This is a genomic window from Aquidulcibacter paucihalophilus (genome assembly GCA_030285985.1).
Classification (GTDB): domain Bacteria; phylum Pseudomonadota; class Alphaproteobacteria; order Caulobacterales; family Caulobacteraceae; genus Brevundimonas.
Window position 1 is genome coordinate 1,042,501 of sequence record CP127384.1, and the last position, 225,381, is coordinate 1,267,881.

Here is a 225,381-nt window from a genome sequence, read left to right on the forward strand (position 1 = left end):
GCGTAGAGAGGCGATGAAGGACGTGGCAAGCTGCGATAAGAACCGGGGAGGCGCTAGCACCCTTTGATCCGGTTATTTCCGAATGGGGAAACCCACCTTTGTGGTCTGCCAACTCATGCCCAGTCTTCGGACTGGGTGCGGGTTGGTTGATTGCTTAAAGGTATAATGACCTGAATACATAGGGTTCATTAAGCGAACCCGGGGAACTGAAACATCTCAGTACCCGGAGGAAAGGACATCAACCGAGACTCCCGTAGTAGTGGCGAGCGAACCGGGACCAGGCCAGTGCTCTTGTGAAATAAAGTCGAACGACCTGGAAAGGTCGGCCATAGCGGGTGACAGCCCCGTAGACGTCAAACAGCAAGAGACTCGAGTAGGGCGGGACACGTGAAATCCTGTCTGAACATGGGGGGACCACCCTCCAAGCCTAAGTACTCCTCTACGACCGATAGTGAACAAGTACCGTGAGGGAAAGGTGAAAAGCACCCCAACGAGGGGAGTGAAACAGATCCTGAAATCGGAAGCCTACAAGCAGTCGGAGCCCCCATGCGGGGTGACGGCGTACCTTTTGTATAATGGGTCAGCGACTTCATGTGTCGAGCAAGCTTAAGCCGTTAGGTGTAGGCGCAGCGAAAGCGAGTCTGAATAGGGCGCTAAGTTCGACGTATGACGACCCGAAACTAGGTGATCTATCCATGAGCAGGATGAAGGTTGGGTAACACCAACTGGAGGTCCGAACCCGTGAATGTTGAAAAATTCTGGGATGACTTGTGGATAGGGGTGAAAGGCCAATCAAACCTAGACATAGCTGGTTCTCCGCGAAATCTATTTAGGTAGAGCGTCCGACGAATTCCCTGGGGGGTAGAGCACTGGATGGTTGCGGGCTGCGCGAGTGGTACCAATACTAACCAAACTCCGAATACCCAGGAGAACTATCGGGCAGACACACGGCGGGTGCTAACGTCCGTCGTGAAAAGGGAAACAACCCTAACCATCATCTAAGGCCCCCAAGTACTGGCTAAGTGGGAAACGATGTGGGATTGCTTTGACAATCAGGAGGTTGGCTTAGAAGCAGCCATCCTTTAAAGAAAGCGTAACAGCTCACTGATCAAGCGATCCTGCGCGGAAAATGTAACGGGGCTCAAGCCAGTCGCCGAAGGTATGGGTTTGCAGTTTACTGCAAGCGGTAGCGGAGCGTTCCGTAAGCCGGTGAAGGTCAGGCGTGAGCCTGGCTGGAGGTATCGGAAGTGAGAATGCTGACATGAGTAACGATAAACAGTGTGAGAAACACTGTCGCCGAAAGACCAAGGGTTCCTGCGTAAAGCTAATCTGCGCAGGGTTAGTCGGCCCCTAAGGCGAGGCTGAAAAGCGTAGTCGATGGGAAGCAGGTAAATATTCCTGCACCAGCTAGAAGTGACGGATGGCGTAAGTTGTCGGGGCTTATTGGATTGTCCCGGCAGCGAAGTTGTCCCTGGAAATAACTCTAGCAGAGACCGTACCCGAAACCGACACAGGTGGTCAGGTAGAGCATACCAAGGCGCTTGAGAGAACTGTGCTGAAGGAACTCGGCAAATTGCACGCGTAACTTCGGAATAAGCGTGACTCACCTAGCGCAAGCTAGACTGAGTGGCACAAGCCAGGGGGTAGCGACTGTTTAGCAAAAACACAGGGCTCTGCGAAGCAGCAATGCGACGTATAGGGTCTGACGCCTGCCCGGTGCCTGAAGGTTAAAGGGAGTTGTGAAAGCGACGAACTGAAGCCCAGGTAAACGGCGGCCGTAACTATAACGGTCCTAAGGTAGCGAAATTCCTTGTCGGGTAAGTTCCGACCTGCACGAATGGCGTAACGACTTCCCCACTGTCTCCAGCACAGGCTCAGTGAAATTGAATTCCCCGTGAAGATGCGGGGTTCCCGCGGTCAGACGGAAAGACCCTATGAACCTTTACTATAGCTTCGCCTTGGCGTTAGCGACCGTATGTGTAGGATAGGTGGGAGACTATGAAACCGGGGCGCCAGCTCTGGTGGAGTCATCCTTGAAATACCACCCTTACTGTCGTTGACGTCTAACCGAGGGCCGTTATCCGGTCCCGGGACATGGCGTGGTGGGTAGTTTGACTGGGGCGGTCGCCTCCTAAAGTGTAACGGAGGCGCGCGATGGTGGGCTCAGACCGGTCGGAAATCGGTCGTCGAGTGCAATGGCATAAGCCCGCCTGACTGCGAGACTGACAAGTCGAGCAGAGACGAAAGTCGGCCATAGTGATCCGGTGGTCCCGCGTGGAAGGGCCATCGCTCAACGGATAAAAGGTACTCTAGGGATAACAGGCTGATTTTGCCCAAGAGTCCATATCGACGGCAAAGTTTGGCACCTCGATGTCGGCTCATCACATCCTGGGGCTGGAGCAGGTCCCAAGGGTATGGCTGTTCGCCATTTAAAGTGGTACGTGAGCTGGGTTCAGAACGTCGTGAGACAGTTTGGTCCCTATCTGCCGTGGGTGTTCGAAGCTTGAGAGGATCTGTCCCTAGTACGAGAGGACCGGGATGGACATACCTCTGGTGGACCTGTCATGACGCCAGTTGTGCAGCAGGGTAGCTATGTATGGAATAGATAACCGCTGAAAGCATCTAAGCGGGAAACTAACCTCAAAACAAGGCTTCGCTGAGGATCGTGGAAGACTACCACGTTGATAGGCCAGGTGTGGAAGTGGGGCGACCCATGAAGCTTACTGGTACTAATAATCCGATCGGCTTGATCGTTTCTCAGCAAAACTCATTCGATTTTCGAATACGACAATGTCTTCTCACAATCGTCTATCCGCCTGGTTGACCCGGTGGCTATGTCGGAGGTTCCCCACCCGATCCCATTCCGAACTCGGTCGTTAAGGCCTCCAGAGCCGATGGTACTTCGTCTCAAGGCGCGGGAGAGTAGGTCGCCGCCGGGTCTACCAGACGGATAGAAGATTGTATTATGGGCCGTCGCCCATCTCTCGAACGCTCTTCCTCTACACTACCGTTTGCCGCGGGATGGAGCAGCCCGGTAGCTCGTCAGGCTCATAACCTGAAGGTCGCAGGTTCAAATCCTGCTCCCGCACCCAAACTTTCAGAAGCCCGCCTGGATCCGTCCGGCGGGCTTTTGCATGTCTGGTGTCGTGGCGCGCGCCGAAGGAGCAGGTCGTTCGCCTCGCCGTATACGGCTCGGCTCAAGGTCGCAGGTTCAATTCCTGCTGCTGCACAGAGTATCCAAAAGCCCCGCCAGGCATCCGCCGGCGGGGCTTTTTGCTGTCTGGCCTGAGCCGGGCCGATCTGGCCTTACCGCGAGTTCACCCTGATGCCTCAATCCTGCCTCGTTCCGCTACAAACGTAGCGCGACAAATGTAGCGATCACCCGAGGAGCTGCCGTGATTGAATCCCTGCCAAGGCGTGAGCGAGAGGCCTTTGAGGTCCTGTGCCGCCTGGAGGAGGCCACCACGGGCGCGGTCCGGGTGGCCATGAGCGGCGATCTCAGTGATTCCGCCGTCCGCACGCTCCTTTCGCGGCTCGAGGCGAAGGAACTGGTTGGCCGCCGCTCAGCCGAGGACGGCTTCGTCTATCGCCCGATGCAGCGCCCGCAGGCGCTGGCGGCCGGGGCCCTGCGGCGGACGGTCGATACCTTCTTCGCCGGCTCCGCGGTCTCTGCCGCCACGGCGCTGCTTGGCCTGACCCAGAAGTTGAAGCCCGAAGAGATCGAGGCGCTGGAGCGGGCCATTGAACGGGCGCGGGAGCGGGGGGCGTGAGCGTCAGCCTGATCCTCGAACTGCTGCTCAAGTCCGGCTTGATCGCGGGCGCCGGCCTGACGCTTTCGGCTGTGCTGCGGTTTCGACCGGCGGCAGACCGGGTCGACGTCCTGCGGGCCACGGTCTGTCTCCTCATCGCCCTGCCGCTCGTCATGACGATCGCGCCCGGCCTGCCCCTGGCCTTGCTGCCGGCGGTCGAGGCCGCCGGGGACCTGGTCGCTTCGCCCGTGGTCTGGGCCGGGGCGGTCGAGCCGGTCGAGGGCGTGGCCCTGTCCGGGTCGATCCTCTGGCCGTCGGTCGGAGATCTTGCCCTGTGGGCCTGGGCCATCGGCGCTGCTCTGGTACTGGGCCGGTTCGCGCTCGGGGTCTGGACCCTGAGCCGCTGGACCCGGGGTGGTCAGAGCGTGAAGGCCGCCGCCTGGACCGCCCCACTGGACCGCCTCCCGACGGCCCGACGTCCGCGGCTGGTGGCGTCCAACGCGATCAGCGCGCCGCTGAGCTGGGGCGTCCCGCCGGGCGTGGTCCTGATCGGACAGGATCAGCTCGCCCGGCCGGAAACCGCCCGCGCCATCCTCGCCCACGAACTCGCCCATCTGCAGCGCGGCGACTGGATCTTCCTGATCCTGTCGCGGGTGGCGCTCGGCCTGTTCTGGTTCAACCCGCTGGTCTGGATGCTCCACGCCGCCCTGTCGGCCCGCAGCGAGGAGGCCGCCGATGCGGTCGCCGTCGGCGAGGTCGACCGGCGGACCTATGCCCGCGCCCTCGTCGATCTCGCTTCCGACTTCACCCCGCCCGCCGCCCTCGGGATGGCGGGTCCCGCCGAAACCCTGACCCGAAGGATCACCTGCATCATGAAGACCTCAGCCCCGCTCCGCCGCCGTCCGCTGGCCATGGCCCTGACCGTCGGCGCCCTGATCGGTATCGCGACCCCGATCGCCGCGCTCGAACTGACGCCCCGCAGTCAGGCCGCGTCGCAGGCCCCCCTCGCACCGATGGCGGAGCCTGACCCGGTCGACGCCGTCGATGCGGTCGAGGTCGTGGCTCCGGCTGCTCCGGCGGCGGATGCGGTCGATCCGGTCGAAGCCGTTGCAGCGGCCGACGCCGTGGCACCGGTCGCCTCGGACGGCGACTGGTACGCCGGTCAGGACGCCTGGGCACCGCCGCCGCCGCCCCCGCTTCCGCCCCTGCCGCCCGCACCGCCTGCGCCGCCAGCGCCCTACGCTGTGATGCCAGCTCCGCCTGCGCCGCCCGCACCCCCGGCTCCGCCGGCCCGTGCGCCGCGCGCCGGCTGGGTTCACAGCAACAGCCGTCCGATGACCGAGCAGGAGCGTCAGGCTGTCGTCGAGGCGCGCCAGGCGGCGGTCGAGGCCCGGATCCATGCGGCGGAGGCACGCCGCGTGGCGGTTGAAGCCCGGGCCCAGGCGCGGCCTCGCGCCGCTGCGGTGCCCGAGGCCCGGGCTCGTGCGCGGGCTGCTGTCGCCGCGGCCGCAGACGCCCGGGCGCAGGCCGGGGCGGCCCGCGAATACGCCGCCCGCGAAGTCGCCAACGCCCGGGTGCATATGGCCCAGGGCGCGGACCAGATGGTCGCCGGCGCGCGGCAGATGCGCGAAGAATCGGTCCGTCTGCGCGATCCCGCCTATCGGGCGACGCAGATCCAGCGGGCGCAGGAGCGCGGCGAGACGGTTACGGACGCCGAACTTCAGGCCCTTTCGCCGCGCCTGGCGAGCCGGGCCGACCGGCTGGAGCAACGGGCCGTGGCGCTGCGTGAACGCGCCGCCCTCCAACCGTCCTGATCTGACGAAATGTCCGCCCGTTCCGGTGTTGCCGGAGCGGGCGGGCTGTCACCCGTGTTGGGCGTCCCACCAACGCACGGCGTCCGCATCGCGGGCACTGAGCTCGGGATAGGCGGGGTCGGAGCCGACGTCTGGCACACGCCGCCATGAGCGGGCGCATTTGGGGTGGTCGGCCAGGCGAACCTCGACCGTCACCGCGTCTCCGCCGGTGATCAGTTCAGCGCCGGACGTCCGGAACACCTCGGCGGAGTCGAGCCCTTCGAACGGCGCGAAGGCCGCGGCGGGGCCGGTCACGATAGGCCAGGCGTCGAGCGCGCCGCCGATCGCCTTGTCGCGGCGCGCGGCTTCGAGTGATTCATTGACGACTTCCAGAACGGCCTGGACGTTTGCCCAGCGTTGGGCCTCATCCGCATTCCGCCACTCGGCCGGCGTCTCCGGGATCACCCGGGCGCAGTTCGAGCCGGCGTCCGGATACCGCGTGCCCCAGGCCTCTTCCATGGTGAAGGGCGTCAGGGGTGCCAGCCAGGCGGTGAGGCGCATGAAGACCTCATGCATCACCGTGCGGGCCGCGCGGCGGCGGATGGCGTCGGGGCGGTCGCAGTAGAGGCTGTCCTTGCGGATGTCGAAATAGAGCGCCGACAGGTCGTTGGAGCAGAACTCCAGCACCGGGCGGACGACGTCCTGGAAGCGGTATTCGGCGTAGGCCTTGCGGACGTCGCGATCGAGCTCCCACAGGCGGTGCAGGATGAATTTCTCGAGCGGCGGCATCTGGTCGAGCGGCAGGCGTTCGGCCTCGTCGAAGCCGACCAGGGCACCGAGCAGATAGCGGACGGTGTTGCGCAGCTTGCGATAGGCGTCGACCGTGGTCTGCAGGATCTGTTTCCCGATCCGCTGGTCCTCGGCGTAGTCGACCAGCGAGACCCACAGGCGCAGGATGTCGGCACCGGATTCCTTGATGATGGTCGCGGGGTCGGTCGTGTTCCCCTTCGACTTGGACATCTTCTCCCCGTTCTCGTCCTGGGTGAAGCCATGGGTCAGGACGGCGTCATAGGGGGCGCGGCCGCGGGTGCCGCAGCCTTCGAGCAGGTTGGACTGGAACCAGCCGCGATGCTGGTCCGAGCCTTCGAGATAGAGGTCCGCCGGCCAGTGCGAGGGGCGGTCGCCGGTGTAGCCATGGGCCGGGTCGCGCGTTTCGAGCGTGAAGGCATGGGTGCAGCCGGAGTCGAACCAGACGTCGAGGATGTCCTCGATCTTCTCGTAGCGGGCCGGGTCGTGGGCGCCGAGGAAGTCGGCGTCGGGACGGGTGAACCAGGCGTCGGCACCGCCCTCGGCCACCGCGGCGGTGATGCGGGCGTCGACCTCGGCGTCGACCAGTGGCTGGCCGGTCTGTTTGTCGACGAACATGGCAAGCGGCGTGCCCCAGGCGCGCTGGCGGCTGATCAGCCAGTCAGGGCGGCCCTCGACCATGGAGCGGATGCGGTTGCGGCCGGCCTCCGGGTGGAAGTCGGTCTTGTCGATGGCGTCCAGCGCCCGCTCGCGCAGGGTGCCGTCGTCCGCCAGCGGCGTGTCCATGCGGATGAACCACTGCGGCGTATTGCGGAAGATGATCGGTGCCTTGGAGCGCCAGCTGTGGGGGTAGGAATGCTCCAGCCGGCCGCGCGCGAGCAGGTTGCCGGCCTCAATCAGCTTTTCCATCACCGCGCCGTTGGCGGGTCCGAATTTGCCGGTCTTCTTGCCCTCGGTCTCCAGCACCTTGAGGCCGGCGAACAGGGGGACGTGGTCGTAGTAGGCGCCGTCGGGATCGACGGTGTCCGGGACCTCGTGATGGCCGTGGGCCTTCCAGACCTCGAAGTCGTCGGCCCCGTGGCCCGGAGCCGTGTGGACGAAGCCGGTGCCCGCGTCGTCGGTGACGTGATCGCCGGCCAGCAGGGGCACGGAGAAGCCGTAGCCGGGGGCGAGGGCCGCCAGCGGGTGGGCGCACTCCAGACCGGACGGGTTCAGGTCGTCGAGGCGGGTCCAGGTGGCGATTTTCGCGGCCTTGAAGACATCCTCGGCCAGTTTGTCGGCGACGATCAGCCGGTCGCCCGGCCTGGCCCAGGGCTCGAACTCGAGCCCGGTCTCCATGGCCGTGACCTCATAGAGGCCATAGGCGATCTCGGGGCCGTAGCTGATCGCGCGGTTGGCCGGGATGGTCCAGGGCGTGGTGGTCCAGATGACGATCGACGGGTTGGCGTGGCGGAAGGCCAGCAGGTCGTCCGGATGGCTGTCGGTCGCACCGGTGACGGGGAATTTGACCCAGACCGTCGGGCTGACGTGGTCGTGGTATTCGATCTCGGCGTCGGCCAGGGCGGTGCGCTCGACCGGCGACCACATGACGGGCTTGGAGCCGCGATAGAGCTGGCCCGAGTTCTTGAACTTGTGGAACTCGCCGACGATGGCGGCTTCGGTGCCGAAATCCATCGTGGCGTAGCGGTTGTCCCAGTCGCCGAGGACGCCCAGCCGCTTGAACTGTTCGCGCTGCACGTTGATCCAGCCGGTCGCGTATTCGCGGCAGGCCTGGCGGAACTCGGCCTTGGAAACCTCGTCCTTGCGCTTGCCCTGGCTGCGGTAGCGTTCCTCGATCTTCCACTCGATCGGCAGGCCGTGGCAGTCCCAGCCGGGGACGTAGTCGACGTCATTGCCGAGCAGGAAGCGGCTGCGGACCACGAAGTCCTTCAGCGTCTTGTTCAGGGCGTGGCCGATGTGGATGTCGCCGTTGGCGTAGGGCGGGCCGTCATGCAGGACATAGAGGGGCGCGCCCTCGGCCTGACGCTGCTGGCGCAGGGCGGCATAGAGGTCGCCCCACTGCTCAATGATCGCCGGTTCCTTTTGCGGCAGGCCGCCGCGCATGGGGAAGGGCGTCTCGGGCAGGAAGACGGTTTCGCGATAGTCGCGGCCGGTGGGGGTGTCGCTGGCGTCAGCCATGAAGTCTCGTTTCGTCGATGTGTGATCGTTCGCGTCGGTATCGATCCCGGCGTGCACGGGGCCAGAGCCCTGCGGCGCTACGCCGGGCGGCTAATCGAAATCGGGCGAAACACGCGGACGGTCATGGTGCGCACGGTCTAGCAGACGGGGAGGGGCGGACGCCAGCCGGGATTGCCAGTCGCGGTCGGCGGCGGGATAGTCAGGGGCTCATGGGAGGGTTCCGATGCGTCATGTCCTGATCGCCGTCGCCATTGTCGTCGGCCTCGCCGCCTGTTCGCCGTCGGCCGATGAAGCCGTCGAGCCGGCGGATGCGCCCGCCGCCCTGCCGCCGGGCCGCCCCGCCATCTATGAGGCCGCGCGGGTCGGGCCGGAGGAATTCGTGCGGGCCCTCTACGCCGTTCACGCCACGCCGGGGGCCAGCAAGGGAGAGCCGCTGCGGCCGGGGCAGGATCCGATCTACGACCGGATGCTGAACGCCATGATCGGCGCGGATTTCGCCAAGGCGGCGGGCGAGGTTCCGACGCTGAACTATGATCCGATCTGCGATTGTCAGGACAGCGAGGGCTTCACGCTCGATTCCGTCGCGGTGACGCAGGCGGGCCCGCAGGCCGCCGAGGCGGCGGTGGTGTTCACCAATGCCGGCGAGACGAAGCGGCAGACGCTGAAACTGGTGAAGGAGGGGCCGATGTGGAAGGTCTCCGACGTGCTGGTTGCGGGGCGGCCGTCGCTGACCGAGCAGCTGATGGCGGCGATCAGCTGATCCCTGGCGCGCCCGGTCATCGCAAGGCTGGATTGGGCCCTAGTGGCCGCCCTTTCGCGAGTCGGAGACGGCGCGCGGATTTTCACAGGACTCGACCGGCTGCGGCACGTCCCCGTTCATGTGCGAGGTCCAGCATTCGTCGAAGACCGAGCAGTAGCAGGCCGTGGCCACGGCGCTGAAGCGCGATTGCTGGACCGTGTCCCAGGCGCGCAACTGGGCGGCGTCGCCTTCGCGAGGCCATTGCAGGACCGTCCGTTCTTCGCCGGCAGAGAGAACCGCAGGGGCCAGGGGCGAACTCGACAGGCGCCAGTCGGTCACGTCTGGTCCGGCTGACATGGCGAATCTGGTCCAGTTTTTGAAAACCCGCCCGTTGTGCGTGACTTGCGCCCAGACGATGCGCGCGGGCCCGGCACCGACGTTCGTGACTGCAAAGCCCAGCACCCGCCGGCCCTCAGCGTCGTTTCCGTGGGTGTACTGCAGGATCGGCATCGACTGGGCGCGGACGAGCCGCTGGTTCTGCTCGACCAGGGCCTCCATCGTATGGCCGGTGTGCAGGGACACATAGAGCGAGCCGAACGAGACAATCAGAACCGCCACACCCATGGCGACGTCGAACCATTTGATAGCGGTGCGGTGGTGCTCCGCGACGTGGTGCGGCGTTTCAGGCGGCTCGATCATTTCATCCCCCGTTCTGTGACGGGGGCATGTTTGAGGTCAGTTCCAGCGTGGCAAGACAGGTTGCGACGAACCGCGGTTATGGCGCGACGAGGGCCTCACGGGCGGCGTCCGCGTCGCGACCGATCTGAACCTTGAGCGCGTCGAGCCCGTCGAAGGCCATCTCGCCGCGGAGGTAGGCGACCAGTTCGGTCTCGATCGTCTGGCCGTACAGATCGCAGTCGAAATCCAGCAGCCAGACTTCGAGCAGCGGCTGGTCGATCTCGAACATGGGACGGACGCCCAGATTGGCGACGCCGTCGATCACGCGGCCATCCGGCAGGTGGGTGCGGGTCGCATAGACGCCATAGGCGGGCCGCATATAGTCGGCCATCGACACATTGGCGGTCGGGACGCCGATGGTGCGCCCGCGCTTGTCGCCGTGGATGACCTCGCCCTCGATGGCGAACGGCCGGCCGAGGATGGCGGCGGCGCGGGGCATGTCGCCGGCCTTGAGCGCCTCGCGGACGCCGGAGGAGGAAAGCTTCAGTCCGTCACCGTCATCGATGCGGTCGACCACAGTGACGCCGAAGCCCAGCGCCTCGCCCTGGCGGCGCAGCCCCTCGGCCGAGCCGGTGCGGCCCTTGCCGTAGGAGAAGTCGAAACCGACGGCGGCATGACGGATGCCGAGGCCGTCCACCAGGACCTGTTCGACGAAGGCTTCGTCGGTCATGGCGGCCATGGTGGCGTCAAAGGGAAGGAGATGAAGTCGGTCGACGCCGAGCGGGGCCATGGCGCGTGCCATCTGGGCCGGCGTCATCAGACGGAAGGGCGCTGCGTCGGGCTGGAACCACCGGCGGGGGTGGGGATCGAAACTGACGACGGCCAGTGGAACGCCGAGGCGGTCGGCGGCGGCGCGGGCCTGGGCGATGACCGCCTGATGGCCGCGATGCACGCCGTCAAAGGCACCGATGGCGACGGCGGCACCGCGCAGCCGGTCGGGCAGGTCGCGCCAGGCGGTGACGATCACGACCCGGTCAGTCTTTCGCGGGGCGCCGGCGGCGGGGGACGCGGACCAGGGCGACGCCGTCCATGATCAGCTTGCCCTGGACGAAGCCCTCGCAGTCCAGTTCGACACGAGCGCTTTCGGGGTCCACCGATTTGACGCTGACCCGGACCAGAACCTCGTCGCCGATGCGGACGGGCAGGTGGAAGCCGAGGGTCTGGGACAGGTAGATCGCCCCGGCGCCGGGCAGGATGGTGCCAACCACGGCCGAGCCGAACGAGGCCGAGAGCAGGCCGTGGGCGATGCGGCCGCGATAGGCGGTCTTCGAGGCGAAGGCCTCGTCCATATGCACCGGATTGTAGTCATCCGAGGCATCGGCGAACTGCTGGATGCGCTGCTCGGTGACGAGGATGTTGGTCTCCGCCGTCATGCCGACGTGGAGTTCCTCGAGGATGTAGCCGCCGGAGGGGTGTTTGGTGACAAGTTCGGTCATGGCCCGGCCTTAGCGCGATTTGCCTCTGAGTGGGCCATTTTTTGGATTCAGGCCGACGCGGCCCGAAGCAAAAATGGCCGTGGTCACCACGCCAGATCGAGCGCGGCGTAGCGGGCGTACGTCGTCTCGGCCTTCAACAGGTCGGCGGCGCGGGCCGGATCGAGGCGGCCGTCGGGGCCGCGCGCGGCGTCTCCGTGGATGCCCTGGGCGATGAACAGGCAGTCCAGCGCCTGTTTGTTGGCACCGAGCACATCGGTGACCACCCCGTCGCCGATGCACAGGACGCGCGAGCGATCGACCGGCCGTCCGAGCAGCCGCTCGCCCTCGGCCAGCGCCAGACCATAGATCGGATCGAAGGGCTTGCCGGCCATGGTGACCCGACCACCGAGGCTTTCGTACAGGTCGGCCAGCGAACCGCCGCAGTAGATCAGCCGGTCGCCGCGCTGGACCACCCGGTCCGGGTTGGCGCAGATCAGTTCGAGCCCGCGCGCCACGCCGGCGGACAGGCGTTCGCGATAGTCCTCGGGCGTTTCGGTCTCGTCATCGACCGGGCCGGTGACCGAGATGAAGGCCGCGTCGGCGGCACCGTCCGCGACCTGCAGGCCGAGACCGTCATAGAGGGGCCAGTCGCGGTCCGGACCGATGATCCAGGCCGGGCCGGGCGCGCGTTTGGCGAGTTCGTGGCGAGTGGCGTCGCCCGAGGTGACGACGGCGCGCCAGCTGTCGCGCGGCACGTCCAGGGCGTCGAGCTGGACCACCACGCCTGGCGCCGGGCGCGGCGAGTTGGAGATCAGCACGACGTGGCCATGGTCGCGGTTGAACCGGCTCAGGGCCTCGCAGGCCCCGGGCCAGCTTTCGCGCCCGTTGTGGATCACGCCCCAGACGTCGCAGAGCAACAGGTCATAGTCGGCGGCGATGTCGGACAGGCCGGAGAGGGCGTGGGGGAGGGTCATGCGGGGCTGATAGCGGGTTCGGCCGCAGGGGTGAAGGCGGCGCGCGCCGGAACGCCGCTTCCCGCCCGGCGTTCGATCTCCGGGATTCCAAGGGAGAGACGGTATGCGGTCCATTCTGACGATGACGACGGTGGTGGCTTGCGGGCTGGTGCTGTCAGGGTGCGCGACCATGGGTGACGGCTACGCCTCGGCCTGCGAGCGCGACTATGAGCGGAACCGGCAGTATGCGACCGGCGCGGGTGCCGCCCTGGGCGCGGCCGTCGGGGCGGCCGTCGCCGGGCGTGACAACCGCGAGGAAGGGGCCGCCATCGGCGCGCTGGCGGGAGCCTTGATAGGGCGGGAGCTCTCCGAGGAAGAGGATCCCTGCGGCTATGGCTTCGGCGGGTATAACCGCGACGGACGGTACGGGCGGGAGCGGGTCTACTGGCGGGAGGACGGGCGGCGCTGGTAAGGGCTCGCCCCTAACCCATCCGCCGCCGGTGGTCCGCGCTGCGCAGGGTCGAGCGGATGAAGTCCGCGGGCGGGTCGGTCTCGGCCAGGACGGCTTCCTTGATGGCGCGGGGCTCGCCGAACAGGTGGCCCTGGCCCATGGCGACGTCGAGCTCGAGGATGTCGACGATCTGGCGTTCGCTCTCGCATTTCTCGGCAATCAGCTCGATGCCGTAGCGGCGGGTCAGGCCGGCGAAGTCGGCGGCGGAGATGTCGCGCAGACTGGGCAGGGCCGAGGCACCGTCGAGGTCGAGCAGCTGTTCGATCAGCAGGTCGGCCGCCACCTTCATGAACTTCACGTCTGACCGCTGCAGGTCGGCGAAGTCGAGGTCGAGGGTCTGGACCTTGTCGATCGAGAAGCGGAAGCCGAGGTCGGCCAGCTTGGCCATGTTGCGGGCCTCGACCGCGCCGCGGGCGTCGAAGGTTGCCTGGCCCAGTTCGAAGATCAGGGCCTGGTTGAGGTCGCGGTTCTCGGAGAGGAATTCGAGGAATTGCGGGAAGAAGGTCTCGTCGCCGAGCGAGGACAGGGCGACGTTGCAGAAGACGCCGACCTTGCGGTCCTGACGCGCCAGACGCCGAACGATCTGGGCGCAGCGGAACAGCAGCAGGTTGTCGATGGCGGGGACCAGACCCTCGCCCTCGGCGACGGACAGGTATTCCGCCGGCATCATGACCCGGTCGTCGGCCGCGCGCAGGCGGGTGAAGCTTTCGTAGAAGATGGTCCGGCGCTGGGGCAGGGAGACGACCGGCTGGAGGTAGAGGTCGACCCGGTTCTCGGCCAGGGCCTCGTGGATATTGGCCAGCAGGACGTTGGACTGTTCGCGGTGGCGGGCCTCATAGGGATTGGTCGGCGCCGGCTGGGCCGCGCGCTGTTCGAGCGTCTCGCTCATCTGCTGGATCAGTGTCTCCAGCATGCGGACCTCGCCCGAGAGGGCTTCGGTGGAGGTGACGGCCCCGGATTCGATGGCCTGGGCCAGTTCGGTCAGGGCCCCCTGGGTCGACTCCATGGCGTCGGCCAGCAGGCGGTGCGCCTCGCGGACCTGTTCGATTTCATTGCGCAGGGCGGACTTGTCGGCGCGGCCTGTGATGCCGACGTGGACGGCGACCATCAGGCCCATGGTGGCGATGGCCCCCGCCGCGCCCGCACCGGCGCCGAGGCCCGCGCGCCACACGAAGGCGCCGACCGTCAGGGCCAGGAAAAGGTAGCCGAAGAACAGGAAGGCCTGGGTGAGTGCGCGCATTGGAAACGGATGGTCCGTCTTCCCGGATGGAATCGCCCGAGTATCGGGGTATCAAAGCGAAACGCATAGCGTTCGTGCACGGATTCTCCCCACTTCTTCGAGGTTAACGATGGAATTGTTCGATCTGAGCGGCAAGGTCGCTGTCATCACCGGCTCGTCCAAGGGGATCGGCAAGGCGATCGCCGAACGGATGGCCGAACACGGCGCCCGGGTGGTGATCAGCTCGCGCAAGCCGGGCCCTTGCGATGAGGTCGCCCAGGCGATCAATGCCAGGCACGGCGAGGGCCGGGCCATTGCCATCCCGGCGAACATTGCCTCGAAGGAAGAGCTGCAGCGGCTGGTCGACGAGACCAATGCGGCTTTCGGCAGGATCGACATCCTGGTCTGCAATGCCGCGACCAATCCCTATGCGGGGCCGATGGCTGGGATCAGCGACGACCAGTTCGGCAAGATCCTGCAGAACAACGTCGTGTCCAACCACTGGCTGATCCAGATGGTCGCGCCGCAGATGCTGGAGCGGAAGGACGGGTCGGTGATCATCGTCTCGTCGATCGGCGGGCTGCGAGGCAACGCCCTGATCGGCGCCTACAACATCTCCAAGGCGGCGGACATGCAGCTGGCGCGCAACCTGGCGGTGGAGTGGGGACCGTCCAACGTGCGGGTCAACACCATCGCGCCGGGCCTGGTGCAGACCGACTTCGCCAAATACCTGTGGGAGAATCCCGAGCTGCTGAAGCAGGTCACCGACCCCGCGCCGCTGAAGCGGATCGGCCAGCCGGACGAGATCGCGGGGGCCGCGGTTTATCTGGCGGCACCCGCCTCGGCTTATATGACCGGCCAGACGCTGGTCGTGGACGGCGGGATCACCATTGCGTGGTGAGGGCGTCAGTTTTCGCCAGGACCTGACCTGGCGCCTGGAGTCGCTCGCCTTCGCGGGCTTCATCGGCTTCATGCGGCTGCTCGGCGTCGAGCGGGCCTCGGCGCTCGGCGGCTGGCTGCTGCGGACGTTGGGGCCGAAGACGGGGACGCAGCGCACGGTGATGCGCAACCTGCGCATCGCCTTCCCCGATATGCCGGAAGACGCGCGCGAGGCGCTGGCGCTGGCGCAGTGGGAACAGACCGGCCGCGCCTTCGCCGAGACGGCGGTGATGGACATTCTGGTCAAACAGGGCCGGATCGAGGTGGTCGGCCTGGAGCGGCTGCATGCCATCCGGGACTCGGGAAAGCCGGTGGTTTTCGTGGGCGGCCATTTCGCCAATATCGAGACGCTGGCGGCGACCATCACGGGCTCGGGCGTGCCGTGCCAGATCACCTATCGCGCGGCCAACAATCCCTATGTCGACGCCCAGATCATCGCGGCGCGGGCCCGCTACGGGGTGAAGCTGTTCGCGCCCAAGGGCGGCGACGGGGCGCGGGAGTTGCTGGCCGGCATGGCGCGCGGCGAGTCCGTGGCCCTGATGAATGACCAGAAATTCTCGGAAGGTCCCGAGGTGACCTTCTTCGGTCAGCCCGTGAACGCCGCCCCCGGCCCCAGCCGTCTGGCGCTGCGGTTCGGCACGGTGCTGCAGCCGATGTCGGTGGTGCGGTTGCCGGGCGTGCGGTTCCGGCTGACCGTCTATGAGCCGATCGAACTGGAACAGACCGGCGATCGGCAGGGGGACATCGCGCGCGGCGTCCAGGCGATCACCCTCTTTGTCGAGGACCGGGTGCGCGAGAGCCCGGTGGACTGGTTCTGGGTCCACAAACGCTGGCCCGACCGGGTCTATGCCGCGCTGGAGTCGTCGCTGGCCTGATCCGCGGCGCGGCGCATCGGCCCCTTGTAGTTCGAGGTGTTGGACCGTCGGCGGTCTGGCCCGAAATAGCCGTCGGTCTTCACGAACGGACGGGGGCGGAAGATCACCGCCTGGATGCGGTCGAGGATGGCCTTGGCCGTGATCGGCTTGACCACGAACTCCGTCACCCCCGCGTCGCGCGCCTCATAGACGCGGCTCTTTTCCGAATGGCCGGTCATCATGATGATCGGCAGATAGGGATTGGCCGTGTCCGGACTGTTGCGGACCAGTCGGGTGAATTCGACGCCGTCCAGCGGGAACATGTTGAAGTCGACGATGGCGAGGTCGATCGGATGCTCGCGCAGGATCTCGAGTCCGGCGGTGCCGTCAGCGGCCTCCCGCACCTTGCGCACGCCGGCCGACTGCAGCACCGCGGACGTGATCGCCCGCATGTGCTGGTTGTCGTCGACCAGCAGAACCTGGAGTGCCTGGAGAGATGACATAAAACTGGGCCGTGCCGGAAGCGGCGGGAAGGCGGTCAATTTAAGGGGCGAATCATTATCCGTCCATGACCGATCAACGTTCAGTCAAAAGCATAACCGTTTACGCACGCTCAGGTTTTCACCAGCAGTGAAGGATCCAGGTTGCGGTCGCGCCATTTCATGCGCCAGCAGAGATGTGGACCGGTGGCCCTGCCGGTCATGCCCACCCGGCCGACAGGCTCTCCGCGGCTCAGGTCCTGGCCTGCGACGACGTCGATGCGGGACTGGTGAAGATAGGCCGTGATCAACCCCTGGCCGTGGTCGATCAGGACCAGGCCGCCCTCGAAATGCAACCCTGGCTGGGCCAGGGTGACGCGTCCGGCGGCGGGGGCCCGGATCACCGTCCCCTGCGGTGCCGCCAGATCGATGCCGTAGTGAGGCCGCGCGGGCGTACCATTGAGGACGCGCTGGCTGCCCCAGCGGCTGGTGACCCGGAAGCCCTCCAGCGGCCAGTCGAAGCCATCGCGGAAATGATCGGCGTCGATGCGGCTGGCAAAGCCCTCGGTCTTGATCACGATCTCGCGCTGGATGCGGGCCAGCAGTTCGGGGTCGGAGGGCTCCACGGTCGACGGCGGCAGGCCATTGACGCTGGTCGAGGGAAACTGGCCGGGGGCGATGTCGAGGATGCGGCGGGCGGTGCGGTCGCCGAGCCGGGCCTCGATCTGGACAGTGCCGGCCGCCTCACGGTCGAAGCCGACGATGAAGACGCCGTCAGCCGAGGCTGCCGTCAGGGATTCACCATCGACGAAAATCAGGGCGCGGGGCCAGGTGCGGCCGAGGGCGTGACCGCCCTGGACGAAGCGGCCGGCCAGGGTCAGGCCGTCGTCCTGCGCCTGGGCGGAACCGGCGGCGAGCAGGGCACCGGAGCCGATAACGACGCTCCGGCGGTTGAGGATCACGCGACCTGGCCCAGTCTCTGGAAGGCTTCCCCGGGGCCCGCATAGGCTTCCTGCAGACTGACCGACCAGTAGCGCAGGGATTCCAGGGGGATGGATTTGCCGCTGACGGCACAGGTCACGAAGCGGCCGGGCTTGAGCACGGCGAACTCGCCATCGCCGTAGTGGAGGGTCGCCTTGGCGGTCTGGGTCTTGGGCATGGAGGCAGGCTAGCTTGGCCGTGGGCGCAACGCCACGGCTTTGATGCTCAAAACAGGTCGCCCTGACCGGGGGGCGGCGTCTTCGGGCGGGGTGGCGACGCCGGCGGCTTCGGCGACGGCGGCGGGGTCTCGCCGCCGTCGATCCGGGCCCCGCGCGACCCGTCGGCGAAGACGATCCGGACGGCCTGGCCGTCCTGCAGGGCAGTAGCGGCGGCGATCATGACGCCGTCCTCGGCCTCGATCCGGGCGAAGCCGGGCTTGGGGGTCTTCGGGTTGAGGCCGGCCAAGGCCCGGGACAGGGCGGCGAGGCGGGCCTCCTCGCGTTCGATCCGCCGGGGCAGGGCGTCGAGCCGGGTACCGACGGACTCGAGCCGCGCCGCGCGCTGGTCGAGGCGGCGATGCAGGGGCTCGGGCGACAGGCGGGCGAGGGCGCGCATCAGCCGATGCTCATGGGCCTTCACATTGGCGTCCAGACCGGTGCCGAGACGGGCCGACACGGCCTCCAGCCGGTCCCGGCGGCGCTCCATGGCGCGGTCCAGCAGGGCGCGGGACAGGCGGCCGGTGACACGGACGAGCCCCCGCTCATGCAGGGCGACGTTCCGGGTCAGGCCCGAGGCGAGGCGGCTGCCGGCATGGTCGAGGCGCTGCTGTGGCAGGGCGAGGACGTCCTCGGGCCGGGCGGGCAGGCCGCGGGCGGCGGCACGCAGCCGGGTGCGGCGGTCCTCTAGAATGCGGCCGCCGGCGCGGGCCAGACGGCGGTCGAAATCGGCGACGGCGTACTGGAGGTCGGCCAGCACCGGGGTGGCGATCTCGGCCGCGCCGGTCGGCGTCGGCGCGCGCCGGTCGGAGACGAAGTCGATCAATGTGGTGTCGGTCTCATGCCCGACGGCCGAGATGATCGGGATGGAGGCGGCGGCGACGGTGCGGGCCAGGGCCTCGTCATTGAAGGCCCAGAGGTCCTCGACCGAGCCCCCGCCGCGCGCGACGATGACCACATCGGGTCGCGGGATCGGGCCGCCCGGCTTCAGGGCGTCGAAGCCCCGGATGGCGGCGGCGACCTGGCCGGCGGCGGCGTCGCCCTGGACGACGCAGGGCCAGACGATGACGCGGCACGGCCAGCGCTCTGCGATCCGGTGCAGGATGTCGCGGATCACCGCGCCGGTCGGGCTGGTGATGACGCCGACCACGGCGGGGAAGGCCGGAATGGGTTTCTTGCGGCCCGGCTCGAACAGGCCCTCGCTGGCCAGTTTCGCCTTGAGCCGCTCCAACTGGGCCAGAAGCGCGCCGGCCCCGGCCGCCTCCATGCTCTCGATGACGATCTGGTAGGACGACCGCGCCGGATAGGAGGTGATCTTGCCGGTGACGATGACCTCGAGGCCGGACTCGGGCCGGACGCCGAGGCCGCGCACCGAGCCCTTCCAGATCACCCCGTCGATGGCCGACTTGTCGTCCTTGAGGGTCAGATAGACGTGGCCCGAGGCGTGGTGATTGACCTTGGAGATCTCGCCCCGGAGCCGGACATGGCCGAACCGGTCCTCAAGCGTGCGCTTGAGGGCGAACGACAGTTCCGAGACCGTCTGCGGAGGATTGTTGTCCCGGACGGGCGGCGGCGGTTCGTCCGCCGGGCCCTCGAAGACGTAGGAGTCGTCGCTCATGGGGGGAGGGTAGCGGTGCCGCGCGGCGGGGGGAATGGCGGATGTGGGCGGGTGTCTGCCATGGGTAGAACGCGGAGGTTCTCGCGACTAGCTTGGCCACATGTCCGAACTGCCGCGAACCGTCGATCAAAGGCTGAACGATCTGGCCAAGAAACTCGACGGCCTCGAGCGGCGGAAGGCGCAGCCTGTGGAGCGTCCGCGTTCGACGCAGAAGCCGCCGGCGGCAGTCGGGCCGAAGACGAGACTGGTGCTCCGCATCATGGCCGTGGGCTTTGCTGTTTTCTGGGTGCTTTGGCTCGTGCTGGCGTGGTTCACAGCCCAACCCCACACCCTCAGCGACCTGTTCGTCATCCCGTTTTCGGGAGCCATCGTGTGGGTCTGCTACCAGTTCCACAAAATGATCCTGATCTCGTCAGTCCGGAAAGGTTCTGCTCTCCTGAGCCAGTCGCAGGACGACCGCTAAGGGGCGGGAGCGGACCATCGTGCCGTTCCGCAAGGCGGACGCTCATCGGGTTCGTGAAACGCTGATCACAAGGTTGGAAGGCTCATCGGCCAGGGTGGCCCGCCAGCTCTCAGCACCTTCGGTTTTCTCCAGTCTGAGCCGGATGATGTCGTTGCCACGGCGAGCCGCCACCTCAGGAAAAGTCGCTCGCACAGCGTCAATCAACCAACCCTGCGGGTTGCTCTTTCTGAGCACGGCGAGCTTCGTCTCATTCCCGTGCGTGAGGCTGTAGCTGAAGCTTGGCATTCCAGTCCTCGACCGGCGTCCGGGATGACGAAGGTAGCCCGGCGCGTTTTCGTTGGTTGGCTCTAACCGGCCCGGTCAGTCCGCCGGCCGCCAGTCCGGCCCCACCGGCAGGACGACGAAGGACGCCGGGGCCTGACCCGTCGCCCGATCGGTCACCGCGGCCGTGCAGGCCCGGCCGCCGTGGGTGTCCGGCACCACCGCATAGCTGTGGCCCGCCTCGGGCACGAAGGCGAAATGGGCCCCGCAATAGATCTCGGTCGACCCGGCGTAGCGGAGCGTCTGCAGCTCCATATAGATCGGCGCACCGGCCGGGATGGTGGCCGGGGCGTCATAGGTGAACAGAAGGCCGCCGGTGATGTCGGCCCTGCGCGACCATTGGGCGTCTGAAACCATCAGCTTTGCGTGCTCGCTGTCTTCGAGCGCGCCGCGGGTCAGTGAAATCTGCGCCATGGGGCCCTCGCGCGGCGCGACATAGGTCGGCGTGCAGCCCGCCACGAGCAGAGCGACGCAGAGCGCGCCCGGTACAGTCATCCTGAACATCGGCAAATCTCTCCCCCGCCGCCCAGTCAACGGATGAGGCCTCGCCGGGTCAAGCCCCCGGAGGCCGGAACACCGGAGCCGCTGGAACTCTCCGCCCCGGGCCGTCATTGTCTCCGCATGGCCGATCCCCGCGACACTGACCCCGACGATCGGGACCCGCGCGAACACGAGCTGGGACGTCGCAGTGAAGGGCCCGCCGTGAGCCCCTGGCTGTTCATCGGCGCGATCCTGCTGCTGGGCGTTGCGGTCTATGTCATCTCCGCCCTGGTCGCACGGTGAGCATCCGTGACTTGACCGGCCTCGCGGGTCCGGTCATTGCCCGCGCATGAACATCCTGCTGGTTGGATCAGGCGGGCGCGAGCACGCCCTGGCGTGGAAGATCGCCCAGTCGCCGCTGACGCGGCGGCTGGTCATCGCGCCGGGCAATCCCGGCATGGAGAAGCTGGGCGAGCTGCGGCCCATGAAGGTCACCGACGCCGATGGCCTGTGTGCGCTCGCGCGGGAGATCAGGGCCGACCTGGTGGTGGTCGGGCCCGAGACCGCCCTGGAAGCCGGGCTGACTGACCGGCTGGCGACGGCGGGCATCCCCTGTTTCGGACCGACGGCGAAGGCGGCGCAGTTGGAGACGTCCAAGGCCTTCTCCAAGGCCTTCATGGAGCGGCATGAGATCCCGACCGCGGGGTTCGGCGTCTATGAGCGGCTGCATGAGGCGCGGCAGGCGCTGACGGTGTTCAAGCCGCCCTATGTGATCAAGGCCGACGGACTGGCGGCGGGCAAGGGCGTGGCCATCAGCCCGACCAAACGCGACGCCGAGGGCGAGATCGAGCGGATGCTCGGCGGCCGGTTCGGCACGGCCGGGGCGCGGGTCGTGATCGAGGAGTTCATGGACGGCGAGGAAGGCTCGCTGTTCGCGGTCTGCGACGGCCAGCGCGCCGTCCTGCTGGGCGGGGCCCAGGACCACAAGCGCGCCTATGACGGCGACCTCGGGCCGAACACGGGCGGCATGGGCAGCTATTCCCCCGCCCCGGTGTTCACGCCCGAACTGGTCGAGGCAGCCGATCGTCTGGTCGTCCAGCCGGTGGTGGCGGCCATGGCGGCCGAGGGCATGCCCTATCGCGGGGTGCTGTACGCCGGACTGATGGCCACTGAGGACGGGCCGAAGGTGGTCGAGTTCAACGCTCGTTTCGGCGATCCGGAATGCCAGGTGCTGATGATGCGGCTGGACGGGGACATCGTGCCCCTGTTGCTGGCCTGCGCGCGGGGCGACCTGACCCGGGCGCCGATGCCGGCGTTCAGCCCCGATACGGTGATCTGCGTGGTGCTGGCGGCCTCGGGCTATCCCGACAGTCCGCTGGAAGGCTCGATCATCCGCGGTGCGGAGCAGGATTTCGGTCCGAATGTGCAGGTCTTCCACGCGGGAACGCGGCGTCAGTCCGACGGCCAGCTGGTGGCGGCGGGCGGCCGGGTGCTCAACGTCTGTGCCCGCGGCAAGGACATCGCCGAGGCGCGCGCGCGGGCCTATGCGGCGGTGAAGAAGATCGACTGGCCGGGCGGCTTCCACCGCACGGACATCGGCTGGCGGGCGCTGGAGCGGGAGTAGGGTCTCCCAGGCTTGGTGGTGGGCCGATTCATGATCTCGCTTGGGTTGAAGCCGGATGCGTCGATCTTCGATCGTGATAGGATCGCCCGATGGACGACCCAGCCAAAGAATTGAACGAAGAGCCCGGCGCGTTCGATTTCGAGGAGATTTCCGCGGACGATGCCGAACTGGACGCGGCGACCCTCAGAGGTCTGGCGGACATCGAGGCGGGTCGCGCAGTGAGCCATGAGGCCGTCCTGCGCTGGGTCAAGTCCTGGTCGAGCCCCAATCCTCTCCCGCGTCCGAAGTGCGGCGAGTAGTCTGGACAGATCAGGCCCTGGCCGACCTGGAGACGATCAGTCTCTACCTTGCGGATTTCAGCCCTGGAGTGGCGGCGCGCTTTTTCATTCGTCTGAAGGAGGCTGGCGACAGCCTCGCCCTGTTCGCAGAGCGAGGGCGACCGTCGGGTCGAGGCACGCGCGAACTCACTTCGGTTAGACCCTACATCATTCGATATCTGGTCGCTGAGGATCGGGTCTACGTCGTGACAGTCCGTCATGCAGCACGGCGGCCGATCGATCCCTGAAACACCCCTGTTTCCTTCGGCCGCCGATCTCATCCATCGCGCCAGTGTTCCAACGCTCCGACGCGTGCCATGTATCGTGCAGGTTCCGCCACCAGGCCGTGCGGACACCCGCCCTGGAGACCGACGCCCCGTGACCGACACCGCCCTGCCGCCCGAACCGCCGAGCCACTACCGGGACGGCAAGGAACGACTGGCCGATCTGATCGTGCATCTGACCGGACTGGCGCTGGCGCTGGTCGGGGGCGGGATGCTGCTGGGTCTGGCGATCGGCTTCGGCAATGCGGGAAGTCTGACGGCCTCGGCCATCTATGCGGTCGGGCTGCTGACCATGCTGGGGCTGTCGACCGCCTATAATTTCGCCGCGCCCCGGTTCCAGCCGCTGCTGCGCCGGTTCGACCACGCGGGCATCTTCATCATGATCGCCGGCTCCTACACCCCCTTCACGACCCAGCATCTGACCGGGGCCTGGGCCTGGGGGATGACCTCGGCGGTGTGGGGCACGGCCATCTTCGCGGCCATGGCCAAGCTGTTGCTGCCGGGACTGGGCAAGGGGTTCTGGATCTTCGTCTATCTGGCGCTGGGCTGGCTGATGGTCATCGCCATTCAGCCGATCCTGCAGAGCCTGGGCCTCGCACCGCTGATCCTGATGGCCATCGGGGGGCTGCTCTATTCGGTGGGGGTGATCTTCTACGCCAACAAGGCGATGCGCTACCGGCGCGCGGTCTGGCATGGCCACGTCGTGGTGGCGGCCGCCGTGCACTGGGTGGCGGTGCTGCTGGCCGTGCTGAAGTAGGGCGGCCTCAGGCCCAGGCGAACAGTAGCCGGCCTTCGCCCATGCGCTCGCGCAGGGCCGGGAGGTCGGCGTGGGCGACCGAGAAACAGCCGTAGCTGCGGCCCAGCTTGCCCTCACGGGCGAGGAAGGCCGGGTCGGCGTAGTCGGCACTGTGGATGATGATGGCGCGCTCGCGGGCGAGGTTGTTGGTGTACTCCAGACCGTCGAGCAGGACGTTGGGGCCCTGCTCCGCGCCGTGGCTGGCCCCGGCGGTCACATAGGAGCCGACCGAGGACATGTGGCTGTCGGGCGTGTTGCTGAAGCTGGTGGCGAAGCCGGTGTGCGCCGGATCGGAGCCGCGGCCGTGGCTGGTGCGCATCAGGGTGACGGCACCGCCTTCGAGGTCGACCTCGTACAGCCGTTCGTCGCCCGAGAATTTCTTGAAGTCGACCAGATACATGCGGTCGCGGCGGGTGATGCGGTGGTCGTGGATGTCGAGCGCCGCCATCGCGCGCTCCATCAATTCCTTGCGGACCTGGCTGCGCGGGTCGAGCGGGCGGGTGGTGTTGAGCTGGGAGGTGATGACCTGGGCCGGCCGGGCCGGAAGCTGGGGGCCGGGCGTGACCGTCACGAGCGGCTGGATGCTCGCCGTCTGTGCGGCCGCTGTGGCGCAGCCCGAAAGCATCGCCACGCCGCCCAGAATGAAGCCTCGTCTCGCCAAGCGCATGCGACGCCCCTCGCACGGTTACAGAACAGGTCACGGGTTGTTTCAGGTCGTGACGGCTGTTTCAACCTGAGCCTTGGTGAAGACCCCCGGATGTGTAAGGTGCAAGCCCTGTTCCGGGAGGATTTCGTGAAGCTGATCACAACTTTGCTGGCCGCTGCGGCCTTGTTCGCCACCACGAGCGTCGCCGCGCAAACGCCCGCACCCGCACCTGTTTCCCCTGCCGGGGGAACGACGTTTGTCCAGGTGGGCCGGCTTCTGGCCGATCCCGCGACTGGAATTGTGCAGCGCGATAAAACTCTCGTGATCGAAGGGAACCGGATCGTCGAAGTGCGCGACGGCTTCGTCGGCGAGGGCCGGATCGTCGATCTGAGGTCGTCCTTTGTCCTTCCGGGGCTGATCGACAGCCACGTCCACCTGACCAACGAGCAGAACCCGAACAGCCGTCTCGAAAGCGTCACCGAGTCCGACGTCGACCAAGCCTTTGTCGGCGCGCGCTTCGCGCGGCGCACCCTGATGGCCGGGTTCACGACGGTCGCTGACCTCGGCGCGACCAATGAAACGATCTTCGGCCTGCGGGACGCGGTGCGGCGTGGCGACGTGGCCGGGCCGCGGATCATCGCCTCGGGCGAGTCGGTTTCGGTTCACGGCGGGCACGGTGACGTCAACGGCTACCGCGAAGACATCATGCACATGTTCACCGGCGAGAGCATCTGCTCGGGTGCCGACGACTGCATGCGCGCGGTGCGCCTCCAGGTCCGTTCGGGGGCCGACATCATCAAGATCACAGCGACCGGCGGAGTGCTGTCGAATACGGCGGCGGGGCTGGGCCAGCAGTTCTCGGACGCAGAGCTGGCGGCCATCATCGGCGCCGCCCACCGCATGGGCCGTCAGGTGACGGCGCACGCCCACGGCGTCGACGGCATCAACGCCTTCCTGCGCGCCGGCGGCGACTCGATCGAACACGGCACCTATCTGGACGATGAATCGATCCGCCTGTTCCGGCGCGAGGGGACCTATCTGGTGCCGACACTGCTGGCCGGGGATTTCGTCAGCCGGATCGCCTCGGGCCCGGACAATTTCTTCACCCCGGCCCAGACGGCCAAGGCCCTCGAAGCCGGGCCGAAGATGCTGGACATGGCCCGGCGCGCGCATGAGGGCGGGGTTCGGATCGCCTTCGGCACCGACTCGGGCGTTTCAGCGCACGGCGACAACGCCCAGGAGTTCGCCCTTCTGGTGCGGGCGGGCCTGACGCCGCTGGAGGCCATCCAGTCCGCGACGGTGAACGCGGCGGCGCACCTGCGGATCTCGCAGGACGCGGGCCGGATCGCGGCGGGCATGCCGGCGGACCTGATTGCGGTCGGTGGCGACCCCCTGACGGACGTGACCGAGCTGGAGCGGGTGCGGTTCGTGATGCGGAGCGGGATGGTCTACCGGGCGGAGTGAGCCCGGACCGCCCCCAGCAACAGCGCCTGGAACGCCGCCTCGTCCTCGAACGTCGCCTTGACCGGCCATGAGAGGACGCGCGTCCGCCATTCGGGCGTCAGGCGGAACCAGTCCTTTTCGGTGGTGACCAGGCGCGCATGATAGCGGTCGGCGCGGTCGGCGAGGAAGCGCAGGTCGTCCTCGCGGAAGGCGGCGTGGTCCGGGAAGGGCGCGAAATCGACCAGTTCGGCGCCGGCGGCGTCGAGGGCGCGCTCGACCTTCCACGGCTTGGCGATGCCGGCGAAGGCGACGATGGGCCCCTGGGGCGGCGGCGCGGCGGGGGTCAGCCGGGCGATGAGCACCGGCAGGGTGCCGAAGGCCTGGACCAGTTCGGGATCGGCGCCGGGCGCGTCGGCGGGCAGCAGGATGACGACCGCGTCGGCGCGGGCCAGACCATGGCGCAGCTTTTCGCGCATCGGGCCGGACGGGAAGACCGAGCCGTCGCCGAAGGGCCATTCGTCGCCGCGCGTCTCGCCGTCCACGACGACGAGGCTGAGAGTCTTCTTCAGGGTCGGATTCTGGTGGGCGTCGTCGAGGACCAGAACCTGTGCGCCGGCCCCCGCCGCGGCGCGGGCGCCGGCGACGCGGTCATGGGCGATCCAGGTCGGGCCACCGAGGGCCAGCATCAGGGGCTCGTCGCCGACATCGGCGGCGGTGTGGATCGCGGCGTCGACCTGTGTCGGCTCCCGCAGGGACCCGCCATAGCCGCGCGACAGGCCGTGGGCGTTGATGCCGGCCTCGTGCAGCAGGCGGATGGCCTCGCGGGTGACAGGGGTCTTGCCCGAGCCTCCGACCGTCAGATTGCCGACCGAGATAATCGAAATGCCCGGATCGACCGGCTCGGTGCGGGCGATGCGGCGGGCGGTGGCCGCGGCCCAGATCCACGACAGGGGCTTGAGCAGGGTGCGGGCGACCGCGCCGTGGCGGGCGTCGCGCGTGTACCACCAGCGGGGGGTGTTGAGCTTCATCGGCGGCCTCGCTGCGGAGCGGGGGGCAGCAGGGGCGCGAGCGTTTCCCAAAGCCGGTCGAGCCCCGAGCCGGCCTCGGCCGCGGCGCGGCGGCCGCGCTCGCCCATGGCCCTGGCGGCGGCATTGTCGGCGAGCAGGGGCGCGATGACGGCGGGCAGGTCCCACGGCGCTTCCACGATCGCCAGACCGTCGGCCTCTACCAGGGCTTCGGTGACCGCGGCCCAGTTGGTCATGTCGGGGCCCGTAACAGCCGGCTTGCCGAGGCGGGCGGGCTCGAGCGGATTGTGGCCGCCGACGGGGGGCTTTTCGAGGGCGGCGGAGAAGGATCCGCCCATCACCACGACGTCGGCGAGGCGCAGGAACAGGCCCATCTCGCCGAGGGTGTCGGCCAGATAGAGGTCAGTGTCGCGGTCGGGCTCGCGGCCCTGGGACCGCAGGGCAAAGCGGTAGCCGTCACGGGACAGGGCGGCGGCGATCTCCGGGCTGCGGGCCGGGTGACGCGGCACGAGGATCAGGCACAGCCGGTCGGCCAGTTTGTCGAGGGCGCGGACGAGGGCGATCTCCTCGCCGTCATGGGTGCTGGCGGCGACGACCACGGGGCGGTCGCCGATGGCGGCGCTGAGGCGGGTGAAGGCGGCGGCGTCGTGCGGCGGCGCCTCGCCGGAGAGTTTGAGATTCACATGGCCGTCGATCCGGGCCCCGAGGCTGTGCAGCCGGGCAGCCGAGGTCTCGTCCTGTGGCAGGATGCGATCGAAGGCGGACAGGATTTCCCGCGCCGCGCCGGGGAAACGACGCCAGCCGTCGACGGTCTTTTCCGTGATGCGGGCGCTGGCGAGGACCAGTTTCACGCCGCGCCCTCGGGCCCCGAGGATCAGATTGGGCCAGAGTTCGCTCTCGACGAAGACGGCCAGCGACGGCTGCCAGTGGTCGAGGAAGGCGGCCACCGCGCCCGGCGCGTCCACCGGCGCGAACTGATGGATCACCCCGGCCGGCAGGCGCCGGGCCAGCAGTTGCGCCGAGGTCAGGGTACCGGAGGTGACGAGCACGGAGAGGTCGGGCCGGGCGCGGCGCAGGCGCTCGACCACGGGCAGCAGGGACAGGGTCTCGCCGACGCTGACGCCATGCAGCCAGACCAGATCGCCATCCGGCCGGGCGACGGAGGCATGGCCGAGGCGTTCGTCGACCCGTTCGAGGTCTTCCTTGCCCTGTTTGGCGCGGGCGTCGAGCAGACGGGGGGCCAGCGGCTCCAGCAGGCGGGTCAGCAGGCGCCAGGCGATCAGGGCGGGGCTCAACGGGAGGGTTCCAGCCCGGTGATGGAGTCGGCCGCGGCTTCGACGGCATTGATCCGTCCGGTCCAGTCCCTCGCGACGTCCGCCAGTTCGGCGCCCTCGGGATAGGTTGCGACATCCCAGACGATGGCACCCCTGGCGAAGGGCAAGGGCAACAGGGCGCGGTCCCAGCTGTTCAGCCGGATGGCGGGGTTGCACGACAGGCCGATGAACAGCACCGGAGCTTTTGACACCCTGGCCAGCAGGGGCAGGCCTTCCGCCATCTCGCCCGCAGGCCCGCGCGGACCATCGGGGGTGATGGCGAGGGCACCGATCTTGAGCTGGCGCAGCCCGTCCCGCAGGGCCTGCGATCCGCCCTTGGCGCTGGCCGCCTTGTCCTTGTTGGCCGAAGACCCGCGCACGGCGGGAATGCCCTGCAAGGCGAGGGCTCGGGCGAGGAACTGGCCGTCGGGGCTCAGCGAGACCAGGGCCTTGACCGGCTGGGCCCGGTCCAGCGGCCAGGAGGCGGGGCTGAGGCTGATGCGCGAATGCCAGAAGACGCAGAGGGCTCCGCCGCCCTGTTTCCAAACGGCTTCGGCCAGGGCCTCATTCTCATGGGTCCAGCGGATGGTGGCGAAACAGAAGCGCATCCAGCCGGCCAGAAGCGAGGCGAGGACACCCTGGATGACGGGGTTGCGGAGCGGTCTCATATCACCGCCGTGACGGGATCCCCGTCCAGCGACTGCTGTCTGGCCAGCCGCGAATAGAGGCCGCCGAGCTTGACCAGTTCGGCGTGGGAGCCGGTCTCCACCACGCGGCCGGCCTCGATCACATGGATGCGGTCGGCGTTGCGGACGGTGGACAGGCGGTGGGCGATCATCAGGGTGGCGCGGCCCTGCATCAGGCGTTCGAGAGCGGCCTGGACGAGGGCCTCGCTCTCGGTGTCGAGGGCGCTGGTGGCCTCGTCGAGCAGCAGGATGGGGGCGTCCTTGAGGAAGGCGCGGGCGATGGCGATCCGCTGGCGCTGGCCGCCGGACAGGCGCAGGCCCGCCTCGCCGGCGCGGGTCTCATAGCCTTCCGGCAGGGCGGAGATGAAGTCGTGGGCCGCGGCGGCCCGGGCGGCGACGACGATGTCCTCCGCCGTGGCACCGGGGCGGCCGTAGGCGATGTTGGCGGCCAGGGTGTCGTCGAACAGGAAGGGCTCCTGGGTCACCAGGGCGATCTTCGAGCGCAGGTCGTGGAGTTTCAGTTCGCGGATATCGCGGCCGTTGACCGTCACGGCGCCGGCGGTGACGTCATAGAAGCGCGGCAGCAGGCTGAGGATGGTGCTCTTGCCGCCGCCCGAGGGGCCGACAAGGGCCACGGTCTCGCCGGGCGCGACCGACAGGGACACGTCGGACAGGGTCGGGGCACCGCCCTCGGCCGCCGGCGCATAGGCGAAGGAGACGCGTTCGAGGGCCACGGTGATCGGACCGTCGGCGAGCGGGGCCGCATCGGGGGCCTCGCGGATCTCGGGCTCGATATCGAGGGCGGAGAACAGGCGGCGGGCGGCGGTCAGCCCCTCGGACATGACGGTCTGGAGATTGGTCACCTGCCGCAGCGACTGGCCGGCGGCCATCAGCAGACCGATGTAGGCGGCGAAGGAACCGACGCTCATCGTCCCGTCCTGGGCCCGCCAGCCGGCGTAGGCCATGACGGCGGCGACCACGATCATGGCCACCAGATTGGAGAAGGGGCCGGCGAAGGCGCGGCTGTCGGCGCTCTTGATGACGTGGCGCTGGCGGCGGGCGACGACCTCGCCGACGCGGTCCTGCTCGGCGGCCTCGCGGTTCTCGATCTTGATCAGGCGGACGCCGTCGAGGTTCTCCATCAGGGCGGTGGAGAGGTTGGAGGTCTCGACCATGGCACCGGTGGTGGCCTTGCGCATCCGCTTGCCGAAGCGGCTCATGACGAAGGCGATGACCGGCGCGCCCAGCAGGACGATCGTGGTCAGCCGCCAGTCGGTCCAGGCCATGTAGCCGATGACCGCAATGAGGGTCAGGGCGTGCTGGGTGTAGTTGACCACGCCGTTGGTGAAGGCCTCGCGCACCAGATTGGCGTCAAACAGGACCGAGGAGACGAAGCCGCCGGAATGCTGGCTGCGAAGGCGGGCGAGGTCGGCGCGGATCATGGCCCCGAACAGCCGGACCTGGATGTCGCCGACGATGCCGTGGCCGAGGCGGTTGACGAGGGCGGCCTGGCCGAGGGCGGCGGCGGTCCAGATCAGGCCCGCGCCGACGATGATGACGGGGATCCAGACCAGCGCCCGGCCCGCCGGCACGGTGAACACGCCCCAGATGGTCACGGCCTTGCCGAGGAACAGGCCGTCGATTGCGGGCTCGAGCAACTGCAGGACAGTGGCCGCCATGACGCCGACGACGGCGGCGCACAGGATCGACAGGAACAGCGGCGTCCGGTGGTGCGAGAGATAGTCGCGCCAGATGCGGCCCAGCAGCGGGCGCAGGGGCTCTTTCTCGTCAGCGGCAGGGATCGGCGGCGTCATCGGTCCGAGGTCGGACGGCTGGGGCGGCAAGTCAAGCGGGGATGGCAGGTCGCCTCTGCCCGCGGCGGCATCTTTCAGGAGTCGGAGCCGAAACGGCGCTGCACCAGAATGATCGTCCCGACGACAAATCCGCAGAACAGGGCGCCTTCGATGCCGCCGGTGACGGCCTGGGTGACGGGGCCGAAGTCGGCTTCCCCGAACAGGGCCCCGATCGGGTCGAGGCGCAGCCGTGAGGCCGGGAACTGGCGGGCCAGCAGGTCGAGGCTGCCGCCCATCAGCCGTCCGCCGAACAGGGGGATCAGGACCCCGACGACCGCGCCGGTCAGGGCGGTGGCGGCGGCGGTGAGTCTCAGGCTGAGTCCCCGGCCCGCATGGAGCCAGGTCCCGAACCCGATCGCGGCACCCAGCAGGGCGCCCTCGCCGGCGCCGGTCATTTCGCTCGGGGATTGGCCGAACAGCAGGTTGAAGGCGTCGACGCCCAGCAGTTTCACGATCGCGCCGACGACCAGTCCGCCGAAGACACCGCCGATGATGCCGCCGGCAGAGGCTTGGCCCCGGGCGGTTCTGGCCGCTGCGATCCCGACGCCCACGCCCGCGCCGCCGATCACGCCCACGGCGACGGTGAGGGCGACGAGGACAAGGACGATCGAACCCGCGCCCATGCCCGACGGCAGGGGCTGTGCGGCACCCAGGCCGTAGAACAGGCCGCCGAGTACGCCGGCGATGCCGCCCCCGAGCACGCCGGCGCTGCCGAGCTGCAGCGCCATGTCCCACGGTTCGGCGGCTGCCGGGCCGGACGTCGGCGCGGCGACAGGCGCGACAGCCGGGGGCTCAGCCCCCTCCGGTTCGACAGGGGCAATGAACCGGTAGCCGTGCTTGGGCACGGTTTCGATAAAGCGCGGCCGGGTTGCCGCATCGCCGAGCTGTCGCCGGATCGTGCGGATGCACTGGGTGAGGGCCTCATCCGTGACGGGCACGCCGCGCCAGACCTCCTCAAGAAAACGGTCCTTGGAGACCAGTTTGCCCCGCTCGCGAACCAGCAAGGCCAGGGCGTCGAGGTAGCGGGCGTTCAGCTCGACCGGCGCGCCGTCGCGGGTCAGGCGGCGGTCTGCGGGGTCCAGCAGGAAGGGGCCGAAGCGGAAACTGCCGGGGGCCATGGTTCAGGGATACCTCGGGCGTTGCACGGGCCGCTCGCCCGACGCGGCAGGCGGTGAAGCGTCAACCATGCGTCGCGGCAAGGCAATGTGTTTCGTGCGCCGGGATGACGGACCGGTTGCGACCCGCTATCTGCGATCCATGGCGCGTTACGATCTCAGCACCCCGGGCGGCCGGTTCAAGGCGCGGTGGGACTATGTCTGGAAGGATCACGCCTTCCTGCGCCGCTGGTTCATGAACGGCCACTGGCTGGGTCCGGATCTGGTGCGGACCAACCAGCCTTCGCCGCGACAGCTGGAATACTGGAAGTCCAAGGGGATCAAGACGGTCATCAACCTGCGCGGCGCGCGGGACGAGGCCTATTATGCGCTGGAGAAGGAGGCCTGCGAACGGCTGGGCCTGACCCTGATCGACGCGCCGCTGGATTCCCGGGACGCGCCGCAGAAGGACCGGGTGCACCGGGCGCGGGCGTTGTTCCGGACGATCGATTATCCGGTGCTGATCCACTGCAAGTCGGGCGCGGACCGGGCGGGGATGATGGCGGTCTTCTATCGCCACTTCCATCTGGGCGAGCCGATCTCGGTGGCCATCGAACAGCTGTCGAAACGCTACCTGCATCACCGCGAGGGGCTGACGGGCGTGCTGGACTATACGCTGGAGAAATACCTCAACGAGGTCGAGCCGACCGGGGTCAGCTTCATCGACTGGATCGACAGCGATGCCTATGACCCGAAGGCCATCCGGGCCGAGTTCAAGGCCGGCTGGTGGGGCACCATCCTGACCGACAAACTGCTGCGTCGGGAGTAGCCGTCAACCCCAGGGGCCGCGCGGCTCGCTCTTTTCAGACGGCGCTCCGGCCTCGCCGTTTTCAGCGGCGATTTCGGCGTCGCGGCGCGCCTTGCGCTCTGCGTTCCAGGTCCGGAGCCACTGGGTCTCCCGGTTATTGCCGCGCCAGACGCCGATCCACAGGACCAGCACCAGCAGCAGCGAGACCAGGGAGGCGATCTCCTGTCCGTCGAAGGTTCGGCCGAAGAGGGTCAAGGGCGGGACTCCTGCAGGTGCAGCGGCATCATAGGCCTGAAAGCGCGCCGGGCCGAAGCCCGGTCCCGCATTCAGTGGCTGTGTGCGTCGCCGCGGGGGTCGATCATCCGGTGGGCGTGCAGGATGAAGAACCGCATGTGGGCGTTGTCGACCGTGGCCTGGGCGCGCGCCTTCCAGGCCTTGCGGGCCTCTTCATAGTTGGGGAAGGCACCGACGAACTCGACCTTGGACAGGTCGCGGAACACCGGAGCGTCGAGGTGGCGCAACTCGCCGCCGATGACGATGTGGAGAAGCTGGTCGGTTTCGGCGGTCATGGCGGCGTCCGGATATGGGGCGAGCTAGCGGGGCGCCAGCGGAATAGGCGCTGTCCGCCGTACGATCAACGGGTGAAGCGCCGGCGCGCTGCAGACGAGGCTGTTCTGTCGCGGATCGGCCTGGTTGAAGCGCCAGGCGTGGCCGTGATGATCGGTGACCCGGCCGCCGGCCTCCTCGACGATCAGGGCCCCGGCGCAGACGTCCCAGTCCCATTTCGGCGACAGGTTGATGGCCGCGTCGAAGGCCCCGGCGGCGACCAGCGCCATGCGATAGGCGATGGCGTTGCGCTTCTCGAACCGCATGGCGGGCCAGGGCTCGATCCAGTGCGGGCCCTCGATCAACCGGGCGTCGGCCAGGACGGAGGCGTCATCGAGGTCGGTGGTGTCAGAGGCGGTGATCGGCTGGCCCTGCAACGACGCGCCGCCGCCCAGGGTGGCGGTGAAGGTCTCGCCCAGGGCCGGGGCGTGGATCACGGCAGCGACGGGACGGCCGTCCTCGACGATGGCGATGGGAATGCACCACCACGGCTTGCCCTTCATATAGGCGACGGTGCCGTCGATCGGATCGACCACGAAGATGCGGCGGTTCGCCAGACGGTCGGCGCTGTCCGTGGTCTCTTCCGACAGCCAGCCGTGGTCGGGCCGGGCCGACAGCAGGGTGTCCTTGAGCAATTGGTCGACGGCCATGTCGGCCGAGGTGACCGGCGAGCCGCCGGACTTGGACCAGACCTTCAGCCCGGCGTCGCGCTCGGCGAGCGCCAGCCGTCCGGCCGCCTCGGCAGCGTCGCGGATAAGGTCGAGGTCGGCGGCCAGACCGGTCATTTGCCGGCGATGGCGACGCCGTCGAACATCAGCGACGGGCTGTTGAAACTGCTGCGGAACTCAAGGTCCGAACCGCGCTCCAGCCGGGTCCAGAGGTCGGCCAGATTGCCCGCGACGGTGACGCCGCTGACCGGCCAGACGATCTCGCCGTTCTCGAACCAGAAGCCGGAGACCCCGGCGGACCAGTCGCCGTTGTTGGCGTTCAGCGAGGGGCCGAACATGGAGGTGACCAGAAGGCCGGTGCCGGCGTCGGCCATCAGCCCGGCCAGATCGCGCTCGCCGGGTTCCAGATGCAGGTTGTGGGTCGAGACCCCGGGCGGGCCTGCGAGACCGCGCGAGGCGTGGCCGGTCGAGGCGAGACCCAGCTGGGCGGCGGCGGCGCTGTTGAGCAGCCAGGTGGTCAGGATGCCGTCCTGCACGATCGACTGGCGCGACACCGCCACGCCCTCGTCGTCGAACGGCGTCGAGCCGAGACCGCGGACCCGGAAAGGATCGTCGATCAGGTCGACGCCGGCCGGCAGGATGCGCTGGCCGAGCCGGTCCTTGAGGAAGGAGGTGCCGCGGGCGATCGAGGGGCCGGAGATGGCACCGAGGATGGGCGAGATGACCTGGGTGGCTATGCGGTTCTCGAAGATCACCGGGGCGGTGGTCGAGTCGATCTTGCGCGGCCCAGTGCGGGCCACGGCGCGACGGCCGGCGTAGTCGCCGATGGAGGCGGCGGACGGCAGGTCGGACAGGTGGCGGACGGCGCGATGCTCGCCGCCGCGTTCCATGGCCCCGTCCTTCTCGGCGATGACGCCGACGCCGAGCGAGAAGGCCGAGCCATGATAGGCACCGTCGAAGCCGTGCGAGGTGACCAGCCGCCAGCGGCTGGAAGAGGCCGAGGCGTGGCCGCCTTCGGATTTGGCGACGCCGGGCACGGCCAAGGCGACGGCTTCGGTCTCGGCCGCCATGGCCTCGAGCTGTGCGGCGCTGCGCTCTGAGGGGTCGAACAGGTCGAGGTCGGCGAAGGGACCGCGGGCGAGCCGGTCCTGCGGGGCGAGGCCGGCGTACGGGTCCTCGGGTGCCAGCCGGGCCATGGCCACGGCGCGCTCGACCAGTCTGGTACGGGTGGCGTCGGACAGGTCCGAGGCCGAGACGGTGGCCTGACGCCGGCCGATGAAGACGCGCAGGCCGAGGTCGCGGCTCTCCTCGCGCTCGACCTCCTCGAGCGCGCCGTTGCGGACGCCCACGGACAGGGAGGCGCGCTCGGCTGAAACAGCCTCGGCGGCGTCGGCACCGGCCCTCAGGGCGGCGGCGACCAGATCGGGCAGGATGTCGGGGGAGGCGGCGGACGCGGTACGGTCAGGCATGCCCCGATATGGCCGGGACAAGGCGACGCCGCAACCGCGCGTGTGAAGTTCAGACGAAGGCGTGGACCACCAGCATCCCGCCGGCGGTGAACAGGGCGAGATAGGTCAGGGCCATACCGAGAACCCGACCAAAGGTCGGCTTCTTGTCACTCAGGCTGACGGCGTGGATCAGACGGCCCGCAAGGAGGACAGTGCCGACGGCGTGCACGGCCATGGCCGGCATGCCCAGCATGGCCAGCAAGGCGAGAGCGCCGACGCCGACCGGAACATATTCCGCGGCATTGCCGAAGACCCGGCCCGCCAGCGTGATCTGCGACGCGGCTCCGTCGCCCAGCAACACCTTGTGCTTCCTCCGGTTCAGGACGACCCGCACCGAAAGCAGCAGCATCAGCAGGAGCAGCAGGCCGCTCCACAGGGCGGCGGCCTGAACCGGTGTCATCGTCTCGAACATCGCCATCAGTTCTCGCGCCCCACCGGATAGAGCCGGTAATGGTCATCATAGAACGGGGTTCGCTCATAGAACCACTGCAAACGCGCGTCGCCGTCGGCGGCGAATTCCGGCTCGGCGGCCAGTTTGGCCTCGAACTCGGTCCTGAGCGCCGGGTCGGCCGCCATCATGGCCTCGGCCAGCGGGGCGATGGCATAGCCCTCGATATATTCGACGCGGCTCAGCACCTCGGGGAACATGCCCCAGGCGAAGAAGCTCTCGGAGGACTGCGGCTCCAGCAGGAGGACGACGATGTCGCCCAGCGGCTGGTCCGTGGGCACGCGGACCGAACCGGCGGGGAAGGTCCAGTCGCGACGCTCGGGCGTGACGCCCGTGACGGTGACGCCCACGCGGCCCTCATTGGCGCGGGTCGCCAGCTTCGGCTCGACGAGGCGCAGCATGTCGAGGTTGACGGTGCGGGGGGCGTTCATCGTCTCCATCCGGACGCCGTGCAGGCGCAGGCGCTCGATGATGTCTGTGCGGTAGGACGGCACCCAATAGGCCTCGGGGCGCGCCAGTGTCAGGGTCGGGCGCGAGCCGTAGAAGGGCAGGGACCAGGGTTCGGGATCGGCTACGCCCAGCCAGCGGATCTCCTGACGACCGGAGGCGGGGCTGTCGTACATCTCGTAGCGGATGCCCTTGAAGGTCCGGGTGTAGGCCGGGGTCGGATCGGCCGCGAAATTGGCCGGGATTTCGGCCGGGCGCAGGGCCGTGTCGGCGGTGATGGCCGTGCGCAGGGCCGGGCCGTCGGCGGCGAGGCGGCGCATGGCGGCCTCCAGGAAGACATAGGTTCCGAGAACGCGCTGTTCGTAGGGCTTGAGGCTGTGGTTCTCGATCAGGATGGTCGGGACGTGGGCGGCCGAGCCCCAGCCGTTCGAGAACCGCTCGCCCAGACCGCCGTCTGACAGGCCCGCGCGGGGATCGTCGCCGATGCCGAAGACCAGTTCGCCCGGGATGTGGCCCTCGGCCTCGAGCGCGGCATTGATCGCGGGCTTGAAGACGTCGTCCAGCCAGAGGGCCGTGGCGGGGCTGCGCGAATAGACGCCGTTCTCGCCATTGAAGCCGTAGGTGACGTCGTACTGGTAATCCATGCCGTCGGTGACGTGGATGTCGACGTAGAGGTCGGGCCGGTATTTCAGCACCAGGCCGCGCACCGCCCGCATCTCGGGCTGGTCCAGTTTCAGATAATCGCGGTTGAGGTTCTGGTTGGTCGCGGTGTTGCGCCAGCCCTGGATGCGGGGCCCGCGCTGGTTGGGGCGGGAGTAGGCCGAGGCGCGCTCATGGCCGTCGACCGACAGGATCGGGATCAGGATCAGATTGACCCGGTCCAGCAGGTCCGCCTTGCCGTTGAAGGCGATGTCGCGGAGCAGCATCATGCCCGCGTCCTTGCCGTCGATCTCGCCCGGATGGATGCCGGCCTGGGCCAGCAGCACGGGCTTGGACGGGTCGAAGGCCGCGCCGTCCTTCGAGGCAATGACGGCATAGATCGGCCGGCCCTCGGGCGAGACGCCGAACTGTTCGATGCGGATCAGGTCGGAGGCGGCATCCAGGCGGTCGAACCAGGCGCGGGTGTCGGCGTAGCTCGGGCTTTCATCGTGTTCGGCGTCGGCCTCGAAGGCCGTGACCCAGGGGTCCGATGCTCCGCGCAGCAGGGCCCGGCTGGCGCCGTCCCAGGCCGGCGCGGGCGGCAGGAAGGGCTGGTCCCACGGCGCGGCGTTGGGGACGGACGGCGGGGCGGACTGGGACATGGCGGGACTGACGCAACTGACAAGGGCGGCCAAGGCCGCGGAAAACAGGATGGGGCGCATGGCCCTTCGTCGGACGATCCCGCCCGTCTGGCAAGCCTTAGCTCCCCGTCGCCGGCAGCCAGGCACCGTCGGCGATGAGGATCGCTCCGGCGCGGACCATATTCCACAGGGTGTAGGCCAGAACGACCAGCAGGGCCCCGATGACGACCTTTCGGGAGGGTGCAAAGGCTGCGGTCGCCGTGCAGATGGCAAAGATGCCGACCCCGATCAGCAGTCTGGGCGTCCAGAAGGCTGCCCAGGCCGGGTCCGCCAGCGCCAGCAGGCCGAGCAGCGCCCAGACCATGGCATTGGCCGCCAGCACACAGCCGAAGACCACCCGCCGCTGGGCCCAGAAATGCTCGTCCAGGTCGATGCGGGTATTCACGCCTTCCGCTGTGACGCGCGGGAAGGTCACGCTGGCCGCCACATAGAAGGTCGCCGCGATGACCAGGCCGATCAGCAGCAGGGCCGGATTGAACGGGGCCCCGCGGAAGAACCGCCAGGCCTGGTTCCAGAAGGTCGCCAGGTCGGCGGCCACGAATACCGCCAACAGGGGCGTCAGCCAGCCGAAGTGGACGCGATGCCGCTCGTGCAGGACGCGGGAAAAACCGCCGACCAGCTCGGCCACCGACAGGCCCAGCAACAGGCCGTAGAAGCTGAAGAAGAATTCGAATGCGCTCACGACGGTCCCCAGCCCTGCGGAGGCTGACCCTAGGGAGGGAATCAGGCGGGCGTCACCCCGCAATCGGCGGACCGCCCTGCAGGCGCGAGCGGGCGGTGGGCCGCAGGCGCAGCAACTGGAGCGTCGTGGCGAACAGGGGCGCGAGCCGCGGGTCGGTCCGGGCACGGGCGAGGGCGGCGTCGGCGGCGCGTTCGTCCGGCTGGCGGGACAGCCAGACCAGCACCCATTCGCCCTCGCGCACCGGATGGCGCGGAAAGCTGTTGGCGGTCGGGTCCGTGATGCCGGCTATCCCGACCGACACGCCGGCTTCGGCCAGTGCGCCGGCGAATGTGGTCCGGAACGCTTCCGCCAGCGGATCGAGGGGGTCTTCGAGGCGGTGGACGCCCAGCACGACCACGCCGCTGCCTGGCTGATGGCCCGTCGGGACGGGGGCGGCGACATCCGGGGCCAGCGCGGAGGACAGGGGACGCAGCAGGAGCACGTCGTCCGAGCAGGTCATGGTGGCATTGGTGGCGGCGCGGTGCGCGAACCAGTGGTCCGAGTTGTAGAAGGCGTTCAGCGCCGGTCTGCGGGCGGCCTGATCGGGATAGCCGCGCATCCAGACGAACCGGTCGGGCTGGTCCAGGTCGCGGAACAGGCCGATCAGCCGGATGCCCGCCGCCTCCTGGGTCTCGACGAACGCACGCTCGAACAGGGTGATCAGTTCGTCCCGGCGGCCGGGCTTCATCGCATATTGGCGCAGCTCGAAGGCGTGAAGTTTCATGACTGTCTCCGGGAATCCGTGAACCCGGCGTGCTCGCGCCGGGTCGTCGAAGGGGCCATCATGGGCGTCTAAACTGACACCTTTTGTCAGGATAAATCGGCTAGTGTCGAAAAATGCGCGCCAGCCGACTGCTTTCGATCCTGCTGCTGCTCCAGACCCGGGGGCGGCTGACCGCCGAGACGCTGGCGGCCGAGTTCGAGGTGTCGGTCCGCACCATCTATCGCGACATCGACCAGCTGAGCGCCGCCGGCGCGCCGGTCTATGCGGATCGGGGCCGGTCGGGTGGCTTCCAGCTGATGGACGGCTACCGCACCCGGCTGACCGGTCTGACCGATGCCGAGGCCGAGACGCTGTTCCTCGGCGGCCTCTCCGGGCCGGCGGCACAGATGGGATTCTCCGGCGCGGTCACGACGATGCAGCTGAAGCTGCTGGCCGCGCTTCCGCCGGAACGCCAGGCGGCGGCGGAACGGCTGGCCGGCCGGTTCCATCTCGACCCGGTCGGCTGGTACCAGACCACCGACGAGGCTGAACGTCTGCCCGCCATCGCCCAGGCCGTCTGGAACAGCCGCCGCATTTCGGTGCGCTATGAGAGCTGGAAGGGCGAGGTGGCGCGCGAGCTGGAGCCGCTCGGCCTGATTCTGAAGGCGGGGCTCTGGTATCTGGCCGCGCGAGCGGTCGAGGGGCGGCGGGAGCCTCGCACCTATCGCGTCTCGAACATTCTGGATCTGACCGTCAGCGAAGCGACGTTCGAGCGGCCCGCGGGTTTCGACCTGGCGGCCTGGTGGGCGGAAACCTCGCTGCGGTTCGAGGCCGACATCTTCACCGGGACGGCGACCCTGCGGGTGTCGCGCATCGGCCTGAACCTGCTGGCGACGCTGGGGGCCGAACAGGCCAGGATCGCGGGCGAAGCCGCGGCAGGCTCAACGAACCCATGGGTCGAGGTGACTGTGCCGATCGAGTCGGTCGCGCACGCCGCGACCGACTTTCTTCGACTGGGGCCGGAGGCAGAGGTTCTGACCCCGGCGGCCCTGAGAGACGCCATGCGCTCAGCCGCCGGACGGCTGGCGCAGCTCTATCGGGACTGAGGGCTCAGGGGTTCTGCTTGGCGCGCAAGTTGTCGACCACTTCCTGTTCAGCCGTCCGGCGGGCCGTGAGGTCCGCGAGCGTGGCCTGATGCTCCGGGGTCGCGCCGCCCGCAGCCGCGACGAGGGCGTTCACGGCGGCGATCTGGCTGTCGAGATCGCTGACCGCGGCCTGGGCGTCCCACAGCCGGTCTTCCTCTGCCTCGGTCAGGCGCGGTGCCGGCGGACGGACCCGGCGCGGCGGATCGCGACGAGCACCGCTGCCGACCCGCACCTGGGCGTCAGCCGGGGTCGGAACGGTCACGACCGGTGCGGCGAGAACGACGGCGAGCAGGGCGATCAGCGGAAGCTTCATGACAGGCCTCAAACAGGGGAGGAAAGCGAGGCTCCGACCCTAGATTACGGTTCTGTCATTTGTGAAGCGCTTTTCGGACACAATCGGCGAAGGAAGCGAAACGCCGCTATTTCCAGATCGGTGTCTTGTCCCCCGGTAATCCGAGCGTCTCCCAGATCTCTGACACCCGATCCACCACCGCCGCGTCCATGCGGATCTCCTCGCCCCATTCGCGCTTCGTCTCGGGCGGCCATTTGTCGGTGGCGTCGAGGCCGATCTTGGAGCCGAGGCCGCTCTCGGGGCTGGCGAAGTCGAGGTAGTCGATCGGGGTGTTCTCGATGACAGTGATGTCGCGCGCCGGGTCCATCTTGGTCGAGATGGCCCACATGACCTGTTTCCAGTCGCGGGCGTCGATGTCGTCATCCACGACGATGACCCATTTGGTGTACATGAACTGGCGCAGATAGCTCCAGACGCCCAGCATCACCCGCTTGGCGTGGCCGGGGTAGGCCTTCTTCATCGACACCACGGCGATCCGGTAGGAACAGCCCTCGGGCGGCAGCCAGAAGTCGGTGATCTCGGGGAACTGGGCGCGCAGCAGGGGGATGAAAACCTCGTTCAGCGCCTCGCCCAGCACCGAGGGCTCGTCCGGCGGACGGCCGGTGAAGGTGGTCAGATAGATCGGGTCCTTGCGCATGGTGATGGCCGTCACCTTGAAGACCGGGAAGGTCTCGACCGAATTGTAGTAGCCGGTGTGGTCGCCGTAGGGGCCTTCGGGCGCGTGTTCGTCGAACAGGACGTGGCCTTCCAGCACGATCTCGGCATTGGCCGGGACCATCAGGGGCACGGTCTTGCAGGGGACCAGTTCGGCCTTGGCACCGCGCAGCAGGCCGGCGAACTGGTATTCCGACAGCGTGTCCGGGACAGGCGTAACCGCCGCCAGGATGGTGCCGGGGTCGGCCCCGAGCACGATGGCGCATGGCAGGGGGCCCTTCTTTCCGGCCTTCTTGTGCCGTGCGTAGTGCTGCGCCCCGCCGCGATGGGCGAGCCAGCGCATGATGGCCTTGTCCTTGCCGAGGACCTGCATGCGGTAGATGCCGAGATTGAAGTCGTCCTCCCGGTCCTCGGACGGCCCCTTGGTGACGACCAGGCCCCAGGTGATCAGGGGCGCGGGCTCGCCGGGCCAGCAGCCCTGGACCGGCAGGCTGGTCAGGTCGATCTGGTCGCCCTTCAGCACGATCTCCTGCACCGGTGCGGTTTTCACCACCTTCGGCCGCATGGACATGACCGTCTTCGCCAGCGGCAGCATCTCCATGGCGTCCGACAGGCCGCGCGGCGGCGTCGGATTGCGCAGGAAGGCCAGCAGTTCGCCGACCTCGCGCAGTTCGGCGGCGGTGGTGCGGACCTTCTTCTCCATGGTCACCCCCATGGCGACGCGCTTCACCGTGCCGAACAGATTGGCGAGGCAGGGGATGGGGCTGATCGTGCCGTCGGGCATGACGGGCTTTTCGAACAGGACGGCCGGGCCGCCGTTGCGCAGCAGCCGGGTCTGGATCTCGGTCATCTCGAGGTGGGTCGAGACGGGTTCGGAGACGCGAACCAGTTCGCCTTCGGCCTCCAGCATGGCCATGAAGTCGCGCAGGGATTTGTAGGCCAATTCAGGACGCTCCGTCAGAGCGTCTGGATTAGGCGGACGCGGCCGTCCTGTCACGTCATGGCGGGTGCGGCCTTTTCAGTAGGCCCGGGTATCCGACACCAGCGCCCACAGGGGCAGGCGCAGGGCACTGGTTGCAGCACCGATCTGGACGGTGGTCAGGCGGGCCCGGCCGGCCTCGGCGCGGCGGGCCTGCTCGACCGGTATGCGAAGCGCGGCGGCCACATCCTCGATGGCCATGCCGCGTGTCTCGCGCCAACGTTTCAGTCTTGCGCCGACCGCCGCGTCCAGCGGATCGACGCCGGGAAACCCCAGCACCGAACCCATCTCCTGGTTCCCTCCGTGCGCGCCGTCTGGTCGCGGCGCTTCACGCCCATTCTTCATCCCATTTGAAAGCGGGATCAATCCAGTCGCCGAGGCGGCCGTCGGGACGGGCAAGGGCGTGGATGCGGTCCATCTCCTCGTCCGAGAGGCGGAAGTCGAGGATGTTGAAATTCTCCTCCGCGCGGCTGACCTTGCTGGTGCGCGGGATGGCGATGACGTTCTGCTGGATCAGCCAGCGGAGGGTCACCTGTCCCGGGGTCTTGCCATGAGCCTGGCCGATGTCGATCAGGGTCGCATCGTCGGCGATCGCGCCCTGGGCCAGGGGCGACCATGCGGTGATCGACGAACCAAGGGTCTTCGCCGTTTCGAGCAGCTTCGAGAGCTTCAGGTAGGGGTGGTATTCGACCTGGTTGGTGACCAGCGTCGCCTTCGACAACGACTGCGCCTCGCGGAACTCTGCCGAGGGGAAGTTGGACAGGCCGATGGTGCGGGTCAGGCCGAGGTCCTTCGCCTCGTTCAGGGCGTCGAGGGTCTCGGCGAACGCCGGCTCGGTCTTCGGCCAGTGGAGCAGCAGCAGGTCGGGCGTGAAGCCGAGGCTGGCGGCGGACTCCCGCGCCTGTTTCAGCAGGCCCTCGCGGTCGAAATGGGCGACCCAGATCTTGGTGGTCAGCCAGATGTCCTCGCGGGCGACATGACGGGCGGCGATGGCGTCGCGGATGCCGTCTCCGACCGCCGCCTCATTGCGATAGATCCAGGCCGTGTCGATGTGGCGGTAGCCGATGCGCAGGGCCTCCGCGACCATGGTCCGGGCGACCTCCGGTGTCAGGTTCCAGGTGCCGAAGCCCAGCAGGGGAATGGCGTGGCCGTCGACGGTGATGGCGGGCTGGTCGGTCATGGGAGGCTCCGGCGGGGGAAGCGGTTTAACTGGTGACCGCGGCTGAAGGTTCAACCAGCCAGTCGAAGATCTCATCCCACAAAGGCTCCAGTCCCTTGCGGAAGGCACCCTCGTGGCCGATGCGCGCGGCGCCGAAGTCGGCCGGGGCGCGGACCACGACCTCGCGCGGGGCATTGGGATAGACCTGCAGCAGGATGGGCGAGGTCACCGGCGTGGCGATCGGGTCGTCGGTGAAGACCCATGAGCGGATGGGGGCGGTCACCGCGTCGAAATGGTGTGGTTTCAGCCGGTCTTTCAGCTCGTCGAGGAAGTACGGTTCCTTCAGGCACCAGCGCCGCCAGGTCTTCCAGACGCCGGCCGGCAGATCCGTCCCGGCCCACAGGCCGCCGCCCTTGATATAGCCGCGGCGGATCAGGCTGAGCGGGCCGAAGCCGTACCAGAAGAACAGTTCGAGCGGATTGTAGGACCGGTGGTGCCGGCCCCACCAGCCGCTGCCGACCGAGACGAAGGCGTGACGGTCGATGCGGTGGTGGTTGGGCATGAAGCCGAGGAAATGGCCGCCGACGCTGTGGCCGACATGGGCGACCGGCAGGCCCGGGGCTGCGGCGATCAGGGACTCCAGCGCCGCCGGCATGTCGAGCCGGCCCCAGTCGGGATAGTCCATCTGCATCGCTGCCAGATCGTCGGGCCGCGAGCCGGCGATACCGCGGAAATCATAGGTCAGCACCGCCGCGCCGCGCGCCGCCAGATGGCGGGCGAACCGGTCGTAGAAGCCCTTGGGAAAGCCGGTCCCCGAACTGACCAGGACGGCTGTCGTCGGCGCCTCGGCGGAGACCAGCCGCATCGACAGGGGATAGCCGTCGGAAGCTTCGGCGATGAAGTCGCGGAAGACGGGATCGCGCATCTCAGGTCCGTAGTTATTCGCAACGAACCTAACCGATTGGCAGGGGGGCAGGTCAAGCGCTCTTGGAGCGGACGCCGTCCTCGGCTAAAGCCCGCGCCTTCTCCTGTTTTCCGGGCCTTCTCGCCATGACCGATCTTCCCGACCGCCTCTGCGTCGATCCCGACAGCCCGTTCCACGACGCCGACCTGCTGGCGAAGGGGATCGGCGTCCGCTTCAAGGGCGAGGAAAAGACCAATGTCGAGGAATACTGCATCTCCGAAGGCTGGGTCCGTCTGGCCGTGGGCAACCGCGTCGACCGCCGCGGCAAGGCCCTGACCGTCAAGCTGCAGGGTCCGGTCGAGGCCTGGGTCAAGGGCGAGTAGGCCTGTCGGCGCTTATGGCGCCATCGAAAAAACTCTGACGCGGACCGCTTGTCCGCTCCCCCCGCAGGGTTCAGGTTCCGGCACCTTGTGAGTCCCGGAGCCGTCATGCGCCTGTCCGTTCGTCTTCTCGCCGCCAGCGCCCTGGCCTTGACCCTCGTCGCGGCCCCCGTTGTGGCGCAGGACGCCGCGACCATCCAGCGGGCCGAGACCCTCCGCGACGCGGCGCTGAACCAGAATATCGCGCTCGATTATCTGACCCAGCTGACCACCCGCTTCGGCCCGCGGCCGGCGGGATCGAAGGCCGAGCAGGACGCCTCGGCCTGGGCGGCCGACTATATGCGGGCGCAGGGCTTCCAGAATGTGCGCATCGAACAGTTCCCGCTGGTCGGCTGGGAGCGAGGCGAGGAGAGCGGATCGATCGTCGGTGCCCGGCCGCAGCGGCTGGTCCTCGCCGCCCTCGGCCACTCGCCCGGCACCAATGGCGTGATCGAGGCCGAAGTCGTCCGGTTCGACAGCCTTGAAGCGCTGAACGGCGCCCCGGCCGGATCGCTCACCGGCAAGATCGCCTATGTCGACGCCGGCCAGATGGTGCGGATGCAGGACGGTTCGGGCTACGGCCCGCTGACGCGCATCCGGGGTGCGGGTCCCGCCGCCGCCGCGGCCAAGGGGGCGGTGGCCTTCATCATGCGCTCGGTCGGTTCGGACGAGCACCGCATGCCGCACACCGGCACCACCCGCTATGTCGACGGCGTCGTGCCCCTGCCGGGCTTCGCCCTGGCCGCGCCGGACGCCGATACGGTCTCGCGCCTGATCGAAATGGGCGAGACGGTACGCCTCCGCCTGTCCTCGACAGCGCACACCTATCAGACGGTCAGCCAGAACGTGATCGGCGACATCCCCGGCCGGTCGCGGCCGGAAGAAGTCATCGTCCTGGGCTCTCACATGGACAGCTGGGACCTGGGCACCGGCGCCATCGACGACGGTGCCGGTGGGGCCATCACACTGGCAGCGGCCAAGGCCATCCGCGACAGCGGACGCCGTCCGGCGCGCACCGTGCGGGTCGTCCTGTACGGCTCGGAAGAGGTGGCGCAGCCGACCGACACCGGCAACGGCGGCGGTGCCTATCTGCGCGGCATCGGGACGGCGGTTGAGCAGCACATCATCGCCGGCGAGAGCGATTTCGGTGCGGACCGGGTCTATGCGCTGGGCCTGCCGCCGGGCGCGCAGGGTACCGACTTCGCCCGGGCTGCGGCGCGGGTGCTCTATCCCATCGGCGTCCTGCCTTCGCCCCAGCCGGAATTGCACGGCGGCGCCGACATCGGCCCGCTGGCCGAGGCGGGCGTGCCGGTGTTCGGCCTGAACCAGGACGGCACCCGATATTTCGACCTGCACCACACGGCCGACGACACCCTGGACAAGGTCGACCCGGCCCAGATGAGCCAGAACGTGGCGGCCTGGGCGGCGCTGGTGTGGCTGATCGCGGACTCCGAGGTGGACTTCCGGGCGATGCGGCCGGCGCAGGCGGCGGCGCACTAGGGGGCCGTCATCCGCCCGTGCGGAAGGTCACATTGACCGCGCCGCGCTTGCCGACGAGATCCGGCCGGTCGGCGGCGTCGAAGCGGAACAGGTGACCGAGGCGGGCGGCGGCGGCACCGAAGCCCTGCCCCGGCGGCGTCTCGCTCGCCGCGCCGCAGTCTGTCAGCGTCCCGGCGGCGGTCATCACGCAGATCATCCGAACATGGCCGTTCACGCCGGCGTTCAGGGCGTCGCGCGGATAGACGTCGAGCATGTCCGCATCGGTCGGAATCTGCAGCCAGCGCACCGGGCCGCCGTTGATCACGGGGTGCATCCGCACATCAACGTCGGCTTGCGTCGGCGTCGTGCAGGCGGTCAGGGTCAGCGTCGAGACGGCGATGACGAACAGGCGGCAGGCGGAACGGGTCATCGGTCACTCTCAAAGGGTACTGCCGAACGCTAGCGTGATCCGGCCGGGCCGCACAACTTGACCGTTGCCGGTTTCACGTCAAAGTGGCGGCTTTCCGACGACGGGGCCGCAGACTGACATGAACCTGGCAAGCTTCCTGTTCGGCGTGAAGGGTCGGCTCAGCCGTACGCGGTACGGGCTGGCGATACTGGGCTGGCTCGCCTGGATGGTCCTGGCACAGCGGTTTGTCGCCGGATTTCCTGATTTCGAAACCAGCGGCCGGGTCTTCGAAATGATTCTGGACGGCGACATCGCCGGACCGCGCGCAGTGGATGACGCGATCGAGGCGGCAGGCCAGTTCCAGGTCCGGTATGCGGCGCTCTTCGCGCTGATCGCCGTGGCCTTCGGGTCTTTCCTCGCCCTGACCGCGCGTCGGCTTCACGATATCGGACGTCCGGCCGGCTATGCATGGATCGCCGTCCTGCCCTTCGTCGGGCCGATCGCCGTCTTCTTTGTCCTGCTGCTCCTGCCCGGAGACGCCGGCGTCAATCGTTATGACCGGGCCGTCAACGACACCGGCCGATCACTCGCTGACGCCACGGACCTTTCCCATCAGCCCGCAAGCCCGTAGATCGGGCCTGCTGGCGAGCGTGGCGAAACTGGTAGACGCAACAGACTTAAAATCTGTCGCCCGAAAGGGATTGCGGGTTCGACCCCCGCCGCTCGCACCAAGGGTCCCAGGCTTGGCCGTTTGGGACCCTCAGTCCGCACGCGCGTTCCTTCGTCGTCACAAGAGGAGACCCGTCATGAGCTACATCGATGGTTACGTCGTTCCGGTCCCGGTCGGGAACAAGGCCGCCTACAAGGCCATGGCCGAGAAGACACTGGTCATGTTCAAGGAGTTCGGGGCGATCCGGGTGGTCGAATGCTGGGGCGACGAGGTGCCTGACGGCAAGGTCACGGACTTCAAGGGCGCCGTGAAGGCGGAGGGCGACGAGGTCGTCGTCTTTTCGTGGGTCGAGTGGCCGGACAAGGCCACCCGTGACGCCGGTCAGAAGAAATTCATGGAGGACCCGCGCATGGCGGAGATGGCCGCCGCCCCCTTCGACGGGAAGCGGATGATCTACGGCGGGTTCACGGTCCTGCTCGAAGGCTGAGGGTCAGCGCTTCTTGCCGAGCTCCGCCGCGATGTCCTTGACGTTGCGACCCGCCTTGCGGTGGGCAGCGGTCAGCTGGTCCCGGGTCACGCCCCAGCGCTTCATCCAGTGTTCGACGGCCTGTCGTTCGGACAGGTCCAGACGGTCCTTGTCGATGAAGCCGCGCTTGTCCTTCAGGCCCGCCATGGTCCGCTCCGTTGTTCGGTCCGGGGTAGCGCGAAACGGGCCGGCGCGCGACCGGGCGGCGTAACTTCGTGTTTCGTGCAAAGAACCGCCCTTAACCCGACGCGGTTTCATGGGCACAAGGGGGAAACCCCTCCGATTGCATGGATATTCGATGAAAAGAGCCCGGCGCGCCCGCATCGTCGCGACCCTGGGGCCCGCCAGCCGGGCACCCGGCATGGTCAAGGCCCTGGCCCAGGCCGGAGTCGACGTCTTCCGCCTGAATTTCAGCCACGGCTCGCATGAGGACCATGCGGCGGCACTGAAGGCTGTGCGCGGGGCCGAGCTGGCGCTCAAACGCCCTCTGGGCGTGCTGGCCGATCTGCAGGGGCCGAAGCTCCGGCTGGGCAGGTTCAGGGATGTCGAGATCGACATCAAGCCGGGCCACAAGATGCGGTTCGACCTCGATCCGACCCCGGGCGATGCGACGCGGGTGCAGATGCCGCATCCGGAGATCTTCCGCGCCCTGCGCACCGGCATGCTGCTGCTGCTCGACGACGGCCGGGTGCGGCTGCGGGTCAATGAGCGGACCGACGACTGGGCCGATGTCACGGTCGAGAGCGGCTCGAAACTGTCGGACCGCAAGGGCGTGGCCGTGCCCGAGGCGGTGGTGCCGGTCTCGGCCCTGACCCCCAAGGACCGCGAGGACCTCGCCTTCGCCCTGCGCATCGGTGTTGACTGGGTGGCGCTGAGCTTCGTCCAGAAGGCCGAGGACATGGCCGAGCTGAAGCAGATCGTGAAGGGCCGCGCCGCCTGCCTGGCCAAGATAGAGAAGCCGCAGGCCCTGCTCGAGCTGGAGAGCATCCTCGATTACTGCGACGGGGTCATGGTCGCGCGCGGTGACCTGGGCGTGGAGCTGGAGCCCGAGGAGGTGCCGGTCGCCCAGAAGCAGATCATCCGCGCCGCCCGCCAGCGCGGCGTGCCGGTGATCGTGGCCACCCAGATGCTGGAGAGCATGACCGCCTCGCCGGCCCCGACCCGGGCCGAGGCCTCGGACGTGGCCAATGCCGCCTATGAGGGGGCTGACGCCCTGATGCTGTCGGCCGAGACAGCCTCGGGCGACTATCCGCTGGAATCGGTCGGGGTGATGAGCCGGATCATCGAACGGGTCGAGCGCGATCCGATGTGGCCCAGCCTGATGGACGCCGAACACGCCGGCATGGACGATATCGACGCCGATGCCCTGGTTGCCGCGGCGCGCAAGGCGGCGGAGGCCCAGTCGACGGCCTGTATCGTGGTGTTCACGACCCTGGGTGGGACGGCGCGGCGGATGGCGCGCGAGCGACCGCTGCAGCCGGTGCTGGCCCTGACGCCCAATGCCGATACGGCGCGGCGGTTGGCGCTGGTCTGGGGTCTGGAGACCCGGCTGGGCAAGGAGCCCGCCTCGCTGGAGGATGTCACTGAGGATGCGGTCAACAGCGCTGTCGAATACGACATGGCCCAGCCGGGCCAGCGCATCCTGATCCTGGCGGGAACGCCCTTCGGCGCGCCGGGGGCTGCGAATCTGCTGCGACTGGCCCATGCTCCGGCGAAGGGGCGCAAATAGCGTCTGATCCCTCCCGGTCGGCATGATCAAATACATCGGCTCGAAACGCGCCTTGCTGACCCAGATCGCGTCCGCGATCCGCGGCCAGCTGCCGGACGGCGGGACGGTCTGTGATCTGTTCTCCGGCAGCGCGCGCGTCGGCCATGCGCTGAAGGGCGCCGGTTTCCGGGTCTGGTCGAACGACCACAATGCCTATGCCCACACCCTGGCCACGGCCTATGTGCAGGCGGATCGGGAGCGCTGGCTGGACCGGGCCGAGGCGGTGCTGGCCGAACTGCGGGCGGTGACGCCCGTACCCGGCTGGTTCACCAAAACCTTCTGCGAGGACGCCCGCTATTTCACGCCGGAGAACGGGGCCGTCATCGACGCCATGCGCGACCGGATCGCCGTCATGGGGCTGGAGCCCGAGCTGGAGGCGATCGCCCTGGTCAGCCTGATGGAGGCCGCCGACCGGGTGGATTCCACGGCCGGTCTGCAGATGGCCTATATGAAGTCATGGGCGGCACGGGCGCTGAAGCCGCTCGAGCTGCGGATGCCCGACATCCTGCCCGGCGTGGCGGACGGTCCGTGCCAGGCGACCCGCCGGGACGCGGTCGAACTGGCCCCCGAGGTCGAGGCCGACCTCGTCTATCTGGACCCGCCGTATAACCAGCATTCCTACCTCGGCAACTATCACTGCTGGGAGAGTCTGGTGCTGTGGGACAAGCCCGAGACCTACGGGATCGCCAACAAGCGGATCGACGTCCGGACCCGCAAGAGTGCCTTCAACAGCAAGCCCGGCATCGCCCCGGCGCTGCAGGCGGTGATCGAGGGGCTGAAGGCCCCGAACCTGATCGTCTCGTTTAACGACGAGGGCTATCTGGGCCGCGACCAGCTGGTCGGCATGCTGTCAGGCCGGGGCGAGGTTCAGGTGATCGAGATCGCCCGCCCGCGCTACGTCGGCGCCCGCATCGGCATCCACAATCCGAAGGGCGAAAAAGTCGGGGCGGTCGGACGGCTGAGGAACGTCGAATATCTGTTCGTGGTCAGCGCGCGGCCGGTCACGCTGGCGGATGCGGCCTAGACAGGCGGAACATGCGTTTGACATCGCCGTTCTGCGGGGATGGAAATGCCGCCCATGACCCCCGCCCGTCGCCTTGAAGGCGTCCGCGTCTACGGCCGCGCCGCCGATGCGTTCGAAGCCGTCGCCTGGCGTCCGCCGTCGGCGGCGCGGTTCGATACGCGGGTGGCCAATGATCCCGAGGTCGCGGAGCCGACGTTGAAGGAAACGATCGCCAGTGTGCCTGGCTGGGCGATGGTGGTCGCCGGCGGCGTGGTCGCGGCGCTGATGGGCGCGCTGGTCGGCGGGATGCTGGCCGTCTAGCTCTCGAGCAAGGCCCGGATCGGGGCCCAGCTGCGGCGGTGCGCCGGGCAGGGGCCGAGCGCTTTCAGGGCGGCGGAATGGATCGGGGCGTTGTAGCCCTTGTGGCCAGCGAAGCCGTAGCCGGGATATTCGGTGTCCAGTTCGACCATCAGCCGGTCCCGTGCCGTCTTGGCAAGGATCGAGGCTGCGGCGATCGACAGGGAGAGGCTGTCGCCCTTGACCACCGTCTGGATCGCGCACGGCAGTTTGAAGCGGTAGTTGCCGTCGACGAGGGCCGCGGCGGGCGGGATCGCCAGCGCCTCGACCGCGCGATACATGGCCAGACCGGTGGCGTGCAGGATGTTGAGCTGGTCGATCTCTTCCACCGAGGCGAAGCCGACGCCCCAGGCGAGGGCGCGGGCCTTGATCTCGATCTCGAGTGCCTCGCGCCGGGCATGGGTCAGGGCCTTGGAGTCGTCAATGCCGGCGGGCAGGTCATCGGGATTGAGGATCACCGCTCCCGCCGAGACCGGCCCCGCCCAGGGACCGCGGCCCGCCTCGTCCACGCCGCAGACCGGGCCGCCGCTGCTGTCGATGAGCGCCCGTTCCAACGTCAGGGTGGGACCGGCCCGGCGTGGACGGGCACCATCCCGGGCTTTCGACGGGGGGGTCACCGTCTGGCCATCGCGCGCGTCTGTGCATGGCGCAGGCAGTCCAGATCATGGTCGTTGACCATGCCGACGGCCTGCATGAAGGCATAGACGATCACCGGCCCGCAGAAGGTGAAGCCGCGCTGTTTCAGGGCCCGGGCCATGGCCTCGGACTCCGGCGTCTGCGTCGGGCGGGGGCCGCCTTCGTGCTGGAGCGGCGCGCCGCCGACGAAGGACCAGAGCCAGGCGCTGAAGTCCTCGCCCCCAAGAGCGGCCTGGTCGCGCATCTCCAGCCAGATCCGCGCCCCCTTGATGGCGCTGTTGATCTTGGCGCGCGAGCGGATGATGCGGGCGTCGCCGAGCAGCCGCTCGATGTCGGCGTCGCCATAGGCGGCGATGACCTCCGGGTCGAAGCCGTCGAAGGCGTCGCGCATACCCTCGCGCTTCCGCAGGATGGTGATCCAGGCCAGACCGGCCTGGAAGCCGTCCAGTACCAGCTTCTCCCACAGGGCGCGGGCGTCGTACTCGGGCACGCCCCATTCCTCGTCATGATAGGCGACATAGAGCGGATCGGTCCCGCACCAGGCGCAGCGGTGGAGTGAGTCGGCCATGGGCGCAGGGTAGCGGATCAGGCGCAAAAAAGGGCCGCGTCCGGGAGGACGCGGCCCTGATCTTCAGCCGACAGCAGGATCAGCCGGCGGTGTAGCGGTACTCGGTGATCTGGCAGACGTTGATGCGGTAGCGGATGAGTTCGTCGCCATCCGAAAAACGGGCCTTGAAGTCATAGATGCAGGCACCGGTGCCGTCGTCGATATTGATCCGGACCCGGGCGCCGGACGGCAGCACGTCCTGGCCGAGAATGTCTTCCTGCCAGTCGGCTTCGCCCGAGTTCGAGGCGTAGAAATGGGTCATGGTGACGCCGGTGGCGTTGATGATGGTGACGCGACGGTCCTGACCGTCGTTGGACTGGAAGCCCATCGTTCCGAAGGCGACGGCGGAGATGGCGGCCGCCAGTACGGCGCGGCGTGCGAAAGCCTTGAACATTTTACGGATCCTTTGAGGGACGCGCCCCCTGCGCCCATCCGGCGTATCACTGATGGGCGAACCGCGTCGAGAAGGTGGCGCAATAATTCAGCGGGTGATGAAGCCCGGCCGGACTCCCGTCAGGCGACTTCGGCGAACGCCCGGACCGGAAACGTCCCGAAAGCCTTCACTTTCGGCGGTGCCGCGGTGAAGCGGAAGCCGCTGTCCGGCAGCAGTTCCAGCCCGCGCATATGCTCGCAGATCGGTATGCCGGCACCGAGCAGCCGGGTGTGCGCCGGCCGCGCGCGCGTGCGGGTGTCGTCGATATTGTGAGAGTCGATCCCTACGAGCGCCGCGCCCGCCTCGACCAGCAAGGCGGCGGCGGCCTCTGTCAGGAAGGGATGGTCCTCGAAATAGGCATCCGTCCGCCAGTGGCGGGCCCAGCCGGTATGGACCAGCACGGCCTTGCCGCGCACATCGAGGCCGATGAACCGGTCGGCGTCTATCGCCTGCAGCTCAGGAACGCGAACCACAAGGCCGGGCAGGGCGGCGATACGCTCCAGACCGACGTCGCTCAGGTCCTCGCCGTCGGCGTAACGGTGGAACGGGGTGTCCAGATAGGTGCCGGTATTGCCGACCATCTCGATCCGCCCGATCTGGAATTCGGTCCCCGGCTCATAGTTGGCGCGCGAGGCCTCGTGGCTCAGGTGGTCGCAGACCAGAGGCGCGGGCAGACCCTTGTAGGTGATCATGCCCGCTTCGATGGTGTGGCTGAGGTCGATCAGGCGGCGTTGCGAGTCGGGCATGCCCCCATTCTGATCGCTCCCGACGGCTTTGTCGTCCACGCCTCGGCGGGATCAGAACCGCGGGTTGGACCTCCTTGCCACAATCGCGGTAACGATGTTGTCGGTGGCCGGTTCTTCCGCCGCCGTCCAGGGGGAGACGCGGCGATGAAGTCAGTGCTGTTCTGTCTGGCTGGCCTGTTGCTGCCCGTCTCGCCGGCGGCGGCGCAGTTTTCGCCCGTGGCGGCGTATCGATCGCCGCCGGTGCATGCGCCGGTCGGAGCCTGCGAAATCCGCCCGGACGCGCCCTATATCAATCCCAGATTGCCGCTGGGCCGCGCGGCCTACGCCCGTCGTCCAGCCTGTCGCACGACCTGGGCACCGGGGCCTGCGGGGCCCGGGCTACATGTCCAGGGACCGCCGATCCAGGTCGAGGGGCCACCGGTCAGCGTCGGCGGCCTGATGATCTATCTGGTGCCGCCCGAGATCGTGGTGCAGCCCTCCGAGGTCACCGTGGAGCCGCCGCAGGTCCACGGGGGCGAGGTTACGACGCCGCCGAGCACAGCGTCTGATCCCGAGTAAAGCGGGTCAGGCCGAGGTTCCCATCCACGCCGGTCTGCGCACCGTCACGTCGCGCCCCTCGACCGTCAGCACGCCCTCCAGCCGGTCCAGCCGCAGCAGGGCCATGGCGGAACCGTCGCGGCCGCTGAGCACCTCGCCGGCCCGCAGTTCTCCGTTCAGTAACTCGGCACCGAACGGGGGCGGAGGGCCGTCGAAGGCGACCGGAAGCATGCGGGTCTTGATGGTTCCCCGCCTCTTCATGCGCGAGGTGGTCTCCTGGCCGACGTAGCAGCCCTTCTGGAAGTCGATGCCGTTCAGCAGGTCGAAATTGGCTTCGATCGGATAGGTTCTGTCGGACGGGGCGTCGGCGGCGGGGTCGGGCACGCCGCATGAGAGGCGGTGGGCGTTGTAACCGTCCTCGCTCGCATTGGTCGCCGGTGCCCCTGCGGCGCTGCGTCCGCCGAGGCCGGGCGCGCGGGGGTCCGCCATGAATCCCTCCGGCAGATCGCCGCCCCAGGCCGCCAGTACCGGCCGCTCGTCCGCCTCGACCGTGACCAGGGCCCGGAGTTTGTACATCGCCAGCCGCTGCAGCAGGGCGTCACGACGGTCGGTGGCGACGTCGAGCACGACGGCCTCGGCCTCACCCCACAGGAACAGGTCGAACAGTAGCCGGCCCGGCGGCGATAGCAGCGCCCCGAAGCGCAGCTCGCCCGGTGCCAGGGTCTCGACGTCCTGGGTCAGCAGATTGTGCAGGAAGGGACGGGCGTCGGGGCCCGAGACCCGGATCAGGGCGCGGCTGTCGAGGCGGGCGATGCGGGTTGTCATGGTCTCCAGATAGGGTGCGTCGCGGCTGTGGACCATGCCTGCATGTCGCCTGCTGTGCCGAGAGAATCCGTATACGGTGCATCCATGACGGGACGGTTCCCCATCCTTTACATCGCCGAGGCGGACGCGAGCGACGCGATCCTGTCGTCGGGCGTGCTTGCGTACATGGTCGAGGCCATGCCCCAGGCGCGGTTCACCGTGGTTGGATCGCCGAAGAGCGCGCCGCTGTTCGCAGATACGCCGCGGCTGGACCGGCTGATCGTTCTGGAGCGCGACAGCCGGCTGGACTGGATCGGGCTGTGGAACAAGGTGCGCGAGACCAAATGGGGGCTGGTCGTCGACATGCGCGGCACCACCCTGTCCAGCAAGCTGAAGCGGCAGAAGCGCGCCGTGCGGGGTGCCTGGGAGGCCGGCGTCCATGCGGTCGAACAGGCCGCACGGGTGCTGCAGCTGGAGGAGGTCCCCGCTCCGAAACTGTTCGTCTCGGAGGCGACCCGGGCGGCCGCGGACGCCCTGATCCCGGCTGAGGACGTTCCGCTGCTGGCGATCGGTCCGGGCGCGGACTGGATGGGCAAGGTCTGGCCGTCCGAACGCTACGCCAAGGTGGCGGTGGCGCTGGTCGGCGACGGCGGGCCGCTGGAAGGCGGCCGCGTCATCGTGGTCGGCGACGAGAACGCCCGCGACACGGCCCATGTCATCCGCCTGTCGCTGCCGCGCAACCGGGTGACGGAACTGCAGGGCCGGCTGGGCCCACTGGAGACGGTCGCGGCCATCGGCCGGGCGGCGCTCTATGTCGGTGCGGACACGATCTGGACCGACCTGGCTGTGGCCGCCGGCGTGCCGGTGGTGGCGGCCTTCGGGCCGTCGGACGAGGCCGAACATGGGCCCTGGGGCGGGGTCGCGGTGCGGGGGCCGCGCTCGGTGGATGAGTTCCGCAAGATCGACCCCAATCTCAACCAGGCCATCCAGCACATGAATGACCTTCCTGCCGACCGGGTTCTGGTGGCCGCAAGGAAGCTTTTGGCCGCAGGGGGTGCGGTCTAGCTCGTTGCGCCGCGCGGGGCTAAGGGACGGGGCATGACCCAGACATACGACCTGATCGTCCGCGGCGGCGAAGTGGCCAATCACGCGGGGCGCGGCATGGCCGATGTCGGCGTGCGTGACGGGCGGATCGCCTTTGTCGGCGACCTGTCGCAGGCGAGCGCCGGCGAGACCCTGGACGCGAAGGGCCTGACCGTCCTGCCCGGCGTCATCGATACCCAGGTCCATTTCCGCGAGCCGGGCCTCGAGTGGAAGGAAGATCTCGAGAGCGGCAGCCGCGCGGCGGCGCTGGGCGGGGTCACGGCGGTGTTCGAAATGCCGAACACCGAGCCCAATACGACCGATCCGGCCACCCTGGCCGACAAGCTGGACCGGGCACGGGACCGGATGTGGACGGACCACGCCTTTTACATCGGCGGTACCCACGGCAATGCCAAATACCTGGCCGAGCTTGAGCGGCTGCCGGGCTGCTGCGGGGTCAAGGTGTTCATGGGGGCCTCGACCGGCACCCTGCTGGTCGCCGACGACGACGGGGTGCGCGAGGTGCTGCGCCACGTGAAGCGGCGGGCGACCTTCCACTCCGAGGACGAATACCGGCTGGTCGAGCGCCGCCCGCTGGCCCGGCCGGGCGACTGGACCAGCCATCCCGAGGTCCGCGACGCCGAGAGCGCGATCCGCTCGACGCGGCGGCTGGTGGCCCTGGCGCGCGAAGTCGGGGCGCGGATCCATGTGCTGCACGTTTCGACGGCGGAGGAGGTGCGCTTCCTCGCCGATCACAAGGACGTGGCCACCGCCGAGGTGACGCCGCAGCACCTGACGCTGGATGGGGACGAGGCCTATGAGCGGCTCAAGGGCTACGCCCAGATGAACCCGCCGATCCGCAATGCCGCCCATATCGCCGGGCTGTGGACCGGGATTGAGCACGGGGTGTTCGACGTGCTGGGCTCGGACCACGCGCCCCACACCATCGAGGAAAAGGCAAAGCCCTATCCGGCGTCGCCGTCAGGCATGCCGGGTGTGCAGACGCTGGTGCCGGTGATGCTGACGCATGTCGCCCACGGGCGGCTCAGCCTCGACCGGTTCATCGACCTGACCTCGCACGGCGCCAACCGGGTGTTCGGCATCGCAGGCAAGGGCCGGATGGCGGAGGGCTACGACGCCGACCTGACGATCGTTGATCTGAAGGCGAAACACGTCCTCAGCCACGCCGACATGGCCAGCCGCTGCGGCTGGACGCCGTTCGACGGCTTCGAGGCCATCGGCAAGGCCGTGGCGACGATCGTGCGCGGCCGTGTGGTGATGAAGGACGGGGAGTTGGCCGGCAGAGCTCACGGGCGGCCGGTGCGGTTCCAGGAGACACTGCTGTCCTGACGGCCGAGCCGCGCGAGCACCGCGTCGCGATAGGTGCGACTTGCGACCAGTTCGGCTCCGCTGGCCATGGTCAGCTTCCATGAACCGTCCGACAGTGACCGGGTCTCGCGGACACGCGCCAGATTGACCAGGGTCGCCCGGTGGCTGCGGGCGAAGACCCGGCCGTCCAGGCGGGTCTCCAGGGCCTTCAGGGTTTCGCGGATCAGGCCCTCGCGGTCGGCCCAGTGGACGACGACATAGTTGCCCGCGGCGGCGAACCATTCGACCTCATCCAGCAGCACGGCGGCGCGACGGTTGCCGGTCATCACCATCAGCCGCTCGGGCGGGCTGGGGGATCCGGACATGGCCTGCCGGGCAATCACCAGCGCGCCTTCAAGCGCTCGCGCGCGGGCCTCCGCCTCCACCGCCCGGCTGTGGTGCGCCGCCGCCGCCCCGACCGCGCAGATGGCGGTGTAGAGCAGGATGGACACCGGCATTCGGGCCAGCATCCGGGCGGATGTTTCCGTCGCGCTTCCCATGCCGAAGGCCAGGTCCACGGCCACCGCGCCAAACGCTGTGAGGGGCACGATCGCCAGCCCTGCGACCGGCAGCGCCGCCAGCGCCCAGCGGCCGGCACCAACACGCCGGATCAGCACCCAGACCACCCCCGCGACCGGCAGCCAGACAGCGTAGGCGGCTCCCTGCCAGAGCAGGGACGTCGCGACATCGAGCCGGCCTCCCTTCGCCGCGACCGCCTGCCGTGCGAACCAGGCGGCGCAGGCCGTGGTCATGGCGTAGCTGTAGGCCGTGAAGAGCCAGACCCACCCGGCGTTGGTGATCCGGCTCAGGTGACTGCCGGCGCGCGACGACGCCGTATGATGAGGACTGCGATCCAGATCATGGTCAGGGTCTGGAACAGGACGGTCGGCCAGAGCTGGCTCCATGGGGTGGGCAGGAAGGTCAGGAAATTGCCGGAAAAGGCCGAGAGCGCCGCGCCATAGGCCCCCAGCATCTTGGTCAGATGCTCATAGTTCCACAGGTTGGGCGAGAAGGGCCAGTCCGTCGGCCGGGCGAACCGCCACAGGTCCCAGCCGCCATAGGCCAGGGCACCAAAGGCGAGGGCAGAAGACACAGCGGCGAGATCACCGGTCCGGCCCGTCAGCACAAGGACCAGAACCCAGACACCGATGCCGACCACGCCGAGGGTCACGATCCAGTCGAGGGGCCTGGCCCGGTCCTCGCGGCGGAGGTCCGGCCGTTTGCGCCCCAGCACCCGGACGCCGGAGAACAGGGTCATGGTGGCGGTGGCCGACAGGGCGAGAAAATAGGGGCTGAAATGCAGGGCCGTCATCAGCCAGGCGCAGGCGAGGAGCGCCGCCATCAGGCCGACGAACAGCCGTCCCCAAAGCCGGTGCCGGCGCGAGCCCTTGCGGGTGAAGATCGGGGCCAGGCCGACGACACAGGCGGCGAGGCCCAGGGTGATGTGCAGCAACAGGGCTGGGGCAAACAGCGAGGTCATGACCGGGTGCTGTCGGCCCGATGGCGTTCAATCCAGCGCCATGGGACCAGTAACGGCAGTCAGGGATGAAACGCGGCGAGAGCCCCTCAACGAGCCCGCAGGATAAACCCGGCCACGTCGTCGACCACGCCCGGTGCCAGCGGCAGGCTCTGATTGCCATAGGTGGCGATGTTGCCGGCGCGGTCGGCGGGGGCGACCTTCAGCACATGATTGACGCCCTCCCAGACCACCAGATGCGCCGTCGGCCGGGCCGCTGACAGGGCGTCGGAGTCGGTGGTTGTCACCTGGATGTCGGTTGAGCCCTGACCGATCATGACCGGGCCCTCATAGACCCGGATCAGGTCCGTCGGATCCAGACCGATCCACGAGATCAGATAGGGCTGGACCGAGGGGCGGAAGAGGGCCGCGAGTGCCGGCGGCGCGTCGGTGACCGTGCGCCCGGCCTCCAGCTCGTCGAGGGCCGCGAAGGCCGGGGCCAGCAGGGCCTCGGGCAGGCCGGCGCGGAACTGGTCGCGCAGGATCACCCCGGCGGGACGACCGGCCCCGGCCAGAAGCACCAGTCCGCAGACCGAGGGGTTGCCGTCCTGCGCCGCCGCCAGCGCGATCTGCGAACCCTCGCTGTGACCGATCAGCCAGACGCAGGGCTGGCCGGTCACGCGGGCCGCCTCGGCGGCCCAGGCGCGGGCGTCGGCGATATAGGTCTGGAAGGTCAGGTCCTGCTCGGCGATCATCGCCGGACCGCTCTGGCCGACCCCGCGCTTGTCGATCCGGACGGTGGCCACGCCCTGTTCGGCCAGACCTTCGGCCAGCAGGCGATAGGTCGAGGCGACGAGGCCGCCGGGGCTGTTGCCGTCGCGATCGGTCGGCCCCGAGCCAGGCAGGATGACGGCGACGGCGCGGGTCGGGCCCTCGGGCGTCAGCAGGGTCGCGTGCAGGGGCGCGGGTTCGGACGGCAGAACCACCGGCGTGGCGGTCGGGTCCATCAGGGCGGCGGCGAGGAGGAGGCTGAGCATGGCGGGTCTCCGGGCGGGCGGAATCAGAAATGGCGGCGGTCGGCGAAGCCGCCGCCTGGCAATCGCACTCTCAGATCGAGAAACTCACCCCGCAGCCGCAGCTGCTTGCCGCGTTCGGATTCCGCACCACGAACTGGGCGCCCGCCAGATCGTCGACGAAGGCGATCTCCGAGCCCTTGAGGAAGGGCAGGGAGACGGGGTCGACCACGGCGGCCTGGCCGGCGGTCGCGATGCGGATGTCGTCGGCCTCAGCGGCCTCGACCAGTTCAAACCGGTACTGGAAGCCCGAGCAGCCGCCGCCGTCGACGGCGACGCGGAGCAGGACCGGATGGCCCTCGGCCGCGCCCAGCTCGGCCAGCCGTCGGGCGGCGCTGTCGGACAGCGACAGGCCGTGACCGCCGCCGGCCGGCGAAATCTGGAACAGGGGTTCGGATTGGACGGTGCTCACGGGGGGTATATGAGGCGTTCAGGGCCGATCGCAAAGGCCCGGACCCGAAAGAGCGGCTGACCTTGATCCCCGAACGCGCGCCCTATGCCGAATATCCCGAACACAGCCGCGGCCGGCTGACGCCCGAGCCGATCAGCCGGACGCGCAATGCCTATGCCCGCGACCGCGACCGGATCATCCACGCCACGGCCTTCCGCCGGCTGAAGGAGAAGACCCAGGTCTTCGTGGCGCATGAGGGCGACCACTACCGCACCCGCCTGACCCATTCGCTGGAGGTGGCGCAGATCGCGCGGTCCCTGGCCCACGCCCTGCGGCTGGACAGCGACCTGGCCGAGACGGTGGCGCTGGCGCACGACCTCGGCCATCCCCCGTTCGGCCACGCAGGCGAGGACGAACTGCAGGCGCAGATGGAGCCGTGGGGCGGGTTCGACCACAACGTCCAGACCTTCCGCGTCGTGACCAAGCTGGAGGAGCGTTATCCGGGCTTCGACGGGCTGAACCTGAGCTGGGAGACCGTCGAGGGGGTGGTCAAGCACAACGGGCCGGTGTCGCACCGTCTGGACGAGCCGGCCTGGAAGGCGATCGCGGACTATGCGCCGGGCTGGGACCTGCGGCTGGGGACCTTCGCCTCGCTGGAGGCGCAGGCGGCGGCGATCGCGGACGACATCGCCTACAACAATCACGACGTCGACGACGGGGTGCAGGCCGGCCTGTTCACCCTGGATGACCTGGCCGATGTGCCGCTGATCGGGCCGGTGCTGCACGGGGTGCGCAGGGACTGGCCGCACATCGACGACCGGATGATCCGCATCGAGGCGGTGCGGCGCATGATCGGGGCCATGGTCGAGGACGTACTGGCCGAGACCGAAGCGCGGATCGAGGCGGCCGGTATCCGCTCGACCGAGGCGGTGCGGACCGCCGACCGGATGCTGGTGGCGTTTTCGCCGGGCATGCTGGCCGATCTGGGCGTGCTGCGGAAATTCCTGTTCGAGCGGATGTACCGCCACTATCGCGTCAACCGCACCCGCAGCCAGGCGCGGCGCATCCTCGCGGAGATGTTCCAGCTGTTCATGGCCGATCCGGGCACCCTGCCGCCCGAATGGTCGGGGCGGGCCGATGTGGCGGACGAGGCCAAACGGGCGCGGGCGGTGTGCGACTACATCGCCGGCATGACCGACCGGTATGCGATCGAAGAACACAGGAAGCTGTTCAGCCTCGATCTGGCGCTGGATTTGTAGGGGATTGCAGCCGTTCCCGCTTGTCCCGGCCTGAAAAAGGACTCGGACCGGGATACAGTGACCGTTCCGCGCGCCGATTCGCGTGGATCCATGAGGCGCGGCCATGTCCAACGAAGATCCCTATCGTCCGAACCAGGGCCGCGACCGGGGCGCCTATACGCCGCCGACCGACGACGACCTGCCGTTCAACCGCGGCGGCTATGATCCGCGCCGGGCCGGTGGCGGAGGTGCCGGAGCCAAGGCACCGCCGATGACGCTGATCATCTCGGGTGTGGTGCTGCTGGTCCTGATCATCGCGGTGGTGGTCTACTACCGCGCCGGGCCGCGCTCCTCGAACGACGCGCCGCCGGCTGTCGGCACGCCGGTCGTGGTCATGAAGGCCGACGCGCCCCTGGAGGCCCAGCCGGTCGATCCGGAAGCCGGCATCGACGTCTATGATGCGGCCGAGGCCCCCACCGCCGCCCCGACCTTCACCCCGCCGCCGGAGACGGCCCAGCCGCGGCCCGCGCCGCTTCCGGCCGGAACGACCGCGCCGGTCGCGCCGCGTCCGACGCCCGTGACGCCGCCGCCGGCCAAGAGCGAGCCCCGCGCGCCCGCCACCGTCGGCGGAACCTCTGGCGTCCAGATCGGTGCCTTCTCGACCCCCAGTCTGGCGGACCGCGAGTTCGCTGCGATGGTCGGCCGCTATCCGCAGTTCACCGCCGGCGCTGAAAAGCGGGTGCAGGAGGTGACCGCCTCGAACGGTTCGACCGTCTATCGCACCACCGTCACCGGCCTGAGCCGCGACCAGGCGACCGGCCTGTGCAACGCGATCAAGGCCGCCGGCGGTGACTGTTTCGTGCGCTGACCGATCGGTGACCACGGCGGCGATCTACGGCTGTAGCGGCCATCGGCTGACGGAGGCGGAACGCGCCTTCTTCGCCGAGGCGCGGCCGTGGGGGTTCATCCTGTTCCGCCGCAACATCGACAGTCCGGAGCAGGTGCGGTCCCTGACCGCTGAACTGCGGGACAGTATCGGCGACGCGGAAGCCCCCGTCCTGATCGACCAGGAGGGCGGCCGGGTGCAGCGGATGGGACCGCCGCACTGGCCGAAATATCCGCCCGGCGAGGCCTATCTTAAGGCGACCAACGACGTGCTGACGGCCCGCGAGCTGGTCCGTCTCGGCGCGCGGCTGATGGCGCATGACCTGAAGGCGGTTGGGATCAATGTTGATTGCCTGCCGGTGCTGGATGTTCCGGTGCCGGGCGCCCACGACATCATCGGCGACCGGGCCTATGCCCATGACCCGGCGACCGTGGCCCAGCTGGGGCGGGCGGCGGCGGAGGGGATGCTGGCCGGGGGCGTCCTGCCGGTGATCAAACACATGCCGGGACATGGCCGGGCCTTCGCCGACAGCCACCATGACCTGCCGGTGGTGCATGCGGATTTCGCGGCCCTGGACGGCTGGGATTTCGCGCCCTTCAAGGCGCTGTCGGATATGCCGCTGGCCATGACGGCCCATGTCGTGTTCGACGCCATTGACCCGAAGCGGCCGGCCACGACCTCAAAGAAGGCCGTGAAGCTGATGCGGGCGCATCTCGGCTTCGGCGGTCTGATCATGACGGACGACCTGTCGATGAAGGCGCTGTCGGGCAGCTTGCGCGACCGGGCCGAGGCTTCGCTGAAGGCGGGTTGCGATGTGGTCCTGCACTGCAATGGCGACCTCGACGAGATGCGTCAGGTGGCCGAAGGAACCGGCCGGCTGAAGGGCGGGGCGGCGAAGCGGGCGGCGGCGGCCATGGCCCGGATCGTCCACACGGCCGAACCACTGGATCCGTTCGAGGCCCGCCTGAGGTTCGACGCCCTGATGGCCGGAAAGCTCGATGCGGCGCGGGGGCCGGACGTGGGGGAGGCGCAGGCATGACCGACGCCTTCCAGCCCAATCTGGACTTCACCGCCGCCGAACAGGTGGATGAGCGCGAGGCCTTCGTCGTCGATCTCGACGGCTATGAAGGGCCGCTGCATGTGCTGTTGGCGCTGGCGCGGACGCAGAAGGTCGATCTGCTGAAGCTGTCGATCACCAGGCTGGCGGAACAGTATCTGGCCTTCGTGCACGAGGCACGGCGCAGGAATTTCTCGCTGGCGGCCGACTATCTCGTGATGGCGTCCTGGCTGGCCTATCTGAAGTCGCGTCTGCTGTTGCCACGCACCGAAAAGGGCAAGGGCGACGAGATCCCGGCCGAGGAGATGGCCGCGGCCCTGGCCTTCCGGCTGCAGAAGCTGGAGGCGATGCGCAAGGCGGTGGAGGCGATCACGGCCCGGCCGCAGCTGAAGCGCGACGTCTTTGCCCGCGGCGACCCGCAGGCGACGGTGATCGTGCCCTCCGATCGCGTCGACGCCAGCCTGTACGAACTGATGGCCGCCTATGTGACCCAGCGCCGGCGCGAGGAGCAGCGCCACTACAATCCCGGCCAGCGGATCGAGGCCTTCGGGCTCGAGGCGGCGCGCGACTGGCTGCGTGACGTCCTGCCCCGGCTTGAGCAGTGGACGCCGCTGGAGCAGGTGGCCCCGGCCCGACGGGGCGAGGATGGCCCGACCCAGGCCAGCTTTACCGCCTCGACCCTGTCCGCCAGTCTGGAGCTGGTGAAGGAGGGGGCGATGGATGTGAAACAGGCCGAGGCCTTCGCGGACCTGTATCTGAAGCGGCGCGGACGGGGCCAGGTGCTGGAGCTGGTGCCGTGATCCAGTTCGCCCCCGACCACGGAGAGATCGAGCGCCGCGTCGAGGCCCTGCTGTTCGCGGCCGCGGGCCCGCTTTCGGCAGCCGAGATCGCGCGCCGCCTGCCCGAGGGGGCCGATGTCGGCGGGGCCATATCGGCCCTGCGCGAGCGCTATCATGGCCGCGGCGTCGAGCTGGAATGCGTGGCCGACCGCTGGCAGTTCCGCACCGCGCCCGACCTGTCCTTCCTGATGACCGAGGAGCGCGAGGAGCCGCGCCGGCTGTCGAAGGCGGCGCTCGAGACCCTGGCCATCATCGCCTATCACCAGCCCTGCACCCGGGCCGAGGTGGAGAGCGTGCGCGGCGTGTCCCTGTCCAAGGGGACGCTGGACTTGCTGCTGGAGATGGGGTTCGTGCGGCTGCGCGGGCGGCGGCGGACGCCGGGACGGCCGGTCACCTATGGCACCGCCGACCGCTTCCTGGAGCATTTCGGCCTGTCCAACCTGTACGACCTGCCCGGCGTGCAGGAGATGAAGGCCGCAGGCCTGCTGGACCTGTCGATCCCCGTCGGCTTCGAGGTGCCGGATCCTTCGCGCGCCTCGGACGAAGACGATGCGCCGTTGCTGGCAGGCGAAGAGGACTCCCCCGAGTTCGCGCAGGATTTCGTGGCTGAGGACTAACCACGTCAGGGTGTCGCATTCCGCCGCGACCCTTGCTAATCCGCTGGGATGATCGCTCGCCTTCGCCCCGTTCCGTTCGACCTCGGCCCCGTCCATTTCGTGGGCATAGGCGGGATCGGCATGAGCGGGATCGCCGAGATCATGCTCAAGATCGGCTATTCGGTGCAGGGCTCGGACGCCAAGGCGTCGGCCAATACCGAACGGCTGGAGAAGCTGGGCGCGCGGATCTTCATCGGCCACGATGCGGCGCACATCGGCGACGGCGTCTCGGCGGTGGTCTATTCGACCGCGGTCAAGCCGACCAATCCCGAGATGATGGTGGCCCGCGAGCGGCGCATCCCGCTGGTGCGGCGGGCCGAGATGCTGGCCGAGCTGATGCGGCTGCAGTTCTCGATCGCGGTCGGGGGAACGCACGGCAAGACCACGACCACCTCGATGGTGGCGGCCATTCTCGACGCCGGCGGGCTGGATCCGACGGTGGTCAACGGCGGGATCATCAACGCCTATGGCACCAACGCCAAGGTCGGTGACGGCGACTGGATCGTGGTCGAGGCCGACGAGAGCGACGGCAGTTTCCTGCGCCTCAAGTCGACGGTGGCCATCGTCACCAACATCGACCCCGAGCACCTCGATCACTACGGCGACTTCGACGGGGTGCGGAAGGCGTTCGTGGACTTCGTCGAGAACATCCCCTTCTACGGCTTCGCCGCCGTCTGCCTCGACCATCCCGAGGTTCAGCGGCTGGTGGCCTCGATCGATAACCGGCGCCTGGTGACCTATGGCGTCAATCCGCAGGCCATGGTCCGGGCTGACAATGTCGAGATGAAGCCGGACGGCTGCCGCTTCGACGTCGTGATCCAGCCGCAGGGTCTGGCGGCCCTGGACGAGCCGATCCGGATCACGGGCCTGCATCTGCCCATGGCCGGCTGGCACAATGTCGCCAACGCGCTGGCAGCCATTGCCGTGGCGCGCGAGCTGGACGTTTCGGACGACTCGATCCGCGCGGGTCTCGCCGGCTTCGGCGGCGTCCGTCGGCGCTTCACCACCACGGGCGTGGTCGGCGGGGTCCGGATCGTCGACGACTACGGCCACCACCCGGTCGAGATCGCCGCCGTGCTGAAGGCTGCGCGTCAGGTCGCCGAGGGCCGGGTCATCGCCGTGGTCCAGCCGCACCGCTTCACCCGGCTGGAATCCCTCATGGAGGAGTTCTCCACCTGTTTCTCGGACGCCGACGCCGTGTTCGTGGCCGACGTCTATGCCGCGGGCGAAACGCCGATCGAGGGGATCGACAAGAACGCCCTGGTCGAGGGCATCCGCCGCTTCGGCCACCGGTCGGTGCAGCCGCTGGAAAGCGTCGAGGCCCTGCCCGGCGTGATCGCCGCCGAGGCGAAGGACGGCGATCTGGTGGTCCTGCTGGGGGCAGGGGACATCACCCAGTGGGCCTATGCCCTGCCGGGGCAGCTGGAGGGGCTGGGTTGAGCGCCTTGCCCGAGGTCCGCGGCAAGCTGCTGCGCGATGAGCCGCTGGGGCCGTTCACCTGGTTCCGGGTGGGCGGAAACGCCGACGCGCTGTTCATTCCGGCGGACGCCGATGATCTGGCGGACTTCCTCAAGGCACTCGACCCGGCTGTTCCGGTTACAGTGCTGGGCGTCGGCTCAAACGTCATCGTCCGCGACGGTGGCGTCGAGGGCGTGGTCATCCGGCTGGCCGGGCGGCCCTTCGCGGGCATCGCGACCGACGGCGAGACGATCAGCGCCGGAGCCGGCGCGCTGGACTCCATGGTGGCGCGGGCCTCGGCGAAGGCGGGGCTCGGCGGGCTGGAGTTCTATGCGGGTATTCCGGGGACCATCGGCGGGGCCCTGACCATGAATGCCGGCTGCTACGGTGCGGAGACCAAGGACATTCTGGTTTCGGCCTGGGGTCTGACGCGGTCGGGCGAGCGGGTCGACTATGCGCTGGCCGATTTCGGCTACACCTACCGCCACTCCGAGGCACCGGCCGACATCATCTGGATCGAGGCCACCTATCGCGGCACGCCGGACGATCCCGAGGCCGTCGCCGCCCGCATCGCCGAAATCACCTCGCGCCGCGAACAGACCCAGCCGATCCGCGACAAGACCGGCGGTTCGACCTTCAAGAACCCGCCCGGCCATTCGTCGTGGAAGCTGGTCGATGAGGCGGGCTGGCGCGGGAAACTGTTCACCGCGCCGGATGGCAAGGGGGGCGGCGGGGCCATGTTCAGCGAGCTCCACTCGAACTTCATGATCAATCCCGGCGAGGCGACCGCCGCGGATATCGAGGGGCTGGGGGACGCCGTGCGCGCCGATGTACTGGCCAGGACCGGCGTCCAGCTGGACTGGGAAATCAAGCGCATTGGCCGGCCCGGCTGAGATCGCCGTCTGCCCGGGCTGCGGCTCGCGCCTGCCGGCCATCGAGGGGCCGGTCCACGCCTATCTGACCTCATCGCCCGCCTGCTGGGCCGCGTTCAATGCGGTGATGGCGCGGGAGTATTCCGATCCCGGCCTGATGGCCGTGCACCGGCTCAGCGTCGACGCCTGGACGGTTCAGCATCCGGGCGACGGCTCGAGACGGGCGATCCAGTCGGTCGGCCTGCATCTGGCGCGGCTGATGGTGCAGATCGAACAGGGGCTGGAAGGTGAGGCGGCCAATAAGGCCATGCTGGGCTTCGCCGCCCGCAAGGGCGATCTGCCCGAACTGTCGCCCCGCGGTGCCTACACCCTGACGGTGGCCGATGTTGTGGAGGCCGAAGCGCCCGATGCCCATCGCGCCGCCGTGCGCCGCTGGGCCGGGGCCGTCTGGGCCGACTGGCCGGACCAGCACGACTTTATCCGGGGCTGGGCGGAACAGGGTTGAGGCGTTGTTAAGGACATCTGCGGCAACTGGTCGGTTGATCCGGAGTCCGTCATGAGCCGCCCCTTTTCCGACCTGCACGTCGCTGTCCTGATGGGCGGACTGTCGTCCGAACGGGAGGTGTCGCTGACATCCGGCAAGGGCTGCGCTGATGCCCTGGAGGGTCAGGTCGCCCGCGTCAGCCGCGTCGACGCCGGGCGCGACCTCGCCCAGGTGCTGGCCGAACTGAAGCCCGATGTCGTCTTCAATGCCCTGCACGGCGAATGGGGCGAGGACGGTTGCGTCCAGGGCGTGCTGGAGACGCTGGGCATTCCCTATACCCATTCGGGCGTGCTGGCCTCGGCCCTGGCCATGGACAAGGAGAAGTCCAAGGCGGTGCTCAAGGCGGCGGGCGTCGTGGTGCCCGGCGGCGGCCTGTTCGACCGGCATGTCGTGTCGCGCACCCACGTCATCCCGCCGCCCTATGTGATCAAGCCCAACGCCGAGGGTTCCTCGGTCGGGGTCTATGTGGTGCGCGAGGGCGAGCCGCCCTGCGAGGCACCGGGCGAGGCGAGCTGGACCTATGGCGAGCGGGTGATGGTTGAGCCCTTCATCGCCGGCAAGGAACTGGCCGTCACGGTTCTTGGGGAAAAGTCGGGACCGCGTGCCCTGACCATCACCGACATCACGCCCGCCAAGGGCTTCTATGACTATGAGGCCAAATACGCGCCGGGCGGCTCCAGCCACGTCCTGCCCGCGATTCTGCCGCCCCATGTGTTCGAGGCGGCGCTGCGGGAATCGGAGCTGGCGCACACCGCCATGGGCTGCCGCGGGGTGAGCCGATCCGACTTTCGTTATGACGATGTTAAGGACGAACTGGTCCTTCTGGAGGTCAATACCCAGCCCGGCATGACCCCGACTTCGCTCAGTCCCGAGCAGGCCGCCCATGTGGGGATGGACTACAAAGCCCTGGTACGGTGGATGGTGGAGGACGCCTCATGCCCGCGGTAGTTCGCGGCGGTCGGCGACAGAGTTCGAACCAGCCTGCAAAACGCGGCGCGGCTCCCAAATCCCAGGGACGCGGTCGCGCGCCCCGCAACGCCCCCGCAACCCCGGGCAAGCTGGCGGCGCTGGGCCGGCTGGATCTGTCCCCCCGCGCAGTCGTGATTTCAATCGCCGCCGGCGTGCTGCTGCTGGCGGGCGTTCTGGCGACCGGCGCGCGGGCCGAGCGCATCGGCGCCTCGATCGGCCATGGCGTGGACGGGATGACCGCCGGCCTCGGCCTGAAACTCGAGAAGGTCTTCATCGAGGGCGAGAGCCCCGAGGCTACCCGCGCCATCCAGCAGGCCGTTCAGCTTTCGGCTGATCAGCCGATGACCTCCATCGACCTCGACGCCGTGCGCGAGCGGGTCGAGCAGATCGGCTGGGTCAAGTCCGCGCGGGTAGTGCGCCTGCTGCCCGACACCCTGATCGTCCATGTCATCGAGCATGACCGGCTGGCCGTCTGGCAGACCGGCGGCGTCAACCAGGTCATCGACAGTCACGGCCAGGTTATCGCCGGGGCCGACGCCGGCCGTTACCCGAACCTGCCGCTGGTCGTCGGCAAGGGCGCCGAACAGGCCGCCTCCGAAGTTCTGCCCCTGATCGCCCAGCGCCCGCGGCTCGCCAGCCGGGTCGACGCCCTCGTGCGGGTCGATGAACGCCGCTGGGACCTGCGGCTCAAGGACGGCAGCCTGATCCAGCTTCCCGCGTCCAACCAGGAGGCGGCGCTGATCCAGCTCGACGCCCTGGACCAGCGCGAGCGGCTGCTTGAGCTGGGCTTCGCCCGCATTGACCTGAGAACGCCCGAGGAGGTCGCCGTCCGGCCCTCCGCCGGCGAAGCGTAGAGTGAGGGGCGACTGATGGCCGGACGTGCTGTGGACAAGTCTGTGGACGGCGTGGGGAAAACGCCCGGACGCGCGCCTGTGGTGGCGGCCCTCGACCTGGGCCAGTCCAAGGTCGCCTGCTTCATCATGAAGGCGGACGGCGTGCGCCATGCTGACCGCACCATCCGGGTCGCCGGCGCCGGCCACGTCCAGTCGCGCGGCGTGCGCGGCGGCGGCATCGTCAATATGGATGAAGCGGCCCAGGCCATCGGCCATGCCGTCGAACGCGCCGAGCGCGCCGCCGGTTCGCCGGTCTCGGGCGTCGTCGTCACAACGGCCATCGGCCAGATGGCCAGCCATCGCGTGCAGGCCCGGGTCTCGCTCGGTGCTACCCCGGTCGGGGACGCAGACCTGGCGCGGGCCATCGGCATGGCCCTGGCCCAGATTCGCCTGCCCAACCGCCGGCCGATTCATGTCCTGCCGATCGCCTGGTCGGTCGACGGCGCGCGCGGGGTCCATGATCCGCGCTCGATGCGGGGCCATTCTCTGGGACTGGACCTGCTGGTCGTGTCCATGGCCGAGAGCGCCTTCAACGGCCTGAGCCACTGTCTCGAGCTGGCCCATCTCGATCTTCAGGGCGTGGCGGCGGCGCCGGTGGTGTCGTCCCTCGCGGCGCTGGAAGACGACGAAATGGATCTCGGCTGCGTCTGTATCGACATGGGCGGCGGCTCGACCTCGGCCGCGGTCTGGGGCGGGCGGTCGCTGCTGCATATCGAAAGCCTGAACGTCGGCGGCGATCATGTCACGGCGGACATCGCGCGCGGCCTGTCGACCTCGCGGGCCGGGGCCGAGCGGCTCAAGACCCTGCACGGCTCGGCCATGGCCAATGCCCATGAGGACCGCGAGATGCTGGAGGCCCCGCCGCGCGGCGAGGACGCCTCCGCCGGCCCTATCTTCGTCCAGCGCGCCATGCTCAAGACCGTTATCGCCCCGCGCGTCGAGGAGACGCTGGAGCTGCTGCGCGACCGGCTTCGTAACGCCGGCGTGGGCATGGAGCCCGGTGCCGGTCTGGTTCTGACGGGCGGCGCCAGTCAGTTGAACGGCGTCCGTGAGCTGGCGATCCGGGTGTTTGACCGTCCGGTCCGGCTCGGCAAACCCCAGCGGGCGCCCCACCTGGCCGACGCGGCCTCGGGTCCGGCCTTCTGCTCGGCGGCCGGCGTTCTGCTCCGGGCCGCCTATGGACCGCGGGAGGCCGTATCAGCCCGCAAGCTGATGTCGCGCCAGATTTCCGCCGCAGATGCCCCTCGTGTCCACCGCGGCGGGATTGTGGCGCGCGCGGCAGGCTGGCTGCGCGAAAACCTGTGAGCCACGGGACGTTCACGCGAGTGACAGCCGCGCGATTTCCCCGACATGGCGAGACTGTGTCCGGATTGTAACAACGTCGGGCCAGAGTGGTCGCCAAGCGGCCACAATCCCTTGCCGTTGCCGGCTTAGCTGCTAGCGTGAAGGTCCGAAGCAGAATCCGTCATCCGGCGGACGCTGCGTATTGCATCCACAACGGTTGGGGCCCAATCACCATGCTTCTCAAGCGCAAGTACCTCTTTGGCACGACGATCCTCGCGGGCGTCATGGCCGTCACGGCTCCGGCCTTCGCCCAGGACCAGCTCCCGGGCGTCAACGTTCAGGGTCAGTCCGACCGTGAAGCCACCGAGATCGACGAAGTCGTCGTCACCGGTTCGCGCATCCGTCGTGACCCGACCAACGCCCCGACCCCGCTCATCCAGGTTTCGCGCGAAGCCCTGCTGACCACCGGTCAGTCGACTGTTGTCGACTACCTGGCCACCATCCCCGCCCTGTCGAACTCGCTGGTTCCGTCGGACACGACCGGTTCCAACCTGAACGACGGTGGTCTGTCGTTCGCCAACCTGCGCTCGCTCGGCACCGGCCGGACGCTGACCCTGGTCGACGGTCGCCGCCACGTCGGCGCCGCCGCCGGTAACCTGGCCGTCGACGTCGACTCCATCCCGCGCCTGCTGATCGAGAACATCGAAATCGTCACCGGCGGTGCCTCGTCGGTTTACGGCGCTGACGCCGTCTCCGGCGTGCTGAACTTCCAGCTGCGCCGCGACTTCGAAGGCATGGAAATCGATGCCAACTACGGCATGATCAACCAGAACGGTGAAGCCAACCGCCGCGTTTCGGCGTTGATCGGCACGAACCTGCTGGACGACCGCCTGAACCTGTACGCCTTCGCCGAGTACGAAGACATCGACGGCGTCGGCAGCCTGGACATCGACTGGCTGCAAGAAGCGCACGCCTTCGTCGGCATCGACGCCGATCCGACCAACGCGACCTACGACGGCATGCTGGACAACGCCGTGTTCAGCGGCGTCCGCACCCTGTCGCGTCCGCGTTGGGGCCAGACCACGCTCGCCAACTCGCAGCGCCCCAGCGCGCTGATCGACCCCGATGTGCCGCTGGCCTCGTGTACCGCTCTGACCAGCGCCAACTGCTACAGCCTCGACCCCACCCGGACCTACGTCTACGAGGGCAACACGGCTCGCCTGGCCAACTTCGGCCAGCGCATCGGCAACGTCGGCTCGAACCGCACGCTGAACATCGGCGGCGACGGTGAAAACCCGAACAACTTCGGCCAGGAGTCGCGCGTTCCGGAGTCGACCTCGCAACGCTACCAGGTCGGTGCCAACTTCGCCGTCGCCGACAACGTCGACCTGTCGGTTGAATACAAGTTCATCACCGAAGACACGTTCGACATCTCGCAGCCGACCTTCTTCGACATCTTCCTCGTCGGCCCGGCCGCGCAGACCTATCTGCCGACCTGGACCAACGTGATCCGCGCCGTGTCGCAGTTCGACCTGCTGTACGCCGACAACGCCTACCTGCCCCAGAACGTGAAGGACGCCATCACGGCGAACACCGTCACCAACTGGACCGCCAACACGAACACCGAAGGCACCGCCGCCACCACGACGGCGCGCCAGTGGGCCCGTCACTCGATGTTCGGCCCGCAGCGTACGCAGGACAACACCCGTGAAGTCGAACGCTATGTCATCGCGCTGAGCGGCGACCTGGACCAGGTCGGCTTCATCAAGAACATCGACTGGGATCTGTCCTGGGTTTCGGGCGAAGCCCGCAACGAGAACGTCGAGCGTGGTGTTGACGTCCAACGCTTCGCCCTGGCCGCTGACGCGGTCGTGGACACCGCCGGCGTCGTCAACGGCCGTCCGGGCGAGATCGTCTGCCGCGCCCGCCGCATCGAACGTTCGGGCGTGGGCGACCTGGACGATTACGTCCGTGGCGTCTTCGGCGGCCGTACCTCGTACAACGCCAACCCCGAGTTCAAGGCCGCTGTTGACCAGTGCGTGCCGCTGAACGTCTTCGGTGAAGGCAACCAGAGCCAGGCGGCCCTGGACTATGTCGACGCTGCGATCACCGTCAGCCACGTCAACCAGCAGGACCAAGGCCTGGCCGTCATCTCCGGCCAGCTCTGGGACTTCTGGGGTGCCGGCGAAATCGGCATGGCCATCGGCGCTGAATACCGCAAGGAATACACCGAGGGCGTGGGTCGCTCGCGTACCACCGGCGACCGCCTGCTGTTCCTCAACACCGGCGCTGACTTCGCTCCGGCGGAATACGAGTCGAAAGAATGGTTCGCCGAACTTTCGATCCCGCTGTTCCGTGACAGCTGGATGGGCGAGTACGCCGAACTGAGCGGTTCCTACCGTTCGTTCGACTACACCACCGCCGGCACCGGCGATGTGTACGGCGTGAACCTGGTGTGGCGTCCGATCCGCGACATCGCGTTCAAGACCAGCTTCAACACCTCGTTCCGTGCGCCGAACCTGGGTGAAAACTTCGCCCCGGCCAGCCAGACCTTCGCCAACGGTTTCGTCGACGCCTGCGCCACCCTGCAGATCGCCGCCCAGAACGCGGAAGTTCGTGCCAACCGGATCGCCAACTGTACGGCTCTGGCCACGGCCCGCGGCTTCACCTTCGACTTCGCCGGTGCCACCGCGACCAACCTGGACGACTACAACCCGATCTACTCCAGCGGCATCGCCGGCGTTAACTCCGGCAACCCGAACCTGACGCCGGAAGAGTCGGAAAGCTTCACCTTCTCGACCGTGCTCCAGCCCCGCTGGTTCCCGAACCTCAGCATCATTCTCGACTACTACGAGATCGAACTGAGCCGCGTGATCGTGTCGCCGTCGGCTGTCGCCCTGACCGCCGCTTGCGTCAGCGGCGCGTCGCTGAACCCCGATGCCTGCAACGTGGTGTTCCGTAACAACCCGACCATCCCGTTCGGCGTCGGCGCTCCCAGCGGCGATCCGATCGGTGGCTTCATCCAGAGCCCGGTCAACCTGGCCGCCCTGACCACCCGTGGTCTGGACTTCTCGGCCCGCTACTCGCTGGACACCGAAGAAGTCTTCGGCCTGAACATGGGTCGCTTCGACTACCGCGTTGGTGGTCTGTGGCTGATCGAGCAGGAGAACTTCACCAACGTCGCCGATCCGACCGACGGTACGGAATCGTCGAGCACGATCTTCTTCCCGCGTGTTCGCCTGACCTCCTCGCTGACCTGGTCGCCGAACGATGTCTGGAGCGTCAACTGGAGCATGGACTGGCAGACTGCCCAGGACAGCACCAACTTCCGCGACAACATCGGCAACCTGGACACGCGTCCGTTCGACACCTACGACACCGGCAACTTCGCCCGTCACGACTTCACGGTGCGCTGGAACGCTGCGGATGACCTCTCGGTCCGCTTCGGTGTGGTCAACGCCTTCGACGCCGAGCAGCCGCGCTACCTGGGCGGCACCCTGCTCAGCAACATGGACCCCTACGGCACGCGCTTCTTCGTGGGCCTGAACTACCGTCCCTTCTAAGACGGTCGGATCCAGACAAGACGGAAAGGGCGGCTCGCAAGAGCCGCCCTTTTTCGTTGGTCCACCCACGGAAAACTGCAATCAGGGTTAACGAAAATCGTGGCTTGTGCCGCGACTCACCCTATCCGGTAACACTCTCTTAAGCAGATCGGGCGTTTCCTTAACGCGCTCATAACCAATGCGAATCTGCGGGGTTTCGCATCGGACTGCAGGGGCAGGGTCGGATAAGGTCGGAATAGAATGTCTCTCTCGCTGGTGCGTCCTCAAGCCACGGATCTCAAGCCGCGGATCGTTGTCTTCGGTGTCGGAGGTGCCGGCGGAAACGCCGTGAACAACATGATCGATGCGGGTCTGGAGGGCGTCGAATTCGTCGTCGCCAACACCGACGCGCAGCATCTGTCGTTCGCCAAGACCGACCGCCGCATCCAGCTGGGTGAGACGATCACCCAGGGCCTGGGCGCCGGTGCCCATCCCGAGGTCGGCATGAATGCCGCCGAGGAATCCGCCGAGGAAATCTACGGGCACCTTGAAGGTGCCCACATGGTCTTCATCACGGCCGGGATGGGCGGCGGCACCGGTACGGGCGCCGCGCCGGTCATCGCCAAATGTGCGCGTGACCGCGGCATCCTGACCGTCGGCGTCGTCACCAAGCCCTTCACCTTTGAAGGCCGTCATCGCATGCGTCTGGCCGATGCGGGCATCGCCGAGCTGCAACGCTACGTCGACACCCTGATTGTCATTCCGAACCAGAACCTGTTCCGCGTCGCCAACGAGCGCACGACCTTCGCCGACGCCTTCGGCATGGCCGACCAGGTGCTGCACTCGGGCGTGCGCTCGATCACCGACCTGATGATCCTGCCCGGCCTGATCAACCTCGATTTCGCCGACGTCCGCGCCGTCATGTCCGAGATGGGCAAGGCGATGATGGGCACGGGCGAGGCCACGGGCGACGACCGCGCCCTGATGGCGGCCCAGAACGCCATCGCCAACCCGCTGCTGGACGAGACGTCGCTGAAGGGTGCCAAGGCCGTGCTGGTGAACATCACCGGCGGCATGGACATGACCCTGCTGGAAGTCGACGAGGCCGCCAACGCCATCGCCGGCGAGGTGGACGCCGACGCCAACATCATCTTCGGCGCCGCCTTCGACCCGGCCCTCGAGGGCAAGATCCGGGTTTCGGTCGTGGCCACCGGCATGGAAGACCTGGCCGCGGTCAAGGGCACGCCCAACACCACGACCTCCGCTTTCGACGCCCGTCGCCCGACCCCGGCCCACGCCGCGTCGCGCGCCGAGCCGGTGCGTCACGAGCCCGTGCGCGAGCCGGTCCGTGCGGAAACGTCGCGTCAGGCGGAAGCCGCTCCGGTCGTCCCGACCTTTCAGTCGAGCCAGTCGGCCTACGGAACCGCTGCACGGGCACCCGAGCCCCGCTTCGAGCCGCGGCCCGAGCCGGTGATCCACGTCGCCGAAGAGCGCACGCTCGAGCCGATCGTCGATCCCTGGGTCGAGGAATATGAGTCCGCACCGCGCAGCCGCACGGCCGCCGAGGCCACCGCGCCGGTAGCCCAGGGCGACCTCTATGCTGGCCAGTCCGAGCCCCGGCACGAAGAGCCGGCGCACGAGGACTATGACGATCGCGATCACCGCAAGTCGGGCTGGAGCCTGTTCGGACGCGGCAAGCGCCAGCCGGCGCAACCGACCTATCCGCCGCAGTCGCGCACGACCGAAATGCGCGCGACCAGCCAGACGCAGCCCATGCCGGAACTGGGCGAGGCCGAGGATGACCTCGAAATCCCGTCCTTCCTGAGACGCCTGGCCAACTAGGGCTTAGGGATCAGGGATTAGGGATTGGGGATTACGGATTAGGGAAGGGCGGCTCGCAAGGGCCGCCCTTTTCGCTGGCAAGAGGGTGGCGGGGCGTTGCGCCCGGCGCGCGGCCTGCCGTGCCCTAAGCCCTAAGCCCTAAGTCCCAAGACCTGCTCCTCGCCACCGGGGCGAAACAGTTACTGAAACCGAAACAATTCGAAACCCGACTTTCATTTCGCGCTTGCGGCAGGGTCGTTAGACGGTTCGTGGGGCGAACTCCGCACACAGAGGCGGGGCGCAAGAACTGCAGTGAGTTTGAGTTTGTCGGTCAGAATCGACCATCGCCAGAAGACGACCGTCGCCCCTGCGATCATCGCGGGCGTGGGCGTGCACACGGGCGACCGGGTGCGTCTGGCCGTGCGTCCGGCGCCGGCCGGGACCGGCATCGTCTTCGTGCGCACCGACATCAAGGACCGCGACAACCGTATTCCGGTGTCCGGCGAGGCCGTTGTCGACGCCCGCCTGAACACCATGATCGAGAACGCCGCCGGCGTCCGGCTGTCGACCATCGAGCATCTGATGGCGGCCTTTGCGGCCCTGGGCGTGTCGAACGCCGTGGTCGAGGTGGACGGCCCCGAGCTGCCGATCCTCGACGGCTCCGCGCTGCAGTTCGTCCAGCTGCTGGACCGCGCCGGCTTCCGCCGTCAGGAGGCCCCGGTCCGCTATATCGAGATCCTCGAGCCGATCCGGGTCCAGGAAGGCGACAAGACCGCCGCCCTTCTGCCCTGCGACCGCTATGAGATGCGGTTCGAGATCGACTTCGACACGCCGGTCATCGGCAATCAGGTGGTGGACTTCGTCGTCGACGAGGAAACCTTCCGCAACGAGATCATGGCCGCCCGCACCTTCGGCTTCGCCCATGAGGTCGAGGCCCTGCGCCGCGCCGGTCTGGCTCGCGGCGGTTCGCTGGAGAATGCCGTGGTCATCGACGGCGACCAGATCCTGAACCCGGGCGGGCTGCGGATGGAGCGCGAGTTCGTGAGGCACAAGGCGCTGGACGCCATCGGCGACCTGTATGTGCTCGGTGCGCCCCTGCTGGGCCGCTACGAGGGCTTCAAGGCGGGTCACCAGATCAACAACCTGCTGGTCCGCGAACTGCTGGCCAATCCGCAGGCCTGGCGCGAAGTGACTCGCGTGCCCGAAATGGCGATGGCGGGCTGAACAGCTCGCCCGGTCAGCCCAGGCTGATCGCGCTCATCAGCCGACCGAAATCGGCTTCCCCCGCCAGAAACGCCCGCCGGTTCGAATAGAAGCGCGCCGCGTCCGTGCGCGTGTCGTCGCCCGTCCAGGCGGCGTCGGCGACGCCGGCCTGTTCCAGCCGCCAGAGGACGAAGCCGGGCAGGTCGAACAGCCGCTTGTCGGCGGTTTCGCCGGGCGCGAAGAAGCGGGCGCTGCCGGGGTCGTGGTGGTCGAACCGGTCCTGGAAGTCGGCGCCGACCTCATAGGACGATTGCGCGATACAAGGGCCGACGACGGCGACCATGCGGCGGGGATCGGCGCCGAGGGCCTGCATGGCGGAGACGGTTGAGTGGACGATGCCGTCCAGCGCCCCCTTCCAGCCCGCATGGGCCGCGCCGATGACGCCCGCCTCGGGGTCGGCCAGAAGCACGGGCGCGCAGTCGGCCGTCAGGACGGCACAGATAACGCCCGGTGCGGCGGAGACGACGGCGTCGCCTTCGGGCCGGTCGCCCTGCCAGCCCGCCTCGGCGACCCGGGCGACGGCGGAGTGGATCTGGAAACAGGCGGCGAGGTCATCGGGGCCGCCGCCGAAATGTCCGGCGATGCGGCGGCGGTTCTCGGCGATGGCGGCGGGGTCGTCCTTCGAGCCGACGCCGGTGTTCAGGCCTTCGTACAGACCGGTCGAGACGCCGCCCTGCCGCGTGAAGAAGCCGTGGCTGACGCCCGCGCGGTCAAGGAGAGGATGGGTGATCGGCTGCAGGCTCATAGTCAGTCCTCGAAACCGGGAACCACCAGCGAGCGCGGCGAGAAGATCGCGCAGGCCTTGAACAGGGTTCCCATCTGGTCGGCGGCGGTCAGCCGGGCCAGCTGGCGGTCGATCACCGGCGCGGCGTCGGGCCGGCCGGCCTTCAACCGGTCCGCGCGGGCCTCGATGCCGAGCAGGCCCAGAAACTCGCCCTGACCCAGGGTTCCCGTCACGTCGGCCCCGGCATGGATGGCCGCCTCCAGCACCGAAGGGAAGTCGGCCCACTGGGTCAGGTCGACCTCGCCCGGTGCCTCCAGCGGGTCGACCTTCTGGTGCCGGCGCAGGCCCTGGAGCGTGTCTCCGGCTTCGCGCCGGGCGCGGCCGTAGTCGATCAGCAGGGCGGCCCCGCCCGCCTCGCGGACCAAGGCCCCGACGTCGCGGCCGAAGGCGGCCTGCTGGTCCGAGATCTCGACGGTCTGGCCGGGCTCGACCGCGAACTCCGGGCGTTTGAAGCCGCCGGTGATCTTCACGAGACCGAACTGCAGGGCACCGTCGTCGGTGACGCCGACGCGGCGCTCGGCCCAGCCGTCTTCGGTCTTCACGAACTGACGCGCGGGCAGACAGTCCAGCACCTCATTGGCGATCAGGATCACCGGAGCGTCGGTTTCGACCCGGTTCAGCGAGGCGACCCAGCGCGGGTGGATGTCGCTGTCGGCCAGCATCCTGCCTTGCGCCTCGCGCAGGGGCGGGCTGGGCTCGATCAGGATCAGGTCGACGGCACGGAGGAACTCCGGGTCCAGCCGGGCGGCGCGCAGGGCGTCGGCCATCAGGGTGCCGTCGCCGGGCCCGACCTCGACCAGCCGCACCCGTTCGGGCGCGCCGAGACGTCGCCACAGCTCCACCGCCCACAGGCCGATCAGCTCGCCGAACATCTGGCTGATCATCGGCGCGGTGATGAAGTCACCGGTCGCGCCGATGGCCGGGCGGGTGGCGTAATAGCCACCCTCCGGGTCATGCAGGCAGCGGGTGACATAGTCCGCCACCGTCATCGGCCCGGTGAGGGCGATCTCTCGCGCCAGACGGTCTTTCAGCGACATGGGCTCAGGCGGCGACCGGCGGCCGGCTCCAGGCGCGCCAGATCAGCCAGGCGCCGACCAGCATCATCGGGATCGACAGCATCATGCCCATGGTCAGCCCCAGCGGCAGGTTCTCCATGCCGAAGTCGGGCTGACGGAAATTCTCGAGCGAGGCCCGGGCCAGGCCGTAGCCGAACAGGAACAGACCGGTGACATAGCCGGGCTTGGTCAGCAGCCGCCACTTCCAGACGGCCAGCCAGAGGATGAGGAACAGGGCGATGCCCTCGAGGCCGGCCTCATAGAGCTGGCTGGGATGGCGCGGCACATCGCCGGCCGGGCAGAAGCCGTACATCTGCTCAATGCGGGCGTTGCAGAAGCGGATCGCCCAAGGAACCGTGGTTTCGCGGCCCCAGAGCTCGCCATTGATGAAATTGGCCGTGCGGCCGAAGAACAGGCCGAAGGGCGCGGCCGCCAGGGCCATGTCGCCGATGCTGAGCGTGCGCAGCTTGTTGCGCCAGGCGAAGATCACCACCGCCAGCGTCGTGCCGATCATGCCGCCATGGAACGACATGCCGCCGTCCCACAGCCGGAACAGCGCCAGACGGTCGCCCCAGTCCGCGCCCGTGAACAGGGCTCCGTACAGCTCCGGCTTGTAGAACAGCGCATAGCCGAACCGGCCGCCGAGGATGATGCCGAGCGTGATCCAGAGGATGAGGTCATCGAGCTGGGTCGTCGAGATCGGCGGCTTGCCGGCGGGCCAGATGGCCGTGTTCCTGATCAGCTTCGACGCATACCACCAGCCGAGGACGATGCCCGCGACATAGGCGAGGGCGTACCAGCGGATATCCAGCGGGCCGATGCTGAACAGCACCGGGTCGAACTCGGGAAATTGCACGGGCGCTCCTGCGAAGATGTTCCGATGCGGTTTAGCAAGCAGCGCGGGGCGCGTCCCTGAAATTTCGGCAAGACGCCGCGCAGCGCCCAAATCAGGCCATAGGTCACATCGACAGCAAGGTTTCATTCACCATATCGGGTGAACCTTCCTTAACCACGCTCGTTCGTACGAGCCGGAGAGTGCCATGCAGACGCGCAACCCCCTTCTCGACGAGTTCGCCAAGCTGACGACGGGCGCCATGGGGCTGGCCCAGGCGGCCGGGGAAGAGGCGAAGACGGCGTTCCGCGCGGGCACGGACCGCATGGCCGCCGACCTCGATCTGGTCCGCCGTGACGAGTTCGACGCCCTGAAGGCCGAAATCGCTGCCCTTCGGGCCGAGGTCGCGGCGCTGAAGTCGCCCGCGAAGACGGTAAAGAAGCCTGCCACGGGAACGTCCACAGCGGGTTCTCCCCCTCAGGACGCAGCCGGTTGAGCCGAATCTGCGAACCCGCCTACCGTCCGATGACAGGGCGTGAGTCGCGCCCGGAGAGTGCCTGATGGACATTGTTCGGCCCGAAGAAGTCGATGTTCCCTACGATCCTCTGGATGTCGTGGAGCACGTCCTGGTGGCTGAAAACCTGCCGTTCGACCGCACCGACGAGGGCGATCTCGCCTTCGCCCTGGCGGGCGACTGGAAGGACTATGAGCTGTGGTTCGCCTGGCGGCCCGAGGGTGACTGTCTGCAGCTTTGCTGCGCGCTGGACCTGCAGGCGTCGAAGGCGCGGCGCGGGGCGGCCTATGAACTGGTCGGCCTGATCAACCAGCGGACCTGGATGGGCCATTTCGAGGTCTGGGCCGACGACGGCGAGATCGTCTTCCGTCATTCGCTGGCCCTGCCGATGGGCGAGCGCCCGACCCTGGCCCAGGCGGCTTCGATGATCGACGCGGCGGTCGAGGCGGCGGACCGCTACTATCCCGCTTTCGACTTCATGATCCGCGGCAACAAGAAGCCACAGGAAGCGATCGACTCCTGCCTGTTCGAGACCGTCGGCACGGCCTGAGGCCATGAACACTCCTTCTGCAGCCGGAACCGTCGTCCTGGTGGGATGCGGACGGCTGGGTTCGGCCATTCTCGAGGGCTGGCTGAAGACCGGTGCCGTCACGGCGCACGGCCTGATCATTCTGACCCCGTCGGACAAGCCGGCCGCAGATGCGGCGCGGGTGCAGGGCGCGCGGGTCAATCCGCCCGCCACGGTCCTGGGCGAGGCGCGGACGCTGGTGCTGGCGGTCAAGCCGGCGAAATGGCGTGAGGCCCTCGGTCCGCTGATCGGCACCCTGAGCCCGGAGATCCTGATTGTCTCTGTGATGGCGGGCGTGGCGGCCGCGGACATCCGCGCCGTGGCGGATCGTCCGGTCGCGCGGGTCATGCCCACCACGGCCGTGGCCCAGGGACGGGGCGTCGCGGCCCTGTGGTCCGATCACGCGACCGCCCGCGAGCGGGCGCGCGGTCTGTTCGGAGCCATGGCCGAGGTCGTGGATCTGGATCTCGAAGCCCATATCGACGTCGCCACCGCCACAGCCGGTTCGGCACCGGCCTTCATCCATGCTTTCGTGCAAGCGCTGGCCAAGGCCGGCGAGGCCGAGGGCCTGTCAGCCGAGGCCGCGACCCGGCTGGCGCGGGGAGCCCTGCGGTCGGCCGGTTCCGGGGTCGAGACCGGCGCGTCCCTGGAGACGCTGATCGCCCGTATCGCCTCGCCGGGCGGCACGACACGGGCCGGGCTGGACGCCATGGCGGCGAGCGGCGACCTCGACCGGGCGGCCGAAGCCGCGGTCAGGGCCGCCGTGCAGCGGGCGCGCAGCTTCTAGCGTTTGACGTATCGGCCGTCGGCGATGTTCACCGCCAGCCGGCGATAGGCGCGGTCCGCGTCCGACCAGGTATCGATCCCGTGCACGTCGGCCAGACTGCTGGAATACCAGTCGTACTGGACCGGCAGGGTGCGGCCGTCCGCCGTGGTGATCTGGCCCTCGATGGTCGCGCCGCCGATCGACTGGCTGCGGTGTCCGTCCAGACCGGGGCGGTCGGCCAGCTGCTGGAAGGTCGGGCGGTTGGGCCGCAGGTCCGTCAGCACCAGTTCAATGCGGGCACCGTCCAGATCGCCGTCGCGGGCGAGGGCGCGTCCGACCAGTTCGGCCAGCCGGTCCGCCTGTTCCTGGACCTCGCGCGGCCCCAGTTCCTCGGCCTGCTCCTGAAGGTCGGGACCGAGGCTGACGCTGATCAGCGCGGGCTCGGCCATGGCCGGTGCGGCGCTGAAAGCCAGTACGGCGGCGAGTGGTGCGAAGGCGGCGAGTTTACGCATGGAGTCCTCCAGTGGCCCTGTCTGGACTGAAGTTGGGGCCAATGGCTCCGCTTCGCCAGTGCCCGCCCGCAAATGTGATCAGCCGGGAAGCCGGATCAGGGCCCGGAGGCCGCCCATGTCGCTGCGTTCGAGGGTGATGTCGCCCCCGTGGCCGCGGGCGACGTCGCGGGCGATCGCCAGACCGAGGCCCACGCCCTTGCTGTTCTGATTGCGCGAGGCGTCCAGCCGGGAGAAGGGGTGGAAGGCCTCCTCATGCATGTCTTCGGGAATGCCGGGCCCGTCATCGTCGACCGCTACCTCAAGTCCGCCGGAGGGCAGGGGGCGGGCGCTGAGTCGGACATGCTCACCATGGGCGGCGGCGTTGCCGGCCAGATTGGTCAGGGCGCGCTTGAAGGCCAGCGGACGCAGGGTGGCGGTCAGGTCGTCGGGAGCGACCACCTCGACCTCGGCCCCGGCGCGGCGGACATCCTCGGCGGCGGCCGAGAGCAGGTCGGGGATCGACACCGACTGGGCGGCCTCGCCGGCCTCGCCGCGGGCGAAGGCGAGGTATTCGTCAATCATATGCTCCATCTCGTCGAGGTCGCCCTCCATCGCCTTCGAGCGCTTGAATGGCGGTGCCAGCGCCAGTTCGAGGCGCAGACGGGTCAGGGGCGTGCGCAGGTCGTGGCTGACCGAGGCGAGCAGGGCGGTGCGCTGGTCGATATGGCGCTGGATCCGTTCGCGCATGGCGAGGAAGGCATTGGCGGCGGCGCGGACCTCGCGCGCGCCATGCGGCTTGAAATGCTCGCTCGTCTCGCCCCGCCCGAAGGCTTCGGCGGCGTCGGCCAGCCGCTCGATGGCGCGGACCTGGTTGCGGATGAACAGGATGGCGACGCTCATCAGCAGGACGGTGGCGATGGTCAACCAGAGGACGAAGATATGGGCCTGGGTCGCGACGGCGCGCTCGCGCGGGGCGATGATGCGCAAGACGCCCTGGGGCTGCTGGACACGGATGTCGACATAGGCGGGATAGCGGGTCGTATCGAACCAGAAGGGCTGGTCCAGCCGCGTGGCGAGGGCCTTCTCCAGGGTGCGGTCGACGACGCCGATCGGCCCGCGCCGGTCTTCCTCCGGCAGGACGTCGCCCTCGCGCAGCTGGACCGACAGCGACATCGAGCGTTCGGCCCGCTCCGAGATGACGGTCATGTTTTCAGGGGTCGGATCGTCGCGCCAGCTCTCGGCCGCCCAGGCGATGTCGCCGGCCAGACCGTCGGACAGGCGGGCGGTCACCGTCTGCCAGTGCATGTCGAAGAAGGCCCAGGTGACCGCCACCTGCATGACCAGCACGGGCAGGACGATGATCAGCAGCGACCGGCCCCACAGCGAGGTCGGCAGCCGCCGTTTCAGGAACCGCGGCCAGAGGCTGGCGGGAAGCAGCCTCATCGCAGCATCAGTCCGGAGCCAGCATATAGCCGACGCCGCGCACCGTCTGGAGGTAGCGCGGGTTCTTGGGGTCCGCCTCCAGCTTGCGGCGCAGGCGGGTCACCTGCACGTCGACGGCGCGGCCGGTGATGTCGGCGGTGTCGGGCGACAGGCTCATCCGCTCGACGGCCGAATGGGCGTGGATGGCGAGGGTCTTCAGAAGCTGGGCCTCGGCCTCGGTCAGGCGCTGCATCTTGCCGTCGCGCGTCAGTTCCAGCCGCTCCATGTCGAACACCGCCGGCCCGAGCTTGATCTCGCGGGGCGTCAGGGGCTTGCCGCCCGTGCGACGCAGGATGGCGTCGACCCGCAAGGCCAGCTCACGCGGGTCGAACGGCTTGGACATATAGTCGTCGGCGCCGCGCGACAGGCCCTCGATCCGGTCGTCGGGATCGCCGCGCGCGGTGAGCAGCAGGACCGGGGTCTTTGACGTCTCGGCCTTGGACCGGACCCAGGTGGTCAGGTCGAAACCGCTCTCGCCCGGCATCATGACGTCCAGCACCACCAGATCGAACTCGATCAGCTCCATCAGGCGTTTGGCGGCGGCGGCGTGGGCCGCGCCGGTGACGCGATAGCCTTCGCGCGCGAGGAATTCCTTCAGCAGTTCGCGGATGCGATCGTCGTCATCGACGACCAGCAGATGCCGGCCGGCACCCGCGCCGGCGATCGGGCCCGAACGGCCGTGGGACCGGACGTCGCTCATGCAGAAGCGACCGGACCGTGCGTCCAGGCGTTGACCTGAGCGATTCCGGCGGCTCTAACCCGGTAATCAGCGCGGGAGACGTTATTCAATGGCCTTCGTTCCTATCGACGATCGTGACGGTTGGATCTGGTTGGACGGCGATTTTGTGCCCTGGCGGGAAGCCCGCGTGCACGTTTTGACCCACGCATTGCACTACGCGTCTTCGGTTTTTGAAGGCGAGCGAATGTACAATGGCCAGATCTTCAAATTGACGGAGCATACGAACCGCTTGTTCCGTTCGGCCGAGGTGCTCGACTTCCAGATTCCGTTCACGGTGGCGCAGATCAACGACGCCTGCAAGGAGACCTGCGTTCGAAACGGCCTGACGGACGCCTATGTGCGCCCGATCGCCTTCCGCGGCTCCGAACAGGTCAGCGTCTCGGCGCAGCAGACCAGCACCCGCGTGGCCATCGCGGTCTGGGACTGGCCCAGCTATTTCGACGCCGAAACCAAGGCCAAGGGCATCCGTCTGTGCTGGGCACCCTACAAGCGGCCCTCGCCGGAAACCGCCCCGACCGAGGCCAAGGCGGCGGGCCTGTACATGATCGGCACGATCAACCGCCACTTCGCCGAGGCGCGCGGCTATGCCGACGCCATGCTGCTGGACTGGCGCGGCTATGTCGCCGAGGCGACCGGGGCCAATGTCTTCTTCGTCCAGGACGGCCGGCTGATCACCCCGCCCGCCGATGGCGCGATCCTGAACGGCATCACCCGCCAGACGGTGCTGGAAATGCTGGCCGCGCGCGGGCTTGAGGTCGAGGTGCGCCACATCCTCCCGGAAGAACTGGCCGGGTTCAGCGAGTGCTTCCTGTGCGGCACGGCAGCCGAGATCACCCCGGTGAGCGAGATCGGCGACGATCGCTTCACCCCGGGTGACCTCAGCCTCAGCCTGATGGACGAATACAGCCGGCTGGTCCGCGGCCAGATCTAGACGGGCGCGGGCTTCCGCCGACGCACGGCCCACCAGACGGCGCCGCCGATGACGACGATCGGCAGCGAGACCGAGCCGACGGTGATCAGGATCGCCAGCATGCCCATGGACAGGCCGAAGGCGTCGCCCAGCGCGCGGGCGACGGGTCGCGTCGGGCTGTCGGCCGCCATGACCCCGCCCTGACGGTAGTCGAGCGTCAGACGGGCGGACCGGACCCGGTCGTTGAGCGCGCGCAGTTCGATCTGCTGGGCGTCGTACTGCTGTTGCAGCTCCGCCAGGTCACGTTCGATCTCGAGCCGCTGGGCCATGGTACCGCCGGACCGCGCCTGCAGCTGGCGGATGCGGTCGGCGAGGGAGGCGGTGGTCTGCGCCCCGGTGGCGGCCGTATCGATGTCGCGCGTGACGTCCTCGCCGTTGGTGGCGGCTTCGTCGAGGCGGCCGCCGGCGTTCTGCGCGTCCAGCGCCAGGCCGCTGCGGAAGCGGTTGATCCACTCGGGCTGGCCGCGCAGTTCCAGCCGTCCGCCGGGCTCACGCGCCGTCCAGTCGGCCTGGGCCGAGATCACCTGACAATAGCCGGGGCCGGCCGAGACACAGGCCAGCTCGTGCCGGCTCATCATCTCGGCACCGCGATCCTGCGGCAGGGACAGGGCATAGCTGTAGGCGTAGGCGATCTGGGCCACCGGGGCGAGCGGGGCCGGTCGTGGGGCGACCATCCGTGCCGGCGCGGCCGCATCCCGCGCCGTTGAGGCGGCATCTGACGGAGCCTCGGACGCCGCGTCGGCGGCGGGTGCCGTTTCGGCTGGAGCCATTTCCGCCTTGTCACTCGCCGGCGAACATCCGGCCAATACGATCAGGCCGGCCGAGGCCAGCATCAGAGCCTTGCGCATCGTCATTCTCCCTGTCCCGTGCTGATCACGGTTTCGTGATGACGCGCGTGGATCGCGACGGATTCAGGGCTGGAAACGAGCGAAACGGCGGCTTGCCATAATGGTCTGTGTGGCGTTCAACGGGGCAGGGCCGGCGGGGGAGCTGGCGGGGAAATATGTCCATGTTCAGTGTGCTGAACCTTCAGAGCCTGCTGGGGCTGCTGGTCATCGTGGCGGCCTGCTGGGGCCTGTCCGAGAACCGCAAGGCCTTTCCCTGGCGGCTGGCGCTGGGCGCTGTCGCGCTGCAGGCCGGTCTGGTGCTGGTGCTGTTCGGCATCCCCGGGTCCCAGGTCGTCCTGACGGCGATTACCGGCGCCGTGGACGGCCTGACCCGCGCCTCCGCCGTGGGGGCCCAGTTCGTGTTCGGCTATCTGGCCGGCGGTGATCAGCCCTATTCGGTCGAGAACCCTCCGGCCCTGTTCACCTTCGCCTTCAACGTCCTGCCGATGATCCTGGTGATCTCGGCCCTGTCGGCCCTGCTCTGGCACTGGAAGATCCTGAAGTGGATTACCCATGGCTTCGGCATCCTGTTCCAGCGGACCATGGGTCTGGGCGGCGCCTCGGCGCTCGCGGTGGCGGCCAACATCTTCCTCGGCATGGTCGAGAGCCCGATCGTCATCCGCGCCTATCTGGACAAGCTGACCCGGTCGGAGCTGTTCCTCATGATGGTGGTCGGCCTGGCCACCGTCGCCGGCTCGACCATGGTCGCCTATGCCGCCATCCTCGCCCCGGTCATGCAGAACGCCGCCGGCCATGTGCTGGTGGCGTCGATCGTCTCGGCTCCGGCCGGCGTGCTGCTGGCCCGGATCATGATCCCCGAGACGGCGGGCGAGGGCGGAGCGAGCGCCGACTACGCCTCGGCCCTGAAATACGACAGCGCCATCGACGCCATCGTCAAGGGCACGGCTGACGGTCTGATGGTGGTGCTGAACATCTCGGCGGTGCTGATCGTCTTCGTGGCCCTGATGGCCCTGGTCAACGTCATGCTCGGCGGCTTCTGGCTGTTCGACGGTCCGGTCACGATCGAGCGTCTGCTGGGCTGGGTCTTCATGCCCGTGGCCTGGCTGTCCGGCGTCGAATGGGCCGAGTCCGGCAAGGCCGGCTGGCTGCTGGGCGTCAAACTGACCCAGACCGAGTTCAGGGCCTTCATCGAACTGGGTGCGATCCCCGCGGGCGAGATGAGCGAGCGGACCCGGATGCTGATGACCTATGCGCTGTGCGGCTTCGCCAATATCGGCTCCGTCGGCATTACGGTGACGGGCCTGAGCGTCCTGATGCCCGAACGACGCGAGGAAGTTCTGGGCATGGTCTGGAAGGCCCTGTTCGCGGGCTTTCTCGCCACCCTGATGACGGCCGCCATTGTGGGTGCCATGCCCCTGGCCATGTTCCGCTGAAGCTGGAGACGGATCGATGAAACTCTACACCTCCCACCGCGCGCCGAATCCGCGCCGGGTCCGCTGGGTCATGGCCGAAAAGGGGATCGAGGACGTCGAGGTGATCGAGGTCGACATCCTGACCGGCGAGCACAAGGCACCCGAATACCGCGCGCGCGTGGGCGTGCCGCACGTGCCGGCACTGGAACTGGATGACGGGACCACGATCTCGGAATCCGTGGCCATCTGCCGCTATCTGGAAGCCCTCTATCCCGAGCCCAACCTGTTCGGCCGCGACCCGCGGGAACTGGCGGTCGTCGAGATGTGGACGCGCCGCTGCGAATTCTATCTGGCCAATCCGATCATGCTGACCGTGCGCCATTCGCACCCGGCGCTGGCGGCGCTGGAAGCGGTCCAGATTCCGCAACTGGCCGAGTACAACAAGGTCGCCGCCGAGAAATTCATGAAGACCCTGGACCGCAGGCTGTCGGAGCACGAGTTCCTCGCCGCGGACCGGTTCACCATCGCGGACGTCGTCGCCGTGGTCGGTCTGGATTTCGCACGGCTGATCAAATACCGGCCGCCCGAGGAACTGACCCATCTGACGCGCTGGCTGGCGGAATGCCGGGCCCGGCCCGCGGCGGCGGCGGGCGCCTAGAACCTCAGTCCGGGGACCCGACCGGCGGCCCGTTCCACTCGATGTCGGCGGTCATGGCCGCGGTGAGCGAGCGGCCGGTCCGGAGCGCGCGAAGGGCAAAGGCGGCGGCGTCGGCCAGGGCGCCGAGGATCGGCCCCGGGTCGCCGGGCGCGGCGACGGCGTCGAAGCCCTGCTGTCCTTGTGCACGCCATGCCGCCAGCCGTCCGTCGCGCAGGGCGGTCGGCAGGCCGTGGAGCCAGAGCGCCGGGGACAGGTGGCGCGTCGCCGGGGCCGGCTCCGCCTCGCCGCGTCCCACCAGCGCCCGGCCGAATGCCGCGCTGCGACCGAACAGGTGGACGCCGCTGGTCGCGCGCGGATTGCACTCGATCAGCCACGGCTGTCCGTCGCCGTCGATAAGGACGTCGCAGGCGATCTGGCCCGTCCCGGCGAAGGCGGCCAGGGCCTCGGCCATGGGCCGTAGCCGCACGGTCACCTCCGGCGGCAGGGGCCGGAAGACGTAGCTGGCACCGCCGGACAGTCGCCAGTCCGAGCCATAGGCGCAGAAGGCGGTGACCCGTCCCTCGTTGCAGACGGCGTGGAAGCTGGCCTCCTCGCCGACGATGCGGCGCTGGGCGACCCAGGGTGCCGCCGGCGAGGGCGTAACGGCAGCGAGGGCGGCGGGCGTCGGCGCGATCAGGGTGCGGGTGCCGAAACGCGACCAGACCGGCTTGAACACATGGTCGGCGGCTTCGCCGGACAGGGCTTCCAGCGCCGCCCTGTCGGTGACAAGGGCGGTGTCCGGTACCGGCAGGCCGAGCCGACGGCACAGGGCGGCGAACCGGTCCTTGGCGTGCAGGGTCGCCAGCCGGTCCGGCGGCGGGGCGAACACCCGGTCGGAGATGCCGTCAGCCGCCGCCACGGCGGCGAGGTGGAACACCTCCTCGCAGGTCGGGATGATGCGCACGGGATCGAGCCGGTCGATCAGGTCGCGGATGTCGCGGGCGAAAGCGGCGGTGTGCTCGACCGGCGAGGCATGGCGATGCACGGGGCCGGCGGTCCGGGACAGGCGCGCGACCCAGGCCGGACTGCAGTCGGCCAGATGCGGCTCATAGCCGGCGGCGCGCAGGCTGCGGGCGATGTCCAGCGCCGCCACGGCCCGGGCACCGGTGATCAGGACCCGCTCAGCCATCGGACCAGCGCACCCGCCGCCGTTTGACGCCGTCCCGCGTCGGGCGACCGCCGGCGGTCACGATGACATCCACGCCGTGCGCCGCCAGCAGGCCCGCGACGGCCGACCTTGCCGCTTCGACCCGATCCGGCTCGGCCTCGACCGTGACGCCTCCCGGCGAGGCGAGGGCGCGCCAGTCCTGGTCCGGACCGACGGCGGCGCTGACGACCGCTTCGACCTCGCGTGGGCAGATCGCGGCGCCCCGCCAGCGCCACAGGTCCTCCAGCCGGCCCTCGACCGGATGGACGGCGGTCCGCGGCGAGCCGCAGGGGCAGGGCGTCGCCAGCGGCTGCAGCAGGTCGGGCAGGCGGACGCGGATCATCGGCTGGGTGGTGCGGCGCAGGTCGGTGACGATCGGCACGAACCGGCTGGTCCCTGGTACGGGTTCGCGCTCGACGATCAGGACGTCCTCATTGAGGTGCAGCGTCCCGAAGCGACAGGCGGCACCGAGGAAGCCCTCGGTGGCCTGATAAATGGGGTCGGGCCGGACCCCGAGGGCCGCGCCGATCCAGCGGCGCTCGGCCTCGCCCATCGGCTCGGCACCATAGAACAGGCGGCGCAGCGGCCATGGCTGGGCCGTCCGGCGGGCGAGGTCCGCCAGAACCTGCGGGGGGGCGATCAGGGTGTCCGGGGCGAAGGCCCGCAGCCGTTCGAACCGCTGGGCGGCCGGGACATCGAGGCCGACGAACAGGAAGCGGATAGGGCCGGCCCTCTCCACATCGCCATACAGCCGGTTGTCTGCCCGCAGGCACAGGGCGATCCGCGTGGAGCGCAGCAGGGCGTCGGCCGGCAGCAGGCGGGCGAGGATGTGGCCGACCCAGCCGGCGCGCTCGACCGCGCTGGTCACGAACAGGCCGCGGCGTCCCGACGAGCCGGTGGAGAAGCCGGCGACGATCCCCGGCCGCACCTCGCCGGATCCGCCCGTCTCCGCCGTCAGGGCGGCGGTCTCGGTGCCGGGCCGTGTCAGGCCCAGGGTGTTCCAGGCGTCGAAGCGCTCGCGCAGGAGATCGGGCGACATGACCGGGAAGTCGGCCAGCGGACGGCCGGCGAGGGCGCTGACCGCCGGAGTGCGGGCGATGACAGGGGCCATGGCACGCCACAGCCGGGCCTGTCGCCGCGCAACATCGGCGGTGGTGCGCAGGCTCCAGCCGCTCCGGCGGGCGGCAAGCCAGGCCCGCAGAACCGCGAGGCGGTCAGTCTGCACGGCCCGTCTCGACCTCGACCTCGACCTCGCCGCAGTGGGACGGGGTGATGAGCAGCTCGGGATTGCGCGCCCACAGCCGGTGCAGGGCGTTCAGGGTCTCTCGGTACGGGCCGGTCGCGCCCAGCAGGGCGGTGGTCAGGCGGGGCGGGGGGGCGTCGTCGCGTACGGCGCCGCTCGACCAGGCGGCGTCGGCGATCAGGAAGCGGGTCCGGTCATCGGCCTGCCGCACCAGAAGCCCCCAGTGGCCGGGGCAGTGGCCGGGCAGCTGGACCGCCAGCAGTGCGCCGTCTCCCAGCAGGTCCGCGCCGGTCTCGAACGGGGCCATGTCCGGGCCGAGGGGGACCTGCGGCCGGTCCTCGAAGAAGACCGCGCGAGCGGCGATGTCGGCCGGGGCGAGGGCGGCCAGTACCCCGCGCCGGACGCGGTCGACCCGCCCCTTGCGCTGGACCTGCGCCAGTCCGGCGCGGGCGCAGACAATCCGGGCATTCGGAAAGCGGGTCAGACCCGCGATGTGGTCGCCGTGGAAATGGGAGACGACGACGGCGCGGATGTCGTCCGGCGCGAAGCCGAAGGCCGGCAGCTGGTCTGCGACGGCCTCGCCCGGGGCGAGGCTGACCGGCGTGGTCCAGCGGTAGAGGCGTTCCGGGAAGGGTTCGGTGGCGGTGAAGAAGGCGGGATCATAGCCGGTGTCGAACAGCATCGGGCCCTCATCCGGATGGACGATCAGGGCCGCCAGCGCCGGAAAGACGGCCGGCGCCAGACCTGCGTCATGGCGGGTCATGACGGCGGGATGCGAACAGGACCCGGCGCGCAGGATGTGGACGCGGCAGCGTTTCACGACGCCGCCAGCCCGGGCGCGACGGCCAGCGCCGTCTCCACCGCGTCGTGGGCCGGCTCATAGCCGAGCAGGCGACGGGCCTTGCCGAGATCAAAGGTCTGCGACCAGGCGAGGGTGGACAGGGTGTAGGGCGTCAGCACCGGCTCGGGCTGGCCCGGCAGGATGCGGCACAGGGCGTCGGCCCCGACCGAAAGGGCCTGACCCAGGGCCAGCGGGAGGGAGACGATGCGGACCTCGACGCCAAGCGTCTGGCCCAGCCGGCCGACCAGCTCACGGACGGGCAGGGGCTGACCGCCGGTGATGTTGATCGCCTGCCCGCCGGCCGCTTCGCGGTGGACATCCGCCAGGCGGATCGCTCGGGCCGCGTCGCGCACATCGGTCATCTCGACCAGCGCCTGACCGTTACGGAAGAGGGGGAAGCGGCCTCGCTTCACCAGTCGCAGAATGCGCGGCAGCAGGACCGCGTCGTCGGGGCCGATAATGGCGCGCGGGCGGATGGAGATGGTGCGGAAGCCGGGCGCGTCCGCCGCGACCACGAGCCGTTCGGCCTCGCCCTTGGTGCGGGAATAGGCGTTCAGCGGCCGCGCGGGCCAGGGGGTGTCTTCGGTCAGTCCGGTCTGGTCGGCCCAGCGGGCGTAGACCGACGGAGACGAGACGAAGACGAACGACCCGACGCCCGAGCGGCGTGCGGCTGCCAGCAGGTCGCGCGTCAGATCGACATTGGCGCGCTGGAAGTCGGCGTCGGGACCCCAGGGGCTGGACAGGGCGGCGGCGTGGAAGACGACATCGATGTCCCTGCAGAGGGCGTCCGGACCGAGGTCGAAGAGATCGCCCTTCAGGGTCTCGGTGCCCATCGCGCCCAGGCGGGCAATGGCAATGGGACTGCGGCCGGCGGCCCGCACCGAATAGCCGTCATCGAGCAGCGCCTGCGTCAGGGTCAGTCCGAGGCCGCCGGTCGCGCCGGTGACGAGCGCGCGCCGGGTCACGTCCTCAGCACCATGGCGGCGAGGCTGATCCCTGCCGCCGTGCCCAGCAGCAGGACGGTCTTGCCCGGACCGAGCCGCCCGGTCGCGTGCGCCTCGACCAGAACGGAGGGCAGGGAGGCCGCGATCTGGTTGCCCGTGGTGGCGAAGATGTCGACCACCCGGTCCGGATCGCCGCCCATCAGCCGGCGGGCGTGTTCGATCGCGGGCCGGCTGGCCTGATGGCCGACGATGACATCGACGCTCTCGCGGGTCAGGCCCGCCTCGCCGAGGACCCGATCGATCAGGGCGGGCAGGGTCCGCGAGGCTGCCTTGAAGATACCGAAGGGGTCCATCCGGAACCGGGCACCGTCGGCGAATGCTTCCAGTCCGTCGTCGAGGCGGACGCGGGTTCCGCCGGAGCGGACGGAGGCCAGATCCTTGCCCACGCCATAGGTCTCGAAACCGCGCGCCAGCAGACCCGGTCCGTGGGGGTCGGTACCGGCCTCGACACACACCGCGGCCGCGCCGTCGCCGAAGATGGCGGCGGAGGCGGGGGTGCCCCAGTCGAGGCCGCATGACGGAATGTCGCTGGAGACGATCAGGGCGCGCCGGAAGCGGCCGGCGGCGAAGCCCATGGCGACGACGTCGAGGGCGGCGACGAACGACAGGCAGGTCTGGTTGACGTCAAAGGCCCAGATGCCGGACTGGCCGAGCCCCAGCGCCTCCTGGATCAGGACCGAGGCACCGGGGATGGGCTGTTCCATGACCCCGCAGGCGCCGACCAGCACGTCGATGTCGCCCGGCTCCCAGCCGGCCATCGCCAGGGCGCGTTTCGCGGCCTCGGCACCCATCATGGAGGTGGTCTCGTCCGGGGCGGCGACGCCGCGTGAGGCGATGCCGAACTGGGTCTCGGTCCAACCCGCCGGCTGGCCGAAGACGACGTCCAGCGCTTGCGAAGGCCGATGTTCACGCGGGGAATACGCCCCGAAGCCGGCCAGGATCATTGGCGTCATCGGGTCAGGTTAGCCTTGCCGTTGGACGGCGTCCATGCGCCCGCGGCGTCAGTCCTGATGCTCGATCACATGCTGTCCGCGCACCATCCGGACATAGGGCAGGGGCCGGTCGGGGTGGGACAGACGCTCGCCCACCTCCCCCAGCACGAAGCGGGTGATGGCCGGCAGGTCCAGCGACCGGGTGTCGGCCAGCGGAAGCCAGGCGATCTCGTCCAGTTCGCCCGAACCGGCGGTCGGCTCGGGATGCAGCAGCGCCCGCGCGTCCGCCATGAAGAAGCGGGCGTCGAAGCGGCGGGTCCGTCCGGGCGGGGTGATGGCGCGGGCGACATAGGACAGGGCGGCCAGATCGGGCAGGGCCCCGACGGCCCGGAACTCGCGCCATGAACCGGCGACGGAGGCGAAGGGCGCGGGCTCTGCCAGCAGCAGGCCGGTCTCCTCGAAGGTCTCGCGCACCGCGGTCAGGGCGAGGGCGCGGGCGCGGCGGGCGGGCACCTCGCGCATCAGCCGGGCGGTGTCCGGTGCGGGCAGGTCATTGGCCGAGGCGGCGGTGAAATCAGAGCGATCGATCCGACCGCCCGGAAAGACCCATTTGGCGGCCATGAAGACGTGGCCGGGCGCGCGGCGACCCATCAGCACCTCGGCCTGCCCCTTGCGGACCCGGGTCAGGATCAGGGTGGCGGCGTCCTTGGGCGTCTGTCGGCCGCCCACGCGCGGGGCGTCGGTGAGGTCGCGGATCGAGTCGAAAGGCGTGGCCATGCCCGGCCATAGCACGCGTGCCGGCCGGCGGAAGACTGGCCGGACGATCAGTCGTCGATCCGCGTTCCGGTCAGGATCAGAACGGAGAGGTCGTCGGTCGGCGTATAGTTGCGGCGCCGGATTTCGAACCGGGTCGAACTGATCTTGCGCACGCCCTCGCCGCAAAAACTGACCAGGTTGCGGGAAGACCCCTTGTCCACGACCAGCCGGAAGTCGCCGATGGGCTCAGCCCAGTTGGCGCCTGTGGTCAGGATGTAGTCGACCCAGGTCTCGCTCAGATACAGGCCGCGCGACCGCATGCGCCGCGCGCCGGCCTGGAAGGCGTCGTCAGTGCAATACCGGGTGGCCTGCTCGTTGTTGTGCTCGTTCCCGGCCATCATGGGATCGCCGAACACGCTGCCCGCCGATCCGCCGACGGCCGGCGCATACTGGTGCCGGACGTCGAGTTCACGCCCCGCCGGAAAAACCTGGGTCCAGTAGTGGGTCGTCTTGAGCGTCCAGAGGGGGGCCAGCTCCACGGTGCGAACGCCCCGGTCGGTCCAGGAACGGTCCTCGACCAGACCCATCTCGATCAGCATCTCGATCTGGGGCCGGGGCAGGGTCGCCAGCGCCTGCATCGTCGCCTCACCGCGGGGGGAGAGCGGGACGCCCAGACCGCGCATCATGTCGGAGTGATCGACGCCGTTGAACACGGCCTTCTGCTCGACATTGGTCGCCACGCGGCGGCCGTTCACCGTGGTGGTGAAGGGCATCCGCAGCGGGTCCTCGATCGCAACGTCGCTCTCGATGCCGCCCTGCAGGTCGGGCATGGGAAAGGCCACGAGCGTCGCGATGTCGCGTTCGGTGCGATTGTAGAAGCGGTAGCGGACGCGGATCTCGGCGGCCGAGACATATAGGTCCTCGGACCGCATCTCGATGCCGTCGGTACGCTGCAGGACGAGTCCGCCGGCGCCCATGGAGGCGACGCTGTCGTTTGCCGCGGCCGGCGCGGCGAGCAGGATGGCGGCCAGCACGGCGGCGACGCCCCGGTTCAGTCTGATCATCATGTCCTCCCCGCGAAGAGACTAGCCGATCATGTGCGGCGAAGTCGTGACGATTTCCGTCAGCGTCGCTTGCCCTTGCGCACGCCCTTCAGGCCGCCGGACGGGCGTCCGCCCTTGGGCGGCTTGGGTCCGCCGGGCCTGCCGCCGCCGCGCTTCGGGAAGTCGCCCCCGCCTGCGCCCCGGCCGCGTTGGCCCAGACGGGGCGCGGGCGCATTGGGATCGCGCGGGGCTGGATCCGAGAGCATTTCGAAGACCAGCCCGCCGGTGATCGGCGTGGCCTCTTTCAACCGCACCTCGACCGTCCGGCCGAGGGTCCAGCGGGCGCCGGTGCGCTCCCCGACCAGGGCGTGGGACTTGTCGTCGTGGGTGAAATATTCGGTGCCCAGGGAAGAGACCGGGACCAGGCCGTCGGCACCGGTTTCCTCCAGCCGGACGAACAGGCCGAAGCGGGTGACGCCGGTGATCCGTCCTGGGAAGGTCGCCCCGACCCGCTCTTGCAGGAAGGCGGCCATATAGCGGTCCATGGCCGCGCGCTCGGCGGCCATGGAGCGGCGCTCGGTCATGGTCACCTGTTCGGCGATGGCGGGCAGTTCCGTGACTTCCCGGTCCGTCAATCCGTCCTTGCCCAGGCCCAGCGCCCGGATCAGGCCGCGATGGACGATCAGGTCGGAATAGCGCCGGATCGGCGAGGTGAAATGGGCGTAGCGGTCGAGGTTCAGCCCGAAATGGCCGACGTTCTCGGCCGAATAGATGGCCTGCATCTGGCTGCGCAGGACGACCTCGTTGACGACCTCGGCGTGGTCGCCGCCGCGGGTCTCTTCCAGCAGCTTGTTGAACCGTTTGGTCGTGGCCGGCTCGCCCTTGTTCCACGGCTTGCCAATGGTCTGGAGGAAGTCCCCGAGGTTGAACAGCTTCTCCTGACTGGGGGCGTCGTGGATGCGGTACAGCAGGGGCGTCTTCTTCTGCTCCAGCGTCTCCGCGGCGCAGACGTTGGCCTGGATCATCATCTCCTCGATCAGCCGGTGGGCCTCGAGGCTGACACGGGGCTCGATCGAGATGATCTGGCCCTCAGTGTTCATGCGGATGCGGCGTTCGGGGCTTTCGATCGCCAACGGGCTGCGCTTCAGCCGACCCTTGAGCATGGTGCGATAGGCCGCCCACAGCGGCTCGAGGATGGCCGCCATGATCGGGCCGGTGGTGTCGTCAGTCTGGCCGTCGATGGCGGACTGGGCCTGTTCGTAGCTGAGCTTGGCCTGCGACCGCATCAGGCCGCGCACGAATTTGTGGCCCGTCTTCCGGCCGTCCCGGTCGAAGACCATGCGCACCGCCATACAGGCGCGGTTCTCGCCCTCCTTGAGGCTGCACAGGCCGTTGGACAGGCGCTCGGGCAGCATCGGTTCGACGCGGTCGGGGAAGTAGGTGGAGTTGCCCTTGTCGCGGGCTTCCCGGTCGAGGTTGGTGTTGGGGCGGACGTAGGCGGCGACATCGGCGATGGCGACCCAGACGATCCAGCCGTCGGCGTTCTTCGGATCCTCGTCGCGCATCGCATAGACGGCGTCGTCGTGGTCGCGGGCGTCGGCGGGGTCGATGGTGATCAGGGGCAGGTCGCGCAGGTCCTCGCGCCCCTTCAGCGAGGGCAACTCCTGATCCTCAGCTTCCTTTTCGACGGCCTCCGAGAAGCCCATCGGCACATTGTGGGCGGCGATGGCGATCAGGGAGGCGGCGCGGGCGTCGCCCTCGTGGCCGATCTTCTCGAGAATCTTGCCGCGCTTCGGTCCGTAGCGCTGGTCGCCCTTCTCGATGGCGGCGAGGACCAGATCGCCGTCGCGCAGGCCCTCGGCCTGGGCGTGGGGGACGATCAGCACGTCCTTCGACTTGCGGTCGACGGGTTCGACCCGGACCTCCTTGTTGGACTTGCGGATGACGCCCAGCACCTTGTTGGCACCGGCGTCGAGCTTCTTGATCAGCCGGGCTTCCCAGCCGTCCTCGGTGCGGGCGAATTTGACCAGGACACGGTCGCCCATGCCGGGGGCGGGGCCGGTCTTGCCGCCGTTGTCGGGAATCAGCAGGGCGCGCGGGGCGTCGGCCGAGGCCTCCACCAGGCGGACATAGAGTTCGCCGTCGAGGTCGCGCTCGACCACATCGGCGACGCCGACGGGGGGCAGGGCACCGACTTCGGAAAAGCCCTTGCGGCCGCGCTTGCCCAGTTTGCCGGCCTCTTCGAGGGCGCGGATCATCTCGCGCAGGGCGCGACGCTCTCCGCCCTTGAGGCCGAAATGGCGCGCGATATCAGTTTTCTCCGCTGATCCGGCTTCGCGGAGGAAGGCGATCAGCGTGGCTTCGTCGGGGAGTCCGGCGACGGGCCGGCGGGGTGATTTGCTCATTTGTATCCTTGATAACGCACGACTGGCCTCTTCGGAGGCGAAATCTTGCGCAGCTTGTGATGGGCAGGGGCTGCGCCTAGCTTTCGGCGCGAGCCCCCTGGAGTGATTGAATGTCTTTGGCCGCCACGCCTGTCCTGTCCGGTCCGACCGGTTCGTTGCTGGACCTGATCGGCAAGACGCCGATGGTGGAGGTGACGAAGGTCGATACGGGCCCGTGCCGCCTGTTCCTGAAGCTGGAGGCGCAGAACCCGGGCGGATCGATCAAGGACCGGATCGCCCTGTCGATGATCGCGGCGGCGGAAGGCGAGGGGTTTCTGAAGCCCGGCGGCACCATCGTCGAGGCGACGGCCGGCAACACGGGTCTGGCGCTGACGCTGGTGGGCCAAGCCAAGGGCTATAAGGTGCTTCTGGTCATTCCGGACAAGATGTCCAAGGAAAAAATCCAGCATCTCAGGGCGATGGGAGCGGATGTTCGCCTGACCCGTTCGGACGTGCCGCATGGGCATCCCGAATACTACACCGACATGGCCGAGCGGCTGGCGCAGCAGATCCCGGGCGGATTCTACGTCAACCAGTTCGCCAACGATGCCAATTCGCTCGCGCATTTCCAGACCACAGGTCCGGAAATCTACGAACAGATGGGGGGCGACATCGACGCCTTCGTCGCCGGCATCGGGTCGGGCGGCACGATCACCGGCATTGCCCGCTATCTGAAAAGCGTCGGCTCGGACGCGAAGATCATCCTCGCCGACCCCGTGGGATCCACGCTGGCGGGGGTCGTCAATGACGGCGTACCGGGACCGGAGGGCAGCTATACGGTCGAGGGGATCGGCCAGAATTTCGTGCCCGATACGGCGGACATGAGCCTGATCGACAAGGCCTATTCCATCCCCGACGCCGAGGCGATCGCCACCGTCCGGGAACTGCTGCTCAAGGAAGGCGTGCTTGCGGGGTCTTCGTCGGGGACGCTGATCGCCAGTGCCCTGCGCTGGTGCCGCGAGCAGACGGAGCCGAAGCGGGTCGTAACCTTCGTCTGCGACACCGGCGCCAAATATCTGTCCAAGGTCTACAACGACGCCTGGCTGGCCGATCAGGGGCTGAGCGGTCAGCCGATGCACGGCGACCTGTCCGACCTGATAAGCCGCAAATACGAGAACGGCGACGTCGTTGTTGCCGGGCCTGACGATACGCTGGACACAGCCTTCAAACGCATGCGTGGCGCTGACGTCTCGCAGCTACCGATCATCCAGGACGGCCGGCTGGTCGGTATTCTGGACGAAAGCGACCTGGTCCATGTGATGAACACCGACGAGATCACCCGGAAGGAAAGGTTCGCCCGTCCGGTCGCCTCGGCCATGACCCGCGACCTCGATACGGTTCAGGTGGGTGAGACCCTGGATGCCCTGATCCCCCTGTTTGACCGTGATCGTGTGGCGATCATCCTGGACGGCGAGCAGTTCGTGGGCCTGATTACGCGGACGGACCTGATCAACCATCTGAGCCTCAACCGCTAGGCCGCGACGCGGGTCCGGTCGGCGGTTGTTGCAAACATGCAATGGAAATGAGGCGAGTTGACTGGACGGCGGCGAAAATGTGGTCCTGATTGGGCATCACACCGTTCCACATGCTGTTGAGACCATCCATGAAACGCTTCCCGACCCTGGCCATCGCCGCCGCGATCGCCGCCGCCACCCTTCTCGGTCCGGTTTCCAACGCTTCGGCCCAGGCGGCCGCACCCGCGGGCTGCGCCGACGATGTTCCGCAGCGGGCCACGCGGGGCCCGGCCGAGTTCATCAGCAACTCCCAGACGGTTCGCGGCCTCATCTACAAGCCAACCGGTCCCGCCAACGGCGCAGCGGTGGTCATGCTGCACAGCTCGGAAGGCCTGTCCGTCGACGCCCATGCGTTCGACCCGCACGCCATCCAGCTCGCGGCCCGCGGCTATCATGTCCTGGTTCCGAACTATTTCGAGGCCCGGGCGCGCCAGGTTCCGTGGAACGGCCGTGACGTCCGGCTCTGGGAAGAGGCGGGTCATGCCGCCGTGGCTTATATGGGCACGCTGGAGGGCGTCGATCCGGCACGGGTCGGCATCTGGGGCTTCTCGCTCGGCGGGTTCGTCGCCACGGACGGATCGGCGCATCCGGATTCCACGGCGCGCGTGGCCATTGGGGTCGGGACCGGCCAGGACATTTTCGAGGCGAGCCGCGGCCGCAGGGAGGGCGTGTCGATGATGCTGATCGAGGGCTATTCGACCTTCCCCGTCATCTCCGCCGCCACCATGCGCGAACTGGCCGCCAACCTGCGCCGTCGCGGTGCGACCGTGGATGTGCAGATGCTCGATGCCCCCGGACGGTCGATGACCGGCCCGGTCTGGTGCGAGGTGTTCCAGCACACGCGGCGCTTCCTCGACGCCAACCTGCTGCCGGCCGCCGCCGCCGCCCCGGCGTCGTAACGCCCGGGTGCGCTACAGTCTCATTGCGGCGCTGGGTCTGCTGGCGCTGACGGTGTCGGGCGACGGAGTTGTCGCCCAGACAGCGCCGCCGCCACCGCGCGTCGGCGTTCCCGGCTGCAGCGACGATGTCGCGGTCCAGGCGTCCAGAACCCTGGTCAGCTTCGAGAGCCGTGGCCGGTCGATCCGGGCGCATCTCTATGCGCCGCGGGGCGAGCCCAATGGCACCGCTCTCGTGATGCTGCACGGCGGGACCGGGTTCGAGATGAACGCGATCCTGTTCGACGCCCACGCCATCCAGCTGGCGTCGCGCGGCTACTGGGTGATGCTGCCGGCCTATTTCGATGCCGACGCCCCCGCCCAGGGGCGTCGGCTGGTGAACGCGCGGGCCTGGCGCCAGGCGGCGCTGGACGCGGCGACCCAGCTCGCCGGCACAGCGGGCATTACGCCCGATCGGGTGGCGCTTTGGGGCTATTCCCGCGGCGCCGGCGTCGCCCTGAACGCCGCGACGGCACCCGGAAGCCCGATCCGTTCTGCCGTTCTGGCGGCAGGGGGCGGGGCGGTCGAAGAGCGGCTGGCCGGACGCGACCTGTCCTTCCTGCTGATGCACGCCCGTCGCGACGAGGCCGTGCCGGTTCGCGCGACGCTGGACCTCGCAGCCGACCTGCGCGCGGCCGGTGCCATGGTTGAGGTCGAGGGCCTCGATTTTGACGGCCACCAGTATGATCTTCCCACCTGGTGCGCGGTCATGAGTCGGACCCGCACGTTTCTGGAAACCCGTCCGGAGCCGGGGCATGCACCGTCGTAGCGTTATCGCCGCTGTCGCGGCCGGTCTGACAGGCGGGGGCTGGGCCCGGCAGGCCGAGGTCCCGACCTGGGAAGGTCTGACCTTCATGAGCCACCGCAAGCCGATCCGCGCCATCCACTACCGGCCGGTCGGTGAGGGGCGGCGCTCGGCCATCGTCATGATGCACGGCTCGGGCACGAACATCGTCAGCCGCGGGCCCTGGCATGAACTGGCGATGCGTTTCGCCGCGGACGGCTATGAGGTGCTGACGCCGCTGTTCACGGATGCCTGGCCCGATGACGGCATCCGCCCGCCGGCGATGATGGAGGCCTGGCGCGATGTCGGCGAGCATGCCATCGACTGGTTCATCGCCCGCGGTGTGAACCGTCGCCGGACGGCGATGTTCGGCTATTCGCTCGGCTCCTACGTCGCGGTCGACGGCGCGCTCGGAAACAGCCGGGCGGCGGCGGCGATCGGGCTGGCCGGCGGTGTGGACGTCTATACCCCCCGGCCGCCGCGCAGGCGGATTCCGGTGCTGATGATCCGGGCCGAGGGCGATACCCATGTCCTGCCCCGGAACACCGCGCGGTGGGTCGAGTTTCTGAGGGAGCGCGAGGTCAACGTCAGGGTGGCTGTTCTCCGGGACTCCAACCACCTATTCACAGCGCCGAAATGGCTGGAGATCTTCCAGCTGTCGTCAGCGTTCTACGCGGGCAACATCGGCCGCATCGATCGGGAAACAGAATGAGTTCGCTCAAAAACAGCCAGGGCTTTTCGACCCGCGCCATCCACGCGGGCCAGCGGCCGGACCCGACCACAGGCGCGGTGATGACCCCGATCTACGCCACCTCGACCTACGCCCAGGAAAGCCCGGGCGTGAACAAGGGCTATGAGTATGCGCGCGGCAAGAATCCGACGCGCGAGGCGTTCGAGGCCTGCCTGGCCGATCTGGAAGGCGGGACCCACGGCTTCGGCTTCGCCAGCGGCATGGCCGCGACCTCGACCGCGCTTGAGCTGCTGGATGCCGGGTCGCACATCATCACCGGCGATGACCTGTACGGCGGCTCGTGGCGGCTGTTCGAGCGCGTGCGCCGCCGGTCGATGGGGCTGGACTTCGCCTATGTCGATCTGAGCGATCTGGCGGCCGTCGAGGCCGCCATCACGCCGAAGACGAAGCTGATCTGGGCCGAGACCCCGACCAATCCTCTGATGAAACTGGCCGACATCGCCGGCCTGTCGACGATCGCGAGGAAGCACGGCCTGCTGCTGATCGTCGACAACACCTTCGCCACGCCCTGGAGCCAGCAGCCGCTGAAGCTGGGGGCCGACGTGGTCATGCATTCGGCGACCAAATATCTGAACGGCCACTCCGACATCATCGGGGGGGCGCTGGTGACGGCGAACCCGGACCTCGCGAAGGAGATCAAGTTCCTGCAGAACTCGGTCGGCGGGGTGATGGGGCCGTTCGACGCCTTCCTGGCCAACCGGGGCCTGAAGACGCTCGGCCTGCGCATGAAGGCGCACAACGAGAACGCCCTGGCCGTCGCGCGCTGGCTGGAGGAGCGGAAGGGGATCGCGAAGGTGATCTATCCCGGCCTCATCAGCCACCCGCAGCACGAACTGGCCTCACGCCAGATGAACGGCCGCTACGGCGGCATGGTCACCGCCCTGATCGACGGCGATCTGGAGCGGACCAAACGCGTGCTGGAGCGGGTTCAGGTCTTCACCCTGGCGGAGTCGCTGGGCGGCGTCGAAAGCCTGGTCAACCACCCGGCCATCATGACCCACGCCTCGGTGCCGAAAGAGGTGCGCGAGGCGGGCGGGGTGACCGAGAACCTGATCCGGCTGTCGGTGGGCGTGGAGGAGGTCGAGGACCTGATCGCGGACCTCGATCAGGCGATCGGCTAAAAGGCGACGCGCCAGCCGTCGGCGGGGCGCACCCAACGGACGGTCCCGTCCAGATCGGGTCGCGCCACGCCGTCGACCCTTGCCGTCGACTTGAAGTCGCCATTGGCCAGGGGCTTGTAAGAAAAGCAGAGTTCGCGGCCCGACCCGTTTGCCTGGTCAATGATCGAGCCCAGAATCCTCCTGAACGACTCGAACTCGGACCCGCCCAGCTTTTCGCCGTCCTGATAGACGGCGGTGATCTGACCGGCGCTGGGGACCAGCCGGGTGCACTCCTCGTCGCCCCGAACGAAGACGGGCGCACTGGAGTGTACGAAAATCGCTGGAACGGCGCTGGCGGCGACCACGATGTCGCTGATGACGGTTCCATCGCCCGGCCAGCGGTAGGACGCGGTCCCGTAACAGGTCTGGCGCGCCGCGTCGGGCTCATAGCAGAGCATCTGGCCCATGCGGGCCGGGGCCAGCGGATCAGGCTGCTGGAGCGCCAGGATGACGATGACGGCGGCGAGGCTCATGGATAGACCGACGATCAGTCCGCGCTCAGCAGGGTCTCGCGCCAGAACAGCAGACTGGCCCAGAATTGGTAGTCCTGGTTCACTTTTTTCGCGAAGCCGTGCCCCTCGTCCTGGCCGAGAAGGTGCCAGGCGGTGCGGCCGTTGGCGCGGACGGCGGCGATCATCTGGTCGGCCTCTGACGCCGGGACGCGCGGGTCGTTGCCGCCGGTGACCACCATCAGCGGGATGTTGATCTCGTTGACCCGGGTCATGGGCGAGATCTCGAGCAGGCGGGCGCGCTGGCCCGGGTCGCGCTCGTCGCCGTATTCGACCCGGCGCAGATCGCGCCGATAAGCCTCGGTGTTCTCGAGGAAGGTCACGAAGTTGGAGATGGCGACCACGCAGTTCGCGCCGCGAAGACGATCGCCGTAGTGAATGGCCCCGGCGTAGCACATGTATCCGCCATAGGAGCCACCGGTGACAGCGATGCGTCCCGCATCGATGGCCGGATCGGCACCCAGCCGGTCGAGGTAGGCACCGATATCCCGCACCGAATTCTCTCGCAGGTCGGGCCCGTTATCCAGGCTGACGAACCGCTTGCCGTAGCCGGTGGAGCCGCGGACATTGGGGAAGAAGATGGCCACCCCGAGCTCATTGATCAGGTAGTTGTTGCGGCCCATGAAGCCGGGGCGGCTCTGGCCCTCCGGCCCGCCATGGATATTGACGATCAGCGGACGGGGACCCGGGAAGCGGGCTGCGTCGGGGCGGTAGAGGAAGCCGGAGACGGGCTCACCGTCGAAGCTGGCGACCTCGATCAGTTCAGGCTCGACATTGCGCGTGACATCCAGCCCGCCGGTCTCGCTGCGGGTCCAGCGGGTGACCGCAAGGGATGTGGGGTCGATGGAGAAGGCGTCAGAGGCGCTGCGGGCCGAGGAGTAGGTCAGGCCGATATCGCCCCAGGGCGCGATGTCGAGGCCGCCGGCGATGCCCGCGGGCAGGCTGTCGACCCTGCGAACCTGACCAGACGCGGGGTCGAGCAGGCGCAGACGGGTGCTGCCGGCCTCGTTGATCGTATAGGCGATGAAGGAACCGTCCTCGGCGATGTCGAAGTCCTCGACGTCCCAGCGCGGTTCCGCCGAGACGGCTGTGAAGGCACCGGTGGCGAGGTTGATCCGGCCCAGCCGCTGGAAGTCGCTGTCCTGGTCCGAGGTGACCCAAAGCGTCCCGTCAGCGGCGAACTGGGCACCACCATAGGCGATCGGCAGGCTGTGATCGCCGATCGGGGTCATGCGACCGCTCGCGAGGTCGAGGGCATGGAGGTTCGACTTGGTGACCTGGATCCCCTGCACGACAAGGGCGGTGCGACCGTCCGGCGAGAAATCCGCGATGCTCCAGCCGCCGCCGCTGACCTCGGCCACCATGCGGGCGGTCGAGGGATCTCGCGGGTCCATCACATAGAGGTCGCTGTCCCGGCCGTTGCGCCGGGTAGAGGAGTAGCCGATCAGGCGTCCGTCCTGACTCCAGGCCCCGAAGCTGTTGCGGCTGCGCCCCCCGTCCGTCAGCAGGGTGAGGCGGCCCTCGGCCAGCGTGTACAGCTGGAAGAACTCATCGCCCCCCCTGTCCTTGCTGACGACCAGCACGTCACCGGCGGGGGACCAACGGCCGCCGACGGGTTCCACCTCGAAGCTGAGCTGTTCGCGAGCGCCCATCGGCATGGCGACGCGATGGATCTGGGCCGTATTGCCGAAGCGGGTCGAAATCAGCATCGACCGGTCAGCCGCATTCCAGCCCGCGAAGCCGGCGGTACGGAATTCCATATACGGTCGGGTCTCGGCCGCCAGTGCCGCCGGAATGGCCGGGACGCCGTCGGCGACCAGGGCTGCAGGCTTTTCGACGACACCGGAGGCCTGGGCCAGAACGGATGTCGGCACCAGGGTGCAGGCGAGGACAATGGCGAGCGACCGGATGCGCATGCAACCCCCTGTTCCGGCGGACCCGATCCGCCGATGCGGGAGGTTGTCAGCGAAAGGGGCTTGAGTCCAATCGAGGGGGCAGGAGCCGCCGCTCGCGGAGAAAGGTCTAGGCGGCCTTGCTGTCCGGCAGGGCGGTCTGGTGACCTGTCGCCGGGACGACCTTCTTCTTGGCCGGGGCGCGGGGCTTCTTGACGGCGATGGTCGTCTTGTCGGCGGCGCGGCGCGCGGTTTCGGCGTCGATCAGGGGCACCAGTTCGGCGGCGGTGGCCATCTTGGTGGGAGAGCCGCTTTCGGACAGACGGACCGCATTGAGGCGCAGGGCCTTCAGATCGGCGTCGGTCATGGTCGGGAGCTTTTCGGCCAGCGGGGTCATCGGCATCTCCTGGAGTTGAAAAACAGTCGGGCCGGCGCCTGTTCGGCGGCCGGCCCTTCCGTCAGCCGGAAATCAATCCCGGCAGGGTCGCTTGTCGGAAACTATTCGGCGGCCTTGAGGCGACCGGCCGATTCCTTGCCTGAACGCGAGTCGCGTTCGACTTCGTAGGAGATCTTCTGATTTTCGTTGAGCGTGCCCAGGTCGGACGTTTCAACGGCCGAGGCGTGGACGAACACGTCCTTGCCGCCGTCATCGGGGGCGATGAAGCCGTAACCCTTGGTGGAGTTGTACCATTTCACAGTGCCGGTAGCCATTTTGAGACCTCCGTTAGGCGTTGACCGCCGGAAGAGGTTCCGGGTCGGCCTGTCGGGTCTGAATGGGATCGGCTTTGGACCTCGGTGCGCGATGCAAAGGGGCAGCAGCGTTTCGCAGTGAGATCGACGAAGCCCCAGATGGGCGCTTTGCCCGGCAATAGCAAGCGGCGCGGTGCAGATAGCAAAACGGCGGCGAAGGCCTTCGCCCTCGCCGCCGTCGAAATCATGCGTCGGTAAGGCCCGACGCGTGAACTCAGCCTTCGGTCTTCAGCTGACCAGCCGATTCCTTGCCCGAACGCTTGTCGCGCTCGATTTCGTAGGAAACCTTCTGGTTTTCATCGAGGCCGCGCAGGCCCGCTTGTTCGACAGCCGAGATGTGGACGAAAACGTCCTTGCCGCCGTCGTCAGGCTGGATGAAGCCGTAGCCCTTGGTGGAGTTGAACCATTTAACAGTGCCGGTAGCCATTTTCAGGACCTCCGCTAGCAGTTGACCACAGGGAAAAGCCCCTGCGGTCTGTCGGGTCTGAAAGGAGCGGCTAGACCTCAGTGCGAAAGCAGAGGGTGGCGTTTCGCAGAGAGCTCGACAAAAACGCTTTTGGACTGGCGGCGCGTCAAAATCAAGACAGGCCTAAAGGCCCTGCTATTCGGCGGCTTCGCCCTCGGGCGTGGCGACATAGTGCTCCTGGCAGAGCTTGCGCAGGGCGGCTGTCAGGGTCGGGCCGTACAGGGAATCCTGTATCCGCTCGAAGCCTTCCGCCTGGAGGGCCTGTTTGATCTCGCCGACGGTGCGGCAGCCTCCGCCGCGCGCCAGCTCATAGGCGCGTTCGAGGGTCGTGGGACGATGGCTGCTCATTTGTCCTAGATAGGGACCCCGGCGCGAAATGCGAGGGGCCCTGTCGAAGGATCAGAACGCCAGGCTGAGCGTGGCCACCAGGCTGTCGGCATATTGCTCGCCCGGAACTTCGGCGTCGGTGGCGTAGTAGCGCACGTCGGCGTCGATCCTGTCGGTCAGGGCGTAGGTCACCCCGGCGTTCCAGGCCGTGTAGTCGAGGCTGTTGTCCTGTTCGCGACGGCCGATGGCGGCCGTGCCTTCCAGACGGTCGGTGAAGTCCCAGCCGAGGCGGGCCTCGACCCAGGTCCAGGCCTCTGTCCCGCCCATGCCGTCGGGCGAATACTGGAAGCGGACGCGTCCGCTGGCCGGGCCGATCGAGCGCTTGACGTCGGCGGTCAGTTCCCAGGCGGTGTTGTCATAGCCGGAGGCCGCATCGATCTGGGACTTGTGGGTGGCGTTCAGGTCGAGGTCGAAGCCGGCGATCTCGGGCCGCACGCCGAAACCCACTTCCGCCTCGAGCTCGGACCCGCTGGAGCTCTTGATGGTCTGCAATCCGGCCCCGCCATACAGCAGGCCGGAGGCGCTCTCCCATTCGGCCTCGCCCCAGGCATAGGCGTCACCGTCAGACTTGGACGCGCCCTTGGAGCGATTGTCCGTGCCCGCACCGACCGCGAAGGCCCAGCTGCCCGCTGCGGCGTCCTGGGCGGCGGCCGGAACGGCGAAGGCCAGCAGGGTGGTCGCCAGAACACCGGCGGTCGTCAGGGTGCGGAGCATGTGTGAATCGCCTCGTTTGATCGAGGCGGGGTCTAGAGCCGCTTCTTGTCGAATTTGTTACAAGCCTGCGTAAATTCGTCCGTCAGCCGATGGATAAGCTGAGCCGTGGGCAGAACGTCACGCACCCCGGCCGAGCCCTGACCGGCGGACCAGACGGTTTTCCAGGCCTTGGCCTCGTCGGCCATGTCGAGCTTGTGTTCGGGCAGGGATTTCGGGTCGATGCCATTGGCGACCAGCGAGGGCGTCAGGAAATTGGCCGGAATGCCCGAGACGGCGGGGGTGTAGGTGATGTCCGAGGCACCGGACTCGACGATCATCTGCTTGTACTCGGACTGGGCCATCGACTCGGTCGTCGAGATGAAGCGGGTGCCCATATAGGCGAAGTCGGCGCCCATCATGATGGAGGCCGCCACGTCGCCGCCGGTCGACAGGCAGCCGGACAGGATGATGGTCCCGTCGTAGAAGGACCTCACCTCCTCGACCAGGGCGAACGGATTGACCACGCCGGCGTGGCCGCCGGCGCCGTTGGCCACCAGGATCAGGCCGTCGACGCCCGCCTCGGCCGCCTTGCGGGCATGGCGGACATTGGCGATGTCGTGGAAGACCACCCCGCCATAGCCGTGCACTGCCTCGACCACATCGCGCACCGCGCCCAGCGAGGTGATGATCAGCGGCACCTTCTCCTCGACCGAGACCATCATGTCGGCCATCAGGCGCGGGTTGGTCGGATGGACGATGTGGTTGACCCCGAAGGCCGCGGCGTCGGGGTTCAGGCGCGCCTTGATCTCGTGCAGCCACTCCCGATAGCCCTCGGTCGTGCGCTGGTTCAGCGACGGGAAGGTGCCGATGACGCCGGCGTTACAGGTCTCGACCACCAGATCCGGTCCGGAGACCAGGAACATGGGCGCGGCGATGACCGGCAGTTTCAGACCGTGTTGCAGCGAAGTCGGAATGGCCATGACGTGTCCCCGGGTTGTCTTTCGCTACGGATAGCGGGCTGTCGCTGGGGAAGGCAAATGGAAGCGTCAGCGCGGCGGCTCGGGGGCTGCGGGCGGAGGGATTTCAAGTTCGTCCAGGGAGCGGAAGCGAAGCGTGTATTCCACCCGTGGGTCGCGGTTGAACGGATCCACGGTACCGGCTGACAAGCGTGACCGCTGCGCGGCGGCGAGCGCGGCCTCGCCGAACCCGGCACCCGCCGGCGTCTCGTTGACGATCCGGCAGTCTGTCAATGGACCATTCGGAGTCACCCCGCAGTTGACTGTGACCTGTCCTGCATACCCTTCGGGAAGGGATGGTATGGAATAGGCCGGAGCTGACAGGCCGCAGCCCGTTGCACCAACCGCCATCGCTGAAAGGCTCAGGATGATGCACGGCTTTTGAAATCGGTTCCCCACCGCCGTATCTCCCCGCTAATGTGCATTCATGCCTCGGGCCCTCCGAGGCCCGCAAGTTGAAACCCTCCCGGACATGACCACTGACACCTCAGGCCTGCACCAGCTCGGCCAGCAAACCGCCCAGCCCTCCAGCCCGGAAACGGCCGAGCTGGAACGGGTGCCCAATCCCCATCCGGGAATGCTGTATCTGACCCGCTTCACCGCGCCGGAGTTCACCAGCCTGTGCCCGGTGACGGGCCAGCCGGACTTCGCCCACATCGTCATCGACTATGCGCCGGGCGACTGGCTGGTCGAGTCCAAGAGCCTGAAGCTGTACCTGACCGCCTTCCGCAACCACGGTGCCTTCCATGAGGACTGCACCGTGGCCATCGGGCGGAAGATCGCCGACCTGCTGCAGCCGAAATGGCTGCGCATCGGCGGCTACTGGTATCCGCGCGGCGGTATCCCGATCGACGTCTTCTGGCAGACCGGCACTGCGCCGGAAGGGCTGTGGCTGCCGGACCAGGGCGTGCCGACCTATCGCGGTCGGGGGTAGGCCGCCCGGTCTCCTCCTAAAGGTACGGTCCCCACATGAGGGCGATCGTTCCGAAGACTCCGATCGCCGTGAAGGCCGCGGCGAAGAGAACGAGGGCCGCGGTCAGAAGCTTCGGTGCCGCATGGGCGCTGCGCCCGGCCCTGAAATAGAGCTCCAGCAAGCCCAGCGGGATCAGATAGCTGCCGAAGACGAGGACGATGTCGGCCGGACCCGACAGGGTGCCCGACATGCCGACCGGTCCCTGGTTGACCAGCACCCAGCCCATGATGCCGATCCTGAGAAACCAGACGCCGCTGACCGCCATGAAGGTGCGCATCGCCCAGACCCGGTGCTGGTCGAACCGGCGCTTGACGGCATGCCGCCACGCCAGCGCGCCGAAGATGAGGATCAGCAGACCATCGATCACGATGGCGGCCGAGGAGACGTCGGACAACGAGGTCCCGCGGACGAGGGTCAGCCAGAAGCCGCTCAACGCCATGACGCCGGCCACGAAGAGGAAGGTCCGTCCGCTCCAGCGGTGCAGGGCCGGGAAGGCGCGCCGGATCGCCGGGACCAGTTGCATGAGTCCGGCCAGGGTCACGAGCGACGCCAGCAGCACATGGGCGGCGAAGACGAAATTCCCGGTCTGATCGCCGGAGATATAGCCGTCGATCAGCGGCTTGTCGTTCCAGCCGGCGTAGTTCCCGGCCACGGTCCGCGTGCCGTAGAAGGCGAGGATGAAGCCGACGAAGGCCGCCTGGCCGATGGCGGCGACGACGAACCAGAGAATGCCGGCCCAACGCAGGGCTTTTGCGGTGCCGCCAGTGGGCACCGGTGTAGAAATGCTGGACATGATGTCTCCCGACCGGCCCCGGAAAGCGAGGCGTCGGCAGGGATGCGGGCGATCTGGGCCGGGCGTCTCGCCGATTTGGAAATCGGCCAGAAATTCCTGTGCCGGACCGGCAGGGACGGGCGGCGGCGCGCTGGACAGGGCCGTGCTGGCGGGTCATGAATCCGTCAGCGCCCCGGGAGGATCGGTGTCCACGCAGCCATTTCCCAGCGTTCCGGTCGTCAGCCGGGCCTCATGGCCCCGGCGGGCACCCAGTCGTCTTGAGGCCTATGCGGCGCTCTGCGCGGTCTCCTTCGTCTGCTACATCGCGGGCCGTCTGACCGACGGAGGTACCGGAATCCTGTTTTCGCTCGTCGGCGCAGGGGCCTGCGGATGGGCCTGGCTGCTGACCCGGGCCCTGTTCGATCCAGCGCCCCGCGACGTCTGGTGGCCCCGCATGGTTGCGACGGTGGTTGCGGTCGCAGGCGCGCTGACGGTCCTCGCGCCGACCGAAGGCGGCCTCTACGGCTTCGCCGGGAACGTCTATGGGCTCAGCGGCTCGGCGGCCATGTTGTTGACCTTCATAGAGCCGTTCCAGCCGCGCCGGGGTGATATCGGGGTGCTGGAGAAGCGGTTCCGGCTCGCCTTCCTCGCGATCTATGCGGCGCAGTTGGTGACGGTTCTGGGGTCGGGAGTCTCCAGTGCGGGTCCCGCCGAGGCCTGGCGGACCGACCTGATCCGGATCGCCTGCTGTGTCGTCGGTCTGGTCGGGGCCTCGGCAGCGGTCTGGTATCGCCTGCGCCATCCCCTGGCCCCGTCGGACGGGACGCGGTCGGCGCGCCGGACGCCGACGGAAGAGGACAGACGCCTCGCCGAACGGCTTGAGCGGTTGCTGCGCGACGAAGCCATCGACGCTCGACCCGACCTCAGGATCGGCGATGTCGCGGCGCGCCTCGGCCAGCCGGAATACAAGGTGTCCCAGTGCATCAGCACCGTTCTGGGCTTCCCGAACTTCAACCGGCTGATCAACCACCACAGGATCGAGCGCGCGAAACGCCTGCTGGCCGACCCGGATCAGGGCCAGCCCATTCTGGACGTCGCGTTCGAGTGCGGCTTCGGCTCCGTCGGTCCGTTCAACCGGGCCTTCCGGGCGCAGGTCGGCGTGACGCCCCGGGCCTTCCGGGCGGCCAGTCGTCGGCCGTCTTGACCGAGCCGCGCCGCCTTCCCCTCGAAACCTGGGGCCGCCACTGGCTGGGCCGGCTGCAGACCTGGGCCGACCGCGCCGCATGGTCCCGCTACGGCTTCGAATTCCTGATGTTCGGGATCAAGCAGGCCTGGGCCTGCCTGTTCGGCGGGGCGATGCTGGCCCTCTTGCTGGCGACGCATCTGTGGTGGCCGGAGGGGGCGCCGGTCAGCCGGTATGACTTCCTCGTCGTCGCGGCGCTGGCCATCCAGGCGGCCATGCTGATCCTCAGGCTGGAGAGCTGGGAGGAGGCGAGGGTGATCTTCGTCTTCCACGTGGTCGGCACGATCATGGAGCTGTTCAAGACCCAGCACGGGTCGTGGATCTATCCGGAGGACAGCCTGCTGCGCATAGGCATGGTGCCGCTCTTCTCGGGCTTCATGTATGCGGCGGTCGGCAGCTACATCGCCCGCATCTGGCGCATCTTCGACATCAAATTCCGCCACTATCCGCCGCTGTGGACGACCTGGGTTCTGGCCGCGGCGATCTACGTCAACTTCTTCGCCCACCACTGGCTGCCGGACATCCGACTGGCCCTGTTCGCCCTGACGGCGGTGCTGTTCGGGCGCGGCTGGTTCTATTTCACACCGGACCGGAAGCGTCGGACGATGCCGTTCCTGCTCGGCTTCTTCCTGGTCGCGGTCTTCATCTGGCTGGCCGAGAACGTCGGCACATACGCCCAGGCCTGGGCCTATCCGGGACAGGAGGACGGCTGGGAGCCAGTGTCGCTGGCCAAGCTGGGCAGCTGGTTCCTGCTGATGATGATCAGCGTGGTGCTGGTGTCGCTGGTGCACCGGCCGGAGGAAGAGCGGCTGCTCAGATAGCTCTCGTCATCCTCCGGCGAGCGCAGCGAGACCGGGGGACCCAGCGGCGCGCGAGAGCGCGAACCTGCCGGGAGCGCGGCTGGACAGGTCGCCTTCGGCGCCGCTGGGTCCCCCGGTCTGCGCCGCGAAGGCGCGGCTTGCCGGAGGATGACGATAGCTTAGAGGAGAGGCGAGGGAGTTTTCATGACCACCACCACCACCGACGTCGTCATCCTCGGCGGAGGCCACAACGGCCTCGTCTGCGCCTTCTATCTGGCGCGGGCCGGGCTGAAGGTGACGGTGCTGGAGCGGCGGCATGTGGTCGGCGGGGCGGCGGTGACGGAGGAATTCCACCCCGGTTTCCGCAACTCCACCGCCAGCTACACGGTCAGCCTGCTGAATCCGAAGGTCATCGCCGACATGGACCTGGCCCGGCACGGGCTGCGGGTGGTCGAGCGCAAGGTGTCCAACTTCCTGCCCTTCGACGACGGCCGCCATTTCCTGGCGGGCGAGGGGCGGACGCAATCACAGCTGGCGAAATTCTCGACGCGCGATGCGGAGCGCCTGCCCGAATACGAGCGCCGGCTCGAGGTCATCGCGGCGGTGCTGCGCGACTGGATCCTGAAGGCCCCGCCCAACATGGTCGAGGGCGGCTGGATGGCCATGCTGCCCGAACTGCTGAAGGGCGCGTCGCTGGGCAAACAGGCCGCGGGGCTGGACACCCAGGGGCGCCGTGACCTGCTGGACCTGTTCGCCAAGTCGGCCGGCGACTGGCTGGACGGCTGGTTCGAGAGCGATCCGATCAAGGCGCTGTTCGGCTTCGACAGCGTCGTCGGCAACTACGCCAGCCCCTACACGCCCGGCTCGGCCTATGTGCTGCTGCATCACGTCTTCGGCGAGGTGAACGGGCGCAAGGGCGTCTGGGGTCACGCGATCGGCGGCATGGGTGCCATCACCCAGGCCATGGCCGCGGCCTGCGCCGAGCAGGGCGTCGAGGTGCGGCTGGAGGCACCGATCGCCGAGGTCCTGACCGAGAAGGGCCGGGCCGTCGGTGCCGTCACCGAGGCGGGCGGTGTCGTGCGGGCGCGGGCGGTGGTGTCCAACCTGCATCCGCGCCTGCTGTTCGAACGGTTCGTCGATGACGCCGTGGTGCCTGCGGACTTCCGCGAGCGGATCGGAAACTACCAGTCAGGCTCGGGCACTTTCCGCATGAATGTGGCCCTGTCGGCGCTGCCCAACTTCACATCGCTGCCGGGGACCGGCGACCACCTGACCGCCGGCATCATCATCGCCCCGTCGCTGGCCTATATGGACCGGGCCCATGCCGAGGCGCGGCTGAACGGCTGGTCGTCGCAGCCGATCGTCGAGATGCTGATCCCCTCGACCCTCGACGACAGCCTCGCGCCCGCCGGCCAGCATGTCGCCAGCCTGTTCTGCCAGCACGTCGACCCCACGCTCGGTGACGAGCATCGCGAGACGGTGGCGGATCTGATGATCGACACCGTCGACCGCCATGCCCCGGGCTTCAAGGCCTCGGTGGTCGGGCGGCTGGCGCTGGGGCCGCGCGATCTGGCGCGGCGGTTCGGGCTTGTCGGCGGCGACATCTTCCACGGCCGGCTGACGCTCGATCAGCTGTTCAGCGCCCGGCCGGTGCTGGGCCACGCCGATCACCGCATGCCTGTTCCGGGGCTCTATCTGTGCGGTTCGGGGGCCCATCCGGGCGGCGGCGTCACCGGCGCGCCGGGGCACAATGCGGCGCGGGCCGTGCTGAAGGACCTCGGCCGCTAGGCAGGCCTCCGGACAGGATTGCCGGGTCGGCAGGGCGCGTCTAGCGTCGAGCCTTTCCAGGGGGGAGAGCGGACATGAAACGACATCGATCGCGCGCGGGCATGGCGCGGGCCCTTCTGGTCGCGATGGTCGCCGGCCTTGTTGCGCCCGGGACGCCGGCCATGGCCCAGACCGCGGCGGGCTTCAATTCGACCCGCCCGACCGAACGGATCGAATACTGGCAGAAGCGCCTCGGTGAAATCAGCACCCGGATGGAGCAGCCGGACAGTCTCGAAGACGTGCGGCTGTTGTTCCTCGGGGATTCGATCACTGATTTCTGGACGATGGGAGACAATCCCTGGTTCCCTGGGGCGGTCGGCGGCCGTGCTGTCTGGGAAGAGAGTTTCGGCGGGGCCGACCCGTCCCGTCTGGGCCTGAATCTCGGCATTTCGGGGGACCGGACCGAGCACCTTCTGTACCGCATCCAGCCACGTTCCGGGGGAGGCCTGGGGGAGCTGGACCGACCGGACCTGAATCCTGACGCCGTTGTCCTGATGATCGGCATCAACAACAGCTGGGACGCCGAAACGCCCGCCGTAGACAGTGTGGTGGCAGGGGTTCGGGCGGTTGTCGCGGCGGTCCATGCGCGAAAGCCACAGGCGCGGATCGTGCTCCAGTCCCTGCTCCCCACACAGGAGCCCGAAAGGAATGCGGGGCTGGTTGTCCCTGTGAACGCGGCTTTGGCAGCCTTCGCCCTGGAGCCGGACCAGGCCGGTCATGTCCGATACCTCGACCTGTATCCGGCCTTCCTCGGCAGCGATGGCCAGCAGAACCGGGCCTTCTTCATGGACGCCGTGCATCCGAACGAGGCCGGTTACCGGGCCTGGCGCGACCGGCTGGTGCCCTTCCTCTCGACGATCGAGTAGGGCGGGGTCGCCTAGACCTGCGCCACGCCCATGGCCTTCATCAGCGCTTCGCGGATAGCGGCTTCGGTAAAGGGTTTCTGCACCGTGGCGTGGCCCCGCCACTCGTCCGGCAGGCCGCTCTCGCCATAGCCGGTCGAGAAGACGAAGGGCACGCCGCGGTCCCTGAGCGCTTCGGCGACCGGAAACACCTGCCGTCCGGCGACATTGACGTCGAGCAGGGCGGCGTCCAGCGGTGCCGGGTCGGCGACCAGGGCCAGCCCGTCCTCGATCGTACCCGCAGGCCCGACGGGCGTGCAGCCCATGTCCTCAAGGATGGTCTCCAGCAGCATGGCGACCAGGGATTCGTCCTCGACCACCAGAACGCGGCGACCCGTCAACGTCTGGGTCATGATGATCTATCCCTCTGGAGCGGAACGGAGAATTCCGCGCTGAAACCGTCGCTTGCGTAGGCCAGTTTGACCTCGCCCGCCAGATCATGACGGACGTTTCGTTCGATCAGTCGACTGCCGAAGCCGCGGCGTTCGGGCGGCGCGACCGGTGGCCCGCCGATCTCCCGCCAGCTGAGCCTCAAAACCGGCCGGGTCTGGTCCGCGACGGCCCAGTCCACCATCACGCGGCCCTCGAGCGCGGACAGGGCACCGTATTTGGCGGCGTTAGTGGCCAGTTCGTGGAAGATCATGCCCAGCGAGAGGGCTGCGGCCGGCTCCAGTGCGACGAGAGGGCCGTTCAGGGTGACGCGGTGCGAACCGTGCGCCTCGGTCTCGTGCTGGAGGATCGCGTCCAGATCGGCACCCTCCCAGTGGCTGCGGGTCAGCAGGTTGTGGGTGTGGGACAGGGCCAACAGCCGGGCCTGGAAGCTCTCGGCGAAGGTGGCGGGATCGGCGTGGGAGCGCGCGGTCTGGACGGCGATCGACTGGATGGTGGCCAGGGTGTTCTTCACCCGGTGGTTCAGTTCGTCGATCATCAGCTTCTGCCGCTCGGCCGAACGGACCGTCTCGGTGACGTCGTGGCCCTGGACGAAGATGCCGGCGACGGCACCCTGGGCGTCCCGGATGGGCTGGTAGATGAAATCGAGGAACCGGGACTCGAGCGGGGCATCCGGCGTCCGCTGCAGCAGGACACGGCTGGCGCGGCCCTCGTAGGGCTCGCCGGTCGCGTAGACGGTGTCCAGAAACTCGAAATAGCCCTGACCCTGCACCTCGGGCAGCGCCTCGCGGATCGGCTTGCCGCTGATGTCGCGATGCCCGATCAGTTGGGCGTAGGCGCTGTTGTGGATCTGGATCACGTGTTCCGGCCCGCTCAGGACCGCAACGAAGCCCGGGGCCTGCATGAACAGGTCCATCAGCCCCTGCCGTTCGGTCTCAAGCCGGACGTTGTCGGCCTGGACACTTCGGGCTCCGCTGAGCAGGGCCCCGCCGACGATGGCGTCGATGGCGTGGAGCGCCCCCGCTTCTTCATGGGCCGCGGAACGACGGAGGTTCTCCAGTTCCGTGATGTCGATGGCGTACTGGAGAACATAGGCGACGACACCGTTGCGCAGCAGCGGCGTGTGGATGACGCTCCAGTACCGGTCCTCATAAGCCAGTTGCCCGTCTGCATCAGGAACGGGGATGGCGTAGTGGATCACCGGGATGTCGTTGCGCACGCCGGTGGCGAAGACCTTTTCAAAGGACCCGCGCAGTTGTCGGGTGCTCTCGGGCGCGTCCTGACCCGGGCCGGCGTCGAACGCCTCGAACACCGGCGTGCCGATCAGTTCGGCGGCGGTGCGCTGGGTCACCGCCAGATAGGCCGGGTTCGCCCAGACGAATTTCAGCTCGGGGCCGACGATGAAATAGGCGTTGGGCGAGGCGTTCAGCGCGGCCGCGAGGTCGGTTTCGATCGCTGTCATCTGTCCCCGAATAGCCCCGACCGCCGTCGCGAGACAGCCTCAAATCCCGTCCGTAGCAACGCTTGCCGGTGGGTACGGTTTCATCCCGGCAGCTACCAAGTGGGCCAAGTCCCCTGCTTTGGCTAGAGTGGTCGAATGTCGCCAGTTTCCATCCTCGCCGCGGTCGCCCTGATGATGTCTCCCCCGCACTCCGATCGCCCAGACCCGCGGGCTCATACGCAGCAGGGGCTGCTGATCGGCCGGGCGGCGCAGGGGGTCGAGAGCTACAAGGGCGTGCCGTTCGCCGCCCCGCCGGTCGGGCCCCTGCGCTGGCGCGTGCCGGGTCGGCCGGAAAGCTGGCAAGGCGAGCGGTCGGCGACCGATTACGGGGCCATCTGCATCCAGCCGCCGGCCAACGGCGATCCCGGCGTCGGCCCCCTGCCCATGAGTGAGGATTGCCTGACGCTGAACGTCTGGACGCCGGAGCAGCGCGGCGTGGAGCCCTTGCCGGTCATGGTGTGGATCCATGGTGGGGGGCTGAACAACGGCTCCGGCACGGCGGCGCTGTACGACGGGACAAACCTGGCGAAGCGCGGGGTGGTCGTGGTGACGGTGAACTACCGGCTGGGGCGGCTCGGGTTCTTCGATCATCCGGCGCTGGCGGCGGAGCGGGTAGCGGGCGAGCCTGCGGCGAACTACGGCCTCATGGATATCATCAGGGCGCTGCGCTGGGTGCAGGATAACGCCGCGGCCTTCGGCGGCGATCCGGGCAATGTCACGATCTTCGGCGAGTCGGCGGGCGGGACGATGGTGACCCGGCTGATGATCGCGCCCCAGGCGCGCGGGCTCTTCCACCGGGCGGTGGTGCAGTCCGGCCTCGGCCGCGACGAGGGCACGCCGCTGGACCGCCCGCGCCGCGACGGCGGCCTCTCCATGCAGGATCGGGGGCAGGCGTTCGCGGAAGCGCTGGCCCTCGAAGGGGCGACGGCGGCGCAGCTAAGGGACACGCCCGCGGAGAAGCTGCTCACCCCGGCTCCGAGCTTCTACGGCGGCGATCTGCTGGTGCGCGACGGCAATCAACCGGCGCGCCTGTTGTCGTTCCACCAGGTGGTTCAAGCGGGCTCTGCCGGTGCGATCGCTTTGCCTGACACGGCGGGCGAGCGGCTCTGGATTGACCCCGTCGCCGTGATTGATGCGGATCATATCGTCCGTGCCGAGCTCACGGATGGGGCGCAGAACCAGACGGCCATCGCCTTCCGGTTTGACGGCTATGGCGCGCGCCGGTTCGCGCGCTTTACGGCGGCGCACGTGGGCGAGCGGTTCGCGATCGTGCTGGGCGGCAAGGTGATATCGGCCCCGATGATCAGATCGCCCATCACCGGGGGCAGTGGAATTATCGAGGGCCGGTTCAGTGCGGAAGAAGCCGCCGCCCTCGTGGGGCAGCTGAACATCGACAGCCGGGGCACCCCCCTGGTCGCCGAAGACGTCGAAGCCGCCTTCGCCGCCGGTCGGGAAGCCACCGTTCCTCTGATCATCGGTGCGAACAGCGCCGAGTTCTGGTGGATGAAGCCATCGGACCTGAGCCCGTATGGCGCGATCGATGATGCGATGACGCGCGAGGAACGGGCGGCCTTCCTCGACGCCTATGGCGGGCAGGCGGGCTATGACGCTCATGTGCTGAGCGACCTGGTCTTCAACGAGCCAGCGCGGCATCTGGCGCGGCTGCACGCAGCCAACGGGCATCCGACGTATCTGTATCGATTTGACGTCGTGCCCGAGTCCAACCCCGAGCCCAGTGGCGGTGCCACCCATGCTTCGGAGCGGCCCTATGTGTTCGACAATCTGCATACTGTCGGCCGGCCGATGGGCGAGCGGGACGCGCGGGCGGCGACGGCCATGGCCGATTACTGGACGACCTTCGCGGCCAAGGGGAATCCCAATGGTCCGGGCCGTCCGGCCTGGCCGGAGTTCGGGGCCGGGCGCGACCGCCTGCTGGAGTTCACCAACGATGGTCCCGTGGCCGGGCCGGTTCCGGATGCGGCCCGGCTGGACCTGATCGAAGCCTTCTACGAACGGATCCGGTGACGGCTCAGAGCGTGTTCAGCACCTCGCCGTGGGTCTTGATGACCTCGGCGTAGAGCAGGCCCGAATCCTTGATGGTCCGCTCCTGCGTCTGGAAATTCACATGGGTGATGCCGAACCGCTTGGAATAGCCCAGCGACCATTCGAGATTGTCGAGCAGCGACCAGGCCATGTAGCCGCGGATGTCGACGCCCTTGCCGATGGCGTCGTGCAGCGCCTTGAGGTGGTTCTTCAGATAGTCGACCCGCATCGGATCGTGGATCCGGCCGTCGATGGCGTGGGGCGGATCATACCAGGCCGAGCCGTTCTCGGTGATCATCAGCGGCAGGCCGTTGGTCTGTTCATGCAGCCAGACGAGGGTGTCGGTCAGGGCAGGGGGGTAGACCTCCCAGCCGGTCTCGGTGTGGGCGTGCTCAATCTGTTTGACGGGGCGTGAGCGGGTCGGCCAGGCGTCCGGCGCGTTCTCGGGCACCGAGCGGGTGTACCAGTTCAGGCCCATCCAGTCGGTCGGCTGGGCGATCAGGTCGAAATCTGCCTGCGGGAACTCGCGATAGGCTTCGCCGTAGACGTCCTTGAGCTCTTCCGGATAGCCGCGGCCCATCAGCGGGTCGAGGAACCAGCGGTTCATCTGGGCCTCGGCGCGCTTGCGCGCGGCCTCGTCCTCGGGCTTGTCCGAGGCGCTGTATTTCGGCTCGATATTGAGGACGATGCCGATCTGGCCCTCGCCGACTTCACGGAACCGCTTCACCGCCGCACCGTGGGCCCGCAACACATTGTGACCGGCGATCATGGCCTCGAAGGCCGACTTGTGGCCGGGCGCGAGCGCGCCGTGGAGATAGCCGCCGTCGACGATGACCCAGGGCTCATTGATCGTGCCCCAGGTCTTCACCCGGCCCTTGAATTTCTCGAACAGGACCTGCCCGTAGTCGGCGAACCAGTCGGCGATGTCGGGGTTCAGCCAGCCGCCGCGATCGTCCAGCGCCGCCGGCAGGTCCCAGTGATAAAGGGTGCACAGTGGCTCGATCCCCTTCTCCAGCAGGCCGTCGACCAGGCGGTCGTAGAAGTCGAGACCCTTCGGATTGATGGCCCCGCGGCCCTCCGGCATGACCCGGCTCCAGCTGACCGAGAATCGGTAGGCCTGGAGGTTGAGTCGCTCCATCAGGGCGATGTCTTCACGCCAGCGATTGTAGTGGTCGCAGGCCACGTCGCCGGTGTCGCCGTTCAGCATCATCCCGGGCGTGTGGCTGAATCGGTCCCAGATCGAGGCACCCGCGCCGTCGGCCATGGATGAGCCTTCGATCTGATAGGCAGCCGTCGCGGCACCCCACAGAAAACCTTCGGGAAACCGATAGTTGCCTGTGTTTTGTGAAGTCATATTCGAAGGCCTCGGTGAGCGTAAACGCAGACTGGAAGGGTGGATTGGCGGCGGTCGGTACGCGTGTCGGGCTGTCAGCACAACCTCGGTGTGGCCAAACTAGGGCACTTGCGGGGCCCATGGCTAGTGTGTCATGTAATCGGTTACACGGTTTTTTCAGACGGACCCGCGCAAAGCGGGCCGGGACTGGAAACGCTCAGGGAGGATGGACTTTGGCGCCGAGGGCGATCCAGCACATCTGCGTGGGGACGGCGGCATGAAGGCCGCCACGATCCGCGATGTCGCCGAGCGGGCCGACGTTTCCGTCGCCTCCGTTTCGCGCGTGCTGAATGGTGCCGGGCCGGTCACCGAAGCCACGAAGAACCGGGTCCTCGAAGCGGCCAAGGCGCTGCAATATGTGCCGCACTCCGGTGCCCGCAGCCTGTCCACCAGCAAGACCCAGACAATCGGCGTGATCCTGCCTGACCTGTACGGAGAGTTCTTTTCCGAACTGATCCGCGGCATGGACGTGGCCGCCCGGTCGTTGGGCTATCATCTGATCGTCTCCAGCTCGCATGATGATGCGGAGGAGGCCTCGGCCGCCATTCGCTCGATGCGCGGCCGGGTCGACGGCCTGATCGTCCTGTCGCCCCATCTGGACGCCGCCAACCTGGCCGCGGGCCTGGCCGGGCGGACGCCGATTCTCCTGATGAACGGCGGTGCCGCCGCCGGCCGGCCGTCCATCGTGGTCGACAATCATGGCGGCGCGGTCCTGGCGGTCGAGCATCTGGTGGCCACCGGCCGTCGCCGCATCGCCCATATTTCGGGTCCCGCCGGCAACCTCGAGGCCGAGGCACGCCTGGCCGGCTATCTTCAGGCGATGGCCCAGGCGGGCCTGCCGACGTCCGTGGTCGAGGGTGAGTTCACCCAGTCGTCCGGCCACGCCGCGGGCCTTGAACTGGCGCGGCGCGAACAGCGCCCGGACGCCGTCTTCGCCGGCAATGACAATATGGCCGTCGGTGCCATGCTGGCGCTCCAGGACGCGGGGCTTCGAGTCCCGGAAGACATGGCCATCATCGGTTTCGACGATGTGCCGATCGCCGGTCTGGTGCGGCCGGCCCTGACGACCCTGAGAATCCACATCGCTGAAACCGGCCGGAGCGCGCTCGAGCGCCTCGTCCGACTCATCAACGCAGCGGGCGAAGCTGTCGCCGACACCGCCTGCGAGATCGTGCGCCCAGAACTGGTCGTACGCCCGTCAAGCAAACCGGCGACACAGAACCAAGCCCAATCCAACTCCGGCGGGCGTCTTCACGCCCTTGCCGACACGCCATCTCTGAAGGGGGAGAAGACCTGATGACCCGCAAATCCATCCAGTATCTGGGGGCCGCCTCGGCCCTCGCCATGGCCGTCTCTCTGGCCTGCGCCGGCGGGGCCTCGGCCCAGGGCGCCACGTCCACCCTCCGGGGGACGATCTATGAAGGCCAGGCGGTCGAGGCCGGCGGCACCATCACGGCGACCGAAGTCTCGACCGGCTATGTCAGCCGCGACCGCATCGGCGACGACGGTGGCTATGTGCTCTCGGGCCTTCGTCCCGGCACCTACCGGATCAACGTGACCTCGGCGGACGGCCAGACGGTCGAGGATGTGATCACCATCGCCCTGGGCCAGGTGGCCACGCTCGATCTTGATGTGACCCCGGTTGTAACCGGTTCCACAGACGGTTCCGAACTGGACGACGTGATCGTCACCGGCCGCCGCATCTTCGAGGTGCGGACGTCGGAAGTGGCGACCAACGTCAGCCAGACCCAGATCAACAACCTGCCGCAGATCAGCCGCAACTTCCTGAATTTCGCGGCGCTCGCGCCCGGCGTGCGGGTGACCGAGGGTGAGACCGAGCGGACGATCTCCGCCGGCGGCCAGGGTGCCTCGGCGATCAACGTCTTCATCGACGGCCAGAACCAGAAGTCGACCATCATCGACGGCGGCGTCGGCGGTCAGGACGACAGCCGCGGCAACCCCTTCCCGCAGGTCGCCATCCAGGAGTTCCGGGTCATCTCCCAGAACTTCAAGGCCGAGTATGAGCAGGCCTCGTCCTCGATCATCACCTCGGTGACCCGTTCGGGCACCAATGAGCTGACCGGCGACGCCTTCATCACCTACCAGGACAGCGACTGGACCTCGGAAGACGCTTCGGACGTGAAGTGGGCGTCGAGCGGCTGCAGTACGGCGGCTCCATCGGCGGCCCGATCATCGAGGACCGTCTGCACTTCTTCGGCGCCTACGAGCGCAAGGACGAGACCCGCTACAACACCGTGCAGTTGTTCCGCGCAGCCTATGCGCCGCTGTTCGGCGCGGACACGGGCACGTTCGAGGCACCGTTTGAAGAGGACCTGTTCTTCGGCAAGCTGTCGTGGTCGATCGATGATCGCCAACGGCTGGACCTGAGCGCGACCTACCGCACCGAGGCTGACATCCGCGACTTCGGCGGCAACAACGCCTACAGCCGCGCCAACCAGATCAACACCGACGTGGCCTCGATCGTCCTGCGTCACCAGTACCAGGGCGACGGCTTCCTGAACGAGGCCCAGTTCGACTTTTATGAGTACACCTACAACCCGACCGCGCTGAACTTCTCGGACTACGGCCGGTCGTACGTCATCTTCCGCGACGACAACGCCGGCACGGCGGGCTTCCAGTACAATGTGTTCAACCGCGAAGACACGGTGTTCAACACCGGCGGCCAGAGCAACAACCAGGACATCCGCCAGCGCAGCTTCACGTTCCGCGATGACCTGACGTTCAACGACATCGAATGGAACGGCAACCACACCATCAAGATGGGCGTGAAGTTCTCTGCCCAGAACATGTATGTGAACAAGCAGTTCGGCCGGAACCCGCAGTTCATCTTCGACGTCGATGCGCGGCCGGAAATCAATGGCAGCCGCGACATTCCGGTCCGGGTTGAACTCGGTGCCGAGGTCGCGCCGGCCGATGTCGATAACAATGTCTTCGGCCTCTACATCCAGGACGACTGGCAGATCACGAGCCAGCTGGAAGTCAATCTCGGCCTGCGCTGGGACTATGAGGACAATGCGGTCAACAACGACTATTCGACGCCGCAGGCCATCCGCGACACGCTGAACGCCATCCAGGCGCTGCCCGGCTATGACTTCCCGTCCTACTTCAACCCGGCGGACTACATCACCGACGGCCGCGATGCCTTCACCGGTGCCTTCCAGCCGCGGATCGGCTTCTCGTTCGACGTCTTCGACGACGAGCGGACGGTGATCTTCGGCGGTGCCGGCCGCTACTACGACCGCGTCGGCTTCAACTTCGCCTTCGACGAGCGCTTCAAGGCCTTCCAGTTCAACAAGGAGATCTTCTTCTCCGTGGGCGGCGGCATGCGCGGCGGCGTCAACACCGTGGCCTGGAACCCGACCTATCTGACCCCGGCCGGTCTCGATCCGCTGCTCGACGCGGCCCCCGGGTCCGGCGAGATCTTCCTGCTCAACAACGACATGGAGCCGCCGCGGACCGACCAGTTCAACCTCGGTCTCCGCCAGAAGTTCGGCGACTTCCAGACCTCGCTGACCTTCGCCTACGGCAAGACCGAGAACCTGTTCGCCTGGTACATCGCCAACGCGGGTTCGGAGACGGGCAACCGCTTCTCCGGCCCCACGCCCGGTTCGGTCGGCCATCCGGAGTTCCGCAACCTGATCTTCTTCGGCAACAACGACGCCGAGCAGACCTTCAAGGCCATGTATCTGACAGTCGACAGGCCGTTCGACACCGATAGCGGCTGGGGCATGTCGTTCACCTACACCCTGTCGGAAGCCGAACGGAACGGCAGCCGTGACGGCGGCATCGGTGGCTTCGACTTCGACTACAACCGCCCGGGCCTGTCGCCGACCTTCCCGACCAACCAGGACGAGCGGCACCGGATCGTGGCCACGGGCATCGTCGCCCTGCCGATGGACTTCCGACTGTCGGGTATCCTGACCCTGGGTTCGGGCCTGCCCTTCCACCAGTTCGTCTGCCCGACCGCCTCGAACCCGGACATCTGCTGGAATGGCGGCCGGCCCGAGGGACAGGACTTCCTGTTCACGGATACCTTCGCCTTCCGCCAGATCGACCTGCGCCTGACCAAGTCGTTCGACGTGTTCAACGGCCAGACCGTCGAAATGATCTTCGACGCGATCAATGTGTTCAACTTCGAGAACTACAACGGCTTCGAACAGTGCCTCTGCTCGCCCAACTATGGCGTGCCGAACAACCAGTACATCCCCACCCGCAGCTTCCAGCTGGGTCTGCGTTACCGCTGGTAGTTTCTCCCCGTGCCTGATGGCCGCCCTCCGGATCCTGACCGGAGGGCGGCCAACTTTTTTGACTGAGTTGCGTTAGAGTATGAGGATGGAGCCCATGGATCGTCGCCGGTTTTTGATGGGTTCAACGGTCGCCGGCGCGGCGGCTCTCGGCCTGTCCGGCTGCGGGACCGCGGGCCTCGACTATTTCCGGCCGATGCCGCCGCGGGTCTATCCCGCCACGGACGAGCTGCAGGAACGCACGTTCCACTGGTTCACCCACGTCACCAACCGCGCCAATGGGCTGACACCCGACCGCTGGCCGACCGAGTCCTTCTCGTCGGTGGCGGCCGTGGGCTTTGCCCTGACCTGCTGGCCGATCGGGGTCGAGCGGGGCTGGATGAGCCGCGACGAGGCGCGCGCGCGCACCCTGACCACGATCCGCTTCTTCCACGACGCGCCGCAGGGTCCGCAGGCCACGGGCGTCAGCGGCCACAAGGGCTTCTTCTATCATTTCCTCGACATGCGGACCGGTCACCGCTTCGGCCGCACCGAGCTGTCGACGGTCGACACCGCCCTGCTGGTCGCCGGCATGCTGTTCTGCGCGCGCTGGTTCGACAGCGACCACGCGGAGGAGGTCGAGATCCGGCGTCTGGCGCAGGCCGTCTATGACCGGATCGAATGGGACTGGGTCATGGTGCGGCCCAATCGCATCTCGATGGGCTGGCATCCGGAGACCGGCTTCATCGAGGCCGACTGGCACGTCTACAACGAGGGCATGCTGGTCCTGCTGCTGGCCATCGGCAGCGCGACCCATCCGGTTCCGGCGAGCGTCTGGGACGAATGGTGCAGCGTCTACGACCGCAGCTGGACCGATCGCTGGGGCCCCGCCCACCTGCATTTCCCGCCCATGTTCGGGCACCAGTACAGCCACATGTTCATCGACTTCCGCACCATCCAGGACGCCTGGATGCGCGCGAAGAACGCGGAAGTCGGCAGCCGCTCGCTGTGGACCTATCACCACAACAGCATCCTCGCCGTGGCCGCGCAGCAGAAATACGCCATCGACAATCCGATGGGCTGGGCGGGCTATTCGGAAGACGTCTGGGGGCTGACGGCCTGTGACGGGCCTGGCGACTTCAAACAGGTCATCGACGGGCGTGAGCGGGAGTTTTTCAGCTACTCCGCGCGCGGCCCCGGCGATCGGGATGACGGCACGATCGCCCCGACCGCCATGGCCGCCTCCATGCCCTTCTCTCCGGACGCGGTTGAACGGGGCGTGGTGGCGATGAAGGCCCGCTATGGGACCGGCATCTATACCGAGTTCGGCTTCCTCGACTCGTTCAATCCGACGCTGACCGAGCGGCAGGGCCGGCTGCAGCATGGCCGGATCGTGCCTGGCCTGGGCTGGGTCGATGGCGATTATCTGGGCATCGACCAGGGGCCCATCGTCATCCAGATCGAGAACCATCGCAGCGCGATCGTGTGGGAGCGGATGCAGGGCGACCCCAACCTGGTGCGCGGGCTGAAGCGCGCCGGCTTCACCGGCGGCTGGCTGGAGCAGGCATGATCGAGGCCCGGCCGGATCGACGGGCCACGCTCGGACTTCTGGCCGGGGCCGCCGCGTCCGGTCTGGCCGGCTGCGGCCGGCGCGACGACGGAACGACCCGCCTGTCGTTCTGGGCCATGGGCAATGAGGCGACCAATGTCCCGCAGATCCTGCCCGAGTTCGAACGGCTGAACCCCGGCATCACGGTCAATGTCCAGGCCCTGCCGTGGACCGCGGCCCACTCAAAACTGCTGACGGCCTATGCCGGCAATTCGCTGCCGGACCTCAGCCAGGTGGGCAACACCTGGGTGTCGGAGATGGCCGCCATCGGCGCGATCAGCCCGACGCCGGCCTTCGCCGCCGACCTGCTGACCGACCAGTTCCCGGCGGTGCTCGAGACCAACCGCATCGGCGGCCGGGTGGTCGGCACGCCCTGGTATGTCGACACCCGGCTGATCTACTACCGCTCGGACCTGCTGGAGCGGGCCGGCTACGACGCGGTGCCCCAGACCTGGGATGGCTGGAAGGCCGCCATGCATGCGGTCAAGCGGGTGGCCCCGGCGGGCGGCTACGCCGTCCTGCTGCCGGTCAATGAGTTCGAGCAACTGCTGACCTTCGGGCTTCAGGGCACCGAGTCCCTGCTGCGCGACCGCGACACCCGGGGCAATTTCTCCAGTGCGTCCTTCATCGCCGCCCTGGAGTTCTACAAGAGCCTGTTCGACGAGGGCCTGGCGCCGGTCGCCTCCTCGACGCAGATCTCCAATGTCTGGACCGAGTTCGAACGCGGGTGGTTCAGCTTCTACTTCTCCGGCCCGTGGACCATCGGGGATTTCAAGAGCCGGCTGAAGCCCGAGACGCGCTGGATGACCTCGGGCGTCCCCGGACCGACCGGGCCGGGGGCTTCGGCACCGGGCGGGTCGTCGCTGGTCGTCTATCGTCACTCGCCGCATCAGGAGGCCGCCTGGAAGCTGGTGCGCTTCCTGTCCGATCCGGGGGTACAGGCGCGCTTCAACGGGATCACCGGCAACCTGCCGGCGCGCGAGAGCGCCTGGGCGACACCCGCCGTGGCCAACGACCCCTATATCGCCGCCTTCAAGGGCCAGCTGTCGCGGGCGAAGGCCGTGCCCAAGGTGCCGGAATGGGAGCGGATCGTCACCGAGATGCAGATCGTCGCCGAGCGAATGGTTCGCGGCGAATACACGCCCCGCGCGGCCGCCGCCGAGATCGACCGCCGCGCTGACCGCCTGCTGGAAAAGCGCCGCTGGATGATCGAACAGGGGAGGGCTGTATGACCGCTGTTCCTGTCATCGCCAGACCGGCCCGTCGCGCCGGAACGCGTCGGTCGCGCGAGCGGGCCGCCTGGGGCTTTGTCGCGCCGTCCCTGATCGCCATCGGTCTGTTCTTCGCCATCCCCGTCTTCTCGGCCCTGCTGCTCAGCCTGACCGATTTCGACATCTACGCCCTGGCCGACATCGGCAACGTCCGCTTCGTCGGCCTGCAGAACTATGAGCGGCTGCTGGGCAATCCGCTGTTCTGGACGGCGATGAAGAACACCGGCCTGTTCGCCGTCATCGGCGTGCCGCTGTCGATCATCACCTCGCTCGGGGCCGCCGTGATCCTGAATGCGCGGGTGGTGAAGTGGCGGCCGCTTTGGCGGGTCATGTTCTTCGCCCCCTACGTCACCACCCTCGTGGCCACGGCGGTGCTGTGGAACTATCTGCTGCACACCCGCTACGGCATCATCAACTGGGCGATCCAGAGCCTCGGCCTGCCCGCCGTCGACTGGCTGGGCCAGCCCTCGACCTCGATCCCCGCCATCCTGATGTTCGTGGTCTGGAAGATCTTCGGCTACAATATGCTGATCTTCCTGGCCGTTCTGCAGACCGTGCCGGACGACCTCTATGAGGCCGCGCGCATCGACGGGGCCGGGCCGTGGAAACAGTTCAAACACGTCACCCTGCCGGCCATCGCCCCGACCCTGTTACTGGTCTCGATCATCTCGGTCGCCGGCTTCTTCCAGCTGTTCGCCGAGCCCTATGTGATGACCCAGGGCGGGCCGGCCCAGTCGACGGTGACGGTGCTCTACTTCATGTACGAAGAGGGCTTCAAATGGTGGAACCTCGGCTCCGCCAGCGCCGTCGCCTTCGTCCTGTTCCTGTGCATTCTGGCGGTCACCCTGGTCCAGCTGGCGGTGGCCAAGCGGATGGGGGCCTACGAATGAGGGCCCGGACCGTCAAAGCCATCCTGCTCAATCTGGCCGTGGCCTTCATCGCCTTGCTGGTCCTGTTCCCGCTGGCCTGGATGGTGTCGGTCAGCTTCATGTCGACGGGCGAGGCCGCGGTCTTCCCGCCGCCCCTGCTGCCGAAGACATGGACGCTGGAACACTATCGCGACCTGTTCCTGACCCAGGGCATGGGCCGCTATCTGTGGAACAGCTTCGCCCTCGCCACGATGGCCACCGGGCTGGCTTTGGCCTTCACCGTCCCGGCCGGGTACGCCTTCGCCAAACTGGCGTTCAGGGGTCGGGACCGGGTCTTCAAGCTGCTGGTCGCGGCCCTCGTCGTGCCCGCCCAGATCGGCACCCTGCCGCTGTTCCTCATGCTCAAGCAGATGGGGCTGGTGAACACCTATGCCGGGGCGCTGGTGCCCTGGCTGGCCTCCATCTTCGGCCTGTTCCTGGTGCGCCAGTATGCGCTCAGCATCCCCGACGAAATGCTGGAGGCGGCCCGCATCGACGGTGCCACCGAGGGCCAGATCTTCCGCCGCGTGGTCCTGCCGACCCTCCAGCCGATCATCGTCACCCTGGCCCTGTTTGTCTTCCTTGGCAGCTGGAACGACTTCCTGTGGCCGCTGATCATCCTGACGGACCAGTCCAACTACACCCTGCCCGTGGCGCTGGCCGCCCTGTCGCGTGAGCATGTGCAGGATATCGAGATGATGATGGCCGGCGCCGTGATCACCGTGGCGCCGGTCCTGATCCTCTTCCTCGCCCTTCAGCGCTACTACATCCGCGGCATGCTGGCGGGGAGCGTGAAGGGGTGAGGGGGCTCACCGCCCTTGCGGCCGGGTTCGCCCTGCTGGGGACGGCCGCCCACGCCCAGACCCCGCGCGTCCTCGACCCGTTCGAGACCCTGACGCCCTGGACCGCCGACGCCTCGACGGACGTGTCCTCGGCCATCGCCGTCGTCGACGGTCACGACGGCCGGGCCATGCGGCTGAGCTATGATTTCAACGGCCGGTCGGGCTACGCCTTCGCGGCCCGCGCTATCGATCTGGACGTGCCCGACAACTATGAGATCAGCTTCTGGCTGCGCGGCGAGATGGTGCCCAATACGCTGGAGATCAAGTTCGTCGACGCCTCCGGCGACAATGTCCACTGGCGCCAGATCCGCGGCTTCCAGGCGACGCCGGGCTGGACCCGCTACACCATCAAGAAGCGCCAGATCACCCGCGCCTGGGGGCCGAACCCGGACCACACCTTCCGCGGCGCCGCGCGGATGGAGTTCGTGGTCACGGCCGGCGAGGGCGGGGCGGGCTGGATCGAGGTCGACCAGCTGGAGCTCCGCGAACTGCCGCCGGAACCGTCCGTCCCGCCGCGGCCGCTGGCCAGTGCGACCAGTGAGGACGGGCTGAACCTCGCCGCCCGCGCGGTGGATGACGATCCGGCTACAGCCTGGCGTTCGGCCGGGTTGGGCGACCAGGGCCTGACCCTCGACCTCGGCTATGAGCGCGAGTTCGGCGGGGTCACCCTGCGCTGGGCCGAGAAGGCGGCGGCCTCGGCCTACCGGCTGCAGGCCTCTTCCGACGGCCAGACCTGGCGCGAGCTGGTGACGGTGGACGACGGCGACGGCGGCATCGACTGGCTGCGCACGCCCGAGGCTTCCGCCCGTTGGCTGCGGCTGGAGCTGCGGTCGCCCGTCCCGGCCTCCGGCGGGGAACGGCCTGTTGCCGCCTATGCCCTGAACAGTCTCGAGATCGAGCCCCTGTCGTTCGGCGAGAGCCCGACAGCCTTCGTCCGCGCTGTGGCCCAGGAGAGCCGGCGCGGCCTCTATCCACGCGGCTTCGTCGGGGAACAGCCCTACTGGACCCTGGTCGGCGTCGACGGCGGCGGCGAGAGCGGCCTGATCGGCGAGGACGGCGCCATCGAATTTCGCCGCGGCGGGCCGTCGATCGAGCCCTTCGTGCTGGACAACGGGCGGTTGGTGACCTGGGCGGATGTGAACGTCAGCCAGAGCCTTCAGGATGACGACCTGCCCATCCCGACCGTGACCTGGACCGGCGACGACTGGACCCTGGCCGTCACCGCCTTCGCCGAAGGGACGCCGGAGCAGGCGCAACTGTACGGCCAGTATGTCCTGACCAACACCTCGAACCGGCCCCGGACCCTGACGCTGGCGCTGATGGCGCGGCCGTACCAGGTCAACGGGCCTTCCCAATTCCTGGCCATTCCGGGCGGGGTCGGACCCATCGAGCAGATCGACTGGAACGGCTCGACCCTCGTCCTGAATGACGCCATCCGCATCAGCGCCCTCGCAACACCGGACGGCCTGGTCACGAGCCGGTTCGCCGCCGGTGCCGACCCGCAAAGCCTGCTTGCCAATGCGGATCGGCCGCGCGATCCGGCCGGGGCCTGGGTCGACTCCGACAGCAGCGCCCTGATGTCCGGCGCCCTGCTGTATGACGTGACCCTGCAACCCGGCGAGGCCCGCACATTCGGCCTCGTCACCCGTCTCGCGGGGCCGACGCCTGACCTCGCCCCCGTCACCGATGTGGACGGGACACTCGCCGCCGCCCGCAACCGGGTCGCCGCCGGCTGGCGCGAGAAGCTGGATCACTTCGACCTGACCCTTCCCGACAGCCAGCAGCAGATCGAGGACGTCATGCGGTCCTCGCTGGCCCATATGCTTATGTCACGTCAGGGGCCGATCCTGCAGCCCGGCACGCGGTCCTATAACCGCAGCTGGATCCGCGACGGTGCCATGATGGCCGAGGGGCTGAACCGCCTGGGCCATGCCGGGTTGTCGGCCGACTATCTGCGCTGGTACGCCCCCTTCGTCTTCGACAACGGCAAGGTGCCCTGTTGCGTCGACTTCCGCGGCGCCGATCCGGTGCCCGAGAACGACAGCCATGGCGAGTTCGTCTTCCTCGCCGCCGAGACCTATCGCTACACAGGTGACGCGGCCCTGCTGCGCCAGGTCTGGCCGCAGGTGCAGGCGGCCATCGTCTATATGGACACCCTGCGCGCCTCGACCCGCACCCCCGCATTCGAGGCCGCGGACCAGCGCCACCTGTACGGCCTGCTGCCGCCGTCGATCAGCCACGAGGGCTATTCGGACCGTCCGGCCTATTCCAACTGGGACAATTTCTGGGGCCTGCTGGGCTATCGCGACGCCGCCTTCATCGCCGACACGCTCGGCGACACGGCCGCCGCCGCCCGCATCCGCGCCGCCGAGGCGGAGTTCAGGGCCGACGTCATGGCCTCCATCGCGGCGACGGCCCGTGTGCACGGCATCGACTGGATCGCCGGCGCTGCCGACCGCGGCGATTTCGACGCCACCTCGACGACCATCGGCCTGTCGCCCGCAGGCCTGATCGACGACCTGCCGCGGGACCTGCTGACCCGGACCTTCGACAAATGGTGGGAGAATTTCACGGCGCGTCAGGAGAACCGTCAGGCATGGAGGGACTACACCCCCTATGAGCTGCGCAATGTCGGCGCCCTCGTTCGTCTGGGGCGCCGGGAGGACGCCCTGCGCGCGCTCGATTTCTATTTTGCCGACCTGCGTCCGCGGGCCTGGAACGGCTGGGCCGAGGTGGTCGGCCGCGACGAACGCGAGCCCCGTTTCATCGGCGACATGCCGCATGCGTGGATCAGCTCGGACTACATCCGCTCGACCCTCGACCTGCTCGTCTATGAGCGTGACCGCGACCACGCCCTGGTGCTGGCGGCGGGCGTTCCGACGGACTGGCTGGCCGGGGAGGGCGTCGGGGTCACGGGCGTGCGCACCGCTTATGGCCTGCTGAGCTACAGCCTGCGCCAGACGCGCGACGGATGGCTGCTGACGCTGGACGGAGCGGTCACGCCCCCGGGTGGCTTCGTCATCCAGTGGCCGGCGGGCGAGACGCCACCGGCGCGCGTGCGGATCGACGGGCGGGCCGCCGAATGGTCAGGGTCGGAACTGGCGATCCCGGCCGGCGCGCGGCGGGTGGAGATGCGGTAGGCATCAGTCCCCGTAATCGTCGTACCGCTGGCCCTGGGCGAGGTTGCCGAACTTGGTCGTATTGGCGTCGAAGCTCAGCTTGATGATGCCGATGGGGCCGTGGCGTTGCTTGCCGATGACGACCTCGGCCTGGTGCTCCAGCCGGTCCATGTCCTCCTGCCATTGCAGGTGCTCGGGCGAGCCTTCGCGGGGCTCGGCGCGGCCCAGGTAGTAGCTCTCGCGGTACACGAACATGACGCAGTCGGCGTCCTGCTCGATCGAGCCGGACTCGCGCAGGTCGGACAGCTGCGGCCGCTTGTCCTCCCGCTGTTCGACCTGACGCGACAGCTGCGACAGGGCGATGATCGGCACGCTGAGTTCCTTGGCCAGGGCCTTGAGGGCGCCGGTGATCTCGGACACCTCCTGCACGCGGTTCTTCTGGCTGTTCTCGCCGGTGGTGATGAGCTGGAGGTAGTCGACGATGATCAGGTCGAGGCCGTGCTCCTGCCGCTTCAGGCGCCGGGCGCGGGCGGCGAGCTTGGAGATCGACAGGCCGCCGGTGGCGTCGATGAACAGCGGGCTCTCGCCGATCTCGACCGCGGCCTCGCGGATCTTGCCGAAGTCGGCGGCGTCGATCTCGCCCTTGCGCAGCTTGTCCGAGGACACGCCGGAGGCGTCGGCCAGGATACGCATGGCCAGCTGTTCGGCGCTCATTTCCAGCGAATAGAAGGCGACGACGCCGCCGTTGACCGTCTTGCGGCCCTCCGGCGTCGGCTCCCAGCGGTAGTTGCGGGCGACATTGAAGGCGATGTTCGTGGCCAGCGCCGTCTTGCCCATCGACGGACGGCCGGCGAGGACCAGCAGGTCGGAGGGGTGCAGGCCGCCGAGCTTGGCGTCGAGGTCGTCCAGATGGGTGGCCAGTCCGGCCAGTTTGCCGTCGCGCTGATAGGCCTCGGCCGCCATCTGCACGGCACCGCTGAGCGCGCTGGAGAAGCTGACGAAGCCGGAGGACGGCTTGCCGGTCTCGGCGAGGGTGTAGAGCTGCTGTTCCGCCTGTTCGATCTGGTCGATGGCGGCGGTTTCGGGCTGGGGCGCCTCGCGCACGATCTCGCCGCCGATGCGGATCAGGTCGCGTCGCAGGGCCAGATCATAGACCACACGGGCATAGTCCGGGGCGTTGGCGGCCGGTGGCGCGCGGTCGACCAGGTCGGCGAGATAGCGCAGGCCGCCGAACTCCTGGAAGGCCGGATCCAGCTTGAACCGCTCCATCAGGATGGTGGGCTCGGCCAGCATGCCCTGGCGGATATGGTCCTCGATGGCTTCGTACAGGCGCTGGTGGAAGGGCTCGTAGAAATGCGAGCCGCGCAGGCGGTCGGACAGGCGTTCGAACACCGCATTGTCGAACATCAGCGACCCAAGAAGCGCCTGTTCGGCCTCGAGGTTGTGCGGCATCGACGGAATGGAGCCGGAGTCCATCGGCGACGGGAATTGGACGGGGGCAAAGGCGTTCATCGGGTGCATGTCTTACCGATGCTTCGCCGCTACGTCAGTCGCGGACGCAGGCTTGGTCGGGGACAGATTCGGGCCGCTGTGGACGTTCCGGAATTCCGTAGCCGCAACAGTTAAGGGCTCAGCTTGCGGGGCAGGGATGACGCTCGGCCATCCATTCGCGCATCGCCTGGGTGACGCTGATATTGCGCCGCGCCGGAGGGATGGCGTTGAACCGCGCCAACAGGGCGTCGGCGGAGATCGAGGCCCGTCCCCCCGCGAGGCAGAAGGCGGGCCGGCGGCCTGCGGCAATGGCCGCCTCCCGTTCATTGCCGATGGTCTCGCTGGCGGTGCGCACCTCGGCGATCAGCCGCCGTGCGTCGGCGCGCAACAGGGCCGTGGGATTGCGCGGGATGCGGGCGGCGGCGGTCAGGAACTCCTGCACCGTCATGGCTTCGGCGGCGGTGGCGAACAGGGTCGCGGCGAGGCCGACGACGAGCGCAATCTTCTTCATGGTCAATCTCCCCGGACAGCCCAGCTTGGCCGTGAATTTGCGGCGGTATAGCGGCCAAGAGAAAGGGCGCGCCCGACTGGACGCGCCCGATCACTGACTTGTTATCAGAAGGCGTCGGTTCAGGCTTCCGAGCCGAGGCCGTCCTGCTGGCCGGCACCGCCGGCGACCATGTCCTTGGCCTGTTCGAGGGCCAGTTCGCGGTCCTCGTCGTAGGCGGCCTTGATCACGTCCTCACCCTTCGCCTGACGCTCGGCTTCGTCGGCCGAACGGGCGATGTTGATCTTGACGGTGGCCGAGACCTCGGCGTGCAGGCGAACCAGCACTTCGTGGACGCCCAGGGTCTTGATCGGGGTGTTGAGCACGATCTGGCTGCGCTCGACCTTGCCGCCTTCGGCCGTGACGGCCTCGACGATGTCGCGCGCGGCAACCGAACCGTACAGCTGACCCGTCTCACCGGCTTGCCGGATCATGACATAGGTCTGGCCGTCGATCTTGGAGCCGATCGTGCCGGCGTCGGCCTTGTTCTTCTCGTTGCGGGCCTCGATGGCGGCGCGGTCGAGTTCGAACGCCTTCAGGTTCGCGGACGTTGCCCGACGGGCCTTGTCGCGCGGCAGAAGGAAGTTACGGGCGAAGCCGTCCTTGACGGACACGACGTCGCCGATGGCGCCGAGATTATCGACGCGCTCAAGCAGAACGACCTTCATCTTATTTCACCACGTAAGGCAGGAGGGCCAGATAACGGGCGCGCTTGATGGCCTTGGCCAGTTCGCGTTGCTTGATCTGGGAAACAGCGGTGATGCGCGACGGGACGATCTTGCCGCGCTCGCTGATGTAGCGTTGCAGCAGTTTGACGTCCTTGTAGTCGATCTTCGGCGCGCCTTCACCCGTGAACGGGCAAACCTTGCGGCGACGATAGAAGGGACGGCGTCCGGCGGCGCCGGAGCCGGCCGGCGCGCCCGGCGACGGAGCGGTGGTGTCGGTCATGTTCCGGGTTCCTTAAAAGGTGGCTTCGGCGGCGGCGTCGTCACGCGGCGTGCGTTCACGCTCACGTTCACGCTCGCGCTCGCGGCGGGCCAGCAGGGGCGACAGTTCGAGGTCGAGTTCCTCGACGCGGACGGTCAGCCAGCGAAGGACGTCTTCGTTGATCGACAGTTGACGCTCGACCTCGGCCATGGCGGCGGGCGGGCAATCGACGGCGAGCAGCGAATAGTGCGCCTTGCGGTTCTTTTTGACCCGATAGGTCAGGTTGCGCAGACCCCAGTATTCGATCTTGGCGACGGTGCCGCCGCCGGCTTCGATCAAACCCTTAATGGTGTCGTTCAGCGCTTCGGCCTGTTGCGCGCTGATATCCTGGCGCGACATGACCGTGTGCTCGTAAAGAGCCATGCGGTATTCTCCCTTGTAGGACGTCGGCGCGAGGGGACCGGGTAAGTCCTCTCCCACGATGGATCCCGATGCGGCGGCCGGGATGACTTCCCGAACCCTTTGGAGTTCCGCGACCGGGACCGAAGTCCTGGAAAGGCGGCGCGTATAGGGGAAAAGGGCCCAGGGAGCAAGGCGCGTGACGTCTAGAAGGAACGCCTGACCGAGACATAGGCCTGGCTGCTGCCGGGACTGCGGCTGTTCTCGGTGTAGACGGGGCTACCGACGTTGCGCGACGCGTCGAACAGGGTGAAGTCGCTCTCACTGTCCGAGCCGATGTAGAGGCCGCCCGAGACGCTCCATTGCGCGTCGGGACGGTAGGTCAGGCCCAGGTTGTAGGTCGGGTCGGAGCGGAAGTTCGACAGGGTGCTCGGCGAGTAGCTGCGCCCCTCCGAACCGCTGTTGGCACTGATGCTCCAGCTGATGCGCTCGGCGACGAGGTTCTGGCTGAGGGCCACGGACCAGCCCGCGACCTGCTCGCCGGACAGGCGGCGGTCCTCAAGGGTGACCGGGTCCCGGGTGTTCGACCAGCGATAGAAGACCTGGCTCGACAGTATGCCCCCCTCCAGGCCGAAGCCGTCCAGCGGCAGGCGGCCGGACAGGGTCAGCTTGTCACGCCGCGCGGTCCCGACATTGCGGGTGATGTTGAAGGTGCGGGGCGTCGTCCCGCCCGGCGGAATTTCCTCGATCACCACGACCCCCAGGACGTCGGAGAAATCCTCGTGGGTGAACTCGGCGACGAACGAGCCCTGCCGGTCGAACAGACGCTCGTAGCGGGCGTTGGCCAGCCAGACCTGCGCGGGCCGGATATCCGGATTGCCGCGGCCGAAGATGCCGGTCGAAAAAGCGGCCGAGGCTGTGAACGCCCCGAACGACAGCTGGTCGACGTTTTTCTCCAGCTTGAAGGTCACGGTGTTCCGGGGCGCGGGCGTCCAGGTGAGGTTCAGCCGCGGCTTCAGATACCCCAGCGTCGTCTCGCCCGCGCCGGCGGTGCCCGTCGCGGTGATGCGCGACGTTTCGTAACGCAGGTTGGCCTCGACGCTCACATCGGTCCCCGGGGTCCAGCGGGCGGTGATGAAACTCTCGCTGCGCAGCTCCTCGACCCGGGTGTCATCTCCCGGCAGCAACAGCGGACTGTCGTCGAAGGTATAGGCGCTGGTGGAGTCGACCCAGTTCAGCGCCGCCTCCGTGCCTGCTTCGATGCCTATGTCGCCAAGACCGGTCGCCAGGTCGGCGAATTTCAGGGTCGCACTGAGAATGCTCTCGCCGGAGAGCTGATCGCTCAGGACCTCCGAAGTGAAGGACGGGGTGTCGTAGCCGCTGACATTGTCGTTGTCGGTGATGGACTGGAAGCCGACCAGCTCAAGGTTCATCCCGCGCGGGAGGCTGCGGGTCCAGCGCAGCCCGGCCTCGCCCCGCCAGCGCGTGGCCTCGGACAGGCTGCTTTCCTGACCGCCGGGCCGGACGAGGGTTTCCGTGCCCTCGTAGGTGCTGCCGTTGTAGTTGATCAGGGCGTTGGCCCGGATCCGCCCGCCGGCGAGCGGGCCCTCATAAACGCCGGTCGCCTCGGCGGTGGAATAGTCGAACGCGCCGTCATCGAGACCGATCAGGGTCACGTCGCCGGCGGGGTTGCGGCGTTCACGGACGTTGTCGCTCTCCTGACTGCCGGCGTTGAAGCGAAACGATCCGTCGAGGGAGCGGCCGTCGCGTTGGCGTTGCCCCTGAATGCTCAGGTTGGGCTGGAACAGGCCCTGGTCGGTCAGGGTCAGGCTGCTGCTCATGGCCCCTGTCACGCCTGCATCGGGTCTGCGGATGACATTGGCGACCACGGCCTTGCCCTGCATGTCGACGCCGCCGGCCCCGGCGCGGACGATGTCGATCCTCAGCACCTGGGAGGCGGGGATGCGCGACAGGACGGTGGACAGGGCATCGCTGCGGGTCGGTGGCCGCTCGCCGTCGATCAGGACGTTGCCGGCCGTACCGGCGAAGCCGCGTGCCGAGCTCCCGCCGTCGAACTGGAAGCCCGGGATCCGGCCGATCATGTCCAGCGCCGTGACCGGGCGGTATTCGGTGAAATACGACGGCGCATAGGGGGTGATGTTGGGATCGGCCGGTGTCGGAGTCTGGGCTGACGCCACACCGGCAACGGTCGTCGAGAGTGCGAGAATAGCCGCGCCGAGCAATCGCCAGCGTCCGTGTGTTCCGGCCATATGTGTCGATTCCCCACCCGTGTCGGCGCTGAACCTTGACGCGAAATATGTCGGATACGCGACCTTAACCTGTCGAAAATATCGTCGATCGCGCGGCGGTCCGCGCTACTCGGGCCGCACCACCATACAGGTGACCCGTCGCTCGGAAAGCGCCGCGCAGGCGGCCTGGGCACCCTGTTCGGTCATGCCGGTGAAGCGCGAGCGATACCAGCCGCTGGCGTTCTGCACGGTCCGCTCGGCCGAGGCGAACTGGCTGCGGAAGCGTCGGTTGACCTCGGTCAGCCAGTCCCGGGCGATGGTCTCGTCGCGGAAGGCACCGACCTGGACCGACCAGCGCCCTGCCGGCTCGCGCGCGGGCTCCCGCGCCGGCGGCCGGGCCGGAGGTCGGGCGGGCGGGCGGGGACGGGGCGGCGTCGCCACGGAGGAGCCGCCGTTGAGGATCGCGGTCACATCGGCCGGGCGCTCTGCAGCGCGGTCGGCGGGGGGCGGGGTGACGCGGGCCGGCTGGGCCGGAGCCGCGGGCAGGGCCGCGTAGGCGACAGATCCGGCCGGCGGAGCGCTGGACCCCGCGCCGGTCTCTCCATCCTCGTCATCCGCGACGGCGGCGTATTCGATCGGACCGTTGTTTTCAGCGCCGATGCCGAAACCGCGCGCCTCGAAGAAGGCCTGGGCGACCTGGATCGTCTCGCCGCGGGCGCGGGCGCGCTCGACCTCGAAGCCGGTGTCCATCAGGGCGGCGACGTGGGCGTTACGGCTGGCCGTCGAACGCCCGCCGAGGACGATGGTGATGATGCGCCGGCCGTCGCGCACCGCCGAGGCCGCCAGATTGTAGCCCGAGGCGTTGGTGTAGCCGGTCTTCATGCCGTCGTAGCCGTTGCCGCCACGCAGCAGGCCGTTGGTGTTGCGATAGTCGCGGCCGTTGTAGGCCCAGTCGTGCAGGCCGAAATACCGGTAGTATTGCGGGTAGTCGCGCATGACCGCGCGGGCCAGGATCGCCAGATCCCGCGCCGAAGTCAGCTGACGGGCGTCGGGCAGGCCGTTCGGATTGACGTAGCGGGTCTGGGTCATGCCCAGCTCGCGCGCCTTGAGGGTCATCTGTGCGGCGAAACGGTCCTGGGAGCCGCCGATATGTTCGGCCAGGGCCATGGCCATGTCATTGGCGCTGCGCACCGCGGTGGCGCGCATGGCGTCGTCGACGGTGATGGTCTGGCCGGCGGCGAGCCCCAGTTTGGACGGCGGCTGGCTGGCGGCGCGGGGGGAGACGGTGATGACGTCGTCCAGCTTGATCTTGCCCTCGGCCAGCGCCTCGAAGGCGAGGTAGAGGGTCATGACCTTGGTGATGGAGGCGGGATAACGGCGGCTGTCGGCGTGGCGGGCGAACAGGACCTCGCCCGACTCGGCGTCCACCACGATGGCGGCGTAGCGTGCATTGTCCGCTGACTGTGCTTGCGGCGCGCGTGTCGGCGTCAGCGTGACCGCGACGGCCAGCAGCAGCGACAGGAGTCCGCGACGGATCAGGGCGGAAAGCGGCAAAGATCAGGCCTCACAAGACATTAGCGCGACGGCGGCCCCACCACGCGACGCTGACGAAAGGCTAACATGCGTCATTCCGGTTTCGTGAGGGTAAACAACCCGTCAACGATTTTGTGAACTTTTGTGCACCGCACCATTTCCTCTTGACGCGTCTTCGCACCTGCACCATATGACCGTCTGTCGCGATGGACTGGCTCCTCGCGGAAAACATTCACGGGCAGCGCCCCCGCTCCCTGACGAGACTGGAGATCATCATGGCTGACACCACCGCCGACACCGTCAAGAAGACCGTCGAAACCGCCACGGACACTGTCAAGAAGACCGTTGAAACCGCCACGGCGACCGTTAAGGCTTCGGCCGAGAAGGCCCAGGCCACGTTCCAGGCCAATGCCGAGCAGGCCCAGGCCGCCGGTGCCAAGGCGCTGCGCGAAGTGGCCGACAAGTCGGCCGCCGGCCTGACCGAGCTGAACGTCCAGGGCAAGCAGAACCTGGAAGCCATCGTCGCCTCGGCCGCCGCCGCCCAGAAGGGCGCCGAGGCCCTGTCGGCCCAGTCGGTCGCCTTCACCAAGAAGTCGTGGGAAGACAGCGTCGCCGCCGCCAAGTCCATGTCGCAGGCCCGTTCGATCCAGGAGCTCATCGAGCTGCAGACGACCTGGGCGAAGTCGGCGACCGAAGCCTATCTGGCTGAAGTCACCCGCGCGACGGACGTCGTGACCGCCTCGGTCAAGAACACCTTCCAGCCGATCAACGAGCGCGTCACCGCCTCGGTCGAAAAGTTCCAGGCCGCCCGCTAAGGCGACCCACGCTTCAGCAAGCGTAGTCTGTAAGTCTATGAGGGGCCCCGGCGGAAGCGCCGGGGCCTTTTCGCTGTCCGGCGTCTATTCCGACGCCGGCGCGTGATCGATGCTGAGCGCCCGCCCGGCGCGCCAGCGGCCATCCTCCAGCGTCCAGACGATCGAGAAGCGGGCACGGCCGACAAGCCTCTCCGGCCCGTCGCCCTGGCGTTCGTAGAACAGGTGCGTCCCTTCCTCGACCGCACCATAGCCCGGGATCGGATAGACCTTCAGACTGTCGGCCACGAGCGCGCGGCGGGACCGCCAGGCATCGGGGGCCTTCCTGGCCTCGCAGCTGGCCGCATAGTCGCCGACGAACGCCTCGCGCCCGGCCATTCGTCCGGCCTTGTCGTGATAGAATTCGAAGTCGGCGGTGATGATGTCCGACAGGGCCCCGGGCTCGCAGCGGTCAAACATGACCGAGAACAGTTCGGCGTCCCGTTCGGCAATGGCCGCCGTCAGGGCCGGGCCATCGGGAAGCGTGACCGGGCCGGTCTGAACAAGCGCCAGGACGGCCAGAATGGCAGGGGTGAACATGGGGTGCCCTCCGCCGTCGAGGCTGACGGCGAGGCCGAACCTGCGGGCATGAAAGACCCATGTCCCGTGAATCTTTGGTCATGGCGCATCTGTCACGCAAGCTGTGACTGGACGCGCCTTCAATTCAGGCCATCATTCCCTATCTGAGCCATCGACTCTCCCCATACGGATTACGAATGCCGCCGTCCCGCAGGCCAGGTGAACAACAGGGTGGAGGCCTCGGGGCCGCCACGGTCACCGAGACCAAGCCTAAACTTCAGAAGCCCTCGCTCTATCGGGTGCTGATCCTGAACGACGACTACACGCCGATGGAGTTCGTCATCTATGTGCTGGAGCGGTTCTTCCAGAAGGACCGCGAGGCGGCCACCCGCATCATGCTGCATGTGCACCAGCATGGCGTCGGAGTGTGCGGCGTCTTCACCTACGAAGTGGCCGAAACCAAGGTCGCCCAGGTGATCGAGACGGCGCGACGCCACCAGCACCCTCTGCAATGCACGATGGAAAAGGACTGAGAGGAACCTCCCCATGCCCTCATTTTCGCGTCCTCTCGAAGAGACCCTGCACCGCGCGGTGCACTACGCCAATGAGCGTCGGCACGAGTACGCCACGCTTGAACACCTGTTGCTCGCCCTGGTCGACGACCCGGACGCCGGCAATGTGATGACGGCCTGCAATGTCGATCTGGTCGCGCTGAAGACGGCGCTGACCCTGTATGTCGACACCGACCTGGCGGCGCTGGCCACCAGCGACGGCGAGGACGCCAAGCCCACGGCCGGCTTCCAGCGCGTGATCCAGCGCGCCGTGATCCACGTCCAGAGCTCGGGCCGCGAGGAGGTCTCGGGCGCGAATGTGCTCGTCGCCATCTTCAGCGAGCGCGAGAGCCACGCCGCCTATTTCCTGCAGGAGCAGGACATGACCCGCTACGACGCGGTCAACTACATCGCCCACGGCATCGCCAAGAAGGCGGGCGGTACGGGCGAGACCCGTCCGGCCAAGACCGGCGGTTCGCCGGAGGACGCCGAGGACGCCGCCGCCGCCAAGACCGGCGGAGAGGCGCTGGAGGCCTATTGCGTCGACCTCAATGAGAAGTCGCGCAACGGCAAGATCGACCCCCTGATCGGCCGCCTCGGCGAGGTCGAGCGGGCGATCCAGATCCTGTGCCGCCGGACCAAGAACAACCCCCTGCTGGTCGGCGATCCCGGCGTCGGCAAGACCGCCATCGCCGAAGGCCTGGCCCGCAAGATCGTCAATCACGAGGTCCCGGAGGTGCTGGAAGGCGCCACCATCTACAGCCTCGACATGGGCGCGCTGCTGGCCGGCACCCGCTATCGCGGCGACTTCGAGGAGCGGCTGAAACAGGTCGTCAAGGAGCTGGAGACGCACGACAACGCCATCCTGTTCATCGACGAGATCCATACGGTGATCGGCGCCGGCGCGACCTCGGGCGGGGCCATGGACGCCTCCAACCTGCTCAAGCCGGCCCTGGCCTCGGGCTCCCTGCGCTGCATGGGCTCGACCACCTACAAGGAATACCGCCAGCATTTCGAGAAGGACCGGGCCCTGGCCCGCCGCTTCCAGAAGATCGACGTCAACGAGCCGACGATCGAGGACACGATCAAGATCCTGAAGGGGCTCAAGACCTCCTACGAAGGCCACCACAAGGTCCGCTACACCGATGCCGCCCTGCGCACGGCGGTCGAACTGTCGGCCCGCTACATGACCGACCGTAAATTGCCGGACAAGGCGATCGACGTCATCGATGAGGCGGGCGCCAGCCAGATGCTGCTGTCCGAGGCCAAGCGGAAGAAGGTGATCGGCCAGAAGGAGGTCGAGGTCGTCATCGCCCGTATGGCCCGCATCCCGGCCAAGTCGGTGTCCAAGTCCGACACCGAGGGCCTGCGCCAGCTCGAGACCGACCTGAACCGTGTCGTCTTCGGCCAGTCGTCCGCCATCGAACAGGTCTCCGCGGCCATGAAACTGGCCCGCGCCGGCCTGCGCGATCCGTCCAAGCCGATCGGTGCCTTCCTGTTCAGCGGCCCGACGGGCGTGGGCAAGACCGAGGTCGCCAAACAGCTGGCCTCGACCCTCGGCATCGAGATGCTGCGCTTCGACATGTCGGAATACATGGAGCGGCACACCGTCAGCCGGTTGATCGGCGCGCCTCCGGGCTATGTCGGCCATGACCAGGGCGGGCTGCTGACCGACGCCGTCGACCAGCATCCGCATGCCGTGGTCCTGCTGGACGAGATCGAGAAGGCCCACCCCGACGTCTACAACATCCTGCTGCAGGTGATGGACAACGGCATGCTGACCGATGCGGTCGGCAAGAAGGTCGATTTCAGGAACACCATCCTGATCATGACCACCAATGCCGGGGCCGCCGACAACGCCCGCGCCTCAATCGGCTTCGGCCGGGGCAAGGTCGAGGGCGAGGACGACAAGGCCATCCAGCGGCTGTTCGCGCCGGAGTTCCGCAACCGTCTCGACGCCATCGTCGCCTTCAAGGCGCTGGACTCCGAGACCATCAAGTCGGTGGTGAGCAAATTCATCATCCAGTTGGAAGCCCAGCTGGCGGACCGCAACATCACCATCGAACTGACCGACGAGGCCGCCGACTGGCTGGCCAAGAACGGCTTCGACGAACTGTATGGCGCGCGGCCCCTGGCCCGGACCATTCAGGAACACATCAAGAAGCCGCTGGCCGACGATATCCTGTTTGGACGCCTGACCCGCGGCGGCCATGTGAAGGTGACGCTGAAGGACGGCAAGATCGCCTTCGACGTCGAGGGCCCCAACGCCGCCCAGACCCGGGCAGTCGAGGCCCAGGCGGCGGACTGACGGTCCCCGTCGCACCAACGAAGCAGGCCCCGGTGGTGACACCGGGGCCTTTTTCCTGACGGCGGGGGCGCGCAAGGTCGCGCAGAGGCGGAGGAACGGACCATGAAGAACGGCGCGGTGCTGACCGAACGGCAGCAGAAATGGTTCGCCACGGTCGAGGCCAATTTCGAAAAGGCCACCGGTCGGCCGGTCGCGGTCTGGGTCGACATCCTCAAGGGCTGTCCCGAGACCCGGCCAAAGGCCCAGGCCGCCTGGCTGAAGGCGACCCACGGCATAGGCTCCAACCATGCAGCCTTCATCCTCAGCGCCGCGCGGCCGGACGAGGCCATGGCCTGGGACGATGCCGAGGCCTTGCGCGCCGCCCTGTGGGCCGAGCCGCGGTCGCTGGCCATTCTCGAAGCGCTCGAGCGCGCGGCCACCGGCGTCGACGGCGTCATCCCGGGGCAGCGCAAGGGCTACACCGCGTTCAGCCGCGTCGTTCAGTTCGCCGCGACCCGACCGCTGAGGGGCGGCCGGGCGCTGCTGGGGCTGAAGCTGGACCCGTCGGTTTCACCGCGTCTTTCGGAAGCGGTGCGCCGTGAGAGCTGGTCCGAACGGCTGACCGCCGTGATCGAACTGGATGGACCCGGCGCGGTGAACGACGAGATCGCCCGCCTGTTCGCGGCCGCGGCGCAGAACGGCTAGCGGCGGCGGCCGAGGCTGCTCAGCAGGACGGCCAGACCGGCGACGATGCCGGTGGTCAGCAGGGGCTTGCGGCGGGCGAAGTCGAGGCCCTGACGCGCGCGGTCCTGGTATTCGACCGGTGCCTTGGCGACCAGGCCGTCCAGCCCGTCGATGACGCGGCCATAGGCGTCCAGCGCCTTGCCCTTCACTTCATTGATCTTGCCGTCGAGCTGCAGCTTCGTGTCGCCGGTCAGGCGGCCGAGGCCGTTCTGGGCCTTGCCTTCGAGTTCGGTGGCGGCGCCTTCGATGCGTTGGTCGGTCATGGGGAGGTCCTTTGATCGGGGAGGGGGAGACTGCCGATGGAGCGCATGTGGGGGCGGCCGGTTCCCGCGAAAAGGGCCCCGGGGGCGCCGTGTCGCAACGCGATACGCCCAGATATTACCCGGATCATATTGACGGGCTGATTATGCCCGGGTAAATCCTGCGACCTCAACCGAGGACCTGCCCCATGACCGTGCCCGCCGACCAACCCCTGTTCGCCTTCGCCGGACATCGCCTGCTGGCCCGCGGTTCGGCCGCCGAGGTCGTGGCGGCGGTGAAGGCGGCCACGGATGCGGGCGAGACCGTCCTGACCTTTGAGGCCGCCTCGGGCCGGGTCGTCGATCTCGACCTGCGCGGCGACATGGCCGCCGCCCTGGCCCGCCTGACCCCGGCGTCCGAGCCGGAGAAGCGCGGCCCCGGCCGCCCGAAACTGGGTGTCACGGCACGCGAGGTGACCCTTCTGCCGCGCCACTGGGACTGGCTGTCCGGCCAGCCCGGCGGGGCGTCGGTGGCGTTGCGCAAACTGGTCGAGGGCGCGCTGAAAGAGGCCGAAGGACCGGACCAGGCGCGCCGGGCGAAGGAGGCGGCCTACCGCTTCATGACCGCGATCGCGGGCGACCTTCCCGGCTATGAGGAGGCGACGCGGATGCTGTTCGCGGGCGACTGGACGGCGTTCGACGCGGCGGTGGCAGGCTGGCCGGAAGGCGTGCGGGAGACGGCACGCGGGATGGCGGCGGGGGCGTGGCGGAACGGGAAGGGGTGAGCGTGCCCCTCTCCCTTGGGGGAGAAGGGACCTTGCCTAACCCACCTTCACCCGCGTCGCCGCCTCCGGCAGGTCCTCGCCGAACGCGCGCTGGTAGAATTCCGCGATCGTTGGCCGCTCCAGCTCGTCGCATTTGTTCAGGAAGGTCAGCCGGAACGCCAGGCCCACGTCACCGGAGAAGATGATCGCGTTCTGGGCCCAGGTGATCACCGTGCGCGGGCTCATCACCGTCGAGATGTCGCCGTTCATGAAGGCGTTGCGGGTCATGTCGGCGACGCGGACCATGGCGGCGATGCGGCGGCGGCCGTCGGCGTCCTGCCACTCGGGAACCTTGGCGGCGACGATGTCGGCCTCCACGTCGTGCTCAAGGTAGTTGAGCGTGGTGACGATGTTCCAGCGGTCCATCTGACCCTGATTGATCTGCTGGGTGCCGTGGTACAGGCCCGAGGTGTCGCCCAGGCCGATGGTGTTGGTGGTGGCGAACAGGCGGAAGAATTTGTTCGGCCGGATGACGCGGTTCTGGTCCAGCAGGGTCAGGCGACCCTGGGCCTCCAGCACGCGCTGGATGACGAACATCACATCGGGGCGGCCGGCGTCATATTCGTCGAACACCAGGGCGATCGGGCGCTGGATGGCCCAGGGCAGCATGCCCTCGCGGAACTCGGTGATCTGTTTCCCGTCCTTGAGGACGATGGCGTCCTTGCCGACGAGGTCGATCCTGCTGACGTGGCTGTCGAGGTTCACGCGCACGGTCGGCCAGTTCAGGCGGGCGGCGACCTGTTCGATATGGGTCGACTTGCCGGTGCCGTGATAGCCCTGGACCATGACGCGGCGGTCGAAGCTGAAGCCGGCGCAGATGGCCAGGGTCGTCTGCGGATCGAAGCGATAGGCCTCGTCGATCTCGGGCACATGGCTGTCGCGCTCGGTGAAGACCGGCACGGTCATGTCCGAGTCGACGCCGAAGATCTCGCGCACGGTCGCCTTGCGGTGCGGTTCCAGGGTCAGCAGGGGATCGGGCGTCGAGTCGAGGGGGGAGGTCATGCTGTGCGATTAGCGCAGGCCCGCGCACACTTAAACCCCGCCCGACCGGTCCGGTGCGCCGACGGTGTCGCGGCGCTAGGCCAGACCCGCCTTCTTCAGCGTCTTGTAGGCCTTGATCACGCTCTGCAGCTTGGCCTCGGCGCCGCGGTCGCCCTGGTTCAGGTCCGGGTGGAAGCGCTTCAGCATCTCATGATAGCGCGCCTTGACCCCGGCCTTGTTGGTGCGGGCGTCCAGATCGAGCACCGAAAGCGCCGCGCGCTCCAGCTTGCCGAGGCGCAGCGTGTCCTCGCCCGCGGGGCCGGCCTGTTCCTTGGTGCGCCGGCCGAACAGGCCGAAGCTGTCCTGCCAGCTGCCGGCACCCTTGGTGTTGGCCGTGCCCATCTTGGAGGCGAAGGCCGCGGCCTCGCGGCTGAACTTGCCGGCCTTCATCTCCCAGGTCGGGCGGCCGCCGGTCATGGCCTCGTTTTCCTTGGCCGCGCGGACCTCGCCGTCGCTCATGCCGGCGTAGAAATTCCAGCCCTTGTTGTACTCGCCCGCATGGCCCTGGCAGAAATCATAGAAGTCGTTCAGCCGCTCGCGCGACTTGGGCGCGCGCGCCGTCGCCGGCTTGCTGCAGTCGGGCCACTGGCAGCGGACCTCGCCGGGCTTCAGATGCAGGACGTCGGCCTCCGCCGCCGCCTCCTCGGGGCGCGGCGGCTTGATCCGCATGTCCTTGAAGCGGGGCTTGTATTCAAACTCGGATGACATCAACGCCAGTGTAAGGTCGAATTGGTCACCAACAAGGACACACACATGCCGGAAGGCCCGATTGCGACGATTATCCGGGAAAAACTGGTGGCGGGCCTGTCCCCGGACCGGCTGGAGATCGAGGACGACAGCGCGCGGCACGCCGGCCATCACCACGAGGGCGGCATGGACGCGAAGCCCGGCGGCGAGAGTCACTTCAACCTCACCATCGTTTCGGCGGCCTTTGAGGGGCAGGGGCGGGTGCAGCGCCAGAGGGCGATCAATGCGCTGCTGCGGGACGAGCTGGCCGGTCCGGTCCATGCCCTGTCGATCCGGGCCCTGACTCCGGCCGAGGCCGGAACCCCGGCCGGCTGAGGTTCGGCGAACGCCGTTCGTGACAGAAGCGTCACGTTCACCTCGTCTTAGAAGGTTCGCCCTAGCGTCCCGGTGGGGTTAACGAGGGTCTGGACGCAATGGTTGAATCCGACGGCATCGGCAAGTCGACCAGCGGCGAGCCCGGAGCCGGCGAGGCCGCGCAGGCCCTGCGCGCGATTCTCCAGACCCAATATCTTCGCTATATGATCATCGGCACCTGGGCGCTCGGCCTGCTGGCGACGGTGGGCTTCACCAGCGCGGCCCTGTGGTTCGTCGGCACGATCGCCGCCGGTGCCATCCGCGGCGCGGTCGAGAAGCGCATCAGCGACCGGGTCGGTGCGGGCTGGGGTCTGGTTTTCCCGGCCGTCGCGACCGCGACCACCGCCGCCTGGGCCACCGCCCCCCTGATCGCCTGGTATTCCGGCCATCCCTTCGGCCCCGCCCTCGCCGCGACCCTGCTGGTCTGCGGCTATGTGCTGGTGTTCTCGCAGCTGCGCGCCTCGCCGCGCCAGGCACTGGTCATCTCCTCGCCCTATGGCGTGACCGCGACGGTCATCCTGGTCAGCATGTGGGGCGGCCCGCTGTTCTGGCCCTTCCTGTCGATCCTGCCGCTGGCGGGGTCGGGTCTCGTGGTCCTGGTCATGATGACCATGTTGCGGGAAGAGCGCATCCGCGCCTTCCAGGAGCACCAGTCCCATCTGATCGAGGAACTGGAGGCCGCGCGCGACAGGGCCAACGCCGCCAGCGACGCCAAGTCCAACTTCCTCGGCGTCATTTCACACGAACTGCGCACCCCGATGAACGGCGTGCTCGGTGCCGCCCAGCTGCTGGCCGCCACGCGGCTGGAGCCGACGCAGCGGGACTATCTGTCGATCATCCGTAACTCCGGCGACAATCTGCTGAGCCTGCTGAACGACATCCTCGACATGACCAAGATCGAGGCCGGCAAGATGACCTTCGAAATCGTCGATGTGTCGATCGAGGATCTGCACAAGCGGGTGACCGGTCCCTTCCAGGCCCAGGCCGAGGCCAAGGGCCTGAACTTCAACGCCCGGTTCGAGGGCGATATTCCGGCGGTCGTGCGCGGCGATCCGCTGCGCGTCTGCCAGGTCATTCACAACCTGCTCTCCAATGCGGTGAAATTCACCGACAAGGGCGATGTCTCCTACACCGTACGCGGCGAGCGGCTGGAAAACGGCCGTGTGCGCTTCGACTTCGCCGTCACCGATTCCGGCGCCGGCATTGCCCCGGACGATCTGGCGCGGCTGTTCCAGCCCTTTACCCAGGTCGACGCCTCCTCGACGCGCCGTTTCGGCGGCACGGGGCTGGGCCTGACGATTTCGCGGCGCATGGCCAATATCATGGACGGCGACATCAGCGTGGTGTCGACCCTGGGTGAGGGTTCGACCTTCACCTTCACGGTCGAGGCCGACGTCGTCGAATGGGTCCGCCAGGCCGCCGCCGAGCCGATCCATGCCGAAATCAAGGACGGGAAGGCGCTGAGCGTCCTGGTCGTCGAGGACCACCCGGTCAACCGCATGATCCTCGAGGCCTGGATGGGCTCCGCCGGCCACGGTTGCGCCACGGCTGAAAATGGTCAGATCGCCGTCGAGGCCGCCGGCGAGCAACGCTTCGACCTGATCATGATGGACGTGAACATGCCGGTGATGGACGGCCTGACCGCGACGCGGGCGATCCGCGCGGGTGAGGGCCCCAACCATGACACCCCCATCGTCGTCCTGTCGGCCTCGGCCCGCAGCGAGGATCACGCCGCGGGACTGGACGCCGGCGCTGACGCCTATCTGAACAAGCCGATCGATTTCGCCGCCCTGGCCAAGGTCATGAACCGCGTCGGCGGCGGGCGTTCGGCCATCCGGGCCCTGGTCGACACCGGCGAGACGGCCGCCGCGGCCTGAGCCGGCGGCAATCGCGTTCAAAAGGCGACCGTCTTCTGAACCCCGGGTGACCCGCATCGTTCAGACCCGGCTCAATCGCCCGGGACCAGAGTGCAGCCAAGTCGAAATCCTTCGGCCGCACCTGGAGACGTCTCATGAAGAAGATTCTCACCGCTGCCATCGCCGCGACGCTCGCCATGAGCTCGCTGGGCGTGGCCTCCGCCGCTGAAGCTCAAACGCGCGGCAACTACGAACAACGCCAGGATCGCCGCGATGACCGTCGTGACGACCGGGGTGATCGCCGCGAAGAGCGTCGCGATGATCGCCGCGACGACCGCAACGACCGCCGTGAGTGGCGTCAGGACAGCCGCGACGACCGTCGTGAGTTCCGTCAGGACCAACGCGCCTACGGTCGCTGGCAGCAGTCGCAGCGCCGCTACAACGCGGGCCGCTACTACGCCCCGCGTGGCTACCAGCAGCGTGACTGGTCGTACGGCCAGCGGATGCCGTCCTACTACCGCTCGAACCAGTATGTCGTGAACGACTACAGCCGTTACGGCCTGCGTGCCCCGCCCCGCGGATACCACTATGTCCGCAGCGGCAATGACGTGGTTCTCGCCGCCATCGCCGGCGGTCTGATCACCGCCGTGATCGCCGGCCTGTTCAACTAGGACACGCCGACAGCCTGAAGTGCGCCCCGCAGGGAAACCTGCGGGGCGTTTTCATGTCAGCGGCGCGCGTCCCGCCAGGCGGGGTCGCGGTCGCCGGTCAGTCCGCACAGCTGCAGAAAGCCGATGACGGTCGCCGTCCGTGCAGGCGCAGGCCGGGCGAGGAACAGCTGCGGCGCGGCCTCGGCGCGGGCTGTCAGGGGCAGGACGACCCACCGATCGGGGAAGCGCCGCACATCGATGTCGGGATCGGCCTTCAGGTGCGGGCAGTAGCGCAATGAACGGTCGACGCAGGCCTTGTGCAGCGGCGCGATGGCTCCGGCGTCGATCAGGACGCTGTCATCGGTCAGGTCCGCCGGCAGCCGATCCCCCCGGCCGCTCACCCTCAGGCGGCCGGCGGTGACGGGGTGCGCGACCTGTGTCCAGCGGTCGTCCGCGGCCGTGGGCTCGCCACACATCGGACAGCGCATGTCGCGGACCGACAGCCGTTGGCGCACCGCGTGGTTCTGCGAATACAGGGGCTTGCCCTGCCCGGGCCGGTCAGCCTGAAGGATGGCCAGGGCCCCGCCCACGGACGGGCAGGGGCCGGCACCCAGCGACGGCTCTCCCGTCCAGCTGGTGACCCAGGGCACGTCGATGCCGACCTTCAGGGACGATGGCTTCATGGGGGCTCCTGCGGCTAATCCTGCGCGGTCGCGCCGCCGCCGTCGAGCAGCGTTTGCGGTGCGCCGGGGTTCCAAATCCGGGCGGAGGCGTTAGACCCGCCGCATGGTCTCCCGCATTCCCACACTGAACCAGGTGATTTCAGCCAGCGAAAAGGCCGCTGCGGTCGACACGGCCATGATCAGCAAGATGACCGACATGGTGGGCGACTTCGCCGTCAACCTGTCGATCGCCGTGATCATCCTCGTCGCCACCGTGCTGGTGTCCCGATGGGTCTCGGGGATCACGCGAAGGATGCTGTCGCGGGTCCGGGGCTTCCGCCACGACCGGACGGTGGTCAGCTTTGTCGTCCAGGTGGTGCGGGTCGTCGTCTATATTGTCGGCTTCATCGCCGTGCTGCAGCGACTGGGCGTCCAGACCACCTCGATCATCGCCGTGCTGGGAGCCGCTTCCCTGGCGGTCGGTCTGGCGCTGCAGGGCACGCTGTCGAATGTCGCGGCCGGCGTCCTGTTGCTGGTGCTGCGTCCCTACAAGGTCGGCGACGTCATCGAGGTCGGTGGTGCTTCAGGGACGGTGCAACGGCTCGACCTGTTCGTGACCCAGATGTCGAACGCCAACAATCACAAGATCGTGGTGCCCAATTCCAAGGTGCTGGGCGACGTCATCGTCAATCTGACCGGCCAGAAGACGCGGCGCATCGAGATCCTGTTCACCGTCGGCTACAGCGCCAACCTGAAGCAGGCGAGGGCGGTCCTGGCCGGCGTCGCGGAGGCGCATGAAAAGGTGCTGCCGGACCCGGCGCCCTGGGCCGGGGTGACGAACCTGCTCGACAGCGCCGTCGAGGTGACGCTGCAGGCGTGGGTCGAGGTCGACGACTGGTGGCAGGTCAAGGCCGACCTGTTCCAGGCGGGCAAGGAGGCGCTGGACGCCGCCGGGGTGGAAATCCCCTTCCCGCATCAGGTCGCCGTGGCCTATGAACCGCCCGCGCCGGGGCCTGATCCGGTCGAGAAGCCGAAACCCGAACCTGAACCCCAGACCCCCGCGCCGGCTCCGCGTCGCCGTCGGCTGGGCCGGAAAGCCTGATTGCATGCGTTACGATTTCGGCTCCGACAACACCGCCGGCATGGCACCCGCCGCGCTGGACGCACTGATCGCGGCCAATGAGGGCTATGCCCGGGCCTATGGCGCGGACGACGTTACCGCCCGCACCGCCGATCTGATCCGCGCGCGTCTCGACGCCGACGCCGAGATCCGGTTCGTCTTCTCCGGGACGGCAGCCAACGCCATCGCCCTGTCCATGCTGGCCTGGCCGCACGAGGCGGTGCTGGCGCATCACGCGGCCCACGTCTGCACCGACGAGACGGGCGCGCCCGGCTTCTTCGGCTCCGGCGTCGGCCTGATCGGCCTGCCCGGCCTCTCGGGCAAGATCGAGCCGCTCGCGCTGCAGGCCATGCTCGAGGAGCCCGAGGTCGGCCACCGCCAGCCCCCGGCGGCGCTCAGCCTGACCCAGTCCACCGAATACGGCACGGTCTATACCGAAGAGGAACTGCGCCACCTGATCGAGCCGGTGAAGCTCAAGGGCCATGGCGTGCATATGGACGGCGCGCGGCTGGCCAATGCCGCGGCGGGCGGTTTCGACCTGAAACAGATCGCGCGGCTGGGCGTCGATGTGCTGGTGTTTGGTGGCGCCAAGGCCGGGGCCAACTGCGCCGAGGCCATCGTCATGTTCGACAAATCCCTGGCCCGCCGGATCGACAACCGGTTGAAGCAGGCCGGGCAGACCGCCTCCAAGACCCGCTTCCTTGCCGCCCCGATCCTCGGCCTGCTGGAGAGCGGCGACTGGGAGGCCGGCGCGGCCCACGCCAATCTGATGGCGCAGCGGCTGGCCGCGGGCATCGTCGCCGGCTCGCCCTTCGTTCTGGCCCATCCGGTCGAGGCCAATGCCGTGTTCGTGCGCATGCCGCCCGAGGCACACCAGCGGCTGAACGCGGCGGGCTGGGCCTGCTATCGCTTCGACGACGGCTCGGTGCGGTTCGTCTGTTCATGGGCGACGCAGGCAGACGCCGTGGACGAACTTTTGCAGGCCATCGCAACGCTTTGAGCCCGGCGTCATTGAACAGTCGCTATGCCCTACCTAGATAGAACAAAGCATGACCATTCTCGTCTGACGGCGATCGGTCCGGGGCCGGAGAGACTGTCATGAACGCACCATCTCGCATCGCCGACCGCACGGCGGACGACCTGATGGCTTTCCGGATCGTCCGCGCCGCCATGCCGGTGCTGGCCGAGGGACTGGGCGCAGAGGATCTGGGAGCCCAGTCCATGCCTGACTGCAGCCCCGGCAAATGGCATCTGGCTCACACCAGCTGGTTCTTCGAGGCCTTGATCCTGGGCGAGGAGCCGGGCTACCAGCCCGTCGATCCGCGCTTCCAGACCCTGTTCAACAGCTACTACGAGGCGCTCGGGCCCCGCGTCGAACGCCCCGTGCGCGGCCTGATGACCCGGCCCTCGCTCGACGAGGTGCTGGCCTACCGGCGCGAGATCGACCGCCGGATGGCGCAATGGCTGGGCAGCGGGCCCACCGATCCGCGCCGCCTGTATCTGTTCACCCTCGGCCTGCATCACGACCAGCAGCATCAGGAGCTGTTCCTGATGGACATCCTGAACCTGATGGCGCGCTCGCCGCTGGATCCCGCAGCCTACCCGACAGAGCCGCGCGCGCGTCCGACGCAGACGGCGAGGGGCGGCTCCACCCGGTTCGACGGAGGACTGGTCGAGATCGGCCACGACGGCACCGGCTTCGCCTTCGACAATGAAGGGCCGGCGCACCGTGTCTGGCTCGAGCCCTATGCGCTGGCCCATGATCTAGTGACCAACGCCGACTGGATCGCCTTCATCAATGACGACGGCTATTCCCGCCCCGAACTGTGGCTGTCTGACGGCTGGGCGACGGTGCAGGCCGAGGCCTGGGCCGCGCCCCTGTACTGGCGGCGCGAGGGCGAGGAGTGGACGAGCATGGGCCTGACCGGCCGGGCGTCGGTCGATCCCGCGGCGCCGGTCCGCCACCTCAGCTTCTACGAGGCCGACGCCTATGCGCGCTGGGCCGGCAAGCGGCTGCCGACCGAGGCGGAATGGGAGCATGCGGTGCGCTGCCGTCCGGAGGCCTTCTCCAATGCCTTCGGCGAGGTCTGGCAATGGACCGCCAGTGCCTATGCGCCCTATCCGGGCTTTCGGCCGACCGAAGGCACGGCGTCCGAGTACAACGGAAAATTCATGGCCAACCAGATGGTGCTGCGCGGCTCCAGCTTCGCCACGCCCGTCGGCCATGCGCGGACCAGTTACCGGAACTTCTTCTACCCCCACCAGCGTTGGGCCTTTACCGGCCTGCGGCTGGCCGAGGCCGCGCCGGCACCGCTGGTCCGCGCGACGGATCAGGGCGAGACGGCCCGCTTCCGCCGCGATCTGGTCGCGGGACTGTCGCGCTCGCCCAAGGTGGCCTCGCCGAAATGGTTCTATGACGCCGAGGGCTCACACCTGTTCGAGGCCATCACCCGCCTGCCGGAATACTATCCGACGCGGCAGGAGGCGGCCCTGTTGCGGCGGGTCGCCCCGGAATGGGCCGCGCGGTTCGGGCCGGACGCGGCCCTGGTCGAGTTCGGCTCGGGGGCCAGCGAGAAGACGCGGATCGTCCTCGACGCCGCACAGGGGCTGGGTGCCTATGTGCCCATCGACATCAGCGCCGATGCGCTGGACGCCGCCGCCCGACGCATCGCCGAGGCCTATCCGGCGCTGACGGTGACGCCGCTGGTCGGCGACTTCCTGCATCTGGGCGCACTGCCGGCCGGCATCGGCCAGGGCCGCCGCATCGGCTTCTTCCCGGGCTCGACCATCGGCAATCTGGAGCGGGAAGAGGCCATCGCCTTCCTGACAGCCGCCCGCGGTCTGCTCGGCCCGGACGCCCTGTTCATCCTCGGGGTTGATCTGGCCAAGGCCCCGGAGACGCTGATTGCGGCCTACGACGACTCCGCCGGTGTCACCGCCGCCTTCAACCGCAATCTGCTCGTGCGCGCCAATCGCGAACTGGGCGCGGGGTTCGATGTGGACTCCTTCGCTCACCGCGCCCTCTGGAACGCCGGGGCCTCTCGCATGGAGATGCATCTGGAGGCGACCCGCGACATGACCGTCCTGCTGGATGGCCGGAGCCTCGCGTTCCGGCAGGGAGAGACCATCCATACGGAAAGCTCGCGGAAATACACCGAGGCGTCCGTGCGCGAACTGGCAGGGGCGGCCGGCTGGACGGTCGCCGGTTTCGAGACCAGCCCGGATCCCGCCGTGGCCCTGGCCCTGCTGGAGGCCTGAACAAAAAAGGCGGCGACCGGAGCGGTCACCGCCTTTCAGTTCCGGTTGGCCGGGCCGCCTATTCGGCGACGGGCGGCTTGTTGGCCGGGCGGGCACCGTGGGAGGCTTCACCGCCCTTGCGGCCGGCCTGGGCCGCCAGACTGCGGTCCTGCGAGAAGCTGCGCTTTTCGCTGGGGACGCTGGCACCACCCTTGCGGGCGATCTCGCGTTGACGTTCCGGGTCCATCGAGGCGAAACCCCGTTTGGACACGCCGGATGCTCGTGTGGGCTGGCCTTGAGCCATCAGGGAATCCTTTCGTGGCGACGGTAGAGGTTGCCCAATGAACCCCCCGCCTCCCGTCCGGTTCCGGATTTGCGGTCACGGAATTGCGAGCGAATCACAGGGTTTGGGCGAGCAACGGTCATTGGCCGCCGTAGGGCCGGGCGTCGCCGGGGCCGCCGCCGCCGGGGTCCTGTTGCGGCATTTCCTCGGGGACGTCGGACGGGTCGATATCCGGCCCGGGGGTGTCGGGCGGCATGATCTCCGGCTCGCCGCCGGGGCTGTCGGGCTCGATGAAAGTCATGGCGTTCTCCTTCTGGGAAGGAGAACGCGGCGGCGGCCGACGCCGTTCAATCACGATTGGATGTGATCGGGTCTCAGGACGGACCGGAGGCCGGCCGGGCGATCGGCGTGCCGCGCATGGCGGCGTCCGACACAAAGGGATTGCTGCGCCGCTCGGCCCCGAAGGTCGAGGTCGGCCCGTGGCCGGGCACAAAGGTGACGTCGTCGCCCAGCGGCCACAGCTTGGTGGTGATGGCGTGCAGCAGGCTGGCGTGGTCACTGCGCGGGAAGTCGGTCCGCCCGATCGATCCCTGGAACAGCACGTCCCCGACCTGGGCGAAGCGGGCCTCACGGTTGAAGAAGATCACATGACCCGGCGTGTGGCCGGGGCAGTGGAACACCTCCCAGGTGGTTTCGCCCAGCGTCAGGACATCGCCGTCGCCCAGCCAGCGCGTCGGGGTGAAGCTGCGCGCCTCCGGAAGTCCGTACATCTGGCCCTGGGCTGGAATGCCGTCGATCCAGAACTGGTCGTCGGGATGCGGGCCGATGATCTCCAGCCCGGTCTTCTCCTGCATCTCGGCCGCGCCGCCGGCGTGATCGAGGTGGCCGTGGGTGATCCAGATGGCGTCGAGCGTCAGCCCCTGCCTGGCCACGGCCCCCAGCAGGCCGTCCACCGAGGCCCCCGGATCGATGATCGCGGCCTTCATCGTCTTGCGGCACCAGACCAGGGTGCAGTTCTGCTGCAGGGGGGTCACGGGGAAGACCGCGACGCCGAGGGGGGAGGGGGAGGAACTCATCCTGCCTGGATAGCGCGCCGGCGTCCTTCCCGAAACCGTCCCGTTCCCCGCGTCTCACGTTGACCTTTCGGACGGTCATAGACATAAGGGCGGGCTTCAAAGGTGCCGCCTCCCCGGAAACGGATTTGGGGCGGCCCTTTTTGTTTTACCCACACAGCGCAGCGCCTGCCCAAAAGGTGCCGCCCCAGAGCGTCAGAATCCCGGCCATGCAAGTTGTCGAAAAGTCCAACGAAGGTCTCAGCCGCGTCATCGCGGTGACCATCCCCGTCGCCGAGCTGAACCAGAAGCTGGACGCGAAGCTGAAGGAAGTCGCGCCGCAGATGAAGCTGAAAGGCTTCCGTCCCGGCAAGGTCCCGATGTCTCACGTCAAGAAGACCTTCGGCCGCGACCTGATGGGCGAAATCGTCAATGACGCGCTGAACACCTCGAGCCAGAAGGCCCTGGACGACGCCAAGGTGCGTCCGGCCGCGCCCGCCGAGATGAAGCTGACCTCCGACATGGAAAAGGTCATCGCCGGTACGGAAGACCTCGCCTACGAAATGGCGCTGGAAGTCATGCCCGACTTCACCCCGACCGACATCAAGAAGCTGAAGCTGGAACGCCCGACCTACGAAGCGTCGGATGCCGATCTGGACGAGGCCCTCACCGAGCTGGCCGGTCAGGCCAAGTCCTATGAGGACAAGAAGGGCAAGACCGTGAAGGCCGCCGAAGGCGACGAGGTCACCATCGACTTCCTCGGCAAGCTCGACGGCGAACCCTTCGAGGGCGGTGCCGCCGAGGACACCCAGCTGGTGATCGGCTCCAACCGCTTCATCCCGGGCTTCGAAGAGCAGCTCAAGGGCGCCAAGGTCGGCGACGAGACCGTCCTGAACGTGACCTTCCCGGCCGACTATCAGGCCGCGCATCTGGCCGGCAAGGCCGTGACCTTCGACGTCAAGGTCAAGGCCATCAAGGCCGAGGCTCCTGCCGTCGTCGACGAGGACTTCGCCAAGCGCATCGGCATCGAGTCGCTCGACAAGCTGAAGGAGCTGCTGCGCACCAACCTGAACCAGCAGTACACGGGCGCCGCCCGCTTCAAGCTGAAGCGCGCCCTGCTGGACGCCCTGGACAAGGCCCACGACTTCCCGCTGCCGCCCAAGATGGTCGAGGCCGAGTTCGACGGCATCTGGCAGCAGGTCCAGGCCGACAAGGAAGCCGGCCGCCTGCCGGAAGAGGACGCCAAGAAGTCCGAGAAGAAGCTCAAGGACGAGTACCACAAGATCGCCGAGCGCCGCGTGCGTCTGGGTCTGGTGCTCGCCGAGATCGGCCGCGCCCACAACGTCCAGGTCACCGACCAGGAGCTGAACAACGCCATCATGAACGAGGCCCGCAACTATCCGGGCCAGGAGCGTCAGGTGCTGGACTTCTATCGCCAGAACCCCAACGCCGCCGCCCAGATGCGCGCCCCCATCTATGAGGAAAAGGTCTGCGACCTGATCTTCGACACCGCCAAGGTGACCGACACGCCGATCACCAAGGAAGAGCTGCTCAAGGAAGACGACGACCTCTAGGTTCGACGTCCGACCTGACGAACCCGCCCCGCCGCGACCCTGTCGCGGCGGGGCTTTCGTTTCCGGGACCTCCGGCGTGCAGGTTTCCGACCGGCCGGAACGCTGGTAGGCTGCGTGTTCAGTCAGTCCGGGACACGCGCATGTTGTACGCCCTCTTGACCGCCGCCCTGTTGGTGTCGCCCCAGTCCGCGCCGGCCGCGCAGACGGCTCCCGCCTCGCAAGACCCTGTCCGCCTTGAAGACGTGGTGGTTGATGCCCGGCGGCTGGAAGACACCACCGAGGCCTATGTCGACCAGGTCGCGGCGCCCGCCCGCCGCCGCGGTCTGGCCCGCTGGAAGGACGGCATGTGCGTCGGCGTGGTCAATCTGGAGCGGGAGGCCGCCCAGTACCTGGCCGACCGGGTTTCCGATGTGGCCCGCGACCTGGGCCTGCGCGCCCATGAACCCGGCTGCCATCCCAGCGTCCTGATTGTCGCCACCAGCGACGGGCCGGGCTTCACAGAACAGTTCGTGGCGATGCGCCCGCGGCTGTTCCGGGTCGGAGGCGCGGGCATGGATCGCGGCAGCGCGGAGCTCCGCGATTTCGTCAGCGAGGAGCGGCCCGTCCGCTGGTGGCACGTCAGTCTGCCGGTGGACAGCGAGACCGGCGACCCGGTGGTGCGCATGCCCGGCTATATTTCGGGCTCCGGCGCCGCGGGAACCCTGGAAGACACCGCCCAGCAATATGCGCCGCAGACCCGGGTCCAGATTCCGTCCCGCCTCAACGACCAGACCGAGGACATCCTCAAGCGCGTCTTCATCATCATCGACGTCGACCAGCTCAACGGCGCCAGCATCGAACAGCTCGGGGACTATGTGGCCATGGTGGCCATGGCCCAGGTCGATCCTGACGCGGACACGGGTCAGTTCGACACCATCCTCAACCTGTTCGGCGATCCCGCGACGGCCCCGACCGGCCTGACCGGCTGGGACCGGGCCTATCTGGACGGCCTGTACGATCCGAACTCGGAAACCCACCGCATCAACCAGCGCGTCCAGGTCCAGGCCGTCGCCGCCGCGATCGCCAGTGCCTACCGCGGCAGTTCCGCCGAGCCGGAAGACCTCGAACAGCCCTGAATTTGCGGCCGAATATCGCGTTCAGGTGGTGTGGGTCAGGATTGACCCGTCAGTATGGCGCGGTCAGGATGTGGGCCTGATACCAGAGGGTTTGCCATGTCGTCCTTGTCCGCCGTTCTGTCGGTGACCCTTGCCCTCGCCGCCGGCGCGGCCTCCGCCCAGGAACCTGCCGGGCGGCCACCGGCGCAGCCTTCCGCCCAGCTTGAGGATGTCGTCGTCGAGGGTCGCCAGCTTGAGGCCATGGTCCGCAGCTTCGTCACCGACGTCTCGCAACCGGCGAACAACCGCGGACTGGCCCGCTGGAACCGGCCGATCTGCGTCGGCGCGGTCAATCTCCGCATGGATGTCGCCCGGTATGTCGTGGATCGCATCTCCGACGTCGCCCGCGAGCTCGAGGTCGAGGCGGGCGAGCCGGGGTGCCGGCCGAACGTCCTGATCGTCGCCGCCGTCGACGGTGCCGGCCTCGCCTCGGCCCTCGTTGAAGACCGGCCGCGCAATTTCGACCTGCGTCACAACGGCACGGACGCGGGGACGCGGGCGTTCCGGAACTTCCGGACCGGAGATCAGCCGGTACGCTGGTGGCAGATCAGCATGCCGATCGACGCCGAGACCGGCCAGCGCGCGGTGCGCCTGCCGGGGGACGAACAGCCGCCGCGGATCTACGTCTTCGCCGCCTCACGTCTGCGCACCCAGATCCGCGATGACATGGTGCGCTCCATCATCATCGTGGACGTCGACCGTCTGGGCGGGGCCAGTCTGGTCCAGCTGGCCGACTATCTGACCCTTGTGGCCCTGGCCCAGGTCGATGCGGAGGCCGACACCGCTCCCTATCCGACGATCCTGAACCTCTTTGCCGACCCGGCGTCGGCTCCGGCGGGCCTGACCGACTGGGACCGATCCTATCTGACGGCCCTGTACGAGCATGATCAGCTGCGCATCAACCGGAACAGCCAGGTCCGCGCCGTGGCCGAGGCCGTGGCCCGCGACCGGCGCGAGGCGGGTGCCGCGGACGCGGAGTGATCCGTCTTTCGTGACGCCTTCGCGCCTTGCGTCAACGGTTCGGCAACGCGATATCCTGTCCAACAGGGCGAGCGACCGGTGAGTCGCACCCGAATGCATCCCGAGAAGGCCCACATGCGCGATCCCATCGAACTGATGAACATGAACCTCGTTCCCATGGTGGTGGAGCAGTCCAGCCGGGGCGAGCGCGCCTTCGACATCTTCTCGCGCCTGCTGCGTGAGCGGATCATCTTCCTGACCGGGCCCTTCGAGGACGGTATGGCCTCGCTGATCTGCGCCCAGCTGCTGTTCCTGGAATCGGAGAACCCGAAGAAGGAAATCAGCATGTACATCAACAGCCCCGGCGGACAGGTGTCCTCGGCGCTCGCGATCTACGACACCATGCAATACATCCGCTCGCCGGTTTCGACCGTCTGCATGGGCATGGCCGCCTCGGCCGGTTCGCTGATCCTCGCCGCCGGTGCCGCCGGCCAGCGCGTGGCCCTGCCGAACGCCCGCATCATGGTGCACCAGCCCTCGGGCGGCTTCCGCGGCCAGGCCTCGGACATCGAACTGCACGCCGCCGACATCCGCTACACCAAACGCCGCCTCAACGAGATCTACGTCCACCACACCGGCCGGACCTATGAGGAAGTCGAACGCACGCTCGACCGCGACCACTTCATGAGCGCCGAGGAAGCCAAGGCCTGGGGCGTCGTCGACCACGTCTATGACCGCCGCGAACAGGCCGAGGGCGACGGTGTGAAGACCGTCTGACACCCGACGGACAACAATGCTGAAAAGGCGCGTCGGAGACGGCGCGCCTTTTTCTTTGTGCTATCAGGTCGCCATGCAGACGCGCGACAACACCGGGACCGTCGAGATCGACGGCGACATCTACCATTGGGAGCTGCGGCGACAGCCCCGGCCGCTGAGCGGCGGCAAGTGGGAGGGGATCGCCGTGACGCTGCGGCTGGCCGACTTCAAGCGGGAGGCCATTGTGCAATTCCCGCCGCCCCTTCGCCCCAACGGCCGTCCGGACACGGAGAAGCAGTTCGTGAACCCGGACCACATTCGCAACGCCGTCACCGCGGTGATCGAGGCCGGATGGAACCCGACCTCGCGCGGCAAGCCCATGGTCTTCGACGTCGACGCCGACGGGCGCTGACCGCCCGGCTCAGCCCTTGAAGCGCCGGAATCCGGCCTCGTCCGCCATGGCAAGCATCTCGGTGTCGCCCGTGGTGTCGCCATAGGCCGCAGCAAGCTTCATGTCTGCGCCGAAGGCCTCCCGCAGCCGGCGCACCTTTTCCTCACCCCGGCAGTTGGCGGTCGCGAATGCGCCGGCGACGCGGTCGTCAGCGTCGAAGACCAGTTGCGTGCCCAGCAGGGCCTCGGCCTCCAGCCTGCGTGCGAACGGGGCCACGGTGGTCTCGGGGCTGGCGGTCACGATGACGCGATAGGCGCCTCGCCGGCCCCAGTCCTGCCAGCAGGCGAGGGCGTCATAGCGGATGAATCCGGGCCAGACCTGGCCGGCGAAGGCCTCCGCATCGGCTTCCAGCTGCGCGCGCGGCGTGCCTTTGAGGAACTCCCGCACCGAGGCGGCCTTGAGTCGGCCCCGGTCGCGGTGACCGGCATAGCCGATCAGGTCCGGCGTCATCCGCGCCAGCCCGCCCAACCAGCCGTCCGCGCCCGCCCGCCAGCGCAGGAACTGCGTGAAACTGTCGCGAACCGTCAGCGTGCCGTCGAAATCAAAGGCCACAATGGCCTGATCCTTGCGCGGCAGCTGGTGAATCAGGGCAGGGCTTCCCATGTCAGACATTCGCCGCGATCTCCCTCGACATTTGACCGTCCGCTTCGGACTCCGGCCACGCTTGGCCGGGGTTGTGGAGGGGCTCGGTATGGGTGATTGTCAATTTTTGAAGACCTTTGCGCCCATTGTCCGGGAATCAAACGCGAAGGATGCGCGTTAGCCCCATATCGGGGTGAACCGCGGGAGTGAGAAGACTCGATGACCAAAGCCGCCGGCACCGACGCCAAAAGCACGCTCTACTGCTCGTTCTGCGGGAAGAGCCAGCACGAGGTGCGCAAGCTCATCGCCGGACCGACCGTGTTCATCTGCGATGAATGCGTCGAGCTCTGCATGGATATCATCCGCGAAGAGCACAAAATCTCGTTCTCCAAGGCCAAGGACGGCGTGCCGTCGCCGAAGGAGATCCGGGAGGTCCTGGACGACTATGTCATCGGCCAGTCGCACGCCAAGAAGGTGCTCTCGGTCGCGGTCCACAACCACTACAAGCGCCTGAACCACGCGACGAAGAATAACGACGTCGAACTGGCCAAGTCCAACATCATGCTGATCGGGCCGACCGGCTCGGGCAAGACGCTGCTGGCCCAGACGCTGGCGCGCATCATCGACGTGCCCTTCACCATGGCCGACGCCACGACCCTGACCGAAGCCGGTTATGTTGGTGAAGACGTCGAGAACATCATCCTGAAGCTGCTCCAGGCCTCGGACTACAACGTCGAGCGGGCCCAGCGCGGCATCGTCTACATCGACGAGATCGACAAGATTTCGCGCAAGTCGGACAACCCGTCGATCACCCGTGACGTCTCGGGCGAGGGCGTGCAGCAGGCCCTGCTGAAGATCATGGAAGGCACCGTCGCCTCCGTGCCCCCGCAGGGCGGCCGCAAACATCCCCAGCAGGAGTTCCTGCAGGTCGACACTGCCAACATCCTGTTCATCGTCGGCGGTGCCTTCGCCGGCCTCGAGAAGGTGATCACGGCGCGCGGTGACGGGGCCTCGATCGGCTTCGGCGCCAAGGTCAAGGAAGTCGACGAGCGCCGCACGGGCGACATCCTCAAGGGCGTCGAGCCGGACGATCTGATGCGCTTCGGCCTGATCCCCGAGTTCATCGGCCGTCTGCCGGTTCTGGCGACGCTGGAGGACCTGGACGAGCCGGCGCTGGTCACCATCCTGACCGAGCCCAAGAACGCCCTGGTCAAGCAGTACAAGCGCCTGTTCGAGATGGAGAATGTCGATCTGACCTTCACCGACGACGCCCTGACCGCGGTCGCCAAGAAGGCCATCACCCGCAAGACCGGTGCCCGCGGCCTGCGTTCGATCCTCGAAGGCATTCTGCTGGAGACGATGTTCGAACTGCCGACCTTCGAAGGCGTCGAGGAAGTGGTCGTCAATGCCGAGGTGATCGAGGGCAAGGCCCAGCCTCTGCTGATCTACTCCGAGACCAAATCCAAGAAGGCCGCGCCCGACAGCGCGGCCTGATCCCCCGGGATCAGAATACTGAAAGGGCGGGTCCGGCGACGGGCCCGCCCTTTTCCTTGCGCTCCGGACACCGGCCGGCACACAGATGATGCACGACGGCAACAGGCCGCCGGAGCGACAGGACGACCGCTTCGGCCGCATTCCCGCAACATCCATGCGCCATGGCCGGCTGGCAGCCCCGGATCATGCAGCCTTGCCGCCTGTGGACGGAAGGAGTGGTTCGGTGCCCGTTACGCTTGAACCGCGCCGTTCGTAAACCACATACTCATCCGAAGGCCGCTGAATGGCGGGCCGAGTCGAAACGGCGGGGCAGAGGCGCCCCGCACGCCGCCGCGGCGGGTCCGAGATCAACGAGGACCCCGTGAGAGTTGCATCATGACTGACACCAAAACCCTGCCCGTGCTGCCGCTGAGAGACATCGTCGTCTTTCCGCACATGGTCGTCCCGCTGTTCGTGGGCCGCGAGAAGTCGGTCAAGGCGCTCGACGAGATCATGAAGGGCGAAAAGCAGATCCTGCTGGCCACCCAGAAGAACAGCGTCGACGACGACCCCTCCGCTGACGCCATCTATCCGATCGGCGTCCTGGCCACCGTGCTTCAGCTGCTCAAACTGCCCGACGGCACCGTCAAGGTGCTGGTGGAGGGCAAGAGCCGGGCCCGCCTGACGAAATTCACCGACCGCACCGAATATTTCGAGGCCGAGGCCGTCGAGATTGCGGACGAACCGGGCGAGCCCGCCCAGTCGGAGGCCCTGCTGCGCGCCGTGATCGAGCAGTTCGAAAACTATGTGAAGCTGAACAAGAAGGTGCCGCCCGAGGCCCTCAGCTCCATCCCCCAGATCACCGACCCGTCCAAGCTGGCCGACAGCGTGGCGGCCCATCTGTCGGTCAAGATCGGCGACAAGCAGGGCCTGCTGGAGACCATCGCCGTCCCGGAACGGCTGGAGAAGGTCTACGGCCTGATGGAGGGCGAGATCTCCGTCCTGCAGGTCGAGAAGAAGATCCGCTCGCGCGTGAAGCGCCAGATGGAGAAGACCCAGCGCGAATATTATCTGAACGAGCAGATGAAGGCGATCCAGCGCGAGCTGGGCGAGACCGACGACAGCCGTGACGAGATCATGGAGCTGGAGAAGCGCATCCGTAAGACGCGCCTGTCCAGGGAAGCGCGGACCAAGGCCGAGGCCGAGGTCAAGAAGCTGCGCAACATGAGCCCGATGTCGGCGGAATCGACGGTGGTGCGCAACTACCTCGACTGGCTGCTGTCGATCCCGTGGGGCAAGGCCAAGTCGAAGGCCATCGACCTCAACAAGGCCGAAGCCATCCTCGAGGAGGACCACTACGGCCTCGAGAAGGTCAAGGAACGCATCATCGAATATCTGGCGGTCCAGGCCCGCACCAATACGCTGAAGGGCCCGATCCTGTGCCTCGTCGGCCCTCCGGGTGTCGGCAAGACCTCGCTGGCCAAGTCGATCGCCAAGGCCACGGGCCGGGAATACATCCGCATGTCGCTGGGCGGCGTACGCGATGAGGCCGAGATCCGCGGCCACCGCCGGACCTATATCGGCTCCATGCCGGGCAAGATCATCCAGTCGATGAAGAAGGTGAAGACCACCAACGCCTTCATCCTCCTGGACGAGATCGACAAGCTGGGTGCCGACTGGCGCGGGGATCCAACCTCGGCCCTGCTCGAGGTGCTGGATCCGGCGCAGAACAACGCTTTCGGCGACCACTATCTGGAGGTCGACTACGACCTGTCGAACGTCATGTTCGTGACCACGGCCAATACGCTGAACATGCCCCAGCCCCTGCTGGACCGCATGGAGATCATCCGGGTCAGCGGCTACACCGAGGACGAGAAGGTCCAGATCGCCCTGCGGCACGTCCTGCCGAAGGTGACGGAGGAAAACGGCCTCAAGCCGGCGGAATTCGTCGTGCCGGAGGAGATGGTCCGCGACCTGATCCGCTACTACACCCGTGAAGCCGGTGTGCGTTCGCTGGAACGCGCCCTGGGCGGCCTGGCCCGCAAGGCGGTACGGGAAATGGCGCGCGAGAAGTCGCTGTCGATCACCATCGACGCCGAGAAGCTGGCCAAATACGCGGGCGTCCGGAAATACCGCTACGGCGAGACCGACGAGGAGGATCAGGTCGGCATCGTCACCGGTCTGGCCTGGACCGAGTTCGGCGGCGAGATCCTGACCATCGAGGCGATCAAGATGCCGGGCCGCGGCCGCATGACCGTGACCGGCAACCTCAAGGAGGTGATGAAGGAGTCCATCTCCGCCGCCGCCTCCTATGTCCGGGCCCGCTCGCTCAGCATCGGCGTCAAGCCGCCGATGTTCGAGAAGACCGACATCCACGTCCACGTGCCCGACGGCGCCACGCCCAAGGACGGTCCCTCGGCCGGTGTGGCCATGACGGTCGCCATGGTCTCGGTCCTGACCGGCATTCCGATCCGCAAGGACATCGCCATGACCGGCGAGATCACCCTGCGCGGCCGGGTCACCGCCATCGGCGGCCTGAAGGAGAAGCTGCTCGCGGCCCTCCGCTCGGGCATCAAGACGGTGCTGATCCCCGAGGAGAACGAGAAGGACCTCGCCGACGTGCCCGACAATGTGAAGGGCGCGCTGGAGATCATCCCGATCAAGACCGCCGACGAGGCCCTGAAATGGGCCCTGACCGGCAGCCTCACCCCGGTCGAATGGGACGAGGCCGCGGATCCGCTGCCGGCCGCCCAGCCGGTCCAGGACCCGGGCGCGGCCGTCGCCACGCACTGACGGTCTGAAGCAGACAGAAAGAAACCCGCCCGGATCGCTCCGGGCGGGTTTTGCTTGCCGGCAGGGCAGGGGCGCATCGCGGCCTTGCATTGGGTCGAGCTTTGGCGTCCCTCCATCTGACGGTCGTGCGATTCCAGCGACCATGGCGGGTTCCGCGCTTTTCCGGCGTTCCTTCCGTCTCCACTTGGGGAAGCGTCCGCTTGTCAGATCCACACCACCTTCGTCGCGTGCAGCTGATCCGGAAGGCGGCGCTGCTCTTCGCGCTGCTGGCGGCCTGTGCCCTCGCCGCGATCACCAACACCTTCGCATCCGTTCCCTGGCTGCACGATGGCGTCGAGGTCCTCGGGAGGGCCATGATCGTCATCTGCGTGGTCGGCCGCGCCTGGTGTTCGCTGTACATCGGCGGGCGGAAGAAGGCGGAGATCGTGGCCGGCGGGCCGTATTCGCTGTGCCGCAATCCGCTCTATCTGTTCAGCTTCATCGGCGCCTTCGGCATGGGTGCCCAGACCGGCAGCATCGTCATCGCCGCGCTGTTCGTCGTCATCGCCTTTGCGGTCTTCTACGTCACCGTCCGGCAGGAGGAGGTCTGGCTGACCGCCACCTTCGGCGATGAATACCGGGCCTATTGCGCGCGTACCCCCCGGTTCTGGCCCCGGTTCTCGAAATGGAGAGACACCGACACCATCGAGGTACGGCCGGTCTTCTTCCTGACGACGCTGCGGGATGGCCTGGCCTTCTTCCTGGCCATCCCGATCTTCGAGGCGCTGGAGCACGCCCAGGCCGTGGGCTGGGTCCGTGTCCTGTTCAGTCTGCCCTGATAGCGGTCAGAGGCTGTCGACCATCACCAGTTCGGCGTCGTCCTTCGCCGTGATCGTGATCTCCGCCTCGTCCTTGATCGCCGCGCCGTCGCGGGCGTTCAGCGCAACGCCATTGACTGTGACCGTCCCGACCGCCGGCACCAGATAGGCGCGGCGGCCCTCGGCCAGGCTGTAGGTCAGGCTCTCGCCGGCCTTCAGCGTCGCGCCCAGCACACGGGCGTCGGCATTGATGGTCAGGGCCTCGTCGGTCGGATCGCCCGAGGCCAGGACCGAGAATTTGCCGGTCCGGTCGCTCTTCGGAAACTCCTTCGCGCCCCAGCTGGGCGTCGCGCCGCGTTTGTCGGCCTCGATCCAGATCTGGAACAGGGTGGTCATCTCGTTCTCGAGATTGAACTCCGAGTGACGTACGCCCGTGCCGGCGCTCATCACCTGCACGTCGCCGGCCCCGGTGCGGCCCTTGTTGCCCATGGAATCCTCATGGGTGATGGCCCCGGTGCGGACATAGGTGATGATCTCCATGTCGGCGTGGGGGTGGGGCGGAAAGCCCGACTTCGCCGCGATCTCATCGTCATTCCAGACGCGCAGCCGGCCCCAGCTCATGCGGGCGGGGTCATAATAGTTGGCGAATGAGAAATGGTGTCTGGCGTTCAGCCAGCCGTGGTTGGCGCCGCCGAGGGTGTTGAAGGGTCGAACGTCGATCATGGGGATGCTCCCGGGACTCCGAGGGTTATGAACCTCGCTGGCGTCTATATAGGCAACAGTGTCGGTGGCGAAAGAGGCTATCCGACCTGCGCCCTGTGCCTCAGCATCGCATCCGCCAGCACACAGGCCGCCATGGCCTCGACCACCGGCACGCCGCGCAGGGCCACGCAGGGGTCGTGTCGTCCCTTGGTGCGCACCTCGGTCTCGGTCCCGTCGCGGGTGATGGTCTGGCCCGGCGTCAGGATGGAGGAGGTTGGCTTGAACGCGACCCGTGCCGTCAGCGGCTGGCCCGTCGAAATGCCACCCAGAACGCCACCCGCATGGTTTGACAGGAAGACCGGCCGCCCGTCCTCGCCCAGCCGCATGGCGTCGGCGTTCTCCTCGCCGGTCAGTTCGGCCGAGCCGAAGCCCGCGCCCATCTCGATGCCCTTGACCGCATTGATCGACATCATCGCCGCCGCCAATTCGGCGTCCAGCTTGCCATAGAGCGGCGCGCCCCAGCCGGCGGGCAGGCCCGTCACCTCCAGCGCCACCACCGCCCCGATCGACGAGCCGGCCTTGCGCACGCCGTCGAGGTAAGACTCCCAAGCCGGGACGACCGTCGCCGAGGCCGCGAACAGGGCGTTGTCGTAGACCGCGTCGAAATCCACCGCCTCTGGCCTTATCCGGTGCGGTCCGAGCTGGATCACCCCGGCGCGGATGCGGACCGCCTCGCCGAGCACCTTGCGCGCCACCGCCCCCGCCGCGACCCGCATCGCGGTCTCGCGCGCCGAGGACCGGCCGCCGCCGCGGTGGTCGCGGACGCCGTATTTGGCCTGGTAGGTGTAGTCCGCATGGCCGGGCCGGAAGGCGCGGGCGATCTCGCCATAGTCCTTCGACCGGGCGTCCTCATTCTCGATCTGGATGGCGATGGGCGCGCCGGTGGTGACCGGGCCGTTCCCGTCGTCGAACACGCCGGACAGGATGCGCGCCGTGTCGCTCTCCTGCCGCTGGGTGACGAAGCGGCTGCCGCCGGGCTTGCGCCGGTCCAGCCAGGGCTGCAGGTCGGCCTCCGTCAGGGGGATCAGCGGCGGGCAGCCGTCTACGACGCAGCCGATCGCCGGCCCGTGGCTCTCGCCCCAGGTCGTCACGCGGAACAGATGGCCGAAGCTGTTGTGGGACATCGGACGACCTAAGCCGCCAGCCGGTCCGGCGTCCAGACGCGTGTGAAGCGGATCAGCAGGTCCTCCGCCGGCGAAGGCGCTTCTTCGGACGGCTCCAGCGTCACGAACAGATGACCCTGCGGGCGCGAACCGCGCGCGGGCAGGCCGAGCCCCTTGAGCCGGAGGCGCAGCGGCTGATGCCCGGCGACCAGCCAGGCCGAGCGCGGCCCGGCATGGGTCTCGATCTCCAGCCGCCCGCCGTCGGCCAGCACCCGATGCGACACCGAACGGGTCATGTAGAGGTCGTCGCCGACAGCGCTGAGCCCGTTCGCGCCGCGCACCAGAACCGGCAGATAAAGGTCGCTTCCGTCCTCGCCCGCCGCCCGGAGCCGCAGATGTTCGGCGGTGCGCAGGCCCGCGGGCACCCGGATCCGCAGCAGGCGCGCGCCCATCCGCACCTCGGCGAGGCCGCCGTTCAGCGCTTCGAGCGGGCCGATCGCCACCACCGGCGGGGTCGCCGGGCGCACCCTCGGCGCCTCAAGCGCCAGCGGCGCGGTCTGGTGCTGGACCAGCCGCCAGGCCGCGATCGTCTTGCGGAACCTTGCGTCGCTGCCGCCTGCGGCTTCTGGCCGCGCCGCCTTGATGGCGATGCGGAAGGCGGCGGTCAGGGCCGCGCCGTCCACAGGGCCGGTGAGGCCGAGCAGGGCGTAGGCCTCACGGGTCGAGGCGACTTCAGGGAGCGATCGGGCGCGCATCGGCGCACTAAGGCCCTGCACATGGTCAAGGCCCGGTTAACCGTGAAGCCTCTCCCCAGCGGGGCCATGAAGGTCTATCTGCCGTTCATGACCGCACCCGTGATCCCCCCGAGCCCGACCCGCGAAGAATATGCGGCGGACTATGCCGCCGCCCTGGCCGCCAATGGCGACGAGACCATCTTCGATCGCATCGAGCCGTTCGGCCTGTTCGTCGACTGGCTGGGCGACGCCAAGGGCACCGAGCCGAACGACGCCAATGCCATGGCGCTGTCGACCGTGGACGCCGCCGGCGCGCCGGACAGCCGGATGGTGCTGCTCAAGGACGTCGATGCACACGGCTTCACCTTCTATTCCAACCGCGAGAGCGCCAAGGGGCTGAACCTGGCCGCCCATCCCCGCGCGGCCCTGCTGTTCCACTGGAAGTCCCTGCGGCGTCAGGTGCGGGTGCGCGGTGCCGTGGAGCCGGTCACGCCGGCGGAGGCCGACGCCTATTTCGCCAGCCGCGCCCGCGAGAGCCGCATCGGGGCCTGGGCCTCGGACCAGTCCCGGCCGCTGGACAGCCGCGCGGCGCTGGAAGCCGCCGTTGTCCGTGAGACCGCCCGCTTCGAGGGTGCCGATGTGCCCCGGCCCGAGCGCTGGACCGGCTGGCGGGTCGTCCCGGACAGCATCGAGTTCTGGCGGGACCGCCCGTTCCGCCTGCACGACCGGCTGAGGTTTGACCGCACAGGCGCGGACTGGACCCGGACCCGTCTCTGGCCCTGAACGTTCAGGCTCGACCTCTCAGGCCCCGTAGCGGGCCAGGAAGGTATCCACCGCGTCCTCGACAATCTCGGCATTGGTGCGCCGGACCGCGATCTCGTCGCCGGTGACCAGCGGCACGAAGAAGACCGGGTGCTCGATCATCCCCATCAGGTGACCCGCCGCGCGGGAGGGCCGGTCGATGGGCTTGAGGGTGCCGGCCGCGCTCTGGACTTTCAGGATGCTGATGAGGGTGGCCCCGAAGGCCAGTTGGCCGTGTTCGAAGAACCGCTGCGCCACCGCCTGGAAACGCGGTCTTTCCGCCATCACGAGACGGAAGACGGCCCGGACGAAGGGGTCGCTCATGAAGGCGGCATAGGCATCCGCGAAGCTGATCAGCTGCTGGCGGGCGTCACCATCCAGGGATACGACGCCGGCCATCTGCCGCGCGAAATCCTGGGCGGCGTCGTCGATCACGGAAGTGAACAGCTGGGCCTTGCCCTCGAACAGCGCATAGAGGGTCGCCGTCGAAACGCCCGCCTCCCGGGCGATCGGCTCGATCTTCGTCGCCGCATAGCCGTCGCTGACGAAGGCCTTGCGGGCGTAACGGAGGATCGCCTGTCGCTTGGGATCGAGGGTGGCGTGAGAGCCGACGCCGGGGCCGTGCATGTAATTCGTCACTCGCTGAATGTGGCAGGGTGACGTGTGAGACCGCGGGCGGTCAAGGCCAGAAGAACGCTGTTCTCGCCTATTCCCCCAAAATGGGTACCAGCAAGGGGTGCGCAAGCACCGGGGCCGCCAGCCGCACCACGGCCTGGGGATCCTCGAGACGCACGGCGGCGGTGGCGTCGGCCACGATGAAGTCGGCGTTCAGCCGTGAGGGCTCGGTCAGCCGTTCATGCCCCGGCCGGACGGTGGCCAGATACTGGGCGATCACCGAATCCGCCGTCCGGCCCCGCTCGGTCTGGTCGCGGAGCAGGCGGCGGATGAACCGGATATCCGCCGGTGTGTCGACGAACACCCGAATGTCGAACAGGGCGGTCAGGTCGGGCGTGCAAAGCACATGGGTGCCCTCGACGATGACCACCTCGGCGGCCCGCACCGGCTCTCCGCCCGGCTCCCGCCCGTGGTGGATGAAGGAATAGAGGGGGGCCTCGATGTCCCGTCCCGCCTTAAGCTCGGACAGGTCGCGGACCATCAGTTCGTGGTCCCGCGCCGCCACGTCGTCGAAATCAAAGGTCGCGGGATCGAAGTCGGGCAGGCTCGCCGCGTCGCGATAATAGGCATCCTCGCGCAGCAGCACCGCCGCGCCTTCGGGCAGGGCAGAAACCAGGGCCTCGGCGAGCGTGCTCTTGCCGGAGCCGGAGCCACCGGTGATGGCGATGAGGATGGGCATGAACCGCTTCCAGGACCGGAGACAGGGTTTGGCAAGGCCCGTCTAACGGCAGGGTGACCTCACGTCACGTTGCTTATCACCGATCACGCCGATAGCGTGTTTCCCAAGCGCCTCGAAAAGCAGGTGCAGGCTTGAGGGATCGTGATGCTCGGATTGATGCAGGACTGGCCGCTGACGGTCGACAAGATCCTGGACCACTCGAAGAATTGGCATGGCCATCGCGAGGTGGTGACCCGTTCGGTCGAGGGACCGATCGTGCGCACGACCTATGCCGAGATCCACGCGCGGGCCAAACGGGTCACAAGCGTTCTCAAGGACTGGGACATCAAGGTCGGCGACCGGATCGCCACCCTCGCCTGGAACACCAGCCGCCATATGGAGGTCTGGTACGGCATCATGGGCATGGGTGCCGTCTGCCACACCCTGAACCCGCGGCTGTTCCCGGAACAGCTGATCTACATCATCAACCACGCCGAAGACCGGATCATCTTCGTCGATATGACCTTCATCCCCTTGCTGGAGGCGGTGCTGCCGCACTGCCCGTGCGTGCAGCGGGTCGTCGTCCTGACCGACGAACTGACCATGCCGGCGACCAAACTGCCGGGCGCCGAATGCTATGAGGCCCTGCTGGGTTCGGCGTCGGAGGACGTGGCCTGGGGCGGGTTCGACGAGCAGACGGCCTGCGGCCTCTGCTACACCTCGGGCACGACCGGCAATCCGAAGGGCGTGCTGTATTCCCACCGTTCGAACTTCATCCACACGCTGCTGGGGATGCAGGCCACGGTGCTCGGGCCATCGCCGAGCGAGGTGATCCTGCCGGTGGTCCCGATGTTCCACGCCAACGCCTGGGGCATCGCCTTCGCCGGCCCCGCCTCGGGTGCCAAGCTGGTCATGCCGGGCGCGCGCATGGACGGTGAGGCCATCTATGAGCTGATCGAGCGGGAGGGCGTCACCTTCTCGGCCGCCGTGCCGACCGTCTGGCAGGGCCTGCTGGCCCACCTGCGCGAGAACAATCTGAAGATCCCGACGGTCAAGAAGGTCCTGATCGGCGGCTCGGCAGTGCCCGAGAGCCTGATCCGTGCCTTCCATGACGAGTTCAACATCGAGGTGCTGCAGGGCTGGGGCATGACCGAGACCTCGCCCATCGGCACCCTCTCGACCATGACGCCTGAACTCGCCGCCCTTCCGTACGACGAGCAGATGAAGTGGCGCGTCAAACAGGGCACGCCGCCGTTGGGCGTCGAACTCAAGCTCAAGAACTATGCCGGTCAGGAGATGCCCCATGACGGGCACACCTACGGTCGCCTCATGATCAAGGGCCCGACCATCTCGGGTGCCTATTTCAAGGGCGAGGGCGGTGACATCCTCGACCATGAGGGCTTCTTCGACACGGGCGATGTCTCGACCATCGACGAGCAGGGCTTCATGCAGATCACCGACCGCGCCAAGGACGTGATCAAGTCAGGCGGTGAGTGGATCAGCTCCATCGAGATCGAGAACATCGCGGTCGGCCATCCGAACGTCGAACTGGCCGCCGTCATCGGCGCGGCCCATCCGAAATGGGACGAGCGCCCGGTGCTGATCGTCAAGCTGAAGCCCGATCAGGTGCAGAACAAGCAGGAGCACCTCGACTTCCTGCAGGGCAAGATCGCCAAATGGTGGATGCCGGACGACGTCGTCTTCGTGGACGACATCCCCCTCGGAGCCACGGGCAAGATCGACAAGAAGCTGCTGCGCGAACGGCTCAAGGACTATCGTCTGCCGACGGCGGGGGGCTGATCCGATGGCGCGCCGCACGCCCGGTGCCGGGCGCGTCCAGGCGCTGGCCCTGCTCGCGGCCGCGGCGCCGGCCCTGATTGTGATCGCGGCCCTGGGGACCCGCGTGGGTGCCTGGCCGGTCGAGGTCGGCTATGACGTGCTGACCCTGCAGGTCGGCTGGGGCCTCGCCTTCGTCGGCGCGGCGGCGGCGCTCGGTGCCCTGGTTCTCGCCTTCGCCAGCTTCCGCAAACTCGGCGTCATGGCCATTGCCGCCGTCCTCGTCGCCGGCGTGACCCTCGGCGGTTTCATCTGGCAAAAGGCCCGGCTTTCGGCCGGTCCGGTGGAAAACGTCAGCACCGACCTGGTCGAGGTGCCGGGCTTCGGCGACCTCGGCGCGGAGCGGAGCGGGCAGGGACCCGGTCCCGCCGTGGGCGCGGATGCCTGCCCTGGTGCCCTGCCGGTCATGCGCCAGATCGCGCCGACCGCCGCCATCTATGCGCTCGAACAGGCCGGCTTCACCCTGAGGGGCGCGGGCGTGGCGCGGGCGGACGGCAGCCAGGAAGGCTTCTGGTTCGGCGTCGACCATGACGCCGTCATCCGCATTCGCCCCGGCCGCACGGACATTCGCGTCGCCGCCCGCGACCACCGGCCTCACGGCGGCGAGGCCTGCCGTCTGGCCACCGCCATCAGTGAGACCCTGCGCGCCGCCGGCTGAGGCTAGATCAGCGTCCAGTCCGCATCGATTGCCGGCTCGGGCGCGGCCCGCACCCGTCCCGCCCGCTCCAGCGCGATCAGATGGGCCCAGACCGAGAGGCTGGCCGCCGGCCAGAGCCGCGAATCCACGGCGGCGTAGAGACTCGGGACCATGTCGGCGATCCGCCGGTCGCCCGCCGCCAGTCGCTCCAGCACCTGCGCCTCGCGGCCCAGCCGGTGCGCCCGATAGGCCGCCAGGAACGGCCCCGGCTCTGTAATGGGCGCGCCGTGGGTCGGCCAGATCGTCGAGAAGCCACGCGCGATCACGGTCTCGAGGCTGGCCATATAGGCGGCCATGTCGCCGTCCGGCGGTGCCACGATGGTCGTCGACCACCCCATGATGTGGTCCCCGCTGAACAGCGCGTTCTCGTCCGGAAGGACAAAGGCCATGTGATTGGACGCGTGGCCGGGCGTGGCGAGGGCCTCAAGGGTCCAGCCGTCGCCCTCCAGCCGCTCGCCGCCCTTCAGGACGATGTCCGGCGCGAAGGTATCGTCGTCATCCTCGTCCAGCGACGCGGAGGCGTGGATGGTGCGCGCCGGCGGGGCCGCGGCCAGGACCGGTGCCCCCACGGCCCGGGCGAACGGGTGGGCGAGGGGGGCGTGGTCGCGGTGGGTGTGGGTCACCAGCACGTGGCTGACCCGCTGGCCCTCGACGGCCGCCAGCAGGGCCGACAGATGGGCGTCGTCCAGCGGGCCGGGGTCGATCACCGCCACGCCTGCGCCCGGGGCGTCACGGCCGACGATATAGGTCCCGGTCCCCGTGTAGGTGAACGGCCCCGGATTGTCGGCGACCACGCGCCGGATCAGCGGCGAGACCTGGTCGGCACGCCCGTATTCGAACGGCGACATTGATACGAAAGGGATCATCCGGCGCGGCCCGCCCCTTGCCTCAGGACCCCGGTAATCTTCCGCGGAGTCCCTGAAGTGGCCGTTTCCATCGCCTTGGCTGTCTCAAATCGGCTCCAGCCCATTGCCCTGGCCCTTATGTGTCTCATGGCGATGCAACTCGTCCTGGCGTCCTGCACGCCGGAGCCGGCGCCCTACGCCACCCGCGTGGCCATCCTGCGCTAGGCCCTTACAGCGGGACCCGGCCGAGATCGTAGCCCGCGGACGCGGCAATCTCGCGCAGGACGTCCGCATCCACGCCCTCCCGCCGTTGCGCCATGGCCCAGGCTGCGGTCGAGCGCATGCCGGAGCGGCAGAACATGGCCGTCGGAACGCCGTCGGCCAGCGTAGCCGCGACCGCCGTGACCTGATCCGCCCCCGGCAGACCGGACACCGGGATCCAGACAAAGGCCAGACCGGCGTCACGCGCGGCGGCCTCCATCTCCGAGGCGGAGGGCTGGCCGGGCTCCTCGCCATCCGGCCGGTTGCTGATGACCCGGCCGAATCCGGACGCCGCGAGCGCGGGCATGTCGTCCGGGGACAGCTGGGCGGAGACCGAAACCGTCGGCGAGAGGGGGCGGAGCGTCATCGCTACTGCCTCCGCACCCGGACGGCCCGGCTGTCGTCCACGGTCAGCAGGAAGCTGCCCAGCGACGCTTTGCGCACCCGGACGGTCTGTCCGGGGCGGTTCTGGAAGCGGACACGCTCGGAATCGATCTGACGCCACACGCTGCCGTCCGCCAGCCGGAAGACCCATCGGCCTTCGCCGACCAGCGAGGCGCTCTGCAGCGTGGACTCGATAGATTCGATCTCGACCGCGCCCTCCGGGCCGAACAGTCGGGGCAGGGACGGCATTTCGAAGCCGAACAGCTGACGGCGCGTTTCGGCGACTCCGGCGCGGTCGATCACCACGAGGTCGCCCTGACGCTGGGCGGTGTCCAGCGCCCCCGCCGCCGTGTCGAAACAGGCCAGCCGGGCCGTGTTGTCCGCGATGCCACGGCAGGCCATCAGCCGCTCAAGCGTCTCGGGCCGGTCCTGGGGCGGCACCGCCTGGGTCGAGAGGGTCGAAGCCGCCGCCAGCGCTGCAAGGCCGGAAATCAAAGACATCGGTTCAACCTCGATAAAACCTGCTTCAGGCAGGCTCCTTCAGTCGGACAAGACGACCGCAGGGTCAACCTCCCGGGCCTGCAACCGCGGGTGTGTCCGCATCGTGGCCTAAATACGACAGTTACGCTTCGACATAGTTACAGCGGTGTAATTTGGCTGGTCGTTGAGCGGGCGGAGGGCATACCCTTGCTCAACTGCGGTCGGATTCCGTCCGCGGGGGAAGGGAATATTCCATTCTAAGGCCTCGGGAGCCCGGTTTTACGGATGCTGCCGAACATCAGGAGACGACCTTTGAGAACCCAGAAAATCCGCAATCGGCTGCTGACGACGACGATGATCGGCGGATTCGCCGCTCTCGCCTTCGCCATGCCCGCCATGGCCCAGGACGCTGATGCGTCGCAGGACCTTGACGATGTCATCGTCACCGGCTCGCGCATCCCGCAAGCCAACCTCGTCACCACCAGCCCGGTGACCCAGGTCACTGGCGAGGACATCGACGTCGCGGGTGTGACCCGGGTCGAAGACCTGATCTCGCAACTGCCGCAAGCCTTCGCCGCCCAGAACTCGACCGTCTCGAACGGCGCTTCGGGCACGGCCACGGTTTCGCTGCGCAACCTCGGCTCGTCGCGCACCCTGGTGCTGATCGACGGTCGCCGCATGGGTTACGGCTCGCCGAACGACGACGCCGCCGACCTGAACCAGATCCCGGAACAACTCGTTGAGCGCGTTGAAGTCCTGACCGGCGGCGCCTCCGCCGTTTACGGCTCGGATGCTGTCGCCGGCGTCGTCAACTTCATCATGAAGAAGGACTTCGAAGGCCTGCAGATCGACGCCCAGTACGGCTTCTATCAGCACAACAACGACTATGACGGCGTCGGCAACGTGCGGGCTGAAATCGCCCGTCGCGCCCTGACCAACGCTGCGCAGTTCCAACTGCCGGACGACAACGTCTCCGACGGTGAGAGCCGCTCGCTGAACGTGACCCTCGGCGTTTCCTCGCCGGACGGCCGCGGCAACGTGATGGCCTACGCCGGCTACCGCAACAACAACCCGATCCTCCAGGCCGACCGCGACTATTCGGGCTGCTCGATCGGCGCGCCGAACGCCGGCTCGGGTCCGAGCACCTATTCCTGCGGCGGTTCGGGCACCTCGTTCCCCGGCCAGTTCACGGACTTCTCGACCTTCGCCTACACCGTGGGCGCCGGCCGCACCTTCGTGCCGTACAACGGCAACGTGAACGCCTATAACTTCGGCCCGCTGAACTACTATCAGCGCCCGGATGAGCGTTACACCCTGGGCGCCTTCGGTCGCTACGAGCTCAACGACAAGGCCGAAGTCTTCGGCCAGCTGATGTTCTCCGACTATTCGTCGGTCGCGCAGATCGCTCCGTCGGGCAGCTTCTTCAGCGTCGGCGACATCAACTGCGACAGCCCGCTCCTGTCGGCCCAGCAGCGCACGGCCATCAACTGTACGCCTGCCGACATCCTCGCCGGCAACCGCGTGCCGATGTATGTCGCCCGTCGCAACGTTGAAGGCGGCGGCCGTCGTGACGACCTGAACTACACCTCGTACCGCGGCGTCGCCGGTGTGCGTGGTGAGATCACGGCCGGCTGGAACTACGACATCGCGGCCCAGTTCTCGCGGGTTCGTCTGGCGCGTACCTACCAGAACGACTTCTCGGTCACCCGCCTGACCCGCGCCCTCGACGTCGTCAGCGTCGGCGGCACGCCGACCTGCCGTTCGGTTGTCAACGGCACCGATCCGACCTGCGTGCCCTACGACATCTTCGGCACCAACACCGTCACCCAGGCGGCGCTGGACTACCTGCAGATCCCGCTGATCCAGACCGGTGAAACGACCCAGCAGGTCGTGACCGCCGCCATCACGGGTGACACGGGCTGGTCGATGCCGACCTCGTCGCGCACCGTCCAGGTCGCGTTCGGCGCCGAGTACCGCCGCGACGCCCTGTCCTCCGAAACCGATGCCGCCTTCCAGACCGGCGACGGCGCCGGCCAGGGCGGACCCACGATCGGCATCACGGGTGATGCGGACGTCGCCGAAGTCTTCGGTGAAATCCAGATCCCGCTCGCCGACGATCAACCCTGGGCCTACTCGGCCTCGATCGACGCCGCCTACCGTCGTTCGGAGTACGAGAACATCGGCACCGACACCTACAAGGTCGGCGCTGACTACGCCCCGATCGAGGACATCCGCTTCCGCGCCAGCTACTCGCGCGCGGTTCGCGCCCCGAACGTGATCGAACTCTTCGCCGCGCAGGGCTTCAACCTGTTCGACGCTGACAACGATCCCTGCGACGACCTGAACGACGACGGCGTGCTGAACAACAGCGTTCCGGCGGCGTGCATCGGCTCCGGCGGACACCAGGTCACCCTGGCCCAGTCGGACAGCGGCGCTCTGAACAGCCCGGCTGGCCAGTACAACTTCCTGGGCGGCGGTAACCCGAACCTGAACCCCGAAGAAGCCGACACCTACACCTACGGTGTGGTCTGGACGCCTTCCTTCGTCCCGGGCTTCAACATCTCGGTCGACTACTTCGACATCCAGGTCGACGGCCTGATCTCGACGGTCGGTTCGCTGAACACCTTCGACCTCTGCTACGCGCAGGCCGATGCTGCCGCCTGCGGCCGCATCAACCGTAACGCCGGCGGCCAACTGTGGGTCGGTTCGGGCTTCGTTGAAGACCTGAACAACAACATCGGTGGTCTGCAGACCTCGGGTATCGACGTGAACTCCAACTACGCCTTCGACTTCGAAGACGTTGGCATGTCGAACATGGGCTCGATGCAGCTGTCGTTCGTCGGCACCTACCTGAGCGAGCTGGTCACCGACACCGGCCTGGGCGGTCCCGCCTCGGTCTATGACTGCACCGGCTTCTACGCCAACCAGTGCGGCGTTCCGAACCCGGAATGGCGCTCGCGCGCCCGCGCCACCTGGCTCACCCCGTGGGGCGTGGACGTTTCGGGCACGTGGCGTCACTACGGCGAGGTTGAACTCGCCGTGCTGAACGGCACGACCGGTACGCTGAACAACGGCGGCACCCGTCTGGATCGCTACTTCGACGCCGAGAACTACTTCGACCTCGCGGCGACCTGGGGCATCACGGACACCGTCACCGTTCGTGCCGGCGTCAACAACGTGTTCGATAACGACCCGCAACTGTCCTACAGCGTTGGTACGACCGGCAACGGTAACACCTACCCGCAGCTGTATGATGCGCTGGGCCGTTACTTCTTCTTCGGTGTCACCGCCAACTTCTAAGGCCTGATATCAAGAACATCTGGGGCGGCGGATCTTCGGGTCCGCCGCCCTTTTTGTTGCCGGAACGCCTGCCGCAGAAAAACCATCTGCCCTGTTCAAGCGTTGCGGTCTGACCTTCCCGTCCCACGACCCCGGATGTCTTTATGCTGCTCAGCCTCGTGTCCGCCCTCGTCATCGCCACCCAGACGCCGCCTCCGGCCCAGGACGCGGGCGTCATCTCGACGGCACCTCGTGACGAAGCCGTTGAAACCGAACGCTTTCGTGAAGCCGTGGCCTATGCCAACCCGATGCCGCGCGGTGCGCCGGAAGCCGACTACCCCCTCGTCGCCTGGTGCGAAGCGCTGGTGAACGGCCATGTGGCCCTCGGCGAAACCCTGACCAATGGCGACGAACTGGACCTCGACATCATCCGGCTGGGCAAGCTGGAGGCCGCTGACTTCCGCGCAGCGCTGGACGCGGCCGGGCCGCGCCAGACCGCCGCCAGCCGCGCCGCCGCCGCCGCCGCCGCCGCCGAGGCCTCCGCCAAATGGACGCCGCTGGTGGGTCAGGACGAAGCCGTGCGCAGCCAGGCCTTCGGTCTGTTCTTCGGTCTGCCGGGCCGCTGCGAGCACGCCGCCCGCCGGCTGCGCAACAACATCACGACCCCGCCGGCGACACCCGCGGACGTCGGGCTGGAATAGCACGGCCCCACGGCGGGCCGGTCTATGCCTTCCGGAACGCCAATCGCCAGCTGATCAACTGACCGCCGGCGTCGGCCATTTCGTCGCTTTCGGTGAGAACCAGGCCGGCCCGTTCCGCCCGCAGGAGGAAGAGGTCCCGACCCGGACGGTCCAGCGCGGCGAGGGTCTGACTTTGCTGACGGTGTCGCCAGGCCGAATTGCCGGTTTCGAAGACGTCCAGCCGGGCGAGGGCGCTTTCCGGCTCCCATGAGGCGACGCCCCGCGCCAGGTCATCGAGATAGCTCACAAAATAGCGCACCGGTTCGAACGCCGCCGTCGCCCCGAGCCGGCCGACAGCCTGCTGCACCGCGCTCCGCAGGGCCTCTTCCGCTGCAGTGGCAGGCAAGCCCTTGAGGTGGGCGGTGAAGGCGCGGCGGGCGTGGCGGATTGCGCCGGACTTGCCCAGCACCGCGTCATAGGCCGCGATCTGCTCCACCGTCTGCCGGGTGATGACGCTGTCGGAATGGTGGATCAGCATCAACGCCCGTCCGCCCGGTTTCAGCACCCGTCCCAGTTCCTGCAGCGCGGACCGGGTGTCCGCATATTCGATCCCGAACTGTGACATGGCCCCGTCGAAGGACGCCGCCGGGAAAGGCAGCGCCTCCAGCGCCACGCCACCCAGCATCCGGCAGTCGGCGGGCAGGCGCGTCCGGGCGGCGTCGACATCGGCATAGTCGACGCCCGTGATCGCGAATGTCTTTCCACGTGCTGCGGCAGCGACGCTCGCATAGCCAGCGACCTGACCGTTTCCGGTGGCCAGATCCAGCAGATGCGCGCCGGTATCGAAGGACTGGAACCAGTTCTCCCAGACCGGCTCGGTGTCAAAGGCGACCGGTCCGGTCGCCGTCTGCACCGTCATGACGTCGGTGCGACCGCTTCGCCAATAGTCGCTCCAGTGCCAGCCGCGCCGCTTCTCTGAAGGCGAAGGGCTCATGCCGGCTCCAGTCAGAACATGAACGGGACCGCGCCGGGCCGCGCCTGACGCCCTGTCTTGTTAGATCAACCCACCGGTCCGGCCAAGCGGCCGGTGTCAGGCCGCGTCGCTGCGGGCCGGTACATCCGGCTCATAGTTGAGGATCGGCGACAGCCAGCGCTCGGCCGTGGCCACATCCCAGCCCTTGCGCCGGGCATAGTCCTCGACCTGATCCGGATCGACCTTGCCGACCCCGAAATAGTGGCTTTCGGCATGGCCGAAATACAGGCCTGACACCGACGCCGGCGGCGTCATGGCGAAGCTTTCGGTCAGGGCCATGCCCGCATTGTCTTCCGCCTGCAGCAGCCGGAACAGTGTCGCCTTCTCGGTGTGGTCTGGCTGGGCCGGATAGCCGGGTGCCGGGCGAATGCCTTGATATTGTTCGGCGATCAGGTCCTCGACCGTCGTCTGCTCTTCCGCCGCATGGCCCCACAGTTCGGTGCGGACCCTCTTGTGCAGGGCTTCCGCGAAGGCCTCCGCCAGACGGTCGGCCAGGGCCGTGGCCAGGATCGCGGAATAGTCGTCGCCGGCGTCCTTGAACCGTTTCGCGATCTCCAGCTCGCCATGGCCGGCGGTGACGGCGAAGGCCCCGATATAGTCCTGGCCGGTGTCTGCGACGAAGTCCGACAGGGCCAGATTGGGCTTGCCGTTCGACTTCCGGATCTGCTGGCGCAGGGTGTGGAAGCGGGCGATTTCGGCGGTGCGGGTCTCGTCGGCATAGACGGCGATGTCGTCGCCGACGGCATTGGCGGGCCAGAAGCCGACCACGCCTCGTGCGGTGAACCATTTCTCGTCGACGATCCGCTTCAGCATCGCCTGCGCATCCTTGAACAGGTCGCGCGCGGCCTCGCCGACGATCTCATCCTCGAGGATCAGCGGATAGCGGCCGATCAGCTCCCAGCTGGCGAAGAAGGGCGTCCAGTCGATGTGGTCGGCCAGGTCCTGCAGGTCCCAGCCGTCGAAGGCCCGAACGCCCAGGAACGAGGGCGCGCAGGGCAGGGGCGTCGCCGGATCGGGCCGGAAGCGGTTCTGTCGCGCTGCGGGCAGGGCGGCCCGCGCCTTGACCTCCTGACCGCGCGCATACTGTTCGCGGATGCGGATGTATTCGTCGCGCGTCAGGGCCTCGTTCTTCGCCCTTTCGGTCTTCGACAGCAGGCCCGAGACCACGCCCACGGCGCGGCTGGCGTCGACGACATAGGTGGTCGAGCCGCTGCGATAGCCCGGCTCGATCCTGACCGCCGTATGCGTCCGGCTGGTCGTGGCACCGCCGATCAGCAGGGGAATGTCGAAACCGCGCCGCTCCATCTCGCGCGCCACGAACACCATCTCGTCCAGCGACGGCGTGATCAGGCCCGACAGGCCGACGATGTCGACCTTGTGCTCGATCGCGGCATCCAGAATCCGGTCGGCCGGGACCATGACGCCAAGGTCGATGACCTCGTAGTTGTTACACTGCAGCACGACGCCGACGATGTTCTTGCCGATGTCGTGGACGTCGCCCTTGACCGTGGCCATCAGGATCCGGCCGGCCTGTTCCCTCGGCTTGCCGGCCTTCTCGGCCTCCATGAAAGGCTCCAGCCAGGCCACGGCCTGTTTCATCACCCGCGCCGACTTGACCACCTGCGGCAGGAACATCTTGCCCGAACCGAACAGGTCCCCGACGACGTTCATCCCGTCCATCAGTGGACCCTCGATGACGTGCAGCGGCCGCTCCGACTGGAGCCGCGCCTCCTCGGTGTCGGCGTCGATAAACTCGGTGATGCCGTTCACCAGGGCATGCTCGATCCGCTTGCCGACCGGGGCGTCGCGCCATTTCAGATCGACGACCCGGGCCACGCCCTTGTCGCCCTTGTAGTTGGGCGCAATGTCGACGAGCCGCTCGGTGTTCGAGACATTGGTCCGCTGCGGCCGGTTCAGGATCACATCCTCGACGGCCTCGCGCAGCACGGGGTCGAGCGTGTCATAGACCGGCAGGTCGCCCGCATTGACGATGCCCATGTCCATGCCGGCCTGGATGGCGTGGTACAGGAAGACGCTGTGGATCGCCCGCCGCACCGGCTCATTGCCGCGGAAGCTGAACGAGACGTTCGACACCCCCCCGGACACCCGGGCGTAGGGCAGGGTCGCCTTGAGCGCCCGCGTCGCCTCGATGAAGTCGACGGCATAGTTGTCGTGTTCCTCGATCCCCGTCGCCACGGCGAAGACGTTGGGGTCGAAGATGATGTCCTCGGGCGGGAAGCCAACCTCGTCCACGAGGATCCGGTACGCCCGGGTGCAGATCTCGATCTTGCGCGCGGCGGTGTCGGCCTGGCCCACCTCGTCGAAGGCCATGACCACCACGGCGGCCCCGTAGCGCAGACATTTGACCGCCTGTTCGCGGAACTCGGCCTCGCCCGCCTTCATCGAGATGGAGTTCACGATCGGCTTGCCCTGGACGCATTTCAGGCCCGCCTCGATCACCTCCCATTTCGAGCTGTCGATCATCACCGGCACCCGGGCGATGTCGGGCTCGGCCGCGATCAGGTTGAGGAAGGTGACCATGGCCTGCTGCGAGTCGAGCAGGCCCTCGTCCATGTTGATGTCGATGATCGAGGCCCCGGCCTCGACCTGTTGCCGGGCGACGGTCAGGGCGGCGGTGTAGTCGCCGTCGATGATCAGCTTCTTGAATTTGGCCGAGCCGGTGACGTTGGTCCGCTCACCGACGTTGATGAAGGTGGGACGCACTTACGCTACCAGTTCAAAGGGTTCGAGGCCGGACAGCCGCATGGCCACCGGCCGCTCCGGGATCACCCGGGTCGGCAGCTTCGCCACCGCCTCCGCCGTGTGCCGGATGTGCTCCGGCGTGGTGCCGCAGCAGCCGCCCACGATGTTGACCAGACCGGAAGCCGCCCACTCCTCGAGGAAATGCGCCGTCTCGTGCGGCTGCTCATCGTACTGACCCATAGCGTTGGGCAGGCCGGCGTTGGGATAGGCGGCGACTAGGGTGTCGGCGACGCGGCTGAGCTCGGCGATGAACGGCCGCATCAGCTCGGCACCCAGGGCGCAGTTGAAGCCGACGGCAAACGGCCTGGCGTGGCGCACGCTGTTCCAGAAGGCTTCCGCCGTCTGGCCGGACAGGGTCCGGCCCGAGCGGTCCGTGATGGTGCCCGAAATCCAGATCGGCAGGGCCTCCATCCCCTCGTCCTCGAGGTCCTTGATGGCCTTGATGCAAGCCTTGCAGTTCAGCGTGTCTGTGATGGTTTCGATCAGATAGAGGTCGACCCCGCCCTCGTTCAGCGCCTTCACCTGATGGCGGTAGGCCTCATAGACCTGGTCGAAGGTCACCAGCCGCGCGCCAGGGTCGTTCACGTCCGACGACATCGACAGCATCTTGTTCAGCGGCCCGATCGAACCGGCGGCGAAGCGCGGCTTGTCCGGGGTCTTCGCGGTCCAGCGGTCGGCGGCGGCGCGCGCCAGTCTCGCGCCCTCCAGATTGATGTCCCGGACCGACTGTTCGTCCAGCTTGTAGTCGTCCTGGGCGATGACCGTGGCCGAGAAGGTGTTGGTCTCGCTGATATCAGCGCCCGCCGCGAAATACTGGTCGTGCAGGCCGGCGATGATGTCGGGCCGGGTCAGGCACAGGATGTCGTTGTTGCCCTTCATCTGGCCGACATGGGCCGCGAAGCGGTTGCCGCGGAAATCCTCTTCCGACAGCTCGCTGCGCTGGATCATCACGCCCCAGGCCCCGTCGAGGACGAGGATGCGCTCCTTCGCGGCTCGGTGCAGGGCGGCGATGCGTTCGCTGCGGGTACTCATACTGCGGCGGCCTTCGTCTCACGCACGCCCAGCACCCGGCATATCGCATAGACCAGGTCGGCGCGGTTCAGGGTGTAGAAGTGGAAGTCGGCGAAGCCTTCCTCCTGCAGCCGGGCGCAGGTCTCGGCGGCGATCGATGCGGCGATCAGCTTGCGCGTTTCGGGGTCGTCGTCCAGCCCCTCGAAATGCGCCGCCAGCCAGTCGGGAACAGCCGCGCCGCACGCCGCCGACATCCGCTTCAGACCATTGAAATTGGTCACCGGCATGATCCCCGGCGACATCGGAATACGGATCCCCGCCGCCCGTACCCGGTCACGGAAGCGCAGGAAGGCGTCGATGTCGAAGAAGAACTGGCTGATCGCCCGCGTCGCTCCGGCGTCGACCTTGGCCTTCAGGACGTCGAGGTCATGGGCCAGCGACGGGCTCTCGGGATGGCCCTCCGGATAGCAGCCGACGATGACGTCAAAGCCGCCTTTCGCCGTGATCGCCGCGGTCAGTTCGGTGGCGTTGGCGTAACCGTCTGTACGTGGAACATAGGCACCGCCGATGCCGTGCCCGCCCGGCGGATCGCCGCGCAGGGCTACGATGTGGCGCACCCCTGCCTCGCGATAGCCATCGATGACCAAGTCGACGTCCTCGCGACTGGCCTCGACGCAGGTCAGGTGGGCGGCGGGCGTCAGGGCGGTCTCAGCGAGAATGCGCTGCACAGTGCGGTGGGTCCGCTCGCGGGTGGAACCGCCGGCGCCATAGGTGACCGAGACGAATTCAGGCATCAGCGGAGCCAGCCGGGTCACGGCCTTCCAAAGATTGGCCTCGGCCTCATCCGACTTCGGCGGGAAGAATTCGAAAGATACGTTCGGGCGGGACAGATCCTGCCCGGCGCGCGCCACAGGCCCGAGCGGCGACAGCAACAGGGCCCGGGCCTCGGCCAGGCTGCGGGGGGCGATGCTCATGCGACCTTCTCCGCAGCGACAGCCGGGCGTTCGGCGGTCCAGATCGAGACCGTCAAACCGTCTGTGTCAGGAGGCAGAGCGATCGGTGCGCTGGGCGTCAGCCCGGCACCGGACAGCCAGCGGCGCATCTCGGCATCGGCGAAGCCGAGCCGGCGGTGCTGGTGCTCGTCACGCAGATACTCGAGCTTGTGTGGGGCGAAATCGACGATCAGCAGCCGCCCGCCGGGCATGACCAGCCGCGCCGCCTCGGCCACCGCCGCTGCCGGATCGGCGAGGTAGTGTAGCACCTGGTGCACCATCACCAGGTCCGCGCTCTGTTCGGGCAGGCGGGTTGCGAAGATGTCGCCGTGGCGCAGTTCGACCTTGTCCAGGCCGGCCCTGGTCACATTGGCGCGGGCGATGTTGAGCATGTTCTGGCTCAGGTCCAACCCGACCGACATCTTCGCCTTCTTGCCAAGCAGGGTCAGCATCCGGCCCGAGCCGGTGCCCAGATCAACGACCCGCTCGAACGGACCGTCGCCCGCCGACCGGGTGATGGCAGCCTCAACGGCGCTTTCACTGACGTACAGCGAGCGAATGCGATCCCACTGGGGGGCGACGCGTTCGAAATAGGCCCCGGCGGCGGTTTCGCGATCGCGGCGCACGGCCTCAAGCCGCCGGTCGTCGGCCTCGCCTGCCGAAACCTCGAGCAGGTCCAGCACCGTATCGATCAGCCGCCGCGCCGGCAGCTCGGACGACAGGCGATAGAAGACCCGCGCCCCGTCCGGGAACCGCTCGATCAGCCCGGCGTCGGTCATCAGCTTGAGATGACGCGAAACGCGCGGCTGGCTCTGGTCCAGGATCCGCGACAGCTCCATCACCGACAGCTCCTCGCCGGCCAGCAGCGACAGCACCCGCAGGCGGGTCGGCTCGCCCACGGCGCGCAGGGCCTCGACGGTCTGGTCAGCTGTCAACGACATGTCCTTATATAAAGATATCCTTATGTGATTTGGCAAGGAAAATTGCTGGTCAGACGCCGGATCGGGGGCCAGTCTGCGTGCAACGGCTAACTCCTGTCGTGAGGCCTTCCATGACCCTTCGCCCGATTGCGCTCGTCGCCCCTGTCATTCTGCTGTCGGCTCTCGCCGGAGCCGTGGCCGCCCAGACCCCTCCGCCAGGCAGCGGCCCGGGTGGCGGTATGGGGGGCTTTCCGCGCACGGCCGAGGAGGTTCAGCCCTGGTCAGAGCGGCTGTTCACCCGGTTTGACGCCAACCAGGACGGTGCGATCACCGAGGATGAGTTGGCCGTCCTCGACAGTCCGGCGGCAGCCCCGATGGGCCCCCGCATGCGGATGATGATCCTGGCGGCGGACGCCGACGGCAATGCCCGGGTGACCGTCGAGGAACTGACGGCCGGAGCCCAGCAGATGTTCGGGCGCATGAACGGCGCGGGCGGCGGCCGGCCTGCCGGCGGCGGCATGGGCCCAGGCATGGGCGGCGGAATGGGCGGCGGTGCCGCCGAGATGTTCAGCCTGCCGCGTACCTCCGATGCCGTCTCGCCCTGGGCCGGGCGTCTGTTCAGTCGGCTGGACGCCAATCAGGACAGCAGCGTCACCGGCAATGAAATGGCGCTCCTCGCCAATCCCATGGTCGCCTCCATGGGTGGGTCGCGGCTCCGCGCCATGATCGCCCAGTCGGACGCCAACCGCGATTCCCGCATCAGCCTCGAGGAAATGACCGCCGGCGCGCAGCGGATGTTCAACCGGATGGATACGAACGGTGACGGCCGACTGTCGGAGACGGAACTGCCGCGGCCTGCCGCACCGGCGGCGGCACCGCCCGTCAACATTCCGCCCGCCGATTCCAATCCCTTCCCGGAGATGCCCAACGGCGGCTGAGCCGCCGGGGACGGTCAGGCCGCCGGCGTCTTCAGCGGCTCGCCGGCAAGAGCCGCGCGCAGGTTCTGCATCAACAGCATCAGCATGCCCTGCACGGCTTCCGTGGTCGCCCCGCCCGTATGCGGCGTCAGCACGGTGTTGGGCACATCCGCCCAGCGCGCGGCGCTTGTCGGCTCTTCCTCGAACACGTCCAGCGCCGCCTGACCCAGCCGCCCGTCCTTGAGCGCCGCGATCAGGGCCTCCTCATCGACCAGCTGGCCGCGCGCCACATTGACCAGCAGTCCTTGCGGCCCCAGCGCCTCGATCACCGCCCGTGAGATCAGGCCGCGGTTGCTCTCATCGGCCTTGCAGGCGACCACCAGTATGTCGCTGTCCCGCGCCAGTTCCAGCAGCGAGCCCGCGCGCGGCCAAGGGCTGTCCTTCTCGCGGGGCCCCCACCAGCGCACGGCCATCCGCATCGCTTCGCCGCGCCGCGCCACGGCCTCGCCGATCGACCCCAGGCCGACGACGCCCAGCCGCTGGTCTTTCAGCGAGGGCGTGATCATCTTGGAGTCCAACGTCCAGCCGCCCGCGCGCAACGCCCGGTCCCCGGCCGTGATCTGACGCCGCGCGGCGATGATCAGGCCCAGGGCATGGTCGGCCACATCCTCATGGTTGACCCCCGGCGCATGGCTGACCGGCAGCCCCCGCGCCCGGCACCAGTCGACATCAATCCCGTCATAGCCCGAGGTGAAACAGGCGATCAGTCGCAGCGCCGGCAGGCTCTCGATCAGCGCCTTGTCCAGCGGGAACTCCCCCGCCACCACAAGCGCCTGGATCTGCCCCTGCGCCTCCGCCGGCGGCCCCTCCCAGAAGCGGTAGACGGTCCACTCGCTCTCGAGGAAGGCCGTCAGTGGCGCCAGATGGCGCTGCATGATGAGGAGGGCAGGGCGGTGGGGCATGGGGGGAGCATAGTCCAGTCGTCCCCAATGAAAAACGGCCTCCCGATACGCTCGGGAGGCCGTTTGAACAGGCTTGGGATCAGCGCCCGAATTTCTGGAACTTGATCCGGTGCGGGATCAGGCTTTCCACGCCGAGGCGACGCTTCTTGTCTTCCTCGTACGCTTCAAAGTTCCCCTCGAACCATTCGACGTGGCTGTCGCCTTCGAAGGCGAGGATGTGCGTCGCCAGACGGTCGAGGAACCAGCGGTCGTGGGAGATGACCACGGCGCAGCCGGCGAAGCCTTCCAGCGCCTCCTCGAGGTTCTGCAGCGTCTCGATGTCGAGGTCGTTGGTCGGTTCGTCGAGCAGCAGCAGGTTGCCGCCGGTGGCCAGGGTCTTGGCCAGGTGGACGCGGTTGCGCTCACCGCCCGACAGCTGGCCGACCTTCTTCTGCTGGTCGCCGCCCTTGAAGTTGAAGCTGCCGACATAGGCGCGGGTGTTGATCTCGCGCTTGCCGACCATCATCACATCGGTGCCGCCCGAGATGACTTCCCAGATGGTCTTGTTGGGCTCGAGGTCGTCGCGGCTCTGGTCAACATAGGCCAGTTTGACCGTCTCGCCGACGCGGATCGAGCCGCCGTCGGGCTGTTCCTGGCCGGTGATCAGGCGGAACAGGGTCGACTTGCCGGCGCCGTTCGGGCCGATGACGCCGACGATGCCGTTGGGCGGCAGTTTGAACGACAGATCCTTGAACAGCAGCTTGTCGCCATAGGACTTCTCCAGCCCCTCGGCTTCCAGCACGACATTGCCGAGGCGCGGGCCGGGCGGGATCTGGATGACGGCGTGGGTCTGGGCGCCGCGCATGCTTTCCTGCTCGTCGACCATCCGCTCATAGGCGGCCAGACGAGCCTTGGACTTGGCCTGACGGGCCTTGGCGCCCGAGCGGACCCATTCCAGTTCGCGGGTGAGGGCGCGCTGGCGGGCTTCGGATTCCGACTGCTCCTGCACGACGCGCTTGGTCTTGGCTTCCAGCCAGCTGGAGTAGTTGCCCTCGTGCGGGTGGCCCTTGCCGCGGTCCAGCTCCAGCGTCCATTTGGTCACCAGATCCAGGAAGTAGCGGTCGTGGGTCACCAGGATGACGCAGCCCGGGAAGGCTTCCAGGTGGTGCTGCAGCCAGGCCACCGACTCAGCGTCGAGGTGGTTGGTCGGCTCGTCGAGCAGCAGCATGTCGGGCTTGGACAGCAGCAGCCGGGCCAAGGCCACGCGGCGCTTCTCACCGCCGGACAGGTTGGTCGTTTCCCAATCGTCCGGCGGGCAGCGCAGGGCGTCCATGGCCATTTCGATGCGCGCGTCGATGTCCCAGACGTCGCCGGCGTCGATCTTTTCCTGCAGGGCCGTCATCTCGGCCATCAGCTCGTCGGTGTATTCCTCGGCCATTTCCATGGCGATGGCGTTGAAGCGGTTGACCCACTGCTTCTCCTCGCACCAGGCCTCGACGTTCTCGCGGACGTTCAGGCTGTCGTCGAGCTGGGGCTCCTGCTCGAGGTAGCCGCGCTTGATTCCGTCGGCGGCGCGTGCCTCGCCGGTGAACTCGGTGTCCAGCCCGGCCATGATCTTCAGCAGGGTGGATTTACCCGAGCCGTTGACCCCGACGACGCCGATCTTGGCGTCGTTGTAGAAGCTCAACCAAATGTTTTCGAAGATCTTCTTGCCGCCGGGAAAGGTCTTGGTCAGACCCTGCATCTGGAAAATATATTGCTGCGCCATGAGGTGCGGTGCGCCCTGTCGTCTGAAAGTGCTGGGAGGTTGGCGCGGGATGTAGCCGCCGCGCCGCCGTTGGGCAAATGTCTAGGCGCGGGGCAGGGCGGATTGATGGCGGCTAGAGCGTGTAGCCGCCGTCGACAACCAGCGCCGCCCCGGTCATCGAACCGCTGGCCGGCGACAACAGGAAGGCGATCTGGCCCGCGATCTCTTCGGGCGTGGCATAGCGGCCCAGCGGCGTCGCCATGCCGGCGAGCGCCTCGAAGGCCGCCGCTTCCGATCCGAGATCGGCGATCACCTCGCGAAAGAACGGCATCTCACGCCAGATCGGCGTCTGGACCCCGCCCGGCAGGATGGCATTGATCCGCACGCCGCGTGGCGCGCCTTCCTTCGCCGCCACCCTGGCGAGTTGCAGCAGTGCGGCCTTGGAGGCGCCGTAAGCCCCCACGCCCGGCTCGGCCTTCACCGCCGAGGCTGAGGACACCACCACCGCGCTGCCTCCGTCACGCAGCAGGCGCATTCCGGTTCGAAGCGTCAGAAAGGCCCCGTCCAGATTCACCGACATGACCTTGCGCCAGGCCGCGAGGGACAGATCGGCGATCGGCCCGCTGTCGGAGACGCCGGCGTTGACGACCAGGGTGTCCAGGCCTTGCCAATGATGCCGGATTCCGTCCTCGACACCCTCCCATGCGGCCTCGTCAGAGACGTCCTGACGACACAGCATCACCGCCCGTCCCTGCGCCTCGATCTCGTCGCCCAGGGCGTTCAGGGCGGCTTCCTGCCTGTCGACCAGAATGAGGGCGGTCGCGCCTTCAGCAACCAGCTTGCGCGTGGTCTCCAGACCGATTCCGGACGCCGCTCCGGTGACCAGCGCCACGCCGGGGTACACGGCCTCAGGCATAGTTGAAGCTCACCGAAATCCGCTCGGTCTTCGCGGCGTTCGACGGCACTTCATGGCGCAGCCAGCTTTCCCACATCAGGATCGTGCCCGCGGCCGGAGCCAGATAGACGAACGGCCGTTCGGCCTCGGGGGCGTCGGCGTGGACGCCGGGGCGGGCCATCATCATCGGCAGGCGCGGGTCCTCCAGCTTCAGGGCCGAGGCACCGTCGGGGACCTCGACATAGACGGTGCCGCTGAGGAAGGCGTGCGGATGGATGTGGCCGGTGTGGCCGCCGCCGGGCTTGAGGATGTTGACCCACAGGCTGTCCAGCCGCGGCTTGCGCGCCAGATCGAAATTCAGCGCCTTGGCATAGGCGACCGCGTGCCGGTCCAGATGCCGTTTCAGCTCGGCGAACTCGGGCAGGCGATGGGGCAGGTCGGTCAGGGAGCCGTAGGAGGTGTAGCCGCGATAGGCGTTCTCGCGGCACCAGGCACGCCCGGCGTGATCCTCAACCGCCAGCATGCGGCAGGCGTCGGCCAGGCCGGCATTGAAGGCGTCGAAGCCGGGCGAGCCGGCCAGGGAGGCCTCATAGACCTGGGTGACGAAGAGGGGGCGCAGGGACATGTAGGTGGCATAGACGGTCGGGCGGGACCGGGAAAGACGGTGGCCGACAGGTGATTGGTGGTTGGTGATTGGTGGGTGGCCGCCGCCCGGCCAGGAGCGCCGTCCGGGCCGGTCTTTCCGCAGCCGACGAGGCCGAAATCACCAATCACCAATCACCAATCACCAATCACCAATCACCAATCACCACCCCAATCCCGCCTCGCCCCTCAGGATCGCCTCCGCCTCCGCCGTATGCTTCGCGTCCGACCGGTCATGCAGCACCAGCGGCGGCAGCAGCCTCAGCGGTGCCTTGCCGGTCTTGATCGCCTGCACCAGCACCCGCTTTGCCGGTTCGTCCGCATGAGGATGCACCCCGCGCACCGCGAACGACCCCGCCGTCTCGCCCAGCAGGGCCAGCAGGTCGGCGAGGCGGTCGGCGCGGTGGATGACCACGATCCGCCCGCCCTCGCGCACCGACTTCAGCAGGAAGGTCGTCCAGGCCTTCAGCCCGTCATCCGCCATCCAGGCCCCGCGCTTGCCCTCCGCGGGCGCCCGCAAGGCACCGGGGTCGTCGAAGAAGGGCGGGTTGCTGACGGCCCAGTCGAACGGCGGCAGGTCCAGCGCCCGGAAGCCCGCCGCGACGTCGCCCTCGAGGATCGACGCGTCGGCGCCGTTCAGCACCGCATTCTCCCGCGCCAGCGCCGCCATGGCCGGGTCTCGCTCCAGTCCGGTCAGCGCCACGCCGGGGTGCCGCGCCGCGATCTGCATCAGGACCGCGCCCGTGCCGCATCCCGCCTCGATCACCCTCTGGCCTGGCTCCGCCGCCACGGTCGCCGCCAGCAGGGCCGCATCCATGCCGGCGCGATAGCCCTTGACCGGCTGACGCAGCCGGACGCGGCCGCCCAGCAGGGCGCTCTCGGCGGTGCTGTCTTCGAATTGAGAGGACGGTGCGACGGTCACGCGGCTTGACCCTTCATGGAGCGATCACCATTGTGCGCCGCATCGTCGCCGGGCAAGGCGGCGGCTGTATTTTCGGGCGTGATTCTCCTCCGCGCCGCCGTTTCGATGAGTTTCCCGTTGGACGCTGTCACCGTCGCCGAGCCTCGCTCGAAGGGGCATGTCGAGCCGCTTGTGCGGCTGGCGGCCAGCGACATGGCGACCGTCGACGCCCTGATCCTCGACCGCATGCAGTCGCAGGTGCCGGTCATCCCCCTGCTGGCCGAGCATCTGATCTCCGCCGGTGGCAAGCGGCTGCGGCCCCTGCTGACCCTCGCCGCCGCCCGCGCGACGGGTGCCGCGGGCGACATCACGGCTCCGGTCAAACTGGCGGCGGCGGTCGAGTTCATCCACACCGCCACCCTGCTGCACGACGATGTCGTCGACGCCTCTGACCTGCGTCGCGGCAAGGTCGCGGCCCATCTGATCTGGGGTGCCCCGACCAGCGTCCTCGTCGGCGACTTCCTGTTTGCCCGCGCCTTCGAGCTGATGGTCGAGACGGGCCAGATGCGGGCCCTCGGCATCCTCGCCCGCGCCTCCAGCGTCATCTCCGAAGGCGAGGTGCTGCAGCTGACGCGCGCCCACGACCTGAACCTGGACCAGGAAACCTATCTGCGCATCATCTCGGCCAAGACGGCCGAACTCTTCGCCGCCGCCGCCGAAGCCGGTGCGGTCGGGGCAGGGGCCGATGAGGCCGCTGTCGAAGCGCTTCGCGCCTACGGCCTGAACCTCGGCCTCGCCTTCCAGCTGGCTGACGACGCCCTGGATTACGGCGGCACGTCGGAAGTGCTGGGCAAGAACGCCGGCGACGACTTCCGCGAGGGCAAGGTCACCATGCCCCTGCTGCTGGCCGCCGCCCGCACCCGCGGCCGCGAGGACGCCTTCTGGGACCGCACCATCAACCAGGGTCAGCGCACCGAGGACGACTTCCGTCGTGCCCGCGAACTGGTCTTCGGCACCGGCGCCGTCAACGCCACCCTCGACACGGCCGGGGAATACGCGGACCTCGCCAAGGCCGCCCTGCGGGTCTTGCCCGACAGCGACTGGCGCGAAGCGCTGGAACAGCTGGCCGACTTCGCGGTCAGCCGCGCAGCCTGAGAGCGCTCAGCAGGCGATAGCTTCCACTTGTCCGGAGGCGGCGAAGTCCAGAAGCGGACGGTCCCGCGTAATCAGTCGATATCTCATTGCCCGCGCCGTCGCGGCGACGATGCGATCCGCAGGATCGCGTAGCGGCGGGCCCGGCAGCTGGGATGAGGCAATAAGGATATCCGGCGTCAACGGCGCGAGATCGACGCCCAGCTCCAGCAACTGATCGAACCAGGTCAAGGGCGGCAAGCTCAGGACCAGGCGGCCTTTGGAAACCAGAAGGCCGATCTCCCATGCGGTGATCGGCGAGACCAGAACCTGCGTACCGATTCTTTGGGCTTCCTGAAGCGCTGCTTCACCTTCCGGCCTGAACGCTGACCCGGCCTGAAGCCATATCGCCGCACAAGTATCCAGCAGTATGGGGTGGTTCGTCACCGTTCAGCGTCCCAGACTTCGCCTGTAGGGGCCGTGATATCCACGCCTTCAGGGATGGTTACGGTGCCGCCCAACCGCGCCCGGATGCGATCGAGAAAACCGATGCTCCGTGCTGATTGGGCTGAGGAACCGATCGGAGTTGCGACAGAAACGCCCGACTTTCGGAACACCAGCCGACGCGAACCCATGTCGACACGTTCCGTGATGAATCCCGCTGCCAGCCAAGCCTTGGTCATTACGTTATTGGAGGGGTTGTTGCTCCACCAGGCGCGAATGCCACTGGCCTTCGTCGGCAGACTGAAGCCGAGCACGCGCTCGATTTCGGTGAAACTCATCGGCACTTCCTGCACACGTTGAGCGGCCAGGAACTGGGTCAGGGGTTCATATTTCGACATGGGTCATCTCCTCTCTCGAAGAGAAAAACACAGTGTGTGTGTTGTGTGAAGTGTATGTGTTTTATTTCAGTGAGGCGCAGAAACGCTGGATCCGCCCGCAGGCCTCCTCCAGCACGGTCTCCGACGTCGCATAGCTGATCCGGAAATAGGGGCTCAGGCCGAAGGCAGAGCCCTGCACCACGGCCACGCCCTCGGCGTCCAGAAGTTCTGTCGCGAAGGTGTCGTCGCTGTCGATCACCGTCCCGCCCTCGGTCGTCTTGCCGATCAGTCCCTCGATCGACGGATAGACATAGAAGGCACCTTCCGGCGTGGCGCAGCGGATGCCCGTCGCCTGGTTCAGCATCGACACCACCAGATCGCGGCGCGCCTCGAAATGTTTCGCGCGCTCGGAGATGAAGTCCTGCGGCCCGTTCAGGGCCTCGACCGCGGCCCACTGGCTGACCGATGACGGGTTCGACGTGGTTTGCCCCGCGACCTTGCGCATCAGGTCGATCAGCGGCTTGGGCCCGCCGCCGTAGCCGATGCGCCAGCCGGTCATGGCATAGGCCTTGGACACGCCGTTCACCGTCAGCGTCCGATCGTAGAGGTCCGGCGCGACCTGGGCGATCGTCTTGTAGTCGAAGTCGCCATAGATCAGGTGCTCGTACATGTCGTCCGTCAGGATCCAGACCTGCGGATGGCAGCGCAGCACGGCGGCCAGCGCCTCAAGCTCGGCTCCCGTATAGGCCGCGCCCGTCGGGTTCGACGGCGAGTTGAGGATCAGCCATTTCGTCCGCGGCGTGATCGCCGCTTCAAGCGCTGCGGGCTTGAGTTTGAAGCCGTCGGCCTCATGCCCGACCACCCGCACCGGCTCACCGCCGGCCAGCAGCACCATGTCGGGATAGGACACCCAGTAGGGCGCCGGCACGATCACCTCGTCGCCGGGCGACAGGGTGGCCAGCAGGGCGTTGTAGATCACCGTCTTGCCGCCGGGCGCGACATGGATCTGGTTCACCGCATAGGTCAGGCCGTTCTCGCGCGAGAATTTCGCCGCCACGGCCGCCTTCAGCTCGGGCAGGCCGTCGACATCGGTGTATTTGGTCTCGCCGCGCCGGATGGCCGCGATGGCGGCCTCCTTGATGTTCTCGGGCGTGTCGAAGTCCGGCTCCCCGGCGCCGAGCCCGATCACATCGCGCCCCTCGCGCTTCAGCTCGCGCGCACGGGCGGTCACCGCAAGGGTGGCGGAGGGTTTGACGCGGGCGAGGGCGGAGGACTGCAGGCTGGACATGGCGACTCCCGGGCAGATCGACTCATTACGCAGTTGCGAAAGCGTGATCAAATGGTGCGCGCTCGCCGGGCGCGCGCGGCGGTGCTAATTCCTCTTCCGATGCGCCGCTTTCTCGACTTCATCCTGAACATGGAAGCCCGCCGCTGGCGGGCCGCTGTCGCGACGGCGCTGTTGCTCGGCGCGACCCTGGGTCTGCTGGCGATCGGCAAGAGCCAGTTCGGTCTGGCGGCCGAGGAAAACCTCGAGGCCTGGCTGCAGGGGTATCGCGGCAGCCCCTGGGCCTTCTTTGCCACCGTGGTGCTGTTCATCGTCGCGGCCTTCATCGGAGCGCCGCAGTTCATCCTGATCGCCGCCTGCGTCGTCGCCTTCGGACCGTCGCTGGGGTTCGTCTACAGCTGGACGGCGACGGTCATCTCTGCGGGCGTAACCTACTGGCTGGGGCGGGGCCCCACGGCGCGGCTGGTCGACCGCTTCGGCGGGCGCACCATGGGGCGCCTCAAGGGCTTTGTCGGCAAGAACGCCTTCTATGCCAGCTTCATGATCCGCAACGTGCCCTCGGCCCCCTTCATCGTCGTCAACATGGCCTTCGGTGCGGCCCGGGCCTCGTTCTGGCGCTTCCTCGCCGGCTGCGCCCTCGGCGTCCTGCCCAAGACCGCGCTCGTGGCCTTCTTCGGCGGGGCGGTGGTGGCGGCGGCCAGCGGGGACGGCGTCTGGACCTCGCTGATCCTCGCCGGGGTGGCCGTGGTCTGGCTGGGCCTTATGCTCGGTGTGCGCGAGCTGGTGAAGCGGCGCGAACGGGCCGCAGGGTCTGACTAGAGGCCGGAAAATCACCCGCCCGGGCGGCTCGGCTTCACCTTGGGGTGAATATTCAGATCAACTTAACACTGTGCACCCATGGTCACCGGAAACGGGGGTTTTTGTCATGGATGCGCTGTCGTTGAGAGCCGAACACGGTGTCATCCTGCGCCTGGTCAGCCAACTCGGCGGCAGGGCCCATAATGTGAAATCCCGGGAAGACGCCGACCACGCCCGGCTCCTGATCGGCGTCATTGATCTCCTGCTGAACGACCATCTCGCCCATGAGGACGCCGAACTCTATCCGGCGCTGAGCCACGCGCCGGATCCCGAGACCCGGGCGCTTGGCGCGTCTGCCTCGGAGGAGATGGGCGGACTCGCCGGCGCCTGGATCAGCTACCGCGATCACTGGACCCAGGCAGCGATCCTCGCCCATGGCCGGCGTTTCGGCGCGGCGACCGAGGGCTTCATCCGTGCCCTGTCGCTGCGGATCGAGATGGAGAACGACATCCTCTATCCGGCCATGGACCGGTTGTCGGGCGCGCAGGAACGTTCGGCGGCCTGACCCCGCCGCCCGGCACCGTCACGTTCCGGTGAAGGCGTGGACTGACGGAGTTTTCGAGGTCGCTCTTGAGGCGACAGGGCTTGTATTCGCCCTCGCACAAGGGCAAACGAGCCGTAAGGTCGGTCAGGCGATATACGATCAGGAGGCGGCGCGTGGGGATGCGTGGTGCCGGGGCGTCGCCGAAGCGGATCGAGACTGACGCACGCCCCCACTAGGCCCGAACGAACGGTATCCCGGACCCATGTTCTCCAGCATTTTCGGCGCGATCTCCAACGACATCGCCATTGACCTCGGCACCGCCAACACCCTGATCTATATGAAGGGCAAGGGCATCGTGCTGAACGAGCCGTCCGTGGTTGCCCTGCGCAACGTCGGCGGTCGCAAGATCGTTCACGCCGTCGGTATCGAGGCCAAGCAGATGCTGGGCCGCACCCCCGGCCACATGGAAGCCATCCGTCCGATGCGCGACGGGGTCATCGCCGACTTCGAAGTCGCCGAGGAGATGATCAAACACTTCATCCGCAAGGTTCATAACCGCAAGGGCTTCGTGAACCCCAAGGTCATCGTCTGCGTGCCGTCGGGCGCCACCGCCGTCGAGCGCCGCGCGATCAACGATTCCTGCCTCAACGCCTCGGCCCGCCGCGTCGGCCTGATCGACGAGCCGATGGCCGCCGCGATCGGCGCCGGCCTGCCGATCCACGAGCCGACCGGCTCCATGGTCGTCGACATCGGCGGCGGCACCACCGAGGTGGCCGTCCTGTCCCTGTCCGGCATCGTCTATTCGCGCTCGGTCCGCGTCGGCGGCGACAAGATGGACGAGGCGATCATCAGCTACATGCGCCGCAACCATAACCTTCTGATCGGCGAGACCACCGCCGAGCGCATCAAGAAGGACATCGGTACCGCCCGCATCCCGGCCGACGGCGAAGGCCTGTCGATCGACGTCAAGGGTCGCGACCTGATGCAGGGCGTGCCCCGCGAGGTGCGCATCTCGGAACGTCAGGCCGCCGAAGCCCTGGCCGAGCCGGTCTCGCAGATCGTCGAGGCCGTGAAGGTCGCCCTGGAAGCCACCCCGCCTGAACTGGCCGCCGACATCGCCGACAAGGGCATCATGCTCACCGGCGGCGGTGCCCTGCTGCGTGGCCTGGACGCCGAAATCCGCGATCACACGGGCCTGCCCGTCTCGGTCGCCGACGATCCGCTGTCCTGCGTGGCCATCGGCTGCGGCCGCGTGCTCGAGCATCCGCGCTGGATGAAGGGCGTCCTCGACTCCGCCCTTTAAGGCTGCCGTCGAAACACCGCCGCAAATCCCCGTCATCGTAGGCCTGTCGCCGGTTCCCAAGCGGCACGGATTTTGCGATAGGCTCGACAAATCGGCCGGGGGCGTCCCGCTGATTCCCTTTTCTGAGGAAGGCGCGCCGTGGCGTTTCGCGACGGACCGTTCGAAAACATCAAGGTGCCGCTGGTCTGGACCGCGGCCGTGACCGTCGTTGTCGCGGCCATCGGTTGCATCCTGCTGCTGATCAGCGACGCCCGCGCCCAGACCTCGCCCTACCAGCCGGTGCGTTCCGGCGTGGAAGCGGTGGCCGGCCCGGTCGGCGGCATCTTCGCGGCCCCGGTGCGCTGGTTCGGCCATGCCAGCGACTATGTCGGCGGCTATTTCTTCGCCGTCTCCGAGAACCGTCGTCTCAAGCGCGAGCTCGCCGAGCTGCAGCCCTGGCGCGACCAGGCCATCGCGCTGAAGAACGTCAACGCCCGCTATGAGACCATGCTCGGCATCCGGCCCGAGCCGCCGGTGGCCATGCAGACGGCGCGCTCGATCCTCGACACGCGCGGTCCCTTCTCCAAGGCGCGTCTGCTCGACGCGGGCTCGGCAAACGGGGTCAAGGTCGGCAATCCCGTCATCAATGAGCACGGTCTGGTCGGCCGTATCGTCGGCACGTCGTCGGGCATCAGCCGCATGCTGCTGGTCACCGACGTGGCCAGCCAGATCCCGGTGCTGGTCGACCGCACCGATGCCCGCGCCATCCTCAAGGGGGATGGATCGCCCAATCCCCGGCTCGAATTCATACGCGGCGTGGGCTCGGTCCAGGTCGGCGACCGCATCCTCTCGTCGGGCGACGGCGGCGGCATGCCGCGCGGCGTGCCGATCGGCGTCGCCGCCCGCGGCATCGACGGCAGTTGGCGGGTCAAACTGTTCAGCGACCGCGGGGCCATCGACTTCGTCCGGGTCATGCTGTTCGAGGATTTCGGCCAGCTGATCGGCCGGGACGATCTGAACGCACCGCCGCTGGCCGCGCTCGGCACCCTCTCCGAGGCAACCCCCGAACAGGCCTCCGCCATCACCGACTCCGCCGCCCGCCGCGATGCGGCCCGGGTCCAGGCCGAGCAGAGGCGGGCCGACACCGCCGCCGCCACGGCCGCTGAAGCCGCCCGCCCGCGTCCCGCAGCGCCGGCCCCGGTGCCGGCGCCCGTCCCGGCACCGGCCGCTGCGCCTCCGCCCGGAGGGACCGAATGAGACGGCCGGTCGCGGTCCGCGTTGTCGGGCCGGTGCAGTGGATTGTCATTCCGGCCCTGGTCACGGTCGCCGTCACCATCCTTCTGGCCACGCCGGTCGAGCTGTTCGGCCTGAACCTGCCCGAGCCTGTCCTTCCCATGGTGCTGGCCTTCTCCTGGCCGCTGATCCGCCCCTCGATCACGGCCCCGCTGGTGCTGACCGGCCTCGGCCTGCTCCTCGATGTCCTGACCTATGGCCCGCTCGGCCTGTGGGCGCTCGCCCTGCTGGGCATCTATGGCGTGGTGCTGGCGTCGCGCAGCTTCCTGATCGGTCAGGACACCGCCGTCCTGTTCGTCTGGTACGCCGCCTGCTGCGCCCTGGCCTTCCTGCTGGTCTATCTCGTCCGCATGATCATCGACCACAACGCGGCCAGCATCCTGGCCCTGATTGGTCAGGTCGTCCCGACCCTGCTGCTGTTCCCGTTCGCGAACCACATGATTGAGCGGTTCGAGGACGGCGATGTGAGGTTCCGATGAGCTCGGAACCCTCCATCTTCTTCTCGGACGTCAATGAGCGTCAGGGTTCCTTCCTGCGCCGCACCTTCGTGCTTGGCGGCCTGACCGCGCTCGGCGGCCTGGCCCTGACCGGTCGTCTGGCCCAGCTTCAGGTCTTCCAGGCGGGCCAGTACGCCACCATGGCGTCGAACAACCAGTTCAACTTCCGTCTGGTGCCGCCGCCGCGCGGCCGCATTCTGGACCGCGACGGCGTGGTCATCGCCGGCAATCGTCCCAGTTTCCGGGTCCTGGTGGTGCGCGACGAGACCAAGGATCTCGACCAGACGCTTGACCTGCTGGGCCGGCTGCTGCCGGACACCCTGGACCGGCGCCGGTCGATCATTCGCGACGTCAACGCGGCCCCGCGGTTCAGCCCGGTCCCCGTGAAGAGCGACCTGACCTGGGAGGAGTTCGCCCGGGTCAATCTGTACGCCAACGAACTTCCGGGCGTCATGGCCGACATGAACGAGGCCCGCTACTACCCGTACGGCGGCGCCTTCGCCCACGTCATCGGCTATGTCGCCAAGCCCAACGACCGCGACATCAAGGCGATTGAGGATCGGGGCGAGAAGGTCCCGGAGATCCTCTACAACCCCGGCTTCCGTATCGGCCGTCAGGGGGTCGAGAAATCGTTCGATACCGATCTGCGCGGCGAGGCCGGGGGCAACCGGGTTGAGGTCGACGCGCGGGGCAGGGTGGTCGCCGAGGACATCGGCGGCTCGAAGGCCGCGGTACCGGGCAAGGATGTGATCCTGACCCTGGACGCTGATGTCCAGAACCGGGCGCTGGAGGTCTATGGCGAGGAATCTGGCGGCTGCGTGGTCATGGACATCCGCAACGGCGATATCCTTTGCATGGTCTCGGCGCCGTCGTTCGACCCCAATATGTTCGTCGGCGGCGTCCCGTCGAAGGTCTATGGGGCCCTGCGCGACTACGAGCGCAAGCCTCTGCTGGACAAGGCGATCTACGGCAGCTTCCCGCCCGGTTCGACCTTCAAGATGACCACCGCCCTCGCCCTGCTGGATGCGGGGGTCAATCCGGCCGAACGCGTCCCCTGCTCGGGCGGCTATCGCTATGGCAACCGGACCTTCCGCTGCTGGAAGCGCGGCGGGCATGGCGCGATGGACATGCACAACGCCATCAAGAACTCGTGCGACACCTATTTCTACCACATGTGCAACCGGGCCGGGGTCGACCGTATCGCCCGCGTCGCCGAGGACCTCGGCTTCCACCAGGTCTATGAGATCGGCATCGCCGGCCAGAGCAAGGGCACCATGCCCAGCCGCGCCTGGAAGGCGGATTATGCCCGCCGCACCCGCAACCCGCATCCGGACGCCGGCACCTGGTATCCGGGCGAGACCCTGTCGGTCGCCATCGGCCAGGGCGCGGTTTCTACGACGGCGCTGCAACTGGCCGTCATGACCGCCCGCATCGCCAATGGCCGCAAGGCCATCACGCCGCGTCTGGTCCGGTCTGTCGGCGGCGTGAACCGGCCCTCAGGCGCGGCCGTCCCGGACCTGCCGTTCAGCCAGGAACACCTCAACATCGTCCGCGCCGGCATGGCGGCCGTGGCCAACGACGTCACCGGCACGGCCTATCGCGCGTCACAGCTGGGCCTCGGCGACATCCAGATGGCCGGCAAGACCGGCACGGCCCAGTCGCGCGACTACGGCACCGGTTCGCGCGGCCCGCGCGACGCCGTCTGGACCCGTCGCGACCACGCCCTGTTCGTCGCTTTCGCCCCGCATGATGCGCCGCGCTACGCCATTGCCCTGATCATCCAGCACGCGCCCTCGGGCGGTGCCGCCGATGCCGCGCCCAAGGCCCGCGAGATCATGAAGACCGTCCTGCTCAAGGACCCGGACATGCGTGCCCGGATCGAGCGGCCGCTGCCGCCGGAAGCCGTGGCCCCGGCTGGTGCCGATGAGGGTGAACTGGGTGCCGGGCCCGGCGGCGAGGTCACCGGCGCTGCGCCGTCCGATGTGGCACCCGCCGCGCCGCCGCCGCGCCGCGCCCCGACGGCGACCAGCGGGCCGAGACCCTATCTGGCGGAGCCTCCCCAATGACCGCTTCCGCCCTGACCCGTCCCGGCGAGCGCGACCGGCTCTCGACCAAGATCACCGAACTGGACTGGCGTCTCGTCGGCCTTCTGTGTCTCGTCGCCTTCGTCGGCACGGCCATGCTCTATTCGATCGCGGGTGGAGACTGGCAGCCCTGGGCGGTCAAGCATGCGATCCGCTTCGGGGCGCTGCTGGTCGTGATGCTGCTGCTGGCCATGCTTCACCCGAAGTGGTGGTTCCGCGCCGCCTATCCGCTCTATGGCGTGCTTCTGCTGCTGGTCCTGATGATCGAGTTTACGCCGCTCGGCTATGTCGCGGGCGGCGCCAGAAACTGGCTCAATCTCGGTTTCATCCGCATCCAGCCCGCCGAGTTCATGAAGCTCGGTCTCGTCCTCGCGCTGGCGCGCTGGTACCACAGCCATACGGCCAAGGAGGCCCGCTGGTCGTGGAAGCTGCTGATCCCGGCGGGCATGATCGGCCTGCCGTTCATTCTGGTCGCCAAACAGCCGGACCTCGGGTCCGCCATGGTCATCGGCCTGACCGGGGGGGCGATGATGGTCGTAGCCGGGCTGAGCTGGCGGGTCATCGCCGCCGGGGCCGCGGCGGCCGTCGCGATCATCCCGCCCTTCGTGATGTTCGGTATGCACGAGTATCAGCGCAACCGCGTGCTGACGTTCATGAACCCGGAAGCAGACCCCTCGGGCACCGGCTACAACATCATCCAGTCCAAGATCGCCCTCGGGTCGGGCGGTCTGCTGGGCAAGGGCTACGGCCTCGGCAGCCAGAGCCAGCTGGAGTTCCTGCCCGAGCGGCACACCGACTTCATCTTCTCCACGGTCGCGGAAGAGTTCGGCTTCGTCGGGTCGTTCGGCCTGCTCGCCTGCTACATCGCCATCATCCTGATCGCCCTGCGCATCGCCTCCCTGGCCCACAGCCATTTCGGCCGCCTCGCCGCGGCCGGGATGACGGCCTTCTTCGCCATCTTCGTTCTGATCAACGGTGCCATGGTGATGGGTCTGGCCCCGGTGGTCGGTGTACCGATGCCCCTGCTGTCCTATGGCGGATCGTCGATGATGACGGTGATGTTCGGCTTCGGCCTGGTCCTGTCCACGCGCGTCCACCGCTATGCGGAACTGCCCAAGGGCCAAGGGCTGTTCTAGGGGCTATACCGGTCGGCTGCGTCTTTCAGCCGGCGGAGGTTCATCACAGCGCACACAACGAGGTCACAGCGGGCACAACGGGTCCGCAGCGCCGATCTCGCCCCACCGTGCTCGATGTTTCCGGACAATCCCGGACACGGAGCCTGGTGGATTTTTCAATGCGGCGAAGCCGCAATCAATTCACGACCGCAACCCTGCTCTTGAGACTCACCGCTCCCGTCGTGTTCGTTGTGACCTCGTCGTGCTCGTTGTGATGAACCTCCGGGCCGCTGCACTCTCTACACGAAGGGCAGGGAACGCTACGTTGACCCGATGACGGACAAACCCAACGCCTCCACCCCGCCCGCCTTCGTCCCCGACTGGGGCGACAAACCCTGTCCAAAGCCGGGGCTTCCCGCCACGACGCCGGAGCGCACAGCCGCCCTCATGGACGGCGTGCAGATGCGCGAGAACCCCGCCGAATGGGCCTTCGTCCGCCTGTCCAAACTGATCGAGGATTTCGAGAAGGGGCTCGACAAGGATGACGAGATCGGGGCCCGCATCGTCGGCCTGCCGGGGGACGGCACCATGTCGATCGAGGACCTGGGCTTCTGGGGCCCGGACTTCATCATGTTCCTGGGCAAGAATTCCGACGGCAAGCCGGTGCGGCTGATCCAGCACTATGGCCAGATCAATGTCCTGCTCGACGCCCGCAAGAAGCCCGAGGAACGCGAGGCCCGCCGCATCGGCTTCCAGCTCTCGGAACTGGTCAGGAAAACCAGCCCGAAGTGACCGGGCAGGGGCCGCGGCCTCAACAGTGTCTTCTCGCCCCCGATCTTCTCGCCCCTGGACACCCTCGACTCACCCCTCCCGCCCCGGGCCGGGGCACCTGAATCGCGCGCAAGGCCGCTGTACGACCGGTTCTGACGCAGCCGTCTGCATAGTGGAAGAACGCCCGCCGGGCGGGTCTTTGACAGTCCGGAACATGCCGCCCGCGCCGCTCCCAGGCGCGGTCGAACGGTCGGCCCCTCCGGGCGGGACTCCGGGTCAATTTCAGCCCGATTTTTCTGGCGCGAATGGTGTCTTCCCGACCCCGCCTGCGCGTCGGATCAGAGCGAGGCGGCCCAGTCCGTGGCGCGCACCAGGCTGTCGACGATGCCCGGTTCGCTTGAGGCGTGGCCGGCGTCCCTGACGATGTCCAGTTTCGCCTCCGGCCAGGCGCGGTGAAGCGCCCAGGCGCTGGCGATCGGGGTCACCACGTCGAACCGGCCCTGGGCGATCCAGCACGGAATGTGCTTGATCCGGCTGATGTTCTTCAGCAGCCAGCCTTCCTCGGGGAAGAAGCCGCCGTTCATGAAGTACCAGCATTCGATCCGGGCGAAGGCGACGGCGAACTCGGGTTCGGCGAACTTGTCAGGTCGGGCGTCGGGGCCCTCGACGCTGACCGTCTCGCCCTCCCAGCTCGACCAGGCGATGGCGCAGCGCTCGCGCTCGGCCCGGTCGTCGCCGGTCAGCCGCTTGTAGTAGGCGCCCATCAGGTCGTGGCGTTCGTCTTCCGGGATCGGCGCGACGAACCGCTCCCAGGCGTCGGGGAAGATGTTCGACGCCCCGTCCTGGTAGAACCAGTGCAGTTCCGGCTTCGTCAGCAGGAAGATGCCGCGCAGCAGCAGGGAGGCGACCCGCTCCGGATGGGTGATGGCGTATGCCAACGACAGGGTGGAGCCCCAGCTGCCGCCGAACACGACCCATTTGTCGATGCCCAGCAGTTCGCGAAGACGCTCGATGTCCTCGATCAGGGTCCAGGTGGTGTTGTCCTCCAGCGAGGCATTGGGCCGGCTCTGGCCGCAGCCGCGCTGGTCGAACAGGACGATCCGGTATTTCGCCGGATCGAAATAGCGCCGCATGCCCGGATTGACCGCGCCGCCGGGTCCGCCGTGCAGCACCACGACCGGCAGCCCCTGCGGATTGCCGCATTCCTCGTAGTAGATTTCGTGCACGCCGCCGGTCGACATGAAACCGGTCGCATAGGCCTCGATTTCAGGGAAAAGCTCACGGCGAGCAGTAGCGGGCGCAGGGAAGGCCATACGGGTAATCGGTCTCGGTTCGCGCCGTCAGGCGGGTGTTGATTGTGACCGCAATGCGGCAACGAGAAGCAAAAGCCAAGCTGCGATCATCATCACGCCGCCGATCGGCGCAACGGCACCCATCGCGTTCAGGCTCAACAGGGCGATCGCTGAAAGGGCCAGGCAGAAGACAAGGCCGCCCAAGGCCGAAAGCCACCCCGCCAGCACCACCAGCCGGCCGCGAGCCGGCCATGCGGCGCAGAGCAGGGCGAGGACGGCGTGGACCATCTGGTAGTGGCTTCCGGTGGTCAGCAGCGCCTTGATCTGCGGCCCCGTCCCGTGCGCCGCGAAGGCGCCGATCAGGACGGCGAGCGCCCCGTTCAATGCCGCGAAGGCCGCCAGCTTGCGAGAAATGGTCATTACCAGACGCTAGCCGACAGAATCCCGCGCGTCTGCTATTCGCCGACGATGAACGCCGCCCAGCGCATGGCCCTGCAGTATGTGTTGCTCTTCGGCGCCACTGGCGTGAGCCTTCCGTTTGCAGGCCTGTGGCTGAGCGCGCAGGGGTTGAGCGGGGCCCAGATCGGAACCGTCCTGGCGGCACCGATGCTGGCCCGAATCATCACCGGGCCCCTGCTGGCGGTCTGGGCCGACGGCTTCCGCCTGAGGCGCACGCCGATCGCGCTGCTCGGCGGGATCATGGCGCTGGGCTATGGCCTTGCGGGCCTTGCCGACGGCTTCGCCCTGCGTGCCGCCGGCTGGTTCATCGGGGCCACGGCCATGGGGGTGCTGGTGCCCCTGACCGACGTGATGACCCTGCGCCTCGCGTCGCGCTTCGGCTTCACCTTCGCCCTGCCGCGCGGGACCGGCTCCGCGGCCTTCGTGGTCGCCAACATCGGTATGGGCATGCTCCTGCTGACCGCGCCGGTCGACGGGATCATCGTCTGGATCGTGGCCACCTCGGTGGCCTTCGCGGCGACCGCCATCCTGGCGCTGCCGGCGGAGCCCGTGGCGGACGGCGACCCCCTGCGGGGCCGGGAGCGGTTCCGGGGGCTCGGCCAGCTGCTGGGCGATCCGGTCTTCCTGACGACCATCTTTGCCGTCGGGGCCGTCCAGGCCGCCCACGCTTTCCAGTACGGCTTCTCGGCCATCCTGTGGAAGGCACAGGGGATCAGCGAGGCCGTGACGGGCCAGCTCTGGGCCTTCGGCGTCGTGGTCGAGATCGCGCTGATGTGGCTGTTCGAGCCGTGGCGGCGCCGCGTCGGCATCGGTCCCTGGAGCCTGCTGATGGTCGGCTCGGTCGCGGCCATCCTGCGCTGGAGCGTGATGGCCCTCGCGCCGCCGCTGTGGCTCCTCTGGCCCCTCCAGGCCCTGCATGCGCTGACCTTCGCCGCCACCTTCCTCGCCGGCGTACAACTGGTCGAGCGTCTGTCGCCGCCCGGGACCCATACGGCGGCCCAGATGCTCAGTTCGGTGTTGTCAGCCGGTGTGCTGATCGGCCTCGCGACCGCCGTGTCCGGGCCGCTCTACGATCGCTTCGGGGCGGGCGGCTACTGGGCCATGGCGGCGCTGGCCGGCGCGGGCCTCCTCGCCGCCATCCCGTTGCGCGGTCAGTTGGCGCGGGAGCGGGGCAGGGGCGGCAGGTGATGCGCCATGGCCTGGGCCGCGGCCTTGACCGCCCGCTGCACGGCCGCGTCCGTCTCATGCTCGGGCGCGCGCAACAGCCCGATCGCCGGCGTATCCCGCCCGTCCGGCAGACCGGACAGGACGCGGTACAGCAGATAGCTGCCGGCATCCTCCTCTGAGTCCGAACTGGCGTCAGCGGCAAGGCCGGCCTCATTCAGGGCCCGCACCATGTCCGCGACCGGTGCGGTCGCCCGCGCCAGCCCCGGTCCGACCACGTCAAGCCGCCGACCATCGAGGGACCGGTTTTCCGCCCTGATCTGGACCCGGAACGAGTCACTGCGCCGCGTCCGTCCGACGAGGAGCAGTCCCCGGCAACTCCGGTCATCCAGATGGGCGGAAAGGGCCGCCGCCAGGGCCTCGGGCGCGCCCGCATCGACGGCCAGGGTCCGGGCACCGACCGGGTTCCAGACAGCGCCGGACAGATCCTCGACCGGGTCCCAGCCCTCTTCGTCGACGTCCCAGGCGCAGATAACGAGGCCCGGTCGGTAGTCCGGGGCAGTCTCGTCCTTGGGCTCAACCATGGCCAGCCTGTATACGACAAAAGTGTGACACTGGGCGGCACGGTGTCGCCACCAGGCCCCGGACGTCAAGGCGCAATCGCCATCTGCGGCGTTAGGTGCCGCAAGATTCCCGCGTCAGGCGAGGTCGCCGATCGCAGCGTCCAGCAGCATGAACGCCCGGCCACCGTCCGAGGTCAGCCGCCCCAGAACGCCGGGTCCGTCATTCGCGCCGGCCCGGTTCGCCAGATCGCGTGCGAAGGCACGTACATAGGCCTCGGCATCGGCACGCAGGTCGGGATCGGTCAGCACCCGGCGAGAGACGCTCCGGACCGCCGCCGGGGCCACACGGCGCACGATCTGACGGGCACGGTCGGGATCGCGCTCGGTCACGGCCTGCGCCGCCTCCTCGACCCGTGAGCGGGGGAGCAGGGCGTTGGGATCCACGCCCATGCGGCGGATCGCTGCCGTGATACGCTCTTCCAGCGCGTCGGCGGCCTCGGCCGGCATGACCGGCGTTTCGAGATCCAGAGGCGCTTCACCGGGGCCATCGTCTACGAGGTCGCTCCAGCCCAGGCGATCGCTGACAGGAGCCGCCGATCCGGGCATCGGTTCGAGCTTCAGGCGGCCACGGAGGCCAAAGCCGCGGGAATCTTCGCCCCTTGCTGCCCGTGAACGGCCGCTGTCGGTGTCGACGGACGCAGGACCGGCCGCCGGGACCGGCTCGCGTCGCCGCAGCGCCGGCGTGTCGCCCGACACGATCCCCATCAGGCGCACAGCCTCGGTCAGCATGTCGTAGTTGCGCCGCACCCGCTCCTGGAAGCCGGCGTCCAGCGCCTCGGTGTCTGCCGCGGCCTTTTGCGAGGCCGCGGCGAGGGCGGCCAGCCCTTCCTCAACCGAGACCCTGACCGCCTCGGCCCGTTTCTGGGCCTCCTCGGGCAGGCGGGCGGCACGCTGATCAAGGTCAGCGATGGTCTCATCGATCTGGGCGAGGGCGACGTTCATCCGTTCAACCGTCGTCTCCAGGCGCTCAAGCGCCCGATCACCGGCCTCATCGACCAGCCCGCTGGTTTCCATGACGATCTTGCGAGCCGAGTCGACGCGGGCATCCGCCGCCTGATCCGCTTTCTGTGCGGCATCGAACAGGGCCTCGCCCAGCCGATCAGCGCGAACCTGGGCCTGTTCGGCGGCATCGGTTGCCGCCGCCCGGGACTCCTCGGCCGTGGCCTGCAGTGCGGACAGGGCGGACCGGGTCTCCTCGACAAGCGCGTCGCGAGCCTCGGCTGCCAGCGCCTCGAAACGGTCGAGCGCAAGCTTGGTCGCAGCATCAAAGCCGTCGGCCTCCCGCTGGGACATTTCCACAAGGGCCCGGAACTGGTCCGTAGCTGCTTCGACCAGGTCCCTGATCGTCTCGGTGGTCCGGGTCGAGGTGTCGCCAAGCTCTCCGGCGGCGGTACGGGTGGCGGACAGCTGTTCGCTCAACTGGGCGCGCTGGCTCTCGACCTGGGCCGAGAAATCTTCCTGGTCGGTGCGCAGGGCATAGGCGGCGGTCACGAGGGCGGCGCGCTGCTGGCCCAGACCTTCCTCGACCGACTGGATCTGTTCGGCGACGCCCGACCCGGCGTTCTCGAGCCTCAGGGTCTGGCGCGCCAGATCGTCGGCGGCGACGCGGGCCGCGTCCTGGGCTTCGCTGGCGGCGGCGGCCAGGTCGGCCGCGCGGGCGGCCAGGGCGGCCTCGGCCTCCCGGAGCTGGGTCTGCGCCAGGTCGGACGCATCGACAACCATGCGCGACTGGCGTTCGACGGCTTCGATCACGCCCGACGCCTGACTGTCCATCCGCGTCGCCAGAACCTGCATCTTCTCACGCTCGCCGCCGAGTTGTTCAGCGAGGCGACGCGCGGTCCGGCCGGCCGTCTCGGCGGCCTCGTTCAGCCGGGTTGTTTCCTGCGAGAGGGCCTCCCGCAGCAGCGCCATGTCGTGACGGGCGCGCTCGGCCGCGAGAGATGCCTGGTCGATGTCGTTCCGGAGCGAGTGCAAGACCTCACCGGTCTGCTGGGCCGCCAGTGCCGTGGGAGCGAGCAGGGCCTCGGACAGTTCGCGCGCCCGGCGGGTTTCCGCGGCGAGACCGGCGCCCTGGCGCACGGCATGGGCCAGCATGATGGCCATTCCGGCCGGTGCCAAGGCGATCAGCGCATAGACAGCAAGCCGGAGCGGCTCCAGTTCGACAGCGCCCGAACCGACCTCGAAGGCCAGCCAGGCGGCGACGCCTCCGACCCAGAGCGCCGAGGCGACGCCGGCGACGAGATAGGCGTGACGGCCGGACGGCGCAGGTGCCTCGCGGACCTGGATTCGTGCCGGTGCCGGGGGCGGCTCGAAGGCAACCGGCGGCGCAGCCGCCGATATGCCGATTTCGGGGGTGACTGTCTGCGTCGGCGCGGCCCGCCCGGTCTCGGCGAGCGCCCGCTCCTCGGCGCGACGCTGCTCGTCGGCGAGCCGCCGACGACGACGTTCGGACATCGGGCGTTCGACAACAGGTTCCTTGACCCCGAGCGACAGCTCGTCCGGATCCCGGAACGGCTCCGTGGCTCCCGCCGCCGGGTCCGGTTCGGTCAGATTCATCGCGGGCCGTTGACGGGGTGATTTCATGGAGCGGCGATCTCGTCACGGAGCGCGTCGACAGCTGACGCGCGGTAGGACGTTTCGACCCTAACGAGTCAAACGCGGCGCGCAAAGTCAGGGGTGTATGAATCCGGGGACAGTCGACCCCAGCGACGATCAGCAGTCCTGTTTGCGCTCGGTCGACGCAGCGATTATCGCCGCCGTCGGACTGTCGCCGCAATCACGGACCCGGTGGATTTCACGCTGGGGCGCCTGGCGTGGGTCAAGGTCCACGCCGAACTGCGACAGAGCCGCAGCAGCCAGCATGGCCACGAACCCTGCGATGAACTCGATCAGCGCTTGCATCGCCGATCTCCCCCTGTCCGACTGACGGTGGCTCTTATGCCCTCAAAACCGCGTTCGGACAATGCCGGACCACATGAACAAAGCGTCACCATTGACCCGGTGCACCTGCTCATGGAACGGAAGTCGTCGGTGCGCGTCCTGTAGAGCTTGAGGCGCACATCGCCGTCACGCGAATCGGCCAGACCTGCGCCATGCAACAGACCGGGCAAGACCACAGCCAAAGCCTGCTCACGCCGGGCCGCAATTGCTGGCGGGTTGAGACGGCGGACCGCTTCGCCGTTCTGATGGAAAACGCAGCCTATTTCGACGCCCTGCGGTCAGCGCTCGGCAAGGCGCGTCGCTCGATTGTCATTCTGGGCTGGCAGTTCGACCCGCGAACGCGGCTGGACCCGCAGAGTTCGCACACAGACCATCAGGCCCAGATCGGGCACCAGCTCCGTATGCTGGTGAAGGCCCGGCCGGAACTGGACGTCCGGCTGCTGATCTGGAAATCGCCGCTGCTTATCTCTGCGTCGCAGGGCTTCTACCCGCACAAGGCCCAGGTGTGGTTTCGCAAGCGGATGGTGGAATTCCGCCTCGATCCGCCGCCAGCCTTCGGTGCCTGTCACCACCAGAAGGTGGTCATCATCGACGACGCTGTGGCCTTCTGCGGCGGTGGCGACATCTCAACCGATCGCTGGGATTCCGAAGAGCACCTGGACGGTGATCCACGCCGGTGCCAGCCATCCGGTCTGATCCCGCCTCCCCGGCACGAGGTTATGGCGGTCATGGACGGAGCCGCAGCCAGGGCGCTCGGCGACCTGGCTCGGGAGCGCTGGTTCCGGTCGACCGGCGAGCGGACGGTTCCTGACGAGGCGACAAGCGATCCCTGGCCCGACGATCTTGAGCCGGATATGCATGGAACGCCGGTCGCGATCGCCCGCACCGAACCCGCCACCGCCGGACGATCCGAAGTCCGGGAGAACGAGGCCCTGCATCTCGATGCCATTCGGAACGCCAAGCGTCTCATCTATCTGGAGAACCAGTACTTTACCTCGCCGGTCATAGCGGAAGCCCTCGGGGCGAGGCTTGCCGAGGAGGAGGGTCCCGAGATCGTGCTGGTTTCGACGGGAACGAGTCCCAGCTGGTTCGACCGCATCACCATGGACACAGCCCGGTCAGAGATACTGTTCCGGCTGGAGCAGGCCGACCGGCACAACCGCTTTTTCGCGTTCACGCCACATACGCGACAGGGCGAGAGGATCATCGTCCATGCCAAGGTCTCGATCTACGACGACGTCGTGCTGCGGATCGGATCGACCAACCTGAACAACCGGTCGTTCGGCTTTGACACCGAATGCGACATCGCCGCCGAGCCGGTCGATGATACAGGCCGTGATGCCATCCGGCGGTTCCGCCAGCGGACCATCGGCCACTGGATCGGCGTCAGCGGCGAGGCTTTCGGCGCGGTCGAGGCCGTCACCGGCACGGTGGGCGAGGCGATCCAGCAGTTCGACACCGGCCGGATGCATACGCTCGGAGCAGAGCCGCCGTCGCGGTTCGAGCGGATCATTGCCGAGTTCCAGCTCGGAGACCCGGCCTCCACCCGGGACGCCTTCCGCCCCTGGAAGCGGCGCAGCCGTTCGCACCGCACCCTGCCGCCGCCTAGGCCGTCCTGATCTCGAAATCGATGATCAGCGGCAGGTGGTCGGACGCCATCCGCGCGAGGGGAGAGAAGGGTGCCTTTACGGCCGTGACCACCAGTTCAGGGCTGGTGAAGCAGTGGTCGATCCGGATGGCCGGAAAGCTCGATGGAAACGTCTTGACCGAGGGCTTCAGCCCGAGGCTGCGCTGACAGTCGGCCAGACGCCGTGCGAGGGTCTGGTAGGGCCGGGTGACGGAAGTGGCATTGAAGTCACCGGTCAGCAGGGTTGGGCCGACGCAGTCCGGATGGCCCAGCCAATCAGCCCCGACCAGCGCCGCCGCCTGCAGCCTCTGCTCCCGGGGCACGAGGCCGAGATGGGTGTTGATCACATTCAGTTCGACGCCGTCGAAGTCGATTGCCGCCCAGATCGCGCCGCGCGGCTCGAGGCCCGGTACGCCCCGGATCGTCGGGAGCGGTCCGGATTTCACAAGTCGCTCGGGCCGCAGGGTCAGGACCGCGTCGCCGTACTGCTCGGCCTCGACCCGCATGGCGGCGTGGAAGTGGAAGGTCATGGCCAGGCCATCTGCGATCGACCGGGCCTGATCGACGTAGCCGGTGCGGGCCCGGCCGACGTCGAGTTCCTGCAGGCAGACGATATCCGGCTCGTGCTCGGCGATCACGCCCACGATGCGGGCGACATCGAGCTTGCGATCGACGCCGACGCAGCGGTGGACATTGTAGGTCAGCAGGCGGGGCATGACGTCCTGAACAGGGGCCGGGCGGCGGTCAGGCCATTACCACGGGGAATATGACACCAAAGCGGCCAGCGGCGGCGTTGGTTCAGATCAGCACCAGCCGATCCTCGATCTCATTGGGATTTTCCGTGCGGGGCGGAAAATGCTCTGCCAGGACGTCGCCGCACAGACCGATCGACACCTCGAAGCCCGCGGCCGGATCGTTGTTCTTCATGCCTTTTGCCAGCGCCTCGACGGCGTCGGCCCAGATGGCCTGGTCGACCTTGCTGTGGATACCCTCGTCGGCGACCACCTCGACCTGATGATCGGCCAGTGCGGCGAAGATCAGCACCCCGGTCCGCTCGCGGGTGATGTGCAGACCGTGGGCGAGGAACTGCTCCATCGCCGCCCGCCGTACCCGTGCCCGGCGCACGCTGCGTGGCGTGACGAAGCGGCGAACCCCCGGGATCGAGGTCAGCAGGAAGGCGGTCACGAAGACGGCCGACTGGATCAGGGCATAGGCGGCCAGTGACTGGCCCACCACCACGTCGGTGGAAGACAGATGGGCGGCCTGCCAGCCGTCTCCCATTCCGGGGATCCAGGCCGGATCGAACCCGAACGGGATCAGCCCCAACGGCAGCAGCAGGGCCGCGGCCGCCGCCCAGCCGAGCGAGATGTCGCGATAGGACGAAACCCGCCGCGCCAGTACGCAGAAGATTTCGCCCGAGGTCTTCGCCTCGGCCGCGGCGATCGCATCGCCGATGCGGCTCTGCACCTGGGGAGTCAGCTTGATCACCATCCTCCGGATGCTCCACCGCCGCCGAAACTCCCGCCGCCGCCGCCGAACCCGCCGCCACCGCCGAAGCCACCCCCGCCGCCGCCGCGGCCACTGCTCCTCAGGGCTTCCGTGGCCGCCCAGATCAGGATGGGACCGACGCCGCTGGGACGCCGGCGGCCCCGGCCTCCGCCGCCGCCAATCATGGCCAGGATCATGAGGAAGAAGATCACCACGATCACGATTCCGACGCCGATGGGGGCCCCGGACTTCGGGCGCTCCGCGGCGGCCGCGCGTGCCTGGGCCTCGGCCGGGTCGAGTCTCAGCTGGCGGTCGATGGCATCGACGCCCTGCTCGATACCGCGTTCGAAATGGCCCTCGCGGAAGGACGGCAGGATTTCATTCTGGATGATCAGGGCGGAAAGGGCGTCGGTCAGGACGGGCTCCAGCCCGTAACCCACCTCGATCCGGACCTTGCGTTCGCGCGGCGCGACGATCAGCAGGACGCCGTTGTTCTTCTGCGCCTGACCGATGCCCCAGGCGCGGCCCAGCTGATAGCCGTATTCCTCGATCTCATAGCCCTGCAGGTCAGGCACGGTGACGACGACGACCTGATCGGTCGTGTCGCGCTCGAGCGCCTCCAGCTTGGCGGCCAGCGCCAGTTCCTTGGCGTCGGAGACAAGGTCGCCGTGGTCGATCACCCGCCCGTTCAGGGGCGGGAAGGTCGGTCCGGCAGCCAGCGCCGGCGCGGCCACTGCGAGCCAGACGACCGCCAGCAAGGCCGTTATCAGGGCGGCCGCCCTGACCCGGAGGAAACCCGGAAGGGTGCGGATCACTGCGCCGCCGGTGCCGCGGGCGGGGGCGAGCCGGGGGCTGCGGCAGGCGCGGAGCCGCCGGGGCCTGCCGGGTTCAGGGCATCGAAATTCACGCCCGGCGCGGACTGGGCCGCCTCCGTCGCCGTGAACAGCTGCATCGGCTCGGAACCGCCGTGAATGGTGTTGGCCCAGATGACCGTCGGGAAGGTGCGCAGCGTCGTGTTGTAGTCGCGCACCGCCTCATTGTAGTCGCGTCTCGCGACGGCGATGCGGTTCTCGGTGCCTTCCAGCTGCGACTGCAGGGCGATGAAATTCTGGTTCGACTTGAGGTCGGGATAGCGCTCGACGACCAGCAGCAACCGCGAAAGCGCCTGCGAGAGTTGGCCCTGTGCGGCCTGGTACCGCTGGAAGGCGGCTGGGTCATTGAGCGTCTCGGGCGTGACGGTCACGCCGGTCGCCTGCGCGCGGGCCTCGATCACCTGGGTCAGGGTGGTGCGTTCGGCGATCGCCGCGCCCTGCACGGTCGCGACGAGGTTCGGCACCAGATCCGCGCGGCGCTGGTATTGCGACTGGACATCGGCCCATTTCGCCTTGGCCGCCTCTTCCTTGGTCGGAATGGCGTTGATCCCGCAGCCCGCCATGGCGGGGGTCAGGATCACGACGGCCGCGAGGGCCGAAACACGGGGTGAGAAGCGGATCATCGACGTCTCCTGACAGGCGAGAGTCCGACTATCGTGCCTGAACGGCGGCGGTTCAAGCGTCCAGAGGTTCGGGCGTAACCTTGATCGACCGGCAGGCCGCCGAATAGGTGTTGGCCAGCAGGCAGGCGATGGTCATCGGGCCCACGCCGCCCGGTACCGGCGTGATCCGTCCGGCGACTCCGGCGGCCTCGTCGAAGGCGACGTCGCCCACCAGACGGGTCTTGCCTTCGGCAGCCTTGACCGGATCGCGCGACGGGACGCGGTTGATGCCCACATCGATGACGGCCGCACCCGGCTTGATCCAGTCGCCGCGGACCATCTCAGGTCGTCCGACGGCGGCGACCAGAATGTCGGCGGTGCGGCACAGGGCCGGCAGGTCGCGCGTACGGGAGTGCGCCACAGTGACGGTGCAGCTCTCGGCCAGAAGGAGTTGGGCCATCGGCTTGCCGACGATGTTGGAGCGCCCGACGATGACGGCGTTCAGGCCGGACAGATCGCCCAGTTCGGCCTTCAGCAGCATCAGACAGCCCAGCGGTGTGCAGGGAACCAGCCCGGGCAGGCCGACGGCCAGTCGGCCGGCGTTGACGACGTGAAATCCGTCCACATCCTTGTCGGGATCAATGGCGTCCAGCACGGTCGAGGCGTCGATATGGCCGGGCAGGGGCAGCTGGACGAGGATCCCGTGGATGCCGGCGTCGGCATTCAGGTCGGCGATCAGGGCCAGCAGGTCGGCCTGCGAAGTCTGGTCGGAGAGCCGATGCGTATCGGACCGCATGCCGGCGCGCTGGGTCGTTTCGCCCTTGTTGCGGACATAGACCTGACTGGCGGGGTCCTCGCCGACGATGACGACAGCCAGGCCGGGCTTGATGCCATGGGCCGCTTCCAGACGCGCCGAGGCGGCGGCCACGCGCTCCACAAGGCCCGCGGCAAAGGCCTTGCCGTCGATCAGGGTCGCGCAGGCGGGGTCGGCCGTCATGGATTTCGGCTCCGGTCGTCAGGAATCGTGCGGTTGCCGCGATTTACAGAGGGCGCGGTTCGGCGTCTATGATCGGAGTCGCATTCAAGGGGATATCCATGCGCCGTAAGTCCATTCTCGCTGCCGTCAGCCTGCTGGCGTTGTCGGTCGCGGCACCGGCGCTGGCCCAGCGCGCGGAGACGCTGTCGCCGGGGCGGACCATCGAGGGCCAGATCGCGGACGGCGACGGCACGGCGGCGGACGACGCTTACCGCTACGACGACTATCTGATCCGCGCCCGCGCCGGCCAGCGGCTGGAAGCGGTCATGCGCGCCGCCGACTTCGATGCCTATCTGGAGGTCTTCCATCAGGGCGAGAGCGAGGCCCTGGCGAGTGACGATGACGGGTTGGGCGAGGGCACCCATTCGCGGCTTCGTTTCACCGCGGACCAGGCCGGCACCTTTGTGCTGCGGGCCCGAACCCTGGCCGGCATCGAGGGTGGGGCCTATACGCTCGGCCTGACCCAGCGCCCGTCAGCCGGACGCCCTCCGCGGCCGACCGGCATCCGCGTCGGCCAGTCGATCGAGGGAGCGTTGACCGCCCGCGACCCGGAGACCGAGAGCGGCCAGGCCTATGACGCCTATACGTTCCGCGCCCGCGAGGGCGAGCGGTTCACCATCGACCTGAACTCCGACGCCTTCGATCCGGTGGTCCGGGTCGGGCAGATGCGGGCGGGCGAGTTCGTCGAACTGGCCATGAACGACGACACGATGGAGACCGGCCTGAACTCCCGGCTGATCTTCACCGCCGAAACGGCCGGCGACTACATCATCCGGGCAACGCCGCTCGGTGCCGGCAACGAGGGGGCCTATTCGGTAGCGCTGGCGCGCGGGCCGGAGCTGGCTGCCGCCCAGACCATCGAAATCGGCGGTTCGGCCGAAGGGGCCCTGGCCGAAGGCGACGGCAGGGGCGCGGGCGGCGAGATCGCCGACGCCTACCGGTTCTCCGGTCAGGAGGGACAGCGCATCCGCATCGACATGAGCTCGGACGAGTTCGACACCTATGTCGAACTGTTCGACGCAAACCGCGTCAGCCTGGCCGAAGACGACGACGGCGCGGCGGAAGGCACCAACTCGCGCCTGACCTTCACCCTTCCGGCCACAGGGGTCTATTTCATCGAAGCGCGGGCCTTCACCGAGGCGACGGGGGCCTATTCCCTGTCGCTCTCCGAGGTCGAGCCGGACAAGGCACCCGAGGCGCTGGCTTTCAGCGCGCCCCTCCAGGGCGAGATCGGCGAGACGGATCCGACGGATGGCGACGATCGCAGCTATGACGCCTTCGCCTTCAGTGGCGTGGCGGGTCAGCGCGTGCAGGCGATCATGCGCTCGGGTGACTTCGACACCTATCTGCAGATCGGCCGCGCGGGAGCCGAGTTCGAGGCCCTGGCCTCGGATGACGACGGTCTGGGCGAGGGCACCGATTCCCGGCTCAGCTACACCCTGCCGGATGACGGGGATTATGTGCTGCGGGTGTCGCCGCTGGGGTCGGAGGGCGAGGGGCTCTACGCTCTCGAACTGCTCGACCGGGGACCGCAGCCGCAGCCGGGCAGCGTGCTGGTCGGCGCGACGGCGCGGGGTATCCTGACCGAGACGGACGCCACCGCCGCGGACAACAGCTTCTTCGACGCCTATCGTGTGACGCTGAAGGCCGATGAGAAGCTGATGATCACCATGGTCTCCAACGAGGTCGACAGCTTCCTCGTCGTCGGTCGGGCGCAGGAGGGCGGGGCCTTCGAGATCCTGGGGTCGGACGACGACAGCCTGTCGGACACCCACGCCAAGCTGGAATGGACCGCCCCGACGGACGGCGTCTACGAGGTCCGGGCCGGAACCTTCCAGCAGGGTCAGACCGGGGCCTATGCCCTGAACGTCGAGAAGCAGCCCTAAGGGTCTCGCTCCGGGTCGGCCGCAGGCGTACTGTGCCTGGGTGTCCGAAATCGTGAACCGCAAGGATCAGCACCTCGACGTCATCCTCGCGGGGCGGAAAGACACTGTTTCAGCCGAAAATTTGCAGCGCATTCTGCGGCGACGACCGAGGCAGGCCTTCGCCGGGGTGCGGCAGGCCTGCGAGCGGGCCTGTCGGGAGATTTCAGCGTGTCAAAGACCGTGCCCGTGGGCGTCGGAGCATTGATGCACGCGGGTGCGTCGATTTCGGACGTGGGCGGGACGAAGGCGCGAACTCGGCCGTCCCTGATGGGTCGAAAGGGAGGTTCCGGGGTTCAAGGGGGCGGGAAGATCGGGGGCTAGAAGACACTGTCCCGCTATCGTCATCCTCCGGCGAGCGCAGCGAGACCGGGGGACCCAGCGGCGCGCGTGAGCGCGAACCTGCCGGGAGCGCGGCTGGACAGATCGCCTTCGGCGCCACTGGGGCCCCCGGTCTGCGCCGCGAAGGCGCGGCTTGCCGGAGGATGACGATAGCGGGAGGGGCGGGGCGACTAGGCCGACGGCAGCAGATCCGCTGCGAACACCCGGTACCGCCCCGCGCGGACGCCGTCGGTCGCTCTTGCGATGTCCGGCGCGAAATAGTGGTCCGAGCCGTAGGCGGCGGCGGCCTCGCGGACGATGGCCCAGACCGCTTCCAGATCAGGCGAAGAGGTCAGGGGGCGGTGGAACTCCATGCCCTGGGCAGCGGCCAGCAGTTCGATGCCGACCACGGCGGCGGTGTTCTCGGCCATGTCGAGCAGGCGGCGGGCACCGTGGGTGGCCATGGAGACGTGGTCTTCCTGGTTGGCCGAGGTCGGGACGGTATCGATGCTGCACGGATGAGCCACCATCCGGTTCTCGGCGACGAGGGCGGCGGCGGTGACCTGGGCGATCATGAAGCCGGAGTTCAAGCCGCTCTCCTTGACGAGGAAGGCGGGCAGTTCGCTCATCTTCGGATCGACGAGGATGGATGTGCGGCGCTCGGAGATATTGCCGATTTCGCACAGGGCCATGGCGATCATATCGGCAGCGAAAGCAACAGGTTCGGCGTGGAAATTGCCGCCGGAAATGACGTCACCTTCCTCGATGAAGACCAGCGGATTGTCGGTGACGGCATTGGCTTCGCATTCCAGGGTGGCGGCGGCGTTGCGGAGCACGTCCAGCACCGCACCCATGACCTGGGGCTGGCAGCGGAGGGAATAGGGATCCTGGACCTTGTGGCAGCCCTCGCGGTGGCTGTCGCGGATGGCCGAGCCGGCCATCAGGGCGCGCAGCCGGGCGGCGACGGCGATTTGCCCCGGCTGGCCGCGCAGGGCGTGGATGCGGGCGTCGAACGGGGCGTCGGAGCCCTTCAGCGCATCGACCGACAGGGCCCCGGCGGCGATGCCGGCGGCGAAGGTCGCTTCCGCCGCGAACAGGCCGGCGAGGGCGAGAGCCGTCGAGCACTGGGTGCCGTTGAGAAGAGCGAGGCCCTCCTTGGGGCCGAGCACCAGCGGCTTGAGGCCGACGCGGGCGAGGGCGTCCTCGGCGGACAGCGTCTCGCCATTATGGCGGGCCTCGCCGACGCCGATCAGGACGCAGGACATGTGAGCGAGCGGGGCGAGGTCGCCCGAGGCCCCGACCGAGCCCTTGGACGGGATGCAGGGCAGGACGTCGGCGTTGACCAGGGCGATCAGGGCTTCGAGCGTCCCGCGTCGGATGCCGGAGGCCCCCTTCGACAGGCTGGCGATCTTCAGCACCATCAGCAGGCGGGTGACATTGTCGGGCAGAAGGGCGCCGACGCCGCAGGCATGGCTGAGGACGAGGTTCTTCTGCAGGGTCTCGAGATCCTCGGTGGCGATGGAGGTATTGGCCAGCAGGCCGAAGCCGGTGTTGACGCCGTAGACGGTGCGCCCTTCGGCCACGATGGCGGCGACCACGGCCGCGCCGCGCTCGACGGCGGTCCAGGCGGCGGGGTCGAGAGAGACGGTGGTCGGGCCTTCAAGGACCGCGCGCAGCTGGTTGAGAGTCAGTGGGCCGGAGCCGATTGTGATCTGGGTCATGGAGGGTTCGCTCAAAACTTTCGTCATTCCGGAGCGCTCGTCAGAGCGACCCCGGAACCCAGCGGCGCCCGGAGGGCGAAATGGTGGAAATGCTCTCGTCCAGCGGTGTTTCTCCGCTGTCGCGGCGCCGCTGGGTCCCGGCCTTCGCCGGGATGACGAAAGCGGAAATCACTTCAAACTCGGCAGGTTGAGGCCGTGTTCGCGGGCGGCCTCCTTCGCGATCTCATAGCCCGCATCGGCGTGGCGCATGACGCCGGTCGCCGGGTCGTTCCAGAGGACGCGTTCGAGCCGCTTCGCGGCCTCGGGCGTGCCGTCGGCGACGATGACCACGCCGGAGTGCTGGCTGTAGCCCATGCCGACGCCGCCACCGTGATGGAGGGAGACCCAGCTGGCACCCGAGGCCGTGTTCAGCAGGGCGTTCAGCAGGGGCCAGTCGGAGACGGCGTCAGAGCCGTCCATCATGGCCTCCGTCTCGCGGTTGGGGCTGGCGACCGAGCCGGAGTCGAGGTGGTCGCGGCCGATGACGATCGGGCCGCTGAGTTCGCCCGAGGCGACCATGTCGTTGAACATCAGGCCGGCGCGGTGACGGTCGCCGAGGCCGATCCAGCAGATGCGGGCGGGCAGGCCCTGGAAGGCGATCCGCTCGCCCGCCATGTCCAGCCAGCGATGCAGGCCGGCGTTGTCCGGGAAAAGCTTTTTCATCGCCGCATCGGTCTTGCGGATATCGTCCGGATCGCCGGTCAGGGCGGCCCAGCGGAAGGGGCCGATGCCGCGGCAGAACAGGGGGCGGATGTAGGCGGGCACGAAGCCGGGGAAGTCGAAGGCGTTCTTCACGCCCGCGTCGAAGGCCACCTGGCGGATGTTGTTGCCATAGTCGGTGACGGGGATGCCCATGGCCTGGAAATCCAGCATGGCCTGGACGTGATCAACGATTGATTTCGTGGCCGCTGTGGTCACGGCGGCGGGATCGGAGACGCGCTTGTCCTCCCATTCGGCGACGGTCCAGCCGGCCGGCAGATAGCCATTGACCAGATCGTGGGCGCTGGTCTGGTCGGTCACCAGATCCGGGCGAACACCGCGCTTCACTATCTCAGGCAATACATCAGCAGCGTTGGCCAATAGCCCGACAGATATCGGTTTATTGCTCTTAGCGGCCTGTTCGATCAGGTTCAGGGCCTCGTCCAGGCTCTCGGCCATGACGTCGAGATAGCGGGTCCGGAGACGCATCTCGATGCGGCTGCGCTGGCATTCGATGGCGAGGCAGGAGACGCCGGCCATGGTGGCGGCCAGGGGCTGGGCCCCGCCCATGCCGCCGAGCCCGGCGGTCAGGATCCATTTTCCGGCCGTCTCTCCGCCCCAGTGCTGGCGGGCGGCCTCCATGAAGGTCTCATAGGTGCCCTGAACGATGCCCTGGGTGCCGATGTAGATCCATGAGCCGGCCGTCATCTGGCCGTACATCATGAGGCCCTTGCGATCGAGTTCGCTGAAATGCTCCCAGGTCGCCCATTTGGGCACGAGGTTGGAGTTGGCGATCAGGACCCGCGGGGCGTCGGCGTGGGTGCGGAAGACGCCGACCGGCTTGCCGGACTGGACCAGCAGGGTCTGGTCGGCCTCGAGATTGCGCAGCTCGGTCACGATGCGGTCGAACGACGGCCAGTCGCGCGCGGCCTTGCCGATGCCGCCGTAGACCACGAGGTCCTCGGGCCGCTCGGCCACCTCGGGATCGAGGTTGTTCATCAGCATGCGCAGGGCGGCCTCGGCGGCCCAGGTCTTCGCCGTCATCTCCGTGCCGCGCGGGCTGCGAATGATCCTTGCGTTCCTGGGGGTGTTCGTCTGTTGAGTCGTCATGGCGGCCTCTCTACGCTGCCATCCCATGACCTTGGAAGACTCAGACGCGCTGGGCTGGCGCAGCGTCGCCGACCTGATCGGTGATCACCCTGAAGCGAACGTCGCCCTGATCGGCGCGGGGCTCAATGAGCGGTCGTTGACGCCGGGGCGGTGTGACCTGGGGCCGAAGGCATTCCGTGCCGTGCTGCCGCGGTTCTCGACCTATGATGTCGAGACGGGCCGGACGCTGGAGGCGAAGGTTCATGACGCGGGCGATCTGCCGCTGAAGGCGGTCACGCCGGCCGATGCGTTCGGGCCGGTGCGCGATGCGACGGCGGCGCAGGTCCAGCGCGGGCTGACCGTGCTGATCGGGGGCAATAATGCGATCACGCGACCGGGCGTGCACGGTCTCGGGCTGGCGCGGGCGGGCCTGCTGACGCTGGATGCCCATTTCGACCTGCGGGACACCGATCAGGGCCTGACCAACGGCAATCCGGTGCAGGCGCTGCTGGAAGACGGGCTGGCCGGCGAGCGGATCAGCCAGATCGGCCTGGCGCCGTTCGCCAATACGAAGCGGGCGCACGACAAGGCGAAGGCGGCGGGAATATCGGTGCGGACGGCGCGGGCCTGTCGCGAGCGGGGCATGGCCGTGGTCGTGGCCGAGGAGCTGGAGCGGCTGTCGGGGCTCTGCGAGGTCATCTATGTCGATTTCGACATCGATGTGATCGACCGCGGCCAGTGGCCGGCCTCGCCGGGCGCAAGGCCGGGTGGCGTGTCCGTGCAGGACTTCTTCGACGCGACGCGGGTGATCGGGGCGCATCCCAAGGTGCGGGCGGTGGACCTGACCGAATACGATCCGTCGCTGGAGATCGGCGACCTCGGCTCGCTGACGGCGGGGCGGTGGTTCTGCGAACTGCTGGCGGGGTTTGAGACGCGATGATCCGCGCGGACCGGCTCATCACGGACTGCCGTCTGGCCACGATGGCTCAAGGCGGCGCGGCCTATGGCGCGATCGAGGACGGGGCGCTGCTGGTCCGGGACGGGCGGATCGTCTGGGCCGGGGCGCGGACCGATCTACCGGCGCATGAGGCGGTGGAGACAGACCGGCTGGACGGGCGCTGGGTCACGCCGGGGCTGGTGGATTGTCACACGCATCTGGTGTTCGGCGGCGACCGGTCAGGCGAGTTCGAACAGCGGCTGGGCGGGGCGACATACGAGGAGATCGCGCGGGCCGGGGGCGGGATCGTTTCCTCTGTGGCGGCGACGCGGGCGGCCTCGGAGGACCAGCTTTATGCGAGCGCGCTGGGGCGGCTGGCCGGGCTGAAGGCGACGGGGGTCACGACGGTCGAGATCAAGTCGGGCTACGGGCTGGATCACGACAGCGAGCTGAAGATGCTGCGCGTGGCGCGGCGGATCGGGCGCGAGGCGGGGGTGCGGGTGCGCACGAGCTATCTGGGTCTGCACGCCGTGCCGCCGGAGTGGAAGACGGACCGGGCGCGCTATGTCGATCTGGCGGTGGACGACATCCTGCCGGCGGCCCACGCCGAGGGACTGGTCGATGCGGTCGACGCCTATTGCGAGCCGATTGCCTTCTCGACCGAAGAGGTGGCACGGCTGTTCGACAGGGCGCGGGCACTGTGTCTGCCGGTCAAGCTGCATGCGGACCAGCTGTCGGACGGCGGCGGGGCGGCGCTGGCGGCGCGCTACGGGGCCCTGTCGGCGGACCATGTCGAGCACTCGGACGAGGCCGGGGTGAAGGCCATGGCCGGGGCCGGTGTCGTCGCCGTGCTGTTGCCGGGGGCCTGGCTGATGCTGCGGGAGACGGTGCTTCCGCCGATGGACCTGTTCCGTCAGTACGGCGTGGCGATGGCGGTGGCGACGGACTGCAATCCGGGGACGTCGCCGCTCGCCTCGATGACGGCGGCGATCAATCTGGCCTGCGTGCAGTTCCGGCTGACGCCCGAGGAGGCGCTGGCGGGGGCGACACGGATCGCGGCGCGGGCGCTCGGGCTCGAGGGCGAGATCGGCACGCTGGAAGCGGGCAAGGCGGCCGATCTGGCGGTCTGGGACATCGAACGGCCGGCGGAGCTGGCCTACTGGCTGGGCAAGCCGCTGCTGGCGCGGCGGATGGTCGGCGGGGCCTGGGACGCCTGATCAGGCCCGAATCGCGAGACACTGGCGGCGGAGATCGTCGCCATGCGCAGCCGCCCGGACCGGACTGAAAACCTGCTGACCGCCCTGCTGGTGGTGGTCACCGCGCTGATGGCGGTGGCGACGCTGGCGAGCGTCGGCCTGTTCCGTCCCTGAGGTTCAGTCGCGCCAGGTGGTCAGCGCCGTCACGTCCGGACGGGGGCGTTCTAGGGGCGGCTCGGCGAGGGTCCCGATGTGGATGAAGCCCGCCACCCGCTCGCCCGCACGGACATCATAGAGGGCCAGGGCGGCCGGGTCGTAGCTGTACCAGTCGGTGATCCAGCTGGCGGCGTAGCCCAGGGCATTGGCGGCGTGTTCGAGGTTCATACAGACGGCACCGGCCGAGAGCTGCTGCTCCCACTCCGGCACCTTGTGGCCGGCGATCGGGACGGAGAGCACCAGAATGGTCAGGGGCGGGGCGGTCAGCTTCGACAGCACCTTGGTTGCCTTGCCGGGGTCGAGCTGATGTGCGGCAAGTGGGGCGAGGGCGCGGGCGAGGTCGGCGCGGCTCTGCGGGCCCATGACCACGAACCGCCAGGGGAAGAGCTTGCCATGGTCGGGCGTGCGGGCGCCGAGCTGCAGGAGGCGTTCGATCTCGACCGGCGACGGGCCGGGCGCTGTCAGCGACTGGGCCGGGGCCGAGCGGCGCCGCGCGAGGCGGTCCTGCATCTCGGCGGACGGGACGGGCAGGG

222 protein-coding genes, 2 tRNA genes and 2 rRNA genes (2 of these 226 cut by a window edge) are annotated in these 225,381 nt (G+C 68.1%); 108 read left to right on the forward strand and 118 right to left on the reverse strand.

Annotation, left to right across the window (positions count from 1 at the left end):
* The 5 genes from KB221_05110 to KB221_05130 form a co-directional block, all read left to right on the forward strand.
* A 23S ribosomal RNA gene (locus KB221_05110) occupies positions 1–2,754 on the forward strand; it begins 35 nt to the left of the window's first position.
* A 70-nt stretch (positions 2,755–2,824) separates the two neighbouring features.
* Positions 2,825–2,939 (forward strand): 5S ribosomal RNA (gene rrf, locus KB221_05115).
* 76 nt (positions 2,940–3,015) lie between these two features.
* Positions 3,016–3,092: transfer RNA gene (locus KB221_05120), tRNA-Met, on the forward strand.
* Between the two features lie 303 nt (positions 3,093–3,395).
* On the forward strand, positions 3,396–3,770 hold the full coding sequence (locus KB221_05125; GenBank protein WIY70405.1) for a BlaI/MecI/CopY family transcriptional regulator: 375 nt from the start codon (positions 3,396–3,398) through the stop codon (positions 3,768–3,770).
* The gene (locus KB221_05130) at positions 3,767–5,563 is read left to right on the forward strand and encodes a M56 family metallopeptidase (protein WIY70406.1); all 1,797 of its coding nucleotides are present in this window, start codon (positions 3,767–3,769) and stop codon (positions 5,561–5,563) included. Before KB221_05125 ends, KB221_05130 begins: the two co-directional genes overlap by 4 nt.
* A gap of 48 nt (positions 5,564–5,611) precedes the next feature.
* Here KB221_05130 and ileS read toward each other — a convergent pair whose 3' ends face one another.
* Positions 5,612–8,527, reverse strand: a complete 2,916-nt coding sequence (gene ileS / locus KB221_05135) for an isoleucine--tRNA ligase (protein WIY70407.1) — start codon at positions 8,525–8,527, stop codon at positions 5,612–5,614.
* A 223-nt stretch (positions 8,528–8,750) separates the two neighbouring features.
* Here ileS and KB221_05140 point away from each other — a divergent pair, with 223 nt between their 5' ends.
* Positions 8,751–9,287, forward strand: coding sequence for a DUF3828 domain-containing protein (locus tag KB221_05140; protein WIY70408.1), 537 nt, complete (start codon positions 8,751–8,753; stop codon positions 9,285–9,287).
* 39 nt (positions 9,288–9,326) lie between these two features.
* Here KB221_05140 and KB221_05145 read toward each other — a convergent pair whose 3' ends face one another.
* From KB221_05145 to KB221_05160, 4 genes are all read right to left on the reverse strand, one after another.
* Positions 9,327–9,965: a hypothetical protein gene (locus KB221_05145; GenBank protein ID WIY70409.1), complete on the reverse strand. Its 639-nt coding sequence runs from the start codon at positions 9,963–9,965 to the stop codon at positions 9,327–9,329.
* Positions 9,966–10,041: 76 nt separating this feature from the next.
* Positions 10,042–10,971: a bifunctional riboflavin kinase/FAD synthetase gene (locus tag KB221_05150; protein WIY70410.1), complete on the reverse strand. Its 930-nt coding sequence runs from the start codon at positions 10,969–10,971 to the stop codon at positions 10,042–10,044.
* A gap of 7 nt (positions 10,972–10,978) precedes the next feature.
* Positions 10,979–11,440 carry a MaoC family dehydratase gene (locus tag KB221_05155; GenBank protein ID WIY70411.1) on the reverse strand — a complete coding sequence of 154 codons (462 nt, stop codon included), beginning with the start codon at positions 11,438–11,440 and terminating at the stop codon, positions 10,979–10,981.
* A gap of 83 nt (positions 11,441–11,523) precedes the next feature.
* Positions 11,524–12,393, reverse strand: coding sequence for a TIGR01459 family HAD-type hydrolase (locus KB221_05160; protein ID WIY70412.1), 870 nt, complete (start codon positions 12,391–12,393; stop codon positions 11,524–11,526).
* Positions 12,394–12,496: 103 nt separating this feature from the next.
* Here KB221_05160 and KB221_05165 point away from each other — a divergent pair, with 103 nt between their 5' ends.
* A complete protein-coding gene (locus tag KB221_05165) occupies positions 12,497–12,844 on the forward strand; it encodes a glycine zipper 2TM domain-containing protein (GenBank protein WIY70413.1) in 348 nt (115 codons plus the stop codon).
* Positions 12,845–12,854: 10 nt separating this feature from the next.
* Here KB221_05165 and KB221_05170 read toward each other — a convergent pair whose 3' ends face one another.
* Positions 12,855–14,123 carry an EAL domain-containing protein gene (locus tag KB221_05170; protein ID WIY70414.1) on the reverse strand — a complete coding sequence of 423 codons (1,269 nt, stop codon included), beginning with the start codon at positions 14,121–14,123 and terminating at the stop codon, positions 12,855–12,857.
* A gap of 109 nt (positions 14,124–14,232) precedes the next feature.
* Between KB221_05170 and KB221_05175 the strand changes: the two genes are divergently transcribed.
* On the forward strand, positions 14,233–15,003 hold the full coding sequence (locus KB221_05175; GenBank protein WIY70415.1) for an SDR family oxidoreductase: 771 nt from the start codon (positions 14,233–14,235) through the stop codon (positions 15,001–15,003).
* A 70-nt stretch (positions 15,004–15,073) separates the two neighbouring features.
* Positions 15,074–15,916 (forward strand): lipid A biosynthesis acyltransferase, encoded by an 843-nt coding sequence (locus KB221_05180; protein ID WIY70867.1) that lies wholly within the window; start codon positions 15,074–15,076, stop codon positions 15,914–15,916.
* Here KB221_05180 and KB221_05185 read toward each other — a convergent pair.
* The 4 genes from KB221_05185 to xseA form a co-directional block, all read right to left on the reverse strand.
* Positions 15,886–16,398 (reverse strand): response regulator, encoded by a 513-nt coding sequence (locus tag KB221_05185; protein WIY70416.1) that lies wholly within the window; start codon positions 16,396–16,398, stop codon positions 15,886–15,888. The two genes, KB221_05180 and KB221_05185, sit on opposite strands and share 31 nt — an antisense overlap.
* 110 nt (positions 16,399–16,508) lie before the next feature.
* Positions 16,509–17,336, reverse strand: a complete 828-nt coding sequence (locus KB221_05190) for a M23 family metallopeptidase (protein WIY70417.1) — start codon at positions 17,334–17,336, stop codon at positions 16,509–16,511.
* Entirely contained in the window at positions 17,333–17,533 is a 201-nt protein-coding gene (locus KB221_05195) for a DUF2093 domain-containing protein (GenBank protein WIY70418.1), read from the reverse strand. Before KB221_05195 ends, KB221_05190 begins: the two co-directional genes overlap by 4 nt.
* A 47-nt stretch (positions 17,534–17,580) precedes the next feature.
* Positions 17,581–19,188 carry an exodeoxyribonuclease VII large subunit gene (gene xseA / locus KB221_05200; protein WIY70419.1) on the reverse strand — a complete coding sequence of 536 codons (1,608 nt, stop codon included), beginning with the start codon at positions 19,186–19,188 and terminating at the stop codon, positions 17,581–17,583.
* A gap of 100 nt (positions 19,189–19,288) precedes the next feature.
* Between xseA and KB221_05205 the strand changes: the two genes are divergently transcribed.
* Positions 19,289–19,651: a hypothetical protein gene (locus tag KB221_05205; protein WIY70420.1), complete on the forward strand. Its 363-nt coding sequence runs from the start codon at positions 19,289–19,291 to the stop codon at positions 19,649–19,651.
* A 360-nt stretch (positions 19,652–20,011) separates the two neighbouring features.
* On the opposite strand, the gene KB221_05210 is transcribed toward KB221_05205, so the two are convergent.
* Positions 20,012–20,476: a hypothetical protein gene (locus KB221_05210; protein ID WIY70421.1), complete on the reverse strand. Its 465-nt coding sequence runs from the start codon at positions 20,474–20,476 to the stop codon at positions 20,012–20,014.
* A 117-nt stretch (positions 20,477–20,593) separates the two neighbouring features.
* Between KB221_05210 and KB221_05215 the strand changes: the two genes are divergently transcribed.
* From KB221_05215 to KB221_05235, 5 genes are all read left to right on the forward strand, one after another.
* Entirely contained in the window at positions 20,594–20,755 is a 162-nt protein-coding gene (locus KB221_05215; GenBank protein ID WIY70422.1) for a hypothetical protein, read from the forward strand.
* A gap of 46 nt (positions 20,756–20,801) precedes the next feature.
* Complete coding sequence (gene purD / locus KB221_05220) at positions 20,802–22,076, forward strand: phosphoribosylamine--glycine ligase (GenBank protein ID WIY70423.1); 1,275 nt, start codon at positions 20,802–20,804, stop codon at positions 22,074–22,076.
* Between the two features lie 89 nt (positions 22,077–22,165).
* Positions 22,166–22,375, forward strand: a complete 210-nt coding sequence (locus KB221_05225; GenBank protein ID WIY70424.1) for a CopG family transcriptional regulator — start codon at positions 22,166–22,168, stop codon at positions 22,373–22,375.
* Positions 22,363–22,641 (forward strand): type II toxin-antitoxin system RelE/ParE family toxin, encoded by a 279-nt coding sequence (locus tag KB221_05230; GenBank protein ID WIY70425.1) that lies wholly within the window; start codon positions 22,363–22,365, stop codon positions 22,639–22,641. The genes KB221_05225 and KB221_05230 overlap by 13 nt, the downstream gene beginning before the upstream one ends.
* A 130-nt stretch (positions 22,642–22,771) precedes the next feature.
* The gene (locus tag KB221_05235; protein ID WIY70426.1) at positions 22,772–23,434 is read left to right on the forward strand and encodes a hemolysin III family protein; all 663 of its coding nucleotides are present in this window, start codon (positions 22,772–22,774) and stop codon (positions 23,432–23,434) included.
* Between the two features lie 7 nt (positions 23,435–23,441).
* On the opposite strand, the gene KB221_05240 is transcribed toward KB221_05235, so the two are convergent.
* A complete protein-coding gene (locus KB221_05240) occupies positions 23,442–24,140 on the reverse strand; it encodes a murein L,D-transpeptidase catalytic domain family protein (protein WIY70427.1) in 699 nt (232 codons plus the stop codon).
* A 132-nt stretch (positions 24,141–24,272) separates the two neighbouring features.
* On the opposite strand from KB221_05240, the gene KB221_05245 reads away from it, so the two are divergent.
* Positions 24,273–25,583, forward strand: coding sequence for an amidohydrolase family protein (locus KB221_05245; GenBank protein ID WIY70868.1), 1,311 nt, complete (start codon positions 24,273–24,275; stop codon positions 25,581–25,583).
* Here KB221_05245 and lpxK read toward each other — a convergent pair.
* The 5 genes from lpxK to KB221_05270 all read right to left on the reverse strand — a co-directional run bounded on the left by lpxK (position 25,568) and on the right by KB221_05270 (position 31,557).
* A complete protein-coding gene (gene lpxK, locus KB221_05250) occupies positions 25,568–26,590 on the reverse strand; it encodes a tetraacyldisaccharide 4'-kinase (protein WIY70428.1) in 1,023 nt (340 codons plus the stop codon). The two genes, KB221_05245 and lpxK, sit on opposite strands and share 16 nt — an antisense overlap.
* Positions 26,587–27,882: a 3-deoxy-D-manno-octulosonic acid transferase gene (locus KB221_05255; protein ID WIY70429.1), complete on the reverse strand. Its 1,296-nt coding sequence runs from the start codon at positions 27,880–27,882 to the stop codon at positions 26,587–26,589. The genes lpxK and KB221_05255 overlap by 4 nt, the downstream gene beginning before the upstream one ends.
* On the reverse strand, positions 27,879–28,568 hold the full coding sequence (locus KB221_05260) for a lysophospholipid acyltransferase family protein (protein WIY70430.1): 690 nt from the start codon (positions 28,566–28,568) through the stop codon (positions 27,879–27,881). The genes KB221_05255 and KB221_05260 overlap by 4 nt, the downstream gene beginning before the upstream one ends.
* Entirely contained in the window at positions 28,565–30,400 is a 1,836-nt protein-coding gene (locus KB221_05265) for an ABC transporter ATP-binding protein (GenBank protein ID WIY70431.1), read from the reverse strand. The genes KB221_05260 and KB221_05265 overlap by 4 nt, the downstream gene beginning before the upstream one ends.
* A 74-nt stretch (positions 30,401–30,474) precedes the next feature.
* On the reverse strand, positions 30,475–31,557 hold the full coding sequence (locus tag KB221_05270; GenBank protein WIY70432.1) for a transcriptional regulator: 1,083 nt from the start codon (positions 31,555–31,557) through the stop codon (positions 30,475–30,477).
* Between the two features lie 139 nt (positions 31,558–31,696).
* On the opposite strand from KB221_05270, the gene KB221_05275 reads away from it, so the two are divergent.
* Entirely contained in the window at positions 31,697–32,362 is a 666-nt protein-coding gene (locus KB221_05275) for a sulfur transferase domain-containing protein (protein ID WIY70433.1), read from the forward strand.
* 3 nt (positions 32,363–32,365) lie between these two features.
* Here KB221_05275 and KB221_05280 read toward each other — a convergent pair whose 3' ends face one another.
* From KB221_05280 to KB221_05315, 8 genes are all read right to left on the reverse strand, one after another.
* Positions 32,366–32,596 (reverse strand): hypothetical protein, encoded by a 231-nt coding sequence (locus tag KB221_05280; protein ID WIY70434.1) that lies wholly within the window; start codon positions 32,594–32,596, stop codon positions 32,366–32,368.
* A 71-nt stretch (positions 32,597–32,667) separates the two neighbouring features.
* Entirely contained in the window at positions 32,668–32,910 is a 243-nt protein-coding gene (locus tag KB221_05285) for a DUF4170 domain-containing protein (protein WIY70435.1), read from the reverse strand.
* Between the two features lie 24 nt (positions 32,911–32,934).
* Entirely contained in the window at positions 32,935–33,732 is a 798-nt protein-coding gene (locus tag KB221_05290; GenBank protein ID WIY70436.1) for a 3'(2'),5'-bisphosphate nucleotidase CysQ, read from the reverse strand.
* The gene (locus tag KB221_05295; protein WIY70437.1) at positions 33,729–35,084 is read right to left on the reverse strand and encodes a metallopeptidase TldD-related protein; all 1,356 of its coding nucleotides are present in this window, start codon (positions 35,082–35,084) and stop codon (positions 33,729–33,731) included. The genes KB221_05290 and KB221_05295 overlap by 4 nt, the downstream gene beginning before the upstream one ends.
* A 49-nt stretch (positions 35,085–35,133) precedes the next feature.
* Positions 35,134–35,535: an MAPEG family protein gene (locus tag KB221_05300; protein ID WIY70438.1), complete on the reverse strand. Its 402-nt coding sequence runs from the start codon at positions 35,533–35,535 to the stop codon at positions 35,134–35,136.
* A 5-nt stretch (positions 35,536–35,540) separates the two neighbouring features.
* Positions 35,541–37,370, reverse strand: a complete 1,830-nt coding sequence (locus KB221_05305; protein WIY70869.1) for a M14 family metallopeptidase — start codon at positions 37,368–37,370, stop codon at positions 35,541–35,543.
* 46 nt (positions 37,371–37,416) lie between these two features.
* Positions 37,417–38,040: a hypothetical protein gene (locus KB221_05310; GenBank protein ID WIY70439.1), complete on the reverse strand. Its 624-nt coding sequence runs from the start codon at positions 38,038–38,040 to the stop codon at positions 37,417–37,419.
* 52 nt (positions 38,041–38,092) lie between these two features.
* The gene (locus KB221_05315) at positions 38,093–38,803 is read right to left on the reverse strand and encodes an NIPSNAP family protein (protein ID WIY70440.1); all 711 of its coding nucleotides are present in this window, start codon (positions 38,801–38,803) and stop codon (positions 38,093–38,095) included.
* Between the two features lie 113 nt (positions 38,804–38,916).
* Here KB221_05315 and KB221_05320 point away from each other — a divergent pair, with 113 nt between their 5' ends.
* Entirely contained in the window at positions 38,917–39,888 is a 972-nt protein-coding gene (locus KB221_05320) for a WYL domain-containing protein (protein WIY70441.1), read from the forward strand.
* A 4-nt stretch (positions 39,889–39,892) separates the two neighbouring features.
* Here the strand turns inward: KB221_05320 and KB221_05325 are convergent, their stop codons facing one another.
* The 5 genes from KB221_05325 to KB221_05345 all read right to left on the reverse strand — a co-directional run bounded on the left by KB221_05325 (position 39,893) and on the right by KB221_05345 (position 43,996).
* Positions 39,893–40,240: a hypothetical protein gene (locus KB221_05325; protein ID WIY70442.1), complete on the reverse strand. Its 348-nt coding sequence runs from the start codon at positions 40,238–40,240 to the stop codon at positions 39,893–39,895.
* 106 nt (positions 40,241–40,346) lie between these two features.
* Positions 40,347–41,876: a UbiD family decarboxylase gene (locus KB221_05330; protein WIY70443.1), complete on the reverse strand. Its 1,530-nt coding sequence runs from the start codon at positions 41,874–41,876 to the stop codon at positions 40,347–40,349.
* Positions 41,877–41,951: 75 nt separating this feature from the next.
* The gene (locus KB221_05335; protein WIY70444.1) at positions 41,952–42,200 is read right to left on the reverse strand and encodes an XRE family transcriptional regulator; all 249 of its coding nucleotides are present in this window, start codon (positions 42,198–42,200) and stop codon (positions 41,952–41,954) included.
* A gap of 40 nt (positions 42,201–42,240) precedes the next feature.
* Positions 42,241–43,092 carry an aldo/keto reductase gene (locus KB221_05340; GenBank protein ID WIY70445.1) on the reverse strand — a complete coding sequence of 284 codons (852 nt, stop codon included), beginning with the start codon at positions 43,090–43,092 and terminating at the stop codon, positions 42,241–42,243.
* A 25-nt stretch (positions 43,093–43,117) separates the two neighbouring features.
* Positions 43,118–43,996, reverse strand: coding sequence for an alpha/beta hydrolase (locus tag KB221_05345; GenBank protein ID WIY70446.1), 879 nt, complete (start codon positions 43,994–43,996; stop codon positions 43,118–43,120).
* A 125-nt stretch (positions 43,997–44,121) separates the two neighbouring features.
* On the opposite strand from KB221_05345, the gene KB221_05350 reads away from it, so the two are divergent.
* Together KB221_05350 and KB221_05355 are read left to right on the forward strand one after the other, a co-directional pair.
* Positions 44,122–44,358 carry a DUF3297 family protein gene (locus KB221_05350; protein WIY70447.1) on the forward strand — a complete coding sequence of 79 codons (237 nt, stop codon included), beginning with the start codon at positions 44,122–44,124 and terminating at the stop codon, positions 44,356–44,358.
* 105 nt (positions 44,359–44,463) lie between these two features.
* On the forward strand, positions 44,464–45,894 hold the full coding sequence (locus KB221_05355) for a M20/M25/M40 family metallo-hydrolase (GenBank protein WIY70448.1): 1,431 nt from the start codon (positions 44,464–44,466) through the stop codon (positions 45,892–45,894).
* A 7-nt stretch (positions 45,895–45,901) separates the two neighbouring features.
* Here KB221_05355 and KB221_05360 read toward each other — a convergent pair whose 3' ends face one another.
* The gene (locus tag KB221_05360; protein ID WIY70449.1) at positions 45,902–46,303 is read right to left on the reverse strand and encodes a hypothetical protein; all 402 of its coding nucleotides are present in this window, start codon (positions 46,301–46,303) and stop codon (positions 45,902–45,904) included.
* A gap of 118 nt (positions 46,304–46,421) precedes the next feature.
* On the opposite strand from KB221_05360, the gene KB221_05365 reads away from it, so the two are divergent.
* The 3 genes from KB221_05365 to KB221_05375 all read left to right on the forward strand — a co-directional run bounded on the left by KB221_05365 (position 46,422) and on the right by KB221_05375 (position 47,439).
* Positions 46,422–46,913 (forward strand): DUF805 domain-containing protein, encoded by a 492-nt coding sequence (locus KB221_05365; protein ID WIY70450.1) that lies wholly within the window; start codon positions 46,422–46,424, stop codon positions 46,911–46,913.
* 13 nt (positions 46,914–46,926) lie between these two features.
* Positions 46,927–47,013 (forward strand) — tRNA-Leu (locus KB221_05370).
* A 75-nt stretch (positions 47,014–47,088) separates the two neighbouring features.
* The gene (locus KB221_05375) at positions 47,089–47,439 is read left to right on the forward strand and encodes a DUF1428 domain-containing protein (protein ID WIY70451.1); all 351 of its coding nucleotides are present in this window, start codon (positions 47,089–47,091) and stop codon (positions 47,437–47,439) included.
* A 3-nt stretch (positions 47,440–47,442) separates the two neighbouring features.
* Here KB221_05375 and KB221_05380 read toward each other — a convergent pair whose 3' ends face one another.
* The gene (locus tag KB221_05380) at positions 47,443–47,625 is read right to left on the reverse strand and encodes a DUF3606 domain-containing protein (GenBank protein WIY70452.1); all 183 of its coding nucleotides are present in this window, start codon (positions 47,623–47,625) and stop codon (positions 47,443–47,445) included.
* A gap of 151 nt (positions 47,626–47,776) precedes the next feature.
* Between KB221_05380 and pyk the strand changes: the two genes are divergently transcribed.
* From pyk to KB221_05395, 3 genes are read left to right on the forward strand one after another with little or no spacing between them, the layout of a single operon-like run.
* Complete coding sequence (gene pyk / locus KB221_05385) at positions 47,777–49,207, forward strand: pyruvate kinase (protein WIY70453.1); 1,431 nt, start codon at positions 47,777–47,779, stop codon at positions 49,205–49,207.
* A 22-nt stretch (positions 49,208–49,229) separates the two neighbouring features.
* Complete coding sequence (locus KB221_05390; protein WIY70454.1) at positions 49,230–50,270, forward strand: DNA adenine methylase; 1,041 nt, start codon at positions 49,230–49,232, stop codon at positions 50,268–50,270.
* 54 nt (positions 50,271–50,324) lie between these two features.
* Positions 50,325–50,570, forward strand: a complete 246-nt coding sequence (locus KB221_05395; protein ID WIY70455.1) for a hypothetical protein — start codon at positions 50,325–50,327, stop codon at positions 50,568–50,570.
* On the opposite strand, the gene KB221_05400 is transcribed toward KB221_05395, so the two are convergent.
* From KB221_05400 to KB221_05415, 4 genes are all read right to left on the reverse strand, one after another.
* Positions 50,567–51,160 (reverse strand): ribonuclease HII, encoded by a 594-nt coding sequence (locus KB221_05400; GenBank protein ID WIY70456.1) that lies wholly within the window; start codon positions 51,158–51,160, stop codon positions 50,567–50,569. The genes KB221_05395 and KB221_05400 overlap by 4 nt on opposite strands.
* Positions 51,161–51,219: 59 nt before the next feature.
* Entirely contained in the window at positions 51,220–51,810 is a 591-nt protein-coding gene (locus tag KB221_05405; protein ID WIY70457.1) for a DNA-3-methyladenine glycosylase I, read from the reverse strand.
* 79 nt (positions 51,811–51,889) lie between these two features.
* Positions 51,890–52,243: a hypothetical protein gene (locus KB221_05410; GenBank protein WIY70458.1), complete on the reverse strand. Its 354-nt coding sequence runs from the start codon at positions 52,241–52,243 to the stop codon at positions 51,890–51,892.
* 119 nt (positions 52,244–52,362) lie between these two features.
* Positions 52,363–53,028 carry a cyclase family protein gene (locus KB221_05415; GenBank protein WIY70459.1) on the reverse strand — a complete coding sequence of 222 codons (666 nt, stop codon included), beginning with the start codon at positions 53,026–53,028 and terminating at the stop codon, positions 52,363–52,365.
* A gap of 144 nt (positions 53,029–53,172) precedes the next feature.
* On the opposite strand from KB221_05415, the gene KB221_05420 reads away from it, so the two are divergent.
* Positions 53,173–53,586, forward strand: coding sequence for a hypothetical protein (locus KB221_05420; protein ID WIY70460.1), 414 nt, complete (start codon positions 53,173–53,175; stop codon positions 53,584–53,586).
* Positions 53,587–53,592: 6 nt separating this feature from the next.
* Here KB221_05420 and KB221_05425 read toward each other — a convergent pair whose 3' ends face one another.
* Positions 53,593–54,426 carry a folate-binding protein YgfZ gene (locus tag KB221_05425; GenBank protein WIY70461.1) on the reverse strand — a complete coding sequence of 278 codons (834 nt, stop codon included), beginning with the start codon at positions 54,424–54,426 and terminating at the stop codon, positions 53,593–53,595.
* Between the two features lie 48 nt (positions 54,427–54,474).
* On the opposite strand from KB221_05425, the gene KB221_05430 reads away from it, so the two are divergent.
* Together KB221_05430 and KB221_05435 are read left to right on the forward strand one after the other, a co-directional pair.
* A complete protein-coding gene (locus KB221_05430) occupies positions 54,475–55,434 on the forward strand; it encodes a glycosyltransferase family 9 protein (protein WIY70462.1) in 960 nt (319 codons plus the stop codon).
* A gap of 33 nt (positions 55,435–55,467) precedes the next feature.
* Positions 55,468–56,802, forward strand: a complete 1,335-nt coding sequence (locus KB221_05435) for a dihydroorotase (protein ID WIY70463.1) — start codon at positions 55,468–55,470, stop codon at positions 56,800–56,802.
* Here the strand turns inward: KB221_05435 and KB221_05440 are convergent.
* The 4 genes from KB221_05440 to erpA all read right to left on the reverse strand — a co-directional run bounded on the left by KB221_05440 (position 56,760) and on the right by erpA (position 59,761).
* Entirely contained in the window at positions 56,760–57,572 is an 813-nt protein-coding gene (locus tag KB221_05440; protein ID WIY70464.1) for a LytTR family DNA-binding domain-containing protein, read from the reverse strand. The two genes, KB221_05435 and KB221_05440, sit on opposite strands and share 43 nt — an antisense overlap.
* A 53-nt stretch (positions 57,573–57,625) precedes the next feature.
* Complete coding sequence (locus tag KB221_05445) at positions 57,626–58,300, reverse strand: hypothetical protein (GenBank protein ID WIY70465.1); 675 nt, start codon at positions 58,298–58,300, stop codon at positions 57,626–57,628.
* A gap of 86 nt (positions 58,301–58,386) precedes the next feature.
* Complete coding sequence (locus KB221_05450) at positions 58,387–59,313, reverse strand: alpha/beta fold hydrolase (protein ID WIY70466.1); 927 nt, start codon at positions 59,311–59,313, stop codon at positions 58,387–58,389.
* Positions 59,314–59,383: 70 nt separating this feature from the next.
* Entirely contained in the window at positions 59,384–59,761 is a 378-nt protein-coding gene (gene erpA, locus KB221_05455; GenBank protein WIY70467.1) for an iron-sulfur cluster insertion protein ErpA, read from the reverse strand.
* A gap of 56 nt (positions 59,762–59,817) precedes the next feature.
* Here erpA and KB221_05460 point away from each other — a divergent pair, with 56 nt between their 5' ends.
* The 14 genes from KB221_05460 (at position 59,818) to lpxC (ending at position 77,023) form a co-directional block, all read left to right on the forward strand.
* Entirely contained in the window at positions 59,818–60,999 is a 1,182-nt protein-coding gene (locus tag KB221_05460) for a deoxyguanosinetriphosphate triphosphohydrolase (protein WIY70870.1), read from the forward strand.
* Positions 61,000–61,102: 103 nt separating this feature from the next.
* Positions 61,103–61,846 carry an SPOR domain-containing protein gene (locus KB221_05465; GenBank protein WIY70468.1) on the forward strand — a complete coding sequence of 248 codons (744 nt, stop codon included), beginning with the start codon at positions 61,103–61,105 and terminating at the stop codon, positions 61,844–61,846.
* A 7-nt stretch (positions 61,847–61,853) separates the two neighbouring features.
* Entirely contained in the window at positions 61,854–62,903 is a 1,050-nt protein-coding gene (gene nagZ, locus KB221_05470; GenBank protein WIY70469.1) for a beta-N-acetylhexosaminidase, read from the forward strand.
* Positions 62,900–63,721 carry a ScpA family protein gene (locus KB221_05475; GenBank protein ID WIY70470.1) on the forward strand — a complete coding sequence of 274 codons (822 nt, stop codon included), beginning with the start codon at positions 62,900–62,902 and terminating at the stop codon, positions 63,719–63,721. The genes nagZ and KB221_05475 overlap by 4 nt, the downstream gene beginning before the upstream one ends.
* Positions 63,718–64,377 carry an SMC-Scp complex subunit ScpB gene (scpB, locus tag KB221_05480; protein ID WIY70471.1) on the forward strand — a complete coding sequence of 220 codons (660 nt, stop codon included), beginning with the start codon at positions 63,718–63,720 and terminating at the stop codon, positions 64,375–64,377. Before KB221_05475 ends, scpB begins: the two co-directional genes overlap by 4 nt.
* A 48-nt stretch (positions 64,378–64,425) precedes the next feature.
* Entirely contained in the window at positions 64,426–65,856 is a 1,431-nt protein-coding gene (gene murC, locus KB221_05485) for a UDP-N-acetylmuramate--L-alanine ligase (GenBank protein WIY70472.1), read from the forward strand.
* The gene (gene murB / locus KB221_05490) at positions 65,853–66,767 is read left to right on the forward strand and encodes a UDP-N-acetylmuramate dehydrogenase (protein ID WIY70473.1); all 915 of its coding nucleotides are present in this window, start codon (positions 65,853–65,855) and stop codon (positions 66,765–66,767) included. Before murC ends, murB begins: the two co-directional genes overlap by 4 nt.
* Positions 66,751–67,251 carry a DUF5946 family protein gene (locus KB221_05495; GenBank protein WIY70474.1) on the forward strand — a complete coding sequence of 167 codons (501 nt, stop codon included), beginning with the start codon at positions 66,751–66,753 and terminating at the stop codon, positions 67,249–67,251. Before murB ends, KB221_05495 begins: the two co-directional genes overlap by 17 nt.
* Before the next feature lie 51 nt (positions 67,252–67,302).
* Positions 67,303–68,238, forward strand: a complete 936-nt coding sequence (locus KB221_05500) for a D-alanine--D-alanine ligase (GenBank protein WIY70475.1) — start codon at positions 67,303–67,305, stop codon at positions 68,236–68,238.
* Positions 68,226–69,113: a cell division protein FtsQ/DivIB gene (locus tag KB221_05505; GenBank protein ID WIY70476.1), complete on the forward strand. Its 888-nt coding sequence runs from the start codon at positions 68,226–68,228 to the stop codon at positions 69,111–69,113. The genes KB221_05500 and KB221_05505 overlap by 13 nt, the downstream gene beginning before the upstream one ends.
* A gap of 15 nt (positions 69,114–69,128) precedes the next feature.
* Positions 69,129–70,457 carry a cell division protein FtsA gene (gene ftsA, locus KB221_05510; protein WIY70477.1) on the forward strand — a complete coding sequence of 443 codons (1,329 nt, stop codon included), beginning with the start codon at positions 69,129–69,131 and terminating at the stop codon, positions 70,455–70,457.
* A gap of 212 nt (positions 70,458–70,669) precedes the next feature.
* The gene (locus KB221_05515; protein ID WIY70478.1) at positions 70,670–73,999 is read left to right on the forward strand and encodes a TonB-dependent receptor; all 3,330 of its coding nucleotides are present in this window, start codon (positions 70,670–70,672) and stop codon (positions 73,997–73,999) included.
* A gap of 240 nt (positions 74,000–74,239) precedes the next feature.
* Positions 74,240–75,820 (forward strand): cell division protein FtsZ, encoded by a 1,581-nt coding sequence (gene ftsZ, locus KB221_05520; GenBank protein WIY70479.1) that lies wholly within the window; start codon positions 74,240–74,242, stop codon positions 75,818–75,820.
* A 303-nt stretch (positions 75,821–76,123) separates the two neighbouring features.
* The gene (gene lpxC / locus KB221_05525; protein WIY70480.1) at positions 76,124–77,023 is read left to right on the forward strand and encodes a UDP-3-O-acyl-N-acetylglucosamine deacetylase; all 900 of its coding nucleotides are present in this window, start codon (positions 76,124–76,126) and stop codon (positions 77,021–77,023) included.
* A gap of 13 nt (positions 77,024–77,036) precedes the next feature.
* Here lpxC and pgeF read toward each other — a convergent pair whose 3' ends face one another.
* The 3 genes from pgeF to lgt are packed head-to-tail and all read right to left on the reverse strand — an operon-like array spanning position 77,037 to position 79,757.
* Positions 77,037–77,807 (reverse strand): peptidoglycan editing factor PgeF, encoded by a 771-nt coding sequence (gene pgeF, locus KB221_05530; GenBank protein WIY70481.1) that lies wholly within the window; start codon positions 77,805–77,807, stop codon positions 77,037–77,039.
* Positions 77,808–77,809: 2 nt separating this feature from the next.
* Entirely contained in the window at positions 77,810–78,883 is a 1,074-nt protein-coding gene (locus KB221_05535; protein WIY70482.1) for an SAM-dependent methyltransferase, read from the reverse strand.
* 4 nt (positions 78,884–78,887) lie between these two features.
* Positions 78,888–79,757, reverse strand: a complete 870-nt coding sequence (lgt, locus tag KB221_05540; protein WIY70483.1) for a prolipoprotein diacylglyceryl transferase — start codon at positions 79,755–79,757, stop codon at positions 78,888–78,890.
* A gap of 184 nt (positions 79,758–79,941) precedes the next feature.
* Here lgt and KB221_05545 point away from each other — a divergent pair, with 184 nt between their 5' ends.
* The 3 genes from KB221_05545 to KB221_05555 all read left to right on the forward strand — a co-directional run bounded on the left by KB221_05545 (position 79,942) and on the right by KB221_05555 (position 81,602).
* The gene (locus KB221_05545) at positions 79,942–80,229 is read left to right on the forward strand and encodes an accessory factor UbiK family protein (GenBank protein WIY70484.1); all 288 of its coding nucleotides are present in this window, start codon (positions 79,942–79,944) and stop codon (positions 80,227–80,229) included.
* 64 nt (positions 80,230–80,293) lie between these two features.
* The gene (locus KB221_05550) at positions 80,294–80,797 is read left to right on the forward strand and encodes a YbjN domain-containing protein (protein ID WIY70485.1); all 504 of its coding nucleotides are present in this window, start codon (positions 80,294–80,296) and stop codon (positions 80,795–80,797) included.
* 4 nt (positions 80,798–80,801) lie between these two features.
* Positions 80,802–81,602 (forward strand): pyrroline-5-carboxylate reductase dimerization domain-containing protein, encoded by an 801-nt coding sequence (locus KB221_05555; protein WIY70486.1) that lies wholly within the window; start codon positions 80,802–80,804, stop codon positions 81,600–81,602.
* Here the strand turns inward: KB221_05555 and KB221_05560 are convergent.
* The 3 genes from KB221_05560 to KB221_05570 all read right to left on the reverse strand — a co-directional run bounded on the left by KB221_05560 (position 81,599) and on the right by KB221_05570 (position 84,254).
* Entirely contained in the window at positions 81,599–82,093 is a 495-nt protein-coding gene (locus KB221_05560; GenBank protein WIY70487.1) for a hypothetical protein, read from the reverse strand. The genes KB221_05555 and KB221_05560 overlap by 4 nt on opposite strands.
* A 78-nt stretch (positions 82,094–82,171) precedes the next feature.
* Complete coding sequence (locus KB221_05565) at positions 82,172–83,515, reverse strand: ATP-binding protein (GenBank protein ID WIY70488.1); 1,344 nt, start codon at positions 83,513–83,515, stop codon at positions 82,172–82,174.
* A gap of 7 nt (positions 83,516–83,522) precedes the next feature.
* Positions 83,523–84,254: a response regulator transcription factor gene (locus KB221_05570; GenBank protein WIY70489.1), complete on the reverse strand. Its 732-nt coding sequence runs from the start codon at positions 84,252–84,254 to the stop codon at positions 83,523–83,525.
* An 88-nt stretch (positions 84,255–84,342) separates the two neighbouring features.
* On the opposite strand from KB221_05570, the gene KB221_05575 reads away from it, so the two are divergent.
* Positions 84,343–85,224, forward strand: coding sequence for a branched-chain amino acid aminotransferase (locus tag KB221_05575; protein ID WIY70490.1), 882 nt, complete (start codon positions 84,343–84,345; stop codon positions 85,222–85,224).
* Here the strand turns inward: KB221_05575 and KB221_05580 are convergent.
* Complete coding sequence (locus KB221_05580; protein WIY70491.1) at positions 85,221–86,111, reverse strand: DUF4349 domain-containing protein; 891 nt, start codon at positions 86,109–86,111, stop codon at positions 85,221–85,223. The two genes, KB221_05575 and KB221_05580, sit on opposite strands and share 4 nt — an antisense overlap.
* A 161-nt stretch (positions 86,112–86,272) precedes the next feature.
* Between KB221_05580 and KB221_05585 the strand changes: the two genes are divergently transcribed.
* Positions 86,273–87,544: a nucleoside transporter C-terminal domain-containing protein gene (locus KB221_05585; GenBank protein ID WIY70871.1), complete on the forward strand. Its 1,272-nt coding sequence runs from the start codon at positions 86,273–86,275 to the stop codon at positions 87,542–87,544.
* Between the two features lie 16 nt (positions 87,545–87,560).
* Positions 87,561–88,181 (forward strand): glutathione S-transferase, encoded by a 621-nt coding sequence (locus KB221_05590; GenBank protein WIY70492.1) that lies wholly within the window; start codon positions 87,561–87,563, stop codon positions 88,179–88,181.
* Positions 88,182–88,185: 4 nt separating this feature from the next.
* Here KB221_05590 and KB221_05595 read toward each other — a convergent pair whose 3' ends face one another.
* Genes KB221_05595 through rnr form a run of 8 tightly spaced genes read right to left on the reverse strand, consistent with a single transcriptional unit; the run spans position 88,186 to position 97,591 of the window.
* Positions 88,186–89,349 carry an ATP-dependent carboxylate-amine ligase gene (locus tag KB221_05595; GenBank protein ID WIY70493.1) on the reverse strand — a complete coding sequence of 388 codons (1,164 nt, stop codon included), beginning with the start codon at positions 89,347–89,349 and terminating at the stop codon, positions 88,186–88,188.
* Entirely contained in the window at positions 89,342–90,592 is a 1,251-nt protein-coding gene (locus KB221_05600) for a cell division protein FtsA (protein WIY70494.1), read from the reverse strand. Before KB221_05600 ends, KB221_05595 begins: the two co-directional genes overlap by 8 nt.
* Positions 90,582–91,373 (reverse strand): MBL fold metallo-hydrolase, encoded by a 792-nt coding sequence (locus KB221_05605; protein WIY70495.1) that lies wholly within the window; start codon positions 91,371–91,373, stop codon positions 90,582–90,584. Before KB221_05605 ends, KB221_05600 begins: the two co-directional genes overlap by 11 nt.
* Positions 91,374–91,426: 53 nt before the next feature.
* A complete protein-coding gene (locus KB221_05610) occupies positions 91,427–92,416 on the reverse strand; it encodes an NAD-dependent epimerase/dehydratase family protein (GenBank protein ID WIY70496.1) in 990 nt (329 codons plus the stop codon).
* Positions 92,413–93,408, reverse strand: a complete 996-nt coding sequence (locus KB221_05615; GenBank protein WIY70497.1) for a 3-oxoacyl-[acyl-carrier-protein] synthase III C-terminal domain-containing protein — start codon at positions 93,406–93,408, stop codon at positions 92,413–92,415. The genes KB221_05610 and KB221_05615 overlap by 4 nt, the downstream gene beginning before the upstream one ends.
* Before the next feature lie 48 nt (positions 93,409–93,456).
* Complete coding sequence (locus KB221_05620) at positions 93,457–94,164, reverse strand: NUDIX hydrolase (protein WIY70498.1); 708 nt, start codon at positions 94,162–94,164, stop codon at positions 93,457–93,459.
* Between the two features lie 47 nt (positions 94,165–94,211).
* Positions 94,212–95,207, reverse strand: a complete 996-nt coding sequence (locus KB221_05625) for a DUF4424 domain-containing protein (protein WIY70499.1) — start codon at positions 95,205–95,207, stop codon at positions 94,212–94,214.
* A gap of 59 nt (positions 95,208–95,266) precedes the next feature.
* Positions 95,267–97,591 carry a ribonuclease R gene (gene rnr, locus KB221_05630; protein WIY70500.1) on the reverse strand — a complete coding sequence of 775 codons (2,325 nt, stop codon included), beginning with the start codon at positions 97,589–97,591 and terminating at the stop codon, positions 95,267–95,269.
* Between the two features lie 110 nt (positions 97,592–97,701).
* On the opposite strand from rnr, the gene KB221_05635 reads away from it, so the two are divergent.
* The 5 genes from KB221_05635 to KB221_05655 all read left to right on the forward strand — a co-directional run bounded on the left by KB221_05635 (position 97,702) and on the right by KB221_05655 (position 102,735).
* Positions 97,702–99,105 carry a pyridoxal-phosphate dependent enzyme gene (locus KB221_05635; protein ID WIY70501.1) on the forward strand — a complete coding sequence of 468 codons (1,404 nt, stop codon included), beginning with the start codon at positions 97,702–97,704 and terminating at the stop codon, positions 99,103–99,105.
* 128 nt (positions 99,106–99,233) lie between these two features.
* Positions 99,234–100,043 (forward strand): dienelactone hydrolase family protein, encoded by an 810-nt coding sequence (locus tag KB221_05640; GenBank protein WIY70502.1) that lies wholly within the window; start codon positions 99,234–99,236, stop codon positions 100,041–100,043.
* Between the two features lie 7 nt (positions 100,044–100,050).
* Entirely contained in the window at positions 100,051–100,848 is a 798-nt protein-coding gene (locus KB221_05645; protein WIY70503.1) for a dienelactone hydrolase family protein, read from the forward strand.
* Positions 100,835–101,575, forward strand: coding sequence for a dienelactone hydrolase family protein (locus KB221_05650; protein ID WIY70504.1), 741 nt, complete (start codon positions 100,835–100,837; stop codon positions 101,573–101,575). Before KB221_05645 ends, KB221_05650 begins: the two co-directional genes overlap by 14 nt.
* Complete coding sequence (locus KB221_05655) at positions 101,572–102,735, forward strand: cystathionine gamma-synthase (protein ID WIY70505.1); 1,164 nt, start codon at positions 101,572–101,574, stop codon at positions 102,733–102,735. Before KB221_05650 ends, KB221_05655 begins: the two co-directional genes overlap by 4 nt.
* On the opposite strand, the gene KB221_05660 is transcribed toward KB221_05655, so the two are convergent.
* The 8 genes from KB221_05660 to KB221_05695 form a co-directional block, all read right to left on the reverse strand.
* Positions 102,732–103,247 carry a hypothetical protein gene (locus tag KB221_05660; GenBank protein ID WIY70506.1) on the reverse strand — a complete coding sequence of 172 codons (516 nt, stop codon included), beginning with the start codon at positions 103,245–103,247 and terminating at the stop codon, positions 102,732–102,734. The genes KB221_05655 and KB221_05660 overlap by 4 nt on opposite strands.
* A 14-nt stretch (positions 103,248–103,261) precedes the next feature.
* A complete protein-coding gene (locus tag KB221_05665) occupies positions 103,262–105,199 on the reverse strand; it encodes a prolyl oligopeptidase family serine peptidase (GenBank protein WIY70507.1) in 1,938 nt (645 codons plus the stop codon).
* A gap of 106 nt (positions 105,200–105,305) precedes the next feature.
* Complete coding sequence (locus KB221_05670; GenBank protein ID WIY70508.1) at positions 105,306–105,572, reverse strand: hypothetical protein; 267 nt, start codon at positions 105,570–105,572, stop codon at positions 105,306–105,308.
* A 101-nt stretch (positions 105,573–105,673) separates the two neighbouring features.
* Positions 105,674–105,886, reverse strand: a complete 213-nt coding sequence (locus KB221_05675) for a cold-shock protein (protein WIY70509.1) — start codon at positions 105,884–105,886, stop codon at positions 105,674–105,676.
* A 253-nt stretch (positions 105,887–106,139) separates the two neighbouring features.
* On the reverse strand, positions 106,140–106,352 hold the full coding sequence (locus tag KB221_05680; GenBank protein ID WIY70510.1) for a cold-shock protein: 213 nt from the start codon (positions 106,350–106,352) through the stop codon (positions 106,140–106,142).
* 174 nt (positions 106,353–106,526) lie between these two features.
* Positions 106,527–106,739 carry a hypothetical protein gene (locus KB221_05685; GenBank protein WIY70511.1) on the reverse strand — a complete coding sequence of 71 codons (213 nt, stop codon included), beginning with the start codon at positions 106,737–106,739 and terminating at the stop codon, positions 106,527–106,529.
* 51 nt (positions 106,740–106,790) lie between these two features.
* Positions 106,791–107,492, reverse strand: a complete 702-nt coding sequence (locus KB221_05690; GenBank protein ID WIY70512.1) for a porin — start codon at positions 107,490–107,492, stop codon at positions 106,791–106,793.
* Positions 107,493–107,524: 32 nt separating this feature from the next.
* Positions 107,525–108,451, reverse strand: coding sequence for a nitronate monooxygenase family protein (locus tag KB221_05695; protein ID WIY70513.1), 927 nt, complete (start codon positions 108,449–108,451; stop codon positions 107,525–107,527).
* Positions 108,452–108,959: 508 nt separating this feature from the next.
* Here KB221_05695 and queF point away from each other — a divergent pair.
* Positions 108,960–109,421 (forward strand): preQ(1) synthase, encoded by a 462-nt coding sequence (gene queF, locus KB221_05700; protein ID WIY70514.1) that lies wholly within the window; start codon positions 108,960–108,962, stop codon positions 109,419–109,421.
* A 16-nt stretch (positions 109,422–109,437) separates the two neighbouring features.
* On the opposite strand, the gene KB221_05705 is transcribed toward queF, so the two are convergent.
* Positions 109,438–110,253 carry a DUF2306 domain-containing protein gene (locus tag KB221_05705; GenBank protein WIY70515.1) on the reverse strand — a complete coding sequence of 272 codons (816 nt, stop codon included), beginning with the start codon at positions 110,251–110,253 and terminating at the stop codon, positions 109,438–109,440.
* 184 nt (positions 110,254–110,437) lie between these two features.
* On the opposite strand from KB221_05705, the gene KB221_05710 reads away from it, so the two are divergent.
* The 4 genes from KB221_05710 (at position 110,438) to KB221_05725 (ending at position 114,968) form a co-directional block, all read left to right on the forward strand.
* The gene (locus tag KB221_05710) at positions 110,438–111,436 is read left to right on the forward strand and encodes an AraC family transcriptional regulator (protein WIY70516.1); all 999 of its coding nucleotides are present in this window, start codon (positions 110,438–110,440) and stop codon (positions 111,434–111,436) included.
* Positions 111,437–111,480: 44 nt separating this feature from the next.
* Positions 111,481–112,296: a DUF817 domain-containing protein gene (locus KB221_05715; protein WIY70872.1), complete on the forward strand. Its 816-nt coding sequence runs from the start codon at positions 111,481–111,483 to the stop codon at positions 112,294–112,296.
* Between the two features lie 183 nt (positions 112,297–112,479).
* The gene (locus KB221_05720; protein ID WIY70517.1) at positions 112,480–114,063 is read left to right on the forward strand and encodes an NAD(P)/FAD-dependent oxidoreductase; all 1,584 of its coding nucleotides are present in this window, start codon (positions 112,480–112,482) and stop codon (positions 114,061–114,063) included.
* Positions 114,064–114,137: 74 nt separating this feature from the next.
* Positions 114,138–114,968, forward strand: coding sequence for a GDSL-type esterase/lipase family protein (locus KB221_05725; protein WIY70518.1), 831 nt, complete (start codon positions 114,138–114,140; stop codon positions 114,966–114,968).
* 11 nt (positions 114,969–114,979) lie between these two features.
* Here KB221_05725 and KB221_05730 read toward each other — a convergent pair whose 3' ends face one another.
* Positions 114,980–115,357, reverse strand: coding sequence for a response regulator (locus tag KB221_05730; GenBank protein ID WIY70519.1), 378 nt, complete (start codon positions 115,355–115,357; stop codon positions 114,980–114,982).
* A complete protein-coding gene (locus KB221_05735) occupies positions 115,354–116,856 on the reverse strand; it encodes an HWE histidine kinase domain-containing protein (protein WIY70520.1) in 1,503 nt (500 codons plus the stop codon). Before KB221_05735 ends, KB221_05730 begins: the two co-directional genes overlap by 4 nt.
* Positions 116,857–116,991: 135 nt before the next feature.
* On the opposite strand from KB221_05735, the gene KB221_05740 reads away from it, so the two are divergent.
* Complete coding sequence (locus KB221_05740) at positions 116,992–118,920, forward strand: carboxylesterase family protein (GenBank protein ID WIY70521.1); 1,929 nt, start codon at positions 116,992–116,994, stop codon at positions 118,918–118,920.
* A gap of 4 nt (positions 118,921–118,924) precedes the next feature.
* On the opposite strand, the gene KB221_05745 is transcribed toward KB221_05740, so the two are convergent.
* Positions 118,925–120,292, reverse strand: a complete 1,368-nt coding sequence (locus tag KB221_05745; GenBank protein WIY70522.1) for a GH1 family beta-glucosidase — start codon at positions 120,290–120,292, stop codon at positions 118,925–118,927.
* 256 nt (positions 120,293–120,548) lie between these two features.
* Here KB221_05745 and KB221_05750 point away from each other — a divergent pair, with 256 nt between their 5' ends.
* From KB221_05750 to KB221_05785, 8 genes are all read left to right on the forward strand, one after another.
* Positions 120,549–121,628, forward strand: coding sequence for a LacI family DNA-binding transcriptional regulator (locus KB221_05750; GenBank protein ID WIY70523.1), 1,080 nt, complete (start codon positions 120,549–120,551; stop codon positions 121,626–121,628).
* Positions 121,628–122,719 carry a carboxypeptidase-like regulatory domain-containing protein gene (locus KB221_05755; protein ID WIY70524.1) on the forward strand — a complete coding sequence of 364 codons (1,092 nt, stop codon included), beginning with the start codon at positions 121,628–121,630 and terminating at the stop codon, positions 122,717–122,719. The genes KB221_05750 and KB221_05755 overlap by 1 nt, the downstream gene beginning before the upstream one ends.
* A 26-nt stretch (positions 122,720–122,745) precedes the next feature.
* Positions 122,746–124,599, forward strand: coding sequence for a TonB-dependent receptor (locus KB221_05760; protein ID WIY70873.1), 1,854 nt, complete (start codon positions 122,746–122,748; stop codon positions 124,597–124,599).
* Between the two features lie 115 nt (positions 124,600–124,714).
* On the forward strand, positions 124,715–126,145 hold the full coding sequence (locus tag KB221_05765; protein WIY70525.1) for a glucoamylase family protein: 1,431 nt from the start codon (positions 124,715–124,717) through the stop codon (positions 126,143–126,145).
* Complete coding sequence (locus KB221_05770) at positions 126,142–127,416, forward strand: sugar ABC transporter substrate-binding protein (protein ID WIY70526.1); 1,275 nt, start codon at positions 126,142–126,144, stop codon at positions 127,414–127,416. Before KB221_05765 ends, KB221_05770 begins: the two co-directional genes overlap by 4 nt.
* The gene (locus KB221_05775; GenBank protein ID WIY70527.1) at positions 127,413–128,345 is read left to right on the forward strand and encodes a sugar ABC transporter permease; all 933 of its coding nucleotides are present in this window, start codon (positions 127,413–127,415) and stop codon (positions 128,343–128,345) included. Before KB221_05770 ends, KB221_05775 begins: the two co-directional genes overlap by 4 nt.
* Entirely contained in the window at positions 128,342–129,166 is an 825-nt protein-coding gene (locus KB221_05780; protein ID WIY70528.1) for a carbohydrate ABC transporter permease, read from the forward strand. The genes KB221_05775 and KB221_05780 overlap by 4 nt, the downstream gene beginning before the upstream one ends.
* On the forward strand, positions 129,163–132,345 hold the full coding sequence (locus KB221_05785; protein WIY70529.1) for a discoidin domain-containing protein: 3,183 nt from the start codon (positions 129,163–129,165) through the stop codon (positions 132,343–132,345). Before KB221_05780 ends, KB221_05785 begins: the two co-directional genes overlap by 4 nt.
* Positions 132,346–132,348: 3 nt before the next feature.
* On the opposite strand, the gene KB221_05790 is transcribed toward KB221_05785, so the two are convergent.
* The 7 genes from KB221_05790 to KB221_05820 all read right to left on the reverse strand — a co-directional run bounded on the left by KB221_05790 (position 132,349) and on the right by KB221_05820 (position 139,491).
* Positions 132,349–133,836 (reverse strand): replicative DNA helicase, encoded by a 1,488-nt coding sequence (locus tag KB221_05790; protein WIY70530.1) that lies wholly within the window; start codon positions 133,834–133,836, stop codon positions 132,349–132,351.
* A 118-nt stretch (positions 133,837–133,954) separates the two neighbouring features.
* Positions 133,955–134,326: a hypothetical protein gene (locus KB221_05795; protein ID WIY70531.1), complete on the reverse strand. Its 372-nt coding sequence runs from the start codon at positions 134,324–134,326 to the stop codon at positions 133,955–133,957.
* A gap of 119 nt (positions 134,327–134,445) precedes the next feature.
* The gene (gene rplI / locus KB221_05800) at positions 134,446–135,030 is read right to left on the reverse strand and encodes a 50S ribosomal protein L9 (protein WIY70532.1); all 585 of its coding nucleotides are present in this window, start codon (positions 135,028–135,030) and stop codon (positions 134,446–134,448) included.
* Between the two features lies 1 nt (position 135,031).
* Positions 135,032–135,310, reverse strand: coding sequence for a 30S ribosomal protein S18 (rpsR, locus tag KB221_05805; GenBank protein WIY70533.1), 279 nt, complete (start codon positions 135,308–135,310; stop codon positions 135,032–135,034).
* 12 nt (positions 135,311–135,322) lie between these two features.
* The gene (gene rpsF / locus KB221_05810) at positions 135,323–135,712 is read right to left on the reverse strand and encodes a 30S ribosomal protein S6 (protein WIY70534.1); all 390 of its coding nucleotides are present in this window, start codon (positions 135,710–135,712) and stop codon (positions 135,323–135,325) included.
* A 182-nt stretch (positions 135,713–135,894) separates the two neighbouring features.
* Entirely contained in the window at positions 135,895–137,958 is a 2,064-nt protein-coding gene (locus tag KB221_05815; GenBank protein ID WIY70535.1) for a hypothetical protein, read from the reverse strand.
* A 105-nt stretch (positions 137,959–138,063) separates the two neighbouring features.
* The gene (locus KB221_05820; GenBank protein ID WIY70536.1) at positions 138,064–139,491 is read right to left on the reverse strand and encodes a D-alanyl-D-alanine carboxypeptidase; all 1,428 of its coding nucleotides are present in this window, start codon (positions 139,489–139,491) and stop codon (positions 138,064–138,066) included.
* A gap of 254 nt (positions 139,492–139,745) precedes the next feature.
* Here KB221_05820 and phaP point away from each other — a divergent pair, with 254 nt between their 5' ends.
* The gene (phaP, locus tag KB221_05825; protein ID WIY70537.1) at positions 139,746–140,285 is read left to right on the forward strand and encodes a TIGR01841 family phasin; all 540 of its coding nucleotides are present in this window, start codon (positions 139,746–139,748) and stop codon (positions 140,283–140,285) included.
* An 84-nt stretch (positions 140,286–140,369) separates the two neighbouring features.
* Here the strand turns inward: phaP and KB221_05830 are convergent, their stop codons facing one another.
* Complete coding sequence (locus KB221_05830) at positions 140,370–140,861, reverse strand: nuclear transport factor 2 family protein (GenBank protein ID WIY70538.1); 492 nt, start codon at positions 140,859–140,861, stop codon at positions 140,370–140,372.
* A 176-nt stretch (positions 140,862–141,037) separates the two neighbouring features.
* On the opposite strand from KB221_05830, the gene clpS reads away from it, so the two are divergent.
* From clpS to KB221_05845, 3 genes are all read left to right on the forward strand, one after another.
* Entirely contained in the window at positions 141,038–141,373 is a 336-nt protein-coding gene (gene clpS, locus KB221_05835) for an ATP-dependent Clp protease adapter ClpS (protein WIY70539.1), read from the forward strand.
* A 13-nt stretch (positions 141,374–141,386) separates the two neighbouring features.
* Complete coding sequence (gene clpA, locus KB221_05840; GenBank protein WIY70540.1) at positions 141,387–143,699, forward strand: ATP-dependent Clp protease ATP-binding subunit ClpA; 2,313 nt, start codon at positions 141,387–141,389, stop codon at positions 143,697–143,699.
* Between the two features lie 102 nt (positions 143,700–143,801).
* Positions 143,802–144,383, forward strand: a complete 582-nt coding sequence (locus tag KB221_05845; GenBank protein WIY70541.1) for a DUF4287 domain-containing protein — start codon at positions 143,802–143,804, stop codon at positions 144,381–144,383.
* On the opposite strand, the gene KB221_05850 is transcribed toward KB221_05845, so the two are convergent.
* The gene (locus tag KB221_05850; GenBank protein WIY70542.1) at positions 144,380–144,685 is read right to left on the reverse strand and encodes a CsbD family protein; all 306 of its coding nucleotides are present in this window, start codon (positions 144,683–144,685) and stop codon (positions 144,380–144,382) included. The two genes, KB221_05845 and KB221_05850, sit on opposite strands and share 4 nt — an antisense overlap.
* 185 nt (positions 144,686–144,870) lie before the next feature.
* Between KB221_05850 and KB221_05855 the strand changes: the two genes are divergently transcribed.
* Positions 144,871–145,446 (forward strand): DUF2239 family protein, encoded by a 576-nt coding sequence (locus KB221_05855; protein WIY70543.1) that lies wholly within the window; start codon positions 144,871–144,873, stop codon positions 145,444–145,446.
* Between the two features lie 36 nt (positions 145,447–145,482).
* Here KB221_05855 and cobS read toward each other — a convergent pair whose 3' ends face one another.
* Both cobS and KB221_05865 read right to left on the reverse strand, forming a co-directional pair.
* The gene (cobS, locus tag KB221_05860; protein ID WIY70544.1) at positions 145,483–146,487 is read right to left on the reverse strand and encodes a cobaltochelatase subunit CobS; all 1,005 of its coding nucleotides are present in this window, start codon (positions 146,485–146,487) and stop codon (positions 145,483–145,485) included.
* A gap of 75 nt (positions 146,488–146,562) precedes the next feature.
* Positions 146,563–147,234 (reverse strand): J domain-containing protein, encoded by a 672-nt coding sequence (locus KB221_05865; protein WIY70545.1) that lies wholly within the window; start codon positions 147,232–147,234, stop codon positions 146,563–146,565.
* 45 nt (positions 147,235–147,279) lie between these two features.
* Between KB221_05865 and KB221_05870 the strand changes: the two genes are divergently transcribed.
* The 3 genes from KB221_05870 (at position 147,280) to KB221_05880 (ending at position 150,154) form a co-directional block, all read left to right on the forward strand.
* Positions 147,280–147,588: a BolA family protein gene (locus tag KB221_05870; protein ID WIY70546.1), complete on the forward strand. Its 309-nt coding sequence runs from the start codon at positions 147,280–147,282 to the stop codon at positions 147,586–147,588.
* A gap of 98 nt (positions 147,589–147,686) precedes the next feature.
* Positions 147,687–149,504, forward strand: coding sequence for a response regulator (locus tag KB221_05875; GenBank protein ID WIY70547.1), 1,818 nt, complete (start codon positions 147,687–147,689; stop codon positions 149,502–149,504).
* 134 nt (positions 149,505–149,638) lie between these two features.
* A complete protein-coding gene (locus tag KB221_05880) occupies positions 149,639–150,154 on the forward strand; it encodes an RcnB family protein (GenBank protein ID WIY70548.1) in 516 nt (171 codons plus the stop codon).
* Between the two features lie 56 nt (positions 150,155–150,210).
* Here KB221_05880 and KB221_05885 read toward each other — a convergent pair whose 3' ends face one another.
* Positions 150,211–150,816 carry a hypothetical protein gene (locus KB221_05885; GenBank protein ID WIY70549.1) on the reverse strand — a complete coding sequence of 202 codons (606 nt, stop codon included), beginning with the start codon at positions 150,814–150,816 and terminating at the stop codon, positions 150,211–150,213.
* A gap of 103 nt (positions 150,817–150,919) precedes the next feature.
* On the opposite strand from KB221_05885, the gene KB221_05890 reads away from it, so the two are divergent.
* The 3 genes from KB221_05890 (at position 150,920) to egtB (ending at position 155,173) form a co-directional block, all read left to right on the forward strand.
* Positions 150,920–151,897, forward strand: coding sequence for a mechanosensitive ion channel (locus KB221_05890; protein WIY70550.1), 978 nt, complete (start codon positions 150,920–150,922; stop codon positions 151,895–151,897).
* Between the two features lie 4 nt (positions 151,898–151,901).
* Positions 151,902–152,915 (forward strand): beta-eliminating lyase-related protein, encoded by a 1,014-nt coding sequence (locus tag KB221_05895; GenBank protein ID WIY70551.1) that lies wholly within the window; start codon positions 151,902–151,904, stop codon positions 152,913–152,915.
* A 98-nt stretch (positions 152,916–153,013) separates the two neighbouring features.
* Positions 153,014–155,173, forward strand: coding sequence for an ergothioneine biosynthesis protein EgtB (gene egtB, locus KB221_05900; GenBank protein ID WIY70552.1), 2,160 nt, complete (start codon positions 153,014–153,016; stop codon positions 155,171–155,173).
* A 58-nt stretch (positions 155,174–155,231) separates the two neighbouring features.
* Here the strand turns inward: egtB and KB221_05905 are convergent, their stop codons facing one another.
* From KB221_05905 to KB221_05915, 3 genes are all read right to left on the reverse strand, one after another.
* Positions 155,232–155,456: a general stress protein gene (locus tag KB221_05905; GenBank protein ID WIY70553.1), complete on the reverse strand. Its 225-nt coding sequence runs from the start codon at positions 155,454–155,456 to the stop codon at positions 155,232–155,234.
* 118 nt (positions 155,457–155,574) lie between these two features.
* A complete protein-coding gene (locus tag KB221_05910) occupies positions 155,575–155,736 on the reverse strand; it encodes a hypothetical protein (GenBank protein WIY70554.1) in 162 nt (53 codons plus the stop codon).
* Between the two features lie 73 nt (positions 155,737–155,809).
* A complete protein-coding gene (locus KB221_05915) occupies positions 155,810–156,511 on the reverse strand; it encodes an MBL fold metallo-hydrolase (GenBank protein ID WIY70555.1) in 702 nt (233 codons plus the stop codon).
* A gap of 206 nt (positions 156,512–156,717) precedes the next feature.
* Here KB221_05915 and tig point away from each other — a divergent pair, with 206 nt between their 5' ends.
* The 5 genes from tig to KB221_05940 all read left to right on the forward strand — a co-directional run bounded on the left by tig (position 156,718) and on the right by KB221_05940 (position 161,343).
* A complete protein-coding gene (gene tig / locus KB221_05920; protein WIY70556.1) occupies positions 156,718–158,061 on the forward strand; it encodes a trigger factor in 1,344 nt (447 codons plus the stop codon).
* A 140-nt stretch (positions 158,062–158,201) separates the two neighbouring features.
* Positions 158,202–159,176, forward strand: coding sequence for a hypothetical protein (locus KB221_05925; GenBank protein WIY70557.1), 975 nt, complete (start codon positions 158,202–158,204; stop codon positions 159,174–159,176).
* Positions 159,177–159,272: 96 nt separating this feature from the next.
* Complete coding sequence (locus KB221_05930; GenBank protein ID WIY70558.1) at positions 159,273–160,196, forward strand: hypothetical protein; 924 nt, start codon at positions 159,273–159,275, stop codon at positions 160,194–160,196.
* Positions 160,197–160,310: 114 nt separating this feature from the next.
* The gene (locus tag KB221_05935; protein ID WIY70559.1) at positions 160,311–160,952 is read left to right on the forward strand and encodes an ATP-dependent Clp protease proteolytic subunit; all 642 of its coding nucleotides are present in this window, start codon (positions 160,311–160,313) and stop codon (positions 160,950–160,952) included.
* 73 nt (positions 160,953–161,025) lie between these two features.
* On the forward strand, positions 161,026–161,343 hold the full coding sequence (locus KB221_05940; protein ID WIY70560.1) for a hypothetical protein: 318 nt from the start codon (positions 161,026–161,028) through the stop codon (positions 161,341–161,343).
* A gap of 9 nt (positions 161,344–161,352) precedes the next feature.
* On the opposite strand, the gene KB221_05945 is transcribed toward KB221_05940, so the two are convergent.
* A complete protein-coding gene (locus KB221_05945) occupies positions 161,353–161,994 on the reverse strand; it encodes an HAD-IB family hydrolase (protein ID WIY70561.1) in 642 nt (213 codons plus the stop codon).
* 189 nt (positions 161,995–162,183) lie between these two features.
* Between KB221_05945 and clpX the strand changes: the two genes are divergently transcribed.
* The 3 genes from clpX to KB221_05960 all read left to right on the forward strand — a co-directional run bounded on the left by clpX (position 162,184) and on the right by KB221_05960 (position 167,048).
* Complete coding sequence (gene clpX / locus KB221_05950; GenBank protein WIY70562.1) at positions 162,184–163,458, forward strand: ATP-dependent Clp protease ATP-binding subunit ClpX; 1,275 nt, start codon at positions 162,184–162,186, stop codon at positions 163,456–163,458.
* A 375-nt stretch (positions 163,459–163,833) separates the two neighbouring features.
* Positions 163,834–166,230, forward strand: coding sequence for an endopeptidase La (lon, locus tag KB221_05955; GenBank protein ID WIY70563.1), 2,397 nt, complete (start codon positions 163,834–163,836; stop codon positions 166,228–166,230).
* 227 nt (positions 166,231–166,457) lie between these two features.
* Positions 166,458–167,048, forward strand: a complete 591-nt coding sequence (locus KB221_05960) for an isoprenylcysteine carboxylmethyltransferase family protein (protein WIY70564.1) — start codon at positions 166,458–166,460, stop codon at positions 167,046–167,048.
* A gap of 6 nt (positions 167,049–167,054) precedes the next feature.
* Here the strand turns inward: KB221_05960 and KB221_05965 are convergent, their stop codons facing one another.
* The 3 genes from KB221_05965 to KB221_05975 all read right to left on the reverse strand — a co-directional run bounded on the left by KB221_05965 (position 167,055) and on the right by KB221_05975 (position 169,647).
* Positions 167,055–167,750 carry a pirin family protein gene (locus KB221_05965; protein ID WIY70565.1) on the reverse strand — a complete coding sequence of 232 codons (696 nt, stop codon included), beginning with the start codon at positions 167,748–167,750 and terminating at the stop codon, positions 167,055–167,057.
* Between the two features lie 77 nt (positions 167,751–167,827).
* Entirely contained in the window at positions 167,828–168,913 is a 1,086-nt protein-coding gene (aroC, locus tag KB221_05970; GenBank protein ID WIY70566.1) for a chorismate synthase, read from the reverse strand.
* Between the two features lie 8 nt (positions 168,914–168,921).
* Positions 168,922–169,647: a DnaJ C-terminal domain-containing protein gene (locus KB221_05975; GenBank protein WIY70567.1), complete on the reverse strand. Its 726-nt coding sequence runs from the start codon at positions 169,645–169,647 to the stop codon at positions 168,922–168,924.
* Between the two features lie 87 nt (positions 169,648–169,734).
* Between KB221_05975 and pdxH the strand changes: the two genes are divergently transcribed.
* Positions 169,735–170,409: a pyridoxamine 5'-phosphate oxidase gene (pdxH, locus tag KB221_05980; protein ID WIY70568.1), complete on the forward strand. Its 675-nt coding sequence runs from the start codon at positions 169,735–169,737 to the stop codon at positions 170,407–170,409.
* An 18-nt stretch (positions 170,410–170,427) separates the two neighbouring features.
* Here the strand turns inward: pdxH and KB221_05985 are convergent, their stop codons facing one another.
* Positions 170,428–171,066 (reverse strand): TetR/AcrR family transcriptional regulator, encoded by a 639-nt coding sequence (locus KB221_05985; GenBank protein ID WIY70569.1) that lies wholly within the window; start codon positions 171,064–171,066, stop codon positions 170,428–170,430.
* A 67-nt stretch (positions 171,067–171,133) separates the two neighbouring features.
* Entirely contained in the window at positions 171,134–171,781 is a 648-nt protein-coding gene (udk, locus tag KB221_05990; protein ID WIY70570.1) for a uridine kinase, read from the reverse strand.
* 144 nt (positions 171,782–171,925) lie between these two features.
* Here udk and KB221_05995 point away from each other — a divergent pair, with 144 nt between their 5' ends.
* Complete coding sequence (locus tag KB221_05995; protein ID WIY70571.1) at positions 171,926–173,560, forward strand: long-chain-fatty-acid--CoA ligase; 1,635 nt, start codon at positions 171,926–171,928, stop codon at positions 173,558–173,560.
* A gap of 4 nt (positions 173,561–173,564) precedes the next feature.
* Positions 173,565–174,254: a DUF1499 domain-containing protein gene (locus KB221_06000; GenBank protein ID WIY70572.1), complete on the forward strand. Its 690-nt coding sequence runs from the start codon at positions 173,565–173,567 to the stop codon at positions 174,252–174,254.
* A 2-nt stretch (positions 174,255–174,256) separates the two neighbouring features.
* Here KB221_06000 and KB221_06005 read toward each other — a convergent pair whose 3' ends face one another.
* Positions 174,257–175,159 carry an MBL fold metallo-hydrolase gene (locus KB221_06005; GenBank protein ID WIY70573.1) on the reverse strand — a complete coding sequence of 301 codons (903 nt, stop codon included), beginning with the start codon at positions 175,157–175,159 and terminating at the stop codon, positions 174,257–174,259.
* Between the two features lie 57 nt (positions 175,160–175,216).
* Between KB221_06005 and KB221_06010 the strand changes: the two genes are divergently transcribed.
* Entirely contained in the window at positions 175,217–175,363 is a 147-nt protein-coding gene (locus KB221_06010; protein WIY70574.1) for a hypothetical protein, read from the forward strand.
* 4 nt (positions 175,364–175,367) lie between these two features.
* On the opposite strand, the gene KB221_06015 is transcribed toward KB221_06010, so the two are convergent.
* Together KB221_06015 and KB221_06020 are read right to left on the reverse strand one after the other, a co-directional pair.
* A complete protein-coding gene (locus tag KB221_06015) occupies positions 175,368–175,766 on the reverse strand; it encodes a TIGR01244 family sulfur transferase (protein ID WIY70575.1) in 399 nt (132 codons plus the stop codon).
* A 2-nt stretch (positions 175,767–175,768) separates the two neighbouring features.
* Entirely contained in the window at positions 175,769–176,284 is a 516-nt protein-coding gene (locus tag KB221_06020; GenBank protein WIY70576.1) for a cell division protein FtsQ/DivIB, read from the reverse strand.
* A gap of 291 nt (positions 176,285–176,575) precedes the next feature.
* On the opposite strand from KB221_06020, the gene KB221_06025 reads away from it, so the two are divergent.
* Both KB221_06025 and KB221_06030 read left to right on the forward strand, forming a co-directional pair.
* Positions 176,576–179,563, forward strand: coding sequence for a TonB-dependent receptor (locus KB221_06025; protein WIY70577.1), 2,988 nt, complete (start codon positions 176,576–176,578; stop codon positions 179,561–179,563).
* Positions 179,564–179,706: 143 nt separating this feature from the next.
* Positions 179,707–180,243: a hypothetical protein gene (locus KB221_06030; protein ID WIY70578.1), complete on the forward strand. Its 537-nt coding sequence runs from the start codon at positions 179,707–179,709 to the stop codon at positions 180,241–180,243.
* 22 nt (positions 180,244–180,265) lie between these two features.
* On the opposite strand, the gene KB221_06035 is transcribed toward KB221_06030, so the two are convergent.
* From KB221_06035 to KB221_06055, 5 genes are all read right to left on the reverse strand, one after another.
* Positions 180,266–181,216: a methyltransferase domain-containing protein gene (locus KB221_06035; protein ID WIY70579.1), complete on the reverse strand. Its 951-nt coding sequence runs from the start codon at positions 181,214–181,216 to the stop codon at positions 180,266–180,268.
* Between the two features lie 96 nt (positions 181,217–181,312).
* Positions 181,313–183,979, reverse strand: coding sequence for a methionine synthase (metH, locus tag KB221_06040; protein WIY70580.1), 2,667 nt, complete (start codon positions 183,977–183,979; stop codon positions 181,313–181,315).
* Positions 183,980–185,050, reverse strand: a complete 1,071-nt coding sequence (locus KB221_06045) for a homocysteine S-methyltransferase family protein (protein ID WIY70581.1) — start codon at positions 185,048–185,050, stop codon at positions 183,980–183,982. It abuts the gene before it with no gap.
* A complete protein-coding gene (metF, locus tag KB221_06050; protein WIY70582.1) occupies positions 185,047–186,003 on the reverse strand; it encodes a methylenetetrahydrofolate reductase [NAD(P)H] in 957 nt (318 codons plus the stop codon). Before metF ends, KB221_06045 begins: the two co-directional genes overlap by 4 nt.
* Complete coding sequence (locus KB221_06055) at positions 186,000–186,962, reverse strand: metalloregulator ArsR/SmtB family transcription factor (protein ID WIY70583.1); 963 nt, start codon at positions 186,960–186,962, stop codon at positions 186,000–186,002. The genes metF and KB221_06055 overlap by 4 nt, the downstream gene beginning before the upstream one ends.
* Positions 186,963–187,072: 110 nt before the next feature.
* On the opposite strand from KB221_06055, the gene KB221_06060 reads away from it, so the two are divergent.
* On the forward strand, positions 187,073–187,879 hold the full coding sequence (locus KB221_06060) for an EF-hand domain-containing protein (GenBank protein WIY70584.1): 807 nt from the start codon (positions 187,073–187,075) through the stop codon (positions 187,877–187,879).
* Between the two features lie 14 nt (positions 187,880–187,893).
* On the opposite strand, the gene KB221_06065 is transcribed toward KB221_06060, so the two are convergent.
* The 5 genes from KB221_06065 to KB221_06085 form a co-directional block, all read right to left on the reverse strand.
* Positions 187,894–188,793 (reverse strand): 2-hydroxyacid dehydrogenase, encoded by a 900-nt coding sequence (locus KB221_06065; GenBank protein ID WIY70585.1) that lies wholly within the window; start codon positions 188,791–188,793, stop codon positions 187,894–187,896.
* A gap of 106 nt (positions 188,794–188,899) precedes the next feature.
* Positions 188,900–190,567: an energy-dependent translational throttle protein EttA gene (gene ettA / locus KB221_06070; protein WIY70586.1), complete on the reverse strand. Its 1,668-nt coding sequence runs from the start codon at positions 190,565–190,567 to the stop codon at positions 188,900–188,902.
* Positions 190,568–190,679: 112 nt separating this feature from the next.
* Positions 190,680–191,462 carry an SDR family oxidoreductase gene (locus KB221_06075; protein WIY70587.1) on the reverse strand — a complete coding sequence of 261 codons (783 nt, stop codon included), beginning with the start codon at positions 191,460–191,462 and terminating at the stop codon, positions 190,680–190,682.
* Positions 191,455–192,066 (reverse strand): TIGR02466 family protein, encoded by a 612-nt coding sequence (locus tag KB221_06080; protein ID WIY70588.1) that lies wholly within the window; start codon positions 192,064–192,066, stop codon positions 191,455–191,457. Before KB221_06080 ends, KB221_06075 begins: the two co-directional genes overlap by 8 nt.
* 180 nt (positions 192,067–192,246) lie before the next feature.
* Positions 192,247–193,005 carry a methyltransferase gene (locus KB221_06085; protein WIY70589.1) on the reverse strand — a complete coding sequence of 253 codons (759 nt, stop codon included), beginning with the start codon at positions 193,003–193,005 and terminating at the stop codon, positions 192,247–192,249.
* Between the two features lie 105 nt (positions 193,006–193,110).
* On the opposite strand from KB221_06085, the gene KB221_06090 reads away from it, so the two are divergent.
* Positions 193,111–194,139 (forward strand): polyprenyl synthetase family protein, encoded by a 1,029-nt coding sequence (locus KB221_06090; GenBank protein ID WIY70874.1) that lies wholly within the window; start codon positions 193,111–193,113, stop codon positions 194,137–194,139.
* Positions 194,140–194,145: 6 nt separating this feature from the next.
* Here the strand turns inward: KB221_06090 and KB221_06095 are convergent, their stop codons facing one another.
* The 3 genes from KB221_06095 to KB221_06105 all read right to left on the reverse strand — a co-directional run bounded on the left by KB221_06095 (position 194,146) and on the right by KB221_06105 (position 196,224).
* Entirely contained in the window at positions 194,146–194,562 is a 417-nt protein-coding gene (locus KB221_06095) for a type II toxin-antitoxin system VapC family toxin (GenBank protein WIY70590.1), read from the reverse strand.
* A complete protein-coding gene (locus KB221_06100; protein ID WIY70591.1) occupies positions 194,559–194,957 on the reverse strand; it encodes a hypothetical protein in 399 nt (132 codons plus the stop codon). Before KB221_06100 ends, KB221_06095 begins: the two co-directional genes overlap by 4 nt.
* A gap of 61 nt (positions 194,958–195,018) precedes the next feature.
* Positions 195,019–196,224: a pyridoxal phosphate-dependent aminotransferase gene (locus KB221_06105; protein WIY70592.1), complete on the reverse strand. Its 1,206-nt coding sequence runs from the start codon at positions 196,222–196,224 to the stop codon at positions 195,019–195,021.
* 99 nt (positions 196,225–196,323) lie between these two features.
* Here KB221_06105 and KB221_06110 point away from each other — a divergent pair, with 99 nt between their 5' ends.
* From KB221_06110 to KB221_06145, 8 genes are all read left to right on the forward strand, one after another.
* Complete coding sequence (locus tag KB221_06110) at positions 196,324–197,040, forward strand: VTT domain-containing protein (GenBank protein WIY70593.1); 717 nt, start codon at positions 196,324–196,326, stop codon at positions 197,038–197,040.
* A gap of 106 nt (positions 197,041–197,146) precedes the next feature.
* On the forward strand, positions 197,147–197,584 hold the full coding sequence (locus KB221_06115) for a hemerythrin domain-containing protein (GenBank protein ID WIY70594.1): 438 nt from the start codon (positions 197,147–197,149) through the stop codon (positions 197,582–197,584).
* A 241-nt stretch (positions 197,585–197,825) separates the two neighbouring features.
* Positions 197,826–198,866 (forward strand): rod shape-determining protein, encoded by a 1,041-nt coding sequence (locus KB221_06120; GenBank protein ID WIY70595.1) that lies wholly within the window; start codon positions 197,826–197,828, stop codon positions 198,864–198,866.
* Between the two features lie 138 nt (positions 198,867–199,004).
* The gene (gene mreC, locus KB221_06125; GenBank protein ID WIY70596.1) at positions 199,005–200,102 is read left to right on the forward strand and encodes a rod shape-determining protein MreC; all 1,098 of its coding nucleotides are present in this window, start codon (positions 199,005–199,007) and stop codon (positions 200,100–200,102) included.
* A complete protein-coding gene (locus KB221_06130) occupies positions 200,099–200,617 on the forward strand; it encodes a hypothetical protein (protein WIY70597.1) in 519 nt (172 codons plus the stop codon). The genes mreC and KB221_06130 overlap by 4 nt, the downstream gene beginning before the upstream one ends.
* A complete protein-coding gene (gene mrdA, locus KB221_06135; protein ID WIY70598.1) occupies positions 200,614–202,701 on the forward strand; it encodes a penicillin-binding protein 2 in 2,088 nt (695 codons plus the stop codon). Before KB221_06130 ends, mrdA begins: the two co-directional genes overlap by 4 nt.
* Entirely contained in the window at positions 202,698–203,855 is a 1,158-nt protein-coding gene (rodA, locus tag KB221_06140) for a rod shape-determining protein RodA (GenBank protein WIY70599.1), read from the forward strand. The genes mrdA and rodA overlap by 4 nt, the downstream gene beginning before the upstream one ends.
* A 312-nt stretch (positions 203,856–204,167) precedes the next feature.
* Positions 204,168–204,626, forward strand: a complete 459-nt coding sequence (locus tag KB221_06145; GenBank protein ID WIY70600.1) for a DUF6173 family protein — start codon at positions 204,168–204,170, stop codon at positions 204,624–204,626.
* A 317-nt stretch (positions 204,627–204,943) separates the two neighbouring features.
* Here the strand turns inward: KB221_06145 and pip are convergent, their stop codons facing one another.
* On the reverse strand, positions 204,944–205,918 hold the full coding sequence (pip, locus tag KB221_06150; protein ID WIY70601.1) for a prolyl aminopeptidase: 975 nt from the start codon (positions 205,916–205,918) through the stop codon (positions 204,944–204,946).
* A 27-nt stretch (positions 205,919–205,945) separates the two neighbouring features.
* Positions 205,946–206,317, reverse strand: a complete 372-nt coding sequence (locus tag KB221_06155; GenBank protein ID WIY70602.1) for a DUF423 domain-containing protein — start codon at positions 206,315–206,317, stop codon at positions 205,946–205,948.
* Positions 206,318–206,365: 48 nt separating this feature from the next.
* On the opposite strand from KB221_06155, the gene KB221_06160 reads away from it, so the two are divergent.
* Positions 206,366–207,544 carry an MFS transporter gene (locus tag KB221_06160; protein WIY70603.1) on the forward strand — a complete coding sequence of 393 codons (1,179 nt, stop codon included), beginning with the start codon at positions 206,366–206,368 and terminating at the stop codon, positions 207,542–207,544.
* On the opposite strand, the gene KB221_06165 is transcribed toward KB221_06160, so the two are convergent.
* The 3 genes from KB221_06165 to KB221_06175 form a co-directional block, all read right to left on the reverse strand.
* A complete protein-coding gene (locus KB221_06165; GenBank protein ID WIY70604.1) occupies positions 207,508–208,104 on the reverse strand; it encodes a hypothetical protein in 597 nt (198 codons plus the stop codon). The two genes, KB221_06160 and KB221_06165, sit on opposite strands and share 37 nt — an antisense overlap.
* Positions 208,105–208,218: 114 nt before the next feature.
* Positions 208,219–210,726, reverse strand: coding sequence for a tipN (locus tag KB221_06170; GenBank protein ID WIY70605.1), 2,508 nt, complete (start codon positions 210,724–210,726; stop codon positions 208,219–208,221).
* Between the two features lie 129 nt (positions 210,727–210,855).
* Positions 210,856–211,044 (reverse strand): hypothetical protein, encoded by a 189-nt coding sequence (locus KB221_06175; GenBank protein ID WIY70606.1) that lies wholly within the window; start codon positions 211,042–211,044, stop codon positions 210,856–210,858.
* A gap of 191 nt (positions 211,045–211,235) precedes the next feature.
* Here KB221_06175 and KB221_06180 point away from each other — a divergent pair, with 191 nt between their 5' ends.
* Positions 211,236–212,702 carry a phospholipase D-like domain-containing protein gene (locus tag KB221_06180; protein WIY70607.1) on the forward strand — a complete coding sequence of 489 codons (1,467 nt, stop codon included), beginning with the start codon at positions 211,236–211,238 and terminating at the stop codon, positions 212,700–212,702.
* On the opposite strand, the gene KB221_06185 is transcribed toward KB221_06180, so the two are convergent.
* The 5 genes from KB221_06185 to folD all read right to left on the reverse strand — a co-directional run bounded on the left by KB221_06185 (position 212,689) and on the right by folD (position 216,669).
* A complete protein-coding gene (locus KB221_06185) occupies positions 212,689–213,426 on the reverse strand; it encodes an endonuclease/exonuclease/phosphatase family protein (GenBank protein ID WIY70608.1) in 738 nt (245 codons plus the stop codon). The genes KB221_06180 and KB221_06185 overlap by 14 nt on opposite strands.
* An 82-nt stretch (positions 213,427–213,508) precedes the next feature.
* Positions 213,509–214,201 (reverse strand): TPM domain-containing protein, encoded by a 693-nt coding sequence (locus tag KB221_06190; GenBank protein ID WIY70609.1) that lies wholly within the window; start codon positions 214,199–214,201, stop codon positions 213,509–213,511.
* Positions 214,195–215,013, reverse strand: a complete 819-nt coding sequence (locus KB221_06195) for a TPM domain-containing protein (GenBank protein ID WIY70610.1) — start codon at positions 215,011–215,013, stop codon at positions 214,195–214,197. The genes KB221_06190 and KB221_06195 overlap by 7 nt, the downstream gene beginning before the upstream one ends.
* Positions 215,010–215,693: a LemA family protein gene (locus KB221_06200; protein ID WIY70611.1), complete on the reverse strand. Its 684-nt coding sequence runs from the start codon at positions 215,691–215,693 to the stop codon at positions 215,010–215,012. Before KB221_06200 ends, KB221_06195 begins: the two co-directional genes overlap by 4 nt.
* 52 nt (positions 215,694–215,745) lie before the next feature.
* Positions 215,746–216,669, reverse strand: a complete 924-nt coding sequence (gene folD / locus KB221_06205) for a bifunctional methylenetetrahydrofolate dehydrogenase/methenyltetrahydrofolate cyclohydrolase FolD (protein WIY70612.1) — start codon at positions 216,667–216,669, stop codon at positions 215,746–215,748.
* 98 nt (positions 216,670–216,767) lie between these two features.
* Between folD and KB221_06210 the strand changes: the two genes are divergently transcribed.
* Positions 216,768–218,594, forward strand: a complete 1,827-nt coding sequence (locus KB221_06210; protein WIY70613.1) for a PPC domain-containing protein — start codon at positions 216,768–216,770, stop codon at positions 218,592–218,594.
* A gap of 548 nt (positions 218,595–219,142) precedes the next feature.
* Here KB221_06210 and hutH read toward each other — a convergent pair.
* Together hutH and KB221_06220 are read right to left on the reverse strand one after the other, a co-directional pair.
* Complete coding sequence (gene hutH, locus KB221_06215) at positions 219,143–220,672, reverse strand: histidine ammonia-lyase (protein WIY70614.1); 1,530 nt, start codon at positions 220,670–220,672, stop codon at positions 219,143–219,145.
* 168 nt (positions 220,673–220,840) lie between these two features.
* On the reverse strand, positions 220,841–222,520 hold the full coding sequence (locus KB221_06220) for a urocanate hydratase (protein WIY70615.1): 1,680 nt from the start codon (positions 222,518–222,520) through the stop codon (positions 220,841–220,843).
* Positions 222,521–222,545: 25 nt separating this feature from the next.
* On the opposite strand from KB221_06220, the gene KB221_06225 reads away from it, so the two are divergent.
* Together KB221_06225 and hutI are read left to right on the forward strand one after the other, a co-directional pair.
* Complete coding sequence (locus KB221_06225; protein ID WIY70616.1) at positions 222,546–223,439, forward strand: agmatinase family protein; 894 nt, start codon at positions 222,546–222,548, stop codon at positions 223,437–223,439.
* A complete protein-coding gene (hutI, locus tag KB221_06230) occupies positions 223,439–224,653 on the forward strand; it encodes an imidazolonepropionase (protein WIY70875.1) in 1,215 nt (404 codons plus the stop codon). Before KB221_06225 ends, hutI begins: the two co-directional genes overlap by 1 nt.
* 156 nt (positions 224,654–224,809) lie before the next feature.
* Here hutI and KB221_06235 read toward each other — a convergent pair whose 3' ends face one another.
* Positions 224,810–225,381 carry the 3' portion of a nitroreductase gene (locus KB221_06235; protein ID WIY70617.1) on the reverse strand. The gene runs 31 nt beyond the window's last position, so the window shows 572 of its 603 coding nt (coding positions 32–603); the start codon falls outside the window, past its right edge — the gene reads right to left on this strand; it ends in the stop codon at positions 224,810–224,812.

Coding starts and splice junctions, on each gene's coding strand:
- ileS (WIY70407.1), bottom strand. CDS start 8,527: ATGGCTGACGCCAGCGACACCCCCACCGGCCGCGACTATCGCGAAACC.
- KB221_05140 (WIY70408.1), top strand. CDS start 8,751: ATGCGTCATGTCCTGATCGCCGTCGCCATTGTCGTCGGCCTCGCCGCC.
- KB221_05145 (WIY70409.1), bottom strand. CDS start 9,965: ATGATCGAGCCGCCTGAAACGCCGCACCACGTCGCGGAGCACCACCGC.
- KB221_05155 (WIY70411.1), bottom strand. CDS start 11,440: ATGACCGAACTTGTCACCAAACACCCCTCCGGCGGCTACATCCTCGAG.
- KB221_05160 (WIY70412.1), bottom strand. CDS start 12,393: ATGACCCTCCCCCACGCCCTCTCCGGCCTGTCCGACATCGCCGCCGAC.
- KB221_05165 (WIY70413.1), top strand. CDS start 12,497: ATGCGGTCCATTCTGACGATGACGACGGTGGTGGCTTGCGGGCTGGTG.
- KB221_05170 (WIY70414.1), bottom strand. CDS start 14,123: ATGCGCGCACTCACCCAGGCCTTCCTGTTCTTCGGCTACCTTTTCCTG.
- KB221_05175 (WIY70415.1), top strand. CDS start 14,233: ATGGAATTGTTCGATCTGAGCGGCAAGGTCGCTGTCATCACCGGCTCG.
- KB221_05180 (WIY70867.1), top strand. CDS start 15,074: ATGCGGCTGCTCGGCGTCGAGCGGGCCTCGGCGCTCGGCGGCTGGCTG.
- KB221_05185 (WIY70416.1), bottom strand. CDS start 16,398: ATGTCATCTCTCCAGGCACTCCAGGTTCTGCTGGTCGACGACAACCAG.
- KB221_05195 (WIY70418.1), bottom strand. CDS start 17,533: ATGCCCAAGACCCAGACCGCCAAGGCGACCCTCCACTACGGCGATGGC.
- xseA (WIY70419.1), bottom strand. CDS start 19,188: ATGAGCGACGACTCCTACGTCTTCGAGGGCCCGGCGGACGAACCGCCG.
- KB221_05205 (WIY70420.1), top strand. CDS start 19,289: ATGTCCGAACTGCCGCGAACCGTCGATCAAAGGCTGAACGATCTGGCC.
- KB221_05210 (WIY70421.1), bottom strand. CDS start 20,476: ATGTTCAGGATGACTGTACCGGGCGCGCTCTGCGTCGCTCTGCTCGTG.
- KB221_05215 (WIY70422.1), top strand. CDS start 20,594: ATGGCCGATCCCCGCGACACTGACCCCGACGATCGGGACCCGCGCGAA.
- purD (WIY70423.1), top strand. CDS start 20,802: ATGAACATCCTGCTGGTTGGATCAGGCGGGCGCGAGCACGCCCTGGCG.
- KB221_05225 (WIY70424.1), top strand. CDS start 22,166: ATGGACGACCCAGCCAAAGAATTGAACGAAGAGCCCGGCGCGTTCGAT.
- KB221_05240 (WIY70427.1), bottom strand. CDS start 24,140: ATGCGCTTGGCGAGACGAGGCTTCATTCTGGGCGGCGTGGCGATGCTT.
- lpxK (WIY70428.1), bottom strand. CDS start 26,590: ATGAAGCTCAACACCCCCCGCTGGTGGTACACGCGCGACGCCCGCCAC.
- KB221_05260 (WIY70430.1), bottom strand. CDS start 28,568: ATGAGACCGCTCCGCAACCCCGTCATCCAGGGTGTCCTCGCCTCGCTT.
- KB221_05265 (WIY70431.1), bottom strand. CDS start 30,400: ATGACGCCGCCGATCCCTGCCGCTGACGAGAAAGAGCCCCTGCGCCCG.
- KB221_05270 (WIY70432.1), bottom strand. CDS start 31,557: ATGGCCCCCGGCAGTTTCCGCTTCGGCCCCTTCCTGCTGGACCCCGCA.
- KB221_05275 (WIY70433.1), top strand. CDS start 31,697: ATGGCGCGTTACGATCTCAGCACCCCGGGCGGCCGGTTCAAGGCGCGG.
- KB221_05285 (WIY70435.1), bottom strand. CDS start 32,910: ATGACCGCCGAAACCGACCAGCTTCTCCACATCGTCATCGGCGGCGAG.
- KB221_05290 (WIY70436.1), bottom strand. CDS start 33,732: ATGACCGGTCTGGCCGCCGACCTCGACCTTATCCGCGACGCTGCCGAG.
- KB221_05295 (WIY70437.1), bottom strand. CDS start 35,084: ATGCCTGACCGTACCGCGTCCGCCGCCTCCCCCGACATCCTGCCCGAT.
- KB221_05300 (WIY70438.1), bottom strand. CDS start 35,535: ATGTTCGAGACGATGACACCGGTTCAGGCCGCCGCCCTGTGGAGCGGC.
- KB221_05315 (WIY70440.1), bottom strand. CDS start 38,803: ATGAAACTTCACGCCTTCGAGCTGCGCCAATATGCGATGAAGCCCGGC.
- KB221_05320 (WIY70441.1), top strand. CDS start 38,917: ATGCGCGCCAGCCGACTGCTTTCGATCCTGCTGCTGCTCCAGACCCGG.
- KB221_05325 (WIY70442.1), bottom strand. CDS start 40,240: ATGAAGCTTCCGCTGATCGCCCTGCTCGCCGTCGTTCTCGCCGCACCG.
- KB221_05335 (WIY70444.1), bottom strand. CDS start 42,200: ATGGGTTCGGTGCTGGGGTTTCCCGGCGTCGATCCGCTGGACGCGGCG.
- KB221_05340 (WIY70445.1), bottom strand. CDS start 43,092: ATGACCGACCAGCCCGCCATCACCGTCGACGGCCACGCCATTCCCCTG.
- KB221_05345 (WIY70446.1), bottom strand. CDS start 43,996: ATGCGCGATCCCGTCTTCCGCGACTTCATCGCCGAAGCTTCCGACGGC.
- KB221_05350 (WIY70447.1), top strand. CDS start 44,122: ATGACCGATCTTCCCGACCGCCTCTGCGTCGATCCCGACAGCCCGTTC.
- KB221_05355 (WIY70448.1), top strand. CDS start 44,464: ATGCGCCTGTCCGTTCGTCTTCTCGCCGCCAGCGCCCTGGCCTTGACC.
- KB221_05360 (WIY70449.1), bottom strand. CDS start 46,303: ATGACCCGTTCCGCCTGCCGCCTGTTCGTCATCGCCGTCTCGACGCTG.
- KB221_05365 (WIY70450.1), top strand. CDS start 46,422: ATGAACCTGGCAAGCTTCCTGTTCGGCGTGAAGGGTCGGCTCAGCCGT.
- KB221_05375 (WIY70451.1), top strand. CDS start 47,089: ATGAGCTACATCGATGGTTACGTCGTTCCGGTCCCGGTCGGGAACAAG.
- KB221_05380 (WIY70452.1), bottom strand. CDS start 47,625: ATGGCGGGCCTGAAGGACAAGCGCGGCTTCATCGACAAGGACCGTCTG.
- pyk (WIY70453.1), top strand. CDS start 47,777: ATGAAAAGAGCCCGGCGCGCCCGCATCGTCGCGACCCTGGGGCCCGCC.
- KB221_05390 (WIY70454.1), top strand. CDS start 49,230: ATGATCAAATACATCGGCTCGAAACGCGCCTTGCTGACCCAGATCGCG.
- KB221_05395 (WIY70455.1), top strand. CDS start 50,325: ATGACCCCCGCCCGTCGCCTTGAAGGCGTCCGCGTCTACGGCCGCGCC.
- KB221_05405 (WIY70457.1), bottom strand. CDS start 51,810: ATGGCCGACTCACTCCACCGCTGCGCCTGGTGCGGGACCGATCCGCTC.
- KB221_05410 (WIY70458.1), bottom strand. CDS start 52,243: ATGTTCAAGGCTTTCGCACGCCGCGCCGTACTGGCGGCCGCCATCTCC.
- KB221_05415 (WIY70459.1), bottom strand. CDS start 53,028: ATGCCCGACTCGCAACGCCGCCTGATCGACCTCAGCCACACCATCGAA.
- KB221_05420 (WIY70460.1), top strand. CDS start 53,173: ATGAAGTCAGTGCTGTTCTGTCTGGCTGGCCTGTTGCTGCCCGTCTCG.
- KB221_05425 (WIY70461.1), bottom strand. CDS start 54,426: ATGGTCCACAGCCGCGACGCACCCTATCTGGAGACCATGACAACCCGC.
- KB221_05430 (WIY70462.1), top strand. CDS start 54,475: ATGACGGGACGGTTCCCCATCCTTTACATCGCCGAGGCGGACGCGAGC.
- KB221_05435 (WIY70463.1), top strand. CDS start 55,468: ATGACCCAGACATACGACCTGATCGTCCGCGGCGGCGAAGTGGCCAAT.
- KB221_05440 (WIY70464.1), bottom strand. CDS start 57,572: ATGACCACGGCCTGCGCCGCCTGGTTCGCACGGCAGGCGGTCGCGGCG.
- KB221_05445 (WIY70465.1), bottom strand. CDS start 58,300: ATGACCTCGCTGTTTGCCCCAGCCCTGTTGCTGCACATCACCCTGGGC.
- KB221_05450 (WIY70466.1), bottom strand. CDS start 59,313: ATGCTCAGCCTCCTCCTCGCCGCCGCCCTGATGGACCCGACCGCCACG.
- KB221_05465 (WIY70468.1), top strand. CDS start 61,103: ATGTCCAACGAAGATCCCTATCGTCCGAACCAGGGCCGCGACCGGGGC.
- KB221_05475 (WIY70470.1), top strand. CDS start 62,900: ATGACCGACGCCTTCCAGCCCAATCTGGACTTCACCGCCGCCGAACAG.
- murC (WIY70472.1), top strand. CDS start 64,426: ATGATCGCTCGCCTTCGCCCCGTTCCGTTCGACCTCGGCCCCGTCCAT.
- KB221_05500 (WIY70475.1), top strand. CDS start 67,303: ATGAGCCGCCCCTTTTCCGACCTGCACGTCGCTGTCCTGATGGGCGGA.
- KB221_05505 (WIY70476.1), top strand. CDS start 68,226: ATGCCCGCGGTAGTTCGCGGCGGTCGGCGACAGAGTTCGAACCAGCCT.
- ftsA (WIY70477.1), top strand. CDS start 69,129: ATGGCCGGACGTGCTGTGGACAAGTCTGTGGACGGCGTGGGGAAAACG.
- KB221_05515 (WIY70478.1), top strand. CDS start 70,670: ATGCTTCTCAAGCGCAAGTACCTCTTTGGCACGACGATCCTCGCGGGC.
- ftsZ (WIY70479.1), top strand. CDS start 74,240: ATGTCTCTCTCGCTGGTGCGTCCTCAAGCCACGGATCTCAAGCCGCGG.
- pgeF (WIY70481.1), bottom strand. CDS start 77,807: ATGAGCCTGCAGCCGATCACCCATCCTCTCCTTGACCGCGCGGGCGTC.
- KB221_05535 (WIY70482.1), bottom strand. CDS start 78,883: ATGTCGCTGAAAGACCGTCTGGCGCGAGAGATCGCCCTCACCGGGCCG.
- KB221_05545 (WIY70484.1), top strand. CDS start 79,942: ATGCAGACGCGCAACCCCCTTCTCGACGAGTTCGCCAAGCTGACGACG.
- KB221_05550 (WIY70485.1), top strand. CDS start 80,294: ATGGACATTGTTCGGCCCGAAGAAGTCGATGTTCCCTACGATCCTCTG.
- KB221_05555 (WIY70486.1), top strand. CDS start 80,802: ATGAACACTCCTTCTGCAGCCGGAACCGTCGTCCTGGTGGGATGCGGA.
- KB221_05560 (WIY70487.1), bottom strand. CDS start 82,093: ATGCGTAAACTCGCCGCCTTCGCACCACTCGCCGCCGTACTGGCTTTC.
- KB221_05565 (WIY70488.1), bottom strand. CDS start 83,515: ATGAGGCTGCTTCCCGCCAGCCTCTGGCCGCGGTTCCTGAAACGGCGG.
- KB221_05570 (WIY70489.1), bottom strand. CDS start 84,254: ATGAGCGACGTCCGGTCCCACGGCCGTTCGGGCCCGATCGCCGGCGCG.
- KB221_05575 (WIY70490.1), top strand. CDS start 84,343: ATGGCCTTCGTTCCTATCGACGATCGTGACGGTTGGATCTGGTTGGAC.
- KB221_05580 (WIY70491.1), bottom strand. CDS start 86,111: ATGCGCAAGGCTCTGATGCTGGCCTCGGCCGGCCTGATCGTATTGGCC.
- KB221_05585 (WIY70871.1), top strand. CDS start 86,273: ATGTTCAGTGTGCTGAACCTTCAGAGCCTGCTGGGGCTGCTGGTCATC.
- KB221_05590 (WIY70492.1), top strand. CDS start 87,561: ATGAAACTCTACACCTCCCACCGCGCGCCGAATCCGCGCCGGGTCCGC.
- KB221_05595 (WIY70493.1), bottom strand. CDS start 89,349: ATGGCTGAGCGGGTCCTGATCACCGGTGCCCGGGCCGTGGCGGCGCTG.
- KB221_05605 (WIY70495.1), bottom strand. CDS start 91,373: ATGACCCGCCATGACGCAGGTCTGGCGCCGGCCGTCTTTCCGGCGCTG.
- KB221_05615 (WIY70497.1), bottom strand. CDS start 93,408: ATGACGCCAATGATCCTGGCCGGCTTCGGGGCGTATTCCCCGCGTGAA.
- KB221_05620 (WIY70498.1), bottom strand. CDS start 94,164: ATGGCCACGCCTTTCGACTCGATCCGCGACCTCACCGACGCCCCGCGC.
- KB221_05625 (WIY70499.1), bottom strand. CDS start 95,207: ATGATCAGACTGAACCGGGGCGTCGCCGCCGTGCTGGCCGCCATCCTG.
- rnr (WIY70500.1), bottom strand. CDS start 97,591: ATGAGCAAATCACCCCGCCGGCCCGTCGCCGGACTCCCCGACGAAGCC.
- KB221_05635 (WIY70501.1), top strand. CDS start 97,702: ATGTCTTTGGCCGCCACGCCTGTCCTGTCCGGTCCGACCGGTTCGTTG.
- KB221_05640 (WIY70502.1), top strand. CDS start 99,234: ATGAAACGCTTCCCGACCCTGGCCATCGCCGCCGCGATCGCCGCCGCC.
- KB221_05650 (WIY70504.1), top strand. CDS start 100,835: ATGCACCGTCGTAGCGTTATCGCCGCTGTCGCGGCCGGTCTGACAGGC.
- KB221_05655 (WIY70505.1), top strand. CDS start 101,572: ATGAGTTCGCTCAAAAACAGCCAGGGCTTTTCGACCCGCGCCATCCAC.
- KB221_05660 (WIY70506.1), bottom strand. CDS start 103,247: ATGAGCCTCGCCGCCGTCATCGTCATCCTGGCGCTCCAGCAGCCTGAT.
- KB221_05665 (WIY70507.1), bottom strand. CDS start 105,199: ATGCGCATCCGGTCGCTCGCCATTGTCCTCGCCTGCACCCTGGTGCCG.
- KB221_05670 (WIY70508.1), bottom strand. CDS start 105,572: ATGACCCCGCTGGCCGAAAAGCTCCCGACCATGACCGACGCCGATCTG.
- KB221_05675 (WIY70509.1), bottom strand. CDS start 105,886: ATGGCTACCGGCACTGTGAAATGGTACAACTCCACCAAGGGTTACGGC.
- KB221_05680 (WIY70510.1), bottom strand. CDS start 106,352: ATGGCTACCGGCACTGTTAAATGGTTCAACTCCACCAAGGGCTACGGC.
- KB221_05685 (WIY70511.1), bottom strand. CDS start 106,739: ATGAGCAGCCATCGTCCCACGACCCTCGAACGCGCCTATGAGCTGGCG.
- KB221_05690 (WIY70512.1), bottom strand. CDS start 107,492: ATGCTCCGCACCCTGACGACCGCCGGTGTTCTGGCGACCACCCTGCTG.
- KB221_05695 (WIY70513.1), bottom strand. CDS start 108,451: ATGGCCATTCCGACTTCGCTGCAACACGGTCTGAAACTGCCGGTCATC.
- queF (WIY70514.1), top strand. CDS start 108,960: ATGACCACTGACACCTCAGGCCTGCACCAGCTCGGCCAGCAAACCGCC.
- KB221_05705 (WIY70515.1), bottom strand. CDS start 110,253: ATGTCCAGCATTTCTACACCGGTGCCCACTGGCGGCACCGCAAAAGCC.
- KB221_05720 (WIY70517.1), top strand. CDS start 112,480: ATGACCACCACCACCACCGACGTCGTCATCCTCGGCGGAGGCCACAAC.
- KB221_05725 (WIY70518.1), top strand. CDS start 114,138: ATGAAACGACATCGATCGCGCGCGGGCATGGCGCGGGCCCTTCTGGTC.
- KB221_05730 (WIY70519.1), bottom strand. CDS start 115,357: ATGACCCAGACGTTGACGGGTCGCCGCGTTCTGGTGGTCGAGGACGAA.
- KB221_05735 (WIY70520.1), bottom strand. CDS start 116,856: ATGACAGCGATCGAAACCGACCTCGCGGCCGCGCTGAACGCCTCGCCC.
- KB221_05740 (WIY70521.1), top strand. CDS start 116,992: ATGTCGCCAGTTTCCATCCTCGCCGCGGTCGCCCTGATGATGTCTCCC.
- KB221_05745 (WIY70522.1), bottom strand. CDS start 120,292: ATGACTTCACAAAACACAGGCAACTATCGGTTTCCCGAAGGTTTTCTG.
- KB221_05750 (WIY70523.1), top strand. CDS start 120,549: ATGAAGGCCGCCACGATCCGCGATGTCGCCGAGCGGGCCGACGTTTCC.
- KB221_05755 (WIY70524.1), top strand. CDS start 121,628: ATGACCCGCAAATCCATCCAGTATCTGGGGGCCGCCTCGGCCCTCGCC.
- KB221_05765 (WIY70525.1), top strand. CDS start 124,715: ATGGGTTCAACGGTCGCCGGCGCGGCGGCTCTCGGCCTGTCCGGCTGC.
- KB221_05770 (WIY70526.1), top strand. CDS start 126,142: ATGATCGAGGCCCGGCCGGATCGACGGGCCACGCTCGGACTTCTGGCC.
- KB221_05775 (WIY70527.1), top strand. CDS start 127,413: ATGACCGCTGTTCCTGTCATCGCCAGACCGGCCCGTCGCGCCGGAACG.
- KB221_05780 (WIY70528.1), top strand. CDS start 128,342: ATGAGGGCCCGGACCGTCAAAGCCATCCTGCTCAATCTGGCCGTGGCC.
- KB221_05790 (WIY70530.1), bottom strand. CDS start 133,836: ATGAACGCCTTTGCCCCCGTCCAATTCCCGTCGCCGATGGACTCCGGC.
- KB221_05795 (WIY70531.1), bottom strand. CDS start 134,326: ATGAAGAAGATTGCGCTCGTCGTCGGCCTCGCCGCGACCCTGTTCGCC.
- rplI (WIY70532.1), bottom strand. CDS start 135,030: ATGAAGGTCGTTCTGCTTGAGCGCGTCGATAATCTCGGCGCCATCGGC.
- rpsR (WIY70533.1), bottom strand. CDS start 135,310: ATGACCGACACCACCGCTCCGTCGCCGGGCGCGCCGGCCGGCTCCGGC.
- rpsF (WIY70534.1), bottom strand. CDS start 135,712: ATGGCTCTTTACGAGCACACGGTCATGTCGCGCCAGGATATCAGCGCG.
- KB221_05815 (WIY70535.1), bottom strand. CDS start 137,958: ATGGCCGGAACACACGGACGCTGGCGATTGCTCGGCGCGGCTATTCTC.
- phaP (WIY70537.1), top strand. CDS start 139,746: ATGGCTGACACCACCGCCGACACCGTCAAGAAGACCGTCGAAACCGCC.
- KB221_05830 (WIY70538.1), bottom strand. CDS start 140,861: ATGTTCACCCCTGCCATTCTGGCCGTCCTGGCGCTTGTTCAGACCGGC.
- clpS (WIY70539.1), top strand. CDS start 141,038: ATGCCGCCGTCCCGCAGGCCAGGTGAACAACAGGGTGGAGGCCTCGGG.
- clpA (WIY70540.1), top strand. CDS start 141,387: ATGCCCTCATTTTCGCGTCCTCTCGAAGAGACCCTGCACCGCGCGGTG.
- KB221_05845 (WIY70541.1), top strand. CDS start 143,802: ATGAAGAACGGCGCGGTGCTGACCGAACGGCAGCAGAAATGGTTCGCC.
- KB221_05850 (WIY70542.1), bottom strand. CDS start 144,685: ATGACCGACCAACGCATCGAAGGCGCCGCCACCGAACTCGAAGGCAAG.
- KB221_05855 (WIY70543.1), top strand. CDS start 144,871: ATGACCGTGCCCGCCGACCAACCCCTGTTCGCCTTCGCCGGACATCGC.
- cobS (WIY70544.1), bottom strand. CDS start 146,487: ATGACCTCCCCCCTCGACTCGACGCCCGATCCCCTGCTGACCCTGGAA.
- KB221_05865 (WIY70545.1), bottom strand. CDS start 147,234: ATGTCATCCGAGTTTGAATACAAGCCCCGCTTCAAGGACATGCGGATC.
- KB221_05870 (WIY70546.1), top strand. CDS start 147,280: ATGCCGGAAGGCCCGATTGCGACGATTATCCGGGAAAAACTGGTGGCG.
- KB221_05875 (WIY70547.1), top strand. CDS start 147,687: ATGGTTGAATCCGACGGCATCGGCAAGTCGACCAGCGGCGAGCCCGGA.
- KB221_05880 (WIY70548.1), top strand. CDS start 149,639: ATGAAGAAGATTCTCACCGCTGCCATCGCCGCGACGCTCGCCATGAGC.
- KB221_05885 (WIY70549.1), bottom strand. CDS start 150,816: ATGAAGCCATCGTCCCTGAAGGTCGGCATCGACGTGCCCTGGGTCACC.
- KB221_05890 (WIY70550.1), top strand. CDS start 150,920: ATGGTCTCCCGCATTCCCACACTGAACCAGGTGATTTCAGCCAGCGAA.
- KB221_05895 (WIY70551.1), top strand. CDS start 151,902: ATGCGTTACGATTTCGGCTCCGACAACACCGCCGGCATGGCACCCGCC.
- egtB (WIY70552.1), top strand. CDS start 153,014: ATGAACGCACCATCTCGCATCGCCGACCGCACGGCGGACGACCTGATG.
- KB221_05905 (WIY70553.1), bottom strand. CDS start 155,456: ATGGCTCAAGGCCAGCCCACACGAGCATCCGGCGTGTCCAAACGGGGT.
- KB221_05910 (WIY70554.1), bottom strand. CDS start 155,736: ATGACTTTCATCGAGCCCGACAGCCCCGGCGGCGAGCCGGAGATCATG.
- KB221_05915 (WIY70555.1), bottom strand. CDS start 156,511: ATGAGTTCCTCCCCCTCCCCCCTCGGCGTCGCGGTCTTCCCCGTGACC.
- tig (WIY70556.1), top strand. CDS start 156,718: ATGCAAGTTGTCGAAAAGTCCAACGAAGGTCTCAGCCGCGTCATCGCG.
- KB221_05925 (WIY70557.1), top strand. CDS start 158,202: ATGTTGTACGCCCTCTTGACCGCCGCCCTGTTGGTGTCGCCCCAGTCC.
- KB221_05930 (WIY70558.1), top strand. CDS start 159,273: ATGTCGTCCTTGTCCGCCGTTCTGTCGGTGACCCTTGCCCTCGCCGCC.
- KB221_05935 (WIY70559.1), top strand. CDS start 160,311: ATGCGCGATCCCATCGAACTGATGAACATGAACCTCGTTCCCATGGTG.
- KB221_05940 (WIY70560.1), top strand. CDS start 161,026: ATGCAGACGCGCGACAACACCGGGACCGTCGAGATCGACGGCGACATC.
- KB221_05945 (WIY70561.1), bottom strand. CDS start 161,994: ATGTCTGACATGGGAAGCCCTGCCCTGATTCACCAGCTGCCGCGCAAG.
- clpX (WIY70562.1), top strand. CDS start 162,184: ATGACCAAAGCCGCCGGCACCGACGCCAAAAGCACGCTCTACTGCTCG.
- lon (WIY70563.1), top strand. CDS start 163,834: ATGACTGACACCAAAACCCTGCCCGTGCTGCCGCTGAGAGACATCGTC.
- KB221_05965 (WIY70565.1), bottom strand. CDS start 167,750: ATGATCGACGTTCGACCCTTCAACACCCTCGGCGGCGCCAACCACGGC.
- aroC (WIY70566.1), bottom strand. CDS start 168,913: ATGTCCCACAACAGCTTCGGCCATCTGTTCCGCGTGACGACCTGGGGC.
- KB221_05975 (WIY70567.1), bottom strand. CDS start 169,647: ATGCGCGCCCGATCGCTCCCTGAAGTCGCCTCGACCCGTGAGGCCTAC.
- pdxH (WIY70568.1), top strand. CDS start 169,735: ATGACCGCACCCGTGATCCCCCCGAGCCCGACCCGCGAAGAATATGCG.
- udk (WIY70570.1), bottom strand. CDS start 171,781: ATGCCCATCCTCATCGCCATCACCGGTGGCTCCGGCTCCGGCAAGAGC.
- KB221_05995 (WIY70571.1), top strand. CDS start 171,926: ATGCTCGGATTGATGCAGGACTGGCCGCTGACGGTCGACAAGATCCTG.
- KB221_06000 (WIY70572.1), top strand. CDS start 173,565: ATGGCGCGCCGCACGCCCGGTGCCGGGCGCGTCCAGGCGCTGGCCCTG.
- KB221_06005 (WIY70573.1), bottom strand. CDS start 175,159: ATGATCCCTTTCGTATCAATGTCGCCGTTCGAATACGGGCGTGCCGAC.
- KB221_06015 (WIY70575.1), bottom strand. CDS start 175,766: ATGACGCTCCGCCCCCTCTCGCCGACGGTTTCGGTCTCCGCCCAGCTG.
- KB221_06020 (WIY70576.1), bottom strand. CDS start 176,284: ATGTCTTTGATTTCCGGCCTTGCAGCGCTGGCGGCGGCTTCGACCCTC.
- KB221_06030 (WIY70578.1), top strand. CDS start 179,707: ATGCTGCTCAGCCTCGTGTCCGCCCTCGTCATCGCCACCCAGACGCCG.
- KB221_06035 (WIY70579.1), bottom strand. CDS start 181,216: ATGAGCCCTTCGCCTTCAGAGAAGCGGCGCGGCTGGCACTGGAGCGAC.
- KB221_06045 (WIY70581.1), bottom strand. CDS start 185,050: ATGAGTACCCGCAGCGAACGCATCGCCGCCCTGCACCGAGCCGCGAAG.
- metF (WIY70582.1), bottom strand. CDS start 186,003: ATGAGCATCGCCCCCCGCAGCCTGGCCGAGGCCCGGGCCCTGTTGCTG.
- KB221_06055 (WIY70583.1), bottom strand. CDS start 186,962: ATGTCGTTGACAGCTGACCAGACCGTCGAGGCCCTGCGCGCCGTGGGC.
- KB221_06060 (WIY70584.1), top strand. CDS start 187,073: ATGACCCTTCGCCCGATTGCGCTCGTCGCCCCTGTCATTCTGCTGTCG.
- KB221_06065 (WIY70585.1), bottom strand. CDS start 188,793: ATGCAGCGCCATCTGGCGCCACTGACGGCCTTCCTCGAGAGCGAGTGG.
- ettA (WIY70586.1), bottom strand. CDS start 190,567: ATGGCGCAGCAATATATTTTCCAGATGCAGGGTCTGACCAAGACCTTT.
- KB221_06075 (WIY70587.1), bottom strand. CDS start 191,462: ATGCCTGAGGCCGTGTACCCCGGCGTGGCGCTGGTCACCGGAGCGGCG.
- KB221_06080 (WIY70588.1), bottom strand. CDS start 192,066: ATGTCCCTGCGCCCCCTCTTCGTCACCCAGGTCTATGAGGCCTCCCTG.
- KB221_06090 (WIY70874.1), top strand. CDS start 193,111: ATGAGTTTCCCGTTGGACGCTGTCACCGTCGCCGAGCCTCGCTCGAAG.
- KB221_06100 (WIY70591.1), bottom strand. CDS start 194,957: ATGTCGAAATATGAACCCCTGACCCAGTTCCTGGCCGCTCAACGTGTG.
- KB221_06105 (WIY70592.1), bottom strand. CDS start 196,224: ATGTCCAGCCTGCAGTCCTCCGCCCTCGCCCGCGTCAAACCCTCCGCC.
- KB221_06110 (WIY70593.1), top strand. CDS start 196,324: ATGCGCCGCTTTCTCGACTTCATCCTGAACATGGAAGCCCGCCGCTGG.
- KB221_06115 (WIY70594.1), top strand. CDS start 197,147: ATGGATGCGCTGTCGTTGAGAGCCGAACACGGTGTCATCCTGCGCCTG.
- KB221_06120 (WIY70595.1), top strand. CDS start 197,826: ATGTTCTCCAGCATTTTCGGCGCGATCTCCAACGACATCGCCATTGAC.
- KB221_06130 (WIY70597.1), top strand. CDS start 200,099: ATGAGACGGCCGGTCGCGGTCCGCGTTGTCGGGCCGGTGCAGTGGATT.
- mrdA (WIY70598.1), top strand. CDS start 200,614: ATGAGCTCGGAACCCTCCATCTTCTTCTCGGACGTCAATGAGCGTCAG.
- rodA (WIY70599.1), top strand. CDS start 202,698: ATGACCGCTTCCGCCCTGACCCGTCCCGGCGAGCGCGACCGGCTCTCG.
- KB221_06145 (WIY70600.1), top strand. CDS start 204,168: ATGACGGACAAACCCAACGCCTCCACCCCGCCCGCCTTCGTCCCCGAC.
- pip (WIY70601.1), bottom strand. CDS start 205,918: ATGGCCTTCCCTGCGCCCGCTACTGCTCGCCGTGAGCTTTTCCCTGAA.
- KB221_06155 (WIY70602.1), bottom strand. CDS start 206,317: ATGACCATTTCTCGCAAGCTGGCGGCCTTCGCGGCATTGAACGGGGCG.
- KB221_06160 (WIY70603.1), top strand. CDS start 206,366: ATGAACGCCGCCCAGCGCATGGCCCTGCAGTATGTGTTGCTCTTCGGC.
- KB221_06165 (WIY70604.1), bottom strand. CDS start 208,104: ATGGTTGAGCCCAAGGACGAGACTGCCCCGGACTACCGACCGGGCCTC.
- KB221_06170 (WIY70605.1), bottom strand. CDS start 210,726: ATGAAATCACCCCGTCAACGGCCCGCGATGAATCTGACCGAACCGGAC.
- KB221_06175 (WIY70606.1), bottom strand. CDS start 211,044: ATGCAAGCGCTGATCGAGTTCATCGCAGGGTTCGTGGCCATGCTGGCT.
- KB221_06180 (WIY70607.1), top strand. CDS start 211,236: ATGCAACAGACCGGGCAAGACCACAGCCAAAGCCTGCTCACGCCGGGC.
- KB221_06185 (WIY70608.1), bottom strand. CDS start 213,426: ATGCCCCGCCTGCTGACCTACAATGTCCACCGCTGCGTCGGCGTCGAT.
- KB221_06190 (WIY70609.1), bottom strand. CDS start 214,201: ATGGTGATCAAGCTGACTCCCCAGGTGCAGAGCCGCATCGGCGATGCG.
- KB221_06200 (WIY70611.1), bottom strand. CDS start 215,693: ATGATCCGCTTCTCACCCCGTGTTTCGGCCCTCGCGGCCGTCGTGATC.
- folD (WIY70612.1), bottom strand. CDS start 216,669: ATGACGGCCGACCCCGCCTGCGCGACCCTGATCGACGGCAAGGCCTTT.
- KB221_06210 (WIY70613.1), top strand. CDS start 216,768: ATGCGCCGTAAGTCCATTCTCGCTGCCGTCAGCCTGCTGGCGTTGTCG.
- hutH (WIY70614.1), bottom strand. CDS start 220,672: ATGACCCAGATCACAATCGGCTCCGGCCCACTGACTCTCAACCAGCTG.
- KB221_06220 (WIY70615.1), bottom strand. CDS start 222,520: ATGACGACTCAACAGACGAACACCCCCAGGAACGCAAGGATCATTCGC.
- KB221_06225 (WIY70616.1), top strand. CDS start 222,546: ATGACCTTGGAAGACTCAGACGCGCTGGGCTGGCGCAGCGTCGCCGAC.